We start from the raw sequence: 226,478 nt of genomic DNA on the forward strand, positions 1-226,478 counted from the left end.
GCCTGGTCGGAGGATCCGCCGTCGCGAACCCGTCACTTCATTACGAACGTTCGCGTCGGCGACGTCGACGGCGACGAACTCTCGGTGAAAAATAACCTGTTGTTGTTCCAGGCACAGGGTGAGGACGCCGAGGGAACCCTTCTCTCGGCCGAGCGCCAGGACGTGTTGCGCCACGTCGACGGCGAACTGAAACTGGCCGAGCGGGATATCAACCTCGACCACACCGTCTTGCCGACCAAGAACATCTCGGTGTTCTTCTGACCATGGCACGAATTCGCTCCACCGGCGATCCGCTTTCCGTGACGGCCGACGATGGCCGACGAGTCACGATTCAGAAGGTCCACACGCCCCGCGGCGAACGGCTCCGGTTCGAGTCGACGGCCACCGACGAGACGATTCGTCTCGACGCGGTGGCACTCGAGAGCGTCACGTGGCAGGAATCCGCTGTCATGGCCGACCGGGCCGCGAGCGTCGACCGGCGCGACGTGGCGGACGCGACGGCCACAACCGGCGAGACCGAGGCGACGGAGTTGATGATCTCCAACGAGTACGGCCAGGTGATCGTCGAGCGCGTCGACGACGACGCGGTTCACCTCACTGCGCCGAAACTCGGTCACGAGATCACGCTCTCGGTCGACGAACTCGAGTGGCTCACGATTCAGGATCACGAGACGTTCACGGCGTTCCTCGAGGAGCCGTTCGGTCCGGAAGACGATCACCACCACTGATGAGGCGAGCCAGCGATCGGTTCTCGTCACCCGTTCGTTTCACGTCGGCGTCCGTCGTCGACGCGCCGACGACCAGCACGCACCGCGCCCGATTCGGAACGATTCCGGTCGGTGAACCGAACATGCAGAGACACAGTCACAGCAAAACCTATGTCAGGAGTTAAAAAGATAGAACACGCGGTACTGGAAGTAACGGATCTCGACGAAGCGGTCGAATTCTACACCGACGTCGTCGGTCTCGCCGAACTGGACCGGCGAGACGGCGTCGTCTACCTCGGCTGCGGACTCGACGAGAACTACGACCTCGGACTGGTCGAGGGGAAGACCGGCGTCGAACACTTCGCGATCAGGGTGACCGACGACGAACTCGACGCCTACGAGAGCCGACTCGAGGAAGCGGGCGTCGACGTCGAGCGAAGGAACGACGAACCTGGACAGAAAGACGGGATCAGATTCACGCTGCCGAGCGAGGTAGATATGGAACTCGTAACGGTCGAAGACGCGTCCTACCACCACCCGGTCAAACCCGCGGCGGACCGCCACGCGGTGACGCCACGGGACCTCGACCATATCAACCTCATGTCCTACGACGTCGACGCGGACATGGAGTTCCTCACCGACCACCTCGATTTCATGGTTTCCGACAAGATTATTGGCGAGTCGGGCTTTTCGATTCAGGCGTGGCTTCGTCACGGACGATTCCACCACGACGTCGGCATCTCCACCGCGAACGACGTGGTTTACACGCTCCACCACCTCGCCTTCCAGCTCGAGTCCTTCGACCACATGAAGTCGTTTCTGGACCAGCTAGCGAGCAACGGCTACGAACTCGAGATCGGTCCGAGCCGACACAACGCGGGAGGGAACCTCTTTGCGTACTTCTGGGGACCGGGCGGAAACCGAATCGAACTGACTGCGGAGATGGCGACGGTCGATCCGGACGCGGAAACCGGCGTGCGCGAGATCGATCGGGAATCGAACACCGTCTCCACCTGGGGCGGCGTCGAGCCGACGAAGACGTTCCTCGAAGAGGGATCGTAGGATGGGCTGGCTCGAGGGTAAGACGGCGCTCGTCACGGGGGGTGGCTCCGGTATCGGTCGTGCAGTCGTCGAGCGCTACGTCGAGGAGGGCGCGACCGTCGGCGTCCTCGAACTCGCCGGCGATCGGGTCGCGGAACTGAACGAGGCGTTCGACGAGTCGGTCCACGCCGTCCAGGGGGACGTTTCGCAGTTCGAGGACAACGAACGAGCCGTCGAGGAGACGGTCGATCGCTTCGGGAAGCTCGACGTCTTCGTCGGCAACGCCGGCATCTTCGACGATGCGGTTCATCTCGTCGATCTCGAACCGGACGAACTCGAGACGGCCTTCGAGGAGCTGTTCCGGGTGAACGTTCTGGGCTACATGCTCGGGGCGAAAGCCGCGGTGCCCGAACTCCTCGAGACGGAGGGCTGTATGGTGTTCACGGCGTCGTACTCGAGTTTCTACCCCGCGACGGGCGGGATCGTGTACACGCCGTCGAAACACGCCATCGCGGGTATCATCCGACAACTGGCCTACGAACTCTCGCCAAAGATCCGGGTCAACGGCGTCGGACCGGGGTACAGTCCCACGAACCTCTCGGGCGTCGACGCGCTCGGTCAGGGCGAGAGTTCGGCGGACCCCGAGGAGATCGACAAACGGTACCCACTGCGGATCCCCGAGGCCGAGGAGTACGCCGGCTACTACGTGTTGCTCGCCTCCGAGGAAAACGCTCGGGCTTCGACCGGGACGATTATCGAAGCCGACAGCGGGCTGTCGATCCGAGGTGCGGACGAGCCAGCGGGCGGTACCGACCTCTAGACCGTCTCGATCGTTTTATTATTCGGTTATCGATCGGTTACCGTTCTCTCCCGACGGTTAGCTGCCGTCGGTCGCTTCCGCGACCGCATTTTCCGCCGCGATCCGGCCGAAGACGAGCGCGTTCGCGAGCCCGCCCATGTAGTGACGGTTATTCACGCCACCGATGTCGACTCCCGCCGCGTACAGTCCTGGAACCGTCGCGTCCTCGAGTGATTCGTCGTGCCCGTCGTACGCGAAAAGCGTCGACGGACTTTGCCGTTCGTGGATCACGCGCGCGTTCTCGTCGACTGCGATGCCGCCCATCGTGAACGTGATCCCCGGCTGGACAGGGACTGCGTAAAACGGTGCCGTTTCGACGGTTCGCTGGTGATCGGTCCGCGGCGGGGCGAGCCGATCGGCCCGACCCGCACGGACGGCCTCGTTGTACCGCTCGAGCGTCTCGATCGCCGTCGTTCCGTCGACGCCTGCCGCGTAGAAGGCGTCTTCGAGTTCGTCGAACGAGTCGGCACGGAGTACCTCCGCTCCGCGGTCGGCAGAGCGTTCGATGATCGTTCCGATGTGACCCATGCTGAACACGTCGTCGTCGTAGAGGTCGGCGTCGAGGACGTAGAAGGCCCGGCCACCGGCTTCGCGGGCGGTGTCCTGGGCGAGCGTGTGCTCGAGATCGGACTCGGATTCGTCGGTAAACCGCTTCCCGTCTTCGTCGAGGGCGACGGCGAACGGGCCGTAGTACTGGGTCAGATCGAGGAATCGGTCGGGCGTGACCCTGGCTGGCGGCGCGGCCAGGTTGTGACCGTAGAACGTGCCCATCCCGCCGGTCGTTTTCGCGCCGACGTCGCGAGCGGCTTCGAGACCGTCGCCGGTGCTCCAGGGGTTCGCGCGCAGCCAGAGGTTCTCGATCGCCGGCGTGACGTACTCCTGGAGGAGCCGCTCGCTCCCCTGAAACCCGCCAGTTGCGAGGATCACCGCGTCGGCGTCGACCGCGACCCGATCGCCGCCCGGACCGGTCGCGTCGACGCCGGAGATCGTCCCGTCATCGGTTCGAAGTCCGGTCATCGGCGTCTCGACGCGCACGTCGTTCCCGCTGTCCTCGATCTGTTCGCGCATGAGTTGCGTAACCTCCTCAGGCTCGATCTTGCCGCAGTTCGCGCCGGGAGTCGGCGCGACGACTGTATCTCCGGTCGGCAGTTCGACCGGTGGTTCGCGAACGGTTGCGCCTCTGGATTCGAGCCACTCGAAGGCCGGATCGAGTCCTTCGACGATCGTCCGCTGGAGGTCGGGATCGCCGTTCGGGACGTTTTCGCGTGCTTCCTCGATCGTTTCGTAGGACCAGACGAGTCCGGCGGAGAGATACATCGAGCCGCCGGGACGGGACCCTTTTTCGAGGACGATTACGTCCGCCCCAAGTTCCGTCGCTCGGACGCCTGCCACGAGCCCTGCCATGCCAGCGCCGACGATGGCGACGTCAGTCGTTTCGAGAGTAGTAGCTGTCATTCCAGTACCCGTTTGTTCGCAGACCGGAAATAAACGTGTTTTCGATACTGGCGATCCGATCGGTGTGCAAATAGTTCCAGCTTCACGGTGTGGCTCCTCGAGACCGAGGAACGCTCGTATCCGTCCCACTGTTTCCTGCGTCTGTCGATCCGCACATCCGACGGGATGTCTCGCCCAATCCATAACGAAAGAATGTTGTAAATAGATGGGGGTTTTCCCACCCTCAGCCAAGTCACATCTTTTTATTTCCAATGTCGTAAAAAGACAATAACGAACTAAGTACGTTACTTAATCGACTGATCTGGTTTCACCAGTTGCGAAATCACCGGTTGGTGGAGCGAGGCGACCTGAACCGAAAAGCGTTCGACAGTTACGAAGGCTATTTCGCCTGTTTCTCGGAGAACGACGATGTCATCGATCGCCACCTCGGGATCAACCCCCAACGCTGCCGCAACCGGCCGTTTTTTGCGGCTACCGAACGAACGTGTGGTATGGATGCCGTAGCCATCGATCACGTCAATATCCGCATTCCGAGCGACGGAGTCGACGACGCCATCGCGTTCTACCGCGACGGTCTCGGCTTCGAACCCGAAAACCTCGACGCGTACCGCGACGGTGAGCGAACGATTTTCTCGTTTCGCCTCAACGATCGCGCTATCGTTCACGTGCGACCGGTCGACTCGTTCTCGCCGCCGGACGGCGAGGGGTTCGATCATTTTGCGATCGTGGTCGACGAACCGATCGACGATATCGAAGACCGACTCGAACGAGCCGAGATCGAGATCGAACGCGCTGGGAACCCACTCGGCGCGACCGGTCGGGCACCCGCAGTCTACGTCCGCGACCCGTTCGGCTTTCTCATCGAATTGAAGACGACCTCGTCGTAGTCGTCCCGGTAACATACAGTTCGGATTCGATTCACGGGTCCATCGCTGTGTCGACGAAACCCAACTGAGCGATCGCTCAGTCCGAGGATGCGGCCCGTTCGGCCATCATCGTTTCGGCTTTGGTCGCCCAGTCGCCCCACAGGAAGCCTGCCGAGACGACGAGCGCCCACCAGACGTACGTCAGCGTCATGCCGGCGTAGATTCCGAGCAGGCCGTAGTCGAGGACGATCGCGGTCAGATAGGAAAATCCGAGCATAAATCCGAACGTCCCGGTGAGTCTGGCGTAAAACGGCGTCTTGGTGTCTCCGGCGCCGCGGAGTGCGCCCGCAATCGGGAAGAAAATCCCGACGAAAAACAACATGATGCCGTAGACCTGCGTAAACGCTGTCGCGTAGGCGATCGTGGTCGGATCGTTCGAGAACACCGACGCGATGGTCTCTGCGATCGAAAAAAGCGTGATGCCGGCGACTCCGAGGGTGAGTATGCCGAAGGCCGTAATTGCGAGTCCCGAGAACCGCGCCCGATCGGCGTCGCCTTCACCGAGGGTCTGTCCGACGATGATGCTCGCGGCGACACCGTAGGCGCGATACAGCGGCCCGGTCGTCTGGTGGTAGATGCGCCGTGCGATGTGGTAGGCGGCGTTCACCTCGGTTCCGAAGACGAGCAGCAGTGCGTTGAACGGGTAGCTCGCGACCGACGTGGTCATCCCCTCGGCGATGTTTGGAATCGAGACGGCCAGCAGTTGCCGGGTAATCGTCAGATCCGACGGTCTGGCGAAGCTCAGTTCCGTTCGTGGGCTCGCGATGGCCAGCAGTATCGCGACAGCTTCGCCAGTTCGACTGATCGCGGTCGCGAGCGCGACACCGGCGACGCCGAGTTCCGGGAACGCCCACACGCCGAGTCCCAGTCCGATCGAGAGGACGATGTTTGCTGCATTCGAGCTGGCGTTGACGTACATCGGTGTCACCGTGTCCCCTGTCCCCTGGAGCGCTCGCGATCCGGTTAGCGCGACGATCCGCATCGGTGCGGCGGCGAAGATGATCATCAGGTACTGGCCGCCGATGCGAACCACCTCACTCGAAGCTCCGAGTATCGAAATCGCCAGGTTGCCGAGCAGGTAGCCCAAGACGACGAGCGGGAGGCCGGCAAGGGCTCCGAGGAGGACCGCCTGCGTGATCGCGCGGTTTCGCGTCAACTCCGCTCCCCGGCCCGTGTCCTGGCTCGAGAGAGCGATCGCTCCGGCACCGAGGCCGGAACCGATCCGCATCGGGATCTGTCCGTACAGGTCCGCGATGCCGACCGCGGCGACCGCTGCGGGCGAGAAGAGGCCGGTGATAATGATGTCCACCGTTCGCATCAGCGTACTCAACGTCTCCTGGACCGCGATCGGCCACGAGAGCGAGATCGTCTCTCGCCAGACGGCGAACACGCGACGACGTAAACCGGCCATGTAGTCGGCGTAAGTCCAACTGGTAAATCAGCGTGTCGATAGCGGAGCCTCCACGCTCGACCGAAAGATCGGTCCGTCGCTCGCGACCCAGGTCTTCGAGAACGGAACACCTAATCCGTTCGCGTCCAGTCTCTCGAACGAATGATCGAAGTCGGCCCAGAATCGCTGCTCGACGAGACGCCCCGCGTCGTGACGATCGACGGCGGGCGGTACGTGTTGTACGAACGTGACGACGGTCAGGCGGTGCTGTACAGCGCGGTCTGTCCGCACCAGCGCGGCCGCGTCAAAGCGTACGAGGATAACACACTCATGTGTCCGAATCACCGCTGGGAGTTCGATCCGGAAACGGGTGCCTGTCTCACTGTCGAAGACACGTCACTCCCGTCGGTCGCCGTCGAACGCGACGACGGCGATCTGTTCGTTCGAGATCTTCCCTAACCCGCTCTCGGAACTGACGCAACCGGTGTCAAGGTGCCGTCACTCGGTCGTGAAACGGTAGCTCGATCATCTAGGTTCAACACGACCCTCATACTGTAACTCCCCGTCTTTCGAAACGACCCCCTCCTGGTCCGTCGATGGTGAGGAGCCGCCGGTTTTCGAGACATCCAAGTTGCCACCGTTACCGATCGTCGAACGCGCCTCAAGCGAAATCCAGCACTTCGCTCGGGTAGCCAGCGCTGTGTACCTCCTTCAAATAGCCAGCGATGCGTTCCTCCTTCGAGTGGACAGCGTCGTTGTTGAGCAGTTTGCAAGCTGTTCCTCACAGAACGCAATGTGTTCCCTCGATGCGAGACTACTCTTGGTAGATATAATAATGCCGATAATAGTTGCGGGGATATAGTATTGTGTCTATTATGGTAAACCAAATCCAACAGTGGTTCTCGACGTCATCGTTTTTGGACGACCGTGTGTCGGTCTCGTCGCTATACCTCCGTACAAACCGACTGAAAACCACGTTTTCTCCGGGACTCGTTCCTCGTCGACTGCAATGGCTATCTGTTCTCACTTTCAACTATTTCTGTGGAAAAACCCACTATATTGCCAATTTTGGTCTGAAACAACATCAATATTATTATAATACGCCTCGTTTTCAGTGAAAACTACTAACCGACACTAATCCGATCGTCCGAGGTTATTTTGAGTAAAATTCACATTACTATTGTTCGATGTCGAATCATATGACGGCTATATATTATTTTTGAAAGAGGTGCTAAACTGGTTCGTTCCCTGCGTTCAAATCGTTCGTGACCGCTTTGCCACTCGCGAATTTACTCGTGGCAAAAGCGGGCCGGGCGCGATTTGAACACGCGACCGTCTGGTTAAAAGCCAGACGCTCTGCCAGACTGAGCTACCGGCCCTGCGAATTGTACTATCGGGGAGTAGCGGTTAAACGTTTCTTTCTCGATTGCCCCGTGCACGCTGGTATCGTCTGGGGATGCGCCACAGACGGGTTGGCTGGCGATTCGTCCGGGTCTGCTGACCCATGGACCGGTGAAACCGTGGATAGATCGCGGCTACGTCGGAATTGGCGTACAGCAGTTCGTGTCAGTCGAAGTAATTTTCGAGGGCTTCTGCGATGAGCTCGCCAGGATCGACGTTTTCGATCGAGGCGCGCTGTCGAAGGTCGCGGTAGGTCTCTGGAGGAAGCGTTACCTCGAACTGGCCGAGAGCCACGTTCTGATTCCCGAGTGCCCGTTCGATCGGCGTCCCGTCGTTGATAGCGCTTGCGGCACTGCGGACGTCGCGGACGGTGAGATCGCCGTCGAGGGTTGCCCAGGCCAGCAGTAGTCGCTCTTCGCCGCCGACGCGAGCGATGTGCTTGGCGGTGGTCGGTGCGATCTGCCCCAGCGCGACCTGCTTGCGGACCGATCGCGGGAGGTCGTGGACGCGGGCCCACTTCCGGATGAACGACACAGTTGTGTCATCGCCCGCTCGCTCGGCGGCGGCCTTGTAGGAGCCTTCGCCGCGGACGAGCGCGGCACAGGCGGCAGCACCGCGGAGCATGTACAGGTGGTCGCCGGCGGTTTCGCCGCTGGCGAACTGCCGAACGGTTTCGGCAGCGTCCGCGAGGCTGTCGGGGTCGTCGGGATCGAACTGGACGGCCTCGCGAGCGTGTGGGCCAGTGACCGATTCGTCGCCCCGGATGACGGGTTCCCCAACCGGGGACTCCCGATCCGTTGGAATCGATCGGCCGTGTTCGTCGCGGCCCCTGCGATTACCGGGCCGATTGTCGGTCATGGCGTTCGGTAGGAGCCTCGGGGGCAAAAAAGTCGCTACTATGGCGAATATCTCGACTTACTCGTCGCGCTGTTCGGCAAGATGCTCCCAGATCTCCGTGCAACCGGCGCCTTCCTCGATGTCGTCGAGGTGGGCATCGTCGCGTTCGGCTGCTTCTTGTTCGGACGGCTCCGGTTTACATTCGACTACGTCGGTCATTATCTCTCTGTTGGGCGGAAACGGCTTAAGTAACGCTTCGCCCGCAAGCGATACCCCTGCTCTGTCTTACAGGTGAGTCATGCCGCTACCTCAGACACCGCGGGGACGTGACTGTGAGGGCGTGTCCATCGTCGCTCGGCCGCGTCGAGCACCCTGCTGATATCGAAGCCGCTGGCATGACGAGGTGTGTGACTCCGGCTGATCTCGTCCGAACCGGTGACGGGGACTGACCGAGTTTCTGGCTGCGATCGCCAACGGGGGACCACGAGGGGTCATCGCCGCGGGAGATTCAGCGGATCATCGCCGTCGCTCACCGTCTGGGTAGGTATTCGATCGCGAGATCGGCCCGCGTCGGGTGACTGACGGAGGTCGTCGTACGGCGAGCGCGATTCTACGGCAAAAAAGCCCGGTATGCGTGGTTAGTGTTGTTGTCGAATGCGGTCCGTCCGGCGTTCGATGGGCGTGTCAGACGATCCGATCTGATAGGGATTATCATAGCCAACCGGAGGTTTCGAAGCCCGTCCTTCGATGTGGTCTCTCGGTTCTTCGTGGGAAAGCTATGAACTCCTACGATAATCCCTATGATTACCCGGCGAGTCGACCAACCACACTGGCACCGATCTGAGGTCCTGACGCGTACTGTTTTTATCGCTCGGTGTGTACCCCCGAGTGTGACGTTCTCGGTGTCTGATTCGGACGGAACCGGCGGGCTGTCGATCCGGCCCGCAGAGCGCGCGGACCTGCTCGCGGTCATTCGCATCGAGAACGCGTCGTTCTCCCAACCCTGGCCCTACGAGGCGTTCGATCGCTTCCTCGGTGAACCTGCCTTCTTGGTCGCGATCCGCGACGGCGCGGTCGTCGGCTACGTCGTCGCGGACGCGACGCCGAACTTCGGGCGCGATCTGGGTCACGTCAAGGACATCGCGGTCCATCCCGACCATCGCGGATCGGGAGTCGGCTCCGCGCTGCTCGCCCAGGCGATGGCGGTCCTCGGCGCGAACGGGGCCGACACCGTCAAACTCGAGGTTCGGGAGTCCAACGACGGCGCGAAACGCCTCTATTGCGAGTTCGGCTTCGAGCCCCTTCGGCGGGTCCCGGAGTACTACGACGACGCGGAAGACGCGATCGTGATGCTCCGGAAACTCGAGTAAGCGCCAGCCGCCGGTGTTTCCGATACGGTCGATCGCGGACGGGGACGTTTTACCCTGCGCGTACGTACGTCAGGCTATGGGATACGCCTGCCCGGTCTGTGACGCCGAACAGGCCGACGCGGAACACCTCGCGAACCACCTCGCGGTCACCGCCTCGGTCGGTCGCGAGGACCACCGGGAGTGGCTCGACGAACACGCCCCCGACTGGACCGATCGCGGTCCTGAGGATCTCGGCAGGATCGTCAGCCAGCACGCCAGGGAGATCGAAACGCCCGAATTCGAATCGGGACACGACCACGGAGCGACCTTCGAGGACGAACTCGCCCGACAGACCCGTGGGCCCGGCCGCGGTGCGATGACCAGCGACGCCGAGAGCGTCCTTCGAGAGGCCCGGGAACTGACCCGACGGATGCACGAAGACGGCTCCGCCGCAGCGGAATCCGACCGCGACAACTCGCAGGGTGACGGGGACGAAACGGGTAACTCCGCGTCGCCAAACGAAAACGGGTAACTCCACGCCGCCTGAGTACTCGCGTATGCACACGGTTGGGACGTTTACGTTCGAGTCGGTCGACGAAGCACGCGACCAGTACGAGTCGATCGGTCCCGCGGCCCAGACGGTCGTCCGCGAGGTCGCGAAAGCCATGGAGTTCGATCGCGAGGAGTACGGCGATCGAGTGACCGGCGAGGTCGTCGAGACGGCCCGCGACGCGCTGTTCGCGAGTCTGCTCGAAGTTCACGTCGGTTCTCGAGCGGAGTACGACGACTGGCGCGAGACCTACGACGGCGAGGTGACGGCAGTCGGCCACGAGCGCGTCGACCGGGTCGTCTGGCACGCCGGGCCCGAGGGCGAGGCCGTCGCGGCGACGTTTCAAAACGAGGAGGGCGCGGCGATCGCGACGCTGCGCCGGCAGGCGTTCGGTCGGCTCTACCGGGAGTCCGTCGACGAGTAGGCCCGATCGGGTTCCGACCGAACCCACACTGCTTTCACGTCAGGACCCACAGCGTACGTTCGATGACCGATGCCAGCGAGTGGACCCTCCGCGAGGAAGTGACCGAGTACGAGACGCCGTGGTACACCGGCGGATACGACCTGCTCGAACAGCCCGACGGAACCGAGAAGCGCTACTACTGGGCCGACCTGCCGCCTGCGGTTGTCGTGGTTGCTCGCATCGACGCCGACGTGCTCGCTTCGCTTTCGAACGCGACGGTGGATACCGACGCCACCGCCGATGCGGACGCGACGGCTGATACCGGATCGATCGACGAGACAGACTCCGACGACGGCGGTGACAGTGCGAACGGAGATCGCCTCCTCTTCGTCGAACAGTATCGGCCGACGATCCGTGAAACGCACCTCGAATTGCCCGCGGGCATCGTCGAAGACGGAGAATCCTACACGACGGCCGCGGCCCGCGAACTCGAAGAGGAGACCGGTTTTCGCCCCTCGAGTACCGCCGTGCTTCAGGAGTACGCCGTCGCGACCGGCGTCCTCCGCCACGATCGAGCCGTCGTCTACGCGGAGGGACTCGAACCCGGCGCGCGCGAACTCGACAGCAACGAGTTCCTCTCGGTGACGACGGTGCCGATTGACGAGGCGCTCGATCGAGCTCGCGAACAGCCGGCCAACGACTCGACGATGACGGCGCTGTTACTGGCGAGAGCGGACGGTCTGCTCTGACCGGGGCGGTCGGGGCGGCTTCCGGGCGATCGAAAGCGACCCGTGTGCTTATTCGCTCGGCGCACGAATGACGACCAAATGGATGGCGAAATCTCCACCGAGGAGGTACAGCAACTTCTCGAGAACGGGGCGGACGTTCGAATCGTCGACATTCGCGACGAGCGCAGCTTTCAACACAGCCACATTCCCGGCAGCGAGAACCTTCCGTTCCACGAACTGTCGAGCCGTATCGAGGATCTGGAGGGTGCCGACCACATCGTCACCGTCTGTCCACACGGCGAGGCGAGCGTGCAGGCGGCCAGGCTGATCGGCTCGTATGAGGGTACCGCCGACGCGCGAGTCGAAAGTATGGCGGGCGGCCTCGAAACGTACGGCATGAAATACGGTCTCGTTGCCGAGGAGGCGGCCGACGAGGAGTCCGCTGCCGACGCCGAATCCCCGTTCTGATTTCGACTTCGATTTCGATTTTCGCTTCGACTCGCCGCAAGCCGACGGCTCAAGGAGTATCGATCGCGGAAAACCGCGACGTACTCAGCGTGCGATACGCGAGGAGTCGTGGTTCGGAAGTCGTCTCAGCGCATGGCGGGCATCAGGCGACGTTGAAGCCGCGGTCCCGAAGGAAATCTTCGATGCGACCGGTATGATTCCCCTGGAGTTCGATGTGGTCGTCTTCGACGGTCCCCCCACAGGCGAACTTCGATTTAAGATCCGACGAAAGACTGTCGAGATCGACATCCTTTGGATCGAATCCTTCGACGATCGTTACCTCTTTTCCGTATCTGCGCTCGTCAATGCGGATATTGAGCTGTTGTTGGCCCTTGGCTACGTCCTCACAGACGCAGAGTTCCTCGGGCAGCCCGCACGTCGAGCAGACTTCCGACATTACGTTCGACCGTACGAAATGGGCATATTAAACACTATCGGGACCCACACGCTGTCTCCCGGTTCTTTTTGAGGGTGATCGGCGTGAATCGTCTCACTCGCCCCCGCGGCCCACCCGAAGCCGGCTGCGAACCAGGTCGTCGACGATCGCGATCGCTTCGTCCGCGCGCTCCCGATCGACGCCTTCGCCGTAGGTCGCCTGCTCGTAGGCGCGGACGATTCGGGACGTGCGCGGATCGATCTCGTGGTCGGCTCGAAGCGCCGCCAGATACTGTCGACGCGATTCGGAGCGCCCGCGCGGACGGTACTGGCGGGCCAGCAGGTGTTCGAGTCGACCGTATGCGATTCGAGCGTCCTCGTCCGGGTCGCCGCGCCGGCTCTGCCAGTAGAGGCCGATCGTCCGTCGCAGTCGTGTCGGTGCGTTGGCCCGGTGGGCCCCGGCCACCGCGCCGACGAGGAGAAAGAGCCCGATCGCCATCAGCTCGCGGGTGACCTCGATCGGGACGAGGGACTCGTCGTCGCCGTCGTCGTCGGCACCCGATTCGGCGTCGATCCCGTCGGTCGATCGATCGCCGGGTTCGGGGTCGTCCGGTTCGTCGCGGTTCGGCTCGGACTCGTTGCGATCGAGAGGGTCGCCCTCGGCGTCCGTCTCGTTGTTCGGATCCTCGGGTTCGTCTTCTTCGCGGTCGTCTTCGTCGGTCACCGGCACCTCCTCGCTGGCCTCGGTATCGACGTCCTCGCGTCCCTCGTCGCGGGCGTCCTGAAGCCACTCGTCGTGGGTCTCTTCGCGGGCGCCGCCCGGCGTCGGCTCGAAGGCGACCCAGCCGTGATCGGGGAAGTATACTTCCACCCAGGCGTGGGCGTCCAGTCCGCGGACGACGTGGGTGTCGTCGTCGACCTGCTGGCCGCTCGTGTAGCCGGTGACGTACCGCGCCGGCACGCCCTCCGTGCGGAGCATCTGGACCATCGTCGTCGCAAAGTAGACGCAGTAGCCCTCCTCCATCTCGAACAGGAACGCCTCGGCGACGTTGCCCTCGGGCCGATCGACCTCGAGCGAGTAGCCTTTGCTTGACCGCAGGTGCGTCTCGATCGCGCGGGCTTTGTCGTAGGGGGTGTCGGCGTCGGCGGTCACCTCGGCGGTTCGTTCCTCGAAGGCAGCGGAGGCGCTCTCGGGAGTCTGGCGATACTCGCCGTCGGCGACGTGGTCGGGGTAGGCCGTGCCGGCGGCTCGTAACTCGTCGGGGTCGGGGTCGATTATCGCGCTCTCGACGACGTAGCTATCGCCCTCGATCAGCGGGCTCGCAGGCCGTGGCTGCCCGTGAACCGACATCTCCGCGTTCCGGGTGACTCCTCCCTCCAGTGCGATTGGTTCCGGTGCGGTCGGCATGACGTTCAGTTCGGTCTCGACGGTGACGTGCTGTCTGACCGTCTCGCGATCGCCGGGCGGCGGCGGGATACTGCCGTCGTACTGCTGCGTCTGGCCGGTCCGGACCCACTCGTCGCCGGTAAACCGGTCGTAAACCCCGGTTCGCCAGTACGATGGCTGGTTTGACTCGACCGTGAATCGGACTTCCGGCGAGAGATCCACATCGCCGCTGATTCCCGATCGATCGTCGGCGGAATCGATCGTGCCTTCGAGCGTTCCAGTCCCGCTTTCCCCGATAAACGCTGGACTCGCGGAACTCCCCGGGACGACGGAGACCGACAGCGAGAGGGCGACGATCACCGCGACGAGGACCGCAAACAGGTCCGTCTGGGCGATCGAGCCGCCCCGACGTTCGAGTTCGCCAAACCCGAGTGCGCCCATCGCTGCGACGGTCCCGAGCAGGGTGACGACCGTCTCGGCGTCGCCGGTCAACACCAGAAAGAGCAACGCGACACCGCCGGAGACGACGCTCAGATCGTACCGACCGCGGAGGGCGAGATACCACGAGAGGAAGACGGGCGCGGGGACGAACCCGAGCGTCCAGATGTCGGCTGCGACCATCCGAAGAAGCGACAGGCCGGTCACCAGCGAGACGGTGTCTGCGACGATCTCGTCGGCCGCCGACACCGCGACACCGACGCCGGCTCCCGTCATCGAGAGGTAGTAGGCAAAGCCGAGGCCAGTGGCCGCCAGCGCGCCGGTCGTTGCCGTTCGCGGCCGAATCGTTCGTGCCAGTACTGTCGCCGCGACCAGCATTGCGCCGACCAGCACCAACAGGGTCTCGGTGCCGCCGACGACGCGGGTCACGTCGCGCAGTACGCTCACGTACGATGCGGTGAGCACCAGCACGCAGCCGAGTGCCAGCAGGCGGAACGTCTCGGGACCGATCGTCCCCCCGGTGCTCAGCTCAACCGATCGTTCCCGCGAATCGGTGCTCATGCCGTCACCCCCGACGGGCTGCGATCGTCCCGCCACGTGCCACCATCCTCCCGTCCGCTTCCGCCGCGGCGACCGTCGCCGCGACGGGCCGATCCGCGAAGCTGATCGAACGGGATCGTCTGCTCGTCGACGACGATCCGCGTCCCGTTTACGTCCGCCTGGACGAGCACGTCGGCGTTTGCTCGTTCGTCGTCCGCGAGTTCGCCCGAGTCGACGACGGCGAGGTCCCCGAGCAGGGCGTACTGGTGGTCTCCACTCGATCCGGGTTGTCGTCGGTCCGACGGCAACTCGAGTCCGACGCGGACGTTCCGCTCGATCAGATAGGCCGCGACGCTGGCGGCCGCGGCGGCCATCTCGTCGGTCCTTTCGGGGATGCACTCGGCGGCGATAGTCACGGAGCCGGCGCTTCCACCGTCGGCGTACTCCGTGACCACCAGTTCGTCGTCGGGCCGTTTCGCTGCGGATTTCCAGTGGACGTCCCGCAGCGAATCCCCGCGCTGGTACTCGCGGAGGCGATCGAACTCCTCGCGATCGAACCGGGAACTCGCTTCGACCAGTCGGGCCAGGGCGCGATCGTTGCCGCCGCGGACGTCGTAGACCGGTGGGTAGACCAGAACGGGTGTCGTCACCTCGTAGGCAAACTGTTGCTCGACCAGCCCGAAGAGATCGACGACGCTGATCGTAAGGGGACCGACGCGGTTCTCGCCCCGCGTTTCGAGTGCGAGTTCGTAGCGAAACGCGGTTTCGTCCTCGAGGGTCAGTGCCCTGCCCGCGTCGGTTGCGGCGAGCCCGTTGCCAACGGCGTCGCGAACTGTCGCCGAAATCGCACCTGCTGTTTCGATCGTCAGCGCGACCGTTCGCGTCTCTCCGACGGTCCCGTTGGCGATCGGCTCGCGCCTGACCGTGGGGCGGTCGACTCGCCAGACGGTGACCGCGCCGGCGACCAACACGACCAGCAGGGGAGTGACGACGGCGTTCAGTGCGCGCGGGCCGTGGTACCAGCTCATCGTGACGAGACCCGCGATGACGAGGAGGATCGCCCAGCCGCGGCCCGTGAGTCTCATGGAACGGCGACGTGATCGAGTGCGTGTGCGACGACGGTTCCACCGTCGCGGTCCCGGCTATTCGTCCTGATTCGATGGGGCAGTACGAACGGTGCCTCCGTCACGAGGTCGTTGGGAACGACGTACGCCCGTCCCTCGGTGACGGCACGCGCCTGTGCGGCGCGCAATAGTGAGATCGTTCCCCGGGGGCTGACCCCGGTCTGGGCGTTCTCGCGGGTGTACCCTACCAGTTTCGTCGCGTACTCGCGGACGGGTTCAGAGACCGTGATGTTCGCCACCGTCTTGCGGGCGCGGACGAGCGTCTCGAGGTCAGCTACGGGTTCGAGCGACTCGATCGGATGGTCACCGATCGTCCGGCCGAGTAACTCGGCCTCTTGCTCGGGCTCGGGGTAGCCGAGCGTGAGTTTCTTCATGAACCGATCGACCTCGGCGAAGGGGAGGTCGTAGGTCTGGTTGGGTTCGACGGCGTTCTGGGTCGCGATGACGGTGAACGGCGACGGGAGCGATCGCGTCTCGCCGTCGATCGTCACCTGCTGTTCTTCCATCGCTTCGAGCAACGCGGCCTGGGTCTTCGGCGGTGCTCGGTTGATTTCGTCGCCGAGGACGATGTTGGCGAAGATCGGTCCCTCGTTGAACTCGAACTCGCGGGTCTGCTGGTTGAACACGTTGACGCCCGTCACGTCCGTCGGCAACAGGTCGGGGGTGAACTGGACCCGGCGAAACGTACAGTCGACCGACGTCGCGATCGACCGGGCGAGCATCGTCTTCCCGACGCCGGGAACGTCCTCGAGCAAGACGTGGCCGCGACCGAGAATCGCGGTGACGACGTGTTCGATCGCCGCCTCGTGGCCGACGATCACGCGAGAGACGTTCGATTCAATCTCGGTACAGAGCGCTGCAACGGCTGACACTGGGAGGGAATCGTCGGCGGACGCTGCCGGTTTCTGGACGTTCGGTGGTGAATTGCGATCGGTCATCGATGAGTGGGATGGTCGAAGAGGGGGACGCTGGTATAGTACGAACTCAGCGGCACCGAAACATATGCTTTGTGCTGACACGAGAGACTGTACGTATCACTGTTACGTCTCCCGTACCCGCTCGCGATCGGCCTGTAGGCGACACGCGGCGGCGTCGCTATCGACGTCGCGTTCGAAAAACGATACCTCTACTGGACACCGCCTCAGAGCCGTTCGACGTTCTGTGCGCGGGGGCCTTTTTCGGCCTCCACGATATCGAACTCCAGCTCTTGGCCCTCTTCTAAGTCGGGACCGCCGATGTCTTCCATGTGGAAGAAGACGTCCTCGTCTGCGTCCTCTGTGTCGATGAATCCGTAACCGCCGGTGTCGTTGAAGAATTCGACCGTACCTTTCGCCATTGCACGATTATAGAACCACGTTGAAAAGATAAATGTTTGGGAGCGATGCACACAGTCGTCCACAGATCGGACGCTCCGACGCAGTAGCCGTCGACTACCACGATTTACAGTCGGGACAGACGAGCGTTCCGTCCCCGCGCCAGACTCGATCGGTCGATCGATCACACTGCCCGCAGGTGTACTCGCCCCACGCGAACGTCGACAGGATTGTCGTCTCGGGGTCGGATTTCATTTCGAGGTCGGACTCGCGGGCAGTCTCGGTGGCCGAATCGGTCTCGCCATCGCGGGCCCCCTTGCTACCGCGGCTCGTCTCGGTACCGTCATTTTCGACACCGTCGCCGCTCACCGTCCTCCCATCGTCACGCTCGTCGTCTTCACTGGTAAAATCCGAGAGAGATGCGTCGTCGGTCACATCCCCTCGTACGGACGAAGGCGATTTAGAAGCTCCGACGGGCCGCTGGGAGACTACGGTGGCCACGTGTCGGATCGACGGTGGACCGGCACGGCCAAGTACCACCGATAACAATCCTCGCACATGGACACCGTCACACCGCTGAACGTCATCGTTGACAATCTCATCGAGATGAACGAACTCTTCACCGAGGTCGCGATGGGCGACGGCCTCGCCCCGCTGCTCGTCCTCGTCGGCACGTTGCTGGTTGTCTTCTCGCTCGGCGTCTTCGGTGTGCTGACCCTCGGTGCCGTCGGCAGCCTCTTTACCTCGAGCTAACGCCGACTCGACCGAATTTCGCCCTCTCTCATTCCGCTCTCCGCCGAATCTCTCGCTCTCCTCACCGTTTCGTCGCGTTTGCCAGCGCCTCGCTCGCTCGTTCGATCGCGTCCTCGAGATCCGGGCCGAGCGGGGAGCCGACGACGATTCCGTCGACGTGTTCGAGGGCGGCCTCGAACTGGTCTGCGACCTGTTCGGTGGTTCCCGCGATCGCGAAGGCGTCGATCATCGACGGGGTCACGCGGCCGAAGGCCTCGGTCAACTCGCCCGCCTCGAGCGCGTCGCTGACTGCACTCGCCGCCTCGCGATCGATCTCGTGTCGATCGAGGACAGGGTCGGCCGCGCCGCCGACGATGAACGCGACTGGGGGACGCGCGGCTTCGCGGGCCGCTGCTTCCTCGCCGGCGACGCTGACGCTTGCGAACGCGAGGGATTCGAATTCGCCATCTCGCGGGTCGTTTCTCTCCCCGCTCGATCGTTCCGAGGCGCGTCGCGCCTCGCTGGCTGGCCGCTCTTCGAGCCCTTGCTCGATCTGGCCTGCCGACCACTCGAGGTCGCGAGGATGGGAAGCGTTTATCAGGACGCCGTCGGCGTGTTTCGCGCTCATCCGGAGCATGTGTGGCCCCTGTGCGCCAACGTACACCGGGATTTCGGCGGAGTCGAGGTTGAGCGAAGCGTCTCGCGCGGTGAACGTCCCCTCGTGGGTGACGGTCTCACCGTCCCAGAGGTCGCGCGCGAGGTCGAACGTCTCGAGCACTCGCCGGAGCGGGCTGTCGCGATCGATGCCGAGATTCGCGAGCGAGGAGCGATCGCCAGCGCCAACGCCGAAGACCGCCCGTCCGTCGCTGACCTCGTCGATCGTCGCGGTCTGGGCGGCGAGTTTCACGGGGTGGGTTTCGTAGGGGTTGGCGACGCCCGGCCCGACGCGAATTTCGTCGGTCGCGTCGGCCATCCGCGACAGGACCACGAACGGGTCCCGGTTGAAGTAGTGGCTGCTCGCAAACGCCACGTCGAACCCCTCGGATTCGGCCAGCGCCGCGAGACTCGCCATCCGATCGGGCGCGTGCTCGGGGGTGAGTTCGATGCCCCACGTCGGCGCGTTCGCGTCGCTCATCGATCGTCACCTCCGTCCCACTCCCAGCCGCGAAGAGCCTGCCTGACGAGGTCGTCCTCGACGTCTCGGAAGAGTTCGTCGCTTCCCTCGAGATTGCCGAACTCCCAGCCGCGGATCGCGACCGCCGGCGTGCCGCCGGCCCCCTCGCCCGTGACGAGGTTGGCCGCCGCCGCGAGTTCGTCGACCACCGACTGGACGGTGACGCCGAGTTCGTGGCCGTCTCGATCGCGTTCGCCTCGCCAGTCCCTGCTCGCGGGCATTCCAGCCCAGCCGAGGGCGACGCCGCGTTGCCCGTGGCGGAAGGGGCGGCCGCAGGTATCGGTGACGATCACCGCGACGTCGTCGATCCCCAGCGCTTCGAGTCCGGCCCGAATGCGCTCGGCACTCTCGGCCGGTTTTTTTGGCAACAGCAGGATGTCGTGATCCGGCACGTTCGATCGATCGATCCCCGCGTTGACGCAGATGTGACCGAACCGGGTTTCGGTGAGGAAGAACGGACAGTCGATCAGCAGTTCCGTACTCTCCTCCAACACGGCCTGGGCGAATCGCGGGTCTTTCTCCTCGCCGGCGACCGCCTCGATTCGCGTGGCGAGTTCCTTCGCCCGCCCGCTGACGGGGTACTCCGCGAGGTCCGCCATCCGTCCCTCAGCCTTCGAGACGATCGTGCTCGCGACGGTGAGCACGTCGCCTGACTCGAGGGTGGCCCGGTCCGCGACGAGTGCCGCGATGTCGTCGCCGGGACGGATTTCGGGCAGATCCGTCACTGGCTCAAGTTCCATACCGAAGGGTTGGCGAGCGCCGCCAAAAGCCCACCGCCAGCGGAGAATCGAGCCACCGCGTCTGTCGCCTCCCGGCAGCGCGCTCCGTCGACGGGACGTGGTCCCCTGCCAGCGCGTCGTCCGGCGGCGACACGTTTTGCCCGCCGCTGGTGATACGTCGGTTCTCCGGTCCGCGATCGATACGCCCCGTCAGTCGTCGAGTGCTCGAACCCACGGCCCAGCCGTCGAACGCTCGATTTCACCGTCCAGATCGCCGGTCACTCAACGATTATTACGCGCCGACCTGTACGTGGCCTGTGAGCAACGATACTACCACACTCGAGAGCGACACCTTCGAGATTGGCGGCACGACCGTCAACCGACTCGGATTCGGCGCGATGCGACTCTGCGGCGCGGATATCATCGGTCCCCCGGACGACGAGGAGGCCGCCGGGGAGGTTCTCCGGACGGCGATCGATCTCGGCATCGACTTCATCGATACGGCGGATTCCTACGGTCCGGGCGTGAGCGAACGGCTCATCGGCGAGACGCTTGGCGACCGAGACGACGTACTGGTCGCGACGAAAGCCGGCCTCCTTCGGAACCGTTCGGGCGAGTGGCTCGCCCACGGCGATCCGGACTACATCCGGAATCAGGCGCTCGTCTCGCTCGATCGACTCCGAACCGAGACGATCGACCTCTACCAGTTCCACCGGCCAGACCCCGAGACGCCCTTCGAGGACTCCATCCAGACGTTCGCCGAACTTCAGGACGAGGGGTTCGTCCGGAACGTCGGCGTCAGCAACGTCTCCGTCGAGCAACTCGAGACGGCCCGCGAGCACGTCGATGTCGCGACCGTCCAGAACCGGTACAACCTGGCGGATCGATCGAGCGCCGACGTGCTCGAGGTCTGTGCGGACAACGACATCGGGTTCATCCCCTGGGCACCGATCGACGGTGACGACCTCGCGACCCACGGCGACCTCCTCGACGAGATCGGTGACGCTCACGACGCGACCCGCCGGCAGGTCGCCCTCGCCTGGCTCCTCGAGCGATCTGACGTGATACTCCCCATTCCGGGCACCTCGAACCCGAACCACCTCGAGTCGAACGTCGCCGCCGCACGGCTCTCGTTGGACGACGACGACGTTCAGCGACTCACGGACGCCGGGCGCTGATCGTCGCGGGATTGCCACTACGCCTTGTGCGATTGCCACTACGCCAAGACATACCCGCAACCGAGACGATTTCGCTCGTATGCACCACCGGCGACTCGGCTCGACTGGCCGTGCGGTCTCGGACGTTGGTCTCGGCACGTGGAACATCGGCGGCAGTTGGGGCGACGTCTCCAACGAAACCGGACGCGATGTCGTCCGCGCGGCCCTCGATTCGGGGATCGACTTCATCGATACCGCGGATGTCTACGGCGACGGGCGCAGCGAGCGTCACATCGGGTCCGTCCTCGACGAGCGCGACGCCGACAACGTGTTCGTCGCCACGAAGGCCGGCCGGCGGCTCGATCCCCACACGGCCGATCGGTACAATTACGAAAATCTCTCCGAGCACGCCGATCGAAGCCGCGAGAACCTCGGGGTGGAGACGCTGGATCTACTCCAGTTGCACTGTCCGCCGACCGACGCGTACTACCAGCCCTCGACGTTCGAGGCGCTCGAACGCCTCGCAACCGAGGAAACGATCGCCCACGCAGGCGTCAGCGTCGAACGGGTCGAGGAAGCCCTCAAGGCGATCGAGTACGACATCGTCGAGACCGTCCAGATAATCTTCAACCCGTTCCGCCAGCGCCCGGCGGACCTGTTCTTCGAGCAGGCCGCCAAACGGGACGTCGGCGTCATCGTCCGTGTGCCCTACGCCTCGGGCCTGCTTACTGGCGCGCTCGATCGCGACCAGTCGTTTCCCGAGAACGACCACCGCAACTTCAACCGGGAAGGCGAAGCCTTCGACGTCGGTGAGACGTTCGCGGGCGTCCCCTACGAGACGGGCCACGACGCCGTCGAGGCGCTCGAACCCCACGTTCCCGAGGGACTGTCGCTGGCCGACTTTACTCTCCGCTGGATCCTCGACCACGACGCGGTATCGACGGTCATTCCGGGCACGACGTCGCCCGAGCACGTTCGATCGAACGCCGCGGTCTCCGATCTCGACGCGCTGTCTAACCAGGCCCACGGCGCGACGCGAGACGTCTACGAGGCGTCCGTCAAAGAACACGTCCATCACCGCTGGTAGCTACGCATCTGCGCCGGGATTTCGGCGCTCGTACTCGCGGTGTGCGTCGCCACCCTATCGGCGTCCGTCTGGGCCGACACGCTCTTTAGGGACTGCTCGCATGCTCAGTCATGTCCGGTCACGAACCCGTCTCGACCGATCGGGAGATCGTCTCCCAGCTCGAGGCGTTGCCCGTCCACTCGACGGACCTTCTGACCCTGCTCGATGAAGACGGAATTATCCGGTACGACAGTCCGGCCATCGAGCGAATCTACGGCTACGAACAGGACGAACTCGTCGGTCACCACGTCGCGGAGTACTTCCACCCCGACGATCGAGCGCGCGTTCTCGGTGCGTTCGAGGCGCTCACCGACGCGACCGGACACCACGTCGAGATGGTCGAACACCGCTTTCTGGTCGCCGACGGCAGCTACAAATGGATCGAGAGTATCGGCTCGTCGATACAGACGCCCGACGGGTACTACGTCATCAATACCCGAGATATTTCCGCCCGAAAGCGGCGAGAGCGAGAACTCGACCAGGCCAGGAGACAAATCGAAACCGAACGCGACGGCAAGGAGGCGATCCGACAGCTCCTGTTGGAGACCGCGACCGACGGCACGCTCGCCGAGAACGTCTGCCGGCTGTTGGTCGAGACCCACGGCTACAGCGGGGCGTGGGTCGTTCGCGCCCACAGCGGACTGTCCACGAGCGAACCACTGTATCAGATCGATGCAAGCGACGGTGACGACGCCTTTCGCCGCAGTGGGTCGTTCGAGACCGACACAGGGGCCGCAGTCGACGACGTGACGCGCGAGGTGCTCGCGTCGGGCGAGGCCGTCACGGTGACCGCCGAATCGGCTCCCAATCGCGACCGTGGCGATCGGCTGGCCGACTGCGGACTCGAGACCGTTCGATCGGTCCCGCTCGAACACGGCGGCGTCTCCGATGGCGTCCTGACGGTCGTCCGCGAGGAGCCGGAGCCAGCGCCGTCTGAGACGCTCGTCGCGGAGTTTGCGTCGGCGCTCGGGTTCAAACGGAAGGTTCGCCGCCAGCGCGAAGCCCTGCGATCGGAGACGCTGACCGAGGTTTCGGTGAGACTCAGCGACGGCCACTTTCTGGCGGCGCTGTCGGCGGCTCCGGCTCTCCCCGCCGAGACCACCATCAGAGCCCACGAGTTACAGTCGACCGACGGTGTGGTGACGTACTTGCTCAAGACGGCCGACGTGAATGCGGCGTTGCTCGCTAGCGCTGCCGCGGATGTCGACGGGCTTCTGGAGGTTACACCCGTCAGCGACGGGGTGCCAGCGGTTGTCCGGGTGCGCGTCCCGGAGCCAGTCGCCGGGACGATCGTCACTGATTACGGTGGGTCGATCGCGTCGATATCTGCAACTGCGGGCCGTACCGAACTCGTTTCGAGGTTTCCCAAGCTTACAGATATCGGGACGGTCACCGAGGCGATTCGGACGGAGTGGCCCGACGCGGCGGTACGCGCCCGGAATCTGCGGACCGTCGAGGCCACCGCCCCGTCGACGTTCGAGGCGCTGACGGTCAAACAGGAGCAAGCGTTGCGTGCGGCGACCGTCGCGGGCTTTTTCGATCGACCGCAGCAGTCGTCGGCCGCCGACATCGCCGAGACGCTTGCTATCTCGCAGTCGACGTTTCTCCACCATCTGCGGGCCGCCGAACGGAAGGTATTTTCCGAGGCGTTCGACGACTCACCGTAGCCGGTTGCGTCGACAGCACTGTTCCTCGATGCGATGACGCTGTTTCACTCGAGCAGTGCGACAGTCCGACCATCTGATGGATGTGTGTTATGTATACTCCGATGACGATTTTCGTTATATATGCATATTTTGTTTAACTCCCTCTGGCGGGACACTCAGACGAAACCGACTATTCGGGCTGCACGACGCGTGATTGGCGGTCGGACAATCCGATGGACTGCAGGTCGACGGGCAGACACATGATCGGGAATACGAGATCGACAAGTTGGGGGATAGAATCGAAACCGGTGCCAGCACGCGATCGCTACCGCTCGCGTGTACAGCGGGGCGTCGCGGCATGAATCGCTGGCGAGGGCTACCCGTTGCGATCGTGGTCGTCTGTGCGCTGGCGATCGGGGTCGGGAGCGTGACGGCTCAGAACCCGGAGGAGATCGGGAACTGGACCGACCTCAACGAGACGCGTAACGATCTCTCTGCCGACTATGTGCTCGTGAACGACCTCAACGAGTCGACACCGGGATACAACGACCACGCCAGTGAGTCGGCGAACGACGGTGCTGGATTCGTCCCGATCGGGAACGATACCGATCCGTTCGAGGGTACGTTCGACGGCAACGGATACACGGTCGAGAATATGACGATCGACCGTGGTACCGAGAATTACGTTGGCCTGTTCGGCTACGCCAATGAGGGGACGACGATCGGGAACGTAACGCTGTGGAACGCCACGATCACCGGAAAAGCACACATCGGCGTGCTCGTCGGTGAGGCTAACGGTGATATCTCCGATGTAGAGGTGAACGGAACGGTGACGACTGATCTCGATGGCGGCGGCACTACGGCGAATGGGTATGATGCTACTCGATCCGGTGGTGTTGTCGGGATGCTTGAAAGTTCAGGAACCGTAACAAATGCAACTGCCAGTGTGAACGTAACCGGTACCGATCGGGTATACCGTCTCGGTGGTCTTGTTGGGTACTCGAATGGAGAGATACGTGACTCGAAAGCGACGGGTGATGTCACGGGATCAATCGGGATCGGTGGACTGGTTGGCCGAAATGTAGGCCATATCGAGAACGCAACGGCGACAGGGAACGTAACCGGCGTGCCCGACCCTGAGGACAACATGGGCGCGATTGGTGGGCTCGTAGGTTTTAATGGACCTATTACTACAGGCACGGGAACAGTAACGCTATCACACGCCACCGGTACTGTCCGTGCTGCCGACGGCGGCCAGATTGGTGGGCTAATCGGTAGCAATAAGGATATCGTGAACAAGTCCTACGCAACCGGCTCTGTCGACGGAAATGACCGTGTTGGTGGACTCATTGGCAGAAACGCGGACAACGGAGCCCGCGTGAGCGAATCGTACGCAACCGGAACTGTCGATGGTAGTTCTCGAGTTGGTGGATTCGTTGGTTACAATCAAGAAGGCGTAGTCAGCGACTCGTATGCGACCGGGAGTGTCGTCAGTGGTAATCACGTTGGCGGATTCGTCGGTGACAACGATGCTACCATCGAACAGAGCTACGCCGTCGTCGACGTTCCCGCCGGAGCAGGTGGTTTCGTCGGCACCAACGATAATACCGTCACCGCGGGCTATTGGGACACCGAAGCAACCGGTGTGACAGACTCCGCTGGTGGTGATGGACTGTCGACCTTCGAGATGACGGGCCTCGTCGCCAAGGACTACACGGACTTCGACTACGACGAGACGTGGACCGCCACCGATCGCTACCCGCGGCTCGCGTGGGAGGGCGTCGACGAACCCGACCCCTACCCGACCGCCGCGCCCGGCGAGGGTGAGGTCTGGCTGGTCAACGACACCGGCGAAGCGGTCCACTACCACAATTATTCGATCGACGGCGGCGACGTTCGGTGGCTGGGTGAAGTAGTCGCCTCGCCCGGTACCGACGACACTGCACAGGTCATCGAGATCGCCGCAGGTAACGCGACCGAAGACTACGATACGATCGTCGTCGGTCCGGGGACGTACACCCTCACGAACCACGAGGTCGACCTGACGGCCGATGGCGCGGGCAACGTCACCCGATTGTTCGCCTACGAGGGCAGCGACCAGACTAGCATCACTCGCAGCGGCGACTTCGCCGCCTACGATGAAGCGATCTTCCGCGTCGACAACCCGGACGCCACAGACCTCATCATCGGTGAGGCTGGACCGTTCGAAGCCAACGGTGACGACGGGTTCTACATCGAATCCGACGACAGTAACTCCGCAGAGTCGCCACTCATCGGCGTCTACGACGCTGCCACCGAATTCAACCTGACCGTCACAAACACCACATTCGGAATGGCGACGAACCACGGCGACACCATCTTGCTGCGAGACAGTGCTGCGGCGTTCACACTCGAACTCGATCTCGTTTCGCACTCTGGGGCCGTTCTCAACGCCTCCGACGCATCGGCGCTGAGCATCCGAAACAGCACGATCACCGAGGAGCACGACCCACGCGACAGCGGCCTCGACGGAGAGGGGATCAGTTTCCTCAAACTCGACGCTACCGGATTGGCCGATGTCACAATCGAGAACGTGACTATTGACGGGGCAACCGAAGCGGACGAGGTCACCGGCGTGGTCGACGTCACCGATCTCCACCAGGACGCGACGGTCACGATCGATGACCTGCTGATCGAAAACACGAGTGAGAACGCGATCACCGTCACCGCCGAGTTCGAGTCGCTGTCGCTGTCGAAGCTGAATCTCACTGATATCGGTAAGCGTGGCGTCACGATTAGCGAAAACGTCAGTTCGGTAGAGATCACTGACAGCGAGATCACCAACACCTCAACGGCGAGTATCTACGCAAATTCGACGATTACCCAGTTCGACGTCACGGGATCGACAATCACCAACAGCACCACCAGGAGTCTGTTGGTTGAGGGGGATGTCGGCAACACGACCATTTCCGAGAACACGATCGCTAACAGTGGCCTACTCGGGATCGAACTCAAAGGGAGTATTGGCAATGGGACGATCTCGCACAATACACTCAACGACACTACTGACACGCCGATCGATATCGAGGTCGATTCGACCCCATCGACGCCGTTCGAGATCAGCAACAACTACCTCAACGGGACGAGCGGCCAGGCTTCGCTCATCGTCATTAGAAAGTCCGGCTGGGCGAACGTCACAGACAACACGCTCCTCAATTCGGCCAACCGTGGTATCTACGTCGAGGCCCCGGACTCTCTCATCGGTGACAACTATATCGAAAACACCAGCGTTGGCGGAAATGACGCACAAGGGATTCAGCTGGCGGATTCTGCGGACAATGCCCGTCTCGTAAACAACACAGTCACCGAGATCGCCACTGCGGGAATTTACGTTAGTGGTGCGGACAACGTTGCAATTCGAAACGCGACGGTCGACACCACGGGAGGGTTTGGGATCGAGTTTACCGACGCCGCAGAGAACGGTGAACTCACCGAGTCGACGATCGCCAATACCACCGACGATGCGCTCAACAGTGGCACGAGCACGGTCTCGGTCACCGATCTCGACCTGCAAAGCGCGATCGTCTCGGCCGACGTGACCGACGCGGCGCTCGACGGTTCGGCGGCCGTCCCCGCTGGACCGGGCGACTACCAGGCCGGTGACGATGCCATCGACGTGAACTTCGGCACCAGTGGTGAACTCGACACCCTCGCTGTCAGCTACAACAGCAGCGCGTTCGCCATCGATCCGGGGGCACTCGCTGTCTGGCGACACGACGGAACCAGCTGGCACAACGAGGAGTCGACGGTCAACACGGGCGATCAGGCCGTCATGCCCACTGGAGCGATCACCAGCGGCGAGGTCGTGACCACCTTCGCATCGAACGTCACGATCAGCGCGGACGACGTGACCGTCGACGAGGACGACGCCGGAACGATCGACGTCACCGCGACAAACGCGAGCGGAACGCCCCTCGAAACCGTCGAACTCAACGTAACCGACGACGACGGGCTGAGCGGCCTCGACACGGGCGACGTCGCCCTGACAGACGGCGATGGAACCGCTAGTTTCGGATTTCAGGAGGATACCGACGGCAGCTACACCGTCGAGTTCTCCTGGACGAACGACACGGCGATCACCGACACCGCGACCGTCACGGTCGAATCGACCGGTGGCTCGTCCTCGAGTTCCTCCAGTAGTTCATCATCGACAGACCCGGACACCGAAGTACTCGTTGACCGATCGGACGAAGACGACGACCAGTCCGACGATGACGGCGATGCGGCCGAGTCCGACATTCGCGTCTCGGTCACGAACCCTGAGCCGGGTCAGACGCTCGTTATCGAGGGTGACGACGCGTTTATCGCCAGCGACGATACCGATTCGGAGACCGATTCCGCTGGCGACGAAACCGACGAATCCGACGATAAGTCGGCCGCAGACGACGACACGAGCAACGTGCGATCCGATCGGATCACCATCGAAATCGATACCGATCGCGACTTCGAGCTGTCGGTGACGACCTACGAGAGCGATCTCACGCGGAGTGTCGGCACGCGTCAAGACGTACAGCAATCGCTCAGTCCGCGGTTCGCCAGCGGGGTTGTACTTCCAATCCTCGCCGGTACGGAACAGCAGGCAGAGGCCCCTGAACCGGTCAGGACGGCCGCAGCCTCCTTCGAGAACGAAACGGACAGCGTCTCCGCAGGCTACATCGACATCGACCACACGCTCGAACCGGACGAGATTTCGGGAGCGACCATCGAGTTCAGTATCCGGCAATCCTACCTAGACACCCTGGGTGTCGACGCTGACGACGTCGTCTTGCACCACCGAATCGACGACGAGTGGACGACCCGCGAGACGAACCAGACCGATGCCGACGACACGCACTACCGCTTTGGGAGTACCGTGCCGGAGTTCTCCGTCTTCGCACTCGGGACGGCTGCCCCACCGTTCGAGGTAACGGACGTCTCGCTCGAAGCGGAAACGATCGCGGAAGGGGAACGGGCGACCGTGACCGCAACTGTCGAAAACCGGGGCCAGCAACGCGGTGCGTACGCGATCGAACTCCTGGCTGACGGCGAGATGGTAGACGGCGAAACGATCGAACTCGAGGGCGATTCGTCAACGGACGTACGCCTGTCGTTCGTGCCAGAACCCGGTTCCTCGGACCTCGAAGTCAATGGCATCGATGCTGGGACCGTTACCGTCGAGAGCGGTGCCGGTGACACGGACAGCGACGATGCTGGATCGGATGACGAGGGCCCTGGGTCGGACGACGAAGACGGTGGATCGGCCGACGAAGACGCTGGATCGGACACCGAGAGTGTTGACGACGATGAGGGCGGTGAAGCGGACGACGACGGTTGGGGGCTCGGTTGGCTGGTGGTGATCGGTGGCGTCATCGGACTCCTTCTCGTCGTGTGGCGATGGCGAACTAACGGCGATCGCTCGCTCTCTCCCTGAAGCCCCTGTCACCGACGGTCGCTCCGGCGACAGACGGCGGAGGATCGACATTTCGTCATCAAAAGGTCCGGGTGCGAGAATCGAACCACGCCAAGACGTGTTCACTCTGCTGTGCGCGACTCGTCTCATTCGAATCTCTGAGGACTTCCGCGGCTCACGAAATTGTTCGCCGCAGACGGTCCGGGTGCGAGAATCGAACCACGGTCGATCGCTTCCTCGCTCACTGCGTTCGCGAGACTGCGCTCTCTCTGGTTCGATCTCGCCTTCCGGCTTTTTCACTCCTCCCGTGGTCGTCGTGAAAAAGTCCGGGTGCGAGAATCGAACCCGCGTCTCAGCCTCCACAAGGCTGAAGGATAACCACTACCCCAACCCGGACACGCTGTACACCTCACTCTACACGCGGATGGCCTGAAATACGTTACGACTCGGGGATCGGGGTGTGCACGGCTGTCACGCGCGATCTCCCCCCTGAACGACCACGCATACGCCAGTATCCGGGCCGTCTCGATCGAGACGTTTTTCGGCTCCCGGCTCATATCACCGCCAACGCGTGGCCATTACCGACAAAATCTACGTCAAGAACCACCGTCAGCTCAGCTCCCAGCTCGAGACGAACATCCCCAAGGGGGCGTTCAAAGGGGCGACGCTGGACATACTCTTTCGCGGCGACGGTCTCGAAAAGCTCGACGACACGACCCGCGATCGAATCCTCGACTTCGCGGAGGACTTCCTTGACTGTGACTGCGATTCGAACCCCTACTGTGGCTGTCCCGAGCGGAAGTTCATCCGGTATCTGGTGGAACTGCGCGCCCAGGGCCTCGGTCCCGACGCGATCGTCGACGTGATGACCGACGATTACATGGTCTATGCCTATCCCGGCGACGTCCTCTCGTTTCTCGACGACGGCGTCCGAACGCTGGAAGCCGCCGAGTCACTCGCTCGTGTCGACGGAGCGAGGGAGAAAGCCGACGACATCCGCCGGGAAAAACAGAACCTCGCGCGGTAGCGACCCGGCCGATCGCTCGTCCTCGTTCCTCGATCGATCCTCCGGATCGGAGACGGACGTCACCGATTCGCGACCCTGTCTCGGCCTACCGGAGGTGTGAGTGGCCGTCGCTCTCGTCTAAATCGTCGAGCAGGAGCACTTCGTCTTCCTCGCCCTCGAGTCTGTCCTGCAGATCGGTCACGTAGGCTTTGTACTCGTCGAGTTGCTCCCGGAGGTGGTCGGCCTCGAGTTCGAGGCGTTCGTGTTCCCGGATGAAACTCTTGGGAACCTCCACGGTCGGCGGGAACGATCGCTCGCCGTCTTCGCTCGTCCCGCCCGCTTCGAGTTCGGCCTCGGGAACCACCGCGACCTGTCCGTCGTGGTCGACGAGCAAGTCGACGTAGTCACGGAACACCGCGGACAACGAGATGTCGCGTTCTTCGGCGATATCCTGTAACGCCTCGAACGCGTCCTCGTTTACGCGAAACGAGATCGTCTTGTTCTTGTTGCCCATTAGTAGGTCTAGTGGATCGTCATCTCACTTAACGGTTTGTCAGACGGCCACAGTCGACCGATTCTTGCTGTCTCGATCGTCCGTATTAGCCGCTCTGGGTCCGAAAAACAGGGAAACGGGGAAAGATGGCGGATACGGTGGTGTCTCGACCAGCGTCGGTTCAGGGCGTCGCGTCCGCTTCGATCTCTTCGAGACTTTCCAGCGCCTGGATCACGTCACGGCGGTAGTTCTCGACCGGGGAGTCGTACTGCTCGTGGGCCATCTGGGCGTACTCGTTGGTCGGCGCGGTCGACCCGCTTTCGGGCGCTTCCTGCTCGGCTTCCCACTCGCGGAAGGCCTCGATCCGATCGAGTGTGCGGCCGGCGGTTTCGACGACCCAGCGATCGCGGGTGTTGTCGTCGACGACCGAGATGGTTTCGGGGCGGACGGAGACGTTGACGGTCCCGTCGTCGGTCTCGTAGGTGCGAGGTTTGCCGACGATCGAGACGTATGCCGGCGGTTCCGTGTCCCGTAGGACGGATGCCGCTTCGGGCTGGTACTGACCGGCATAGACGAAGAAGGTCCCCGTCGGGTCGACGACGCGGCCGCGCCAGTACTCGCTGTCCTCACCGACGTCTTCGGTCTCGGTCAGCGTCCCGACGAGGAACACGCGGTTCGCCCGGTCTCCGGTGGGGAGCAGGGCGTAGTTGGGCGCGCGCTCGTCGTCGCTCTCTTTGAATGCGTACGTCGAATCGTTGAATTCGGAGGCGAAGACGCGGCGGGCGACTTCGCGAGTGAGTTCTGCCTGGCTCATGTTACATCGACCTCGCTTTGATCAGCAGCTGTTCGGGATCGGCCGGCCCATCGAGTTCGGAGACGTCGTCGGCCAGGACGTACCGGCCGAACGTCGGTCCCTCGATGCGGTAGTAGGTGCCGACGACCGTGTCGCGAATCTCGTCGGCGACGACGGTCGTATCCAGTGCGTCCATCGCCATGTCCTTGGCCTCCTCGAGACTGATCCCGGTCAGCTCCTCGGTGGCGTCCTTGTCGAAGATTACCTCGTGGGCGTCGATACCGTCGTCGACGACGGCCTTGATCCGAAGGTCGAACTCGCCTTCGACCTCGCCGTGTTCGCTGCAGCGTCCGTTCTGGAGGACGCGCGTACAATCCTCCTCGGGACAGCGCTTGATGAGGCCGCTGCCGCTTTGCATGTCCACGAGTGCGCCCTCGACTTCGCTGGTGTCGTCACCGACCTCGATCTCCTCGTCGAGTTCCTCGATGACGGTCGTCGAATTGAGTTTGACCGAGTACCGGCCCTGCCACTCGTCGGTGACGACGTTGCGGAGTTCGTAAACGCCACCTTCTTCGAGTGCCGGCAGGTCGGATTTCGCCCACTTGGTGAACTTAATCGTCCCCGTCGGATCGCCCAGCAGGCCGACCTGTGCGACGGAGTCGCTGCGGGGATCCCAGAGTTCGATTACTTTCGCCGTGAGATCGACCCACTGCTCGGGTTCGTCGACATCCTCGATCCGAACGGCCTCGCTCGAGCCACTCGAGAGGTCTTCGCGATCGAGTCCCGCCTCGTCTAAGTAGTGGTTGGTGACGCTCCGGCGCGCCTCGTCGATCGGCACTTTGTACTCCTCGACGAGCGTCCGAAGTCGCCCTTCGACGTCATCGACGCTGACGTCGAGATGGTCCGAAAACTGGTCGTGTATGTCGTCCGCGTGCTGTCGTACGTCGCTCATGGTGTCACGCCTCCTCTTTGGTTTCACTGGGAGGCATACGATCGTTCGCTCCCGATCGTATTTAAACTGCCGCCACCGGAGCGAAAGTGAATTCCTGGGTGGTTACTCGCTTTCGGCGTCGCCGGACGCGCCGACGGTCTGTTCGGGTGGGAGCCCGTCCCCGTCGGGCGTTTCCACCGTGATCCGAACGTGGTCTCCATCGCCGTTCATTGCGGCGTCGACGCTGCCGCCGCTGAGTTCGTGGTCGAGGTTGACCGGCTCGCCGTCGACGGTGATTTCGACGTTCGTATCCGGGTCCTCGTCGTCGTACGTCTCGCCGTCGATCGTGATCGAGTTCTCGGTGATCGGAACGCCGAGTTCGACCATCGCCGCTTCGACCGTGAGGCGATCGGGGTGCATGTGCCAGATGTTGCCGTCGCCGTAGTGGAAGTGGAACCGGTCGGGTTCGTTGTACTGTGACTGCTCGAAGTCCAGTTCGTCGCCGTCGACGGTGACGGTCATCGGCCCGTGTTCGTGGACGGGGCCCTCGTCGCCGCTTCCGCCCTGCGTCAGGACGAACGCGAGGATGCCGATCACGACGACGCCGAGAACGACTACGAAGCCGGCGAGAACGAGATTCGGCGCGTCCTCGTCGGTATCACCGCCGGTGTGGTCGTCAACGCGGCGTCGATCGATTCGGCCCAGGTCGCCGTCGTGGGCGGCCGCCAGATGGTCGAGATAGGCGTCTTCGCTGGCAAACGATTCCTCGCAGTAGTCACACTCCGGCATTGGTCGGTCTAGCGACTACTCCGTATTCAACTGTGGGGGTCCGATTCGATACGCGGTGTCACGCGACTTCGGTGCTTGATTTTGAATACCGTGGTGGTTCGGACGGCGAATCGATGGGTATTCTGTCATCGAACTCCGTTCGGTCAACGAACGTTCGTTAGCTTCGTGAATGGGCGGCGATCAACTTCCACACACCAAATTAGACAGTAATACGCTCCCGGAATCGTCTACCGAAGGAAAAAGTTATTCAATAGTCGCATGTGACGTACGACTACTCATAGGTGGCCCACATGGTACAACTAGAAACGACGGAGCTAGAAACCGATCTCAGTCTGTTCAAATACGACAACCTCGAGCAGTTACCGCCCCGCTATCGGGAGTTGACGGAGGCAGAACGGACCGAACGAATAGAGACGGCATTCGAGGAACTCGGCGACGACGTCGTCATCCTCGGACACAACTACCAGCGACGCGAGATCGTCGAGCACGCCGATTTCATCGGTGACTCCTACCAGCTCTCGAAAGAAGCTGCGGAGGCAGACGCCGAGTACGTGATCTTCGGCGGCGTGACGTTCATGGCCGAGAGCGCGGACATCATTACCGACGACGATCAGACGGTGATCCTGCCGAGCATGGAAGCCTCCTGTCCGATGGCCGGAATGGCAGAAGCCCTGCAGGTCGACAGCGCCTGGGCCGAAATCACGGCCGCAGCCCCCGACGCCGACATTATTCCGATCACCTACATGAACTCCTATGCGGACCTCAAAGCCTTCTGTGCGAGCCAGGGCGGGCTTGTCTGCACCTCCTCGAATGCGCACAAGGCGTTCGAGTACGCCTTCGATCGGGGCGACAAGGTTCTGTTCTTGCCCGACAAGCACCTCGGGGAGAACACCGCCTACCGACTCGGGATGGAAGACGCGATCGCCCAGTGGGACCCCTGGGACCCCGAGGGGAAAGACGCCGACGAGGTAGCCGAAAGCGACATCATCCTCTGGGACGGCTACTGCCAGGTCCACGAACGGTTCCGCGTCGATCACATCGAGCAGGTTCGAGCCGAACACGACGACGCGAAGGTGATCGTCCACCCCGAGTGCCGCCGTGAAGTCGTCGAGGCCGCCGACAAAGCTGGCTCGACGGCGGCGATCTGCGAGACGATCGAGAACGCCGACCCAGGCGACACCTGGGCGATCGGCACCGAAATCCACCTCACGAAGCACCTGCAGCGCTGGCACCCGGAGGTGAACGTCTTGCCCCTGTGTGGCGACGCCTGCATGGACTGCAACGCCATGCGCCAGATCGACCCCAACTACCTCACCTGGGTGCTCGAGGAACTCGTCGCGGGTCGGGAACGCAACGTGATCGAGGTCGCCCCCGAGGAGAAAGAACTCGCGGGAGTGGCCCTCGAACGGATGCTGGAGATCTAACCCATGCCCGAGACATCCAGTTCGACCGCGGATTCGGCTGAGGCGGCGTCATCCAGCACGACCGCGGATTCTGCCGAGGCGGAAACCACCGACACCCTCGTCGTCGGCAGCGGCATCGCTGGCTGTGCGGCAGCCCTCGCGGCCGCCCGAAACGGAGCCGACGTGCTCCTCGTGACCAAGGCCGAACGGCCGGACGGGGCGAGCACGGACTGGGCGCAAGGCGGCATTTCGACGACGGGGAGCGACCCCGCGAGCTTCAAACGGGATATTCTCGACGCCAGCGACGGGACGGCGGATCCAGACGCCGTCGACATCCTGATCGAACACGCCGACGACGCCGTCGAGGACGTGTTGCTCGACACTCTCGAAATCGAGTTCGACGAAGGGGCCGACGGCGAGTTCGACTACACACGCGAAGCCGCCCACTCCGAGTCGCGTATTCTCCACGTCGACGCCGCGACGGGAACCCACATCCTCCGGCCGTTTCTCAACTACGTCGACGATCACGAAGCGATCGAGGTCCGGCAAGACACCGCCGCCCTCGAACTACTCACCCACGAGGGACGGGTTCACGGCGTACTGACCGACCGCGAGGGTCGACGACCCTCGGAACGCTCGAGCGGCAAACGCCCGCGAGAGGCACCGACGGGTCACCCGATCGTCGCCGGCACCACGATCCTCGCGACCGGCGGAATCGGGGCGCTCTACACGCGATCGACCAATCCGGACGACGCGACCGGCGACGGAATCGCGATGGCCGCGCTCGCGGGCGCGGACGTCACGGATATGGAGTATATCCAGTTCCACCCGACCGCGTACGCGGGTGACGATCCGTTCTTGCTTTCCGAAGCGCTGCGAGGCGAGGGGGCAGTGCTTCGCAACGGCAACGGCGATCGGTTCATGGCCGACTACCACCCCGATGCCGAACTCGCGCCGCGAGACGTCGTCGCCCGCGCTGTCGACGCCGAGCGCGAGGCGACGGGCAAGGTGGTCCTCGACGTAAATCCGCTCGAGTTCGAGGTTGAGTATCCGGCGATCGCCCGGAAGTGCCGTGAGCGCGGCATCGAGGGCGACCAAATCTCCGTCGCCCCCTGCGAACACTTCTGCTGTGGCGGGATCGCCGTCGACGATCGCGGTCGGACGAGCCTCGATCGGCTCTACGCCGTCGGGGAATGCGCCCGGACGGGCGTTCACGGCGCGAACCGGCTGGCGAGTACGAGCCTATTGGAGGGGCTCGTCTGGGGACTGCGCGCGGGTGAAGACGCCGCAAACTCCGGGGCAGAGCCGGAACTCGTCGACGCGCCCGACCTTCGGGACAGCGATCCCGAACTCCCGGAGCGCTTCGCCGCCGAAAAGTCGATCCGACTGAAGCGGACGATGGACGAGTACCTCGGCCTCGAGCGCGACCCCGACGAGATCGCCCGCGCGAGCGGCGTCCTCCGGCGACTCAAGGGCGAGATCGACGCCTACATTCGCACGCGAACCGCTCGCGATCTCTACGAACTTCGGAACGCGAACGTGGTCGCACTGTTGATCGCGCGTGCGGCAAGCGAGAACCCGGAGTCGACGGGGTGTCACACCGTCGTGACGGACGACCCGCCTCTCGCACGGTAATCGGCAAGCGCCCCGAGTCTCGGTAACCGGCCGCCAGAGACTCGGAGACCGTTATCGCCGTCGTCGAAAGCGGAGGTCTCGTCTGACGCCCATTGTAATCGGTGAGACGAGGCCGGCAATGACGGAGAGGACGACCAACACCGCGACGACGTAGAGTGGTGGCAACAGCGCGATGACGCCGCCGACAGTGATGCCTGCATCGACGAGTTCGATCGTTCCCTGTGGGTCGTTCAGGGCAGTAACGAAGCCGACGATGAAGATGGGCGCGAGCAGCATCCGAAGCACCGCCCTGATCGGACGACGTGCCGTCCGACGGATGTGGTACGGCAGCGATCGGCGTAGGATCTCCGCATCCCGCAGTCGTCCACCCCCCAGTAGTGCAATTAGCGAGTGTGGTTTCTTCTCGTTTCCCATACAGTCACGATGCAGTACCCACGTATAACTGTACACGTCAATCCGGTGATAATCAAAATCGGCTGTTACGAGCGATTCGTCGTTCTTATTCGGTCCGTCCATCGACGAACGAGAGGTCCGGGTTCGATTCTGGACTCCGTTCTCGTTTCGGCTCACCGTCGATCGCAGCGGGCGTAGACAGGTTGATATCGCGCTGTGGGAACGGAATCTCGATCGACGCCGCGGTCAACTCTGTGTACATCGCCCGGTTGAGTTGGTGTCGCGTCTTGTTGGCCCGGACCGGCGAGGAGACCCAACAGAGGAGTTCGTACTCGAGGGCGGAGTCGCCGAAATTTCGAAAACGCATCCGCGGTTTCGGGGAGTCGAGGACGAGCGACTCCTCGTCTGCGATCTCGAGCACCAGTTCCTCGAACTCGTCGATATCCGTTCCGTAGGCGACGCCGATCGGCACCTTGAGTCGCTTACGGCGTTGGGGTGCCGACTGGTTGATCACCTTCGCCGCGTTCAGCGCCGCGTTCGGCACCGTAATGAGGACTTCGTCGCGCATCATGAGCGTCGTCGATCGAACGCCGACCTTGACGACGGTGCCCGCCTCGCCGGAGTCGAGGACGATGTAGTCGCCCAGTTTGTACGTGTCGTCGAAGTAAAGCGCGATCCCGCCGAAGAAGTTGGCGACCGTATCTCGGGCGGCGAACCCGACGGCGATACCGGCGACGCCGGCCGCACCGAGCAGCGGCGTGATGCTGTACTCCCAGACCGACAGCAGGATGCCGATCGTGCCGGCGAGGACGACCAGCGTCCAGACGTTCGAGAAGACGGGTGCGAAGTCGAAACGCGATCCCTTGTCTTTGACCTCTTCGACGAACCGGTTGACGATCCGATTCGATGCGAACGCCCAGGCGACGATGATGACCGAGAGCGACGGCTTCCCGAAGAACGTATCGAGCTGGTCGGCGGTGAGGAGGACGTTCTGGTTGACCGAGGGGACCTGCGTGAGCAGATAGACGCCGGTCAGCGCAGCAGTGAGGACCACCGGTGCCCGGAGTTCACCGACGAGAATGTAGTCGTACTCCGTCTCCGTCCGGCTGGTATACCGCAGGAGCGATCGCAACACGACGAGTTCGAGGACGACTGCGACGGCGAGTGAGATCCCGACGAGCAACACCGTCGCCTGCCAGGCGGGAACTGCCGCAAACAGCTGCAAGAAGCGTTCGATAAGTCCGTCGATCATGACTGACACAGGATCCAGACGGACCTAACAGTTTCTGTGTTGGGACTGGCAGGTCCGTCGCCCAACGACTACACCGGCCGGTCACGAATGCCGAATTGGCTGCCGATCGCGAACGATTGTGGGACCAATTCGACACTGATACGTCCGTCACCGATCCCCGTTGCAACCTCGCCGAAACCGATCGCTTATCCTCACCGGCGTCGAACCCGTCGGCAACGGCGACATGATTACCACCACGCAGATCGATCGCTGGCTTCGCGAGGACGTCGGCCACCACGATGTGACGAACGACGTGCCCGGGGAAACGACCGGTCGTCTCGTCGCTAAAGAACCGGGGACCGCGGCGGGGATCGAGGCCGCGAGTGCCGTGTTCGAGTATCTCGATGTCGACGTGGTCGAGACCCTTGCTGAGGGAACGGCGATCGAGCCCGGCGACGACTTGTTGTGCGTCGAGGGGGCGGCTCGAACCGTCCTTCGAGGCGAGCGAGTCGCGGTCAATCTCGCCGGCCACGCCTCGGGAATCGCGACACGAACCCGTCGCGTGGTCGACGAGGCACGCGAGGCGCAACGCGCCTCGGAAAGACGAGCGGTCAGCGACCGCGAGACGCGCACCGAGTCCGACAGCGTTCGGATCGCTGCCACCCGCAAGACCACGCCCGGCTTGCGAGGGCTCGAGAAACGCGCCGTGGTTGCGGGCGGCGGCGACACCCACCGACTCGATCTCTCCCACATGGTGATGGTCAAGGACAACCACATCGCCGAGATGGGACTCGAGGGAGCGATCTCTCATTTTAGCGACCGAGCGTCGTTCGCAACAAAACTCGACGTCGAAGTCGAAACCGTGGCGGACGCACCGCGGGCCGCTGCGGCGGGGGCGGATATCGTTCTTCTCGACAACATGACCCCCGCGGAAACTCGCGACGCAGTCGATCGACTCCGCGCCGCGGGCCACGACGAAGTCCTCGCGGAGGCAAGCGGCGGCATCACGATCGACTCCGTCGCCGACTACGCCGCGACGGGCGTCGACATCATTTCGATGGGGTCGCTCACCCACTCCGCGCCGAGTCTCGATCTGTCGTTCCGAACTGGAACATAACGAACTCTGTCAGCATCGATCACTGGGACGAGTCGGTTGGATGGTCTGTGGCGTCTCTACTGGCCCGGTCGCCGTCTGGCCGCCACTGCGAGAATCGACAGCACGACCAGCGCGAGCACCGTGCCGAAGCCGAGCGTTCTGGCGTCGCGTTCGTCTTCAGCGTCGGTGTCGGTCGTCGGTCCCGATACCGAATCGGGATCGGAGACGGTCGAACCCGGAACCGTGACGCTCGTTTCGTAGATCTCATCGTTCCCGGCGTCGTCGGCCACGACGACTTCCACGGTGTGAGAAACCCCGGCGGCCGCTTCGAGGGTGTATTCGGCTCCCGACGACGTAATCTGCCCGTCTCCCGTGACGTCTTCGTCGTCCAGGAGAAGCGAGATCGAACTCACGTCGACCCCCGACAGCGCGTCTTCGTACTCGAAGCGGACGGTGACGTCGTCGTCGGACTCGATCGTCGAAACGTCGACGAGCTCTGGCGGTTCCTCGTCAACGATCAACGCGCCGTACGTCGAGAAGTGAGTGACCGTCGAAACGAGGAAGGGGTCGTCGTCGACGATCGGACGACGACGATCTCGGTTCGGCTCGAGACGCCTGAGGGATCGCAGTAACGCCGTATTACGGGCCGAACGACTCTTTTCGATCGGTCACGCAGTGCGTACCGTGTCTGTACCGATCCGGAACTGCGATCGCCACGGCCCGTTCGACGGCGACGAGCGCCGCTGTCCCGTCTGTGAGGATCGCGGCAGCCACCTCGTGTCCGGCTCGCGGCGACGCCAACTCTCGAAATTCATCAGCGGCGCGTTGCGACACTTTCCGGACGACGTCGCTCTCTCGGTCGACGATCGCGGCTGGACGCCGCTTGCCGAACTCGTCGACGCGGTCGACGGAAAATACGACTGGGCGAGCGAGCGCCACGTCACGGCGGTCGTCGCGACCGACCCGAACGGGCGGTTCGAGCGAACGACCCACGAGGACGGTGCTGAACCCGATCGTGTCCGGGCCGCCTACGGCCACTCGATCGACGTCGATCTCGAACCGACCGACGCGCCGGTCCCCGAGACGCTCTTTCACGGGACGGCTCCCGGCACGGTCGCCTCGATTCGAGCGCAGGGGCTCAGGCCGATGGCCCGCCAGCAGGTCCACCTCTCCGGAAGCCGCGAGGCGGCACGTCGCGTCGGTCGTCGTCACGCGAGCGAGCCGATCGTCCTCAACATCGACGCCGCGGGACTGGTCGCGGACGGTTATCGGATCGCAAAGCGAGGTCAGGAGACGTACACGATCGATCGCGTTCCGCCCGACTACATCGGTGTGAAGTCGGTCCAACAGGATGGGCGCTCGACGACAGGTGGGGATAACTGAGACGGCGTCGGAGGAACTGGGCTGACTGAGACGGTACTGGAGGCGTTTGGATGACTGAGACAGCAGGAGGCGTTTGAATGACTGAGACAGCAGGAGGCGTTTGGATGACCGAGACAGCACGGAGGCGGTGGACTGACCGAGATGGAACCGGGTGACACGACCCAGCCGTATCAGGGAGAGGCGTCCCCGGCGAAACTCGTCGAAATCGCCCGTTACTTCCTGTTTATCGGTATCGTCGGGTTCGGCGGGCCGCTGGTACACATCGCGATGATGGAAGACGATCTGGTCGGCAAGGACGGCGAGGGCTGGACCGAGGAGTCGATCTTCATGGAAGGCCTCGCCATCTGCAACATGCTCCCCGGCCCGGCATCGACGCAGCTGGGAATCTTCATGGGCTGGATCTACGCTGGCAATCTCGGCGCACTCGTCGCGGGCTTCTTTTTCATGTTGCCCACGTTCGTTATCGTGGTCTTCTTCTCGTGGCTGTACTTCGCCTACCAGGAACTCCCCGCCGTCGAGACGATGTTCTACGGGATCAACCCGGTCGTCATCGGACTCATCGTCGGTGCGGCGTGGTCGATGGCCAACAGTGCACTCGCCGGCGGCCACACTCACACCGAATTCGGCGTCGGTGCAGAACTCTGGTCGATCGATTACCTGCTCGTCGGCCTCCTCGCCGCCGCGGTTGTCGCGACCGCGACGCTTGGCTCGAACCCCGTCGTGCAGTTCATCCTCGCCGGGCTCGTCACCGTGGCGGTCTATCGGTCGGACTGGATGCGCGAACATGCCCGCCGCGTCGCGCACTGGTCGGCCGTGGGCGCGATCCTCGCCGCGCTCGTCGCGTTTCGCGATCGATTCCTCGACCTGCTCGGGCCAGCCGCACGCCGAACGATCGAAGCGAGTCCCGCCTGGGGGCTGCTCGTCGCGCTCTGGGGGAATCCGTGGGTTCAGTTGTTCGCGTTCATGATCTACACCGGGTCGTTCATCTACGGCGGCGGCCTCGTCCTGATTCCGTTCATCGAACTCTACGTGGTCCAGGAGTTCGGCTGGATGACCGGCCGGGAGTTCGTCGACGGCATCGCGATCGGACAGCTTTCGCCGGGACCGGTCGTCATGACGACCGCCTTCGTCGGCTACAAACTCATGCTCGACCTCTCCGGCGGCCTGCTCTGGGTCGCCGTGCTCGGGGCGCTGGTCGCGACGATCGGCGCGTTCGGTCCCTCGTTCGCGTTCATCATGGGATTCTTCCCGTACTTCGCACGAGTCCGCGAAAACGAGATCGTTCAGACGGCTCTCACCGGCGTCAACGCCGCCGTCGTCGGCGCGATCCTCGGGGCGACGGTGATGCTCGCGATCGAGTCGTTCGTCGATCCGTTCACCGTCCTGTTGGGCGTCATCACGTTCGTGCTGTTCGTCCGCGGCATCCACGCCGTCTATCTCATCCTCGGCGGCGGCGCGATCGGAGCGGTGTGGTACGTCGTCGTCATCTGATAGCTGCGGAGAGCGTCGAGCGTTGCGGCGTGGTGAGGCTTAAGTCGATCCCTGCGATATCGTTCCCAATGACCTCCGCTTCCGAAGCGGATGCGGACTCGGCGGCACAACGACGCATTCGTCAACAGGAAATCATCGCCGAACTCGGACAGCACGCGCTTAAGACGGATGACCTCGATCAGCTGATGCACGACGCGACGCGGGCTATTGCCGAAGTACTCGACGTCGAGTACGCGAAGGTTCTCGAAGTACTCCCCGGCGGTGAGTCCCTGCTCCTCCGCCGGGGCGTCGGCTGGCAAGACGGACTGGTCGGAAACGAGACGGTGCCGACGGATCTCGACTCACAGGCTGGATACACGCTTCTCACCGAGGTGCCAGTGGTCGTCGATGACCTTCGAACTGAAACACGATTTTCCGGTCCCGACCTGCTCGTCGACCACGACGTCGTGAGCGGCATTAGCGTTATTATCGGGACTGTTGGGGAACCCTGGGGTGTTTTCGGGGTACACGCGGTCGAGAAGCGTTCCTTCTCGGAGCACGACGTTGCGTTCGTGCAGAGCGTCGCCAACGTGCTCGCATCCGCCATCGAAAACCATCGCGTGCAAAGCGAGATCGAGGAGGTTCACAATCGCATCACGGACGGATTCTTCGCTCTCGACACCGAGTGGCAGTTTACGTACGTCAACGATCGAGCAGCTGACATTCTCGGCCGCGGGGCGGATGAGCTACTCGGGGCGAACCTCTGGGAAACCTTTCCGGAACTCGACGGGACCGAGTTCGAACGGCAGTACCGTACCGCGATGGAGACGATGGAGCCCGTCACCTTCGAGGCGTGCTATCCACCGCACGACGCGTGGTACGAAGAACACGTTCACCCGTCGAAAACGGGACTCTCGGTGTACTTCCGAGACGTCACCGAGAAGAACGCGCGCGAACGAGACCTCAAAAAGTCGCGGCAACGATACCGAACGCTGGTGGACAACTTCCCGAACGGGATCGTCACGCTGTTCGACGACGACCTGCGGTATCTCGTCGCAGGCGGGCAGCTGTACGACGAATTCGACTTCTCCCCCGACGACGCGATCGGAAAAACGCTCTACGAGCGGGCCACCCCAGAAGAGGTCCGGCTTCTCGAACCCCACTACCGGGCAGCACTCGACGGGGAGTCGCGGTCTTTCGAAGTCGAATACGGCGATCGTACGATGCAGTTTCGGGTCGTGCCGCTAACCGACGAGGATGGCCAGGTGTTCGCCGGCATGGCGATGTCACAGGATATCTCGGACCGAAAGGCGTACGAGCGCGACCTCGAAACGTACGAAACGATCGTCGAAACCGCTAACAACGGCATCTACGTCGTCGACGACGACGGTCGGTTTACGATGGTCAACGAGGCGTACACGGACCTCGTCGGATACTCACGGGAGGAACTGCTCGGCTCGCACGTCTCGCTGGTCGTCGACGACGAGACGATCCAGGAAGCGAGAGAAATCGAAGCCCAGATGCAGGGACGCGATGTCGGTGACCCCGTTATCGAGGCGGACATAGAAACCGCGAGTGGCGACCTCGTTCCGGCCGAAGCGACGTTTACACTGTTGCCCGGCGACGAGAACGAACGGGTCGGCATCGCTCGAGACATTACGGAGCGAAAGGAGCGCGAACGCGCGCTCGTCGAGAGCGAACGCCGGTACCGGACGCTCGTCGATCACTTCCCGAACGGTGCGGTTGGACTGTTCGACGAGGACCTCTGTTATACGGCTGTAGGCGGCGAACTGATGGACACACTGAACGTCTCACCTGAGAACCGAATCGGGGAGCCGATCACCGACATCTATCCGGACGAAATCGTCGACGACGTCGAACCCTACTTCGAGGCCGCGCTCGCGGGTGAGACGAATTCGTTCGAAGTCGAGTATCTGGATCGGCTCTTCGTCGCCACCACGCTCCCGGTCAGCGATGCCGACGACGAGGTGTTTGCCGGAATGCTCGTCGTCCAGGACGTGACCGATCGACGCGAGTATCAGCGGAAACTTGAGGCGTCGAACGAGCGCCTCGAACAGTTCGCTTACGCTGCCAGCCACGACTTGCAGGAACCGCTCCGGATGATCTCGAGTTACCTCTCGCTTATCAAGCGTCGGTACGCGGACGAACTCGACGAAGACGGCGAGGAGTTCCTCGAGTACGCGATCGACGGGGCAGGCCGAATGCGGGAGATGATCGACGGGTTGCTCGCGTACGCTCGCGTCGATACCAGAGGCGATTCGTTCGAACCGGTCGACCTCGAGACGGTGGTCGATGACGTTCTCGAAGACGTACAGCTTCAGATCGACGAAAGTGAGGCCGAGCTTACGATCGAGTCCCTCCCTCGCGTTATGGGCGATGCCAGCCAGCTCCGACAGATATTCCAGAACATTCTCGATAACGCGATCACCTACAGCGGCGACGGCCCACCGAACATCCGGATCGACGCCGATCGGCAGGGTCCGAACTGGGTAGTCTCGGTTCACGACGACGGCATTGGCGTTGATCCCGACAACCAGGACCGAATCTTCGAGGTATTCCAGCGACTTCACAGCACTGAGGAGTACGCCGGGACCGGCATCGGTCTCGCGCTCTGTCAGCGGATCGTCGAACGCCACGGCGGCCAGATCTGGGTCGAGTCCGAACCCGAAGACGGCACGACCGTTTCGTTTACGCTCACCGCGACGGAGTCCTCGTAGCGCGATCGATCGTGAACGTGAGTGTCAGTGCTTGCACCGACTTTCGAGGACTGGGATTCGAACCACGCCCGAGAACCTGCTCGCGGCGCTCGCAGAACCTCGGTCTGATTCAAATCCATCCGTTCAATTGCTATAGTAACAACTGAAACGATTTACACACCGATCGCAGAGCCATCTTGCGATCAGGTGTGCATTGACTTTCAGTGGCTACTATATCGCTCGTGATATACTCGCGATAGCAATGCGAGGGATGGGATTCGAACCACGCCCAGACGGTCCGGGTCGTTCGCACTGCTCACTCCCCGGCTGCGACTGGTCTGCTTCGAACCCCGCGTCTCGCAGACACGCCTCTCACTGTCGTTCGAGTCGGTATGCGAGTGCTGGGATTTGAACCCAGAGACTCTGCAGGAGCGGGTCTTAAGCCCACCGCCGTTGGTCTGCTTGGCTTCCCTCGCCCCGGTCGCACTGCGACCGGTGTTTATATCCACATACCGATTTTCCCCGGCTTGAATCAACCTACTGCTGTGAACCGCCTCGGGGTCAAGCCCCGAGGCTTCTTCCCGTGGTTTAATCAGAGACTCCCACCTGACCATCGGCCTGATAGCCTCGGGCGGTCGGGTGGGTCACGGTCGGGGCGTCCACGGCCCCCGATGCCTGCCGTCGCACCTTCCGAACAACGGGAAGGCTGTTGAGAGCAGGCACATTCCAATCTTGATGCTTTTTAATGCTTTTCACGGCAATGTTGACGCTTGCACCACGGTCGCTGTGGTCTTGATGCGAACAGTCCTTGCACTTGAACCGCTTTTTGTTGCGGTTCGCTCGTTCCGTATGCCCGCACATCGGACACCGTTGGCTGGTGTACTCGGGGTTAATCCACGCGGTCGGAATGCCCTCGAATGACGCCTTGTACGACGTATAGAACTGAAGGGCGCGGAACGGGAGGTGGTGCAAGCGTCGGTTCATCCGAGTGCCGTAGTCGATACTGTCGCGCATCTCTTTGAGGTCTTCAAAGACGATGCACGGCTTCTCGAACCGCTGACTCCACTCCACGATGTGCCGAGACACCTTGTGGAGCCGGTCACGGACAAACCGTTCCTCACGCCCTTCCAGCGTGTCGTGGATACTGTCCTTCCCCGCGTTCTGCACGCGCTTCCGCATCGTGAAATAGCGGTGGCGCTCGAACTTAATTTCGGGGAAGTCAATGACCAACGTGTCCTCAATACCATCCGCTGAGAGTGCAGTGAGAGCCACGTTGTCCTCGTTCACGTCCACACCGATAACCGTCCGAGAGTCCTGCTTGTCTCGCACAGTCCGTTCGGTGTTGCGAATATTGACGTGGAGTTCAGGATCTCCCCCGCGCCACAGGGATTCGCTGGTCGTGACTTTCCACTCGTCGCTCGTCAGTGCGTTCTTGAGCAAATCAAGGTGGGCGTCACTGCCTTTGAGGATGCCTTTGACGTGGTTGTAGGGTTTCGCGCTGATGCGAAACGCCACTTCGCCATCATCGGTGAGCGAGAGGTTGTAGCCTTCTTCGTAGTTGGCTCGAAGTGGGTACGCGCCATCTTTGGTGTGGCAGGGAATGTTGTAGTCATCGTAGTCGTAGTAATTCTCCATCGTTTCCAAGGCTTTGGCGACGATGCGTTGAGTCGTGTTCTTGACGAGGTCGGCCTCGTCTTCGAGGCGAGGAGAAATATCGTTCCAGTCCACGCCTTCTTTGGCGAGCCGGATGGTTTCGTTGTACACCCAGCGGGCTTCGAAGGTGGCGTCTTTGAGCAGACTTTCGTTGCCACTCTGGATGTCGAGTTGGAAGTCCAGCGTTTTCACGAGAGTCGGCTCTTCGGTTGTCATTCTTCGTCTTGTTCGGTAGGCTCTGAGGTGCGAACGACTTTCACGTCAGCGCCACGCCAGCGTTTTGGTACGGTAACGTGGGCGCTGTTCCCGAACGGCTTGACCTCTCCGTCGAGAACTTCTTCGCCGTCTATTTCAAAGCGATTCGCCATACCTGCGTATATACTTAAATGTGTCGGTGTGGTGTATCCAATATGGGGGAGAAAAGGTTGAATCACACAGTGTACAACGTCAACTATCACTTCGTGTGGTGTCCAAAATACCGCCACGCGATACTGGAGCCAATCGAGGATTCGTTGGACGAGTGTTTCCAGAAGGTATGCGATGAGTACGGCTATGACCTACAATCGTTGCACATATCTCCTGACCACGTACACTTGTTCCAGTCCGCGCATCCGAAACACGCGCCGAGCAAGATTGTACGGACGATTAAGAGCATCACAGCGCGAGAGATGTGGGAACAACACGAACCGTTTCTGAAACGGTATTTGTGGGATGGTGGATTCTGGGAGCAGTCATACTATGTCGGGACGGCAGGCACGGTGTCGAGCGAGACGATTGAACAGTATATTGAGCGAACGGAACACGTTTAGCAGGGCTTACGGCCTTCACCCTCGGGGTCAAGTGGTTCGAGAGACGGAGTCTCTCGTCATCACGGAAGACGCAGTCTTCCGAACGACCCCGAGGCACTCGGCCTGTCTTTTCTGTAGATCCAGTCAACCCTCCACGATAGTCGGGCATACGACACCTCCCGTTCGATTGGTCGAGAACAATAAATTCCCTTGTTGTTCTGTATCGATGAGTCCCGCACTTGGAATCTCGTCATCAACTACTATATAAACAGCAACCTTTACTTGCCACCACTTTATACGATGTTTCGATGAACTCGAGCCCCGAGGGAGAAACACATCTATCACGGCGGCTTCACCAACAAAAAGTCGTTGCCGACCTCGGGCAACGAGCACTCGAAACCGACGATCCTGATGAGTTGATGCACGAGGCCACGGTCGCCATCGCCGAGACGATCGACGTCGAATATGCGAAGGTACTCGAGTTATTACCGAATGGCGACGAAATGTTTCTCAGACAGGGCGTCGGGTGGTGCGATGGTCTCGTCGGAGAGGTGACGGTCTCCACCGATTTGGATTCACAGGCTGGATACACGCTGCAGTCCGAGGAGTCGGTGATCGTCGACGATATCCGTACCGAAGAGCGCTTTTCCGGTCCAGAACTCCTAACCAGCCACAACGTCGTCAGCGGGATCAGCGTCATTATCGGTTCGGTCGACGACCCGTGGGGGGTACTGGGAACGCACACGACGGAACGGCGCGAGTTTACCGAACACGACGCGACCTTCGTCAAAAGCGTCTCGAACGTGCTTGGGTTGGCGATCAGAACCAACCAGGAACATCCTGAACTCGAGGAGTTGCACGACCGCATCTCGGACGCGTTCTACTCGCTCAACGAAAACTGGGAGTTCACGTACCTCAACGACCGTGCCGAAGATCTGATCAACTTCACCGACGAAGATCTCGTTGGCAAACATATCTGGGATACGTTCGAGTGGGCTGCCGACTCCAGACTACGTGAAGAGTACGAACGTGCGATGGAGACAGCTGAAGCAACAACGTTCGAGCTGTATTACCCGGAACCACTCGAGAGTTGGTACGAGATTACCGCCTATCCCTCGGAGACGGGACTATCTGTATATTTCCGAGATGTTAGTGATCGAAAAGAGGTCGAAGCCGATCACGCCCAGACCGTACGCAACTTACGGGAGAGCGAAGAGCGATTGCGGCTTGCACTCGATGCCGGAGAGATGGGCATGTGGGAACTCGATCTCCAGAGCGAGGAGTCTCCCATCCGTTCACAACAACACGACAGGATCTTCGGCTACGAGGAACCACTCGATGACTGGAGTTTCGAGGTTTTTCTCGATCACGTCCACCCGGACGACCGTGAGGAGGTGACCCGTCGATACGAGGAGGCAGTAAAAACAGGGACGTGGGACTTCGAATGTCGGATCATCCGAGCCGACGGGGAGCGACGGTGGATCGCAGCACAAGGGGAATTTCACTTCGACAGCGACGGTGACCCCGCCCGTGCGGTTGGGGTCGTTCAGGACATCACCGACCGCAAAGTGCGTGAACGCGAACTCGAGAAATCGGAACACCTCTATCAAACACTCGTCGAACATTTCCCCAATGGTGCTGTCGCTATCGTCGATACCGACCTCCGCTACGTCACTTTTGGCGGTACTCCCGAAGGAGATACACAGATAACGAGAGCAGATATCGAAAACAGTCCCGTCCGTAATCTCCCAGAAGAATTACGAGAGGTAGTCACGCCGGGCTATGAAGCCGCTCTCGACGGTGAGGCCTCGACGTTCGAAAGCACAGTCGACGAGCGGATCTATCAATTCCATTTCACCCCAATCCGTGACGACGCGGGTGACGTTTTCGCCGCAATGGGGTTGTCACAGGACATCACCGACCAGAAAGAACGAGAAGGGTACCTTGAGGATACGAAAGCCCAGCTCGAAGCTGCAACCGAAGCCGGGGCAGTTGGGACGTGGGAGTGGAACGTTCCCGAAGACGAAATGGTCGTTGGGCAGTCATTCGCTCGGGCGTTCGGCGTCGATCCCGACAAGGCTCAAGAGGGCGTGCCACTCGATCGTTTCGTCGAGGCCATCCACGAGGACGATCGGGATCGGATCGAAGCGGCCGTCGAAGAGGCGGTCGAAACCTGTGGTGGGTACGAAGAAGAGTACCGCGTTTGGGACGACAACGGTGAGCTTCGATGGGTGGTTGCTCGCGGAAACGTCGAATGCGACGATGATGGAAATCCCGTGAGGTTCCCCGGGGCACTCACTGATATCACTAATCGTAAAGAGGCTGAAGAGGCCCTGGCCGAACGGGAAGCGGAGTTCCGGATGGTCGCAGAAAATCTCGAAGAGATCATCTGGATTATGTCGGCCGACGGATCGGAGTACCAGTACATCAGTCCGGCCTTCGACGACATCTGGGGCATCAGCCGCAAAACCCTGTATGACGATCCGAGCGCCTACGTCCAGTGGGTGCATCCGGACGACCGCGAGCGCATTCGAACGAATTTCAACAAACTTTCAGAAGTCACACTCGACGAAAGATTCCGACTCGTGCGGCCCGATGGCGAACGCCGATGGCTGCACGTCCAAGGGGAACGTGTCGAAAATAACGAGGGAATTGCACGAGTGATCGGAATTGGCCAAGATATCACGGACCGCGTGAACCGGGAACGGGAACTCGAAGAATCGAATGAGCGGCTCGAACAGTTCGCCTACGCGGCAAGCCACGATTTGCAGGAACCGCTTCGGATGGTTTCGAGCTATCTGACCTTGCTCGATCGCCGCTACTCTGAGGACCTCAATGAAGACGCCCAGGAGTTCATCGAGTTCGCGGTCGATGGTGCTGATCGAATGCGTACGATGATCGACGGCCTGCTCGAGTATTCTCGCGTCGAGACGGCGGGTGACCCGTTCGACACTGTCGATCTCGACGACGTGTTCGAGGACGTGGAAACGGATCTTCAGTTCCGGATCACCGGCTCAGATGCGGATATCACGGCCGAATCGCTTCCCCGTGTTCACGGTGATGCGGGACAGTTACGCCAGGTGTTCCAAAACCTGTTGAGCAACGCGATCGAATACAGTGGTGACGAACCACCTCGCATCCACATTTCGGCAGCACGGGAGGGATCAAAGTGGCGTATTTCGGTCGAGGATGAAGGGGTTGGCATCGATCCTAGCGAAGCCGGTCGCGTGTTCGACGTGTTCCAGCGTCTTCACAGTCACGAAGAGCACGAAGGGACAGGCATTGGTCTTGCATTATGCAAACGAATCATTGAGCGTCACGGTGGAGAAATCTGGGTCGAATCTGAACCCGGTGAGGGAGCAACATTTTCATTCACGCTTTCGGCTGCAGATTCATAGCCGCGACTCATTTCCTGATTTTCTACAGCAGTCCCGCGTCTCGCAGACACGCCTCTCACTGCCGTTCGAGTCGGTATGCGAGGGCTGGGATTCGAACCCAGGGACCTCTACAGGAGCGGGTCTTAAGCCCACCGCCGTTGGCCTGCTTGGCTACCCTCGCGGAAAACCGCATCCGGATGTAGCGCCCCCCAGGGAATGTGCGTTTCGATGTCGCTGCCGCGATCGCCCGACGAAAGCGAGCGGGCCGAAGAACCCCCAACGGAGGTGACGACGGCTTCTGGCGGAGCTTTTGCCAGTGAAGCGAGCGCTCACGAGAATATGCGGCCGGCACCCGTTACCAGTCGACCGAAAGCGTCCCGTCGCCGTGTGGGTCCGGGGCGATCTCCTCGTCGGTTCGTCGATCGACGACGTGGATGCAGCCGTCGTCTTTTTTCGCGGGACAGACTTCGGCGGCGCGGACGTTGTGCTCGAGGTCTTCCTCGGCGATGAAGTACTCGGTCGGCTTGGCCATTCCGGACGCGATCGACATCTCCCAGTTGTCGCTGACTTCGGCGCACTTGCCCGCGCCGAAGCACTTGTTCGCCTCGAAGATGATCTTGTAGGGCTTTTCTTCGATCGGCGGCGCGTCGGTCGAGCCGATGTCGCTCGCACGCTGAATCCCCTCGTCGTCGCTCATTACGTACCCCTTGGCCTGTGTCACCTTTCGCGTTACGATCGATCGCCGTGAGTCGGGATCAGTGTTCTATCTCGAGGTCAGGTTCCGCCTCGGTCGCCGGCACCGGCAGGTCGTACTCCACCTCGGTCAGTTCGACCGATCGATCCCAGAGGCGGCGAGCCGTCGCTTCGTCGGAGGAGCGATCGGACGACGCCTGCCGTTCGGGTGAGCCGCGCATGTTCATGAGTCCGCCGGGACCGTAGTAGGCCCCGCCCTCGGCGTCGGGGGCCGTGGCGGCGTACAGCGTGGGGAGTGCGCCCTTCGCGGCCGACTGGGCGAGCAGGCCGTTCGCGAGCCGGCGAGCGGCGAGACGGAACCACGTTCCTCGACCCTCCACGCCGCGAAACTGCAACTGGGTGTCGGCGTAGCCGGGGTGGACGGCGAGACTCGAGATGGGCGCGTCGGCGGTCCGAAGCCGCCGTTCGAATTCGTACGCAAAGAGCAGGTTCGCGAGCTTTGACTGGCCGTAGGCGTCCCACTTGCCGTACTCGCGCTCGTGGTGCAGATCGTCGAAATCGATTTCCCCGCGTTCGTGCATCGCACTCGAAACCGTGACGATGCGCGACTCGCGATCGGCCGTGTCGGCCCCGTGACGCAAGTTCTCGAGCAACAGGCCGGTGAGCGCGAAGTGACCGAGGTGGTTGACGCCGAACTGCGTCTCGAATCCGTCCTCGGTCTCCCGTCGCGGGATAGCCATCGTCCCGGCGTTGTTGATCAGGACGTCGATCGGTTCGTCCCCGATTCGATTCGCGAACGATCGAACCGACGCGAGACTCGCCAGGTCGCAGGGTTCGACGCGAAGGTCGGCGTCGGTGACGTCGCTGCGGATCTCCGCTGCTGCCTTCTCGCCGCGATCGGTGCTTCGGCAGGCCATGACCACGGTCGCTCCCTTCCGAGCGAGTTCACGGCTGGCTTCGAGTCCGATACCACTGTTTGCGCCCGTAATCACGATCGTCCGGTCCGTCTGGTCCGGCACGTCGGCGGCTGTCCAGCCCATACTCCATCTACCGATGCGGCTCGTAAGCGTGTTTCCCCTACGACGTTCCGGGCGTTCTGCCCCGCCGGCACGAAATTTCGCCGTTTCAGCCCGTTTCCCCGTCCTCTCGGCGCACGTGAACCGTCTCCGAGGTCGCGGTGACGGTACAGTCGTTGAACGCGATCGTCACCGTTGCGTCGACCCCGTCTCGGCCGGCGAGCGTCCCGTCGATCGCCTCGGGGTCGACCACGTCGTAGAGCGGGTCGAGATCGAGAATCGTCATACCGGTGGCGCTCGCGACGGCTCGAACGATCGTCTCGCTCGGCGAACCGTCCTCGATCGCGACTGTCAACTCGGCGGTCTCCGAACCGTTGCGGTCGGTTCCGCCATCGGTTGGTGTTCGGTCGGTCATGTGTCGTAATTCGTGTTCGAGAGAAAGCGTTCGCTCTGGTAATCGAGGTGGTCGAGTCGCGAGCCGAGCAGTTCCCTGACGAGGACCATCAGCGGATTCGTCTCGCCGCGTCCGATCATGGCCGTCTCCGGCGCGTTCTCGTCCGCGCTCGGCTCTTCGAGCATCCCGAAGATGACCGTCTCGCGATCGGCGACGATGAGCCGATCGATCCGCGGATAGGTCGACGGGTCATTCAACCAGTCCAGTTGCGGTTCCCAGATGGTCGCCTCGGGCAGATGGTGGCGGAAGAACTCGCGCACGTCCGGGTTCTGCGTCCCGATCGAAAAATCGATGCCGCGCCCGATCGCGCGTTTCGCCTGGGGGAGACACCCTTCGTCGAGGAGGTCGTCGGAGGCGTACATGAGAAACAGTTCGCGTGTGGCTTCGTCCGCGAGGCGGCGGCCTGCCTCGTAGACGCTCTCTCGCCCTTCGATGATGCCGACGGCAGGACCGTCGGTCGCCTCGTCGCTGCGAAACTGTGAGAGCATCTCGTCGATCCGCTCGAATCCCACCCACTCGGGATCCACGCTCGCGTAGGTGGCAACGGTAACGACGTTTTCCCTCCGATCGTACGTTACCAGCCCGTGTTCGTCGAGTTTCGGTAACCGATCGTGATGCAACGCGATGAACTGGCGTTCGAGTTCGGTGTCGTAGGCAGCCGCGTCGACGATGGCGGTGTCTCGTTCCACGAGATACTCGGCGAGTTCGCGGACGGTGAGGGGGCGATCGACGTCGGTGAGGTGCGCCAGTATCGCTCGGTTTTGGGTCTCCGAGAGCAGACGAGCGATCCGTTCCTCGTGTGTCCCCATTGGAACATTACACGGGTCCTACAAAGGTATAGTTTTGGTGCGCTCGCACCGGTCAGCCGGCGGTTTTACCGCCGGTTTCGGGTCGGGCGTCGGTTTCGCTCGCTCGAGAAATCGTGAGCGGCGATCGCAGTCCCCGCGGTTCGGGAGTCGAGACTACTCGTAGTTGACGGAAACGGACTCGAGGACAACGTCCTCTCGCGGTTCGTCGTTTCGGTTGGTGGGGACGCTTCCCATCTCACGAACGACATCCATCCCGTCGGTCACCTTGCCGAAGACGGAGTGGCGATCGTCGAGGTGTGGCTGGGCGTCGAGGGTGATGAAAAACTGCGAGCCGTTCGTGTTGGGACCGGAGTTGGCCATGCTCAAGACGCCCTCGTCGTCGTGGCGAAGCTCCTCGTGGAACTCGTCGTCGAACTGGTAGCCGGGACCGCCGCGGCCGGTTTCGGTGGGGTCGCCGCCCTGAATCATGAAGCCGTCGATGACGCGGTGGAAGGCCACGTCGTCGTACAGCGGTTCGCCTTCGACCTCCTCACCCGTCTCGGGGTCCTCCCAGCTCTTGCCGCCCGTCGCGAGGCCGACGAAGTTGTCGACGGTTCGCGGCGCGCGTTCGTCGTAGAGTTCGACCTCGATGTCGCCTTCTGTCGTGTGCAGGGTCGCAGTTACGTTGCTCATACGTCAAGAAGGGCGGGCCGCCTCAAAACGGTAGTGGTCTCGCGCGAACGGCAGCGGTCTCGTCGATCTGGACTGTCACGTCCCGTCTTCGGGCGGCCTTCGCCGTGGCCAGTTCTTTCGAATGGGGGGTCGCTACCGGATATCGCCCCCCGCAGCTACATACCGACGGAAGTGGTACGCCGAGCCATGAGTGGTGGGACCCACGGCGTCGACTCGGTGACGCTCGCCAGACTTCCCTCCGGCGTCGAGATTACGACCGCAGTTCACACCTACCGCGGGCCGACGTCCGGCCCGACGCTGTACGTTCAGGCCGCCCAGCACGGACGCGAGATCAACGGCACGGAGACGCTCCGTCGGTTTCACGATCGCCTTCCGCTCGACTCGCTCGCCGGTACGGTAATCGCCGTCCCCGTCGCGAACCCGCTCACGTTCGATCGGGTAACGTACACGACGCCGGAGATACTCGACAGCATCAACCCGAATATGAACCGAGTCTGGCCGGGCGACACCGACGGGACCTTACACCAGCGCATGGCCGCCCGCCTCTGGGAGTACGCGAACCGCGCCAACGCGATCGTCGACCTCCACACCGGGAGTCCGGATATGTACCCACACGTCGTCTACCGCGATGGCGACGCCGCATCCCGCGAACTGGCAGCGGCGTTCGGAACGGACCTCCTGCTTTCGGAACAGTCCCACGACGATGCCTCCGAAGAGTGGCACCGCCGCGAGTTCGACGGCAAACTTCGGGTCACCGCCGCCAGCAACGGGGTTCCCTCGATCACGCCGGAACTGGCCCACAACAAACAGATCGTCGAGGACGCCGTCGAACTCGGCGTCGAGGGACTGCTCGACGTCTGTCGATCGCTCGAGATGCTCCCTGGAGACGTCCCCGATCGGGAACAGACGATCGCCCGGAACCACCTGGGACAGGTTGGGGCGACCGATTCCGGTCTTTTTCGACCGTCGCCATCGCTCGAGGTCGGGCAGGTCGTCTCCGACGGAACGACACTCGGAACGGTGTACGACCCGACGACGTACGACGCGTTGCAGACGGTCTCGGCAGACCGAAGCGGTCTCCTCTATGCGCTGACCAGGGAGGCGACGGTCGTCGCGGGCGACCAGCTCGCGAGCGTGGCGATCGTTCGAGAGCGGTAGCCGGAAGTTAGCAGGTCGAGAACCCACCGTCGACGACCAGCCCGTGCCCGCTGACGAACGAGGCGTCTTCGCTCGCGAGAAAACAGATCGCGGACGCGACCTCCTCGGCCTCGCCCAGTCGTTTCAGCGGGTACTCTTCGGCCATCGCCTCGCGGGCAGCCTCCGGATCGTCCTGCATCGCCAGGTATTGCTCGAGCATCCTCGTGTCCGTAAAGCCCGGACAGACCGTGTTGGCGCGCACACCGTAGGGACCCGCTTCGGCGGCGATCGCGCGGGTTAGATTCAACACTGCGGCCTTGCTCAACGAGTACGCGGCCTGTTTGGGCAATCCGAGGATGCTCGCCAGCGAGCCGACGTTGACGATCGATCCGTGGCCCTGCTCTTTCATGTGCGGAAGGGCGGCGTGACAGCCGTTCCAGACGCCCTTGACGTTGACGTCGATGACGAAATCCCGCATCGAGTCGTCGGTCTCTTCGAGCCGCGAGGAGGGGTGTCCGGTTCCGGCGTTGTTGACGATAACGTCGAGCCCGTACTCCTCGGCGACCGTATCGACGACGGCGTGAAACTGCTCGCTGTCGGTTACGTCGAGATCGTAGAACTCGGCCGTCCCGCCGTCTGCTTCGAGTTCAGTAGCGACCTCCTGCCCGCCGGCGCTGTCGATATCGGTCACGATCACTCGCGCGCCCTCTGTGGCGAAGCGCTCGGCCGTCGCGCGTCCGATTCCCGACGCCGCACCCGTGATCAGCGCCGTCCTGTCTTCCAGTCGCATACCACTGCCATCGGTGGGGTGTCACATAAAATCGTTCATCAACACCCTCGACTTTCTCTACTGTGTTCGGCTAATATGGTGTGTTGGTAAACGATGGTAGTCAATTCTCGATCGCGACCATCCACGGCCGGGACGTCCCAGTCGCACGAACCGTCCGTCAGCCGCTAGAATCCACGGGTGGGGCCGTCGTCGGGAGGCGAACGCTCACGACCGTTCCGCGAGGGTCGTTCCTCGAAAAGGAGATCTCGCCGCCGAGCGCCTCGATACACCACTTTATAACCCAGAGTCCGACGCCAGAGGCATGCGAGACGGTGGAGATCTCATCCTCGTTCCGGACCGCTTCCAGTTCGATCTCGGGAATGCCGGGGCCGTCGTCTTTGACGCGGATTTCGACCTGCGTCTCCGAATAGGTCGGATCTACCTCCACGGTGATTTCCGGGTGCTCACGATCGCTGTGCTCGATCGCGTTCTCGATCGTATTCGTTAGCGCGACGTCGATTCCCTCGTTAGCGTGTATCCACACGTCTCCCGGTGTCCGGACGGAGATCTCCGCGCGAGGATATCGCTCGCGCATCTCCTCGGCGACGTCTTCGACCCGCGCGACCACCTCGGTCGGTCGCCGTTCGTTCGCTTCCGGATCGATGATCTGTTCGAGACCGCTGACGGACTCGCTGATCGTGGCGACGTCCTCGGCAGTCTCGGAGATGATCCGTAACTGCGCTTCGTAGTCGCGGTTCTCGATCGCCAAGCGGAGTTCCTCGGCGTAGCCCTCGATGAGGTTCATCTGGTTTCGCAGATTGTGCCGAATAATGCGATAAAGAAGTCGAAGCCGACGGTCCTGATCTTTGTACGTCGTGATATCCCGCTGTTCGGCCAGCACGTACGGATCGTCGTCGACCGTGATCCGCCGCAGGCGGACCTGTATCCAGCGTAATTCTCCATTTGCCCGCTTGACGTGCCACTCGAACGTTTGCGGATCACCATCCGCGGCGGCACGGATGAGCTCGACCGCTCGCTGCTGTGAGAACTCGTCTGCACCCGCGCTAAAATCCTCGACGTCTAACTGCAGAAACTCCGCCGGATCGTAACCGTACAGCTTCGAAGCACTCGAATTTATATCGCAAATTGCTCCAGTTTTCGGATCGTGTACAATGACGCTAATATCTACTTCGTTAAGTATTGGCGGCACGATCCCTGCATGATTCCCCATAGTCGCAACTCGAACTGCAGTCATAGTAATCTGACTATCTCGGAAAAATAGACGTAATTTATGATATCATTCTAACCGTTGTCGGGAGTCGGTGGCGAAAGCGTATCGTCCACAACAATTTCTATCCCTTTTTGTTACTCTTCCAGTTCGGGGTTTCCGTGGGCGCGATCGGACGACCGTCGACGCAACTATCCGGTTGTCGCTCTGGGCGTCGAACCGTCCGCCGAACAAACCAGGTCGATCGACCGGCCGGTCAGTTCGACCGCGTGAAGACGACGACGTCGCTGTCAGCGACGGTGACGGGGTCGTCGACGCGGGCCTCGGTGACGCCCTCCGTCGCGAGTGCGAGTTCCCAGCCGTCGCCTGCGTCTGCACCCGCATCCGCGAGAAGTTCGGACGGAACGACGGTTTCGGAGCGTCCCTCCATGTTCGCGGCGAACAGCACGTCCTCGTCTCCGTCCGGCCCGTGGCGCAGTCCGTAGTAGAGCACCGTCCCCTCGGTGGGGTGGTGGTAGTCGAAGACGTCGTCCTCACGAAGGTCCTCACGAAGCCACGATCGATCGTGGCGGAACGCCCGGACGCGTCGATCGAAGGCGGTTCGTTCGGGGTCCTGGTCGCCCTCCCAGTGGCGCAGGTTGCAGTACTCTTCGAGATCGCGCATCCAGGCGAGGGCGAACGCGTCGAGGTCGTCGGCGGTCAGTTCGTCGTCGCCCAGCGGCGGCGAGAGCGTCGCGAGAACCGTCGCCATCGTCTCGAGGTCGTAGTTCGTGACGTCGACGGCCGAGGCGAGGGCGTGGACGAACTCACAGAGTTCGTCGCGATCGTCGAAGCCGAGATCCTTGAGTCGCGAGAAGTGGGCGGGATCGTCGTACCGCTCCTCGGAGACGTGCCAGTTGACGAAGTACGCCGCCTCGCCGACCACCTTGACGTTCCAGGCGTCGTCGGTGTCGCGAATGAAGTCCCAGGGGGCGCGCATGTTCGCGTTGAGGAAGTCCATCGGAACGCCCGGCAGGAAACAGTAAAAGAGCGCGTTCGAGGCGGGGTTGTTGTACGCGCGCTGGATCGTCTCGGGGAGCGTCTCAGCGAGATAGGGGTTTTCCTGCGTGGCGTTCCACGCCTCGCCGATTTCGACCTGTGCACCCCGGCGGAGCGTGTCGTGGTTGGCGACGCCGGAGATCCACTGACTTCCCATGTCGGCAACTTCGCGGACGCGCCACCACTTCGTCGCCCAGAACGTGAGGATCGCGGGCGTGTTGTGTGCGAAGGTTACCGGTCCCCACTGGAACGAATGGGGATGCTGATCGATGAGTTGGCGGTACGTCGAGGCCAGTTCCCAGTCTTCTTCGGGCCAGGGGCGGCCGTCCTCGAAGATCATCCAGGGCCGGTACTCGGTGCCGGCGACCTCCTGGGTGATGGCGTCCATCGACGCCAGGAACTCGTCGTCGTGCCACTCGGATTCGGTCTCTGGGTCCCAGTTCGTAAAGTCCTGTGCGCCGTCGACCCGGATCCCGTCTGCCCCCCAGTCCATCTTTCGGCGCTGGAGTTCGAGCAAGATCGCCCGCACCGTCGGCTGGGTGTAGTCGAGTTCCTGCCCGTACATACCCGGCCCCTCGAAGTACTGTTCTGCGAGCAACGGAAGCGCCCCGTTGTCCGCATGGCCGAGTGCGATATCGAAGACGACCCGCATCGGCTCCGGCAGGGTGTGTAGCGTCGCGATGAAGTCTACGAGTTCGTCAGGTCGTCCGGTCTCGAGCACCGCGGGATTGATCGCGCCGAACCCGGAGATCACGATGTCGTACCCCCAGTTGCTCATGTCGGGGCTCCGGAACGTGACCTCGATATCGGTCGATTCGGCTTCCGCTGAACCGGTTTCGACCTCGAAGCGATCGCCCTCGACTTCGAAGTGATCGGGCTGATAGTCGCCCTCCGCGATCGGGGCGATCGGCATCAACTGGACGCCGTCGTAGCCCGCGAAGTTCCGCTCGGCCGGCGTCAGTTCCTCGCCGGCGCGCTGCTTGCGGCCGATTTCCTCGAACCGGCGGGCCAGGCCCGCGAGCGAGCCGTCGTCGGTCGCACTGCGAGGATGGAGTTCGAGCATGTTGGTCGCCGGCTCGACGCGGGGCAGGCCGTCGTCCTCGCTCGTCTCGATTCGCTCCGCGCGGGTGCCGAGAGCCTCGAAATAGTCTCGATCGTCGCGCACCGCATCGAGGTGGTCGACATCGTACAGTTCGGCGGGTGCGTACGCGCCGAACGGCACCGAGTACGCGAGCGGATCGGTGAGCGTCTCCCACCCGTCGTCGTCGCGGTAGGTGAGGCGGTACAGCGAACCGAGTCGATTCCGGCCGCCGGCCTGTATTCCCGAAACCGCAACCCAGGTGTACTCGCCGGATCGCCGGGTCGGGACGCGATCGTATCGGACCGAGAGCGTCTGTTCGTCGGCACCCGGATCGGCGTCGGCCGGCGGCGTGAATACTTCGAGGTAGACGTCTTCTTCCGGAACGCCGTTTGCGCCGATTTCGGGCGTCCAGAACCCGAACTCGGCGTGATCCTCACACCAGTGTCCCCCCAGTTTCGGGACGATCTCCCGTGCGCCTTCGAACGGGTCGTCGCGTGCCTCGAGCGTCTCTGCACACCACGTACAGAGTTCGTCGGTCCGATCGTCGAGGACGACACACCCCTTGCCGGAGGTTCTGCTCATCGGGACTCACCCGACGGCGACGCTTCGAGGACGACGCAGCTCTCGACGGACAGCGTGCCGTCGTCGCGACCGACGTCCGTGCCGGTTCGCAGATCGGTCGTCGACACGGACTCGCCGTGAATGTCGACGGTCGCCGCGACCGGGCCGAAGTTCAGGACGACGACGCTTCGCTGACCGTCGGCTTCGCGAGCGTAGGCGACCACGCCCTCGTGTTCGGCGTCGATCTCGACCGGCTCGAAGGCCCCGTTGCGGCTCAGTTCCGGTCGCTCGTCGCGGAGTCGGATCAGCGATCGGTAGTGGTCGTACAGCTCCTCGTCGGCGTCGTCCCAGTCGATCGGACTGCGGCGTTCGGTCTCCCCGATCTCCTGGCCGGCATACAGCAGCGGCGTGCCGGGCAGGGTGAAGATCGCGCCCGCAGCGGCTTCGGTCTGTGGACGGCCACACTCCTCGACGTAGCGCGTTTCGTCGTGATTTTCGATGTACTGGAGGAACGCGGCGTGGTCGGGGAAGCCGATTTCGGTGCGCTGGGTGATGGCGTTCGAGACGGCGTCGGCCGTCATATTCGCCTGGCCGATCTCTCGCAGCGCGAAGTACAGCGTCGTATCGAAGTGGATATCGAAACAGCCCTCGTGGAAGTCCGGAATGTATGGGATCGTCTCGTCGAGCAACAGGAACTCCGAGTCGTGTGCGCGAACGCGATCGCGGATCTCCTGCCAGAAGTTCGTCGGCACGGCCCAGGCCATGTCACAGCGGAAGCCGTCAACGACGGGTGCCCACTCGTCGACGACCTCGAGAAGGTGTCGTCGCACAGTGAGGTTTCTGAAATTAAAGTTCGCGATGTACGGCCAGTCGAAGTACGTCGCCGGTTCGTTCGCCTCTTCGTCTTCCCACTCGTACCAGTCTCGGTACTCGGGGTCGTCCTCGAGTGCCCGCTGGTAAAATTCGTGGTCGCGTGCGGAATGATTCAATACGAGGTCGAACAGGACTCTGATTCCGTGGTCGTGACAGGCGTCGACGAACGCCTCGAACTCGGCTCGCGTGCCGAGGTCGTCGGCGATCGAGAAGAAGTCGACGATGTTGTAGCCGTGTGGGAAGCCGTCGTGCTGGAGGACCGGTGACAGCCAGAGGCAGTCGATGCCGAGTTCGACGAGTTCCGGAAGTCGGGCCTCGAGCGCCTCGAACGTCGGTTCGTCTTCCGGCGCGAACGACCGGAGGAACACCTCGTACAGCGTGATGTCGTTGCTCCAGGCCGGCGGGTCGTAGAGCCTGTCGACGACGATGTCGTCGTCCGTTCGCTCGATCGCGACGGCGTCTGCGACGCTGTGAGCGGTTCCGACGGCGACCGCGTGAACGCGGCTTCGGTCCCCGATCGCGTCGGGAGCGATTCGCGCTGTCTGCCCCTCGACGGCGATGTCGGCGGTGTCGAGCGGGTCACGGTCGTCGGCGACGAACTCCACGTCGAGTTCCTCGCCGGGCACGTCGCTTTCGGGTGCAGAGCGTGCCGTGGCGTCGAGGACGACTTCGCCGTCTTCGAGCCGCCCGTGAAGCTGGATTCGCGGTCGATCCCCCCCTTCGTCACTGCCTGGTTCTGCGTATCCACCGGCGAATCCGTACTCACCGGAGCCTCCCTCGGGGGTCGTCTTGTTCCGGGATTCCGGGAACGCCCGAATCGTCAGTCGGTGTTCTCCGCTGGGCCCGTCGAGTGCGAGCGTATACGTCCCCGGTGCGTCGGGTACGAACTCGAGAACGGGATCTGTTCCGAGCGTCAGCGTGCTCTCGGCCGGTGCGTCGACGATTCGCCAGTCGTACGTTGCCGCCGGATCGGGATTCCGAGGTGCGAGGTCGACCGCGTCCCCGACAGCGGCGAACTGTGGTGGTCCAGGATGCTCCATCAATGATTAACAACACGTGTAGTACTACTTTGTCCTTTCCATCCAGTACTACTCTTTCTGAATAGTAGACCTGCTGTCACAAGGACAAAAATATTTACAATAGGTGTTGTAATTCAGTATATCGTCACGAGGCAGTTGCGCCCACTGGGGGGACGGTAAACGCACACGATCAACACATGAATATGCGAACGACACTCAACGAGTACAAACACGACTGTAGAGCGCAGGACCGACATCCCGGCGAACGCCGGTCGACTAACGGACACTTTACCGGCGACGACGGCCGTCTCGTCTACGTCGATCGATCCGGGATGATCCGAGATTATTCGAAGGGAACGCTCGGACTGACCGGTATCGAACACTCTCGTCTCGGCATTCAGATCGGGGACGACCTCACCTGGTTCGACGAGATGGAGACGATCAAACAGGAGTACGACGACGAGACGACGATCGTCATCACCGAGTACGACGCCGGTTCCATAACGCTCCGTCAGTACGATTACACGCTCGAACGCGCCCACTTTACCCATCTCGAACTGCGTGGGGCGGTCCCGGAGCGTGCGAAACTGGTCGCGGCACTGACGTTCGCGCCGGACGGCCAGGACCGCAGCGTCGGCCAGCTCTGTCACGAGGACGTCGTCGAGGTGTTCCACCACGACGAGCACGATTACGTGACCGCATCGACCGGTCTCGAGGACGTCGCCGGCCGGAAAGTCGGCGGCTTCGACGAACTGCTCGAGGACGAGCCGGTGCCCTATCCCGGCGACGTGAAAGCGACCGACGACCTCTCGGACACGATCGTCGTCGCTGCTCCTCTCGACGACGAGGGCGACCTCGCACAGACGACGCTCGTCTCGCTCATCGCGGATCATTCGGAAACAACGCGTGCGGACGCGCTCGCACACGTCCGGGCGTTTGCCGACCACTACCAGACCGACAGTCGGATTCGCAATCGAGCCAACGCCCACAGCACCTTCGAGGTACCGGACCATCCGCACAAGGCGCCCGTCCACGACGACTTGCGGACGCTGTCGCTGCTCACCGCACCGACCGGTGCCCGAATCAAGGGCCCGGAGTACGACCCGTATCACGTCTACACCGGCGGTTACGGCTACGCCTGGTTCCGCGACGACGCCGAAATCGCGAGCCATCTGCTCCAGGTCGACGAAACGTTCGACATCGGTCTCACCAAGACCCACGCCGATAGCGTCGCGTTCTACTGTGAGACCCAGCTTTCCGATGGCACCTGGCCACAGCGCGTCTGGGCCCACGACGGTTCGATCGCCCCGGGCTGGGCACACGATCGGGTCACCGGCGACGGGCCGGAGTTCCAGCTCGACGCGAGCGCGAGCGTCCTCGCGTTCCTGGCGACGTACCTTCGGACGCAGTCGCTCGATCCGGACAAGATCACGATGATCGAGGACACGATCGAGAGCGGTGTCGACGGCATCGTCGACTGCCTCGATCCGGACGGGCTACCCGGCACCTGTCAGTGTCTCTGGGAGGACGAACTCGGTCGGTTTACCCACACGGCCGCGACCGTTCTCGAGGCGTTTGCAGCCGTCGCCCGTGCACCCGTCGACGAGGAGATACAGGACCGAGTCGAAGAGCACGCCGCGGCGATCTACGCGGATCTCGACGATCGCTGGACCGATCGGGGCGTCTTCGCCCGGAAACCGGGAGACGACGGACTCGACGTGGGCACGCTGGCGCTCGTCAGCGCCCACCGCGAGTACGCCGCCCTCGTCGGTGGTATCGCCGCCGACCGACTCGATCGACTCGAGAGCCACGTCGAAACGACGATCGACGGACTCGAGCGCACCCCGGAGGACGCGGTCTCCGGACTCGCTCGTTACGAGGGTGACGAGTGGCGACGTGACGACCAGGCGGACTCGAAGGTCTGGCCGCTGTCGGTCGGCTGGGCTGCCCACGCGAGCGTCGAACTCGCGGAACTGCTCGAGGCGGCAGACCGGAGCGAGGAAACGATCGACGCCTGGTTCGATCGAAGCCGCGGGTTGCTCGAGTTGATCCTTCCGGGCGGCGAACTCGCCCATGAGTCGGGATACATTTCCGAACAGGTGTTCGACGACGGCACCGGAGACAGCGCGACGCCCTACGCCTGGGCCCACGCGCTCCGATCGGCCACTATCGCCGCGTTGCAGGAGGCGGGCGTCACTACCGACGCGAGCATGATCTCCGGGCCGGCCGCCCATTCGACGTGGACGACCGGCGAGACGTACGGAATCGGGACGGCTTGCGATCACGGCTCCGAGGACCCCTCGCGCGTCTGGTTTACGCTCACTGAAGGCGCGATGACCGAACCGCGGTTCCCGCGCATCGACCTGATGAACTTCCGTACCGTCGACTTCCTCGTCGTCGACGCGGACGACGACTCGACGTACACCGCGCGGACCCACAACGAACTGCGAACCGACGACGCACTCGAGAGTCTCGATCGGTCCACGGAGATGGTCGGCACCGACGCGCCGGTGTACCGACAGACGATCACCGAGACCGGCCGCGACGGCCACGAGTGGCAGCTCATGGTGGAGTACGTCACCGACCCGGATCAGGATTCGATCCTCCTGAGCGTGAACTTCACCGCCACGGACGGCAACCAGTACGACATCTACGTCGTCGGGGACGCCGCGCTCTCGGGCTACCTCCGGGGAACCGGTGCAAACCGCGTCGAAGACGGCGACGGCTACGCGCTGACCGCCCACGAAACGGGCGAGGCCGACGATCCGTCCGTCGTCGACACCGAGGGGGAACCGTACAGCGTCGCCGCCGCGCTTACCTCCCGTCGCGGCTTCGACTGGGCCACCGCCGATCGCTCGTGGTCGAACGAACTCGCACAACTGTTCGTCGATGGCGAATCGATCGATCCGAGCGAGGAGACCGGTCCCGGACACAGCATCCTCGTCGGCCGGCTCGGGAACACCGTTAGCTCGATCGCGGACACTGTCGCGCTCGGGTTCGCTGAAGACGGCGACACCGAGGCGGCGCTCGACGATGCCAACGCCACGCTCGATCGGGGCTACGTCGATGTCCGCGACGAGTACGTCGACGGCTGGCAGTCGTACCTCTCCCAGTTTACGCTTCCCGACTCGGTCGCGGAGACGCCCAAACTCGCAGACCAGTACCGGGCCGCGATGATGGTGCTCAAAGCCGTCGAAGACAAGACGTTCATCGGTGCCGGCATCGCCAGTCCGTGCGTTCCCTGGGGCGACGCAGAGAACGCCGAACACCCCCGAGACTTCGGCTACAACTTCTCGTGGGCGCGTGACCTCTATCAGGTGTTTACCGCGCTCCGGGCCGCCGGCGACGTCGACAGCGCCCGCGAAGCCCTCGAGTACATCTACGACTACCAGCAACGGGACAACGGCTTCCTGCCACAGAACACCTTCCTCGACGGGCGCACCCGCTGGGGCGGCGAACAGCTCGACAACATCTCGTTCCCGTCCGTGATGGCCTACCAGCTCACAGACCACCACGGCATCGACTTCGCGGACGTCGACTACGACTACGACAACGTCCGTCGCTCCGTCGAGTACCTGCTCCGATCGGGCCCACACAGCGGTCAGGAGCGCTGGGAGGAAGAGGCCGGATACTCACCGAGTACGATCGCCGCCGAGATCGCCGGCATCGCATGTGCGGCTCCGCTGGCTGACGCGGAAGGCGAACGCGCCGACGCGCTCACCTACCTCGCCCACGCCGACGACTGGCGAGTCCGCGTCGACGACTGGTGTGCAACCGAGACCGGAATCGATCGGTACGATCAGACACCGTACTACGTTCGCGTGACGCGAAACGGCAATCCCGAGGACGGGATGCGCCGCGAACTCGCCAACAACGGTCCCACGCTCGACGAGCGAGCGATCATCGACGCTGGCTTCCTCGAACTCGTCCGACTCGGCATCCGCGATCCCGACGAGGCGGTCATCGAGAACTCGGTCTCGGTCGTCGACGAAACGATCCGCGTCGAGACGCCACACGGTCCCGGCTGGTATCGCTACAACGGCGACGGCTACGGCGAAGTCGGGGAAGGCGAACCCGACGAGGGCGCGCCGTGGACGCTCGAGGCACAGGGCAGCGGCCGGCTCTGGCCGATCTTCACCGGCGAACGCGCCGAGTACGAACTGATCGCCGGGACCGAGGAGGGACCGCTCGCGCCCGAAAACATGCTCGAGACGATGTGTGATTTCTCGAACTCCGGGCGGATGATCCCCGAACAGGTCTGGGACCGGGAGTACCCGACCGAGTACGGCTGGGAGTTCGGTGAAGGAACCGGCGCGGCGACGCCGCTGGCCTGGAGTATGGCCCAGTTCGTCCGCCTGGCACACGCGATCGATGCGGGAACCCCCGTGGAGACGCCGCGGTTCATCGAGGAGCGCTACGACGGTGGCGCGCCAGAATCCCCGTCGCTCTCGATCGACGAGGTTGCGGTCTCCGAGGACACCGCGACCATCACCGGGACGAGCGACGGAGACGAACTCATCTGCTGGCTGCCCGACGGCCACGAAACCGCCGCTATCGAAGACGGCGAGTTCGAAGCCACCCTCGACATCGAGGACGCGGACTACGTGCAAGTGGTCGCGGCGACCGACGCCGAAGACCTCATCGACGTCGGCACCGCCCTCGAAACGGTGTGGGTGAGCTGACGTGACGGATTTCGATCGACGAAGCGGGGTGTTTTGCCACCCGACGGCGCTCCCCGGCCCGCACGGCATCGGCTCGATCGGCGCGCCGGCCCGATCGTTCGTCGAGACGATCGCCGAGGCCGGTCAGTCGCTCTGGCAACTCTGCCCGCTCGGGCCGACCGTCGGCATCCACGGCGACTCGCCGTACCAGTCGTCCTCGTCGTTCGCCATCTCGCCGCTCCTGATCGATCTGGACGGGCTTCGTGACCGCGGGCTTCTCGACGCCGCGGACCTCGAACCCGATCCCGTCCTCGATCACGATCTCGCGGACGATCGGGTCGCCTACGACGCGGTTCGATCGTTCAAGGAACCGCGGCTGCGGGAGGCCTTCGAGACGGTCGAACGCGAACGGCCCGCCGAACTGGTCGACGGGCTCGAACAGTTTCGCGAGGAGTCGGCCTGGGTCGACGCCTACGCACACTTTGCGGCCCTGAAAGACGACTTCGACGGGCAGGCCTGGCTCGACTGGCCGGAGCCGATTCGGCTGCGCGACCCGGATGCGCTCGCAGACTCCCGCGAGAAACGATCGCAAGAGATCCGGTATCACGCGTTCGTCCAGTATCTAGCGGCCGAGCAGTGGGGCGCACTTCGCGACCACGCTGCAGCGCACGGCGTCGAAATCGTCGGCGATCTCCCGATCTACGTCGCACTCGACAGCGCCGACGTCTGGGCCAATCCCGACCTCTTCGAACTCGACGACGACGGCAGTCCTGCGGTCGTTTCGGGCGTTCCGCCGGGCGCCGACGAGGGGCAGAAGTGGGGGAACCCGGTCTACGACTGGGATCGCCTCGCTGAAACCGGCTACCAGTGGTGGATCGATCGGTTCGAGCGCCTGTTCGACCTGGTCGATATCGCCCGGCTCGATCACTTCCTCGCGTTCGATCGCTACTGGGCGATTCCGGCCGACGCGCCGGCCCACGAAGGCGAGTGGCGCGAAGGTCCCGGCCGCGACCTGTTCGATGCCGTTGAGGCTGGACGCGACGACCTGCCGCTCATCGCGGAGGATCTGGGCCACCTCACCGACAGTCTGGAGCGACTTCGCCAGTCGATCGACGCGCCCGGTATGCGCGTCCTCCAGTACGCCGACTGGTGTACCGAAGACCACCTCTACCAGCCCCACGTCTTTCCCGAAGACAGCGTCGCCTACCCGGCGACTCACGACACGGACACGGTCGTCGGCTGGTACGAGTCGATCGACGACGAACAGCGAGATTGTCTTCACTACTACCTCGGGGACGGTCACGAAATCCACTGGGCGTTTCTCGAGGCTGCCTGGGGGAGCGACTCGGTGTTCGCCATTACGCCGCTGCCCGATTGCTACGGACTCGGCAGCGAGGCCCGGTTCAACACGCCCGGCACCGCCGAGGGCAACTGGGACTGGCGCATCTCGAGCGATCGACTCGCCGCGTTCCCGAGCGACCGACTGCGCGAGGTAACGGCGCGAACCGATCGACTCGCGGGCTCCGAATCGCCCTCGCGCTAAGCGGGCGCTGACGTCTCTGTTGGTGTCACCGTGCGCTCGTCACGAGCGCTGCGGGGACAAAAACAGCGACACAGTGAGTCGGTGGGGCGACCCGCACATCGAATTTTCGAACGTTCGTATTCCCTTCGTGTGTTGGAGCCGACGGCCCGTGATCAGTACTCGCGCAGATTCGCGAGTACCGCCTCGGCACTGCCGTCTGCGATCGCGCCGCGGGCCGCCTCGAGACCGTCTTCGAGACTGTCGACATCTTCCCGGGCGTACAGTCGGAACGCGCCGTTGAGCGCGATCGCGTCTGCGAACTGGTCGTCGCGCTCGCCGGCGAGCACGTCTTCTGTGATGGTCGCGGAGTCGGCCGTGACGTCGTCGACTTCGAGGTCTTCGCTCTCCATCTCCATCCCGTACTCGGCCGTCTCGATCTCGTAGTCCGTGAGCTCCTCTCCGTCGTTCCACTCGGCGACTTTCGTGTAGCCGGGCCGGATGTCGTCGTACCCCTCCATTCCCTGGAAGAAGATTGCGCGGGAGAACGAGAGCCGCTCGCTCTCTTCTAGCAGGTCCGAGAGTTTCTTCGCGAACGCCAGGTGGTAGAACGAGCCGAGGTGCACGTCGGCGTTCGCGGGATTGGCGACCGTCTCGATCGTGTTGACGAACGTCCGTACGCCCATCTGATCGCGTCGCTCGTAGAGGTCGTCGATTGCGGGGTTGAACTCGGGCTGGTAGTAGAAACCGAAGCCAGTCTCGTCGACCATGTCGGCGCTCTCCGCGGGGGAGAGTTCCGTGCGGACGCCGAGTTCGTCGAGGACGTGTTTGTACGCCGTCGCCTTCTGGGTCGGGACGCGATCGCCGGAGTGGACGACGACGGGAGTGCCCGCGGCGGCGGCGACGAGGCCGGCTCCGACGCCGAGCAACGCGGAGGTGTGTTTCCCGTCGTAGTTCGCCCCGCAGTCGATCGGATCGCAGTCCGGTTCGGCGGTCAGGACCGACTCCTCGCGCATCACGTCGGTGTAGGCCGCCAGTTCTTCGGGGTTGTTGCGCTTCCAGCGATTTGCCAGCCAGAAGGCACCGAGCGTCGTGTGGTCGGGTTCGCCTGCGAAGATGCGGTACATCGCCTCGCGAGCCTGTTCGCGAGTCATGTCGCCGGCGGATTTCGGGCCGGAGCCGACGATCTCGGTCATCAGCCGCTTCAGCGGCCACTCGCCGAATTCCTGGGACGTCTGAGCCATGTGCTGGAGTTTGAAGGGCGCGTGCAAAAGCGTCCCGCTTCCGGGCGTTCGAGACTGGAAAACCGACCCAACACTGCGTTCGACAACGCGAAGCGGGCCGCAACTCCATTCAGGAACGCAAAACGAACCGAGACTGCACTCGATAACGCGATCCGACGCCGACGGGGTAATGGGATCGAGCTAGAGCGTCGTCGCCATCATCACCTCGTCGATGTACTCCTCGCCCAGTTTGTAGTGGTTCTCGCGGACCGCTTCGATCTCCCAGCCGCGGCTCTCGAAGAACGCGATCGCCTCCTCGTTCGTCGAGGGGACGCTCTGGTAGACTTTCTCCTTGGTCGTCGATGCGGCCCATTCGAGTGCGCGATCGAGCAGTTCGCTGCCGATCCCCATCCCGCGATACTCTTCTAGGACGCCGACGGTGAGTTCTGCCGTGTGCGAGAGCTTTTCGAGGTTCGGGAGGTGCAGGTGCGCCCAGCCGACGACGTCGCCGTCGACCGTCGCGACGAAGAACATCCGAGACTCGAACTCGTTGTGTCTGAGCAGGACGTTCTCGTGGTCGAGTTCGTCCGCGACGCTTTCGGCCTCGATGTAGGTCATCTCTTCGACGACCTGGCGCATCGCGCCGACGATGCCCGAGAGATCCTCCTGTCTGGCCGGTCGGATCGTCACGTCGACGTCGTCGGCCGTAAACTCCTCATCGTCCTCCTCGACGCTGATCGTTATCCGCAGAGTGCCGTCGTCGTCCTCGTCGAGATAGCCGTCGCGTTTGAGGATCGCGACGTTGTGCTGGTACGCACGCGAATACTGTGGGTCGCCCGGCGGGTCCGTCGGGAACAGTTCCGCTCGTGCCTCATCCCGGTCTACCGCGCCGTGTGCCTCGACGTACGCGTAAATCCGTTCGCGGTCGTCGCCGTCGATCGAGATCGGTTCGGTTAGCTCCATGATCGATGATAACGTCTCCCATAGTTATAATGATTATAGTTCGTTCAGCCGGGGTGCCGATCGGTTTCGCTGGAGCGTTTCCTGAGCTTCGATTCCGAGTCCCACCCCTACGTTGTGACCCGAAAACGATACACGTCCCGTTTCCGTAGTCGACGTAATGAGCACCCTTTCGGGGGACTGGCGGGAGGCTATCGACGACACCGATGCGGCGATCATCGACGGCTACCAGAGCGGGTTCCCGATCGAGTACCGCCCGTTCCGTCGCGTCGCGACCGACCTCGGAACCGACGAATCGGACGTCTTCGATCGAGTCTGCCGACTGTCCGATCTGGGTATCGTCCGCCGGTTCGGGGCCGTTCTCAACCCGCCGGTGATCGGTTCCTCGACGCTCGCCGCGGTCCAGGCACCCGACGATCGATTCGAGGAGACCGCCGCGATCATCAACGAGTACCGACAGGTCAATCACAACTACGCGCGCGATCACGAGTGGAATATGTGGTTCGTCGTGACCGCCGGGTCACGAAAGACGCGCGACGCCATCCTTGCCGAAATCGAGGAGCGAACCGGCTGTCCCGTGCTCACCTTGCCGATGCTGACGGATTACTACATCGATCTCGAGTTTCCCGTGGTCAATACCGACCGGTTCGCGCGCGAGTCGCTCACCGAAACAACGGACTCCTCTGCGACCCGGATCAGCGAGGATGCGGCCGGCAACCTCTCGGCGTTCGAGGCCGACCTGTTGCTCGCAATCCAGGACGGGTTTCCTCTCTCGAAAACGCCCTACAGAGATGTGGCCGATCGACTCGACGCCGACGGTGCCGACGTACTGGCGGGCGTCCGACAGCTGCTTGCCGATGGTTGTCTCAAACGGGTTGGCTGTATCATCAACCACGTCGTTACTGGCTTCGACGCGAACTGTATGGTCGTCTGGGATGTGCCCGACGATCGACTCGACGAGTGGGGTGAACGTGCCGGGGGCTTACCCTACGTCACGCTCTGTTACCACCGCCCCCGCCGCCCCGAACAGGGGTGGCCGTACAATCTGTTTACGATGATCCACGGTCGCGATCTCGACGCCGTCGACGAACGGATCGACGAACTGGCTGCGGAGTTCCTGCCGGTCGATCACGAACGCCTCTACTCGACGGAAACGCTGAAACAGACCGGTGCCCGATACGACGAGATCCTCGGTACCTGAGGCGTTACTCGATCGCCAACGCAGGGCAATCCGTACGCTTCGTGACCCCAACTGGTGCGACTGGCGAAGTGTCAGCCGCTGGTACAGATCGCATTTCGACGCAGGTTCCCCAACTCGACATCACTTCTCAAATGTATCATTTTACATATATGGATCTTTTTCTTATGGCTGTAAATTGTCACTTGATCCGATCTACTGTGGGAATTTCCAATGAAATCCTACCAGAGTAGTAATTGAGGGGCTGTGAGGTTTTATTCTTGATATTGATGGCGTTCTAATCCATTCTCCAAAGATAGCTGTATTGGACCCGAATCTCGGCTCTAGTGTCCCAGAACCGCCGGATTCAGTGTACCTTCACAACGCACCTCGATCGTCGAATATATATCTGCATTCTTTCTATTAGCCTTATTTAAAAGTACTTTGGGGTATTTGTCTCTTCCTGTCCGTTGCCACCATCGTTCGCGATCTCCGACGGTCCGCATCACTCAGTGTCACACTACTTTCGCGTTTTGCACCTATATAATTACACACGTACAGTTGTAATAGCTCTGGTGGTCTCGATCAGATCTGATTTTTACGAATATACTGTTGTAAACCCAGTCTCACGACATCGAGATCTCGAGTTCGAATTCGTTCGCCACGCCGAGGAGCGTGTTCGGAATGTCCTCTTCGAACTGATTTTCGGTAAGTCGGTTCGCCGGGCTGGCGACGCTGAACGCACCGACGACCTGCCCGTCGGGTCCGCTCACTGGTACACCGACCGCTTTGACGCCCTCCAGTTGCTCCTCGTAGTTGAAGGCGATTCCGCTCTCGCGAATCGTTTCGAGCTGGTCGAAGAGCGTTTCATCGTCCGTTATCGTGTTCTCCGTCGCTGCCGGCAGTCCCCACCGATCGATGAACGTCCTGATAGTCTCCCGTGGATATCTCGAAAGAATCGCTTTTCCGGAGGCGGTCTGGTGGAGGGAAAACTGCTTGCCGACGGTCGAGTACGTCCAGACGGCGTGTCGCCCCGAGGACGTGTGAATGTAGACGCCTCGTCCGTTTTCTTCGACGGTAAACACCGCTCTACAGTCGGTTTCCTCCGCGAGTTGCTCGGTGTAGGACTCCGCAACCCTGTAGGCTTCTTTCCTGTTGCGAACGTAGTCACCGTGGTCGAGAAACTGGAGACTGAGATAGTACTCGTCGCCGGCCTTGACCACGTACCCCTTCGACAGCAGCGTCGTCAGGTGCGCGTGAACCGTACTCGGTGCTAGCTCGAGTGCGTCGGCGAGTTCCGTGACCCGTCCACCGTCCAGTTCTCGAAGCATTTCGACGACTTCGAGCGAGATGGACGTGGTTTGGAGTCGCCGTCCGGGTGTGTCATCCATACGTTCTCCACGTGCACCATGTATATATAAAGTTCGCCCCTCCCGAATAGCACGCGCGTCGCTTTCCGGCGGTGATCACCGGCCCTCACACCGGTCGGTACCGAACGCCCGGGCAGCCATGGGTTCGTTTCAGACAGTTCACGTCCGAACATGAATCGTGTTAGCAGGCCCCATATAATATTCGCCCCTCGAAAACCGAGAGTGTTCGTCTAGCAAGAACGACACATCGGTCTGTCCCGTCTCGAGACGAGATCGCCAAAAAATCGATCGGATCTACCGGGCGGGTCTGATGACGAACCTCACAGGCCGAGTATCTCACGGGTCTCGGCGGTCGATGCGATCGGCCGGTCAAGCTCCTCTGCGATCCGTGCCGTCCGGCGAACGAACTGGGCGTTGCTCTCGGCCAGTTCGCCCTTTCGGTAGTAGACGTTGTCCTCCATGCCGACGCGGACGTGGCCGCCGAGTGCGATCGCCATCGTCGTCAGCGGGAGCTGATGGCGACCGACGGCAAGCGCCTGCCACTCGACGGGGTCGGGGAGGTTGTCCACGAGATTGATCAGGTTTCTCGGGTGGGCTGGCGTCCCGGTTTGCATCCCGAAAATGAGCGTACACCAGTAGGGGTCGTCGAGTAGTCCCTCCTCGATCAGGTGTTCTACTTCGGGTAGATGACCGGGGTTGAACACCTCGAGCTCCGGTTTGACGCCAGCCTCGCGCATCCGCTCTGCGTACTCCTCGTTCTGCTCGCGGGGGTTGATCGCCGTTCGGGTCTGGCCGAAGTTCATCGGTCCGACGTCGACGGTCGCCATCTCGGGACGGGGGTCGGTTTCGAGCACCGGCGCGATTCGCTCTTCCCGCGAGTAAATGCCGCCGCCGCCGGTGGTGAAGTTGACGATGATGTCCTCGCAGCGGTCGTCGATCGCGTCGGCCATTGCCTGGTAGCGATCGAGGTCTTTGGTCGTCTCGCCGTCGTCAGTTCGGGCGTGTAGGTGAACGATCGACGCGCCCGCTTTTTCGCACTCGCGGACGTCGCGAGCGATCTCTTCCGGCGCGAGCGGGAGGTTCGGGTTCGCCTCTTTCCCCTGATGTCCTCCCGTGGTCGCGACGCTGATAATCAGTTTGCTGTCGAAGTAGTCCTCGTAGCCGCGGTATGGCATAGGTGCCTGATTTTCGCTCGGACAGTTATACGTTTCGGCTGGCGAGAGGATCGGCCGGGACCGGCGATTTGTGCGAATACCAACAGTAGTTTTTTATATTGGAGTCCGCGTTCTCCATATATGCGGCCGAATAGCACTGCAGTAGTTACTGGTGGCGGGCGTGGAATCGGTCAGGCAATCGCCGTCGAATTGGCACGACAGGGTTCCGATGTCGTCCTCGCAGGTATCGATGAAGGCGGGATGGAAGAGACGAAATCCCTCATCGAAGCGGAGGACCAACGAGCACTCGATTGTTATACAGATCTCAAGCGATCCGAGGACGTTCGCACAACTATCGAGGCCGCACTCACCGAATTCGAGACGATCGACGTGCTGGTGAACAATGCGGGGATCGCGGGACCGACATCTCCCTGTGAGGAGATTTCTACGGAGGCGTGGGACGAGACTGTCGATGTCAATCTCCGCGGACCGTTCGTCACGTGTCGAGAGGTGCTCCCGGCGATGAAAGCACAGAACTACGGGCGAATCGTCAACGTCGCCTCCGTGACGGGCAAACGTCCACTCGAGCAGCGAACGCCGTACGCGGCGACGAAAATGGGACTGATCGGGTTTACCCGCACACTGGCCGCGGAAGTCGGCTCGTTCGATATCAACGTCAACGCGATCTGTCCGGGGTCGGTCGACGGCCCCCGGATCACGCGGGTTTTCAAAGAAAAGGCCGCCTCGACCGATCGCAGCTACGAGGAGGTCCGCAGGGATGCGGAATCGCAGAGCCCGCGCGGTGAACTGGTCGAACGCGAGGATATCGCCAAACTGACCGCGTTTCTCTGCTCGTCCGATTCCGATCGGATTACCGGGCAGGATCTCAACGTCTCGGCCGGCAAGGTCATGTACTGACCCGGTTTCCTGAGAGATCGTCCTACAAAAGATTCTGTCAGTCAGGACGGTTGCTGTATATCCGTTCGTGACTGTGTGAATAGATTTCAATGAGGTTATCGTACGGGTCTTTGCAGTACGTCAGCGTGTACTGGTCATCGTTTTCGAATATTTGCCACACTTCGGAGTGATGATCACCTCCAGTCTCCTCGATGCGCGTCGCAAGCCCTTCTACATCCGGATCGATGACACAGAGGTGAAACAGTCCCGGCTGCGTCGGGTCTGGATTCGACATCCCTTCCGTCGACTCGAACTCGAACAGCTCGATTCCGATCTGGTTTCCGGTGACCAGATGTGCAAACCGCATCGACTCAAAATCACCCAGCACGTTTGCTGCCTGGCGACCTCCATGGCCCTCATCAGCGACGATCGTCTCTGGACCCCGGACGTGTGTGAATCCGAGAGTACTCGTATACCATTCGACTGCTTCATCGAGGTCTGGCACGGTGATTCCCACGTGGGCGAGGCCACGCGGATACTGTTGGCTCGACATTGTGTGTGTAGAATCAACGAACTATTATATATATTTTCTGTAACACTCACTGGTGACGAGGTGAGTGGCGAAAACTTCCCGAGTGAGTCGAGCAAAGCCCCGTTTTCGCTGTCGAGATTCGATATGGGTGCTGCTGGCTGCAGAATTTTCTTCTGTTCGGTAACTTCGGGTCGCGAAGCGTACCTTCGTTCGCTCCAACGCGTCTGGACCTCGGTAAAACAGTCCTATTGGTCGCCCGGATTGATCCTGGTTTCTGATGAGCCACACCCTTTCGCTACAGTTGATGCATACCTCTGTCGCAGTCCCCCAGCCTCTGAAGACACACGTCAGCGACGAGTTCCGACGGAACGACAATCCCTTATCAAAAATCATAAGGTATATATGTGTGCCCACTCGTTCGAGATATGTAGATGGTTCACACACCACCGGGAAAAGACATTGGTGAAGATTCGAGAAGGTCCGTTCTTAAGAAAACAGGGCTTGTCGGCGGGACCGCCCTCATGGGTGGGCTAGCGGGCTGCACTGGCACCAGCGAAGACGGCGAAAACGGCGGAAACGGCGGCGGAGACGACGACAATTCCGGACTCCTGACAATCACTCGGCTATCGAACAGCTACTGGGAATCTGTCAGAACAGGGTGGGAGGAATCGACAGAAGCGTTCGGTTACTCGGGCACTATCGAATTGAACGAGGGGGACCTCAGTCAACAGTTCCAGCAGGTAGACACTGCGATCGCGGGCGGGACGAACGCGATCGTCGGGCAGGCGTTTCAAGATAATGGCGTGAAAGAACTGGGCAGGGCTGCTGTCGACGCCGGTGTTCCGTGTGTGCAGTTCTGGACAATCAGTCCATGGCTGACACCAGCCGACGTTGGCGATGAGTGGGTTCAGTTCCACATGCCGAATCTGTACGAGAACGCGTACGCCAACGCGGTCGTACTCTTCGAGGCAATGGGTGGGAGCGGCAATTTCGTCCACATCGAAGGGCAACGCGGTCAGGTATCGAACGCGGGACGAAACAGGGGTCTCGAGGCGGCGCTAGAGGAGTATCCCGACATCGAACGACTCAACGACCCGATTCCCGGCAACTGGGTTCGGAGCGATTCTCGAGAGGCGATGGCAGATCTCATCTCACGATTCGGCGACGACATCGAGGGGTTCTTTGCTCAGAACGACGGAGTCGCTCTCGGTGGACTCACATCCCTAGAGGAGAACGATCTAAACGTCCCTACCGTCGGGATTGATGGTTCTAAACCTGCACTCGATGCCGTACAGGAAGGTCGTATGACCGCAACTATCTCTGCACTCGGTCCGTGGCAGGCAGGTTGGTCACTCGCGAAGTGCTATGACTACAACAACGGCTGGGAACCTGACGACGCCGAGCGGATGATGGTCCATCCCGGCATCCAGATCGTCTCCGATCCATCCGAGTGGGAGGATATCGACGAACGAGGCGATCTCGCGCTCTCGACACCAGAGGTCTTCATAGAGGAAATGTACACCGGCGAGACACCCTACGACTGGAGAAAGATGTCGGTGGTCGAGAACCCAGACAGTTGGGATCCACAGAACAAGCTCGAACCGATCACTGAAACGCAAATGCGGGACATCCTCAGTTGGACAGACGACAACAGGCCATCCGACTATGAGCTGCCCGAAGCCTTCAAAGACGGTCCGCAAAAAGAGGAAGTGCGACAGCGGTATGCGGACCAGTTCCAGAATAACCCGTTTGAATGATTCTTCGGGTGTGACTGCTAGTATGACTGAAATCAAAAATTCTGACCTCAACCAAACTGCCCGGGAGGGTACCGATGTTCAAAAGGGTGATTCCGCGCTCCATATCGCCAACGTTTCCAAGAGCTTCCGGCATGTGGTTGCCCTCGACGACGTCTCTCTCGACGTTAATGAAGGAGAAGTCGTCGGGCTCGTCGGAGAGAATGGGGCGGGGAAAAGCACGTTGTTAAAAATCCTCACGGGCGTCCAAGAACCCGATCAGGGTGAGCTATTCACCCACGGGAAAAAGCAAAAATTCACAGGCACACTTGAGGCTGCTGAAGAAGGTATCTCGCTCGTACACCAGGAACAGGACATCGTCTCTAATCTTTCTGGAGCGGAAAACCTGTTTCTGGGACGTGAAGGTGACCTTACACCGTACGGATACTTCAACAAAGAACGGATGGTCGATGAAGCACAGCAGCATCTCGAAAGTTTGGGCATCGATATAGACATCTCTAAGCGCGCGGACGCTCTCTCGTTCAACGAGCGACAACTACTGGAGATTGCGAGAGCGTTCATGATCGCGGAAGGGGGTGCTACAGAAACACCGATCATCATGCTCGATGAGCCGACGGCTGGGTTAGAAGAAGAATCTCGTGACCTGCTGTTTTCTCTCATCAACGATCTCCGCGATCAGGCGAGCTTCATATTCGTCTCCCACGAACTCGACGAGGTGATCGACATTTCGGACCGTATTTACGTTCTGAAAGACGGACAGCTCGTCGACGAAGTGTCTGCCAGTGAGGCAACCCAAGAAGCCCTTCGGGCGAGTATGGTCGGCCGATCGTTGACCGATGATTATTATTTCACGTCGAAACAGCTCACCAACACGGAACTCGGGGAAGAAGTGCTCGTTGTCGATGATCTGGCATACGAGGACGAAGTAGGACCCGTTTCGCTTTCCGTGCGAGAGGGAGAGATTTTAGGTATCGTCGGTGTCGACGGTTCTGGAAAAGAGCGACTCGGTCGCATGCTGTACGGAGATATTACGCCCACGTCCGGATCGACCACCGTCTTGGGGGACGAAGTTGTCCCTAATTCCCCGATGACTATGAAAACGGCCGGTATGGGATACGTCCCGAAAGATCGGAAGAGCAAAGGGTTGCTCCTATATCAACCCGTCCGGAACAACACCTCGATTGCTATCGTCGATAAAATGTTCGGCAAACTTCCGCTGTTAGATCTCGGCCTAGAGAAACGAGTGACGGAAGAAGCTATCGAAAAACTGGACATCAAAACGCCCGGCATCGAGACTCCCGTCCGTCAGCTTAGTGGCGGGAACCAACAGAAGGTTGTACTCGGTCGGTGGTTCGCCAACGAAAGTCCCATCTTGATCATGGACAACGTTACACGCGGCATCGATGTTGGTGCTAAAGAAGACGTGTACGAACTCTGTCGAGAATTCACACAGCAGGGGATTTCGATGGTCTTCATCGGCGACGAATTGCAGGAAGTAATCGGAATGGCAAACCGGATTGCGGTCATGTACAAGGGAGAAATAGTCAATATCGTTGATGCGCCGTCGGAAGACAAACCCACGGAAAAAGAACTAATCGAGATGATGGTCTAACAATGGTTACACGAGTCACAAACACGATCACGGGCTGGATAGAAGAGCAACAGGAGAAACGGACGCTTCAGGACTGGGTCATTGACATCGGCCCGTTCGTAACACTACTGGCGTTGATACTCCTCTTTAGCTTTCAGTCAGATCGGTTCTTTACCTTCAACAATCTAATTGGAAACGTTGCAGTGAATGTGTCTGTTCTTTTACTAGTTGCGTTGGCTGGGACGTTTCCAATCATGCAACAGAGCATCGACCTATCGGTCGCTGCGTTGGTGACATTCGTCGGCATGACCGTCGCGGTTCTGATCGCCGACTTCGGGATTGGTGGGCCGCAAGCGATCCTTATCGGAATCATGCTTGGAACACTTGTTGGTGTCATCAACGGAGTTCTCTTCACGAAAGGAAAGATACCGTCCTTTCTCGTGACACTTGGAACGCTCTCCATACTGGAGGGCGGAGCAGGATTCGTTACCGGCGGCTCGTCTGTGGTGTTCCGAGAGCCGGGGCTAAGAGAGTTCGTTATGGGCCAGTTCATTCCAGGAGTTCCAAATATCGTGATACTCACGCTCCTCATTTACGGACTCACAGTCTTCCTCGCGCTTCGGACCAAGTTCGGCCGATACACGTACGCGCTCGGCGAGAACGAATCCGTCGTCGATCTTTCCGGAGTGAACGTTGATCGATATAAGATCGGTGCGTTCGCCATTTCGGGACTCCTCTGTGCGATCGCAGGCGCAATGCTTGTTGCCCGGATCGGGAGTGGGTCTCCTGGTATGGGACAGGGACTATTGCTCCCGAGTATCGCCGCTATCGTCATGGGTGGGACGGCCCTTACCGGCGGTGTTGGCGGCCCCCACCGGACCATTCTGGGGGTACTCGTTATCGGCGTCCTCCGAAATGGGATGAACCTTACTGGGATCGACCCGTTTATCCAGGACATGGTCCTGGGTGCGGTCGTTATCATCGCAGTCGCGTTGTCGATCGATAGGCGAAAGATCGATATCGTGAAATAATATTCCTCTTTTATCATTGACTATCCGGAGCAGAGGGGCACGCCGATCATATTCGATCAGATTAGGTGTGTCCCGACACAGTGATTCCCGTCGGTAGAACTCAACCAGCCGAAACTGGTACGAAAGGGCGACTAAACACGCAAACAGCTCCTCAATCGCTTTGCAGTGTGCGTTGGGACAGTTCCAGTACAACCTCCCCAATTGCCCGTCAGAACTGGGGGTCTCACGCCCCTGTGGTGAACTCGATTGTCGGACACGACGTAGTTACCGCGACCGTTACCTGATCAGCCGGGAGAAATAATGTACCCCGTCAAGTAACCATCTGCCCGTTCACGTACTTGTGTCGGCAGCGTATCCGTGAGTAGTTATTCTGCCCACGGGGTACGGTCGACGCGGTCCTCGTCGGCGGGGTCGACTGTTCGGAGCTCACGGTCGATCTCGTTGATTCGGGAGAGATCCTCTGCTGTGAGATCGACATCGAGGGCACCGTAGTTGTCTTGGATGTGATGCCCAGACGCCTTTGGAATAGCACACACGTTCTCCGTTTCGAACAGCCAGGCAAGTACCACTTGTGCGATACTAGCGTCACACCGCTCCGCAATATCCTGCAGTACCGGATCCTCGAACACCGCTCCCTGTGCGAGCGGCGAATACGCCACGAGGGCGTGGTCGTACCGTTGGGCGTATGATACGAGTTCGTGCTGAGGCAAGAACGGATGCATTTCGACCTGATGGGCGATGAGCGGCGCGTCGAGATGGTAACGAGCCTCGTCGAGGAGTTCCGGCGTGAAATTGCTCAACCCGACCCCTCGAATCTTCCCCTCGTCGTACAGCGTATTGAACGCTCCGAGGGTCGTTTCGGGGTCGTAGGCGTTGGTCGGCCAGTGAACGTAGAGCAGGTCGATGGTGTCGACACCGAGACGTATTCGTGAGCGATCGGCCGTCGCGAGGATGTCCTCAGCAGCGAGGTTTGCTGGCAGTACTTTCGTTGCGACGATAACGTCTTCGCGCGGCACATCACTTCGGGAGAGTCCCTCACCAACGACGTCCTCGTTCTCGTACCACTGTGCGGTGTCTAGATGTCTGTACCCTGTTTCGAGTGCGGTTTCAACGGTGGCCGGGTTAGTTACGTCGTAGGTTCCGAAGCCGATCCGTGGTAGTTCATCTGGTTTCATGTATCTTGAGGCTCAACGAGTATCTTCACGTGGTCACTCTCGGGGTCGAGCAGCGCTTCGAAGCCGTCCTCGACGATGTCATCGAGGGCGACTCGAGCGGTGATCATCGCTTCAGCGTCGAACGTCCCTCTCTCGAGGTACCGAACTGTCGCTTCGAACTCCTCTGCAGCGCGGGGCCCACTCAGGTAGCCGTTCGTTCCAGTAATCGTCCGCTCGACCACGACGAGGTCGTTCGGTACCAGTTTGACCCCGTCCGTTGAAATCCCGACAGCCGTTATCTGGCCGCCACGCTTCGTGCTCTTGATGGCTGCTTCGTACGTCGGTTGAATGCCGACTGCCTCGAAGGCGACGTCGACACCGCCGTTCGTCGCGGACCGGATCGCTTCGATCGCGTCGGTCTCCGTCGGATCGAGTGTGGTCGTCGCTCCGACCTCGATGGCAATCTCCCGTCTTGGTGCCCGTGGTTCGGAGACGAACACATCGGTTGCCCCCGCAGCACGCGCAGCCTGTACGATAGCGAGGCCGATCGGACCACTCCCGAACACGGCAGCGGTGTCGCCTGCTTGCAGTCCCGATCGTCTTACTGCGTGGAGGCCAACGGCGAACGGCTCGACGAGCGCTCCGTACTCGGCAGGAATACTGTCGGGGAGTGCGACGACGTTCTCGACGTCGACGATAGCGTGCTCGGCGAACCCACCGCTTCGAGCGGAGAGACCGTAGTTCGCTACGGACTTACAGAGATTGTGTCGGCCTTCGGCACAGTACCGGCAGTCGTTACAGACGATGGCGGGGTTGACCGTGACGGCGTCTCCGACGGCAAACTCCGTGACTTCGTCGCCGACGGCGGAGACGACCCCGCTAAACTCGTGTCCCAGTGGGATCGGTAACGAGGCGCCGGTTCGCGGGTGGGACTCGCCTTCGTTCGGGGTGAGATCGGGACCGGACTCGTATTCGTGGAGATCCGTTCCACAGATACCACAGGCTGTTACGTCGATTCGGACGTCGGTTTCACCGAGATCTGGCTCGGCTACTGACTCGACCCGGAGGTCTTCGGGGCCGTAGTAGTGTGCGACTTGCATCGGCTATCTCAACACAATACACCCTTATAAGAATTCTCCCGGGTTTGACCGCGCCCTTCGGTCGGACACCCGTCGTCGAGACGCCGGTCGTTGGAGAGGTCGAACGGCTGGTCGCCAACCACTACACGCAATCGGCACAGATGCTTCCCAGTCAGGGGTGCTGAGAAAGGGAGACTGCAGCGGCTATTACGCTCAGTCTGCAGCGACCGAGTCGTCAGCGACGCGGTCGTCCGGGACCGTCCCATCGTCGTTCCAGCCGCGGAGTCCGTAGTACTCTTCGAGCGCAGCCTCGAAATCGGGGAGGTCGTAGGGGAGGCGGTCGTCGGCACGATCGATACCGCGCTGGTTGTTGAAGTGGCGTTCTAGTTCAACGATACGTTCGCCAACTGAGAGGAGGTCGTCGTAGTCATTGCCGAACAGTGCCTCGAAGCGTTCGGGCGTCATGAACGAGCGGGCGAACCGGCAGACGATCCCGCAGTCCTCCATCGCGCGGGCGTTCTCCTGTTCGATGACGAACTCCGCTTTCCCGTCGAGACCGCTCCTGGAGAGTGCCTCCTCGTGGGAAACCAGTGGGTACTCCCAGGTGTACATGGTGGTGAACATGTGATCGGCACCCCGGGTGGCGACGGCGTAGGACAGCCCCTGCCCGTTGAGGGTACGGCCGTCGTGGGCCGCGAAACTCAGGCCTTTGACCGTCCAGTTTTCGACGCCCAGCTCTTCGTGGAATCGGTCGATCCCGTCGGCGAGCAGGTCGCCCTCGTCCTCGCGGTGGGCGATTTTCTCTACCGTCTCGTGGATCAGTTCGGTGTTTCCGAACTCGTCGTTCGCAGCGAGGTAGGCCGCGACGACGTTCCCACAGGAGATGGTGTCCATCCCGAAGCGGTCACAGAGTTCGTTCGACTGCATCACGTCTACCACGTCGTCGACGTCGCAGTTCGAGCCGAAGGCCATCACCGTCTCGTACTCGGGCCCTTCAGTCTCGACGCCGCGGTCCTCGTCTTTCGTCGGAAGTTTGCAGGCGAATGCACACGACGAGCAGGTGCCTTTCTTGTACTTCTTGTCGCCGACGGCGTCACCATTGATACCCTCGACACCCTCGAAGGACAGTTCGGAAAAGTACCGTGTCGGAAGCGCCTCAACCTCGTTAGCGAGGTCGGTGACGTTGGTCGTTCCCTGTTCTTTCATGAGACTGTCACTAGTGGCGGCCTCGCGGTGGACATCCATCTGTACTGGATCGATCTCTACCTCCTGGCGGGAGTCCCCCTGGAAGGTGATGGCCTTGACGTTCTTCGCCCCGAGCACCGCGCCAAGACCGCCACGCCCGAACGCGCGGCTTTCGGTAGTCATGATGGAGGCAAACCGCACCAGGTTCTCTCCCGCCGGGCCGATACAGGCCGTGTGTTCCTCGCTCAAATCATGTTCTGCTGCCATGTATTCCGTGACCTCCGGGACTGTAGCACCCTCGAGGTCGGGCACTGCCTCGAACTCGACGCCCTCGTCTGTGACGTGGAGGGCGAGAAGATCGTCGCTCTCGCCGGTGATCTCGATAGCACCGTATCCCGTATCTGCGACGTTCCGGGACATGAATCCGCCGGCGTTCGAGGAGAGCAGACCGCCGGTAAGCGGCGACACTCCCGTACAGTTCGTCCGTCCGGTGAAGCTCATGTTCGAGAGCTGCATCGGCCCGGTGGTAAAAAACAGGCTGTTGTCTGGGCCGAGCGGATCGGCGTCGAACGGGACTCGCTCGTGGGCGAGTCGCGTTGCGACGCCGCGGCCGCCGATGAACGATTCCAGTACGCCGTCTACGTCTGTGGTGCGAGTGTCGCGTACACCCACATCTACTGTTAGCAGTGGGCCCGCTACGTGAAGCATACAACAGAGTGTCGCTCTCACTCACATTAAACGTTCTCACTGGTCGAACGCGCCTGTCGAAAAATGCCGGATACCTGTTTACGCGGTGAATCCGCCGTCCATCACGAGGTTGTGACCGGTGACGTACGACGACTCGTCGCTGGCGAGAAACAGCGCCGCATCGGCGACTTCCTCGGGTTGGCCGGCCCTCCCGAGCGGCGTCTGATCGAGAAGGTTGTCGGCCGTCTCGCCGTCCTCCATGGTCATCGCCGTCTCGATGAAACCAGGGTTGAGTGCGTTCACTCGGATGTCGTTTTCTCCGTGTTCGACGGCCAGTTCTCTGGTCAGGTTCGTCACACCACCTTTCGAGGTGCAGTACAGCGAGGAGTTTTCCAGGCCGCGAATTCCCGCCATCGAAGACATATTCACGATGACGCCCCCGTCTTCCTGTTCGAGCATCTGCTGGATAGCCGCCTGGCTGCCAAAGTACACGCCTTTGAGATTGATGTCCATCAGCCAGTCGTAATCCTCTTCGTCGGCCTCCTCAATCGGGAGCTGGCGTTCGACGCCCGCGTTGTTGACCATGATGTCGAGCGATCCGTAGGCTTTGGCGGTCGCCTCGACGGCAGCCTGCAGATCCGCGACGGAACTGACATCGCACTCGACGAATTGCGCGTCACCGCCGGTGTCGCTGATGCGTTCGTGCGTCGGCTCGCCGCCCATCCGGGGGTCGGCGCGGATGTCCGCGACGGTGATACTGGCTCCTTCCTCTGCGAAGCGCCGTGCGATCGCACGGCCGTTGCCCGAAGACGCTCCCGTCACTAGCACAGCTTTGCCGCTCAACCTAGCTACCATGTCTATCCATGTTAACCTTCTGCACATAAGTGTTACCGATTCCCACCCACAGGACCACGACCCGACCCCCGTCGACTAGCGTCGCCCGATGTTGGCACAGACGTTTTTGAGCTGCGTGTGGTTGTCGATGGCCTGGACGCCGTTTTCCCGACCGATGCCGCTGTTCTTGTAGCCACCGAACGGCGTCTCGTTGCCGCCCGCGAAGAACTCGTTGATGTAAATCTGGCCGGCGTCGACCTCGCGGGCGAACCGGTGAGCGCGCCCGATGTTCTCGGTGTAGACACCCGCGACCAGCCCGTAGTCGGTCGCGTTCGCCAACTCGATGGCCTCGTCCTCAGCAGCGAACGGCGTGACCGTCAGCACCGGCCCGAATATCTCCTCCTGAGCGATGCGGGTGTCCATGGGGACGTCATCGAACACCGTCGGCTCGACGAAGTAGCCGTCGCGGTCCAACACACTGCCGCCGGTCACTGGCTTGCCGACCTCCTCGCGGCCGATCGCGATGTATTCGAGGACCTTCTTCATGTGGTCGTGCGAGACGAGCGGCCCCATATCTGGGTCCTCGATGCCGGGACCGATCGTCAGAGTTTTCGCCCGTTCGACCAGATCGGCGACAAACGCGTCGTGAATGTCCTCGTGGACGAGCAGTCGCGATCCGGCCGAGCAAACCTGGCCGGCGTTGGTGAAAATGGCGGTCATCGTTCCCGCCAGAGCGGCCTCCCAGTCGGCGTCCGGAAAGATGACGTTCGGGCTCTTCCCGCCGAGTTCGAGGTGCGTCTCGGTGACGTTCTCAAGGGCGCTCTTTGCGACTGCGGTCCCCGTCGGGCCGGAACCGGTGAAAGTGATGCCGTCCACGTCGGGATGGCCCGTGATCGCCGCCCCGGCCTCGTGACCGTAGCCGGGGACGACGTTGAGGAGGCCGTCTGGCAGCCCCGCCTCGGACGCGAGGCTGGCGAGTTCGAGTGCGCCCAGCGGGGTCTCTTCGGCGGGCTTGACGACGGCGGCGTTGCCGGCGGCGAGTGCAGGGGCGACGCTCCGCGCGAAGAGGTAGAGAGGGACGTTCCACGGGACGATGTGGGCGGTAACTCCGAGCGGTTCGCGGACGGTGTAGTCGACGTAGTCCTCGCCGAGCGGGATGGACTCGCCCTGGATTTTGTCGGCGATACCGGCGTAATACTCGAAGTGGCGGGCACACCGTTCGACCTGCTCGTTGGCTTCGACGAGCGGTTTGCCGTTCTCCAGCGTTTCGATCCGTGCCAGTCGATCGCTCTCCTCGCGGATGGCCGCCGCGATGGCCGTGAGAATCCGCGTTCGTTCCTCAGATGGACGACGATGCCAGGAGTCGAACGCGTCGCGAGCGATCCCGACCGCTTGATCGATGTCGTCGGCCGATCCCATTGCGACCTCGGCGAGTTCGTCTTCGGTTGCGGGGTCGAGAACTGCCAGTCGATCGTCGCTACCAGTTGATTGTTCGTTCCCGTCGATCCACGGACCGTACTGGTCACTGACCGCAGCGAGCGCTTCCTTCGTCATTGACACGCGAACGGAGGATTTGCTGGTGCAAATATCTTCTGCGTCAATGTGTCCGTGGTACGACACGGACTGGCCGGAAACAGCCAGCAACTTATCCTAACTTTTATTAGGGATTCAGCGAAAGTACTCTATGTCATGTTAGAGAATGGCGCTCTAGTCGTTGATTCAGTTTCACACTGCTTCAACCACACACCGGAGAACCACAAACACCCCCACGCACAGCGCTGGGACGACGAAACGTACGAACTCGGTGCGAAACTCCTTCCCGACGACTACGTCCCGTCGGAAGAAGTGTTCTATCGCAACCACCAGCCCGAGGAACTCGCACGACTGCTCTTCCTCGAAAGTCAGATCGATTACAGCGTCTATCACTCGCTTCCGCTTGACGACTACTTCGAGGACGGGTACGTCTCCCGCGAGAAGGGATTCGAATTCTGCGAACAGAACCCGGACCGAACCTCGATGTACGTCGACATCAATCCGTTAGAGGACGACGCTGTCGATCAGGTCGAGGAGTACGCAAGCCGCGACATCGTCGAAGGGATCAAACTGTATCCCTCGCGCTACCAGAACGGTCAGGACCTCTCCCTGCAGCTGACCGAGGACGCCGTCTGGCCGATCCTCGAAGCCGCGGCCGACTCCGATGTAGACACCGTCGCGATGCACAAGTTCATTCCCTTCGCCACCGCGCCGGTCCGGTACTTCAAAACGGACGACGTCGAGGACGCCGCGCTCTCGTTTCCCGACCTCAACTTCGAGATCATCCACGCCGGATTCTCGTTCCTCGAGGAGACGGCGTTCGCGATGGCGAGTCACGACAACATCTACGGAAACCTCGAGAACACGGCCTGCCTGGTGAACACCCGACCGCGGAAGTTCGCGAAGATCCTCGGGGAGTTCCTCTACTGGGTCGGCTCCGATCGCCTGCTCTTTTCCAGCGGCGCGACCGCGCTCCACCCGCAGCCGCCGATCGAAGGCATCTGGAACTTCGAGATGCCCGCGGACCTGCAGGCGGAGTACGACTACCCCGAGGTTACCGAAGAGGACAAACTGAACATCCTGGGCGGGAACGCACTCCGCATGCTCGATAAAGACCCCGACGAGATCCGATCGAACATCGAGGGCGACAAGTGGGAGCAACTGCGCGAGGAACAGGGACTGTCGGAGTCGTTCCCCGAACCGTGGTCGACCTACGAAACGTCCGCGTGATCATGTCCGCACACGTCACACCCGACCAGGAGTTCGAGGACGACCGGAAGACCGCCGTCCGCGCGGAACTCGCGAACGTCCTCGATCCCTGTAGCTGTGCGAGCGATCACCCCATCAACCTCGTCGATTTCGGCCTCATCGAAACGATCGAGATCGACGCCGTGGGCCACGTCGAGATCACGCTCCTGTTGACCTCCCAGCGCTGTACGTACTTCATGGAGATGAGCGACGAGATCGTCGAGCGAGTGAGCGAGCTTCCGAGCGTCGAGAGCGTCGAGGTCCACCAGTCGACGGAGGGGAAGATCTGGACGCCCGACCGAATGTCCGAACAGGAACGGACGGCTCGCCGCGAGCGCTTCCACCAGCGAATGGAAGAAGCCGGGATCACCCCCGCCGCCGAACGGAGTTAGTAGATCCACTCACCCATAGCACATCGTCCGCCGTCACCTCTATAGACGCCGTTTTTTCCGTACCACGTCGATCGAAACCGCGGGCGAGTACCGAACTCGAAACTGAACGCGTCGCTACAATAGCCGAACAGCGACGCTATCGCGCCGCGTCGATCGAGTCCAGCGCGTCCGGATTTTCGAGGCTGCTCAGGTCGCCTGGTTCCTCACCCTGGTAGATGCTCGAGATCACTCTGCGAATGATCTTGCCGGATTGGGTCTTCGGAAGGGCGTCCACGAACAGGACCTCTCGCGGACGGAACGGTTTCCCGTGCTCGACGCCGACCAGTTCGCGGAGCGTCTCGCGGAGGTCGTCGTTGGCCGTCTCGCCGGGTTCGAGGACGACGTAGGTGACGACGGCCGTCCCGGTGGTGTCGTCGGGGACGCCGACCGCTGCGGCCTGAGTTACCGCCGAATGGTCGATGAGCGCGTCTTCGATCTCCGCCGGTCCGACCTTTCGGCCGGCGATGTTGAGCGCGTCGTCGGCCCGGCCGTGGAGGAACCAGCAGCCGTCTTCGTCCTGCTGGGCCCAGTCGCCGTGGTCCCACAGCGGCGGCTCCTCGAACGTCGACCAGTACTCCTCGAGATAGCGATCGTCGCCCGACCAGAGCGATTTCGTCATCGACGGACAGGAATCGTGTGCGACGAGATAGCCGCGTTCGTGATTGTCGGCGATCGACTCGCCGGTTTCGGTGACGATGTCGATGTCCATGCCGAGGCCGGGTCCGCCGAGCGTACACGGTTTCAGTGGCTGCGTCGGCAACGGCATCAAAAAGCAGCCCATGATCTCCGTACCTCCAGAGATGTTGATAATCGGCGTCTCGCCGCCGCCGACGTGCTCGTAGAACCAGTGCCAGGACGCTTCGTCCCATGGCTCGCCGGTCGAACCGAGCAGTCGGAGTGAAGAGAGGTCGTGACCGGAGAGCCACTCGTTCCCGTGCTTTCGCAAGGCGCGAATCGCCGTCGGTGAGATGCCGAACTGCGTGAGCGAGTGACGATCGATCATGGACCAGAACCGATCGGGTTCCGGGTAATCCGGCGCGCCCTCGTACATGAACAGCGTGCCGCCGAACGTGTGGACGCCGATCATCGACCACGGTCCCATCATCCAGCCGATGTCGCTCACCCAGAAGAACCGATCGGCGGGTTTCAGATCGAAACCGAAGTGAAGTTCTTTCGCGGCTTGCGTAATCGCGCCCGCGTGCGTGTGGACGATTCCTTTCGGCGTCCCCGTCGTCCCCGAGGAGTACAGCAGCATCGACTCCTGGTTCGAGTCGAGCGATTTCGTCTCGTAGGCGTCGTCCTGCGTTTCGACCGCGTCGTGCCACCACTCGTCGCGATCGTCGACCCAGGGAACCTCGGTGTCGCGCTCCGACGTGCGTTGCTCGCGGGTCGCTTCGCTCGAGCCGAGTCGATCGTAGACGATCGTGTGCTCGACGTGACCCGCCTGCTCGATCGCCTCGTCGGCGGAGCCCTTGAGATGAACCGGCTCGCCCCGCCGGAGGAAGCCGTCGCCGGTAAAGAGGATCCTGCATTCGGAATCCGCGATCCTCGTCGCGGTCGCTTCGACTCCGAACCCCGAAAAGATGGGGACGGCGATCGCGCCGATCTTGAAACAGCCATAGAGGATCGAGACGACCTCCGGGACCATCGGCATGTAGAGTCCGACGGTGTCGCCGGTTTCGATCCCGCGCGCTTCGAGCGCGTTCGCGACCATGTTCGCCTGCCGGTGCAGTTCGTGGTAGGTCACCTCCCGAACCTCCTCGTCCTCTCCTTCCCAGATCGTCGCGATGCTGTTGCGACGCTCGGCGTCGATCGCTGCGTGGCGATCGCAGACGTTGTGTGCGATGTTGAGTTCGCCACCGGGGAACCACTCGCTGAACTGCGGCCCATCGTCGTCGTCTCTGATCTCGTCGTAAGGTTCGTAAAACTCGATGTCGAGGTAGTCGATCAATTCGTCCCAGAACCACTCGACGCCGCTTTCGTCGACCCCTGGAATCTCGGTCGTGGTCCGCTCGATCAGCTCTTCGTCGTCCGCGATTTCGTACTCGTTCACGAACGCGGCGACGTTCGTGGACGCGACGAACTCGCTGGACGGTTCGTGCACTATTTCTGTCGTTCCTGCGGATGGTTCTGCCATGACCTCAGTGGTATCATGTGATGGTGTGCACCATAAAGTATCGGATACGATCGCTCGGGTCTACGCTGTTTCAGCGGCGGCCCCTCCTACCGGACTCAACCAGCCCTCTCCAATATTTCCGCACCACCTTAGGGTGGATCAATCCGAATTATTTATGCGGTGGTCTACGAATATCCACTCGTGTATCACATACTTGTCCCCGTCGACGAGCAGGTCGATCGGGCACGGATGGAAGTCGAGTATCTCCAGTCACTCCCCTTCGATCGCGAGAGGACTCAGATTACGATCGCGCACGCGTACGAAAACGAACCGAGAGACGATCGACCGGTCGAGAGACCCGAATCGGTCCGTCTCGCACTGGACGAACTCGACGCGGAGGGCTTTTCGGTTGAACACCGGGAGATCAGCGGGACACCATCGGAGGGGATCATTAACATGGCCGATGACCTCAACGTCGACGGAATCGTTATGGCCGGCCGCAACCGCACTCCGACCGCGAAAGCCGTCTTCGGGAGCGTCACCCAGTCGGTCATCCTCAGCAGTCGTCGGCCGGTGACGGTCGTCGGCACGAGCGCGTAATTCGGACACGGATCGACGAGACGCAGGTGGGGCGGACGCAGGTACCGAGGAGCCGGCCCGACGAGCATGCCGTCGCTAACCCGTCCTGCTGAGCGGTGTAGAAATCGATCGGAGCAACGTTCGTCACAATCACCGATACCCACCATCAGGCGTGCCCTCCAGTACGGAGCCTATCGTCCGCCAGTGCACCCGGCGATCGACCGTTGCGCTGGATCCGGCTGCCACTCCTCGGCCATCCAGCTCTGCGTGACATCTCAGCGCACAGTATACTATACCTACCGCACACGAGTGAGTTCCTCGAACATCTGTCCGATACGAACCGTTGCTCTCGAGGGCGCTGAAAGTACGTAATCGGACACACGCCCCTGATGAGATCTACTGTGGAAAAACGGTTTTAAACCGGCGTTCTGGGTCGTATTTGCAAACGCGCGTGCGGTCGTGTTATTGGATTTTGCCACTCGTAATCTGTTTTCCGGGGTGATTTTTGAGCGCGCATTATGAGTCGATACATAGTCGCTGTGGCGACTATATTGATCATTTCACGTATTTATGATAACTATCTGTGCGACTGCTTTGCTCTCGGTCGGGACCGATCGGGGCTTCGAAAGCACACCGGTGGAGTGACCACAATCTCTATATCGCGTCTTCCGTACTAGACTGATATGCTGGACTTCGTCCACCTCGAAGCGGATCTCGGGCAGGAAGAGCGGATGGTCCGGGATACGGCCCGGGAGTTCGTCGAGGACCGCGTCAAACCGGACATCGGTGAACACTTCGAGCGCGGCACGTTCCCGACGGACGTGATTTCGGAAATGGGCGAACTCGGATTCTACGCGCCAAACCTCGGGGGCTACGGCTTGCCCAACGTCTCGGAAACGGCCTACGGCCTCCTGATGCAGGAACTCGAGGCCTGTGACTCGGGCCTTCGATCGATGGCATCCGTCCAGGGTGCACTCGTCATGTACCCGATCGACGCCTACGGCAGTGACACACAGAAAGAGGAGTGGCTCCCAAAACTCGGACGGGGTGAGGCGGTCGGCTGTTTCGGACTTACGGAACCCGAACACGGCTCGGACCCTGCCGCGATGGAGACTTACGCCGACCGCGACGGCAGTCGCGACAGCGGGCGCGAAGGCTACGTCCTCAACGGCTCCAAAACGTGGATCACGAACGCACCGATCGCCGACGTGGCGCTCGTCTGGGCACGTGATCGATCCGCAGCAGACTCCCCGGTTCGCGGGTTCCTCGTCGAGACCGATCGCGACGGCGTCTCGACGAACAAGATCACCGAAAAGCTCTCGCTACGGGCTTCGATCACGGGCGAGATCGGGCTGAACGACGTGTTCGTGCCTGCCGAAAACGTCCTTCCCGGCGTTTCGGGCATGAAGGGGCCGCTTTCGTGTCTCACACAGGCCCGGTACGGCATCGCCTGGGGTGCCGTCGGCGCTGCCCGCGACGCCTTCGAGACGGCTCGTCAGTACGCAACTGACCGCGAACAGTTCGGCGGTCCGATCGCGCGATTCCAGCTTCAACAGGAGAAGCTCGCGGAGATGGCGACCCAGATCACGCTCGCACAGTTGCTCGCCTACCGGCTGGCGGAGGTAAAAGAACGCGGCGATCTACGGCCCCAGCACGTCTCGATGGCAAAGCGCAACAACGTCCGGATGGCCCGCGAGCAGACGAAAGTCGCCCGCGAGATGCTCGGCGGCAACGGGATTACGACGGACTACTCGCCAATGCGCCACATGGCGAACATGGAGACGGTGTATACCTACGAGGGAACTCACGACATCCATACGCTAATTCTCGGCGAGGACCTGACCGGGTTTCAGGCGTATCAGTGACGGCGCCCGATTCGTGACCAGCACGATTCGGCTCTCGCGAATAGGCCTGCGCGACGGACCGATCGCCAATCGAGTACAAACACGGGTACAGTGCGTTCTGCGTAGTCGTGGCCGTTCCGAGACGCTACAGCCCCATTCCGAGGCGTTAGGAATTGTCGATGTGCGCTCCCTTCGGTCGAATCTGCACACGATCGGTCGCTACTCTGGTATCGTTTGGAACCAGATTCGACGCAGGACGCGGGCTGAGAGCCCGATTCGATCCGGTCTCAGATCTCCGCGACCACGTCGTGAGCGCCCTCGACCGCCTGTGCGTCCTCTTCGAGCAAGGCGACGGTCAGGTAGGGGGCGTACTCCTCGAAGTACTCGACGAGCGTGGCGATCCGCTCGGAGTCGATCGCTTCGAGGGAGTCGAGCAGCATGAACGGGACCGTCTCGTAGACGTCGTGGACGAGGTAGCCGGCGAGTGCGAACACCAGCCCCGTCACCTCCCGTTCGCTTTCACTCAGGTGGTCGACCGAGTCCTCGTAGGCCGCGCCGTCGGCCGTGCTACGGACGATTTTCAGGTCGAACGTCGACCGCGAGACCTTTCGCCGCCCCTCTCGAACGTCGCGCGTCGCCCGATCGATCCAGATCCGATCGAGGTTGTCGTATGCGAGCGTCTCGAGGAGGTTCTCCATGTGCTCGTTGAACGCCTCGACCGCGTCGGCCTCGATTCGGTCGATTCGGGTCCGAAGCTCCGTCAGTGCCTCGCTGACGTCCTCGTGTTCCTGCTGAAGCCGTTCGCGCTCGTCGAGGCGATCCTCGGTGTCGACGATCTCGTCGTCGATCGTATCACGCTCGCGTTCCTTGCGCTCGAGTTTGAATTCGAGTTCGTTGACCTCCTTGTGCTGGTCGAGAACGTCGCCGTAATCTTCCGTCTCCAGGTCGTCGATCGTCGCTTCGAGGTCGTCGATCTCCCCGGTCAGTTCCTCGCGCTCGTCGGTCAACTCCTCGATTCGGTCGCGTCGACGCTCGATCTCGTCGTCGATCGAGTCCAGCCGGCGGTCCGCCTGCCGGTACTCCGTGCGGTTCTCGTCGATTTCGTTCAGCGTCGCCCGTTTCTGGTTGAGTTCGGCGCTCACCGCGGATTGCTCCTCGAGACGGTCCTGTCGGGCCGTCTGGAGCTGTTCGATCGTGGTCTCGATCTGGTCGCGTGCGACCGACGAGCCACAGGTCCAGCAGGTGACTGACTCCGCTTCGTCGTCCGGGAGCAATTCGTCGGTGAGGGGACCGTCGTCGCTCTCGCCGTCGAGCAGTTCCGTCGACTCGTCGAGCAACCGTTCGTTGAACTGGATGGTGCTCTGGAGTTGACTGATCTCGTCGTCGAGCTCGTTCTTTTCGGTCTGCAGAACCCTGATTTCGGTCTCGAGCCGATCGCGATCCGCTGCGTCTCCCGACGGGAGTGACTCGAGGCGCTCCTCGACGTCCTCGCGTTCGGTTTCGAGCGCCTCGATACTCTCGCGTTCGGTCTCGATGCGGTTTCGGGTTCGATCGAGGTCGGATCGCGTTGCCCGGAGTTCGTCGAGTTTGTCCTCGAGTTCGGACTGCTCTTCGCGTCGTTCCTCGACGTCGACGTTCGTCTCTTCGAGGTCCGCCCGCGCCTCCTCGAGTTCGTCGGTCAGCGCTTCGATCTCGTCGCTCACTCGCTTTCGCTTTGCCTCGAGGTCGGGCAGTTTCGTTTCGAGGTCGTCCAGCTTCGAGAGTTGATCGTCGATCTGCCGTTTTCGCTGCTCGTACTGCTCGATTTCGCTCGTGATCGCCGTCGTATCGACGGGACGCATGATTAGCTCCCGGAGGTCTTCGCCGCGGGCGACCGCCTGCCGAGCCTCGTTCGATTCGAGCAAGAACGCAAACAAGTCCGCAAGTTCCGGGTCTTCGAGATACGGTTCGCCGCCACTCACGACTGTGCCATTCCGTCGGGAGAGCGTTCGACGGTAGACATCGTCTCCGAATTCGAGCGTCGCTGCTCCCTCGTCGGCATCTGCTTTGAGACTGACCTGATCGCTGCCGAGTGCCGCCATAATTCCCTGCAGGAGCGAGGTTCTGTTCGTCGCGTTTCGCCCGGAGAGAACGGTTACGCCCTGTTGAAATGTCACCGTCGTTTCGTCGATGCCGCCGATATTATCGACGGAGAGCGTCGCCGGCTCCGGCATGGTCTCGTGTTTCGCATCCAGTGTACTTTCCATGTAAACCTGTTGCAGTTCATCCTAAATATGTATTGCCCCTTCTATGTGCTACCCTTCGACGAAACGTCACTTCAGGTAGACGGAACGCGTATATGATATCTACAATTACTGGTGGGAAACCATCGTTACGCGTCTTCGCAATCACAGGTCCGTTCTTCGAGCAGTTTCCTGATGGTGTACTGCTGTTGACATTCCTTGCAGGTCACCGTGACGGAAACGAGAACGTCGAATTCCCCGATATCGACGACCTCGTTTCGCTCGAGTTGTGCGATCGTATCTTCCGTCACCGCGGCGGTCCGGTTCTGCAGCGCGCCGAGTTTTTCCCTGCCCCGCTCGAGTCGCTCCTCGTCGTCCGGTTCCGCAAGCGATGCCTCGAGACAGTTCGTCAGGTGGTTGTAGACGGTCTGGTGCGAGACGAAATCCGACTCGACGTCATCGATGGCTACACCCGACCGCTCGAGTTCGTTTCGGGTCTGGACCTGTGTCCCGCTGGTGACGTCGTCGTCGGTGAGCAGTCGGTACGTGTTCTCGACCTCCCCGTCCTTGACGGCGACGCTGGCGTCTTCGAGCGCCCGTTCGAGGACGCGCTGATTCACTTCCGTCGCGAGTTCGCGCGTGCTGCGCTTTTCGTCGCCCGTCGCCGTCCAGGCGCTGACGAGGTCCTCGTCGAGTCTCGAAAGTCCGTACTTGGTCCCGACCCGGCCGAGTTTACAGCCACACGAGTCACCCGCTTTCTCGGATCGATAGTCGCTCATTACGCTATCGTTTGCCACCAATCAAGAAAAACGTTCTGTATCGCTCGAGTATTTACACAAGTACGTATGTAAGTTATTTTCTCCGATCGGTTTTCGTGGAGACGTAGAATTCAAGCGGTAGGACCCCGTATGCCGGAAGCTAAAGATGACGGCTTGATCGTCCCGTCGGTCCACACGGCGTAACTCTTGCCGGCACTACCAGTCGGGACGGACCGATCACGCGGCAACCCCGCGATCACCTCACGAGTTCTGTACAAGCGCAATCGACGATCCATCGTACAACCGACGATCCACCGTGCGTATACTATCGCGTTCGTCACACCGGACCCGCCATCGGCACCCTCGATAACCATCTTCGTGACGCTTCAGAATAATATCTGAAATATTATAATTTTGGGGAACAGAAAGTGTAAAGACATATTGAACACAGTGCTTGAATATCATCAGAATGTCTCACCAGTTCCACTCTTGAATTCGAAATCCGGTTGCGGAGACGGATATCTATTCCGCACTTTGGGTGGATGTGTCTGTATTTACTCTCTAATTCTAGTTTATTATGTGTTTTGCTGGTCTTTGTGTTTATCATCCGTCTATCTCCGAACTCGGCCACGAAAGCGACTGCGACGCCGCACGTCGCGACCTTCTTATGAACGTACTCGTCTCGCCGGGAAGGTATCGACTCCGTTATGCTTAGACGGTCACGTAGTTCTTTGAGACCTATTGTAAACCAGTCACTGACGGAACGAATATGATCCTCGCGCTCGAAATCGTCGGGTCGATCGTTGCTTCTCGCTCGCGATGGGCGGTCCCACCGGATCAGCGTTCAAGTTTATATCCGATGCCGCGGCCAGGCGCGATATGATCCTGACCACTCTGCAGTCGCGACGGTGTCTCGTCTGGACTCTCGGCGCGCTCACGGCAGCCACCACCGCTGCTGTGGCCGGCCCGAGCGCAGGCACGGGCACCCCTTCCAACTCGACCAGAACGGAGCGGTCCGGTGTGACCGTGACGAATCGGTACGTCGCCGTTGTCGATCGAGTCGTCGACGACAGATACGTCGTGCTCCTTCTAGAAGACGGCGGCGAACTCGTCGACCAGCACGTCGAACCGACCTCGGCCATGGACGATGTCGGGGAGACCGACCTGTTGTCCGTCGTGATCGCAGACGGCGATGTCCGTACCTACCAGCATCTCGAACGGCGGCCGGGTAAGCCCGCGTCGCCGGACGCCTGTCAGCAGACCTGTGAGTTTCGAGAATCTAGAATATCGTGTAAGGAACGGCTACTTGAGCCGGCACCGACCGATCGAACGGTTCGAGACGACCCGGATCCGCCCGGTCGATCGGACTAATCGGATCGGGTCTCAGACGGTCCGATGATGATCGCTACCGGCAATCGTTCGAACGGGGGAGCGATCGTCGGTACTTGATTACAGTGATCCCCGTCAGTCGATCGGAATCCGCGTTACCGTTCGCGACGGCGACCTGAGCGGCACCGTAACGCCCCGCTCGGCTGGCTCCGCCTCGCGTTCAGCGAGGCCGCGACGGATGCCGTTGTGGTGGCCAGCCCCGATAATTGCGACGACGTCGTACCCGTCTCGCCGGAGTCGATCCAGCCGCGCCGCCATCGATCGATCCCGTCGGTCTATCAGCACCTCCGCAACCTCCGGTAGCAGGTATCGCACGTGGTCGACCATCGGCTGGACGTCGTCGCCGTCCTCGATCGCCGACAGCGGCGTGGTCACCGCGTCGAGTTGCCTGGCGTACTCCTCCGGGCCCATCGCCTGCGAACGAACCAGCAGGTTCGGGAGCGTTTCGATTCCCAGGCGCCGTCCGAGTTCCGCGAGCGTGTCCACAATGTCGTCGTCGATGAGGGCGACGTCGGCGTCCAGTTCGGCGGCGGTTTCGATCGCCGTCTCCATGTCGGTTTTCGTGGAATCGAGCCCGAACACGCGGGCGACAGTTCGCTGGACGAATCGCAGCGTCGCGATCGCCACCGCAGTCGGCGGCGGCAGTTCCCGGCCCAGTTCGACCGCGTCCGATCGCCCGCGGTTCCAGAGTCGTTCGTATCGACGGTCACAGAGCTCGACGGCGACGATATCGGGAGCAACGTCTCGAATCGTTTCGCGGATTCGACGCCGGTGTCGAGGCGAGAAATGGACGCTCGGGATCAGGGTGATGGTTCCTGTCTCTGACATTCGATCGGCCTCTACACCGGCGATGACTATGAAGCTACCAGCACGACTCACTCAGCCAGCGGCCACTCAGCCAACCGTGTTCCGATCAGCCAGCAGCCACTCAGCCAGCCGCGTTCCGACCCTCACTTGAACCAACTGCCCGCTCGGCCCGCTCCGCCGAGACGGTCCCAGTTTCGCCTCCGAACCGGACCGAATCTGGCCACCGACGACGATCGCACGGCGGCGCAATCGAACGACTAATGATCCCGACCTTCGTTCGGCCGAATAATGGACCCGGGGCTCGGCGTCGCGATCACCGCAGCCGTCGTCTGGGGTCTCTACATTTACGTGTTGAAACGCTCGTTTTCGGGCTACTCCCCGGCGGTGTTGACCGTGCTGATCAACGCGTTTGCGATCGCGTGGTACCTTCCCGTAACGATCACGCAGACGGAGTTTTCGACCGTCGACGTGGCTGATTTCGGCTCGTCCGAACTGGCCGTGACCGGACTGACGGTCGTCACGACCGCCGCTGCGTTCGTCCTCTTCTTGCGGGCGATCGCGCAAGGAGACGTCTCGTACGTCACGCCGATCAACAAGACGGTCCCGGTGTTCGTTCTGCCGATCGAAGTGCTCGTCCTCGGGCAGTTTCTCACGCCGGTGCAGGTGTTCGGAGTTCTCGTCGCAACCTTCGCGGTGTACGTCGCGAACTACGATCCCGGCGGGTTGCTTCGACCGATTCGAAGAGCGGTCCGATCACGACCCGCACAGCTCGCGGTGTTGAGTGCGATGTGTTACGCGGTCAGCGACGTCGGAAAGCGCGTCGCGTTGCAGGAACTCGCCATCCCCGGAACGCTCTGGGTGCCGATGCTTCTGCTGGGAATCGCACTCGTTTTGCTCCCGAGTGCGGTGCGAAACCCGCCGACGGCCATCCGTGGCGACCTCCCAAAATTCGCCGCGGGCGGAGCGATCGTCGCGCTCGGAGAACACCTGACGACGCTCGCGTTCGCGGTGTTGCCGGCGAGCATCGCCTCGCCGATCATCAACACGCAGGCGATCGTCGCTGTCGTTCTCGGCGGTATTCTGCTCGGGGAGCGGTACTTCCGAGTTCGTCTCATCGCCGCGGTGCTTGCGGTCGTCGGCGTGACGCTGATTGCGCTGTAACCGTACTCGGCGGTTCGAATCAGTCGCGGTCGCGATTCGAAATCGCGGTAGCAGACCGCCAGCACTCGTACCACGCGCTCACCGGATGGTAGTCGGGTTCGACGCCGGGTGGGTCGGGAGCGATCGGTTCGTCACCGGCCGGGACGGCCGTCCGTTTTTCGTACCAGAGGCCCGCGGGGCCGCGGTAGCGATCGGTCCACGACACGAGGCGGTCTAGCCACGAGCGGAACCGATCGAGTGCGGCCGCGTCGTCGCGCGCGTCGGCTCGTTCGGCAAGCGCCGCGGCCGCGCCGATCGCTTCAGCGAGGGCCCATCCGTACCGATCGGGGACGATCGGCTCGCCGTCGGCGTCGACGGTGTAGGCGAATCCCGCATCCGTCACGCCGAGATCGATCGCCGCGTCGAATAGCTCGACTGCGCGGTCGTACCACGATCGCTCGCCTTCGTTGCGGTCGTCGTAGCGGTCCAGCAGGGCCAGGAACTTGGCCCATTCGGCGTGGTGACCCGGCTGGTATCCCGGTGGGCGGAACTGGTGGCGGGGCTGGTCGGCGTTGTACGCGAAGTCGTGGTCCCATTCCGCGGTGTAGTGTTCCCAGAGCAACCCGTTCGTTTCGGCCGCGAGGTCGATCGTCAGGCGGGTCGCGATCGTCCGTGCGCGGTCGAGAAACCGGGTTTCGTCGGTGGCCTCGTAGGCCGCGATGAACGCCTCGCAGGCGTGCATGTTCGCGTTCTGTCCCCGGTACGACTCAAGTTCCTCCCAGTCGGGAGTACAGTCACTGCGGAGCAGACCCGTGCCGTCGTGAAACCGCGTCTCGAGGAGGTTTCCCGCGTCGTATAGTGCCGATTCGGCACCCTCGAGACCGGTTGCCGTTGCCCGCGCGTACGCCAGGAGGACGAAGGCGTGTCCGTACGCCGATCGAGTTCGATCGATCGGGTCGCCGCTCGCGTCGACAACGAGGTGGTAGCCGTCCTCCTCCCGGTGTGCGTCCTGGAGAAACGCTACCCCGTGGTCGACGGCGTCGAGACACCAGTCCGGGCCGTCGAGGGTCGCGCCGAGGGCGACGTTCGCGATCGATCGACAGGTTGCGACGAGATGCCGTCGGTGGTCCGTGTACGGTCGCCCCGTCGCGGGGTGGAGCAGGCGAAAGCCGCGGTCCGCCAGGGCGTCGGGGTACTGTAGTCGCAGCGTCGACAGCGCGCGGGCACGGTAGGCGTCGGGTGAGTGGTCGGTCATGTACGACTCTCTCACGCATCTCTCGCGGGGGCGGTAAAATACATCGGGTCAGGCGAACGCCGCATCTGCGACCGTCATCGGTTCGCGTCCCTGATAACGTCACGGGAACGACATAAACGGTAAGTGAGATCCGTTCGCTGTTGCTCGAAGTATTCCTCGTCGTTGCCCGTTCCGAGGAACGCGTCCTGGTTGCGCCAGACACAATTCCAGCAGTCGCGCACCCAGCTACCGGAGAGTCAGACTGCGGAAGACTGGCGAAAACTGCTCGAGGTGGTTGACGACGGCGGCTGGGGAGACGCTTACGAGGCCCAGACTGCTGTGGCCCACAGCCCAGCCCCGACGTTCAGTGGCTACGAATACTGTCGGCTGTGAGTCGCTGGAGTCCCGGACACCCGTGGCACGTTCTACGATCGGTTATGGGCGGTGGTCGTATTCGACGGGGCGGCGAACAGACGATCGATACCAGCGATCGCTGACGTGATGGCGCCCGTCGCCGGGGTCTCCGTGTAGGGACTCCATCGCTTCCGTATCCGATACCTCCCCGAAAGTCTGGCACCACCGGCCGACGGTCCCGAATCAGGCTGTCATCTCGATGCGGCCGACGGCATCGGTCTCATCCCACAGGCTTTCGATCGCCTCTGGCGATCCAATCGGTGCAAGAATATGTAACCAAACTGGTTGTCTTGATTATTTACCAAAAACCAGATAATTACTATCGTTGGTGTTTCTGCGTATATCGACTCGAAACCAAGGGCCACGGAGATAGCGAACCGCCTCGATCGACAGAGCGTGATCATGGAGCAAGAGCACAGCTGTACCATTATGATTCGTAATATACTGGTGTAATCACCATCGATCCGTGCTTCGAATTGGCGGATTAGTAAACTAATCTTCATCCTTTAGACGAAACTTCCGCGTGACGCCGGAGCTGAACCTCAGTGAGCCGAACCGCCACTTCTTCGTGGATCACTCGATTCAGTACCTTCGTCTTCGGCTGACGGATCTCGATTTAACCGTAGACATTTTGGGTATCTTTGCGCTAATATATTTTTCATATATTATACTGGCCAGTGACATCTATGGTATGGGAACGAACACTAAATTCCGTCATCCAAACTGGTCGCTTTCGAGAAAAACGTTCACCTGATAAAAAACGAAAACGGTAGCCGGACGAAGGTATCTAGCGTGGTAACGAATCTCCTCGAACGTCGTGAACGGAACTGTTGAGCGCTAAAACTGGCGTTACCGGACGTCTAAGAACTGTTCAGAAACTGAGTGGGCCAACTCGGATTTGAACCGAAGGAAGACGTTCCGGGTCACTCACGTCGTTTGCTTCCCGGGCTGCGACTTCCAGGGTTCAAATCTGAGTTCGATTCCATACTCGTAACTCACGAAGTTGTTCGTCACGAGAATATGGGCCAACTCGGATTTGAACCGAGAACCTCCACCTTATCAGAGTGGCGCTCGACCTAATTGAGCTATTGGCCCGCGTCGGCATCAGATAGTTATCCGCTGGTATGTTTAAGGGTTTCTTTCTCCGCGGAGTGTGAGATGCGCTACCGATCGAAGCGATCGCGATCGTCCTCGCCGGTTCCGGCGTCGCCGTCTCGATTGTCGTTGCCGAAATCGATCGTATACGAGTCCTCGTTGTCCTCGACGGTGTAGGCGTCTTCGCCGAGGTCGTAGGTGCCGGCAGCACCGTCGCTGGGCCTACCCGTCCCGGCCCCGGAACCGCCTCCGTCGGCAGGGAATCCGAACGTCCAGACGCCGCCGCTTGCGAACCCACCGGTCTTTTTGTCCGCGTAGGGGATGATCACGTAGCGTTTGAGCGCCGCACGAATCGGGATTCGGGTGAACGGAATCACGAGCAGGAAGCCGATCAGGTCGGTCACCAGGCCGGGCGTGAGCAAGAACGCGCCGGCGGCGATCAACAGCCCGCCGTCTACCAGCTGGTCCGTCGGGGGCTTGCCCTCGACCAGCGATCGTTGCAACTTCCGGATCGTCCGCCGGCCTTCAGCACGGACCAGGAGCATGCCGACGAGTCCGGTCAGGACGACGAGCAGTACCATGCCGACCCAGCCGATGTAGGTGGTCTGGCTGACGACGACGGCGAGGATCACTGCATCGAGAAAGGGGATGAGCAGGAGCGCGAAGATCCACCGGAGCATGTTCGGATATTGCCGACGAAGGGTGAAAACCCTTTACTCTCGTCGCGTCGCCTGTCAGCGATCGCGTTCTGACCGAACGCAGAGAGTACTACCACGAACGCACCGAGTCGCTGGACTTGCCCCGTTCAGTCCACCCGCGGTGGTCTGTGTGGCCAGTCAAGGGGTCTGGTGAGAGGGTCGGAGTCGTCTCGATCGACTGCCGGCAACGCGGTTCGCTCGCGATCGATCGACAGCGAAGGGCTTAGGCGGGGGACCCACCACCGTTCGGTATGGACGATCCGACACGCGTCGAGTGGCGCGACTGGGGGCAGGCGGCGTTCGACGAGGCCGAGGCGAGCGATCGGCCCGTGTTGCTCTCGCTGACCGCAACGTGGTGTGATCACTGCCACGAGATGGACGCCGAGACCTACGCGGAGCCGCGCATCGCCGCGAACGTCAACGACAGTTTCGTCCCCATCCGGGTCGACATCGATCGACACCCGCGCGTGCGCGATCGGTACAATATGGGCGGGTTTCCGTCGACGGTCTTTCTCGTGCCAAGCGGCGAAGTGCTAACGGGTGCGGGCTATCTCGGTCCCGACGGGATGCGACAGGTGCTCGACAGCGTGCGGACGATGTGGCAGACCAACGGTTCCGGAGCGGGACGAATCCCGCGGCCGCTTCGGGAGGATACCCCGCCCGCGGGCGAGCTAACTCCCGACATCGAATCCGCGATGCTCGGCCAGCTGGGCGAGGCGTACGACGAGGTTGCCGGCGGCTGGGGAACCGGCCCGAAATTCCCGCTTCCCGACGCCCTCGAGTTCGCACTCAAGCGCGATCGGGAGATGGCGCTGCGATCGTTCGACGCCGTCAGTGCGAACCTGTTAGACGAGTACGACGGCGGGTTCTACCGCTTTGGGACCGATCGAAACTGGTCTGGGCTGCAACACGAGAAGCTACTCGATTCCAACGGGGCGCTCGTGCGCGCGTTTGCCAACGCCTACCTCCACACCGGTGCGGACGAGTACCGCGAGCCGGCCGAACGAACGATCGAGTTTCTGACGACCACGCTGTGGAACGACGCGGCGGACGCCTTCGCAAACAGTCAGGCACCGGGCGAACCCGAGGCCCACGGTCTCGACGCGACCGATCGGTCGCTGGCCGACGAGCCACCCGTCGACGACGGCGTTTTCGCCGGTTCGAACGGGCTGGCGATCGAGGGGCTGCTCACGTATTACGCCTACACCGACGACGAGCGAGCCCGTCGCTACGCCGAACGGGCACTCGAGACGCTACGGACGGATCTGCTTCGAGACGGCGTCGCGGCTCACGAACGCGACGCGGCGCTGGGAGACGACGCCGAACCGACCTGCCTGCTCGCCAACCAAGCGCGGGTGCTGGCAGCGCTCACGACGGCCGCCAGTACGCTTGGCACCGACGTGCTCGCAGACGGGCGGGCGGTCGCTGACGCGACGATCGATCGCCTCCGCGACGGGGAGTCGTTCCTCGACGGTCCGGCCGAAGGGGTCGGCCTCTGCGATCGACCGTTGCGCCCGCTCGATGCGAACGTGGCGTTTGCTGACGGGCTACTCGAACTGGCCGTGCTCACCGGCGACGATCGGTATCGGGAGCACGCACGCGAGACGCTCGCGGCCTTCGCCGGTGCGAGCGATCGGTTCGGCGTCCAGATCGCCCGCTACGGCACGGCCGTCGCTCGGCTGCTCGAAGGACCGCTCGTGATCCGCGTCGGCTCCGACCCCGGCTCCGACCTCCACCGGGCCGCGCTCCGACTCGCGGATCACGAGAAAATAGTCGTCCCGGAGGCGACCGGGACCCTCGATTCCGGAACCGCACAGGTCGAGCGAGGAGAGCGCCGCTCCGCACCGGCCGAAACTCCCGAGCAGTTGAGCGATCGTATCAAAGACGTTCACGAGTGATCTTCAGCCCTGAGCCGGCCGGGATCGATTTTCGTGCAAACCACCACAGCGTTTATATCGCTCCGGTCAGAGTTTTTCCAGTATGGCTACCCTCAGGGATCTCGGGCTTTCGGAGTACGAAGCCCGGGCGTATCGAGCACTGCTGAACACCGGTCCGACGACGGCGAAAGAACTGTCCCGCGCGAGCGACGTCCCGATGGGCCGCATCTACGACGTTCTCAACAGCATCGAACAGTACAATCTCGTCCGCACGCAAACTGCGAGTCGACCCAAAAAGTACGTCGCCGTCGAGCCTTCGACCGCGCTCGATCGCCTGCTCGACGACAAGAAACGCGAACTCGAAGAAAAGGCCGACCAGTACGAATCGATCGTCGACGACCTCGCCGACGAACTCGACGCGGCAGAGCCGGTCGAAGAGCAGTTCTGGACCGCCGCCGTCGGTCCGGAGGAGACCCTCGACCTCCTACTCGAGCGACTCGCGGCCGCCGACCGACACATCGTGATGGTCGCTGCAGACCCGGTTCCACAGATGGACATTCGGACGGTGGGTGACGACGTTCTCGTCCAACTCGAGGACGCCCTCGATCGAGGGGTCTCGGTCGACATTTTGATGACGAGGGAGCTGGTCGGCTCGCTCTCGGAGAACGTCGGTGATCGGTACCGACAGACGTTACAGTCCCGGGAAGACTTCGACGTCCGGACCAGCGACGAAGTGACGGGGACGTTCAATATCATCGACGACGTAGAGGTCTGCATTCAGGTTCCGAACCCGCTCTCCTCGAGCGAGGCGTTCGGGATGATCGATCTGAAAGACCCCGAGTTCGCCGCCGACGTCCACGACGAGTTCGCGCCACACTGGCAAAACGCCGAACCGCTCGAGTTCTGAGGTCGCGACCCGTTCGATCCCTCAATCCCCGGCGACCGGCGGCGGAAATGCGACGGCTCGCTCGAGACCGATCGGTCAGGCGTCGCCGTTGACTTCGTCCCGCAGGGTCGCCACCTCGACGACGCGTTCGGCGTGAGCGTTGTGCTGGTGGATCGATTCGTCGTTGGACTGTTTCATCGTCACGACCGCGTCGTCGGGCAGGTGGTCGAAGTCGCTGACGACGCCCTCGGCCATCGAACGCACGCAATCCTCGACGAACTTTGCGTCCGAGTGGGATGCGAAGGTCATGTGGTCCTCGTCGGGACGTTTTGCGAGATTGTATATCCGCGCGCTCATCGAGTCGCGGGCGATGTCGATGACGTCGTTCAGATCGACTTCGGGATCGCCGTTGGATTCGACGGTCAGCGTCGCGTGGCCCCGCTGGGAGTGACCCGGCTGTGGGACCTGATCGAGAAAGTCGGTGATCGTCTCCTGGTCGACGCCGAGGTCTTCGAGCGTCTGCTTTGCGCGGGCGGCGGACATTCCTTGCGAGCACGGACAGACGGTCATTCCCGTAACCGTCGCGCCGATCTCCTCGCGGGTTCCGTCCTCGGTCGCGGTCGCGGCGGCCACGATGTCGACGGTGTGCTGGGTCTCGCGTTCGCTTTCGGGCGTCTGCTCGCGGCGCATGAACTCGGCTTCCATGGAGACCTCCGCGCGCGTCGTGTAGTCGTGTTTCTCGAGGAGTCGCTCGGCGGCCTCGCCACAGACTTCTTCGACGCGGTAGGCTTCGTCGCGGGTTGCGTCTTCCAGAATCTCGTCGATGACCTCCATGTTGCGGCTCATGTCGGCACCCTTGCGCCAGCTCGGCAGGTCGACGAAGACCTCGAACTCGGCCATCAACACGATCGGGCGTCTGTCGCCGCGGGCGATCTTCACGAGTTTGTCGACGCCGGTGACGCCGACCTGACTCAGACCGACGGTAACGTCCGGTGACGTTGCCTGCACGTCCGGCAGCTGTTGGCTCATTGCCCGCATTCAGGGTAGCAGCCGATTAGGGCTTTCGGAACCCGATATTTCAGCCGAAAATGACCGAATCGATCGACTGGGTGGCCTTGCCGACTGCCGAACTACCCTCGCGCTTTTAAGTACTTCTGGTCACAAGGTAAAGATACGACGGGAGAGCGCCACTTCTCAGAACCCTTCGAGTTGTGTAGCAATAGCGGTATCCTGCGACGAGTGTCCGGGTGTCGCGCTGTCTCCGACTCCGATCGGATCGATCCCCGAACTCTCTTTAAGTACCTCTGGTCACAAGGTAGAGATATGAAGGGGTTTTCGGCGGACCAGTTCTCCAGAGTCGTCGATTTATCTATAGTGGTCACGTCAATATCACGGGTACGAGCCACCGGCACGGCCGTCAGCACGACGATAGCACATGAGATCCGTCCCACAGCACGTCCACGACACCGTCGAAGACCACCTCGACGAGATCGAAGCCAGCCGCGACGTGGCGATCGCGCTGGCGGTCGCCCGCGGGAGCCACGCCTGGGGTGCGGCAAGTCCCGACAGCGACTACGATATCGGGTTCGTCTTCGTCCCGCGCGACCTTCGGGTCTACGCACACCTCGACGGACCTGCGGAGGTTCTGACCACAGACAACGGGAGGTTCGAGTATCAGGGCTGGAACGTCCGCACGTTCACACGACTGCTTGCGGACTCGAACGACGGCGCGATAGACCTGTTGCGCAGTCCGATCCGGTACCGAACCGCACTCGATCTCACTGCACTGACTACGTACGTCGAACGGACGTACAACCCGATCGATCTGTATCACGCCTGGCGCGGCATCGCGACGAGCAACTACCGGAAGTACATCTCCGACCACCTCGTTCGGACCGACGACGAACTGTTTCCGATCGTTGAGCGAACCGCCGAGCAGTACGTCGTCGAAACCGACGCAGGGACGGAGCGCATCGATCGGGACGACGACCGATTTACCGAAACACGGACCCGGCCGACGGTGAAGCGGAACCTCACCATCTGCCGGGCGGCCATGTCTGCTCGCTACCTGAAAACGACCGGCGAACGTGGCGATCACGACCTGCCGGCGATCGACTTCGAGACGTTCCTGCAAACGCAGGCCGAGGCGGTGTTCGACGCGGGCTGGATCGATCTCGCGCGAGAACTGCTCGATCGCAAACGTCGCGGCGAAGGCGACGTGAAAATTGGCGACGCCGTCGGCCGCGAGTTCGCTCAGCCACCGGTCGACATCGACACCACCACTCACGCCCGGGCCGGCCCGGATCCCGACCGACTGGACGCGTTCGTCGACGAACTGATCGCGGCGGTCGTGTGAGGAGGCTTCCGGAATCGATCCTCTCTTTAAGTGCTTCTGGTTACAAGGTAAAGCTATGACGGGGAAGACGGCCGTTCTCACGGATTCACCTATCGAATAGCGACGACTGCGCCCCAAGCGTACTCGAAGCCAAGCGTACTCGAAGCGTTCCATGGAGAAAATGTACTCGAGACGTATCACAGGGACTGTCAGTCCGATTGAGAACTCCCGCGAAACGAGCGAGCCTTTTTCTGTCTCCCTGTCCGAGCGACACACGAAATGCAATCCGACGGTCGCACACCCGGACGGGGTGACGAGCAGACGGTGGCCATTGACGGCGAGTCCGATCGCCGTCTCGAGACGCGTCCGGGCTCCGGTTCGCTCTCGCGGGCGGACGTCCAGCGAGACTCGACCGTCCGCCGCTGGGGCGTCGTCACGCCGAGTGCGACCGTGATCGGCCGTGCGGAGTCGCCCGGGGCGGATCTCTCGGAGAGTATCCGACGACTCCACGACGAACAACACGGCGCGACGCCGGGGTACAGCGAGCGCGCCCACCACCTCGATCGGCTGCGGACGACCCAGGCGCTGTGTAACGCCCTCGATCTGACGCCCTGGCAGCGCGACCTCGCACTCGGCGTGATGGACGAGATCGATCTCACCGAATTCGGGAGCCAGCGGGCCATCCCGAAGGTCGCGCTGGTAGTGATTCGCCACGTCGTCGACGTCGATCGACAGCAGTACTTTGGTCTCGACGATATCGACGCGCAGGCGCTCTCCGCGGAGCGGATGGACGATCTGTTCGGCCAGTACCGCGCCCACGACATTACGGAGGAGTCCCGATTCAAGCGCCTCGCAGCCGAGTACGGACTCGACACGACCAGCCTGAACCGCCTCCGTCGCGTTCTCAAAGCCCAACTCGAGGACGACCTGCCGGCCTACGGCCGGAACCCGTACCGCGATCCGAACCTGCCCGCGCCGACGGGCGGCGAGACGGTCGAGACCGAAGAGTCGTAACTCACTTTTGCGGACTGTCGTGTATGGTCGACCCCGCGGCCCTTCCCATGCAGGTGATCACTTGACGCTCTCTGCACGCCTCCACTGACGTATGACCGACGCCGTTATCGTCCTCGATATGCTGAACGACTTCGTAACCGGTGCGATCGCTGCCGAGCGGGCCGAACGAATCATTCCGACGCTGCGCGACGACCTGCTCCCGAGCGCTCGCGAACACGGGGTCCGAGTCATCTACGCGAACGACGCCCACCGCCCCGAGGACACCGAACTCGACGTCTGGGGCGAGCACGCGATGGTTGGCACCGAGGGCGCTGCGGTCATTCCGGAACTCGAACCGACCGACGTGGACGACGTCTTCGGGAAGCGGTTTTACGACGCCTTCTACGGCACGGGTCTCGACGAGCACCTCCGGAGTCTGGGCGTCGATCGAGTCATCGTGACGGGGCTGCACACGAACATGTGCGCCCGCCATACGTCTGCGAGCGCGTTCTTCCGGGGGTACGACATCGCTGCACCGGCGGACTGCCTCGAAGCGTTCAGCGAGGAGGCCCATCAGGACGGACTCGACTACCTCGATGACGTGTACGACGCCGAACTGACCACGAGCGAAGACCTGATTGCCGAGTGGGAGCGCGAGCGGTAACACCAGCCGTTCGCGAGTCGGTTGCCCGAGGGCGGACGCTTTTGTTTCCAGCGCCGCTATCGGTGCTATGACTTCGACTCCAACGAACGGCGATCGGCTCATCCTCTATGCCGACTACGTCTGTCCGTTCTGTTATCTCGGCAAACGATCGCTCGAGCAGTACCGCGAGCGACGCGAAGAACCGCTCGCGATCGACTGGCAGCCGTTCGACCTTCGCAGCGGCAAGCGCAACCCCGACGGCTCGATCGATCACGACGTCGATGACGGAAAAGACGACGCGTACTTCGAGCAGGCCAGACAGAACGTCCGACGGCTTCAGGAAGAGTACGGTGTCGACATGAGTCTGGAACTGGCGACCGAGGTGGATTCACTGCCCGCACAGCAGGCGTCGTGGTATGTCAGCCAAACCGATCCCGACCGGTGGGCCGCCTTCGACGAAGCCATCTACGACGCGCTCTGGCAGGACGGCCGCGACATCGGCGACGCCGAAGTGCTGGCCGAACTGGCGGCCGACGTTGGGATCCCGGCGGACGAAATCCGCGACGCGATCGACGACGACGGCCTCCGAGAAGAACTCGAAGCGCAGTTCGCTCGGGCACGACAGCAGCGAATTACGGGCGTTCCGACGTTCGTCTACGACGGCCACGCCGCCCGCGGTGCGGTGCCGCCGGCCCACCTCGAACGATTGATCGAGGGTCCCTGACCGTCGACCAGCCCGTGGCTACTCGGGAAACCGGCACACACCGAGGCGTCGTGAGCGCGACGGTACCGATACACCCTAGTCCAGCTTCTCGAGTCCGTCGAAGAAGTTTACCTGCGGCCCGACGAGCCTGACCGGATCGTCCGCGATCGCGATCGAGACGGTCGCCGGCGGCGTCAGTCGCTGGCGGTTTCGGCCGTCGCTGATCGCCAGGGCGGTGTCGGCGTCGGTGACCGACAGCGAGAGATCCGCGTCACGATCGACGACGAAGGAGGGCATCGAGTCGGCGGCCGCCATCTGCGTGACGACCAGCGTTTCGGCGGCGGGGTGAACGAGTGGTCCGCCCTCGCTTAAGTTGTACGCCGTCGACCCCGTCGGTGTCGCGACGAGGACCCCGTCCGCGTGGCTCTCTGCGTACTGGTTTCCGTCGACCTGAATCTCGATCGTCGCGCCGCCGCCGTGGCCGCGGTGTGGCCCGTGGAGGACGACTTCGTTGAGCGCCGGTTCGAGCGTCCACCCGTCGCCCGTCGCCTGCAGGCGATCGAGTTCGCGACAGCCGAGGTCCTCGCCGTCGCGAAGGGCCGAGACGAGGTCGGTCGTCACGTCGGTCGCGTCGGCCGGCGCAACGGCGTTAAGAAAGCCGACCTCGCCGAGGTTGATCCCGAGGATCGGGGTAGTACCGACTTCGCGGGCGACGAACAGGAGGGTGCCGTCCCCGCCGATGCTCACGACGAGGTCCCGTTCGGCCATCGCGGCGACCGGGGTCCCCGGTCTGTCGATCGCCCCGGCGGTCGCTTCGTCGACGACGGCCGCCGCTCCCGCTCGCTCGAGTGCAGACGCGAGTTTCGCGGCAAGTTGCTGTGCACGCTCGTTGTTGCGCTGGGCAACCAGTCCGACGTCGACGTCCATCGGTGGCGGATAGCCCTCCCGGATGCAAAAAGTTCCCCTTCGAGCGCCGACGGCAACAACATTCATTTGGATGGGATGCTTCGGCGTACGTGAACTGTTGGACGATCACACCTTCGTCACTCGTATGGAACGCGCTTCGCTGAGACCGGTACCGCCGATCGCGGTCAACAGCCTCGCCGGTGTCTCGGCTCGTGATTGCCGAGTAGTGCGAAACATTTCGGGAGGTGACCTCCCGTGAGTGAAGAGGTGGACGACCCCGACGACTGGTTCGAGCAGGCCTTCGCAGAAACGGACGACGAGTCCGGAAAAAACGACGTGTCGGACGATGACACGGACGCGGAGACGGATCACGCCGCCGAGACTGCTGCCGACGCCGACGGGGAAACTGGGGGGCGCGGTTCGGAACCGTTCGCCTTCGACGAAATGCCAGCGTCGGCTTCCGGAGAGTCGATTTCGGGCGACGAACGAGACTCGACGGACGAACGACTCTCGGCGGATCGCCGCGACTCGACGGATGATCGCCCCTCGACGGAGTTACCCGAGGGCGAACCGGAGGAGGAACGACCGTTCGAGGCGAATGCGAACCACCCTTTCGAGACGGATTGGATCGATCCGGGAGCGAGCGCCGAGCCGTCGATCGAGGCGGAAGACGACGACTCGACGGCCGGAAGCGGCGGTGAGAGCGGGTCGGACGACGAGAGCGACACGCTGTTCGACGAGGGGTTCGGGACCGCGTTACAGGACGCACCCACCGTCGGGGACCCGAGCGGACCTGACGGATTTTCGGACGTGGAGTTCGGTCTCGAAGGCAGCGAGACTCCTGATTTCGACGAGGAGATCGAGTCGGAACTCCCACGAGTCGACCTCGGTATCGAGGGTCTCGATCGGATGATTCAGGGCGGCGTCCCGGAGCGATCACTGATCGCCGCAGTGGGGAGTGCGGGTACGGGGAAGACGACGTTCGGACTCCAGTTTCTCAACCACGGACTCGAAAACGGCGAGAACGCGGTGTTCATCACCCTCGAGGAGAGTCGCGAACGGGTCATCAACAGCGCCACGGAAAAGGGGTACGCGTTCGACGAGCACGCTGCCGAAGGGCGACTCGCCGTCGTCGACGTCGATCCGATCGAGATGGCAAACAGTCTCGCGTCGATTCGGACCGAACTGCCGACGCTCATCGAGGAGTTTGGAGCCTCGCGACTCGTTCTGGACTCGGTGTCGCTGCTGGAAATGATGTACGAGAGTCGGGCGAATCGGCGCAACGAGATCTACGACTTCACCCAGAGCCTGAAAGCAGCCGGCGTCACCGCCTTACTGACCAGCGAGGCGGCCGAGAAGACGCCCTATGGGTCCCGGTACGGAATCGTGGAGTATCTCACTGATGCCGTATTCGTCCTTCAGTACATCCGCCCGGACGATTTTCGGGAAACGCGATTGGCGATCGAGATCCAGAAGATCCGCGATGCCAATCACTCTCGTGAAAAGAAACCCTACGAGATCACGGGCGAGGGAATCTCGGTCTATCAGCAGGCGAATCTGTTCTGACCGTTCCTCGTAGTCGCGGCCTTCGACACGTTCGTGCTCGGTAATCTCGTGTTGAGTGGCCGTTCACGCGACATACTTTTGCAGCCAGCGTCGTGACTCCCGGCATGGCCGACCGGACGACAGCCGACCAAACGATGACCCGTTCTGAGCTCGCAACGTACCTCTCGTCTCTCGGCAACGAGTTCGAGGAGGGCGGCGAGGAAATCAACGTGACTGTCGGAAACAAGACCGTCGACCTCACGCCGCCCGAGAACGTCGAGGTCTCGGTCGACGTCGTCGAGCGTTCCACGATGCTCCGTGGGGATCGTGAAACGATCTCGATCGAACTCAACTGGAAACGCTGAGAGGGATTCGCGTAGTCAGATGCCGCCGGTCGCCTGTAACGGGTCGGTGATCGGCGTACTTGATACGGACTGTTGGAAGTCATTTCCGGTGCGACCGCGACCCGTCTGCGGTTGCACCGGCAAAGCGTCACAGCAGACCGTATGAGTACACGAATCCCTCCCAGCGACCGTACAACAGTAGCCGCCTCGTGTCCGCTCACACGGGTCGCTCCGTCTTCGCGGGAACTGTGAGAAGAGCTTTTTTATCGGCCACGAGTCCTACGCGTATACCAGTAATGTACGAGACGATCCTCTGTCCGACGGACGGGAGCGAACACGCGACGACCGTACTCGACCACGCGATCGATATTGCACGGACCCGCGGGGCGACCCTGCACGTCCTTTCGGTCGTCGACGACCGGGCCTTCCTCGTCCTCGACGACGATCGGGTCGAAGCGGTTCGCTCCGACCTCCAGGTGTCGGCCCGCGAGGCAACCGATGCGGCCGCGACGCGGGCCGCCGACCACGACGTCGAGACGATCACAGCCGTCGACACCGGCCATCCGGCCGAACGTATCGTCGACTACGCCAAGCGCGTCGACGCCGACCTGATCGTGATGGGGACCAGCGGCGACGAGTACGAACGCAACGTCGTCGGCAGCGTCTCCCAGCGAGTCGTTCGTCGGGCTCCAGTCCCCGTTCTCACGGTCGGTCCCGACGTCTGACTGCCCCCGCGGTTTGCAGACGTTCTCTCGCGGATTGCGGACTTCGCCGTTCGAGCGTGTACAGTCACATTGATATGTGTTCTCTCGGTAGATGTTCCAATGCGTCGATCGATCGTTGTCGCGGTCGTATTGCTCGCAATCGCGTTCCTGTTCGTTGGTGGTCCGTCGCTGTTGTTCTCGCCCTCGACTGACGAGATCGCTCCGGCGGAAGCCGACACCGACGACCGAATCACGCCTGCGGTCGTTGCCCTGGAGGGTTCCGAAAGCGGCTTTTGGCGGTTTCTCAGTCCGGCACAAGCGTTCCAGCAACGGAGTCCGATCAACCTCGTCGTCCGAGGAGATACCGACGACATCGTTCGGATGATGACCGCTCGCGGCGACTGGAGCGAGGTCGACGAGGACCACGAGGAGGCCGAGTCGGAAACCTACGCCATCGGCGGCGAGCAACTGGTTGCGACCGACACCGAATGGGGCGAAGCCACGGGCGCAACTCGCTACTTCTGGATCGATCCGGGTGCCGACGAGGACGGCTACTGGATCGACGAGACCGGCCAGCTTCAGGACGGGGACTACTACGGCCAGCGGTACCACATCCGGTTCTACGAGGCTCCGCGCGCGGAGGACCAGTGGGTCGCCATGCAGGCTCACACCGAACACTTCGACTGGTTTACGCTCCGCCACCGGGTCGACGGCGCGGAAGCCGCCCAGTCGAAGGTCGAAGCCGACTTCATGAATCACCCGCGAATCGACACCCAGGAGGACGTTCGACGAATCTACCTCGACAACGCTGGCCCATCGGACGCCGACGGCTGGGCAACCGTCGTCGATCTCACGGGAATGATCGTCCTCCCCGCCGGCCTCGGACTGGTCGCTCGAGGGCGTATTCGCCGGACCACACCGACGGGCGACACTGTCAGCGAGCAGGTCGCCGATCGAACCCCCGACGCGATCGACGACCACCTGACGGACGTCGACCGGCAGCGACTCGCAGCCGCGTACGATCGTCTCGAAGCCGGGCACATCCTGCTCGTGTTCACAATCCTGGCACTCTATCTCGGCGTGCGAATCGGCGGCATCGCCCTCGAACGACACGCCGGGTTCCTCACGCCCCACATGATCGCTGCGCTGTTGTATCCCCTCATCGCGATCGCCATTCCTGTGTCGACTTACCTGATTGCGCGCGGCCTCACCCGGCGGCTGGATGCAGCCGTCGTCGCGTCGACCTCCCTCGCGCTCGCGATCTGGCTCGACTACGGCCTGCTCGGCGTCGACGTTATCGCCCTCGACGTGATTCTCCAGCGGATGCTCGTCGTCGTCTCGCTCGGGTTGATCGCCGGCGGTGCAGCCAGGCGAGCGGCTCGCAAGTCGACCGTCAACGACATGCTCGTTGCCGGCGTCGCGACGTGGGTGCTGGTACTCGTCGGGACGCTGCTTGGCTACCTGTGAACGATCGAGTCCGCGCCGAGCGAGCGAACGGCTGCATCCGATTCCGATCGTCCGTCGTCCGATCCGTTTAATACGACTCCGGACCTGATTTCGATCGTACCCGAGAGTGGGCAGTTCGGAACTGCGAACGACAGGGCACGAACGAAATGGGTGCGCTGGTGGTGAGCAGTTCGGATGAACTGCGAACGACAGGGCACGAACGAAATGGGTGCGCTGGTGGTGAGCAGTTCGGATGAACTGCGAACGACAGGGCACGAACGAAGTGAGTGCGCTGGTGGTCTAGTGGGAGGACATGAGCTTCCCAAGCTCATAGCCCGGGTTCAATTCCCGGCCAGCGCATATCGAAACGAATAGCCGCGAGTCACGACCGCGTCCGAGACGGTAATCGACCCGAGCGAACCGGTCCGAGGTTCGGCGTCTCTCCGTCGATTTCGATAACTAAACCAGAGGGGGTTTTGACCCACCGGCGACCACCATTCAGACACGGATCGAGTTCCACCCTCAGAACACTCATGTCCAACGTACTCGACGAATCCGCCGTTCAGCCGGTTCGGTATCTCGCTGCGATACTCGCTCTCGTCGTCGCAGGAATCCACCTCTTTCATCCGCAACTGGGCTACCCCCGGCTCGTTCGGTATCTCCAGCTCGGAACGCTGTACGATCCTCGTCCGCTCGTCTTTACCCTCTCGGGACTGGCGATCGTCGTCGGCGTCCTCCTGGTTTTCAACGGCGTGGCCAAACGTCGACTCTACGCGCTCGGGATCGTCCTGATGCTCGCGTACCTTCTGGGATACGGGTTGTGGCACACCGTCCTGGACCACGGTGGATTCTGGCCGCATATCGAAGCGCACGGCCACAGCGATCGCGGCGTCGTCGAAACAGTTCTCAGCCACCTGCTGTCGGATTCCGTCGAACTGGCGAGTAAGGCCGCCGAATTCGCCTTGCTGGTGGTGCTTGCCGTCCTCTACGCTGTGGATCGGTGACATCCTCTGTGGCCTGCGGGCCGTGGTACTGCCCCGTTCCGCGGTTACGAACCGTCCGTGACGCCTCGTCTCCGCCTGCGAATCCGGAATCGAACGCGGGTTCCCTGCGTCCACACCGCCGGTTCGACCGATCGAGTCCATTCGTTCGAAAACTGACCGTTCGGACACTTTTCTCTCGTAGGGAGTGGCTATTAGAGCGCCCGATCCGTACGGACGCGTAATGCTCGACGTTCGATTCTCGGATGCAGAACTGGAACAGCGCCGCGACCACATTACCGCGTTTATTCGCGATCGAGCGGACGCTGCGGGGGCAGACGGTGCCGTTCTCGGTCTCTCCGGAGGGATCGACAGCACCCTCACGGCGTACCTCGCGGTCGAGGCCCTGGGCGTCGACCAGGTCCACGGACTCGTCCTCCCCGCACGGGTCAGCGGCGACGAGAACATGAGCGACGCCGAACGCATCGCCCGGGACCTCGAGATCAGCTACGACGTGATCGAGATCGAGCCGATCGTCGACTCGCTGATCGAGGCCTATCCCGATGCCGAGGGCGACCACGTCGCGGTCGGGAACGCTCGCGCACGCGTCCGCGCCGTCCTGAACTATCTCGTCGCCAACCACGAGGGCCGACTCGTGCTCGGAACCGGCAACCGAAGCGAGGCCGCCGTCGGCTACTTCACGAAATACGGCGACGGCGCGGTCGACTGCCACCCGATCGGGAACCTCTACAAGGGCCAGGTTCGCCAGCTCGCCCGCCACGTCGGCGTTCCGGAGGACCTCGCGGCCAAGACCGCCACCGCGGAGCTGTGGGCCGACCAGACGGACGAAGACGAACTGGGAATCAGCTACGAGATGCTGGATTCGATTCTGGTGACCTACGTCGACGGGCCGCTGTCGGTCGCCGCGACGTGCCGACTGCTCGATATCGACGAGGAGACGGTGACGAAGGTCCGCGGGATGTACGACCGAAGCGAACACAAACGGCAGGTGCCACCCGCGCCCGAGCCGCTGCCCTGACACCGGGACTCACCCACGAACTCCCGCTCTGCTCACCCACCGCGTGACGGTTTCCGAGCGTACGATTACTATCCGAGTGTCCAGTTGCTACTCGAGCAGCGAGTCGATATCCTCGGCGTGAGCCGATACGAGGTCGCCAAACGCTTCGGCTTCGCGTCGTTCCTGCGTCGCCCGCGCTCGACCGTCCCGGAGCCGCCGCTTGAGCACTGCCAGGGCGTCGTGGGCGTTGCCGGCGATCTCCTCGGCGACCGATCGCGGATCGTCTTCGATTCGGGAAATCAGCCCCATTCGCAGTGCTTCTTCGGCGTCGACAACCCGCCCCGAGAGCGCGAACTCGAGGGCGTCGCCCTCGCCCACCACTCGCGGCAGGCGGACGGTGCCACCCCAGGCACCGAACAGGCCGAACGTAACGCCGGGTTCGCCGTAGGTCGACGCCGGCGTCCCGACGCGCACGTCGCAAGCCAGCGCGAGTTCCAGCCCGCCACCGCGTGCCGAGCCGTCGATTCCCGCGACGACGATCGCCGCCGAGTCCTCGATCCTCCGGGCGACGCGCTGGCCGAGTCGGGCGAACTCGACGGCCCGGTCGCGATCGCCGCCGAGATCGCTCACTGCCGCGAGGTCGGCCCCTGCACAGAACGCGGGGCCGTTTCCCGTCAGGTAGATGACCGCCTCATCGGCGTCTGCGACCGCCGTCTCGAGCGCTTCGAGTCCCTCGATGGTCAGTGCGTTGCGTGTCGCCGGCCGATCGAACGCAATCGTCCGCATCGATCGCTGACCGTCACTCTCGATCGTTAGCATAGCGGACTCTCTCCCGGCCTTTCCAAAGGTCTTTGCGTGCTCCGTCGTAACTCCCCAATAATGGACCAGGCCGACAGCTGTCGGCGTGCCGCCGTCGAGGCTATTGCGGACGTCGAACCACCGCGATTGTACGATCGGATCGCCACGGTTCTCGACGGTGCGTCGATGCTCCCCGGTGTCCTCACCGTCGAGAGCGCCGCCTCGATCGCCCCGGAAACGGCCGGCGGACCCGACCCGGATCGTGACGGGCGCGTCGAACGCGACGGATCCACCGCTGGCGACGGACCGATCGACGACATCGGACCGACCGACGCGATCCTCGAACACGCCGCCGGCGTCCAACTCATCTACGAAGGGCTCCGGCTGACCCGATCGCTCTCCCACGACGAACCCTGGATGGACGACGATAGCGCGGCCGCGGAGGCCGACCTCTCGATCCTCGCCGCCGATATCCTCGTCGCTCGCGGGTTCTACCTGCTTGCGAAGACGGATGCCGCCGGCAAGGCCGTTCGCACCGTCCAGGCGTTCGGCCGCGATCAGACCCGCCGGACTACCGTCGCTCGCGACAGGCAGGAACGCGACACCGAACTCGATCGCAACCGCGATCGCGACTCGGAGGCGATCACAGACGTCGAGAATCCCAGTTCGATCGACGCCAATCTCGAACGTGACGTTCTCGAACTCGCCGTCCTCGCTGGGGCCGCCGCCGTCGACGGCACCCCGCCCGTACGATTGCTCGGCATCGCCGACGACCTCGCTGGAGCCGTCGGAACCGCCTTTCCGCCAGCAGCCGACGGACTGGCCCGCTTCGAGACCCGGCCCGACCGATCGATCGACGATTCGACGACCGATCGGGCCACGTCCGCGACGGACCCGTAGGTGGATGGAATCGCCTGACACGGCTGCCGTAGATGGAAAGGGATATAACCCGTGGCACCACTCAATCAAAGTGTAGCGCCTGGGTAGCTTAGCGGTAAAGCGCGTCCTTGGTAAGGACGAGAGCCCGGGTTCAAATCCCGGCCTAGGCTTTTCTTACTGGCACTTTGTCACCTGTCGGCAACCGCTCGTCTCTCACACGACTCGCCGCATCCAAGCGTCTGTGGTAGCAGCCACCGGGAGTACTCGATCACGCCACTTTGGCCGTGTACTCACGATCGATTGCGGTTCGATCGCCCACCCATTCGGTCATTGAACCAGAATCCATTAGAAACGGCGTCGACTAGCCGGACGTGTGGACCGATATCGATTCCGGCGGGCGATCGGGACCGTGACAGCCACGGCCTCGCTGGCCGGGTGTTCCGGCTCTGAGGTGCGATCGATCGCATCGAACCCGTGGGATCGAATTGCGGACGTGCGGTTTTGCTTCCAACGATGACGCTCAACGACCCCGATATCGATCGTCGAACCGTTCTCCGAGGCGCTGGCGTGACGACGCTCGGCGGGGTACTCGCCGGTTGTACCGGTGCGCTCCCGTTCGGCTCAACCGGCGCGAACGACAACGTCGTGCTCGACGTGCCCGAAGAGTACGATCGGATTGCCGACGCCGATCTGCCGTACCCGATCCACGGGGAGGAACTCCCGGCGGCGACCGTCCCGGCCGTTCGCCACGACCGCGAGGTGTCGACGCGGGAGTTCGTCGGTGACCGCCACGTGATGCTCACCGCGATATTCACGCGCTGTTCGGGGGCGTGTCCGATGCTGGTGTCGCCGCTCGTCCAGGTGCAGGCGGCGTCGATCGACGGCGAGTTTACCGACGAGTTCGCGTTCCTGCCGATCACGTTCGACCCCGAGTACGACACGCCGGAGCGACTCACCGAGTACGGCGAGGAACGCGGGGCGAACTACGAGGTCGGGAACTGGTGGTTCCTCCGGCCCGAGACCGAAGCGCGAACCGAGGAAGTCGTCACCGACACGCTCGGCGTCCAGTTCCAGTACGTGCCGGCGGACGATCGAGAAATGGAGAACATGGCCTGGGCTCACAGCAACCTGCTCGTGCTCGCGAACGCCGACGGCTACGTCGAGCGGGCCTACACCGGCGAGCCGCCGAACCCGGCGACGGTCGTAGACGACGTGGAGACGCTCCGCGAGCGGTGGTGATCGTGCGACGACGCGACCTCCTCGCCGGTGCCGGGAGCCTGGCCGTGCTCGGCGGCGGTGCTGCCCTGGCGTTCGGGGCTATCGGCGGCCCGGACGAGGCTGTCGGCGTCGAGTCGATCGAACTGGAGACCGTTGACGCGCCGGGCAGTTCGGGCGGATCCGTCACCGTTCCGGCGACGGGCGAACCGACGTTCGTGGAATTCTTTGCCACCTGGTGTACCGTTTGCAAGGGACTGATGCCCGCGCTCGCGACCGTCTACGCGGACGTCGGTGACGAGATACAGTTCCTGTCGGTGACCAACGAACCGGTCGGCACCACGGTCTCCCGAGGCGACGTTGCCGAGTGGTGGACGGAACACGACGGAACCTGGCCGGTCGCGCTGGACACCGATCTCGAACTCACCCGGCGACTGGAACCGTCCGGCGTGCCCTACGCCTACGCGCTGGACGCGGACAACCGCGTCGTCTGGGACCACCGCGGCGACGCCACCGCCGGGGAACTGCGTGAGGGCATCCGGGCGGCGACGAACGGGGACTGAGCACGCGACACGGACAGAGAGAGAAATACACGACCCGGACCGAGAAGCGAATGAGCACACGACAGGGCTTGCGACGGGATCGAGGACGGGAGGAACCGGGAGACGACCGACGATCGAATTCACGCTGGAGGAGTCACGGATGAGTACCGAACTGTACGCGACGCTGACCGTCGCCCTCGGCGCGGGCGCGGCGACGTTCTTTGCACCCTGCTCGTACGCCCTGCTTCCCGGCTACGTCGGCTACTACGTCGCCGCAACCGACGACGATCGGGCACCCCTCGCCGGTGCCCTTCTTCGAGGCGGAGCGGCCGCCGTCGGCGTACTGGCGACGTTCGCCCTCCTTGCAGCCCTCGCGGTGGCCGCAAGCGACCTCGTCGAGCGCGCCCTTCACACGATCGAACTCGGCGTGGGGGTCGCGCTGATCGCGCTCGGACTGGCGGTCCTTCGGGGCTGGACGGGCCGGATTCACGTTCCGCTTCCCAGGCGTCGGGCGAGCGTCGCCGGCTTCGTGCTGTTCGGGGTACTCTACGCGCTGGCGGCGACCGCCTGCGTGTTGCCGGTGTTTCTCGGCGTGGCGATTCAGGCGACGACACTCTCGCCGACGGGAACCGCCGCGGTTCTGGGTGCATACGGCGGGAGCGTCGCCGCGTTGCTGCTCGCCGCCACCGTCGCGATCGCCGTTGGCCGCTCGCTGGGAATCGAGCGCGTCGTCGGTCCCGATCGGTTGCTCTCGGCTGCCGGCGCACTCTTGGTGCTTGCCGGCGCTGGCCAGCTGTTCGTCGCACTGACAATCTCGTGAGTCGATGATGCGTCGGTCGCACGAGAGGCCGATCGGCTTCCTATTCGGCCCGGAGCCGATCGAGTCCGAGACGCGCCGTCACCGGCTGGAATCCCGGATAGCCGTCCCGCCGCCACAGCACGATCGCGATTCCGAGCAGGAGGAACTCCGCGAGGAAGAACGGGTCGGAAAGCGAATCCAGCAACAATCCCATCACCGTCGGCGCGCCGTCCTCGTAGGCCTCGACGGGAACGATCGGCCAGAGGAGCGAGGCGGTCGAGGTCTCGGAACTCCAGAGGGCCGGCACGACGTCGACGAGCGCGTGTGAGATGGCACCGATCGCGAAGGCGAGTCCGTACTCGACCCGCCCGTACCGATCGGTGAGATAGTAGACCGCGATCGAAAGCGGAACCAGCAGTACGAGCGAGTGAGCGAGGGTTCGCCCGGTCGGCAACACGCCGGCGTACCAGGCCAGCGGCTTATCGACGAGATCCGGAAACAGGCCGCCGAACACCAGAACGATCGCGGGCCAGTGGTCCGGCGGCGCGGCCGTGCGGCGGTGAGTGTCGGCCCGGTAGCAGAGATAGGCGACTGCAACGTGTCCTAGTGGCCACATTCTCTGGTCCAGCAGACCGTTCGGCCGGATAAAGCAACTGCGGTTTTTCTCGACACACGGGTGTCCCTTCCCGACGTGCTCGGTTCCAGCGGTGTCGTACCACTATTACAGGAGACGTGGTACCGCTGGTCGTGATGGATGACCACTACCGCCGTCACGATCGGAATCGGCGTCCCACTCGCAGCGGTCCCACCGGAATCGATCGCGATCGACCTGACGGGTGGCGGAGGTGACCTCGATGGCCGCACACTCGACCGACGAGGGCGGCGATCCGGCAGCGCGGCGTCCGATGTCGATCGAGGAGATTCGCGCGTCCTACGCCGACTGCGCCCACTGGATCGATCGGCTCGACTGGATCGACCGGCGGCTCACCGGTCGGTACCGCCGCGAACTGTTCGCGGACGCGGAGGGTCGGGTCCTCGACGTCGCCTGCGGGACGGGGCCGAACTTCCCGTACCTGCCGGCGTCCGTCGATCTCGTCGGCATCGATATCAGTCCCGAAATGCTGGTGAACGCACGGGACCGCCTCGATCGACTCGCCGTCGACGGCACGCTCCGGGAGATGGACGCACAGGATATGGCGTTCGACGACGACAGCTTCGACACCGTCATTTCGTCGCTGTCGACCTGTACGTTTCCCGACCCCGTCGCGGCGATCGAGGAGATGGATCGGGTCTGTCGGCCCGGCGGGGAGATACGCCTGCTCGAACACGGCCGGAGCGACGTCGGCCCGATCGCGCGGTTTCAGGACTGGCGGGCCGACGCCCACTACGAGCAGGCGGGCTGTCGGTGGAACCAAGAGCCCCTCGAACTACTCGTCGAAGCCGAATTGCCGGTTCGTGAGGTCAGGACTCGCGCGTTCGGGATCATCACGCTCGTCGAAGCCCGACCCTCACGCGAGTCGCTGCTCGAGACGGTCCGCGCACACGTCGTCGATCGGCGCTGATCGATTTCGGTAACGCTGGTCTATCGAGACGGGACAGTTTCACGTCAGTTCACGTACAGCGAGTACGCGATCACGAGAAAGCCGGCGAGCATCAGGAGGCTCTCGAGCAAGATACCGAGATTCAGCGAGATCGACAGCAGTTCGTACAACACGCCGGCGAGGACGAAACCGAGGGTGACCAGTCCGAAGCCGATCGCGAGCAACTTCAGCGCTTGCTGGTTCGTCCGGCGATAGGCCTTGTAGGCGAAGAACGTGATGGTGCCGCCGACGAGCAACACGAGGGTCTTGACGACCGCGAGCGCGATCGCCGTCGTCGTTCCGGCGGTGTGCGGGGTCATCCCTACTCTACTGTCGACATAACAGACCGAGGTCAAGTAGTTTGCCGTTCGTTGCTCGGGCCCGCCGCGGGCGCTTCTCTACCAGTTCAGACGCCGTGACCGACTCCGGAGCGAAGCTTTTCGGTGCCGCGACACCCACTCGAACCCATGTCGAGACTGGTCGAACTCGAGGGGATCGAACCAAAGAAGCTGATGCCGTCTGACATCGACGACGAAAAAGGCGACGTGGCGATCTGTCAGTGCGGCCTCTCGGCGTCGTTTCCGTTCTGTGACGGCAGCCACCGACGGACTCGCGACGAAGCGGCGGACGAGACGTACGTCTACGAAGACGGCGATCGGAAACGCGTCGATCGGGTGGTCACGGACGAGGAGTGATCGAGACGCCGGACGAAGAGGGACCGAGACGCGGATTTTAGACCGATCGCGCGGAGTTCGCGACGACGAGTACGCTGCTGCCGGCCATCGCGACGGCGGCGAACAGCGGGTTCAACAGACCGGTGATCGCCAGCGGGATCGCCACCGCGTTGTAGGCGAACGCCCACGCGAGGTTCTGGCGGATTCGCCGGTGCGTCCGAGCCCCGATCCGGAACGTTTCGGAGACCGCCCCGAGGTCGTCGCCGACGATCACCGCGTCCGCGGCCTCCGTCGCGAGTTTGGTCCCGCTGCCCATCGCGATGCCCACGTCGGCGGCCGCGAGCGCCGGCGCGTCGTTGCTCCCGTCGCCGACCATCGCGACGGTGCCCCGCGACCGCAGCCGCCGGACCGTCTCCGCCTTCGCTTCGGGTGGAACCCCGGCGAAGACCTCGTCAACGGCGTCGACGTCCCGAAATCGATCGGCTGCCGCGCCCTCGTCGCCCGTGAGGACGACGATCTCCCGTCCGTCGGCCAGCGTTTCGACGGCATCGCGCCACGACTCCCGCGGCGCGTCCCCGACGACGATCACGCCCCGGGCGCGACCCGCCCAGCCGACGAGGACCGGCACGTCGCCGGTCGACCGGGCGCGATCGACGTGTGCGTCGAGTTCCTCGCTCGCGACGTGGCCCCGCTCCCGCACGTAGTCGGGATGGCCGACGACGACCCGATCGCCGGCAGCGGTGACGTCGGGGTCTGCTGTCGCGGTATCGCTCTCGACGACCGCGCTGACACCGCGACTGTCGCGTTCGAAGCTGTCGACGGCGGCATTTGCGGCGTTCTCGACCCCCTCAAGCTCGTTCGCGGCGTCTGCGATCGCAGCCCCGACCGGATGGTCGGAGAGTGATTCCACCGCGCCCGCGCGGGCGAGGAGTTCGCCTGCGTCTGCGCCGGTATCCGTTTCAGTTCCCTCACTGGCGTCCGGCCTGACGCCATTCTCTGTCCCATCGCCGCCGTCGACCCGGACGCCAGCCGCGGATTCGGTGTCTCCGCCGTCTCCCTCGGTGTGGACGGCCGTGACGGTCATCGTCCCCGTCGTGAGCGTACCCGTCTTGTCGAGAACGACGATGTCGACGTCGGGGGCATCCTCGAAGATCGTTTCCGTGGCGACGACGATCCGGCGCTTCGCGGCCGACTGGACCCCCGAGGCGATCGCGAGTGGGGTTGCAAGGCCCAGAGCGCAGGGACAGGAGACGATGACGACGGTGAGGCCGACCAGCAGTGCCGCCGGGAGCGACGATCCGGTCGCGAGCAAGACCGCCGCGACCGTCCCCGCGAGGAGGAGCACCAGCGGGACGAATATCGTCGCGAGTTTGTCCGCGAGTCGCTGGACGCCGGGCCGGGCGCTCTGGATCGACCACAGCAGCGAGACGAGGTGATCGAGGGTGCTGTCGGCGTCCGCACCGACCCGGATCACGATCGGCGCGTCGGTGACGACCGTCCCGCCCCGAACCGTGTCTCCCGGCCCCTTCCCGACGGGTATCGACTCGCCGGTGACCAGCGACTCGTCGATCGCCGCCTCGCCCTCGACGAGTTCGCCGTCGAGTGGCACTCGGTCGCCGGGGCGAACGAGCAGTCGATCGCCGGGGTCGACCGCGTCGATCGAAACCGTCTCGCCGTTCTCGAGGCGGGCCTCGTCGACTTGCTGTTCGGTGAGTTCCGAGAGGAGGCCGGTAGCCTTCCGCTTGATCCGGTCCTCGTAGTAGGTGCCCGCCGTGACCGCGAGGACGATCGCAACGGTGACGTCGAAGTAGAGATCCGTCCGCCCGAGTCCCATGGCGAGCGTGCTGTAGGCGTAGGAGCCGACGGCGGCGACGGCGATCAGGAGATCCATGTTCGCCATACCGGACCGGAGGCTGACGTAGGCACCCCGGAGGATCGGGTAGCCGGTATAACAGAGGACGAACGAGGTCATCAGCCAGATGTTCGCGGCCACGTAGTAGCCGTCGTAGCTGCCGAAGTCGGCCACGGGTTCGTAGCCGAAGTACGTCGGGTACAGAAAGAGGGCGTACCAGACCATCACCATCATCCCGAACATCCCGCCGCCGACGAGGAACTTGATAAGCGCTGCATCCCGTGGTTCCTCGTCCCGGCTTTCGGCCCGATCGCGAGCCTCGTAGCCGTAGCCCGAGACGGCCTCGGGGAGGGCGGCTGCGTCGATGCGATCGGGATCGTAGGTCACCCGGAGCGTATCGGTCGCGTAACTCGCCGCCGCGTCGACTACCCCGTCGGTTTCGGTCGCGCGCGTCTCGAGAAACGCCTCGCAGGTCGCACAGTGCATCCCGTCGACGGCCAGGAAGGCCTGCTCGCCGTCGCGGTCGTCGCCCGTTTCCGGATCGGCTTCGAGTCGATGGCGGACGGCGTCTGCGGAGACGTCCTCGACCTCTCCGAGCGTGCGGTGAATTTCGAGACAGCCTCGACAGCAAAACGCGCCCTCGACATCGGGGGCGGTGTGAGGCGCTGTCGGCGTCGGAAACGAACAGAGCGTGCAGGTACCGTCGTCTGCCGACGGTTCGCCCTCCTCGCCGTTCTCCGCGCTTTTGGTGTTCCCGGCGCTTTCGGCGGCACGCCGGGTCGGGAGTGGGCCGTCGTCGAACCGATCGTCGGTGTGAAGGTCGCTCATCGGTAGATCACAGCGGTTGATAGAACGGAATCGGCGGATGGGGGAGGTGAACGCCGTACAACATCAGTCCGTGCTGGAGCGGAATGTAGCCAAGCAGGAGAAAGGCGGCTCCGAGTACCCGGTGGAGACGCACTCTCGTCGCCGTATCGATCGAGGCGAGGACGGTGCCGTAGAGAAACAGCGTCGGGATCGTTCCCACCCCGAGGGCGGCCAACGAGAGCGCGCCGCGTACCGGATCGCCCAGCGCGAACGCATAGAGGTACGCCGGATAAATGATCGGACAGGGCAGAAGGCCGTGGACCGCGCCGAGGCTGACGATACCGGGCGAGCCGGCGAGTCGATCGACTCGGCTCGCGAGCAGCCCCGAGAGCCAGCGAAAGAGGGGACCGACGAGCGGCAGTCCGTGGGGGACGCCGGCCCGTCCCCGGAGGTAGTAGACCCCGCTGGCGATGATCGCGACGCCGGCGAGGATACCGACTGTCCCTCGCACCGTATCGCCGGCCGCTGTGACGGTATCGACGGAGGTGATCGCCAGCCCCCCGACCAATCCGAACACACCCCCCAGCAGGGCGTAGCTCGCGGCTCGGCCGAGGTTGAACAGCCCGTGCTGGCGGACCTCGAAGAGCGTCAGTGTATCCGCACGACGGTGACCGCTTCCGTCGGCGCGACCGTCGCTACCGGAGGATCCCATCCGATCGGCGTAGGTCGTCACGAGCGGCCCGCACATCCCCAGGCAGTGTGCGCCCGCGAGCAGGCCGACGAGCAGGAATACCAGCAGATCTGCGTGTTCAGTGGCTGTCGTTCCGTGATCGTGTGTTGCGATCAGCGTCTCGAACATCACCGTCTCGAGTCCGGCCATGCGCGATTACGACGCGTCTTTCGATCCGTGTCCGTGGGAGTCCGGGACGGGTTCGAACGCGACGTAGAGGAGACTGGTGATAAGAAGGACGTTGATTGCGGAGACGACGCCGGCCGAGAGCGAACTGGTCAGTCCGTACCACGAAACTGGAAAGAGTGCCAGCAATCCGACAACGAGTGCCGTTCGTGGTGAAAGATCCTCGAGTACCATATGGTGTGGGTAGGATAGCGATCGTATAATACCCCCCGGCGTTCCTATGGACTGAGAATTACTCTAGGGGTTAAGAGGTGACTTTACTTAGACGGCCGTATGAGTCAGGCAACGGACGAGACGGACGGAGTTCACGCTCCGGAGCAAACACGAGAGATCGGTCACGACGAGTACGATCCGATCGGAACGCTCGCCCTGATCGGTCTGTACTTTCTGATCCTGGTCGCGCTGTGGTTCTTCATGTACTTCGTGGAGTTCCTCGGCAACGACCCGACTGTCGTTGGATCGATTAGCACTGCGGCGGTGGTGGGGCTTCTATGAACATCCACACCTACGAAAAGGTGTGGCTGATCGCCGCATTGTTGTTGATCGTCGCGTTCATCGGGACGATCACCTACGGCTCGGTCGGTCTCGGCATCGCGATGATCGACGACAGCGAAGAGACCGTCGACCCGAACGCACTCGACGAAGACGATCGGTTCTCCGACCCGCGCGTCGAGCAGGTCGGTGAAAACGAGTACGAAGCCTACGTCCTCGCCCAGACGTGGCTCTTCCGACCCGATCCGGTCGAGGTGCCGGCCGGCAGCGAGGTGACGTTCTACGTGACGAGCCGGGACGTCATTCACAGCTTCAGTATCGTCGGGACCAACGTCAACACGATGGTCGTCCCCGGCGAGGTGTCGACGATGACCGTCGAGTTCGACGAGCCCGCCGAGTACGGCGTCGTCTGCAACGAATACTGTGGCTCCGGACATCACAACATGGAAGGCCAGGTTCACGTCGTCCCCGAAGACGAGTTCGATCTGACCGAACTCTCGGTCGAGGCCCCCGACGAGGTCGAACTCGGCGAGGAAGCGACCTTCGAGGTCACGGTCGAGAACGGCCAACTCGACGATCTCGAGACGACCGTGATCCTCGAGATCGGCGGCGAAACGATCGAGGAGGAGGTGACCGTCTCCGGTGACGGGAGCGAGACGACGACGATTACCGTCGCCGCCGACGACCTCGGCGAGGGCGACCACGATTGGACGGTCACCGTCGACGATAACGAGGAAAGCGGGACGCTGACCGTGGCTGAAGACCTCGATGCGGACGATGACGGAGGTGATAACGATGAATAACGCGTACATCGACGACTTCCCTGCAGAGGCGAAAGTGATCCGAGCAGCGTTTTACAGCTCTTTCCTCGCGCTCGCGCTGGGAGGGGTCTTCGGGATCATCCAGACGCTCCACCGGACTAACTACTACCGATTTATCGATTCGGCGGACTACTACACCGTCCTCACCGCCCACGGCGTCTTTCTCGTCATTTCGTTTACGATCTTCTTCCTCGTCGGCGTGTTCACGTGGGCGGTAACGACCAGCCTCGATCGGGGCCTCGAAGACCTCCGATTCACCTGGGGATGGTACGCACTGATGGCGATCGGGATAACGATGAGCGGCGTCGCGATTCTGGCCGGCTTCACCGACGCGACCGATATCAGCGCGACGGTGCTGTTTACCTTCTACGCGCCGCTGCAGGCTCACCCGATGTTCTATCTCGGTCTCGTCCTGTTCGTCGTCGGAACGTGGCTCGCGGGCGTCGACTGGTTCCGCTCGTGGCTGGCCTGGAAAGCCGAAAATCCGGGCGAGCGGATTCCGCTACCGACGTTTATGGTGTTGACGACGATGCTGATGTGGTATCTCGCCACGCTCGGGGTTGCCTCAGCCATCCTGCTGTTCTTGCTGCCGTGGTCGCTCGGACTGATCGAGAGCGTCAATCCGACGCTCACGCGAACCCTGTTCTGGTTCTTCGGCCACCCGGTCGTCTACTTCTGGTTGATGCCGGCGTACATGATGTGGTATATCATGCTGCCGAAGCTCTCGGGCGGAAAGCTGTTTAGCGATCCGCTGGCTCGCGTCGTGTTCGTTCTCTTCCTGGTGCTCTCGGTGCCGACCGGCATCCACCACCAGTATCTCGACCCCGGCATCGCGGAAGGGTTCAAGTTCATTGCGATGACGAACACGATGTTCCTCCTGTTGCCGAGCCTGTTGACCGCGTTTACCGTCGTCGCCAGCATGGAACACGGCGCTCGCCAGCGCGGCGGCGAGGGCTACTTCGGCTGGCTCACGGCGCTACCGTGGCGCAATCCCGCCTTCACCGGGATGGCACTCGCCGGGCTGATGTTCGCCGCTGCCGGCTTCTCTGGAATGATCAACGCCGGCATGAACATCAACTACCTCGTCCACAACACGTTCTGGGTCGTCGGCCACTTCCACCTCACCGTCGGCACCGCCGTCGCGCTGACGTTCATGGCCGTCACCTACTGGTTCCTCCCGCAGGTGACCGGGAAGGCGCTGTGGAACCGATCGATCGCACTCGCCCAGGTCGTGATCTGGTTCGTCGGGATGACGTTCATGTCCAACGCGATGCACCGCGCCGGCCTGCTCGGCGTGCCGCGACGGACCGCCGAACCGCAGTACGACGGCGTCACCTTCGAGGCAGCCGTCGGCAGCATCGGCGAACTCAACGCGCAGATCGCTCTCGGCGGCGTCCTGCTTACCCTCTCGCTCGTTCTGTTCTTCGTGAACGTGATCGGAACGGCGTTCAACGGCCGCAGTGACAGCCTGCCGGCAAACGAATACGCCGGCACGCTCTCCGGCCCGGAGGACGCGCCGCTCGTCCTCGACAACCTCAAGCTCTGGACCGCGATCGCCGTGGTGCTCGTGATCTTCGCGTACTCGTTCCCACTGTTGAGCATCGTCGAGCGCGGCGGCCTGTTCGGTCCCGACATCAATCCGTTCCCCGCCAGCGTGAACTCGATCGCGCTGGCCGCTGACGCGATCGAACTCGCGGCGACGAACGCGATCGCCGGCTCGATCGGCACCTTCACCGCGGCGCTCCAGGGGGTGAGCCGATAGTGCGTATCTCGAAAGCGGGACTGCTCGTCGTCCTCGCGTTCACCGCCCCGGTGATCGTCGAACTCCGGACGGTTCTCTCCTGGGCCGGCGTCGAACTGACCGTCGTTCAGTCGGCCCTGGTGGGACTCGCGATCGTCGCCGCGATCGTCGTCTGGGCGCTCCTGCCCGAATCCGACGCCGCCAACGGCGATGACAGCGGTGTCGAGGCGGAGGGAAACGGGACTAGCGCCGGTCGCGACCTGCCCAACGGCGACTGATCGGCGCGCCAGTACCCCCGTATTCTGTTCGGTTCGTCGTCGCCGCCCCGTCGCCCGATCTCCTCACCAGGTTTCGATTCGTCCCTCCCGGATATCCTCCGCACAGCCCTCACAATCGGGGTGGTCGTCCTCGTAACAGGCCGGCCGGTACTCGTCGTCTAGCATCGCCGCTCGCCGCTCGGCGTACCGTCGACAGACGATCTTGGCCCGTCCGTCCTCGTCCTCTGGCAACTGGCGGGCGTTTCTCGCCACCCGGTACGCCTCACGGGCTTCGTCGAGCTGCGAGTCGGTCGACGTGCGTAGCTCCTCGTACTGCTCGCCGGCCTCCTGCAGCTTCGATCGCAGGAACCGCTCGAGTCGACGACGATCCGCCATTGTCTCCCAGTTTGGTCGCACTCCCCATAGTCCCGTCGCCGCGATCGGAGTTCCTTGCTTCGTCAAACCGGCTCTGCTCCCGAAAAAACGCGCACAAGACACAGAGCAGTAGTACAACACGGCAGCCGGGCTTCGGTCACGGAAATATCTCCGCTACTGATAAGTGTCCCAACTGAGTTTTTCCGGTATGAGTATGAACACGGTCGCCCGATCGAGCGGATTTGGGTTTTTCGACCGCTTAAAAACCGGCTGGACGCTGACGAAAGACAGCAGTGGCGTGATTCGGGACCATCCGAAGCTACTGGTATTTCCGCTGCTGGCGGGGATCTCGAGCATCGTTTTCCTCGTGCTCTTTTTCCTCCCGCTGGTGGTTGCGGACGTCATCGGCGGCGGCCTCGAGTACGTCGTGCTCTTCGGACTGTACTTCGTGACGACGTTCTTCAGCACCTACTTCTCGGCTGCACTTGTGTATGCGGCCAACGAGGCGTTCCACGGCCGCGAGCCACGAATTCGCGCCAGCATGCGTGCGATTAACGATCGCCTCGGCCCGATCGTCGTCTGGTCGCTCATTTCCGCGACGGTAAGCATCGTGTTCAGGGTCCTCGAGAACTCCGACAGCCCGGCCGCCTCGATCGTTCGATCGCTGTTTGCCATCGGCTGGTCGATCATGACCTTCTTCATCGTCCCGGTGCTCGTCTTCGAGGACGTCACCGCGACCTCGATGTTCGAGAAGAGCGGGAGGACGTTCAAGGATACCTGGGGCGAGACGCTGGGGGCCGGGTTCGGAATCACCGCGATCGGGGTGGGTGTCGGAATCGTCTTCGTCGTCGGGGCGATCGCAGTCTCCGTCCCGGTTGCCGTGGTGTTCCCGGGGCCGGGAGTGCTGCTCGCGGTCGTCCTCGTCGCCCTCGCGCTCGTGTTCACCTATCTGCTCAGCCAGACGATCTGGGGGATCGCGAAGACTGCGCTGTACGTCTACGCCGAGGAAGGCGTCACGCCCGAGCAGTTCGACAATTTCGATTTCGAGACGCTCGGTGGCCGGACCGAGCGGACGGCGACGCCGGGGACGCGCTCGGACCGGAGGTCGGGCACGTCGCTCGACGACTGATTCGGCCGGCCGGTTCCGACTGAGACGGATTGCTGTAACCGACGCGCTCGACGGTCGACCGTGCTCGGCACGCTGCTCTCGACAGACCGGAACCACGCTACCCCTTCTGTTACCGGCCGTCGTAAACGACCGCACCGTCGACCAGCGTCAGCGCCACGTCGATCGCGTCGATCCGGTCGGCTTCCCATGGCGACTCCTCGAGAACCACCATGTCGGCCCGTTTTGCGGTCTCGATCGTCCCCAGTCGGTCCTCGTCGAAGCCGGCGTAGGCCGCCCCCTGGGTGTACGCCCTGAGGGCGTCCGTCACCGAGAGTCGCTGGGCGGGTTCGGGAGCGGTCACCGCGTAGTGAATCCCCAGGAGTGGATCGAGGGGCATGCAGTCCGAGCCGAAGGCGAGCGGAACGTCGTACTCGAGTACACGCTGGAACCGGTTCGTCCGCTTCCGGCGATCGATCCCGAGTCGCTGATCGTAGAGGCCGCCCTGGCCGGCCCAGCGGTGGAAGTTCGGCTGCATCGAGGCGACGATCCCAGCCGCAGCCATCCGTTCGAGGTGGTCGTCGGTCGCCAGTTCCGCATGTTCGATCCGGTGGCGCGCCCCGCCGGGATCGCCCGTCGTCTCGAGCGCCGACAGCGTCTCCTCGATCGCGTCGTCCCCGATCGCGTGCACCGAGAGCTGATAGCCCGCTTCGTCGGCCCGGTCGACGAGCGTCGAGAGTGCGTCGGGGTCGACGACCCACTGGCCGCGATTCTCGATTGTGCTCTCGTCGCTCTCGTTTGGAGCCACAACATCACTCTCGCCGCCCGTCGGGTCGGCGTATGGGTCCCGAAGTTTCGCCGTCTCGCTCCCGATGCTCCCGTCGGAGAAGGATTTGATCGCGCCCGTCTGGACGAACGCGTCGGTGGTCCCGCCCTCGCTATCAGTTGCCAGTCCGACATCGCGCAAGCTCTCGAAATGGTCGCTCCAGTAGTCGATGCGGACCCGCAGCGGCAACTTGTCGGCGGCGGCCAGGTCGCGGTACACGCGCGGTGCCAGCGATCTACGAACCTTGTCGTGAACGCCCGTAACGCCGAGGGAAGCAGCATGGTCCATCGCGGCCGTGAGAACCTCCCGCATCTCCGATTGACCGGCCGTAATCCGTCGACGAACGGCCTCGGCGGCGTCCTCGACGGCGACGCCCGTCGGCTCGCCGTCCGCCTGTCGCAGGTCGCGATCGGGAAGGTCGGCTTCCAGGCGCGCTAGTGCGGCCGAATTCAGCGACGCGGTGTGGAGATCGACGCGCATGGCGACGACGGGGCGGTCCTCGCTGATGACATCGAGTTGGTCGCGGGTGAGATACCCAGAATCGTCCCACTCGCTCTCGTCGTAGCCGAAGCCGAGCACCCACTCGCGGTCCGGGCTTCGCTCGGCCTGCTCGGCCAGCAGCTCGAGACAGTCGTCGGCGCTCGTGGCCGCCGAGAGGTCTGCGTGGACGAGGTGCTGACCCAGTTGTTCGAGGTGGGTGTGAGCGTCGACGAACCCCGGCAGAACGACCCGCCCCTCGCAGTCGATTCGGTCCGTTTCGACGCCGTCAAGAAATTCGATTTCGTCGGTCCTGCCGACGCGAACGATCTCGCCGTCCCGGACGGCGACGGCCTCGTGAGTCCGATCGGGGTCGGTGAGCGCGTGTACCTCGGCGTTGGTCAACAGGAGATTCGCGGCCCCGGTCATGAGCGAGTACGCGCGAGCGAGATGCAAAACAGTTGGGTCCAGGACGTGTTCCCGACCGATTTTCTCCGGTGCGTGCTCGCTCACATTCGACCGTCGCCAGCGTTTGATACGCCTAGCTAGTGTATTGTGAACACGTAACTATGACATGGCGAAACGACGTCTCGCGAGTCGTCGTCCGCTGCGATGCGTGTTCGGCCGTTTACGCCGCCTGGCACCGGGCAGACGGATCAATCACGGTGATCGGACGAGCGGAGTGTCGCTGTGGTTCGGCCGATTTTACCGTTCTCAGCGATCGGAACGGTACCGATCCGGAGTCGAGTTCGGATGTCGGCTGAGTGGCTTCCCAAGCCTGCACTGACGGGTGAAACCGATGTCGTGTCTCCGGTTTCACTCATCAGTCGACGCTTGGAAGGGCACTGAGAGGAACACGCTCCCGATCGGTTCGTCGGCCCACGGACCTCGAATCGCGGGCCGGGTGATGATGGGACCGCCGGAGCGGGGGGTGGCAGGCGACGGTCGACCGCTCGGTACGACTCTCGAACTCACACAAGGATTATCTATCAGCGGTAGAATACGTTTGCAATGCTCTCTCGTGAAAACCGCGTTATCCTCGGCTCGTTTCTGCTCGCTGGAGTCGTGTTCGCCGGTGTGATCGTCGCAGAACAGTCACTCGATGTCCGGTTTGGCGATTCTCCGCTGCTTGCGTTTCTCGTCTTCGCTTTCTTGACCGTGGGCGCACCCCAGGCGTACCTCGCAATGACCGACGCGACCGTCTCGCCACGCAGCCGGATTCGATTTGCCGTGATCGTCACCATGATCTTCGCGGCGGTTTTCGCGGAATCGTGGGACACCCTCCAGAGTCAGCTGATCGTGGCGATCGCCGGCGCAGCGTTCCTCGGTCTCGTCTGTTACGAGTTCTACGCAGGGTATCGGGAGTCGGCGACGGACCACCCGACCGCCGAGTTCGATCGCTGACGGTTCCCGCCCCGTTTACGACTGTTTCGGCACCGATCGACCACCTTGCACCGCGACGATCAGCAACTGTTAGGGACCGTGGCTGTCTTGACCAACCTATGACAGACCCACAGGACCTCGCCGATCGCGTCCGCGAAGGCGACCTTCGAATTCACGAACTCGAGGCACACGCGGACGCAGATGTCGCAACGGACGCTCGTCGGCTGTTCGTCGAAGAAGAAACGGAGACCGATCTCGACGCGATCGGTGCGTACACGTTCCCGGCCGAGCGGGCCGAACCGAACATCGAGAACATGATCGGCGCAGCGCAGGTGCCGATGGGCGTCGTTGGCCCCGTCGCTGTCAACGGTGAGGGAACCGCACAGCCTGTTTCGAACGATGGTGGTGCGGCCAGCGGCGAGCACTATCTACCGCTTGCGACCACCGAAGGCGCATTGCTCGCGTCGGTGAACCGCGGACTGTCAGTCATCCGCTCGGCGGGGGGAGCCGACGCTCGCGTCACGAAAAACGGAATGACTCGCGCCCCAGTGTTTCGAGTCGACGGCGTCGTCGAGGCGGCGGAGACGGTCGAATGGGTCGACGAAAACGTCAACCAACTGCGAGAGGCAGCCGAGACCACCACGAGTCACGGCGAGTTGGTCGGAATCGAACCCTACGTCGTCGGCGACTCCGTCTACCTCCGGTTCGCCTACGACACCAAGGACGCGATGGGGATGAACATGGCAACGATCGCGACCGAGGCCGCCTGCGAGGTCGTCGAAGCCGAAACCCCGGCCTCGCTCGTCGCGCTCTCGGGGAACCTCTGTTCGGACAAGAAACCCGCCGCGATCAACGCCGTCGAGGGCCGGGGTCGCTCCGTCACGGCGGACGTCGTGATCCCCGGCGACATCGTCGCGGATCGACTCCACACGACGCCGGGGGCGATCGTCGAGGCCAACACCCGCAAGAACCTCGTCGGGAGTGCAAAGGCGGGGAGTCTAGGGTTCAACGCTCACGCGGCGAACGTCGTAGGTGCGGCCTTCCTCGCGACGGGCCAGGACGAGGCCCAGGTGGTCGAGGGGGCGAACGCCATCACGACGATGGACACGCGCGAGCGCGACGATGGAACCACCGACCTCTACGCCAGCGTCTCGCTGGCTTCGCTCGAGGTCGGCACCGTCGGTGGCGGCACGAAACTCCCGACCCAGTCCGAAGCGCTCGACGTACTGGGCTTGCGCGGCGGCGGGGACCCGGCTGGCTCGAACGCAGCCGCACTCGCTGAGATCATTGCGGTAGCCGCGCTCGCGGGCGAACTCTCATTGCTCGCCGCGTTGGCTTCGAACCACCTCGCGAGCGCCCACGAGGACCTCGGCCGGTAGCTGACCGCTCTCGTCTCGCGCAGGTCGCTCTCGACAGCTCTAGCCTGGCGACTCGCGCGCTTCGCGACGCGCACGAACCGTCGTGAGCGCGATGTACGATCCGCCGAGGACGAGAAAGAAGAGACCGCCCGCAACCTGCAGGCCGGTGGTTGCGAGCGTGACGAGGAGGAGCCCGACGCCGGCGAGTGCGTGTGCGATGGCGAGGTCTCCCCGGCCGTAGGCTCCGTGCAGGGCGGCGACTGCGAGAAACGTCAGGGCGAAGACACCCGTCGCCAGCGCCGTCGTTTCGATCCCGAAAATCGTCTCGGTGACGGCCGTGTGGACGGCCAATAGGGCGACCGCGACGACCGTCCCGACGCCGATCGTCACCGCCTGCACGTCGACCTGTTCATCCATTGCAGCCACCTTTCGCTGGCTGACCGAAAACCCTGCCGTTCGATGCGGACCACCTCGGACGGCAGTCTCGCGACGCTACAGCCGCCGGTATGTTCCCCGACTCTCGCTTACCTCACCGCGCCTCGTGAGCGTTTCGAGAGAGTTTCGGACGTACTCCGGGGAGACGCCGCGTTCACCGGCGTAGTCGATAATTTCGTCTTCGGTCGGCCGATCGAGTTCTCGAAGGGCCGCCTCGACGATCGCTTTCTTGCTCCCGCTCCGGGTCGACCCGCGCGGGTCTCGATCGCCGGCGGCCGCGACTTCGTCGACGTCGAGTCCCGACTGCTCGAGGTACTCCTCGTCGTCGACGACGCCCCCCGCAACGTCCTCTTCGAGTGCCCCGAAGGAGTCCAGTTCAGCGAACGCCTCGCCCTCGCCTTGCCGATTGGCGAGCATCGAGGCCCGTACCTCGCGGGCGTGGTCGGCATCGTCGGTCTCGACGAACTTCTTGCGCTTCTCGTAGGCTTTCCGCGAGCCACAGCGGGGACACTGCGTCGTCTCCGATCGGCCCTCGATGAGCCAGAGGTTCGAGCACTCGCTACAGCCGACGACGGCGTACATGATTCGAGGTGTGGCGTCGGCGTAGTTCAAACTTCGGTACGGGGATGAAACCGAGTCCTCGTGTCGAGCAACACGACATTTTTGCTTCGTGACCGGTATACTGGGCGTATGGACGACCCGATCCGGGTGTTGCACGTGGACGACGATCCCCAGTTCGCGGAGCTAACGGCGACGGTTCTCGAACGCGAAGACGATCGATTCGCCGTCGAGTCCGCGACCACCGTCGGAGCGGGCCTGGATCGCCTCGACGACGACGTCGATTGCATCGTCAGCGATTACGACATGCCTGCTCGAAACGGGATCGAGTTTCTCGAGGCGGTTCGCGAGGAGTACCCCGCGCTCCCGTTTATTTTGTTCACCGGGAAAGGGAGCGAGGAGGTCGCCGGGAAGGCGATCTCGAGTGGCGTCACCGACTACCTGCAAAAGGAACGCGGCACCAACCAGTATGCGGTGCTGGCAAACCGGATCGCGAACGCCGTCGACCGGGTGCGCGCGAAAACCGAGGCTCGTCGCAACCGCGCCCGGTTCGAACGCCTCGCCGGAGCGCTCCCCGATCTCGTTTGCTACGTCGACGCGGAGGGTCGCTACCTGGACGTCTTCCCCGGATCGGCGTGTGCGTTCCCGACCGACCGAGCGGTATCGCTCGTCGGCCAACGATTCCACGACTTCCTTCCGACCGGAACCGCCGATCGACTGCTCGAGACCGTCCGCGAGGTCCTCGAGACGGGTGAACTGCGGACGATCGAGTACGCGGTCGACGACTGCGGCGACGAGGCGGGCCGGCGATGGTTCGAGGCGCGTGTGACACCGCTGGAATCCGCGTCGGGACAAGAGACCGTCCTCTGGGTCGCACGCGACGTCACCGATCGACTGGAACGGGAGCGGGAACTCTCGCGAAAAAGCGGGTTGCTCGACTCGATCTTCGAGAGCGTCCCGGTCCACCTCTTCGTAAAGGACGACCAGGCCCGCCATCTGCGGGTGAGCGAAGGGTTCGTCGACGACCCGGAGAGCTTTATCGGCAAGACGGATCTGGAGATCGACCTCGTCTCCGAAGAGCACGCGCGCTCGGCCTACGAGAGCGACCGGTGGGTCATCGAAACCGGCGAGCCGATACTCAACGAGGTCGAACACCTACCGAAGTACGGCCAGTGGAACCTCACATCGAAGGTGCCGTGGCGCAACGCCGACGGGGTGGTGGTCGGGTTGATCGGCATCTCCTGGGACATCTCCGAGCGAAAAGAGCGCGAGCAGTTGCTCGAACGACAAAACGAGCGGTTAGCGGAGTTCGCACGCATCGTCTCTCACGACCTCCGGAACCCGTTGACCGTCGCCGCGGGCCGACTGGAACTGGCGATGGCAGAGTGCGACAGCGACCACCTGGAAGAAGTCGAGTGGGCGATCGATCGGAGCCAGACGCTGATCGAGGACCTGCTAACCCTCGCCCGCGACGGCGAGCGCGTCGGTGACCTCGAACCGGTGACCCTCAGCGACCTCTGCGAACGGTGCTGGCGAAACGTCGCGACGGGCGAAGCGACGCTCGTCACCGAAACCGATCGGACGATTCGGGCCGATCCCAGCCGCCTCCAGCAACTGCTCGAGAACCTCGTTCGGAACTGCGTCGAACACGGTTCGACGAGCAGTCAGCGCGACCACCGGGCTGACAACTCCGTTGAGCACGGCGGCGAGGACGTGACGATGACGATCGGCGACCTCGAGGGCGGGTTCTACGTCGAGGACGACGGTCCGGGTATCCCCCCAGACGAGCGCGAGGAAATCTTCGATCTCGGTTACTCGACCACGACCGACGGGACGGGATTCGGACTGAACATCGTCGAACAGGTCGTCGACGCCCACGACTGGGACGTTCGCGTCACCGAAGGCGACGACGGCGGCGCGCGGTTCGAGATTACCGGCATCGAGGTTATCGAGACCGACCCCGATCGGTGAGCGAAAGCGTGTGCGGCCGTTCGGTGAACGACGGCGACTGCGGCGGAAGGAGGGGGAAACTATGAGACGGTTGGGTCCGTCTCGACCCGTATGGAGCGCGTTTCTCTCGACGATATCGATCCGTCGGAAGCCGCCGACGGCGTCCACCTGGCGCTACTGGCCGGTTCGGAGTCGATGACCGTCCAGCACTTCGAGATCGAACCCGGTGCGGTGGTCGACGAACACAGCCACCCCAACGAACAGACCGGCTTCATCTACGAGGGTGAACTAGTCTTCCTGACCGCGGGCGAAGAGATCGTCTGCGAATCCGGCGACTCCTACGCGATTCCGGGCGACCAGCCCCACGCGGCGGAGAATCGAGGCGAGCAGACGGTCCGCGGCGTCGACATCTTCAGTCCGCCTCGCGAAAATCCGAGCTGGAAGGATTAGCTGGCCGGCAGCCCCGGAACGCGATCGATTTTCGACTCACACGATCGGACACGGGGGCTATCGCCACGGGCCACGGGTCCTTCCCCAGAAAGACGGACACCGCCCCGAACGAGTTCCGTCGACGGAACCGCTTTGGTTCCGAGCGACGTACGAGTCGCATGACAGCCCCGGATTCACCGGGAGATATCTACGCCGAGACGCTCGCCGCGTTCGACCGAACCGATCGTCCCGGAGAACCGCTCACGACGACCGAGGTTGCGGCCGACCTCGACCGATCGAGACGTGCCATCTACAAGCGCCTGCAGACCCTCGTCGATCGCGGCGCGCTCCGAACGAAGAAGGTCGGCTCTCGCGGGCGCGTCTGGTGGCGTCCGATCGCCCTCCCAACCGACACCGGTACCGGTTCGGAATCGGGGAATCCGACGCACGAAACGCCGGGTACGGCGGTCCCGAGCGAGCAAAAGTTCCGCGCCGTGTTCGAGGAATCGTTCGATGCGATGCTGATCGCGGACGACGACGCGACGTACGTCGATGTCAACCCCGCCGCTTGCGACCTGTTTGGACGGTCCCGTTCGGAGCTACTGGGCCGGACGATTCGGGAGTTCGCCGCGGAGGACTACGATTTCGATCGGGCGTGGCGGGAGTTTCAGGAGTCCGACCAGGATCGCGGAATCTTCCCGCTGGTTCGTGCCGATGGTGACCGACGACTCGTCGAGTTCGCAGCGACGCCGAACATCCTCCCCGGGCGGCACCTCTCGATCCTTCGGGACGTAACCGATCGCGAGAACCGCCGGCAGCGACTGCGCGAGCAACGCGACGAACTGCACCGACTCGCTCGTCTCAATATGGTCATCCGTAAGGTCGATCGAGAGATCGTTCAGGCCGAGACGCGCCGAGACGCCAAAACGGCCCTCTGTGAAACGCTCGTCGAATTCGACGCCTACCAGTGTGCGGGCGTCGGCGACGTCGCGCCGACGGCCACTCGCTTCGATCCGGACGTGGTCGCTGGCGACGACCGCGGCCTCTTCGACGCGATGGCCGACGACGGAACCGACGTTGACGCGGGTCGGTCACCGATCGTTTCCGCCGTCGAGACGCACGCTATTCAGGTGGTCCGCCAGACGCCAGACGCCGCGTGCCCGCCGTGGAACGCACTGGTGGCCAGCCACGGGTTTCGGGCGCTCGGGGTGGTTCCGATCGTCTATCACGACGCCGTTTACGGGTTGTTCGTGGTCGTTTCGGAGCATCAAGACGCCTTCGACGAGAACGAACGCGCCGTCCTCGAAGAGTTCGGGGAGACGGTCGGCCACGCGCTCACCGCACTGGAGCGCGAGCGATCGCTTATCGATGCGGAGTTACTCGAGGTGACGCTGCGCTCACGGGACCTCGCAAGACCGTTCGCCGGTCTCGACGAGGATGTCGGATCGATCGCTCTCGAGCAGACGCTCTCGCTCGATGGCGAGATAATCGAGTACCTGACAGTCGAAGCTCCGTCCGTCGAAACGTTAACGGATTTTTGTGATCGTCTGGCCGAGGAAACCGACGTCCGGGTTCTGGATCACTCGGGCACTCGCGGATGGATCGAGGTCCGGACCACACAGCCGACGGTCGCGACCCAGGCCGCGAGGTTCGGCGGCCGAGTCAGGACGGTCGAAATCGATCGGGAGGCGGCCACCATCGTTATCGACGTTCCGCGAGGATCCGACATCAGACGGCTCGTTTCGGCGCTGGCCGACATCTCGTCGGACATCGAATTCGTCGGACAGGAGCACATCCACCGGCACGGTCGCACGCGGCGAGAACTACTGACCTCGTTCGAGACGGGGCTCACGGATCGACAGCGGACGACACTCGAGTTAGCGTTTTACTCGGGGTATTTCGACTGGCCGCGGACGACGACCGGCGAGCAACTCGCGGAGCGACTCGATGTCCACCCCTCGACGCTCCACCGCCACCTTCGACGCGCCGAGCAGAAACTGCTCACGGCGCTCTTTGCGGAAGACGATATCGTTCGCGTGGACACCACGTAATTGGGTAGCCAACTTACGCGGGTCGGGTACCAGTGAACGGAACATGAGCAAAACGACGAAGCGGTTCAGCCTCCAGCGCGCCTCGCGGAGCAACCAACACCTCTCGGACTCGGAGCACCTCGTTCGCGCGCTCACAGCCCACCGCCGCCGTGTCGTTCTCGACGTACTTGGCACGCGCCACGAACCCACGCCCGAGTCGACGCTCGCCGTGCTCGTCGCCGGCCGCGAAGCTGACGACCGAGCGGGCAACGATTCCGATCGCCAGCGAGAGACCATCCGGCTGTCTCTCCACCACCGGCATCTCCCGGCGTTGGCCGACGCCGACCTGATCGAGTGGGACGTCGAGGACCGCACGGTCGAACTGTCCACCCACCCCGCCTACGACAGTGAGACGGTCCGGTGGCTTCTCGCCGGACCGGCCCGGTTCACGCCGGCCGAACTCGACGCGAATCTGGCGCTGCTCGCCAGTCGCCGTCGTCGAGACGCCATCGGTTTCATCAGGGACCGTCGTCGGCTGTCCGTGACCGAACTCGCTGCGCTAGTCGCGGGCAGCGAACTCGGCTCCACGGCGACAGCGGAAACGATCGCCCACATCCACGCTGATCTGGCGCACAATCACGTCCCCGCGCTCATCGAGGCTGCCGTCGTCGAACGAGGGTCCGACGCGGAACTCAGCTATACGGGGGATCGGTTTCTGGACGAGACGTTCCACGCGATCCAACGCCTGTCGCGGTGACCTACCGCGCTCCGATCGGTTCTTTTCGCATTTTCACGTGGGGGATTCCGGCCTCCTCGAACTCCTCCCCGCGGCGTTCGTACCCCAGTCCCCGATAGAACTCGGCTGCGCGGGTCTGTGAGTGAAGCGAAAGCGCCGTCAGGCCCATCTCGCAGGCCCGTCGTTCGGCCGCGCCCATCAGTTCTCTCCCGATTCCCTCCTCGCGTCGCGACGCGACCACGGCGACGCGTTCGACCTTCCCCAGGTCGGGTTCGGGTTTTCGCAACCGGGCGGCCCCGATCGGTTCGCCGGCCTCGCCGTAGGCGACGAAGTGGACGGCCTCGTCCTCGTGGTCGTCGTACTCGATCGCCTCGTCGACGCCCTGCTCCTCGACGAATACCGCCCGTCGAACGGCGAAGGCGTCTGCCCGTTCTGTGTCCGACTCGACGACACGTACGTCTGCCATCGAACCGGTGTACGAAACGGCGTACCGAGAGCGTTTCGCACCGTCGACGGCTGGCCGACGATCGTGCCGGACCGTTCAACTGGCGTGCCGGATCAGTCGTCGCCCGCCGATCGATCGTCGAGCGCGCGAACGTCGGCTGCAAGTCGTTTTGTGGCCGATTCGGGACTCCCGTCGAGCCAGAGGAGAGTATCGAGGCCGTCCCCATCGAGCGTCGGCCGGTCCACGCGATCACCGTCCGGCGTCGGCCCATCCACACTCGTGCTGTCGAGCGCGGGATCGTCCGCGATCGGACGGCCGGCGACCGCCACCCTGACGAGCACGTCGTCTCTCGTCACGACGCGATCCGAGTCGGCTTCCCGGAACTCGACTCGACGAAGGCGTACCGCTTCGTCGAGGGTTGCGTCGACGCCCGTGAGCGTTTCGGCCACTCGGCGCGCGGCCTCGCTTCGGTCCGCGCCGGCCGTGACGGGCACGGCGGGCAGCGTCCATCCTCGGGGGTCGCCCACGACCAGTACGTCGCCCGCGTCGTTCGTGACCCCGACGGTCACGCGACTCTCGAGGGTCCGAGCCGTCTCGAACTCCGATCGAGTGACGGTCCTGGGTTCGGTCTGGACGGGAACGTCGGTGCGATCGAGCAGGGTTTGCGGATCGAGATCGAGGTGGGTCTTCACGTCCGAGACGTACAGACGCCGGCCGAAAAACTGCTGGTTTCGACTTCGGGCGAAAAAAGACAGAGAGTGCAGCGTCGCCGCGGTCGCTTTAGGCCAGTTTCTCGATATTCGCGACGACTTCGTCGGCGAACTCGCTGGTGGCGAGTTTCTCGGCGTCCTCGAGCTGGCGTTCGAGGTCGTAGGTGACCTTCCCCGAGGAGATGGTCTCCTCGACGGCGTCACGGACGAGGTCGGCGGCGTCCTTCCAGCCCAGGTACTCGAGCATCATGCGACCCGAGAGGATCATGGCAGTCGGGTTGACCTTGTCCTGGCCCTCGTATTTCGGCGCGGAGCCGTGGACGGGTTCGGCGAGCATCCGTCCCTCACCGAAGTTACCGCCGGGGGCGATGCCGAGGCCGCCGATCTGTGCGCCGGCGGCGTCTGACATGTAGTCCCCGTTTAAGTTCATCGTGGCGATGACGTCGTACTGGTCGGTGCGGGTCAACAGCTGCTGGAGCATGTTGTCCGCGATCCGATCGTTGACGACGAGCGTGTCGTCGTCGACTTCGCCGTCCTGTTCCTCCCAGAGGGTGTCCTCGGTGATGACCTGGTCACCGTACTCCTCTTCAGCGACCTCGTAGCCCCAGTCGCGGAACTGGCCTTCGGTGAACTTCATAATGTTACCTTTGTGGACCAGCGTGACCGAGTCGCGGTCGTTCTCGAGGGCGTAGTCGATCGCTTCGCGGACGAGGCGTTTCGTTCCGAACTCCGTGATCGGCTTGATGCCGATACCGACGGGACCGTCGTGAATGACGCCCGTTGCGCCCATCTCGTCTTCGACGAACTCCTTGACCTGCTCGACTTCGTCGGTGCCGGCTTCCCACTCGATGCCGGCGTAGACGTCTTCCGTGTTCTCACGGAAGGTGACCATGTCCATCTGCTCGGGCTCGGAAACGGGCGACGGGACGCCGTCGAGGTGGTAGGTCGGTCGGACGTTCGCGTAGAGATCCAGCAGTTTGCGGAGTCCGACGTTCAGCGATCGGAACCCGGCACCGACGGGCGTCGTCAGCGGACCCTTGATCGCGACGCGGTGTTCTTTGATCGCCTCGACGGTCTCGTTCGGAAGGTTCTCGTCGTACTTTTCGCGGGCGGACTCGCCGGCGTAGACGCGCATCCAGTTGATATCGCGGCCGGTCGCTTCCGCGGCGGCGTCCAGAACCTGCTGTGCAGCAGGGCCGACGTCGCTTCCGACGCCGTCACCGTAAATAATCGGGATGATCGGGTTATCGGGCACCTCGAGTTCGTTCTCGGTCCCGTCCTTCAGCGTGATCTTCTCCCCGTCCTCGGGGACTTCGATCTTGTCGTAGCTCATTTCGTCTGTACGGTGCCCCGATGGGGGTAAAAGGTCTACCATTTCCGTCGACGGCGGCAAATAGTGTCCGAATACGAAGTCGACGCTACAGCGGGATATAGCCCACAATCGCCCCTCTCGTACGCTCTGTTCCCCGATCTCCGGTGCTCGGTATCACATAAACGTTCGTTATATCACGGGGCGCTACTGACAACAATATACAGTTTCGGTTCGCTGCGCAGTCGATTCCACCCGCGCTCTGCGGACGTCTCGAGCGTCCTTACGTACTCTGGTGCCATCGGTTCATGTTCCGTGCGAGCAGGACGGTCCCGCCGGCGACGAGTCCCCCTCCGCCGAGGCCGAGCACCAGTACCCCGGCGGTCGTTATCCACGACTCCGTGGCGCTCACCCACAGGGCAGAAAGCAGTGTGCTGCCCGTCACGACCAACGCGACACTGACGTCGACGGGGTCTCGATCGGCGGTGTTCGCCAGTCGCCCGATAGCGATCGCTGCCATCGCCGCACAGAACCCGACGACCAGGGCAGCGGGGGTCATCGTCGTCGCGGTTCTCAGGCCGGGGTAGTAAGTCCCGGTGATTCGGTGTCGCACGCTCGGCGGTTCGATCGTCGGCTCGTTCCCTCGTCGTCGGAAACAGGGTAGTCGTCAGAGCCCGAACTGGGTGCGTATGCAGGTGCTCGTCCACGGTGGTGCGGGAAGCGCTCCCGACGATCCGACCACTCGGCAAGCGATCCTCGACGCGGCAGCCAGCGACGCCGCCGCGACCACGTCACCCGTCGACGCCGTCGAAACGGCGCTCAATCGCCTCGAAGCCTCGTCGCAGTTCAACGCCGGGACCGGAAGCGCGGTCCAGAGCGACGGCCGCATTCGAACCGACGCGGGGATCATGACTGACGATCGATCCGTCGGTGCCGCGTGTTCGATGCGCGGCGTCGAACGCGCGGTCAGCGTCGCCCGAATCGTCATGGAGGAAACGCCACACGGCTTCGTCTCGAGTCGCCACGCGGTCGCGCTGGCCGACGCGTTCGGCGTCGAGACCGGCGTCGATCTCTGGAGCGATCGCACGCGGGAACGGTGGGCCGAACTCGAAACGCCGGAATTCGAAACGTCGAGTGGCGGGACCCGCGACCAGCTCGCCTGGGTTCGCGATCGGTTCGGGGAGTCCGATCCGGACGGCTGGAGCGAACCGGACGAGGATGTGATCGACGAACACGACCACGATACGGTTGGCGCGGTCGCACTCGACGGCGAACGCCTCGCCGCGGCGACCTCGACGGGCGGGCGCTGGCTCGCCCTCGCGGGTCGAGTCGGTGACGTGCCCCAGGTTGGGGCTGGTTTCTACTGTTCGCCCGACGTGGCGGTGAGCGCGACGGGTGCCGGCGAGGACATCGCTCGCGTCACGCTCTCCCGGCGGGTCGCCCAGTACGTCGAGGACGGCTGGAGCGCCTCCAACGCAGCCACAGCGGCGATCGAGGAGTTCGCGACGCTCACCGGCTCGACGGCCGGCGTGATCGTTCTCGACAGTCGTGGAACGTTCGGGTCGGCGTACAACAGTGGCGCGATGCAAACGGCGCGTGCAGCGTCGACACCCCGGTAATCCCTTCGAGACCGATCGGTCCACCCGCCGGGGACAATTACGGTTGGTCTCGAGGGGCGGCCCGCCCGTCGCCGCCGGATCGCTCGATGGCCGTGGCGTCTCTCACGCCATCCGAGTCGAGTCCGCCGACGCGGATAACCCGGACGACTGTTTCACGACTCTCGTCAGCGATACGAGTCGTTTCCACCGAAAACGGTCGACGACCAAATCTGTTAGACGGGTCGATCGACATCGTGTTTCGACGATCGTCGTGACATACATTTATTATTGTCGTGACCGTTCTGATGATCGATGCTCGAATCCGAATACTATGCGGCACAGCAGTGCCCGGAGTGCTCGACGACGCTCTCGAACGTCCAGGGCGTCGATACCTGTTCGAACTGTAACTGGGTCGCGGATCGATCGCAGTGAGGCGATCGCGGGTCCAGCACCGTTCGGCCGGAGGCGGAACCTCTTTTTGTCGACCAGTATAACCCCGTCGCATGGCTGAATCCGACGTCGATCTGGAGTCCGAGCAGTACGAGAAACACCGGGAAGCCGGCGAGATCCTCGCTCAGGTGCGCGAGGAGACGGCCGATCGCGTCGAGGTCGGCGCGAGCCACCTCGAGATTGCCGAGTACGCCGAAGACAGAATCCGAGAACTCGGCGGAAAGCCGGCGTTTCCGGTGAACATCTCGATCGACGAGGAGGCGGCCCACGCGACCCCCGCGATCGACGACGAGTCGACGTTTGGCGAGGAGATGATCAACCTGGACATCGGCGTCCACATCGACGGCTGGCTCGCCGACACCGCGATCACGGTCGACCTCTCGGGCAATCCGGAACTGGCCGAGGCCTCCGAACAGGCGCTGGAGGCGGCGATCGAGGTCGTCGAACCGGGCGTCGACACCGGCGAGATCGGGGCCGAAATCGAGGACGTCATCGACGGCTACGGCTTCAACCCCGTCGTCAACCTCACCGGACACGGACTGGGCCACTGGGACCAACACACCAGCCCGAACATCCCCAACCGCGCCGTCTCCCAGGGAACGACCCTCGAGGCCGGCGACGTCGTCGCGATCGAGCCGTTCGCGACCGACGGCGGCGGCAAAGTGGCGGAGGGGGCCAGCGAGGAGATTTTCGCCCTCGAGCGCGAGGGCAGCGTCCGAAACAGGCAGGCTCGCGACGCCCTCGCCCAGATCACCGAGGAGTTTCGCACGCTTCCGTTCGCGACGCGCTGGCTCGAGACCGATCGGGCCGAGATGGCGCTGCGTCGACTCAAGCGAAACAACATCGTTCACGGCTACCCCGTTCTCAAAGAGGACGACGGCTTCCTCGTCAGTCAGAAAGAACACACGCTCATCGTCACCGAAGACGGCTGTGAAGTGACGACGAGGTAGTCACTCGACGCTCGATCGGTGATCGAGAACGGGGACGGGTCAGCACTGAAACGAGCCGAGAACGGAGACAGACGGGCCGGGAATCGAGACGGCGATCGAAGAAGGGGCAGAGAAACGGGACCGAATCCTGTGGGGTCTATTCCCGGAAACGGACCGCTCGTGGCGGACCGACCTGGGGGTCTACTACCGACGCAGGCACGATCAGGCGTTGTTCATCCGCTGGCTGGTACGGGTGCCACAGCGCTGGCATTCGGCCACGCGGTAGGGTTCTCGAGAGAACTGCGCGTTCTCGTTTTTCAGGCTTTCGGTTCGGATCTGGACGGACACCTCGTGAAGCGTGTCGAGTTCGCAGTCCTCACAGTGTTCGGTCATCCCGTTGAATGAGTTGTCTGTCGTTGCCATTACTATCAATCAAGACGTAGTATCACCTTAAAACCCTGTTTCATTTCGAACGGTGAGCCACCACAATCGCAAGAGGGGATTACGATCTCGATGAGGCGGGCTGAGATCGTTCGAGAACGTTCAACGGCGTCTCTCGGGGCGTTTCTGTCGGTTTTCTCCGTTCTCGACCGGTCGCGTCACGCTCGCGTTACCGTCCGCTCGCGCTGTCGCGTCCGGATTGGTATCCACGGATTACCGCCCTGAGACTCCTCCTCCCGCGGGTTTCTTCGGTGGTCGGCACGACCATTCCGACCCGTCGCCGCGTTGACGAAGCGGACTTATCCACGGGCGCGTATCCGACACACAGACCGAACATGGAGCAGGTATTCGCACCGTGGCGGATCGAGTGGATCAAACGCGACGATCAGAACCCGGACGTCGAGGAGTGTGTCTTCTGTGAACTGCCCGAACGACACGCAGATCGGGAGCACCTGATCGTCGCGAAAAACGACGTGGCGTTCGTCATGCTGAACAACTATCCGTACAACCCGGGTCACGCGATGGTCATTCCACGCGTCCACACCGGCGCGTACGGCGACCTCGACGACGAGCAACTGCTCGGTCACGCCCGCCTGAAACAGCGAACGTTCGACGCGCTCGAAACCGCGATGGAACCGGACGGCTTCAACGCCGGCCTCAACCTGGGGGAGGGCGCCGGTGGCTCGATCGGTGACCACCTCCACACCCACGTCGTTCCGCGCTGGCAGGGCGATACGAACTTCATGCCGGTGCTAAGCGACACCTCCGTCATCGTCGAAGCGCTCGACGAGACGTACGATCGGGTCCACGCGGCGTTTGCCGCCCAGGAAGGGACGACGGCTCCGGACGGCGGGGGCGCGGTCGTCGTCGACTGATTCCGGCCGCTTTGGCGGCGAAACTCGACCGATTCAGCGACCGGTTCGCGTCCATTCTTCGTCCGGATCGCTCCGTTCGAACCGTGCACCCTGTCCGCACTCGGGACAGCCGAACTGCTGGTACTCCACTTCGGTTCCGACGATCGGAACGGCGCTCCCGCGTGTTTTGAACTCCGTATCGGTGCCACAGAGCGAACACGCGGGCGAGTCCGGTGTCGGGTCGTTCTCGACGGATATGGACAGTCCCACCCTTATCAGGTACTGTGCGGAGCACCCGCCACGAGCCAGCAAGCCACCGGGACTGTCCGTACGCTTTTGGCCGGATGGGTCGTGGTCACAGGTGCCATGGAGTACGAAGTAGTCCACACGGACGACGTGCCGGTGACGGACTTATCCGAGATCGACGCCGTTCCCCCGGACCTCCGAATTCGGGCGCTCGACGAGGTGTTGCCGACCGAGAACGTCCAGCTCAAGCTCTGGTACTTCGATCCCGGCGAGGAGATCACCTACCACGCTCACGCCGAACAGGAGGAACTCTACGTCGTGCTCGAGGGCGATTTCTCGCTCAAACTCGGCCGATCGGGCGAGGAGGAGTACGTCGACGCCGGACCGGGGACGTTCTGGATGGCCCGCCCGGAGATCGGTCACGGCCACCGCAACGTCGGCGACGAGGAGGGCGTCGTCCTCGCGATCGGTGCGCCGGCCGTCGAGGATCCGGGACTCGATCCGCACGGTCTCGACGACGGCGAGGAGTAGCGTTCGTAGCGGGTCGACGCCGATCGCTGCCGCTGGTCGAGCGATCGCCGGGGCACAGCGGTCGCCGGGAGCACGGCACGACGATCCGTCTCAGGTGTAGTTCGATTCGAGATAGTCCAGAATCCGTTCCGACTCGGCCATCGTGACCCCGTAGGCGTCGTCGACGACGACGGGGACCTGCCGCTGGCCGGAGACGCGCTTGACCTCGTCGCGTTTCGAGTGGAGTCCTTCCACCCAGACGCTCTCGTAGTCGACGTCGAGTTCGTCGAGTCGATCGACGACGATCTCACAGTACGGACAGCCTTCGAGGCGGTACAGCGTGACCATGGGGCCAGTTCGTACCGGGCCGGCAAAAGCGTAGGTGAGGCCCACGGTTCGTTCCGGTTGTTCTGTCTGGCCCGTCCCAGACCCCTCGTCGCGGGCGGGCCGCTGTGGCCGATCGATCGCCGTCGGTCGGTTACGTTGGCAGCCGTCCCGTTCGATCGAGAACCGTGAGCACGACGATCGTCGCGGCGAGGACGACGGCGGCCGTCTGGAACACCGTATCGTAGGCGTAGCCGGCCTCGACGAACACGCCCAGTACGTACGACCCGAGGGCCTGCGTGAGCATCCACACGGAACTGAAAACAGCGTACGCACTGCCCCGCGTCGAGTCCGGAAGCGTATCGAGGAGGAACGTATCCGTCGCCGGAAACAGCGCGTGGATTACGACCCCGACGATCCCGGAGACGACGGCCAATCCGATCAGTCCCTCTACCAGCGTCAAGAGGAGAAGCGCCACGGAGAACGTGCCAACGACGCCGAGGAGGTACGGAACGTGGGGTAGTCGATCCGCCAGATTCCCGCCGAAGAAAAACGCGGGAATGCCGGCGGCGAACACGATGGTAAGCATCAACCCCGCCATTCCGGACGAGAGGCCTTTCGACTGCATGTACAGGTCGTAAAAGTTGAACACGCCCTGCCAGATGAACGACGCGAGACCGACGATCACCAGTGCGGTCACGATAAGCCGCCACTCGGACAGGGCACCGGCGACGAATTTTCGATCGCCCCGTCCCGCGTTCGGTAACTCGGTCCGTTTCGCGACGACCCCCGTATACACCGTCACCACCGCCGCACCGAGAGCGATCGCCCACAGTGAGAGTCGCCAGTCGATGGCGAGCGTGAGCACGACGAACGGGGCTGCGACGACGGCCGCGATCTGACTGGCGGCACCGTGGATCCCCATCACACGCCCGACGCGCTGGGGGAACAGTTCGCTCAAAAACGGGTTCGCCGAGACGAAGTACACGCCCGACGCGATGCCCATCAGGAACGCCCCCAGCATAAGATAGCGGACCGTCGTCGTCGACGCGGCGAAGCCGGCGGCGACGGTGAGAATCGTTCCGGCTCCGAGGACGACGTAGTGGCGGGGCAGTTTCGTCAGGAGCCAACCGGTGACCGGTCGAGGGGCCGCACTTCCGACCCACGTGAGCGTGACGAGGAGTCCGGCGGTCGCCTCACCGATCGCGAACTCCCCGATGATCACGTCCAGCAGCGGCGCGAAGATGATTCTGGCCAGATTGAGCAGGAAGACGAGACCACAGAGGGAGGCGAAGAGGCGAGTACGGCTCACGATCGGTATTTCGAACCGGGTCTCTCAAACGTTCCGAAACCGGAACGTGAGACCGCCACGGCGACCGTTACCACCCCGCTCGCGCCACGCCGTAGTGGCTCCGTCCCGACGGACTCGAATTCGAGGTGCCGGCCGACGACGCCGCGGTCTTCGGTCCCGAGGTCGAGCCGTCGAGGAACCCGTGGGTGCTCATATCTGCCGTCGAGAAGCGGCGCGTGTCCGCCGTCCGGAACTTTTTACACCTCGCCCGAGTGGTCCCGGTATGCCACCGATCGAGGGTGAGACGGTTCCCGATTTCGAGGCCCCGCTGTGTGACGGCGAGACGTTTCGATCGACCGCGCTCTCTGGGGCGCTTGGCTGTCGCGGCGGCGTCCTCGTCTGTACCGGCTTCGCGTTCGGCGCGATCGCCCAGAACTGGTGGACGCGGTTCGTCCGAGCCGGCTGGGAGGAGTTCGAGGGCGTCCCCGTGTTCGGCGTGAGTCGCGACGGTCCCTACGCCCAGAACGAGTTTCTCCGCTGGCTCGGCCGCCCCGACTTCGGGTTCTTCGCGGACGTCAACGGGACCGTCGGTGAGTCGCTGGACGTGCTCGTCGATCGATCGCACATGGCGAACGTCTCGACGCCGCGGCGATCCGCGTTCGTGATCGACGCCGACCGCGAGGTGCGGTACGCCTTCGTCGCCGACGACTGGATTTCGCCGCTGCCACGAGGTGAAATCGAAACCGCGGTCGACACGCTCTGATACGGATTAGTGTCATCAATTACCGCCGATCGGCCAAGACGGGTCGCCGTTCGGCGGTACCGACGGACACTAATCCGTATGAGTCGATCTACGGCTGACGGTCGATCGCACGCGCTGTCGTCTTCCTCCCGGTTCTGGTCGATCCGTGATCAGGGCTCACACCACAGCGTCCTCCCGCTTCGGGTGCACTCGATGCGTATTGGGTCGTCGTAGGTGATCGACACGCAGTCGATCGCGCGGACGTAGTACGCCGCCTCTCCACTGCGGGACTGTCCGGCGAGCCGCCTGATCAGCCCGGCCTCACGGAGGGCGTCCACCTTTCTGTACGCCGTCGACTGGGAGAGGTCGAGTTTCGCAGCGAGTTCTTGGACCGTCGCCGGCGTCTGGACGTTTCGATACACGCTGCGGGCGTCGACGTCGCTGAGGAGGTCGACGATTCGCTGTGGGTCACACCCGATCGTCCCGTCGTGATCGACGCGCGCACACGAGGTCGGTCGATCGACTGTCGGAGGCATACGTCTCCTTTCGGCTGCCGCTCCCTGTACATTCGCCACAATTCCCACGTCCTGGGTCTCGACCGGGAGTTATTTTGGGGTTCCGAAGGCGTACATCGTCTCGTGGGCCGTAATCTCGAGATCGACGAAATCGCCGGGTTCGAGACCGTACTCGCTGGCGTTCTGGACGATGATCTGGCGGTAGGCCGAGTCGCGACACTTCACGGAGTCGGCGGTGCCCTCCTCGACGACGAGTACGTCTTCGCGCGTCTGGCCGACCATGTCCGCGTACGCATCGCGCACGATCTCGCGTTTCACCGCGCTCATCTCGGTCGATCGCTCCTTCTTGATCGTGCCGCCCAGTCCCTTCATATCGGCGGCGTCGGTTCCCGGGCGCTTCGAGAAGCGGGTGACGTTGATCTTTTCGGGGCGGGTCTCTCGGAGCAGGGCCATCGACTGCTCGTGGTCGGCGTCGGTTTCGGTGGGGAACCCGACGATGAAGTCGGTCGAGAGCGTCCAGTACTCGAGGTGTGCGTCGAACGTCTCGACGACCTCGAGATACTCCGCGACCTGGTGCTGGCGGCGCATGTCCCCGAGTACGTCGTCGCTGCCCGACTGGACGGGTGCGTGTAAGAAGTCGTAGAGTTCCTCGTTTTCAGCGAAGACCGCGGCGAGTTCGTCGCGGATGCCGTGGACGCCCTTCGGATTGGCCATCCCCACGCGAACGCGGAAGTCGCCGTCGATGTCGCAGATTCGATCGAGCAACCGGTGGAGCTTGCGCTCGCCCTCGTCCCAGCCGTAGACGCCGGTGTCCTGGCCCGTGATCCGGATCTCCTTCGCCCCGGCGTGGATCAGCGCGCGGGCTTTGTCGACGTTCTCCTCGATCGGCGGCGAGTCGATCTTGCCCGTCGCCTGCTTGGTGATACAGTACGAGCAGTCGGACATACACCCTCGCGCGATCGGAAGAATGCCGACGACGCCGTCGAGGATGGGTTCTGCGTCCGGCGTGGTCGTGGGACACTCGCCGTTCGTGACCGCCTCCGGCACCTCGTCCCAGTGGAGCACCTGTCCGTCGACGTCGGCCTTCGCGAACTCCTCGCCCTGAGCGAGTGCCATACAGCCCGTGATGAACAGGTCCGCGGTCTCCTCGGCTAACTCCTCGGCCCGGCGGAGCATGTTCCGCTCGGTTTTCTCGACGACGGTACAGGTGTTCAAAATCGCGACGTCGGCCTCTGCCGTGCCGTCGACGCGGTGGTGGCCCGCATCGCGGAGCCGTCGCTCGATCTCGCGACTCTCCCCGCGATTGGACGTACAGCCGTACGTCTCGATGTGATACCGGGCCATTCTCGTCGGTATTCCTTCGTCCGGTCCGGTCGTGCAAAAGCCCGACGGATCGCGATCGGTCGCGACCGACTGCGGTCAGGACGCCCCGTCGCTTCTGTCGGCGCGTTCGAGCCGATCGTAGTTGTCGTCGACGACGTTGACCGTCGCGATGAACGCGCCGGCGATCACGGGGCCGAAAAACAGCCCCATAATCCCGAAGGCGTAGATCCCGCCCAGAACGCCGACGATGATGACGGCGGGGCTGATCCTGGCGAACCGATCGACGACGATCGGGCGCAGATAGTCGTCGGAGACGCCGACGATGATGGTGCTGTAGACGGCGAGTGCGATCGCCGCTACCGGCTGGCCGATCACGAAGAGGTAGATGCAGGCGGGGATCCACACCAGCGGTGCGCCGATCAGCGGAATCAACGCGAGGATCACCATGATGAACGTCCAGAACGCCGCGTTCGGAATCCCGGTCGCGAACAGCCCGAGGCCGGCGATTACCCCCTGGACGATCGCGATCAGGACGTGGCCGGCTAGCACCGCCCACATCACCTCGCTCAGTTCGCGGTAGAGGTCGTCCTGGACGTCCGCCGGGAGCGGCGTCACCTCCCTGAGCCACGTCATGAGATTGTCCCCGTCTTTCAGCAGATAGTACAGCACGAAGAGCATGACGCCGAGCCCGATCAGGGCGTGGGTGAGCGCACTGAACCACGCGGTCGTCTGCTCGAGCACGATCGTTCCGATCTGCTCTGCAGAGCCGGCCAGTTGCTCCGTCAGGTCGACGCTCAGTCCCGTTTCGTCCTCGATGGTCCCCTCGATCTCCGCCAGTTGCAGCGCTTCGGGATCGAGTTCCCGAAGCATCGTGGCAACGTCTTCGGCGATCGCGACCGCGACGATGACGAACGGAACGATGAAGCCGACGAGAGCGAGGATGACGAGCGCGAACGCTGCGATAGTCGACGAGACGTGGCGCTCGAGTCGCCACTGGAGCGGGAACAGCACGAACGCGATGAGGATAGCCCCGAGGACGTACTGGGCGAACGGAAGGACCAGTTGGAGCGAGAGGTACGCGAAGATTCCGACGAGCGCGAGGAGATACCCCCTGCTGAGATTCACGTGGGAGTAATCGACGGTCTGTCGGATAAAACCAGCCCCGACGTGTTCTGACCCAAGACAGTCCACGGAAGCCTCCACACTGCTTCAAGGGTCTGCCGGGCGAACTGGCGATCGAATGTCGACCCAGCTCGACCCCCTCTTGCTGTCGGCTGATCTCCTCTATACGGTCAAAACTGAGGGGGACTCCGAGTGGTTACAAACACAACTCGCTTCGCTCGAGGCGACACGACTCGAGCGGGCGCTGTCGACGCGAGAGCGGCGACTCTCCTTCTGGCTCAACTGTTACAACGCCTACACCCAGTTACTGCTCGAGGCGGAGAGCGACCGGAATCCGATCGAGGGCGGCTTTCGCGATCGGTTCCGGTTTTTCGGCCGCGATCGGATTCCCATCGCGGGCATCTGGCTCAGTCTGAACGACATCGAACACGGCCTGCTCCGCCGGTCGAAACACCCCTGGGGGTTTGGCTACGTCCCCCGCCCGTTTCCCTCCGCGTTCGAGCGTCGATTTCGACTCGAGGAGTGCGATCCGCGGATTCACTTCGCCCTGCCCCGTAGCACCGAACAGTTTCCGCCAGTCACCGTCTACTCGCCCGAAGACATCGACGGGGATCTGGACATCGCGATCACGTGGTTTCTCGAGGAAAACGTCCAGTACGACTCCGAACGAGACGTAGCGACGGTCCCCACGCTCTTCCGGCGTTACCGCGGCGATTTCGGGGGGAAGCGCGGCGTGATTCGATTCCTGCGGCGGTACAACGCCGTCCCCGACGATTCGACGCCGTCGCTCAGGTACGAACGGGGGAGATGGGTCTCGACGATCGACGCCGAGGCTCTCGAGGTCTGACCGTCGGCTCACGTCGATCGCTCGAGGCGCGCACCGGGATCGACGGCTACGACTCGCGATCCACGATCATCGCGGCCGGTGCCGCCCGCATCACACCCCTCGCGGCGCGTTTCGCGTTCGACCGCGTGGAGTACCCCTCGCCGCTGTCGGCGATGATGTTCCCGTTCCAGTGGACGAGTCGCCACCGCCACTCCTCGGCCCGGTCCTGGTACACCTCGAAGCGGCTGGTGCGCTCGCTCGTCACGGTTCGCTCGCTCGTCGTCAGTGCGCGTTCCACGGGATGGTCCGCACTGTCCCCGTCCGTCCTGCCGGGCACGGCCTCCGGCCCCATCACCGCTGTGGCCGGATGTTCCGACTGCCCCCCGTCCCCTGGTGCGGACTCGTTGGATGATTCGATGTCTTCGGCGGTCTCGACGCGGATGCTCGACCCGTCGGGGTCGTCCCACTCGAGTTCGAGTTCGAATTCGGCCACCGCGGGTTCCGTTTCGTCCTTCCAGTCGGACTCGATTTCGGCGACGAGTCGCGACGGGAAGTCCGCGCTGAGGCGACTGTCCGCCGTGTGCAGTTCCAGCGTGTGCCCACTCTCGAGTGCGGCCGCGAGTTCGCCGAGTACTGCGGCCAGTTCCGATCGATCGTACGCCTGTTCCAGTTCGAACGACGAGCCGGTCATAGCGTCGTCTACGAGGTGGCTCGTGGTAGCGTTTGGGGCGCTTCTCTCGAGTCACAGTCCGTGAGTACCGCCTGACCCGCTCGGTCGTCGGAGCGTTTTTGTCGCCCGCCCGTGATCGAAGGGCCGTGACTTCCCGCGAGTGGCGCGCCGATCGCCGTGCCGTGTTCGAACGAGACGAGTACACGTGCCGGAACTGCGGGGCAGTCGGCGGCGTGTCCGACCCGACGACCGTCCAAACCTATCCGGTCGGCAAGCTTCCGTCCGAGGGGACGGTGCACGAATCCTCGCTCGTGACGGTCTGCTCGCGCTGTTTTGAGACGCTGCAGGGTTCGGAGACGGAGTCGGGACGGGCCGTCGATCGAGACGCCCTGTTCGGACTCGTCCGTGAAACGAGTCGGGCGCAGAGTGCGACGATTTCTGACGTTGCTGCCTTCTCGTCGCTTGCGACGTCGCTGCCCACGGCTCTCGGGGAGGGAAGCGACCCGGCCGACGAGACTCGCGGACCAGCCGCCGAGTACGTCTCGGATCGCCGGGATGTCTTGCTCTCGATCGACGCGATCGACGCTCGCTTCGATCGACTCGCAACTGTCGAGCGTGCCGAGTTGGGACCAGCCGTTGCGCCCCATCTCGAGGCAGTCACGGAAACAGCGACGCTCCTCCAGTCGGAGCTTCGAGAGGCCGTTCACCTGAGCGAAGCGGTCGTCGCCGGACTCGATCGGTGCCACGGCTGTTTCGCGTCCGTCGGGGCAGCGTCGAACGCCGACGAAACCGGGATCTGCCCCACCTGTGGACTCGAGACGCGCGAGACCGGTCCCTGGCGTTTCTCGGCTGGTGACGACCCCGACGCCGTCGCGTTCGACCAGCTCTTTTCGTCGATCAACGAGACACTTCGTGGCACCACCGAGACGACCGAAGAACTGACCGATCAGACGATGGCACTCGCCGAGGCCCTCCTCGAGGACTGAACGCGACAGCGGAGCCGATCGATCTCGGTCTCGAACGGCGTCCTGGGCTCCTCACTGTGGGGATCCCACGTCATCACCGACAGGTTCCCGTCCCGACCGAGGGCATCCTCGTCGACCGGAATCTCGACGGTCGCCTCGTCGATCGCGGTGTCGGTGGTGATCCGAACCACCGGACCCGCACGGTACGGATCGTCCGTCTCCGGCGTCTCGTCGGTCACCGAGATCTCGGTCTCGTGGAGGCCGTCGCCGCCGACTTCGACGCTGACACCCGCAGACTCGTTCGTAACCTCGACTTCCTGGTACTCGTCGGGGTCGGGCAGATCCGGGATGACATCGTCCGTGTCGACGCTGATCTCCTGAATCGCCTCGATCGTCACGTCGGCCTCGTCGTAGGCGTACGGACGGACGTCGCTGAGGGTCGTCCTGGCCGGGTGAGCCAACCGAGACGGCCCGACGATCGGCGCAATTGCTCCCGGGTATCGATCCCGAATTCGCTCGCTTCGGCTCGGTTTCGTCCGACCACCGATGAAAGCCGGCAGTTCAAGGCGAAAACAATGCGTTCGATCGCTACCGCTACAGCTCAGTTGCGGCCGTGAGCGCGATGTCGATCGCTCGGCCGACGTTGTTCTTCGCCTTCTCGGGGAGTTCGTCGTCTTCGGTGTCGGTTCCCTTCTGGGTACCCTCGACGAGGTTGCCGTCGACGGTGCAGATCGCCCCGGCGCGTAGCCCGCGTCGGCGTGCCAGCGAGAAGACTGCGGCGGCCTCCATCTCGACGGAGAGCAAGCCGGCGGCCTCCCAGTCCTCGACGGCGTCGTCGGTTTCGGCGTAGTAGGCGTCGTCCGAGGCGATCGGGCCGACGTGAACGTCCTCGCCGTTGGCCTCCGCCGAATCGACCAGCGCCGACAGCACGTCGTACTCCGGCACGGCAGGATACTCGACCGCCTCGTAGCGCTTCGACGTCCCCTCGTTTTTCGCGGCTCCCGTCGCGACGATCATGTCGCCGATTTCGATCTCCGACTGGAGCGCACCGGTCGTCCCGACGCGAATCACCGTCTCGACGCCGACGTTTGCCATCTCTTCGATCGCGATCGCGGCCGACGGACAGCCGATGCCCGTCGAACAGATCGTCAGCGCTCTGCCCTCGTAGGTGGCGTTGACGATCTTGTACTCTCGGTTCTGGGCGACGGTTTCGGCCTCGTCGCAGTGGCCGGCGATTCGATCGACGCGGCCCGGATCGCCCGGAATGAGTGCGATGTCTGCGAGGTCTCCCTCGTCGACTAACAGGTGCGGTTGCGTTGCCATACTCCGCGGTTTCGGCGGCGACGAGAAAAAAGGTTCGAGGACGCGGTCTGATGATCCGACCGCTCGATCGGTTCCCGATCGGGTCCCGACCGGCCGCCCGCCAACCGGATCGTCCGGGCGATTCGCGGATCGATCGCCCACTGGCGGTACATCCACGCGTTGGTTCGATGGAACGCGATACGATGGGGGTTCCGTTAGACGGCGATCAATCCGACGCCGTCACCTCGATACAGGTGGGATCGATCACCATTCGCAGGCCGTCGGCTTCGAACTCGACGGTGCCGGTCGCCCGCGTGGTTCCGTCGTGGGTGTCCGCAAAGAGTGCGTCGAGTGCCTCTGGGTCGACGTACTCGTAGAGATTCGTACTGGCCGCGGTCACGTCCTCTCCGTGGAACTGCGCCAGCGCCGTCGCAGCGGCGATACTCAACGGTTCGTCCGAACTCGGCTCGTAACGGATGCGCCGACTGTACCCGCACTCGTGGGGTGTGCCCCCCCTTCCGTCCATCATAGTCATGTCTCTTTGTTACGTCAGTGACGTATATTTGTGTCCCCCAACGTGGTGACGTATATACGTATCGTCAGACGACACTCCTTGAGAACGAACTGTTCGATCAGCGCCACGTTTGCCGTACCTCCTGATGAAACAGCCCTGCCTCGCTTCGAGTGACGACTACGGGAGGTGGCGTCAGGTCCGAGCGGCGAGCAACGCCTCGACGGCGGCCCGATCGGGCGCGCTCCGTGCGCCGTCGCGGGCCGCGGTGAGCGCGCCGCAGGCGTTTGCGTACTCGAGTGCGCGCTCGATCGTGCCGGCTGCGTGTCGTCCCGGCTCGCTGCCGTCGATGATCGTCGCGATGAAGCCCGCGGCGAACGCGTCGCCAGCCCCGGTCGTGTCGACGGACTCCACGTCGAATCCGGGGTGGGAGTACCGCCTCTCGGGGGTGTAGACCACCGCGCCGTCGCCGCCGCACTTTGCGACGACGATCCGATCGCTAAACGAGGAGGCCGCGTAGCCGTCTTCGAGTACCGTCTCGATCTCGCGATCGTTCGCGAAGACGATATCCGCCATCGACAGGGCTTCGTCGTAGTCGCGGTCGTCGAGTCGCCGCCCGGGATCGAAGCTGATAGTTACGCCAGCCTCGCGTGCGGTTCGGGCGATTGCGCCAGCCGTATCGGGTCGCTGCCCGGTGAGATGGACGTGGTCAGCCGCCCGGATGCGATCGCGGTCGAGGTCCGCGGGGGTGATTGCCTCGTTGACGCCGTCGTTTCCGAGCACCGCAACCTCACCGTCGTCGTCGACAAGGAGGTACTTGACGGCGGTGGGGGCGTCCTCGACGACCCGAACGTCGGTCAGCGAGACGCCGGCATTCTCGAGTTCGCGACGCGCCAGAAGTCCGTTGTCGTCGTCGCCAACGCTGCCGATCAGTCCGGTGTCGACCTCGAGCCCGGCGAGTGCGGCGGCGACGTTCGCGGCGCTGCCGCCGCCGGATTGCGTCTGTGAACGAATCGCTGATTCACCGTCGGCCTCGGGGAGTCTGTCGACGCGAAGCGTCACGTCCCAGTTGATATGACCTGCAGTGAGCACGGAGACCATTCGCAGTGAGCGGACCAACGATTGCCGCCCGGAAAAGTCTATAGTAAAGCGGGGGCGAGGTCAGCTAACTCACGCTTATCATAAAGAGCAACACGTTGTGAATGCCCGGACCGAGTCCGACCGCCGCAACCAGACCAAGGATCGTTCGCGCCTGTCGCGGTTCCTCTCGTACGTACTCGGTGAAGAGTCCGAGAACCACGAGCGCGAGCGCTACCTTTACCAGGACGAACAACCAGCCACCCCCGATGTACGCGGCGGTCGGCAGCGCCGACCCTGCTTCGAGGATCAGTTTCGAGGCCGGGACCTCCTCAGCGGCACCGAGGACGTCGTAGCCGATCGCCGTCGAAACGCCGTCTAACGTGTGTCCGAAAACGACCAGCACTCCAGTAAGGCTCGTGATGGCGGCAACGTCGGTAAACCACAGACTGAGCGCAAGCCACGCGATTGCGGTGACGACTCCCGAAACGACGACCGCGATGACCGGCCAGAACGGGTTGAACGATCCCATCTCCCACTGGCTGATGATCGCAAACATCGCGAATACGGTGAAAAACGCCGTTCCAGCCACGCCGACGAACCGGGCGATCGTCGGCTGAAGACCCGCCGCATAGAGGAAGGTCGCGAGAAGCCAGACCAGCCCCCCAACGATCGCGGTCACCAGATAGACGCTCGGCGAGCTAAACAGGACAGCGATGGTGTCCGGATAGGCCTCGATTCGATGCAGCACGTGTAACACCGAACCGAACATCATCCACGGTGCAAACGCGAGCACCGTTCGATCGGTCACGGGCGGGTCGACCGTCCAGAGCAGCGCAACGACACCGGTCAGGATGACCAGAAGCGGCGCGAGAAGATACCACGGCGGGAGGACGAACCCCTCGGGTAACACCATATCCCGTATAGGCTCAGACCAGTAACTAACACGTTTCGATTATCACCGAATCAGTGATACGAACGACCCGCCCCTCCGATACAGGTGGCCGTTTTAGAGTTCCCAGGGTTCACCGGTCGTCTCACCGAACAGCTCTCGCATCAGGGTCACGATACTTTCGGGCGGGTACTGGCCGCGCTCGGTGACGATCGCATCGACGTACCGTGGCGGCGTCACGTCGAAGCCGGGGTTCTCGACGACGAGTCCGTCGTCGTCCGCCCGGTCGCCGGCGATGGCCTCACGGTCCTCCGCCGGGAGCACCTCGGTCTCGTCGCGCATCTCGATCGCGACGGTGTGGCCCGTCATCGTGTCGGGGTGGAGTTTGATCGTCTGGGCGGCGACCATCACGGGAACGCCGCGCTCGCGGGCGTTCACTGCCAGTCCGCTGGTTCCGATCTTGTTGATGACGCTGCCGTCGGCAGCGATGCTGTCGGCCCCGACGAGGACGTGGTCGGCGTCGTCCAGATACCGACGCGCCGCGTTGTCGACGATCAGCGTCACCGGAACGCCCCACTCCCGGAGCTGTCGGGCCGTGATGTGACCCTGCTTTCGCGGCCGGGTCTCCTTGACGATCGCCTCGACGTGCTTGCCGGCGTCGAGGGCGGCCTCGATGCAGGCCAGGGCGTCCGTCGAGTGACAGTGGGTCATCACCACGTCACCGTCGCGGAGCCGGTTCGCGCCGACTATTCCGAGCTGATCCTGGGCCTGTTCGAGTTCGGTCCGGAACTCCTCGGCGCGAGCGATCGTCGACGCTTGCAGCTCCGTGACGGTGTCCCCGACCATCCCGCGGAGAACGTACCGGAGCGCGTTCGGGAGGCTGACGGCTGTCGGTCGGGTCTCGTACAGCTCCTTCGCAGCGGCGCGGAGTTCGTCGCGAAACGCGGCCGGCGTCGTCGCCTCGGACCGATCGGCCTGGGTGGCGAGGGCGTCGGCCGCTGCGTCAGCGATCGTCGCCGCCCCGCGAATCTCCATCGTTGCGATCTGCTCGGCTGTCGCGGCGACGACCGGGTCGACGGCTGGCTGTGCGTCGTCCATGCGGACGTATAGCAGATCGTGAGGGATAAGCGACCCGGCAGTATCGAGGCGGCGATTATCGACGGGCGACGCAACGTGCATAGGCCTGTCTACGTAGTTGGTCCCGGAAAACGAACCTTCGGTACGGGCGTCAGCCAGATCGCCGCGACTTCGAGAGATATGAAAACTGTTGTGGAGTTTAGATTGCTAATTTCCTCTCTTGTTCGATGGATATGTATTTTTATAGATTTATATACTCTTCTATATATTCTGTGTGGATCGAGACCGCGACCGACGAACCGCCACCTACTGGGAGCTACTACTGATTCACCGGCTCTGGATCTTGAAACCGAAAAAAATCACAAAATTTGCGTCTATAGCGCACGCTCGAAGTAGTTGGTCGACCATCTCCGATTAGAACGGGTGGTACCACCAGTAGACGTTTTGTATGGTGAATTCACCGTACAGTCTCCAGATATCCGTTGTGATCGGCAATCCATTTCCGGAGACGGAACTGCGGATCCGAGCCGGTCTCAAATATCTATCATTAGTACTACAAGTCATGGTAATAACTGTTTCTTATAGAGTTATATATAAACTACTATGGTGTTTATTATGCACTTCCCGCGTAAATCAGCGCCACTGAATGCAGCGTTTCGATGGGGTCACCGAGTTACCTGAAACCACAACTGGCGGTGGTTCCCGATCGCTGACGGGGATCGTTCCTAACCGATGGGGTGTGTCTCGATCGCGACTACGGTGGACTTCGGACGTGCATCCATCTACTCGACTACTCGACTATTCGACGACGAAGAGCGGAGAGTCGCCGCTGAGACAGTCCGCTCGCGGTGTGACCGATTGAGAAATCCGATCGTCGATGTGGCACCGAGTTCGGAACTCGGTTTGTCCGTTGGAGTCGAGGTCACTTGCTGGGACCGTAGTCGGGACTAATCTCGGGATCGAATCGCGCTTCTGCTGACAGTTGGTGGGCGTGGGTTCCCTCCAGTTCACAGATCGCCGCCGCCCAGGGTGCGATCCGGGCAGCGCCGGCGGCCGTCGCCTCCTGTTGGGTGAGCGTCTTCAGGTACGTTCCGACCCAGATCCCACCGCTGTATCGAGCAACCTCGAGGGTCGGAAGACTGTGATTCGTTCCGACGGCTTTGTCGCCGAAGACGACGGGAGAGTGCTCGCCAAGGAACAGCGAGCCGTAATTGATGAGCTCATCGACGATCGAGCGGGGGTCGTCGATCATCACCTGGAGGTGTTCGATTGCATACTCGTTGCTGATATCGATAGCCGCATCGAGGCTCTCGGCAAGAACGATTTCGCCGTTTTGTTCCCAGGATTCTCGGGCGACGTCTTCAGTTCGGAGGCGTGGCAGTTGCTCGTGGAGCGCCTCTTCGGCGGCTTCAGCGACGTCCCGATCCGTCGAGACGAGAATTGCGCGGGCGTTCGGATCGTGTTCGGCCTGTGCAAGCAGGTCGGTCGCGATGAGGTCCGGATCAGTGGTTTCGTCGGCGAGAATGAGGACTTCCGAGGGACCGGCGAGGAAGTCGATTCCAACGTGGCCGAAGACCTGCCGTTTGGCTTCCGTTGTGAACACGTTGCCGGGGCCAGTAACTTTCGCAACCGGATCGATCGATTCGGTCCCGTACGCCATCGCTGCGATGGCCTGTGCGCCCCCGATACTGTAAATCTCGTCGGCACCGGCCTGATCCATCGCGTACAACTGGGCCGGCTGAATGCTTCCATCTTCTTGAGGTGGGGCACACGTCACGATCCGGTCAACGCCGGCGACCTCGGCAGGAACGATCGACATTGCCGGCGCAGCCACGAGCGGGTGGCGTCCGCCGGGAACGTAGGCTCCCGCAGACTCGACGGGGACGATTCGCTGGCCGAGTCGAACACCCTCCTCGAACTCTTTTTCGAACCCCGAGAGATGCGTCCGCTGTTCCTCGTGGAACGACCGAACGTTCTCGATCGTGTTCTCGATCGTTTCGCGCTCGGCTGCCGTCAGTGACGACGCAGCGTCCTCGATCTCCTGTGCTTGTATCTGGAACTCGTCGACCGAGACGCCATCGAATCGTTCCGTTAGTTCGTACAGCGCGTCGTCGCCACGGGTTTCGACTGCACCGACGATTTCCTGAACAGACTCGGTCACACCGTGATCGATTTCGATTGATGTCTCTCCTGCTCGCTTGAGATACTCAGGACTTTCAGTCATTGTACACCAAATAGGTCGAACCGAATAGTCTTAAATCCGCAGGGTGGGAAAGTGACGTTCAATTACCAGTACCGGCCGGAATTGGGCGTGACATATATGTCGTCAGCGAGCAAATCGGGACACCATGCACGATGGGTTCACCTTCGTCGTTACCGGTGCGAGCGGCGGAATCGGTCGCGAAATTGCTCTCACATTGCTCTCGGAAGGCGCGAACGTCGCACTCGCCGCTCGGAGCGACGGCATCGAGGAGACCGCAGAAATGTCCGACGCGGGCGAGCGGGCTCTTCCGGTTCAGACTGACGTGACGGACGAAGACGATGTCGTCGCACTGATCGAGGAAACCGTCGAAACCTTCGGTGGGATCGATGGCATCGTCAACAACGCCGGCATTGCCGGTCCGACGGCTCCTGTCGAGGATGTCTCCCTCGATGAGTGGGAACGAACGATGGCGGTAAACACCAGCGGGCCGTTCCTGGTAACCAAACACGCCGTCACACATCTCAGAGAAAGCAACCGCGGGACTATCGTCACGGTCTCGTCAATCAGTGGGAAGCGACCGTTGCCCGACCGGACACCGTATGCAGCCTCGAAGATGGCCGTCATTGGGCTGACCCGAACGCTCGCCTTCGAACTGGGCGACGACGACATCACCGTCAACGCGGTGTGTCCCGGTGCAACCGCTGGTCCCAGAATTGACAGCGTCATCGAGGCACAGGCCGAGCAACGAGGGATCTCATTCGAGGAGGCAAAACGAGAGGTCTTCACCGATGACGCCGCGCTTGGCGAACTCGTCGAGGCCACCGATGTCGCCCAGACGATTTCGTTCCTTCTCGGTCCCAGGGCTCGACGAATAACCGGACAGGACGTCAACGTCGACGGGGGAACAGTCTGGTACTGAGTCCGATCGATAGGTGGTCGCGGGCGATTACTGGCTCGCCAGGCTCAGTTCGATAGCGTTTGCCGTTCCCGTTACCAGTTCGGGCAGCGTCGTCCGGAACCGCTCGTCACGGAGGCGGTTTTCCGGTCCCGATACGACGATCGAGGCAAGCGATGTCCCCTCGTGGATGATGGGACTCGCAACTGCTCGGAACCCGCTCAGGGTCTCACCGTCGTTTCGCGCAAACCCCTGTTCTCTGATCGTCTCGAGTTCTTCGAGCAGGTCATCGACGTTGTCGATGGTCCGATCTGTTTTGCGTTCGAGACCTTCTTTCGCTGCGATCTCTCTGACTCGCTCTTCCGGCAGGTGTGCGAGAATCGCTTTCCCAGCGGCGATATTGTGAAGAGGGACCCGTTTCCCGATCTCTCCGTAGGGCTGGACGGCACGCTTGCCTTCCGCTTTTTCGAGGTAGACTCCTTTCCCGTACTCTTCGATCATGAGCCAACTGATCTCGTCTGTCTCGTCTGCGAGCTGTTCCAGTCCGGGTCTGGCGATCTCAGCGAGCGCAGTTCGACGTTTTGCCTGTATCCCGTACCAGAGACACTTCAGACTGGTCCGATAGATGCCCTCGTCTGATTTGAGGAGAAATTCGTGTTTGACGAGCGTATTGAGGTGGTCGTGTGTCGTACTCTTTGGAAGCCCGAGTCGGTCGGCAACGTCTGTGACTCGCGCTTCCTCCATTTCGTGAACAGTGTCGAGTATGCTGAACAATGTCGCTGCTGACTTCACGTATCGATCTCGATTCTGGTCCATAGCGGTACTCGGCCAGACGGAAAATAAATCTTTAGGCTCTGCCGTGTCGCCGTTCGACGACACCGAACTGGGGACTATCTTCTACCGCGCCAACACGTGATATCGGACGCAATTACTGAACATCGTTCCGGCAATGCCGAACAGTCTAACCCCTAAAATCGGTCTCAACGAGCCGTAAAAACGGACGCCATACAAAAGTAAATACAGTAGTACGATTGTAAATTTTCCTCGTTTCGCCTATGCCGAATCTCGCCACCAACCTCGTCGGCTAATTTACAATCCGATCGGTCTAGAACTCATGATTGTCACTCTCGAATCGCCCGGCGATAGCTCCGAAGATTCGCTCGCAGGCGTCGGTGTTCGGTCAGCACAAACCCGAACGTGATCACGAGAAAGCCGATTACAGTCTGGAACGAAATCACCTCTCCGAAAAGCACCCAGACGATGATAGCGGTAACCGCTGGGACGACGTACGAGACGAGCGTGGTTCGAATGGCACCGGCTATTTCGAGGAGGCGATAGTACGCGAGAAAGGCAATGGCGGTCCCGGGGATACCGAGATACAGTGCAGCGAGTAAAAATGGTGTTTCCAGGGTGGTAGGCCGCGCCTCTCCGAGTGCGAGACTACCGAGGTGTAATCCGATAGCGCCTACGAGAAGGCCCCAACCAAGCGTAGGGGTGATCGAAAGTTCGGAACGGATTCGCCGTAAAATAACGCTTCCAACCGCAAGTCCGCCTGCGCCACACAGTACGAGCCAGTTCCCGACTGTCGTCGGCGCGAGCAGCTCGTTGGCATCCGGGTTCGCGATAATCATGACGCCCGCGAGGCCGAATCCCACACCGGCGAGTTCGAACGGGCCAAGCCGTTCTTCGGCCACCAGAACCCAGGCGACCGCCGTTGCCAGGATCGGATTCATCGCAAAGATCACGGCGGCAACGGCGCTGGTCGTAAACTGCTGACCGTAAATCAGGAATCCGCTCGACGCACCCGTAACGAATACGCCAGTAATCAGCACCCGTATCCACTCTTCGGAACTGACGGGCCAGTAGCGTTCTCGTCCGAAGATGGTAATCGGGAGAACGACGGCAGCAGCGATGTAGAGGCGAATCGCGGCGAAAAACGTCGGAGGCGCGTAGTCGAGACCGACCGTAATTGCGACGTAAGAGCCTCCCCAGAAAACGGCAACGATCGCGAACAGTAGCGCCGTCACCGTCGTTGTTCGAGGAGGGATCAGCATATCGGATACACCACCAGTAGCCAAAAAACACTGTCGGTCAGTGAACGAACAGCTGCCAGCTCGGAACGTCCCGTCGTCCCCGCTCTGTCAGGACGGACCCGCATTCCGAGTACGAAGAACTATTACTGGTCCGCTCGTTCGATAGATACATGACGCGTGTCAACTTGAACCACGTGAGCGTACTCGCAACCGATCTCGAGTACTCCACAGCGTTTTACAGTGACCTCTTCGGGATGGAACGGCTCCCAACGCCAAATTTCGAGGTCCCCGTCCAGTGGCTACAGGCCGGTTCCTGTCAGTTACACCTCTTTGAACGAGAGATCGATCCCGCTCCCTACTACCATTTCGGACTCACCGTCGACGACTTCGAGGGAATCTATCAACGCGCCCGCAAAGAGGGGTTGTTCGCGAACTGGGATGACCGAGCGGACGACAGCATCTACCGTCTCCCCTGTGGTGCCGTGCAGATGTACCTGACCGATCCCGCCGGAAACCTGCTCGAAGTCGACTACCCCGACGTCGACGATCTCGATCGGTCCATCGTCGAGGAGATCGTCGATCGCCGCGAACTCCACCCCCAGTCGGGAGCGGCCGCTACTGCGAGTCTAGATATTACGCCGATCGATTCGGCCGAAGAGACGGAACGAGTGTAATCGCTCGACGCGGCGATCAAAACTGACCGGTGTACCGATCACCGCGACGACGTGCCTCCTCGACGAGTCGGTATCCTGCCTCTACCCGATCACGTTCCCAGGCATCGAGTGCGGATTCACGGTCGGTACCGGTGTGAACCGCCTCGGCTAATTGGAGTCCGTCTGCCGCGGCATGGACGGTTCCAGCAGCCATGTGGGGTCTGATGAAGAACGCAGCATCGCCGATAATGCAGACTCGGTCGAACGCCATTTGTGGTACTGCGAGATCGTAGATGCACTGGACAAATGGTTTGGAGGTTGCCTTAACGAGCCATTCGAGTTGGGGTGCGAGTAGCTCCGTGGCGATTTCGATCTGTTGCTCGCGGACCGACTCACGCATCAGGCCCGGCGGCAACGAGTGTGACCGCTGGGTTCCCTCGGCGTCGTACAGCAGTTCGTCGAGTTCCTGGCCCTGGCTGAACGGGTAATACCAGACCCAGTTGATTCGACGCTCACCGGGTGTTGTTTCACCGGCGGGTCCCGGAACGGGGTATGCAAGGAACTGTGATTGGGATGTGTGATAGAGTGTGTAAATATTGCCAAACCGCGTCGCGTAGCGGGCCGGGATTTCTCGTTCGGGGACGGTCCCTCGGTAGGCGACGTAGCCGGCGTACTCCGGGGTGTAGCCGGGAAGAAACTGCTCGCGAGCCGTCGATCGATACCCTTCGGCGGCGACGGCCAAGTCTCCGGTCGCCGTCGTTCCGTCGGCAAACGTCATCCTGACGCCCGACGTATCCTGCTCGACGTCGACGGTTTCTGTACCCATTCGGTAGGCATCTTCGGGTAATGCTTCCGTGAGACGCCGGTAGACTGTGTCCCATGAGGTCGTGTAGATCGCTTCTCCCTCGACATCGATCGAGTCCCCCGACCGATCGAGGTGTTCGATTCGAGTGGTTTCGGTCGCGATTTCGTCCCAGTCGGCGATCCCCTGTCGCTCGAGATAGGTAAGCATCTCCGGATGCGCGATGATTCCGGCACCGCGTTCGCGCATCTGCCCTCGCTCGGTTCGTTCGAAGACGGTCACCTCGTGGCCTGCCTGTCGGAAGGCCAATGCAGTGAACAATCCACCCATCGACCCACCCGAAACGAGAACCTCGAGCTGGTCGTCGACCGATTCGACCGTCTCCGCACGCTGGTCCAGATGCGGGAGGTCGTACTGTTCGCAAAATACCGTCCGATCGTAATAGACGTGACCTTCGTGACAGACCCGAGCCGGCCCGTCGTAGTTGTACATACGGCGTGTCATTAGGAGTGGTTTCAACTAGTTGGATTGTGGAACCAAATAACCGTTCCGAGTAATTCCGTCCGAGGCGACGCTCCTGCTAGTTCGTCCGTTGACGATCACAACAGTGGTCGATTCAAATTGACACCGGATTGTAATTCAACCAGTCGTCCCAGTCTTCGCCAACGACACCGAGTTCGCCCATCCGTTCGAGCGCCGCTCGGTCGTTCTCGACGAACTGATCGTCGATTTCGACGCTCTCCGGCAGCACCATTGGGTCGATGTTCGTCGACCAGTGAATCATCGCCTGTGCTTCCGCCTCGTCTTCGGCGTTGAGTTGGTCGACGTAATCCGTGGAGAACTCGACGGGGTCTCCCTCGTAGAAGATGTCGAGTGCTTCCTGCCACGCTCTAACGAACCCTTCGATTGCTTCGAAGTTCTCGTCGCTGAACGAGGTCCGTGTCAGGAAGTTTCCGATGGAGGTACTCATCGGATCGTATCCGAGCTCTTCCATCTTCTCGGTGTACCAATAGAGTGCCTCGAATCCGTCCATCTCTCCCGTCTCCATATTGTAGTTTAGGGCGTTCGCATCGAGCAAGGGTGCCGTCTGTGCGACGTCTAACTCACCGTCGGCAAGAAGCGTCGGTAGTGCGCTGTAGTCGGCCGTGACGATGTTGTAATCGCCTCCCTCTTGGAAGTCGTAACCGTACTCTTCGTCGTGAATTAGTCTCGAAAGCGGAGTCATGCTCAGTCCCCACCCGCCGATACCAACGTTCGCCTGATCGTCGTGGATTCGGTCCCAGGACTCTTGAACGCCGCCGCTTTGGGCCGTCGCGTACTCCGAGTCTTCGCGGACGATCATCCCTGGATACTGAGAGAGCATGACACCGTGGACCGAGACCTCGATTTCTCGCTGTGGCCCGATCTGTGACCCCTCCGCAGTCCCCACGCTTACGGCCATATCGACCTGATCGCCAGCAAACAGAGAGACCATGTCCCACGTTTGCTGCAGGTTGTACTGGACCCCAACCTCCTCCTCGTACGACTGGAGGATACCCTCTTCTTCCATGATATCCGCGATCATGATCATGATCCCGAGCGGGGCCATTGCGATGTCCATCGTGTCGCCGTCGCCGTTGCCACCGTTGTCGTCACCGGTACACCCTGCAAGTAATCCTGCTGCACCGACAGCACCCGCTTTCGATAGGTATGACCTTCTTGATACCATTACACACACTAGTGTGCTGGTACAGCTGATAAATGTTTCGCTATGCAGGTCCCCTCGCGATCGCGTTTCCGGTTATTAGTGACCCGGTAGTTCTCTCGACCAGTTGCCGATTACTCGTCGGGATCGAAAGACTGGTAGTCGTCAGTCAGAGGGGCGTTCAGAATTATCGCCTCGACCCCGTTCTCAGCCGTCTCCGGAACGTACGGCTTCAACGGATTGCCGGGCTGGACGACGAAGACGTTGCCCGCCTCGACAACGTACTCGCGATCGGGCGTCCTGACGTGGAGTTCCCCCGAAAGCACGTAAAACACTTCCTCCTGTTCGTCGTGATAGTGGTACGGGACGAAAGACTCGCCGGGCGAGGCCCGGACGAACTGTATTGATAGGTGCTCCAGTTCGATATCATCCTGAACGTACCGGTGATCTCCTGGAATGTCCGGTCGGGGCTTGATAGCATCCGGGTCGATTATCTCATACGTCATTACGAGTGGAATCTCGGACCAAACCGGTATAATAGTATCTCACCACCGACAGCACCCCTGGCGTTCAGGACTCACGAATCGATAGTAGCTCTTGAAAGTCAGTGCACACTCGATCGCAGGAGGGCGTTTCGATCGGTGTGTACCCTCGTTTCAAGAGCGACTATCCGTTGGCGAGTGTACTGGTGTCCAAAACCCGCGAGCCACCTTTGACGGTTCCACTGCTCGTTGAGAGCTCGTGAGTCGTCGACGACAGTCCTCACTGGCGTTCGGAACCCACAGCGTTCGGAACCCGTCTCCCCACTGGTGTTCCGAACCCGTAAGAACAATTAAGTGGGTGCCCGCGAAGAGCAAACTATGCAGGTTGATCAGTATGCAGGTTGATCACACAGCAGTATGGACGACAGATCTCGAGCAAGCGAAAACGGTCTATGAGGATGGGCTGGGCCTGGAACACGTCGTCGAGTTCGTCGAGGAACTGTAACGCGAATGAGTTCCGATCTGTTCACGTCACTTTCCCTTCGGGACGTGACGCTACCGAACCGAATCGTCGTCTCGCCCATGTGCCAACACTCGACCGACGGCGACGGTCTCGCGACCGACTGGCACCTCGTCCATCTCGGGAGTCGCGCAGTCGGCGGGGCCGGGCTCGTCATGACGGAAGGAACCGCCGTCGAGCCGCAGGGACGAATCTCCCCGGGAGACCTCGGTATCTGGAGTGGGGCTCACGCCGACGCGTTACGGCCGATCACCGCGTTCATCAAGGCCCAGGGTGCGATCCCCGGCATGCAACTTGCCCACGCCGGTCGGAAAGGCTCGACGACGAGACCATGGGAAGGAGGGACGCCGCTTCCGCCCGAGGACGGAGGGTGGGAGACGCTCGCCCCGAGTCCGATCCCGTATCCGTTCGACACCGAGACGCCACCCGAACCGGAGGTAGCCACCGAGGAAGACATCGATCGAGTTATCGAGGCGTTCGGCAAAGCGGCGGCACGTGCCGATGCGGCCGGCTTCGAGATGCTCGAGATCCACGCGGCCCACGGCTATTTGCTCCACGAGTTCCTCTCCCCAGTCACTAACGAGCGGACCGATCGCTACGGTGGCTCGTTCGAGAATCGAATCCGCTTGCTGTGTGAGGTCGCGACTCGCACTCGCGAACGGTGGCCGTCAAGCAAACCGCTCTCAGTTCGCATCTCCGCGACGGACTGGCTCCCCGATCGAGACGCCTGGACGATCGAGCAGTCGATCCACCTGACCGCGACCCTTGCCGACTGTGGGGTCGACGTAATCGACGTAAGCAGCGGTGGAATCCACCCTGATCAACAACTTCCGGCAACGGGACCACGATATCAACTTCCCCTCGCTGAACGAATCCGGTCTGAGACCGACGCCGAGGTTCATATTGCCACTGTTGGCAACGTCACGACGCCTGAGGGCGCAACCGAAATCATCGCGAACGACCGGGCAGACCTCGTGGCTGTCGGCCGCGAACACCTTCGAGATCCATACTTCGCGCTCGGAGCGGCTCGAGACCTGGCTCAGACCGACCGGGTCGATCCGCCGACACAGTACCGTAGAGCGTTCTGGTGAGCCGTGAATCCGCCCCGCGGCGATCGGTTCCTGTACGCTCTCGACCAAAACAGTATTCTACTTGCATGTCGGTGAGTAACTTGGAGCATGATTGAAAATAGACGCGTCGTTGAGAACCGTCGGTCGAGTTACTACGAGCAGTTTTCCGCCGAGGAGTACCAGTCCCGGTACGAGAACGTCAGAGATTTGCTGGACGAAGCCGGCCTGGAAGCGGCGATCGTCTACGGAAACGGCGGTCTCCTGACCGGCAACCAGACCAATATCGATTACCTGACCAACTACCGCGGCGAGTATATCACCTATCTTGTGGTCTTCGCTGATCCCGACGAGGAGCCAACCCTCTACTGCGGGCTGAGCAACCACCTCCAGTATCTACGCGAATCTTCGGTGATCGATGATATCCGACTGATGATCCCCGATCCGCCGGCCAAACTGGCTGCGAGACTGTCTGAGGGCGGTGTGACGTCGGGCGATGTCGGTCTGGTCGGACTCGACCGCCGCTACCAGTATTCGATTCCGCACGAACACTACCGACACCTCGAACGTGCGCTCGATGGGGAGCTGGTCGAATTCACGGCCGAGTTTACCACCTTGCACGCGGTCAAATCGGACGAAGAACTCGAGTGGGTCAGGAAGGGGGCAGCGTTGACCGACCTCGGAATGGAGGCGCTGGCCGAGGCCGCCGAACCGGGGATGCGCGAGTACGAACTCGAGGCGGAACTCGTCTATGCATACCACAAGGAAGGAGGCGACGTAAACTGGACGTTCATCAATTCGGCACCGATGGAGGGAGCTGAACCGGGAGAGGGAGTCACCTGGAAATCGCCCTCGAGCCGGAAGATCCAGGAAGGTGACATCATTTCGACGGAGTTCAGCGCCTCCTACGGCGGCTACTCCGGACAGATTCACCGTCCCATTGCGGTCGGTCAACCGCCGACGGATACGTACCAGGATATGTGGAACGTCCTCAGAGAGACCTACGACGGGATGGTCGACGCGATCCGGGCAGGAAACACGGCCGAAGACGTCGCCGAAGCCGTCGCTCCGATCGAGGAATCGCCGTACAAGATCTACGACGTCTTGCTCCACGGGTTCGGGAACGGGTACCTTCATCCGTTTATCGGCACCCACGACTCGAACTACTGGCCGGGCGGAGACGATCCGATCACGGCCGACTGGGAGTTCAAAGAGAACATGATCATGGTGGTACAGCCGAACGTCCTCACGGAAGACGAGACGAAAGGGTTCCAGCTCGGAACGACGCTCATCGTCAGGGACGGTGCCCCCGAAGTAATTCAGGAGTATCCCGTCGAGTTCGTTCAAGTCTAACCGAAAGGAACGCGAGTTCCGAACCATCTTCCGTTCGTCGGTAGCAACCGTTCGCCGTGACATCCGTTCGTCAGTCGTCCTCTTCCGCCGGCAACCGTTCGCGGAACCGTGGCCGTTTCGTGTTTCGATTATTCACACGCGGATACATTTATGAGACTGCTTGACAAACGGTGTATTCACCAATGACAGAGACGATCGACGGGTACCCGAGAGCGGAGTATCGAGAAAGAATGTACATCGAATGGGATGTCCCCATCGAGATGGATGACGGAACGACCCTCCGGTGTGATATTTATCGGCCGGCGGAAGATGGAACGTATCCAGTTATCATGTCCTATGGCCCGTACGGGAAGTGGCTCAACTTCCAGCAACTGTACGACGACCAGTGGGAACAGATGTGCAAAGACCATCCGGAGGTACCGGCCGACTCCACGAACGCCTTTCAGGCCTGGGAAGTTGCTGACCCCGAAAAGTGGGTTCCAGACGGGTACGCGATCGTCAGGGTCGACTCCCGCGGAGCGGGGCGATCCGAAGGGACGATCGACGTTTGGTCTCTCCGAGAGGCCACCGACTACGCCCAGTGTATCGAGTGGGCCGCGGCACAACCCTGGTCGACCGGCAAGGTCGGTCTGAACGGAATCTCGTACTACGCGATGAACCAGTGGCAGGTCGCGGCACTCCAACCCGACGGCCTTACGGCGATGTGTGCCTGGGAAGGCGCGGCAGACTGGTACCGCGATCTGGCTCACCACGGCGGGATATACTGTACGTTCGCAGCGGGCTGGTACGAGCGCCAGGTCAACGCCGTCCAGCACGGACTCGGCGACGAGGGGTACCGGAGCCGGATCACCGGCGACCTCGTCTCCGGGCCCGAGACGCTGACGGCCGAGGAACGCGGGGCGAATCGGGCCGATCTGGACGACGATCTCCGCTCGAACAAACTCGCCACGGCGGAGTACTGGCGCGAACGCAACCCCGACTGGTCGAAGGTCAACGTCCCGTTTCTCTCGGCTGCCAACTGGGGCGGACAGGGACTCCACCCCCGCGGAAATTTCGAGGCGTTCAGACGAGCCGCTTCCGAGGAGAAGTGGCTGGAAGTACACGGAATCGAACACTGGACGGAGTTTTACACCGACTACGGCGTTTCGCTTCAAAAGCAGTTCTTCGGTCACTTCCTCAAAGACGACGACACCGGCTGGGACGACCAGCCCCGGGTCCAGCTACAGGTTCGCCATCCCGGCGAGCGCTTCGACGAACGTCACGAGGACGACTGGCCGATTCCGCGCACTGACTGGACGCGATACTACGTGGACGCCGCGGACAGTTCGCTCTCGAGGTCGCCACCGGAGGACACAGCGTCGATTACCTACGACGCTTTCGGCGACGGCGTCACGTTTTTGACCCCGCCTGTAGACGGTCGGACCGAGATCACGGGACCGATCGGCTCGAAACTGTACGTTTCCGCTGACACCACCGATGCTGATCTCTTCGTGATCGTCCGAGTCTTCCATCCCGACATGGAAGAAGTCGTCTTCAAGGGGGCACTCGATCCGCACACGCCGATCGCACAGGGCTGGCTGCGCGCCTCTCATCGAAAGCTCGACCCCGACCTGAGTGAACCCTGGCGTCCGTACCACACCCACGACGAGAAACAGCCGCTCGAACCGGGCGAGATCTACGAACTCGACGTCGAGATCTGGCCGACGTGCATTACCGTTCCCGACGGTTGCCGGATCGCGCTCTCGATCCGAGGAACCGATTACGAGTATCCGGGCGACGTCGACACCGAACTCGGCAGCATGGAGGGACAGTTCACCGGCGTCGGACCGTTCCGTCACGACGACCCCCGCGATCGCCCGGCTGACATCTACGGCGGGAACGTAACGATTCACTCCGGTCCGGATCGGCAGTCTCACGTCCTCTTGCCTGTGATTCCTGACACGTAGACGAAACACCTCGGTGAGCGAGCGCAGCAATGAATGCGTCCGTGATACCGTTTTCTCGAAAAACGACCAGCGCGTTCGGTGAGTAACTCGCGGATCAGCGAACACTCGTCGATCGACGAGTTACTGTTCGTCGGTGTGGTCTGATTCGCGGATCGCCGACCGGATTCGGTCCGGCGTCACCGGGACGGTGTCGACCGTCACGTCGAGCGGTTCGAGTGCCGTATTGATCGACGCCGGGATAACTGCCGACGCGGAGATCACGCCGCCTTCGCCGGCACCCTTGACACCCCGTGGGGTGAACGGTGACGGCGTTTCTCGGTGTTCTAGCTCCATCTCCGGGATGTTCTTGATCGAGGGCAACAGGTAGTCGAACAAGGAGATCGCAAGCGGCTGTCCCTCCTCGTCGTAGGCGAACTCCTCGAGTAGCGCCCCGCCGATTCCGTGGGCGATCGCTCCCTCTACCTGCCCGTTGACGATGTCGGGATTCAACACGGTTCCACAGTCGTGCAGCGAGTAGTACTTGAGAATCTCTACTTCTCCGGTGTGGGCGTCGACTTCGATGATCGGGGCGTCTGCCGAGTAGGCCGTCGCGGGATAGGTCGGTAACTTGTCGCTCAGTGCCTCGTCGAAGTCCTCTCTGACGAGTGCCGGATTGGTGAAATCGTACGACACCGATCGAAACTTCGTCACTTCGTCTTCGGTCACGTCCTCGTGCTCCTCGGCGGCCAGGGCGAGTTCCGAAAGCGACAGGCGATCGCCAGTGCCCGCTTGCTCGACACCGCCGTCGGTGTACGTCACCGCGTCGGTGTCGCAATCCCAGATGGTCGCTGCCAGCCTCTTGAGGGAGACCCGGAGTTCCTCTCCGAGCCCCGTCGTCGCACCGGAGAGCATCACGCCCATTCGCGAGGCGGCTGCACCGAAGTCCTTCGGTGCGTCGACGCTGTCGAGGTATGTCGCTTCGATCGCGTTCGGCTCGATCTCGAGTTCGTCGGCCATCATTTGCCCGATCACCGTCTGGTGTCCCTGTCCGGCCGAACTCGTCGCGATCGAAACCGTGACGGTTCCGTCGTCTTCGAGACGTGCTCGGAGGTGTTCCGGGAACCCGACGACATCGTCTCGGGAGAACGATTCGAGTTCGTCGTCGCTCATCTCGAACCGGCCGGCGTAGTCGATCACGCCCGCGGAGGGTTCGAGCGTAACTGCTGGCTGGGTCCCTCGGTATTTTCCTTCGGCTCGCTTCGCTTCGACGATTTCCGGATCGAGGAGTCCGCCCTCAGTTCGTTCGTTTTCGTCGACTATTTCGGTGATTCGGTTGAGTGCGCTCGGATAGTCTCCGGAGTCGTAGACGTTCTTCGATGGGAGCTTGTGGGGCATCTGATCCGCCGTGATCAGGTTCTGCCAGCGGAACTGGGTGGGATCGAGACCGAGTTTTCGGGCGGCTTTCTGCATCACCATTTCCAGTGCGAAGGTGTGTTGCTGGACGCCGAATCCTCGGTAGGCCGTCTGTGGGACCTTGTTCGTCAGGAACAGCTCGTATGCGTATCTGACGTTCTCGATGTCATAGGAGGTCGTGAGGACCGACATCGGCTTCATCGCCTGTGGCAACGGGTACCGCGGGGTGGCTCCGAGATCGTCACGGAAGGAGATGTCGAGACCGCGGATACTACCGTCGTCGTCGACGGCCAGTTTCACTGCGTATTCCCGTTCACAGGAGTGGGCATCACCGCCCTGTAGGTACTCGATTCGGTCCTCGACGAACTTCACCGGCCGTTCGAGCTGGTGACTCGCCATTCCCGCGAGCGCACAGTATCGGGCTCCGGCGGCGATTTTGGTCCCGAAGCTTCCACCGACGTGTTCCGGCACGCGGACCTTGACTTTCTCCTCCGGATAGCCAAGCGGCTCGTAGACGAGTTCGTTGTTGAACGTGTACAACTGCAGGTTGCAATCGATCGTGAAGCTATCGTCCTCGGGATCGTAATCGGCGACGACGCCCGCAGTTTCCAGGGGCACGCCCGAAATTCGTCCCCACGAGTACTCGGCCTCGACGACGTGGTCGGCGTCTTCGAACGCCCCGTCAACCTCTCCGAATGCGAACTCGTCGCTATCGGCACGGTTCGTCCCCAGATCCTCATAGAGGAGTACGTCGTCTTTGCCAGCGGTGTCGACATCCGCGACGGCTTCGAGTTTCTCGTAGTCGACGGAGATGAGGTCACCAACGTCTTCGGCGACGTATCGATCGCTCGCGACGACGAGTGCGACCGGCTCACCGGTGAACCGAATCCGATCTTTGGCGAGTGCCCACTCGGTGAATCCGAGTCGACCGGGGGTCTTCGAGAAGTGTTCCTCGATGTCGTCACCGGTCAACACCAGTTCACAGTCCGGATGCGCTTTGGCTTCACTCGTGTCGATTTCTCCGATTTTGGCGTGGGCATGCGGACTCCGAACCAGAGCCATGTGGAGACAGTCCGGTGGTGAGATGTCGTGGACGTACTCGGCGTTCCCAGAGAGGATATCGTAGTTTTCGACGCGCTTAGTCGCCTGCCCAGTGTATTCATCCGCCGTTTTCTCGTCTTCCGTCTCTACCTGTTGGCTCGTGCTAGTTCCGGACATTATTCTGACTCCGCCAGCCGTTTTGCACTCTCGTGGACGGCATCGTAGATTGGCTGGTAGCCGGTGCATCGACAGATGTTCCCGCCCAACTCTCGTTCGATCGTCTCGTCGTCAGGATTGGGGTGTTCCTCGAGGAGCGCCTTCGTGGCCATCACGAACCCGTTCGTACAGAATCCACACTGGAGGGCATTCGCGTCGTCGAACGCCTCCTGAATCGGATGAAGCGCCTCGTCGTCGAGTAATCCCTCTGCGGTTTCGATCTCGGCGCCGTCGACCTGGCTGGCGTAGGTGAGACAGGTCTTCGTCAGCTCTCCGTCGACGAGTGCCGCGCAGGCGCCACACACCCCGTGCTCGCAACCGACCCGCACGCTCCGCGTCCCACACTCCTCGCGCAGAAAGTCAGCGAGCTTCAGTCGCGGTTCGATCGTTGCCTCGACTGGGTCGCCGTTGACGGTTGCTTCGACCGTCATCTCCGGTCGCTCGGCTGGCGTCGTCGCGTTATTGGACATCAGTACTCCTATTATCGTGGCCGATTAAAAATGTTTGCTCGGAGACGTTGCCGCACGAGCGGACAGTCGAACGGAGCGAACCGTCGGATGACACCAACATTTATCTTTGTGTGTGCGACACTAGGGACACGATAATGTCGACAACTACTGGCAACCGATCGGCCACTGCTGGGCTAGCGAGATCGTTCGACCGACAGTGGGGTGAGCGAAGTCCATGAGCGAAGTGACGGACAAACTCAGCTCGACGACCTCCTCGAAGAGAGCAGCATCGATCATTCTCGATGGTGTTGGCAAAGAGTTCGACACCAAACAGGGGCACGAACTGGTATTCAAAGATATCAACGTCGAGATCGAACCGGGATCGTTCGTTACTCTGCTCGGCAAATCCGGTGGGGGCAAATCCACGCTGTTGAACATCATCAGTGGAATCCTCGATCCGACCTGGGGTGAGGTCAGGTTCGAGACGACGACCGGAAACGAAGTGACGGTCGGACACGTGTTCCAGTCCCCGCGACTCCTGCCGTGGAAAACCTGCGTCGAAAACATTGGGTACGTCCACGAGAACAATCCCGATTACACTGACGAGGTCGCAAAGCAGTACCTCGATATGGTCGGACTCTCCGAACACTACGACAAGTATCCGTCGCGCCTTTCCGGTGGACAACAACAGCGAGTTGGAATCGCCCGAGCGCTCAGTATCGATCCGGAGGTGATCCTTATGGACGAACCACTCGGAAGTCTCGACGAAATCACGGCAGATAGCCTCCGTGGGGAGCTTATCGACATCTGGACCGAACTGAACAAGACGGTGTTTTTCGTAACACACGATATCACCGAAGCGATCCAACTGTCGACTCGAATCCTTATGATCGGAGACGGAAACATTTACGCGGATATCGAAAACGACCTCGAACGCCCGCGAGAGGTAGACTCCGACGAGTTTCTAAAGTTCAGACAGAAGGCGATCAACGCCTTCCACAGTATCGACGAGTGATCCAACCAGCTACAGAACCGGAAGACGATACCGACCGACCCCGTTCGTGGTGTCGACGCCACCCCAGCACCGTCGTGGTGTCCACATCACTCCAGCACCGTGGGTTCGGGTCGTCTTTCAGTAACATATATTAGCACTGCCGCGTGAACATGATAGCAGCGTAAGACTCGTATGATAACTACCACCACAGATGCTACCCGGAGTCGACGGGGCACCGTCCAGCATCACTCGGGGGTTCGATCGCTCCCGACGCCCTCTCTCCGGATGCCACCCAACACATGAAGCCAGCACCGTTTGCATACCAACGACCCGAAACGATCGAGGACGTCCTCGAGGCACTTGACAGCGACGAGGAGTCGGAGTTGTTAGCTGGCAACCAATCGCTCGGAATCGTGATGGCGAACCGCCTCGCGACGCCGGATCAACTAATCGATCTCAACGGCGTCGACGACCTCGCGTACATCGATGTCGATACCGATGACGGCCGCGTCAAACTCGGGGCGATGACGACCCACCGGAGTATCGAACGATCGACCCAACTTACACGAGTTCTGCCGATGCTTCCGGAGGCCGCCGAACAGATCGCCGGTCCGGCCGTCCGAAACCGAGGAACCATCGGTGGCAGTATCGGTGAGGCAGATCCTGCAGGAAACTATCCCGCGGCGCTCGTCGCACTCGAAGGGACCCTTCATTTGCGGTCACAGGATGGGCGTCGTGAGGTCGCTGCCGAGGATTATTTCATCGCGTACATGTTTACCGACCTTCGGGAGAACGAACTCATCGAGGGAGTGTCGGTCGACACGGAGCCGTTCCCTCCCGAACGGACCGGGATGTCGTTTCTGGAGCTCAAGCGAGCTGCCCAGACCTGGCCGACCGTAAGCGCAGCAGCGTCGATTCGGGTAGACGAACCCGCAAGTGACGAGCCAGTCATCGAAGATGCCCGGTTGGCACTTGCGAACGCAGCAGACATTCCGTTGCGGGTCGAGGAGGCCGAAGAACGTCTCGAAGGAGCGCCGCCGTCCGACGCCGTACTCGCAGACGTTGCCGAGACGGTAACGGGCGCAGTCACCCCGGAGGGAGAGATGCACGCCGACCGGGAGTACAAAGAGGAGGTTGCAGGCGAATACGCCCGGCGATCGATAGAACAGGCGTACGAACGCGCGAAAACGGACGAGACCTAGCGGATACTACGATACACAATGTTAGAATTCAATGGCGTAAACGAGATGGAACAGTCGAGAGAAGAGCTCTGGCCGTACTTTACCGATCCGGACGTACTGGCCGCGTGTGCGCCCGGCTGTCAGTCGATGACGCTCAACGAACCCCACGAAATTACGGCGATTCTCGCGGTCGGGGTCGGAAGCGTAAAACCCGAGTTCGAGGTCGATGCGATCGTGACCCAACTGGAGTATCCCGAACTACTCGAGGTGACAGCGACGGGGCAGGCGCCCCGAAACGAGTTCGAGATGACAGCGACGATGAAGATGATCGAGCGCGAGGGCGGCGGAACGCGAGTCGAGTGGGAGGCAAACGCGGACGTCTCGGGAACGATCGTGAGCCTCGGAAGTCGAGCGCTCAAGAGCGTGACGAACCGACTGGTCAAGCAGTACTTCAACGATATGCAGGCGATGGTGGAGGCGGGAGAGGGGGCGGAGTCGAAGCTCAAGGAGGCGCCGCCGTCTGCCGATGCAGACGTCGATATCGAGACGGACTAACTGTAACTCCTCCCCGATTTTCGCAGTAACTGCTTCTCGGTCTTCGTTCTCGCAGTAACTGCTTTTCTCCCAACTCTCGTCCCAACCGGAACCGCTTTTACAGCGATCGCACCACGGCTGTGCAATTGGGTATTTGACGGGGAGTGGCTCAGTCGCGACGCGACTGATATCGTCGCGTCGATAAAAACACGCTTCGGTTCCGTTTCGTCCGTCAGTCGACGTTTACGAGGAGGTCTATCGCGTTTTCGCCGAGGATCGCTTCGGCGTCCGTCTGACTGGTCAGGTCCGTAACGACGTCGACGAATCGATCGAGTTCGTCGCTCGTGCGCGGTTCGTACGGGGAGTCGGTCCCGAACAGGACGTTCGAGACCGGAAACTCTTCGAGAGTCGTCCGGATTGGGGCGTGGTATCCGAAGAAGCCAGCAGTGTCGACGTACACCCGTTCTTCGAGCTGGTGTTTGAATTCAGCGAAGGATTTCATGTTGTCCATCTCGGGCCACCGACCGATATCGTTGTGCAGGTGTACTCGTCCCATCATACTCGCGATGTTGCCCCCGAGGTGATGGAAAACGGGGGTCAGGTTCGGGTAGGAGTCCAGTACTTCGCCGTGGATCAAGTCACAGACGGTCTTCGAGAGCGCCGCTTCGCGCCCGAAGATCGCGTTCAACCGGTACGTGTCGTCGAGCGTGTCCGGACCGAGCGAGTCGTGGAGTTTCGGGTGGATAAACAGCGGCGCACCAGTTCGATCCGCGACCTCGAGGATCGGTTCGGCTTCCCGGTCGTCCGGTGCGATGCCCCCCGAGCTGGTTTCGATCGCCCCACCGTTGTAGCCACGGTCGAGACAGCGATCGAACTCGTCTGCGGCTGTCTCCCCGCCGGCCGCCACTGGAAGTGCAGCCAGACCGTACGCCCGCTCGTTCTCTGTGACGATATCGAGCAGTGCATCGTTTGCCGCAGCGGTTCGCTCGGCGTCGTCGAAGCCGATAAACGGTGGCTGTGAGAGGACCAGATCGTCGATCCCCGCCCGGTCGTACTGATCGAACACGAGGTCGGGATTACGGTGTATCGGGCCGATGATTCCGTCGAGGGCGGCCATCGACTCGGGAACGTCCACGACGAGATGTGCGCTAAAATCGACGACTCGCGTCTTCTGATCGGCTCTGGGAGGCGGACTCATACCCCGACCAACGGAAATCAAGGATTTATGCCTTCTGGTCGGAAGGTCGGAGACGACGCCGTCCCGCTCATACCACAGTTGATAGTTCCTTCGAGTCGTTGCCGGCGTTCCGCGCTCTGACTGTCTCGAACGTTCGACACGATCGTCGCCCCGGAGTGGCGACCCGATCGTGGCTGTGGCCCCCAGTAGCACAATATTTATGTGAGTGGTGCTGAATTGTCCCACATGGCCGTGAGAAACGAACAGAGTACACGTACACGTGTCACCAATGCGCTTACGCGTGATTCGCGGCTCGTCTTCATCCAGTCGCTGATCGCGCTCACGATCTTTTGGTGGATACTATCGGCGGCATTCGACCTCAGTCAGGCGATCTCGTCGCCGGAACTCGTCGCCGTCGAATCGTACGAAATCCTCGTCGAGGGAGAGTGGGTCGAACATCTGGTGGCGTCCCTGATTCGGGTAATCTACTCGCTCTCGCTGACGATCGTCGTCGGGAGCGTTCTCGGGGTCGCACTCGGGATGAGCCGGTTCTGGGAAGCGGCCCTGCAGGATTACGTGACGATCGGGCTGGCCCTCCCGTCGATCTTCGCCGCGGTGTTTGCCGCGATGTTTTTCGGCGTGAGCAACGTCACTCCGATGGTCGCAGGTGCAGCGATTGCGTTTCCGTTTCTGGCTCAGAACGTCTACGAAGGCGTCAAAAACGTCGATTCGAAATTAATCGAGATGTCGAGTGCGTTCGACCTCTCGCGTCGACGGATCATCAGGCAGGTCCTGATCAATTCCATCCTGCCACAGTTCTTTAGCGGGAGCCGGTATGCGTTCGCGCTCTGTTGGAAAATCGTCGTTCTCTCGGAGTTTATCTCGACGGAAAACGGACTCGGCTTCATGATTCGGATGCAGTTGAACTCAGTCTCGTTGACCGGTGTTATCGCGTGGACGTTGATTTTCACCGTGGTTGTCCTGATCGTAGAGTACGGTATTTTTCAGCAGATCGAAAAGCGAGTGTTCGCCTGGCGAGAGTCTTCTCTCGGGGGGTTCTAACAATGTTCATGACAAACGACCCGTCAGAATCGGTTTCGATGTACCGACCGCTCGTCCTTGATAATGCCCGACTCGCCGGGCAAGCGACGTGTCGAGCTACCCCGTCGGTCTTCGTTCGATCGGCAGTCGTCGATCAGGCGATTCCTGTTCCGTTCGCGGGGGTGAACTGACCGATGGCAACACAATCAGAAACGGTCGGAGTTCCCACACTGACCCGATTGCGTCGCAACACGACCGTTGCCCGTCTATTCGGAATTACCCTCGGTCTGATCGCCTGGACAGCCCTCGCGTCGATCTTTCCTGCCGGACAGATGCCGTACCCATACGAGACGTTCGGTGAAGTCTGGGGACTTATCGCGTCCGGCGCGGCTTTCTCCGACGTTGGCATCACTATTTGGCGAACGCTCTGGGGCTTCCTCGGTGCGATCGTTTTCGGTTCCCTCCTCGGAATCGCGATGGGGACGAGTCGCTACGGCCAGAAGTTCTTGACGCCGTACACGATCATTGGTCTCTCAATCCCCGCGGTCGCGTGGGCGGCGGCCTGTATGCTCATCTTCGGCTTTGGGAACCTCACGCCGATCGTCGCGACGATCCTGACGACGTTCCCGTACATCACGATCAACGTCTGGAAGGGCGTCGAGAATATCGACGTCGATCTGGTGAAAATGAGCAACGCCTTCGATCTCTCGTACACTCGGATCGTTACCCAGGTACTCATTCCCAACATCGCTCCACAGCTGTTTACCGCCGCTCGGCTGGGGCTTGCGATTTCCTGGAAGGTCGTCACCGTCGCGGAAATGTTCTCGGGGAACTCGGGTGTCGGCTACCGGCTGATTACCACGTACGACCTGTTCCTGTTCGAGGAAGCCTGGGCGTGGGCAGTGCTCTTCATGATTATCATCCTCGCGGTCGAATACGGGATCATGAAACCACTCGAGCGCCGCGTCTTCGAGTACCGCAACGACGTGGACTACGACCTGCTCTACTAGGTCGTCCCCTCGCTGTCACAGCCGCGCCCGTAAACCGGGACGTCGAAAATGCGTCCGTAAACCGACCCTTCGAAACCGCTTGACGGGCGACACACCTAGCAACGCGATATCCTCGTTCTGTCGGATCGTTTCGCGATACGACCACTCTGCGAGCGTTCCTCGTTCCTCGAGAGTTTGTCAGGGACTCGTATTGCAGTCGATACCGGTAGGTATCATACAGTGAGGCTCGGTTCGATACTGGATCTGGTCGTCAAACGGGTCCGGTACGGTCTACGGGTTTCGGCAAATACGAAACGCGAACCGCGATCGAATATTACACTAATACGGCCGTAATAGATTATAGGTAAATCGTCCTCGATCCGGCACAAAATCGTGTATGACGATCTTTATTGAGTCTATTCGGTCTCGATCGATGGCCTCGTTGTGCTCGTTTTGCCCGGTATGCAGGCCGCTATTCAAACACCCGTTCTACGTCGACCGTCGACGAACGTCCGCATCACCCGGTTTCGGCATAGACAAAATCCGATCGTGCCACTCAGCGGTGATACGAATTACCGTAACTCGTCTCCGGTACAACCACGACCCGTCCGCGGTTGCACCGGTAAACCGGTACAACGGACCGTCTGAAGGGTTCGAGATGTACCATCGCGAGGTCGCACGACGACCAATCGCTTCCGCACGTTCTGAGGTTACACATACCCGAACGTTCCGAGGTCGAACATATCAGCCGTGTCCGATCCCGTCTCCATTTCTCACCAGCCGCGGGTTCGTTTCGAGAGAGCAGCGATCGCTGCGGGGAGTGCCGGGGACGGTGAATCGATTCGCTCCCACAGGATTCCTCATGAAATAGACACGATGGTGGGCACATCCGAATCTAACACCGGTAGTCAGCCTCGTATCGAAGGCTAATATTTATATCAGTAGCCGCATAGAGGTAGGTACGATGGCACAGCAGAAAGATGTAGCCGATAGTATTGACGTTGCCAATTACGTCAACGGAAACTGGAGCGTTCCCTCCACCGAGGAGGGCCAACCGGTTATCAATCCCGCGACGGGCGACGAACTCGGTTACGTCGCTTTCAGTACCGAGAGCGACGTGGACGAGGCGGTTCGGGCCGGACAGGAGGCGTTCGAATCCTGGCGAAGTCGCCCGGTCGAAGAACGCATTCAGCCGATGTTCCAGTTCAAACAACTGCTCGAGGAACATCAGGACGAACTCGCAGAGACTCTCGTCCAGGAACACGGCAAAACGCGAGCCGAAGCAACCGGCGAACTCCGCCGAGGGATCGAAAACGTGGAGGTGGCCTGTGGGATTCCGACGATGATGCAGTCGGGGACGCTTCTGAACGCAGCGCCGTCGATCGACGAGAGCGGCGTGAGAAAACCACTCGGCGTGTTCACTGCTATTACGCCGTTTAATTTCCCCGGAATGATTCCGCTCTGGTTTCTTCCGTACGCCGTCGCGACCGGAAACAGCTTCATTCTCAAGCCGAGCGAGCGCGTCCCGCTGGTCGCCCAGCAGATATTCGAACTCCTCGATCAGACCGACCTTCCGTCGGGAGTGGCCCAGCTCGTCAACGGTGGCCCGGACACAGTCAATGCGTTGCTCGAACACGAAGACGTCGTCGGCGCGTCGTTCGTCGGCAGCACACCCATCGCAAAGCACGTCTACTCGACCGCTGCTGACCACGGAAAGCGCGTTCAGGCACAGGGCGGCGCAAAAAACCACGTCATCGTTACCGAAACTGCCGACCTCGAGTTCGCCGCCCAGAAGACGGTTTCGTCCGCGTACGCCTGTGGCGGTGAGCGGTGTTTGGCCAACGATGTCGCCCTCGTTGAGGAGTCTGTTTACGACGAATTCACGGACCTCGTTGTCGCCGCCGCCGAGGCACAGACTGTCGGGTACGGGCTCGACGAGGGCACGGATGTCGGGGCGCTCATCACGCCCGAACACGAACAGAGCGTCCGTGAGTACATCGAAGCGGGAATCGAAGCGAACGCGGATCTGCTCGTCGATGGGCGTGACGTAACCGTCGAGGGGTACGAAGACGGGAACTTCCTCGGACCAACCGTCTTTGGGGACGTTACGGCCGATATGTCGATCTCCCGTGAAGAGATCTTCGGTCCCGTCCTCGGTCTCGCTCCCGTAGCAAACATCGACGAGGCGATCGATCGGCTCAACGAGAGCGACTTCGGTAACGCAGCCAGCCTCTTCACCGGCAGTGGTGGCGACGCCCGACGGTTCCGCCACGAGGCTGACATCGGTAACCTCGGCGTCAACGTCGGGACCTCCGCACCGATGGCGTTCTTCCACTTCGGTGGGCGGAAAGACTCGTTCTTCGGCGATCTTCACGCTCAGGCCGACGATATGATTTCGTTCTACACCGACGAGTACGTCTACATCGAACGATGGCCCGATGCCTAACCCAATGGACAGTCGACGGTGAGCTGGGTCCGAACTGATCGATACTCTACCGAGACCCGCTGATAGAGGCGGCGGAGCGCGGCAGATGGCAGACCAAGTAATGAACCGAGATCACGACGGCACAGGAACCTGGTCAGGATCGTGTCTCGAGAACGGACCCGTTTCGTCGGGAAGCTACCGATACCAGCGCGCCTCCCGTCCTGTTGCAACACGTTTTTGATCCGACGAACTGTCTTCCAGTAGCAGAGCCGAACCACCGCAACCGATCTATCGCGGGACTCCGTCGCCGTCGACAATTCATGGATAACAGACGGTGTCGTGTTCGCTCCCGTCCGATCTAATCGTCGGTCATCACGGTTACCACTGGTCTCGTCGTATTCAGCAAGATGGACTGCGACGTACTTCCGAATAGTACCTTCCCGAGTTTCGTCCGTTTGCGACCACCAATTACGATGTACGAAGCGTCGATCGCGTCGGCCTTCGAAAGAATCCGGTCGGTCGGATCGCCCACGTCTCCCGTTGCCTCGTATGTCGCATTCTGCGGGAGCGCCTCCGACGCGACCGAGGCGGCGATTGATCGTGCGTCTTCGGTCGCATCCGAGACGGTGTAGTCGTCGGCGTCGTTCACCTCGCTTCCGTACGGTACGTCCCAGTCGGTTTCGAGCAACGTAGCTCCCGCTGCGACCTCCTCGAACCGGCTTTCGGTCATCACGTGCAGGACGTAGAGGTCTTCTTCGAGGGCCTCTGCGAGTTCGTTTGCCGTCGTAACGATGCCCGTAGAACTCCGTTTCCCATCGACAGCTGTCAGGATCGGCATACGCGTTCTACGCATATCGGATATAAAAATGTGACCTCGGCGCAAAACGGAACGTGATCTCGTCTATCGTCGCTACTGACTATTTGGTTCGCCACTGACCGATCAGCAGGCACCCACACGTCGGCTGTGAGATCGACCTTGTCGAGAGAGTCGGGATCGCGATCGATCGACGCCCCTCGCGAGAATCGATGAACGAGACCGCAGTCCGACGTCGCTCAGGAATCGAGCATCGCAACCGGTCGGATTGGCGATCCCGTTCCGTCGCGAATAGGCAGCGGAAACCCGATGAACGTAAATGATTTACCGACGACAGCATCGATGTTTCGAAGGTTCTCGACGTGTGGAAGGTCGTGGTGCTTACACAGGGTGTGGCATGGATACGTCAGGTCGTCGGGTGTATCCGGACTCGGCTGATCAACGCCGAAGTTCGCCACCTCGTGGTCGATCAACCACTGGGTCGCCGCTTCGTTCAGTCCAGGATAGTTCTCGGCGTACGCTCGCGAGGGATAGGTGCGGTCGTAGTGACCGGTTCTGATCAACACCGTGTCGCCGCTTTCGATACTGACATCAGCCTCGTCGCACGCCGTTGTGAGATCGTCGACGGTGATATACTCGCCGGGTCCGCGGTGTGAAACGTCGATCGCTTTCCCTGGTGTGTAAAATCGCTCCAGAGGCATGTCAACGATCGAGGTGCCGTCTGGTTTGTAATGAAGGGGTGCATCCACGTGGGTCGGTCCGTGGTCACACAGCAGGAGCGCGTTCGTCTCGAACGTAAACGGCGGCTCCTCGCCGAGTTCCTTCTCGAACATGTACGCGGTATCTTCGTGCGTGGTGTCTTTCCACAGCACTGTCTGCTGGTGGGTGTGATACACCGGGTGGCCGTCGTATATCTCCTGACTGAGGTCTACAAACTCGGGCATACTACGTTCGAGACAGTCGATCAACTTAGCTGTTGGCCTCGTCCGGCGTTCACGACGATCTCGAGATCAGTCGCCGTCGGATACCAACTCTAGTTCGATCGCGTTCGCTGCTCCCGAGACGATGTCGGGGATCTCTTCGGTGAACCGTTCGCCTCGGAGCCGATTTTTCGGGCCGGAAACGACGATCGACCCGAGCAACTCGCCCATCGGGACCACGGGGCTGGCCACCGCCCGGAACCCTTCCATCGACTCGCCGTCGTTGAACGCGACGTTGCGTTCTCTGATCTCCTCGAGTTCGTCGAACAGTACGTCAGGATCGGTGATCGTGTTCGCGGTTCGACGCGGAAGTCCGTGGCGATCGATAATCTCCTGAACCCGTTCGTCGGGCATCTGCGCGAGGATCGCTTTTCCAGCAGCAATGTTATGCAGGGAGAGCCGTGTCCCGAGTTTTTTGTACGGTTGAATCGCCATCTCCCCTTTCGCCTTTCGCAAGCAGACGGCTCGTTCGTGCTCTTCGGCTATCAGCCAGGCGATTTCCCGCGTTTCTTCTGCGACCTGCTCGAGAATCGGTCCGCCGACCTGATACAACTTGTTGTTACGCTGAATAGTCGAGCCGATGTCGAGAAATTTCATTCCCAGTCGATAGGTGTTCTCCTCTTTGATCAGGTACTCTAGATCCACCAGTGTCGAGAGGTGTGGATGAAGTGTACTTCGGCGCATGTTGAGAGCGGTTCCGAGTTCTGTGAGCGTCGCTGATTCGACCTCGTGTAGATGTTCAATGATAGCGAACGCCTTTCCAGTCGTCTTGACCGCCGGATCGCTCACCTGCGCTTTGTTCATGACCGTATATAATGGTTCTCCACGGAATATAGTTTACTGAATATCGAACCCTCCGGCCTGATAATTTTTTGTGACCTCTTCTGGCGATATTTATCTCACATAGGGGTGTGATTTTGTTGGTACGGTCCCCATCAAGACCGTTTGAAACGGACGGTGGTCGCCCCCACGGGCCACGGTCGATGGTACAGGACGACTCACCAGCCACGCATCGCGTATCCGCTGTGGTTGTTCGTCTTCGAAGTGAATGCTGCCCTCCTTCCGTATGCGTCGGTGTTCATGGATGCTACCGTGGTGCGATGGTCTGCTCTGTACAATCTACTGTCGACCATCTCTGGGAACTGGCTCTCGAGACCAGTTCGAAAGTAGCGTCCGGCCTCATCGATTATGCCGGGCAAAACTCGTACGGTCTGTTGTAATTCCTAACCGGTGCTTGCCCGATCGAACCGGCGATCACCGGTAAATCGTTACAACGGTCCGTGTTACGGATGCTGTTGCATAACGGAGAGACACATCTCGGTTGGTGACGCTAATCCCGAATGCCAGGCGTGTCGATGCAGAGTGACCCATAAACAAACTTTTTGATAGTTTTCTAAATTGAGTTCACATCTCTCAAATTTATACTCTATTTGAAATACTATTCACACATTACAGATAGGCAAGGCGAGTGCCTCGGGGCTTGACCCCGAGGCGGTTCACTACTGATCCACGGAGGGGCTGATCGGCCCCCTGCGACCTGATCTATAATCCGAAGCGATACACCCTAGTGACAGTCTGCATTGGCCCAATTTAGGTCACACTACGGCCGACGAAACCGTGCTTCGACCCGACGACAATCAGTTCCGCTAGTGTCACTGACCCCCGATCGTACGGCCGTCGTACAACTGAGAGTTCGCTGTCGAATCGGGGCTACGATGGCTGTCGATGCAGCACAATCGTCACGGCCTGTCGAAGGCGCGACGAAACCCAAACGGCAGTGGTTGTCGTGCGCGCTTCGAAAACCTGCGCGAAGAACGAACTCGACGACACCGGTCTCTTTGTGCTGGGAAGAACCCGTCGACTGACGCTGCCACGACCAGGACTTCGGTTCCAGAGGTGACTGGCACGGGTTCGACACAGCGTCTAACTATTTATAACATGACATCTCATTAGACACCTCTCCTATAATATACTACGATATCTGTTATAAACAGTATCAAAGTTTCTATTGCCTGTCGTCTGAGTATGGACTCGGCGTTTCCGAACGTGAGGAACTCGATCGGGCGTCTTTTTTATGCCCCGGCGACTCCACCCGGTATGGATCGCCACGCTCTCGCACCCCTGATCGATCACACCGTTCTCGGTCCAGAGACGACGCCCGGAGACGTCAGGCAGTGTCTCGACGCCGCCGCCGAGTACGGAATGAACGCCTGTATTCCACCCTACGCCGTCGAGGAGGCGGCCGAGTACGCACCCGACGTGACGATCGCGACTGTCGTCGGGTTTCCACAGGGCCAGCACAGTCACGACGTGAAACGCCGCGAAGGGGTCCTCGCCTGGAAGGCCGGGGCCGATGAACTCGATGCCGTACTCAACGTCGGACGGGTCAAGGCGGGCGAAGACGACGTCGTCCGCGCCCAGATCGCTGAACTCGTCGCCGCGGTCCCTATTCCAGTCAAAGTCATCATCGAGACCGCGTTGTTAACCGATGCGGAGAAACATCGAGCCTGCGAGGCAGCGGTGGCAGCCGACGCGGCGATGGTCAAGACCTCGACCGGCTTCGAAGCGGGCGGTGCAACCGTCGCAGACGTCGAACTCATGGCCGAGTACCTCCCGGTCAAAGCCAGCGGCGGCGTCGGAAGCTACGACGAGGCGATCGCCATGCTCGAGGCCGGTGCCGATCGAATCGGTGCCTCGAGCGGCGTCGAGATACTCGAGGGCGCGCCGGAGTAGCGTCCGGTCGATCTCCGAGCAGCGTCTGGTCGACGACTCCGTTCTCGTCGGCCGTCACCGGAATCACGGCCGTCAGCTCACCGTTCGGTGTCCTCGATCGCTGCCTGGAGATCGCTGGCCGCTGCTGCGGGGGACTTCTCGCCGACGACGGCCGCGTTGACTTCCGCCGCGATCGCTTCGGACTGATCGGGCCAGATCCGCGTTTCCGGGCGCGGCAGGGCGTTCTCGCCGGCGACGCGGAGCGTGTCGAGGTAGTTGCCGATCGGTTCGACGGCGCGTGCCTCCGATGTCTGGTACAGTTGCGGTTTCGACGGCAGCCACCCGACGAGATCGAGCATCGTGAGCTGAAACTGGTCGCTCATGGCGGCGCGGAGCACCTGAAGGGCCTTTCGTTTCCGGTTCGAGTTCGGGTTGAGCACGAGGTCCCAACTGCCGAGTGCGCCGGTCGATCCGCCGGTTCCGGGATACCTCGCATCCGACGGTGAGACGGCGTAGGGCATCGGCATCGCGCCGTAGTTGTCGACGCCGAGTGACTGTGAGTCGTCATCGGCGTTCAACCGGATCGCGTACGGCCAGTTGCGTTGCATGACCACGTCGCCGTTGAGGATGGCCATTCGGGCATCCTCTTCCATCCAGCTGGTGATCGCCGGCGATGCGAGTCCGGTCGGATACGCGTCGAGGGTGTTCGCATCGTGTTCGTCCGCGACGAGCGTTCGCATCATCCGCAAGGCCTCGACGAACACCGAATCGTCGATCGTCACGGGCCGATCGCCGACGGGGCCGAACAGGTAGTCGATCCCGCCGAAGTACGCGCCGCCGAAGGAGGTCAAGAGTTCGTGCCAGGTACAGCAGGCGGTTCCCTCGTAAACGTCCCACTGCGTGGCGAAGCCGTACGTCGCGTCCGAGGCGGCGGCGATCTCGTCGGTAACCTCCGCCCACTCGTTCCACGTCATCGGGTCGGTCGCCCACGCGTCGAAATCGGACTCGCCGTAGCCGGCCTGCCTGGCGTAGTCCTTGCGATACTGCATCGTCGGCACGTCGACGAACAGCGGGACGCTGTAGCGATCGCCGCCGGGACCTTGTCCCATCCGTGCTGCAGCGTCGAAGTAATCGTCGTCGACCGCCGTTAGCGTCCCCGAATCGAGTTCCTCGGTGAGATTCGCGAGCAGCCCCTGCTGGCGAAAGTCGTTCACCCACGGGCTGTCGACGAGCAACAGATCGGGCTCCGAGTTCTCAGCCCGGAGCAAATTCCTGTAGCTGTCTCGTCGTTCGTTGACGTCGAAGTCGCTCGACAGGAGTTCGATCTCGATGCCGTCGGCCCCGGCCGCTTGCAGCCTCGCGACGATTTCGGATTCGTACTCCACTGCCGTGGGGTCGAATCCGATGACGACGGGGCCGTCCGCCGCTTCCGCATCGTCGTCCGGTTCCGCTGAGCCATCTGGTTCGTCTGCGTCGTCGGTTCCAGTACCGTCCGTTTCGTCGCCGTTGTCGCTGGGTTCGGTATCGTCCGTCTCGTCTCTGTCGTCGGTGTCGCCGTCGGTGGTCAGTCGATCTTCTCCGTCGTCTGAGCAGCCGGCGATCGCGGCGACAGCGGTGGTCGTCCCCGCCACCTTGAGGAACGTCCGGCGGCGAACCCTCTCTCGTGGTGTCATTATCGACGCTTCTCATATCAAATTTATAAGTCCACCGACCAGTTACCGGGGGAGAACAGATCGAACGGTTCCGCCCACCTCTCGGACGGATACTCGACGACGGCTGGGTGCTCGGGTTACTTTTCGGCCATAATCCGATCGACCAGTTCCGTCTCATCGCTGCCGAGCGCCGACCGAACCAGCAGGTGACCGCCGAGGACCGAGGGGCTGATGACCGCGTCCGCGCCCGCCCGCTCGAGTTTCGCCGAGTTTTCGCGATCGGTCGCCGCGGCGACGATTCGGGCGTCGGGCGCGAGCTGGTGGGCGGTGAGGATTGCGAGTGCATCTTCGGCGTCGTGGTTCGTCGCGACGACGATCGCCTTCGTTCGATCGATTTTCGCCCGCTGAAGCGGCTCTTCGTCGCTCGGATCGCCCGTGACAACGGGGATGTCCCGATCGGTGAGGTCCGCCGCTGCATCGCGGTCTTTCGTTACGACGACGAACTGCTGGTCGCTGCGCGCGAGTTCGTCGACGATCGGTTCCGTCAGTTCGCCGTAGCCGAGGACGATGATGTGGTCCTCGAGGAGTTCGAGCTGTGAGTCTGTCATCTTTCCGAGCGTTTTCGAGATTCTGGTCTGGATCGCGGGACCGACGAGCGCGCCGATAGCGATACCGAAGCTGGCGACGCCGAGGACGACGACCGACATGGTAAACAGGATCGTCTCGGGGGTTTCCGGCCCGATATCGCCGTAGCCGACGGTGCTCGAGGTGATCAGCGTAAAGTAGAACGCGTCGAGGATGTTTTCGATGCCGTCGAACTCTTCTCGGAGGGCGTACGCCCCGAAGGTGCCGTAGGCCTGGACGCCGACGAGCGCGCCGCCGGCCGCCAGTTGCGTCGTGGTAAGCGACAGGGTCTGATCGAAGCGCTTTCGCGTAAACAGGAGAAACGGAATCGAGACGAGCGAGAGGGCGACGAGCGGCAGCGAGTACCGGCTCACCTGTAACAGTCCCTGGATCGCAGTCACCGGCAGGAGCAACAGCGTCGCGTACCAGCCGGCACGCAGTCCGCGGCGCAACGCGAGGGCGCTCCCAACCATTAAAAACCCGGTCAGCGCTCCGGTGAAGCCGACCGTCCGCTGGACCACTTCTGGGACGGACCCAGCCAGCAACCCGTATTCGACCGTCTCCTGGCCGATGTTGAAGACACCGGTCGCGACCGAAAGTAACGCGACGGCCAGCGCGAGCCAGATGGTCGCTCGGACCGTCACGATCCGTTTCCAGTTGTCCGGCAACCGTTCAAACACCGCTTCACCGACCATACAGACGGTCCGAGATGGTATCAGATAAACGTCTCCGTCTCGGCCGACGCCGGATGGACTGCAAATGAGAGCGGACCGTCGCCGACGATCGCCACCCGGCTTTAAGTATCGACGTATCGTCCGGAATCGGCTCTTGGAACGGCTAGAAGCTGCTTTCCGATCGCGGACGACAGAGCGGATCGCAGATGACAGAGCGGATCACGGACGATTGTAGCCGTAACCGTGTTATCGGCACCCGTGGCTGTCAGGGTCACTGGTTGCTGTCGCCGCCGGTCGGTACTGGTTTAACGATGCCGGTACAGGCACCGACAATGACGCTTCCGGTCGAGATACTGCTCGGACTCTACCTCGGATTGTTGACCGGCATCGTTCCGGCGTTCGTCGCCGGCTCGCTCGGGTTCCTCGTCCGGTATTTTACCGGCGTCACGCTACCCGGCTTCGGTGTCGTCGTCCTCGCACTGTCGATCGCCAGCGTTCAGGGCGGACTGCTCGGTCTCGTCGAACCCACGATCGCCCAATCGCCGCGATTGCTCGTCGCAGTGTTGGTCGTTCTCATGCTGGCACTCTATGCCCACAATCAGGGCGACAAACTGGGTGCCGACATACCTCGGCATCTCTCGCTGACCAGTCTTCGCCAGCGAACGCTTTCCGCCGATGTCGTCGAACTCGTCGGGACGGTCGGGCAGGTCACGGTCCGACCCACCGGGGAGATCCGGGATATGGAAGGCTATCCGCCGCTGCCGAACCCCCTCCGCGAGACGCTCAAAACGGGGTCGTGGCGGCTCCCCGCCGACCTTCCGCTGTCGGAACTCGCGGTCCGGCTCGAGGAGCGACTCCGGACCGATCACGACCTCGCGGACGTCGACGTCACGATCGACGAACAGGGGCGAGCGACGATCCTGGCTGCACCGCCTTCCGGGTCGCTCTCGCGGCGCGTGCCGATCGGGAAACGGGCGGTCTCGCTTTCGACGCTGGTCCCGACGGGACTGGACCGCGGCGACGAGGTAGCCGTTCGGACGCCCGATCGATCGATCCGGGCGACGGTCCTGAGTGTCAGTACCGACGTCGACGACACGGCCGCAGCCGAGGATGTCGACGCAGTGGGATCGGAGCGGGGACCACTTACCGACGGCGGCGAAGACGAGCCGACTGTAGCCCCGCAGATCGGGACGTCCAGAGCCAGCGCGGGTGGCGTCGGCCGCGTCACTATCGCCGTGATGCGAAGAGACGTCGAACCGCTGCTCGAGACTGCCGAACCGCGGCTCATCGTTCGATCTCGCGGCACGAACCGGGAGTTCGAGGCCTTCGCGTTGGTTAAACAGGCGGGGTACGCGATCCGTCGCGTCACGGTCGGGACCGCTGGCGGGAACGACGCCCCCTCCTCGGAAGACGTGACGATCCTCGCGGTGCGACGACAGGGCAGCGAGACTGCCGGTCGACGACACGGCTGGGTGTTCGCACCGGGAATCGAGCGCTCGCTGGCGGCGGGCGACGAGGTGTTCGTCGCAGGACCGGAACGCGTTACCGAGGCGTTCGTGGAGGCGATCGCTCGATGATCGGGATCGCGTTCCAGTCGATCGCCCCGGAGGTGGTTCTCGACGTACTCGTCCGTCTCCTCGGGTTTGCCGTCCTCGCGGCCGGGACCGCAGGGGGCGCGGCGGCCCTCTTTCGCTGGTACAGCGCCGAAGAACTTCCCGAAGGTGTCGCCGTGCTGGTCGGCGTCTCCGCGGTTGCGATCTGGCTGAACACGAAGACGGCGCTGCAGGATGCGATCATCGGGACGACGCCGCTTCTCGATCCCGAGACGGCGGTCTACACCGTCTTCACGTTCATCGTCAGCGCCATCGCCGCCGATGGCGGTCGACGCCTCGGCGATCATTTCGCCGCAAACGTGTTCGCCATTTCGACGCCTCGCTCGATCGACGACGTGACCGAGTACGTCCGCTCGGCGGGTCGCGTCGTGACCGTCGAACTCCCCGACGAGATCGAGGACGTCAAGGACTACGACCCGATCGATCCCGACGTCAAGGCGGAACTCGCCGGGAAAGCGTTTCACTTCCCGCGGCGACTCGAGGCCGAGGACCTGCGGCGGCGACTCGTCGATCGACTCCAACGCGACCACGGAATCGGGTACGTCGACGTGGCGTTCGACGACGACGGGACGATCGAACGCCTCGCACTCGGCAGCCGGCCAGCCGGAATCGGGCCGACGCTCGCACCGGGAACCGTCGCCATTGCGCTCCGTGGCGATCCGGCGGTCGATGCCAGCCCCGGTGACGCCGTCCGCCTCTGGCGTCGCGACGGCGACTCGTTCCGACGGATCACGCGCGGCGAACTTCGGGGGACGGCCGGGGACGTCGTGACGGTCGCTGTCGACGCCTCAGGCGCGGCTGCGATCGATGCCGACGACGAGTTCCGCCTCGTCACGCTTCCCGACAATCCAGGTGCGGAGCGCGAACTCGTGTCCCTGCTCCGGGCCGCCGACGAGACGGTGACGACGCTCTCGGTCGAGTCCGGCGGCGAACTCGCGGGAGCGACCGTCGGCTCGCTGCCGGCGCTCGTCCTCGCGATCGGTCGCGGGGATGAGCCGATCGCGCTGCCGGCGGCTGAGACGCCGCTCGAAGCCGGCGACGTCGCCTACGTGCTGGCTCGGCCGGAGGCCCTGCGACGATTCGAGGCTAATTCGATCGAGGCGGGACGGACCAATTCGAGGGGCGAAAGCGGCGATGACGGCGAAAACGGCGTCGTCGATCCCGGCCGCGGCCGGGTAGAGCGGTAGCTACTTGGCCTCGGCACCGATAGCGCCATCTATGCCTACGGAGTGGAAACTGTTCGCCGACCTCGCTGAACGCGCGGGTACCAAGCACGTCACCGTCGAGACCGACGCCGGCGATACCGTCGGTGACGCGTTCGAGGAACTGCTCGCGACCACGCCCGAACTACAGGGGCGGGTCCTCGACGACGACGGCGACCTTCGGTCGCAGATCAACGTGCTTCGCAACGGGACGAACGTCCTCGTCGAGGAGGAGGGGCTCGAAACCGAACTCGAAGCGGGAGACGAACTGGCGCTGTTCCCGCCCGTCAGCGGCGGGTAACGAACCGACCAACGGAGCCGGAACGGCGTCTCGAGCGATTAGGGCGGCTGGCAACCGAGTAAGCCGGGCCGCGATCGCGTGCCAGACCACACTCGACCGGTCCAGAACTCGCTCGTGAAGGCGACGGCATCTAATCGTCGTGGGTTGCCCGGCGAATCCCGACCTGGCCGCGGTCTATTCGACCGCGAGAGCGGGACGTTTCGGACGAGAGAGCAAGTCGTGTCGTAGACCGGCAAATATCCCAACCTGCGGTACGGGAAGCCCGTCGTTTACGACGGGGAGGATGTCACTCCCAGGGGACGGACCGTTCCTGCAGTTCGCCGGCGAGCGACGTGCCCATCGCTTCCTCGACGTCGTCGGCGTGTTCGAGCGCCCACATCAGCTTCACTTTCGCGGTGCCGGGGAGGGTGTCACCGGCTTCGAGGACGCCCGCATCGAGCAGGTCGCGGCCGGTGTCGTAGACGCGATCGCACACTCGGCCCTCCAGACACTGACTCGTCATGACGACAGTGGTCCCGCTCTCGATTAGGTCTTCGATCCGCGGAATGAGGTCCGTGTGAACGTGACCGAGTCCCGTTCCCTCGATGATCAGGCCCTCGCTGCCCTCGACGACGTCGAGAAATGCCGGGTCCATTCCCGGCGTGAACTTGATAAGTTCGACGTCGCGTTCGAGTTCGGGTTCGATCGCGAGGTCCGCCACACCGCGTTCCTGGTACTCTCGTCGGAAGTCGATCTCCTCGTTCTCGTAGTCGATTTCGCCCAGCGGCTTTGCGCCGATCGTCTCGAAGGCGTCACGCCGGGAGGTGTGATTCTTCCGAACGCGCGTCCCACGGTGGAGCGCACAGACGGTGTCGCTCTCGGAAGCGTGCATACAGACCAGTACCTCCGCACAGTCGCTTTTCGCGGCTTCGACGGCCGAGACGGCGTTCATCACGTTGTCCGAGGACGGGCGATCGGCCGATCGCTGTGAGCCTGTAAAGACGATCGGGACGGGCGTCTCGAGCATAAACGAGAGCACGGATGCGGAGTACTGCATCGTGTCGGTGCCGTGCATGACGACGACGCCGTCCGCGCCGGCCTCGATCTCCTCGTAGACGGCCGTCGCGAGGGCCTGCCAGATCGGGGGTTCCATGTTCTCAGAGAGGATGTTTGCGACGACCCGGCCGCGGTAGTTCGCCCGGCCAGCGAGGTCCGGAACCGCACGCAGGACGTCCTCGGCGTCGAACTGCGCCGTCACCGCGCCGGTTCGGTAGTCGACGGTCGAGGCGATCGTCCCGCCGGTCGAGATGAGCGAAATAGTCGGTAGGTCCTCGTCGAACTCGACGGTCGACCCGCTCCCGTCGTCGCCGTTCGCATCGATCTCGTAAACGTCTTGATCGAGCACCGATACGTCGGCCTCGGCGCGATCGATGCCGACGTTGTACCCACCGTCGAGTTTCACGACGAGGTGATCGTCCGTACTCGAGGGGAGCAACACGCCGTCGTACGTGCGGTCCGCGCGATCGACGCGGACGCGGTCGCCTGGGTTCATGGCTGGGCGTTGCACAGCGGTGGACTTGAAGGCACGCTTTCAACGCCGCTGGGGCGAGTCCGCCGACTGTCGCGGTTGCGGCGAATCATCCGAACAGTCCGATGAGTACCAGCCCCAGCCCGGTCAACAGGAGTACGCCGGCGATCACGGCCGTCAACAGTCGCACGGACGACAGCGCGTCGTCGGCCAAATCGAGACGAGGATAGAGCCGACGTGCGGCGGACAGTAACCCCACTCCGAGCAGGATCGCGAACACGCCGAAGACGATCAACTCGGTGCTCACTGGTACGGGTACCATGCCGACTGTCAAAAAAGGCGATCCCGGTGTTCGCGCAGTGGAACTCGCCGGTTATCCGGCGTACGCGACGCCTGCAGCGACGCAAAAGGCCGCCCCGATCAGGACGGCACAGAGCGCGATCGCGCCCCCGATCAGCCGCAACAGGTCGGTCATCAACCGCGGGTACTCCGGCTGAGGCTCGATATTCATCACGAGCACGAGCACGAACGCTCCGGCACCGCCGATCGCCACGCCCATCGTCGCCGTCGCGAACCAGCCCATGTCGGCAGTGAGCGACGCGGCCACCTATACGCTGTGGCCGCCCTCGACTCGGGGAAAGGTCCTTGACGACGGCCCACCTCACGTCCAGACATGAGCGATCGCTCGGAGGACGTGACCGAGACCCGCGAGGGTACTGCCCGCTCAACCGAGGAGCTACTCGCGGAGACGGAGGACCTCCTGTCGGGATCCGGGGTCGAGACGGATCGATCGTCCTCGGAGCGATCGAGCGCCCGCGACCGTCCGTCCCCGGAAGACGGGGGAGCAACCGATTCGTGGTGGCGATCGTCGGACGCGGATGCAATGCCCGCATCCAGTATCGAAACCGAGGGCGACGACACCGGTGACTCGCGTCGCTCTCGGCTCTCGCGACTGACGCCCGGCCGGTCTCTCGGGGAGTACGTTTCCCCGAAAGCGTTTTTCGCGCTCGTGCTCGCGATCGGTGCCGGACTGTTCGCCGGCGATCTACTCGTTCCGATCGCCGGTCGGATCGTCGGTATGTTCACGGTCGCGTTCGCGATCGGACTGCTCGCGTCGAGACGCCGGTATCTCGAACTCACCGCCGCGGGCGTCTCCGTCGGCGCGGTCGCCGCGCTGGCAAACCGCGCGTTCCTCGCACTCGCCGGCTCGGGGCGGACGATCATCGCAGTCGGGGCGACGATCGGGTTCCTTTCGTGCGTGATCGGCTACTATTTCGGACGCGATCTGCGAAACGGGCTGCTGGCCGATATCGAGTGATACCCTCGGCGCGCCAAACTGGCACAGCCTACCGGCTCGTCGAAAACGGCACTAGATCCCTCGACAGTCGCTCCGAATTCCGTCTGTACCGTTCAGTCCTCGTCGGCTTCGAGGGGCAGGCCGGTCGACAGCTCCCACCCGCTTTCGGTTCGTCGGACGACCCCGTTGTCGGCCATCACTTCGAGGAGTTCCGTCACGACTTCGCGAGGAACGTCGATATCCGCGCTGAGTTCGTCGACCGATTTGGGTTCCGATCGAATACTCCCGAGCAAGTCGGCGTAGATGCGGCTTTCGGGACCGGTGCCGACGCGTTCGGAGATTCGATCGAGCACGTCACAGAGTCGTCCCTGAACCCACCGCTGTGCCAGCGAGAGCTCGTTTTCGAGCTGTTCTAAGTCCTCGAGTGCAACGAGCAGGTCGTCGAGACCGTCCGTCTCGTCCCACGAGACGTCCAGCGAGAGGTGTCTGCAAGTCGTGATATCGAAACTGCTGTTCGAGGGGTAGGCGCTCTTGCTCGCGTAGCCGTACGGCGAGACGTTTACCTCGAGTCTGACGTTTCTCGCGATGTGGAAATACTTCCGCCGCTGGTCGTCGACGCGACTCTCGATCAGCCCCGCCTCCTCGAGTTTCCGGAGGTGTTCGATGACCGCCTTGGGACTCACGCCGAGATAGTCAGAAATCTCAGTCACATAACAGGGTTTCCGGGAGAGCAATCGCAGAATTCGTCTCCGATTTTCGTTCCCGAGCAAATCGAGCAACGCGGCGGAGTCCATCGCCCGACCGTAAGGGGTCAGCGGTGAAAAGCGTGTCTTCTCGCTGTACCGTCGGCCTTGCGTACTGCACCCTGTGTCGCCGTTTCTGAAGCGGCATCGCACGGGAACCGGGTGCGTTCGCTACGCCTTTCGGTACTCGAAGTGGCTCCTTGGCGCGATCGATCTTCGCTCAGTTCTCGTCGTCGGTATCGTCCTGTGGCTCGTCGCCGTCTTCTCCGCCGGAACCCGGCCGTTCGGCGGCGGAACCGCCGTTGGCTTTCGAGGCCACGTCATCCGGGTGGCCCTTTTGACCGGCAGTGCTGGACTCGTTTCCGGGAGCGTCGTTCGTCGGCTGGGTGGGCGAGGGGTGGGTCGCACCCTCGCTCGCTGCCGATTGATTCGCCGCGCCGGTTGCTGATCCCGGACCGCGTTCGTCGGGTGGTCCCTGTCCCGGAACCCGCTCGTGGCCGGCGAGTCCCCGTGCGATCGCCGCGACCTCCGGGCCGGCGAGGTCTGAGGCGTTCTGCTGAAGCGTCTCGAGTCGCCTCTCGTCGACTCCGGTCTCCGTGGCTCGCTCTCTGGTCTGGTTGACCGATCGATCGAGTGCGGCGATCTCGACGGTTAGTTTGGCCATTCGGGAGCGGTACTCGCCGGTCGATAGCTCGTCTTTCCGGTCCCGAAGCTCGGCGTGCTCGTCCTCGAGGGTGGCGAGCGTGGTCTCGAGGTCGTCGGTTCGATCCCCGACGATTTCGGCCCGGCTCTCGTTGTCGGCGTTCTCGTAGGCGGCCTCGAACATCCCCGACTCGACCGCGTGTTCTGCATCCGCCGAACTCGTCTGCATGAACGTCGATACCGTCGTGTTCGCCGCCTCGTCCGCAGCCGATTCGCCCTCGGCTGACTCGTCGTTGCTGACGACGCCAGCGACCGCCCCGCTCGCCACGGGGGCGATCGCGAGGCCGACGATGGCAACCAACACGAGACCGACGACCGCCCGTCTCGAACTCATTAGCCATCCGTACCGTTCAACATCCTAAAAAGGCGGACCTTCGTTCGAACCGTTCAATTCCGTCGATCGACGCCCGAGAGACGGTTTGAGCGTTTACAAAACGTTCAGCCTCCGTCATTTGCTGATATGGATTGTCGTCTCTTAGGGTGTCATAGAACTGTTGTCACACTGGGTCTGGGACGATACGTACAGGGAGTCTACCGGTCACGATTCATCGAACGACCACTTTCCGTCAACGCTGTGTATTGAGAACCCAGCGCTGGTTTTAGAGCTGGTCACGCGGTCGTGGACTTGGACGCGGTTGAAGTTCTCTCTACCGACACTCGCATTGTAACAGCCTGTCGCTTGCGTATTCTCACCCCATGATGGGCTACAAATTCCGACTACATAGCGCACCTCTTCGTAGGCGTGTTGGAGTTCATTATGCAACGATTCAGAAACGACTGGAGCGGTAGGGGACTCAAACCGTTCCTGCCAATCATCGTGTAGCCGGTTTATTTGAGGGGAGTCAGAACCGGGTGGATTGCTGAGAGTAACGGTAATAACAGATTCGCTGTACAATTGGTTCTCCGTTCGGTATCTTGCCTCGATTGATTTCTCTTGGACGTATCCCGTTGCGGGAGAGCCACAGCCAAGCACCGAGTCCGCTCAGTGCGGCAGCTCCAAGTGACCCAATGACGATCCGGCGGGAGGGCATGTTTTGACGCATTATTTACAAATGTTTGAAGTTTCTGATGGACGCCTCTGTTAAATACGCATATCTACTTACCAGCGCGTTTATCCAGTGTCACGGTGAAAAATAACCGCCTTGTGAACAGTTCTATAACACCCTCGTCTCTGTGCAGATCCCATCCGCATTTCTCCGCTCACGGTAGCGGACCCGAAGCCGGGGCGACGATCGCTCTGGATAGTTCGCTGATAGCACGACGATGTAACTCTGTCTGCCAACAACTATACCAACTCGGACCGTGCTACTAGCTACCATGTTCGAGGTGTTTTCGCGCAGCTACTATCTCGGGCGCCTCTACGTGACCCCGATCGAGGGCGACCACGCACTCATGGACTACGAACAGCACGAACGGATCAACCGGGAGGTGTACGCCACCGGAGAGGGGGTCGAACGGCTCGACGCGCCCCTCGTGATGAAACTCGAGTCACACCACTTCCCGGTCCACGGCGACGATGCCGTCCCGACGAACACGCTGGCCCTTCCCGAGTCGATGCTCGATGAAACGAAGATTCGGAACCCGCCGTCGCTTCAGGAGGTGTTGCTCGCCCGCCGCGAGCGCGCCCGTCAGTTACTCGAGTTCGTCGGTGGGTCGCCACGGCCCGATTTCGACGACGAGTATCCCGACGCCGGAACCTAAAAGTAGTCGCGCTCCGCTGGTTTCGCCAGATGCTCGACGAGTTGCTCGGCCGCGCCTCGCTGAAAGCGCGCATCGACGAGTTGGAAGACGAAAACGATCGATTGCGAAAGCGATACGAGGCCGAACGGGAGCGTCGAGCCGACGCCACGACGGCCAGACAGGACGCCGAGGAGGAGATAAATCGGCTTGAAGATCGCATCGCCCAACTCGAAGGCGAACTCGATCGGGTCGACGCCGATAGCGCCGGCCCGACGGTCCGCCGTCGCGAGCAACTGCGCGGCGATCGACTCGCGGCCGTTCTGGACAGGCTCTCGTCGTTCCGGACCGGCCCGGAGGCGGCGTTCACTGCGGTTTTCGAAGACGGCGTTCCCGACCCCGTTCGAGACGACCTCGAACCCGTCCTGGGCGATCGAATCGCGCTCCTCGACGACGCCGCGCCCTGCCTGTGTTGTGTCGACGACGCAGGCCTCGTCTCGGTGACGCTCGACCCACCCGTCCGGCCCGACTGCGACCCGACCTGGGACGATCGGTTCGTCCTCGATCGGGAGTGGTTCCTGCCGACGGGCCGGTACGCGCTCGCGCTCGTCCGGGCCGACCTGTTCGCACTCGGCGTCTACGAGGACGGCGAGCGCGTCGACTACCGCGGCTTCGAGAGCGACGTCAAGGGGAGCCACTCGAAAGGCGGCTTCTCGCAGGCCCGGTTCGAGCGAATCCGGGACGGGCAGATCGACGACCACCTCGATCGCTGTCGGGAGGCGCTGGCGGAATTCGACGCCGATCGCGTCTTTCTCGTCGGTCAACGCGGCGTCGTCGCGACGCTCGCAGCGGAGGCGAGCCTCGACCCGGACGCGACGGCGGCGGTCGACGCGACTGGCAAGCCGGAACCGGCACTTGCGGACGCGCATCGATCGTTCTGGACGACGGAGTTGCGCGTGTTGTAATCTCGGCTTTCAGCGCTCCGTCTCCGTCTCGCTTCGGCCGATACCGATCGTCACTCGCGATCGTCGTAATTCGTCTACTCGCTCACCGAACTCGCGATCGACGTCACTCGTCCTCTCGCTCACCGAACTCGAGATCGAGGACCGTCCCGCCCTGCAACCGGGCGTAGCCGTAGGAGGCGGCGAGCAACACGGCCCCGAGGACGAGAAACGAAAGCGTGCGCGCGACGGTATCGAGGTCGCTCGTGTCGAACAGGAACACCTTCGCTGTCGTCACGCCGAGCACGCCGACGCCGAGCAGTCGACTCCCTCGGGTTCCCGTGGCGAACCCGATGCCGAGCAACGCGAGTCCGAACAGCGCCCACGCGACCGAAATTCCGACCCCCGACAGTTCGAGTGCGAACGCGACCATCGCGAGGACCGTCCCCGCGCCGGCGTAGAGGCCGGCTACCGGCAGCCGGCGATCGCGCTCGATCGCCCTCAGCGACGAGTCGGCGGTCGACAACCGCCACGCGAGGGCGAAGAAGACGCCGATCGCGAGCGAGAACGAGACGGGGCGACCGGTGAGCGTCGCCGCCGGATCGCCGGCGTCGAACGCCGACAGCGCGGTCGCGTCGACGACGAGCAGTTTCACGACGAGCGCGCCGGCGAGGACGTGGACGCCGGCTCGGAGGGCCGGGACGTCGGCTCGTCTGGCGAGAACGACGCCACCACAGATGACTGCGAGCATGGCGACGGTCGACGCGAACGGATCGGTCGCCATCGCGAGTCCAGCGGCGAGTAAGATCACCGAACCGGCGGCGGCGGCGTGTTCGCGCCAGACCGGCCGGCGATCGACGATCGCGAACGCCGCCGCGAGGACGACGGCGACGGCGATCGTCCCGAAACCCGCACCGTCCACCCCGGAGAGGGCGTTCCGTGTCGCCAGTTCGAGCAGGACCGCCGCCCCGACGGCGGCGACGGCGGTGAGGACGACGAGGTGGACGCGAACCGATCGCTCGTCGGCGCGATCGCTCCGTCGGATCACGTACCCGCCGACGAGGTAGATCACGAGCGCACAGCCCCCCGCGAGTCCGATCGCCGCCGTCGGGGGGTCGAGATCGACGATCCACAGCGCCAGCACCCCGTAGGTGGCGAACGTACTCGAGACGAGGAGTCTGCTCCAGGGGCGAACCGTCGCGATCGCGACGAGTCCGCCGGCGAGCAACAGGACGTACACCGGCGTCACGATGAGCGTCGCGGCGTCCGTGCTCAACGAGGCCGTAACGTAGCCCAGGAGAAACGCCTCACCGACGACGAGGGGAGCGCCATCGCGGACGGAGACGACAGCGGTGGCGGCCACGAGCAGCGTCAGCCCGACGAGAACCGCCCACAGCGGCGTCCCGATCGCCGTCCGGTAGCTCTCGAAGCCGTAGGCCGCATAGAGGCTGAAGTAGGTGATCGCGAGCCCCGCGCCCGCGGCGGTGCGCCCCCAGCGGACGTACCCCTGTCGGGTGGCGGCGTACCGGCCGCCCGCGAACAGCACCAATCCACCGATCGTACCGGCGGCCACCCGTCCGAGTGGGCCGAGCAGCCCCTGCTCGATCGCGAGTCGGACGAAGAACACGACCCCGACGACGAGCGCGAGCGCGCCGACGAGGCCGAGCCAGCGGATGCCGACGGTTCGTTCCCAGTCGCGACCGGCGTCCGGCTCCGCACTGCCGGCGCTCACGTCGGTCGAATCGTCGATGTTGACGGGGGCTGTGCCCGGCTGTTCATCACCGTCCGTCTCGGTCCCGTTGGGTAGCTCGGCCCCGTCGGGCGGTTCGGTTTCGTCGGGTGTTTCGGCTCCGGCGGGCGTCTCGGGCCCGTCGAGTGTTTCGGCTCCGTCAGCCTCGCCGTCGATCGATCGCTCGATCGACCGGAGCCGGCGCTCGAGCGTCTCGATGTCCTCGCGGAGGGCGGCGACCTCGCGGCGGAGGTCGTCATCGTTCATCGCTATCGACATTTTCGCGCCGGTATCAAATACGTACCGACCGGCGAACGAACGCCGTCGATCGGGTCGATCGTGACGTGCCATCACGAATCTCGAGACGGACTCTCACGACGCGGCTGTCTCGATATTATATAAGTTACCGCCCGTTTAGATCCCGGTATGCGCGTTGCAATTCTCGCACACGAAAAATTCCCCGACCGGGCCAAGACGGCCCTCGGGGTGCTTCGCTACGCTGACTACGAGGCCGTCGCCGTGCTCGATCGCGACACCGCCGGCCGTCGCGTCTCGGAGTTCGTCCCCGACGTACAGGACGCTCCGATCGTCGCCGGCATGGACGATCTCGACACGGCGGCGATCGACGCTCTGCTGATCGGCATCGCCCCGATCGGCGGCGGCTTCGACGAAAGCTGGCGCGACGATGTTCGGACGGCGATCGAATCCGGCTGTGACGTCATCTCGGGGCTGCACTACTTCCTGGCCGAGGACGAGGAGTTCGCGAGCCTCGCGGCCGCCCACGACTGCGAACTTCGGGACGTCCGCAAGCCGCGCGACGACCTGACGGTCGCGGAGGGAATCGCCGGCGAGGTCGACGCGGAGGTCATCCTCACCGTCGGCACCGACTGCTCGGTCGGCAAGATGACCGTCTCGATGAAACTCGCCCGCGACGCCCGCGAGGCGGGCTACGACGCTGCCGTGATCCCGACCGGCCAGACCGGCATCATGATCGAGGGGTGGGGGAACCCGATCGATCGGGTCGTCTCGGACTTCACCGCGGGCGCGGTCGAAGAGATGATCCTCGAGAAGGGCGACGAGCACGACTACCTCTTCGTCGAGGGTCAGGGCAGTATCGTCCACCCCGCCTACTCGGCGGTCACCTGCGGGATTCTCCACGGTTCGATGCCCGACAAACTGGTGCTCTGTCACGTCGCCGGCCGGGAGGCGATCCACGGCTACGAATCGTTCCCGCTGCCGTCGCTTCCGACCTACGTCGACCTCTACGAGAACCTCTCGGAACCCGTCGCTGACGCGCCGGTCGTCGCCGGCGCGCTCAACACTGCCGACGTCGAGGGCGACGAAGCGGCTCGCGAGGCCGTCGACGAGTACGCAACCGCGATCGATGCGCCGGCGACGGACCCCATCCGGTTCGAGACCGACGACCTGCTCGAGACGCTGCTCGAATGACCATGGCGCTCGAGACCGTCTTCGAACGGTGCACGCTCCCGCTCGAATTCCCGTTCACGATCGCCCGCGGGACGGCGACCGAGACCGAAGTGGTCACCGTCCGGATCGAAGACAGCGACGGGACGGTTGGCGTCGGCGGCGCTGCACCCTCGTCCCACTACGGCGAAACCGTCGACACGGTCGCGGCCGTGCTCCCGGACCTGTTCGCCGTCGTCGAGGACGTGGGCGACCCCCACCAGCTCGATCGGATCGAGCGACGAATGCGCGAAACCGTCCGCGGAAATCCGGCGGCCCGCTGTGCCGTTAGCATCGCCCTGCACGATCTCGTGACGAAACGTCTCGACGTGCCGCTGTACCGGTACTGGGGGCTCGACCCGGCGGACTCGCTCGAAACGTCATACACGATCGGTCTGGACGACACCGAGACGATGCGCGAGAAGACCGAGACGGCCCTCGATCGCGGCTTCAGTACGGTAAAAGTCAAACTCGGTACCGATCGGGACGTCGAAATCGTCGACACGATCCGCTCGGCCGCGCCCGACGTGCGCCTGTTCGTCGACGCGAACGAGGCCTGGACGCCCCGCGAAGCGGTCGAAAAAATCGATCGGCTCGCGGAGTTCGATCTCGCCTTCGTCGAACAGCCCGTCCCGGCCGAGAATTCGGAGGGGCTTCGGTACGTCTACGAACGGTCGGCGCTGCCGATCGCCGCCGACGAATCCTGCATCACGCTGCCCGACATTCCGCAGATCGCGGATCGCTGTGATATCGCGAACCTGAAACTCATGAAGTGTGGCGGCCTGCGGGAGGCCACGCGGATGATCCACACCGCACGCGCTCACGGCCTCGAGGTGATGTGTGGCTGCATGACCGAGTCCAACGCCTCGATCGCGGCGGCCTGCCATCTCGCGCCGCTGCTCGATTACGCCGACCTCGACGGGTCGCTCTTGCTGGACGCGGACCCCTACGACGGCGTCCCGATGGCCGGCGGTGAGATCGATCTGGCGGGACTCGATCGATCGGGGACCGGTGCGGTCCGGGAGTCCGAACGCCAGTCCTCGTGAAGGGGCGCGGGGTGTGACTCCCAGCGGGCGACGCGAGGTACGACTTGCAGAGGACGACGCGAGGATCGACTCGCGAAAACGACGCGGGCTGCTATTCGAAGGTGGCTACCAGTTCGCCGTCCTCGAGCGGGTTCGGTGCCTCGTCTTCGAGTTCGTCCCGTTCGGCCGTCCGCGCGTCGTCGTATTTCACCCGGGCGACGCCGGTTTCGTCGACGGCGTACACGACGCCGCTGAATCCGATGTCAGCCTCCCAGACCGCCCCGTCGCTGCTGACGCCCGAGGTGGCCCCCGCCGCCCGGAGCAAGAAGACGATCGTGATCTCGTCGTACCAGTCGATCGTCTCCCTGTCCCGAACGTGATTGGCAACCCTGAGGATGTGATCCGACCCGGACCTGTCACAGAGCACGTCGTGGGTCACGTACGATCGCTCGAAGGCGTCGACGTACTCGACTATCTCGTCCGTAGCGAACGCCGCGGGCGGTTCGGGATACGGCGTCGTCTCCGCCGTCTCGTAGGTTCGAGACTCCCCGTCGTACTCGATTTCGATCGTCTCCTCTTCTTTCTCACACTCCGGCCGAGCGGGTTCGCCGTCGAACTGTGAGACGACGGACTCCACGGCCGCCCGCTCTGAATCCCCGTTGGTTGTCGTTTCGTTTTCCATTTCTTCGTCATCCTCGTCGCTATCGTCATCCTCGTCGTCGCGAGTCTGCTCCGTTCCGGGTGCTTCGGGCTCGTCTGCGAGACACCCGCTGAACGCGATCGCTGCCGTCGGGAGTGCGGCGAGTAGCGGTCTCCGGTTCATCTGCGCGATTTTCTGTCGGGAAGGTATAAAATCTGCGGCAACGTAAAATCAGCGTTGTAGTTTCCGCTCTCGGCGGAACGACGAAGCCGACCCGGACCGTGTCTGGGTGATCATCCACTCCCGGCCACCGCCGCCCGTTCTTATCGAACTCGAGACTCTCATAAAGAGTAGGGAGAGATCATCTAGAGGAAATCCGGACTGCTGTTTACGAGCGTGGCGGCCCTGGTGGGGAACGTCATGAAAGACGGGGACGATTCGTCGCGACTCTCCCGACGGACGGTGTTGAAGGCAGCGAGCGGGGCAGCCGCGATTCCAGCCACTGGAACGGCACAGGCCGGCGGCAACGAGGACGAAACTGCACACTCCCGCCTCGAGTTCGACTGTCCGGACGCGACGCTGGAACCGAGTCACGGCTACTGCGCCGGGGCGAGCCTGGAGGGCTGTGCGGACGACCACCCGGTGACGATCGAACTCCGGGGGGCCGTCGACGAGACGCTCACCGATCGCTACCCCGACGCCGGGGCGCTGATCGACGCCGGCTTCAAACCGTACTTCGACACCCTGAACGGCGGCGACGGCTGGTCACACTGGCTCAACCCCGAGTACATCGGTGACGACACGATCGTCGACCCGGACCGACCGGAGTCGGTGCTGGTCGATAACGATTCCTGGCGATCGATCGGCGTCATGTTCATCGCGACCCGCGTTAGTAACCCGGTCTCGCCGCCCGTGATCTACGACGATGAACTCGGCGTTACGTACGAGGACGAACTCGCGCCGACGAATCCGGAACCGGCGACGGAACCGACGGAACACGGCGACGGGAGCGACCACGACGACACCCATCCCGACGGCGAGGGGCACACCGCACATTCGCTTCCCGGCGATTCGGCCGATCGGTGTTCTCCCTGGCACTACCACGCCGGCGCGCCGGGTCGGTTCGCCTGGTGGTACTACCGGACCGTGTACGGAAACGAGGTCGGTGCCGAAACGCTCTCGATTCCCTGTCAGACGCCCTGTATGATGCACGTCTGGACGATCGACCACCCCGAGGGCGTCCACGCTCACGACGGGCCGCCGTCGGAACACCGCGAGCAAGAGCCCGCGGCGAACGCGGGCTTCGAGACCGACGCCGAACCCGGCGACGAAACCCTCGACTGGGACGTACTCCCCGAGGCGCTCACCCCCGATCGGTTGCCCGAGGAGTTCCCTTCGCTGGGTCCCTGATACGACCCGTCAGATTTCTGTAGCGTTACGCGTCGTCGGCGGAGCGCAGCGTAAACGAAACCGTCGTCCCCTCGCCGGGTTCGGAGTCGATCCAGATGTCGCCGCCGTGGCGCTCGACGATCCGTCGACAGAGCGCGAGACCGATGCCGGTGCCGGCGTGTTCCTCGTGGCTGTGGAGGCGCTGGAACACCTCGAAGACGCGGTCGTCCGCGGCGGGATCGATCCCGATCCCCTCGTCGTGAACCGAAATCCGGCACCATCCGTCGTTCTGCTCCGCCTCGATGTGGACTCGAGGGGGTTCGTCGCCGGCGTATTCGATCGCGTTCGAGAGCAGATTCTGAAACACCTGTTGAAGCTGACTCTCGTCACCCACCGCCCGGGGGAGGGACTCCGCGGTGATCTCGGCGCGTTCCTCCTCGATTTTCACCTGCAGGTTTTCGAGTGCGCACTCGAGCGCGTCGTCCAGTTCGATCGGTTCGAGCGGATCGCCCTGGGTGTCGACCCGCGAGTACGCGAGCAATCCGTCGATCATCTCGCGCATCCGATCGGCACCGTCGACGGCGAACGCGAGGAATTCTTCGGCGTCGTCGTCGAGGTCGTCGGCGTGGCGACACTCGATGAGTCGGAGATAACTGGAGATCATCCGAAGCGGCTCTTGCAGGTCGTGGCTGGCGGCGTAGGCGAACTGTTCGAGGCGCTCGTTCGACTCCTCGAGTTCGCGCTGTATCCGCTTTCGCTCGGTGATATCCTGTGACATCGTCAGCCCCGCGTAGACGGTCCCGGTCTCGTCCGTGATGGGGACCGCGTGCACGAGCCACTCCCGTCCCTCGTCTTCGAGTTCGATCGACGCCTCGGTGCCCCCGGTGCCGTCGAGGACGGATCGAAACAGCGGCTCCAGCGCGTCGGCGTTCTCCTCGCTCCAGGCGTCCCGGACGACGTTCCCTTCCAGATCCTCCGGATCGACGGTGAGATCGTCGAACGCCTGGCCGGCCGCCAGGGTGTACCGGAGGTCCTCGTCGAAGAGCGTCACGGCCCCGTTCGGGAAATTGTTCGCGAGCGTTCGGTAGCGCCGCTCCGAGGCCGCGAGTTCGCGCCGCGTTCGATCGTTTTCGATCGCCGCGGCGAGCACGTTTGCCACGCTCTGGACGAAGTTCGCGTCGTGCTGGGTGAACGACCGTCGTCTTTTCGTGTGCACGCCCAGAACGCCCCACGGCTCCTCGATCGAGCCGATAATGACGCTGATCCCGCTGATGACGCCGTGGCTGGTGAGTAACTCGGGGCCCGAAAACCGGTTTTCCGCCGGCAGATCGTCGACGATGATCGGCGTCTCCGAGATGAGGGTGTACCCGGCCTGGGAATGCGTGTCGGTCGGGACCGTCGTCTCCCCGACGATGCCGTCGCGCCATCCGACTCCCCATCTGAGAAACAGCTCGTCGTCGTCGGGGAGCAACTCTAGAACTTTCGTGAACTCGGCATCGAGCGTCTCCGCGAGGGCGACCGTGGTCTCGTCCATCAACCGATCGAGGTCGTCGGTCTCGAGCGCCTGCTGCCCGAGTTCCGCGACGACTTCCTGTTGGCGGACCCGTTCGTGGAGCTCCACCCGTTTCTCGGAACTCGGCACCATGTCTCACTCGAGTAATCGGGAGACACGTGTAAACCCTTTCATTTGGTGTTCATTTACAAACACTTCCTGGCTCGATTACGCACGTTGGGTACGCCGTGCGCCAACGACCGTTCGAGCCTGTCCTCGCCCTGATCGCTACTCGACCCACACCTCGATCGCTTCCGAGCAGACCGCGGGTGCTACCCGAGATCCTCGTCCCGCTCTGACTCCCGGAGGATAAACGGCCCCATCGCCAGCGTCCGTTTGGCGACCGTGGCGATCCGGAGGATGTAGACGATGAAGACGACGAACGGAGAGATTCCGACGACGAAGCCCGCGCTCGTCACCCAGACGAGGTTGTCGACGCCCAGCGTCGTCCCCGGGAGTGCGCTCCCGTCGACGTACATCAGGAACAGCGCGATCACCGTCAGCGCGGGCACCGAGATGTAGAGCAGGGCCCGCGAGAGGTGGATCAGCTCCCACTGGAAGTACAGCGTCTTGAAGTGTTCGCGTGCCGGCCCGAAGAACTTGAGGACGGTGATCATCTCGTCGAGTTCCGCGTGAGCGTCGTCCGACAGTTCGTCGCCGTGATCGGCGCGGATTTTGCGGGCGTCGTAGATCTTTCGGGAGTAGTTGAAGTTGAGCGCGTTCCAGATCACGTCGAACGTCCCGAACTGTGCGTTCTCGAGGTCGTCCTTGACGACGCGGGCGTTCTCGAAGACGTCGTCGGCGTAGTCGTCGATTTTCCCCTGCAGTTCGTCGCCGCAGTCGTTCGCTACGGCGCGTTCTAGGTCCGTCGCTTCCTCCTCGACGCCGTCGACGAGTTCGTAGAGAAAGGCCGAGGGTTCGGGCGGCGTCACGCCCATATCGAGTTCCTCCTCGATGTCCCGGCGGAACCCCATCGCCTCCTGCATCCGCTCGCGCTGATCGCCGACCGCGCCGAGTTCCTGAGAGAGCACCAGCTGGTTGATCGTGACGACGATCGACGTCCCAGTGATGATCGCCCCGATGAACGCCGAGAATATCCAGAAGGTCCCGTTGTGCCGCTGGACGATCACGCGGAGGGGCGTAAAGCCGAGGAAACTGGTCCCTACTAGAACGGCGAACACCGTCGCCAGCACCGCCGCCGTGAAGAGCCACCGGTTCAGCCGAAGCAACACCCATAGTCGTGCGCCACCGACGCCGGCCCGCTGACTCAGCACGCCGTTCGAGTCCGAATCGCTCATTGACCGTACCGAACGAACGACGACGACGGATAAAATACTCCCGCGGGAATGAGCAACCCCGCGGTCGTCCGATCGGCCTCGACTCCGGGCTCGGCCAGTACGGTCCCGGCTCGATCGTGAGGATACCGACGAGCGCGATCGACTACCGGTCGTCGCCGTAGGTCACGTCGAACGGCCCTTCGTCGGGGTCCTTCTGTGGGATCATCGGGCCGATCGACGCGGTCCGGCGCGTGACGGTCGCGGTTCGAAGGATGTAGGACGCGAGGAGGGTGAGCGGCGAGAGGCCGACGACGATCAGCCCGGTGACGACGTAGGGCAGGACGACGGTGCTGATGGTCGGACCGGCGAAACCGGCGTACAGGAGGCCGATGAGGATCGCGGACAGGATCGCCGGAACGCCGAAATAGATCGTCAGCTGCGAGAACCGGGTGAGTTCCCGCTGGAGATAGGTCGTCTTGAACTGCTCGCGGGCCACGTTGTACAGCTTCAGTGAGTCGATCAGGTCGTCGAGGTGGTCCGTCGCGACTGGTGACAGCGAATCCCCGTATTCGCCGTGCAGGTGGCTGGCGACGTGCAGATGCCAGGCTTCGTCGTAGTTGATCGCCGCCGAGACGGCGGTAAACGAGCCGAACGCTTCCTTCTCGAGTACCTCGTCGACGCGCCCGGTCCGCTCTCGAACGCTGTTCGTGTACCGCGTGACCGTTTCGCGGACGTTCTCGTCGTCGTGAGTCGCCACGGCGTCGGCGAGGGCGGCAGCGTCGTGTCGGATCGATTCGACGATCAGTTCGAGAACCCTGGTCGGCGTCGCCGGGCTCGCCGGAACGCCCGTGTCGGCTGCGACGTCCCGTCGGAACTCGATGACGCCTTCGAGTCGATCGCGCGCTTTGCCGGCGGCACTGAACTCCTGTGAGAGGATGAGCTGGTTGACCGAGACGACCAGCGTGACCAGCGAGAACGTCCCCGCGATCATCCCGCTTGCGACCCGCGTGACGGTGCTCGGGTCGACGAACGAGACGATACCGAGTTCGCGCAGGACGAGCAAGAGGGCGACGACGACGATCGACAGGAGCCCCGCGACGACGACGCGATTGCCCTCGAGTATGAACCACTCACGAAATCCAGCCAGCGGTCCCGATTTCACACCGACGTCCGCCCCGTAGCTCTCGAGCGTCTCGTCGGTTTCCGAAGGCCCCATGGCGACACGTTCCACCGTCCCGACAATAAGGCCCTGCGTTGCATACACCGCTCGTGTCCGCGTCGGCCACGGATACGTGGCGACTCCGCGTCGTCGGAATGGACAGACGATCGGCGTCTCGGGACGCGAGCACGACCGCTGACGGTTCAGGGTCCACACTGAAATACGTCCGCGGTGTCGAATCATCGTATGCCCGGTAACGGAACTCCCTCACGGACGCAGGTACGGCGATGACCCGATCGGAGTCGACCAGCCGACGGCGACTGCTCGCATCGATCGGTGCGGGTATCACGGCCGCAGCAGCCGGCTGTACGGGTAGTGGCGGACTCGACGGCGAACCGGCCTACGAGGACGGGTCGGTCGACGCGAGAAACGCCAGTAACGGTTCCAATCGATCGGCGTCCCAGATGTCCGCGGCCGAGGCGGTCGCCGGACGGGAACCGAACACCTCGGTGACGCCGCTCGATCCGCTCTCGCTGATCGAACACGAGTTCGTCGTCGAGCCCGGCTACCTCGGCTCGACCGTCCAGGGAATCGTCGCGAACACGGGGTCCGATCGAATCCAGCTCGTCGAAGTCCGGACGCGGGTCTACGACGACGCGGGCAACATGCTCGGCCAGTACGTCGCCAGTACCGGCGACCTCGACGGCAACTCGTCCTGGTCGTTCCAGGTAGTGGTCCTCGAGTCCCCGGCGGACGTCGCGGACTACGACATTACGGTCCTCGGAACGCCGACGTGAGTTCTCGCTCCGATCGTGACGTCGACGACGTTCTCGCTACCGAGGAGGACGATATCACCTCCTCGAACCCTACGAGGAGGACGATGTCACCGCTTCGAACCCTACGAAGAGGACCCCATCCCCGCGGTGAGGTCGTCGTCGACCGCGTCGACGAGCGCCTCCGGACCCTCGTTCAGCGCGTAGGCGGGTCGCCCTTTTCCCGTCGGCGACGTTTCAGTCCCCGAAATCTCCTCGACGACGCCCTCACTCTCGAGGCGGTAGAGCGATCGCATCACGTCCGCCTCGGTGAGCGATCCGACCGTCTCGACCGCTTCCAGCCGCGTCTTGCACGCCTGCCGGAGTTCGGGCGTCTGCACCGGTGTCTCGCCTTCCCGTTCGAGCGCGACGACCCCGAGCAGGACGGCCTGATCGGTCAGTGACAGCGAGTCGAGGGAGACCTCTGAAGCCATACTGGTCCGTTCTACCTGGAAGACGGTATTCGTTTCTCCCGCGACAGATACGACGGGTGAGAAGATTCGCTGGAGGGAGTCCCCGATGGTTTCCGGGGTACGGCCGAGGAAACCGGCGTCGATCGCGTCGATTACTGGTTCTCTTCGTCTTTCAGTTCCGCCAGTTCGCTTTCGATTTCCTCGTCCTCGACGTCCTGTTGGACGTCCTCGAGTTCCGACTCGTCGACCGCCTCGGGTGCGGCCTCTTCGACCCCGACGTCGGATTTGAGCGTCTCGAGTTCGGCCTCGACCCCGCTGTCCGTCGAGAGTTCCTCGAGTTCGCGATCGATGCTGTCCTGGTCCGAGAGCACGTCCTCGAACGCGCCGCTCTGGTGGAGTTCGTCCATCGCGGCCGCCCGGGCCTCCATATCTTCGGTCTGTTCTTCGGCGCGTTCGATGGCGCGGCCGACGTCCTCGAACTCCTCGCCGGTGGCCGTCATGGCTTCCGTCACGGACGAACTCGCCTTGGCGGCCTCGTGGCGGGCTTTCATCGTCTCTTTTTTCGTCCGGAACTCCTCGATGCGCGTCTGGAGTTCGTTTTTCTGATCGATCAACCGGTCTTGCTGGTTCTGGAGCTCCGAGATCTGGTGCTCGAGATCCTCGATCTGGTTCATCTTCGTTTTCTTCTTTTCGAGGGCGCGTCGCGCCAGATCATCTCGACCCTGTTCGACAGCCGTCCGGGCTTGCTGGTTGTGTTTGTCGACGTTCTCCTCGAGGCGCTTTTTTTGCATCTCGAGTCGCTTTTTTTGCGTCGTCAGGTCGGCAATCCCGCGTTTGACGTCCTGTAGCTGGTCGCGCATTCGCTCGTAGGAGTAATCGAGCGTCTGCGTCGGGTCCTCGGCCCGGTTGAGCACCGAGTTGAGTTTCGACCGGATAACGTACGAGGTCCGAGAGAGGATGCCCATGGTCGTACGTATCGCTCGCCACCCTTAAAAACATCACATTAACGACAGTCGTGGAAGACACGAACTCTCCCGTCGTCGGTGGCGGACTCGAGCGTTCATGTGCCCAGCACTCCAACGATCGGGCATGACCGACGTTCTCGTTCCGGGCGGCCGCGACGTTCGCGCCACCCTCGACGAACCCGACGACGCCGACCCGACGGCGATCGTCGTCGCCTGCCCGCCACACCCACGACACGGCGGTTCTCGATCGGATCGACGGCTCCGGGCCGTCAGCGAGGCGGTGACGGCGGCCGGCATCGCCTGCTTGCGGTTCGACTACGGGCCGTGGGACGACGGCTACGGCGAGCGTGAAGATACCCGCAACGCGATCCGCTGGGCCGACGATCGGTCCGATCGCATCGGCGTTTTCGGCTACAGCTTCGGTGCCGCACAGGCGCTGCTCGCGGCGGCCAGCGTCGATCGAGCCGTCGACGCCGTCTCGGTGCTCGCGCCGCCTGCTGGTCTGGGGGCCGACGGCAGCGACGCTGACGGCGATCACGCTACCGGCGAGGACCCCCTCGACGCTTCCGCGGCCCTCTCGACCCTCGAGTGTCCCGTTCAGGTCTGGTACGGCGAGCGCGACACGACCGTCGACTGGGAACCGATCGTCGATCTGGCTCGCGAGCGCGGCGACGACGTTCGATCGATCCCGGCGGATCACTTTTTCGTCGGACGGGACGGCGCGATCGGAGATGGCGTCGGCGAGTTGTTTATAGGAGCGCTGCTCAAGGGGAGTGGCGATCGGTGATGGAGCGGGACACGTCGCTGATGACTTGTCGTCCGCCGTCGCGGCTCAGGGAGAGGGAGTAGATGTTCGTACGTTTGTAGACCCGACATAAATGGATTATAGAATTAAGCTGGAGACCAATGCGGTCACGGGACGTTCGATCAGTTGTATGGCACAGAGAACCCATGCCGACGATCGAGAGAGATCCACTGACGTAAAGTTCTACCTCCCCGCCGGGGTCACCCCACCGTCCGATGCCAGTCGGTTCGAGCGTATCTGGGCACGGCTGTGCGATTATCGCATCTGAAACGCCGATACGGCTGCGGACGAAGGTGTTGAAATAGTCGACGAAAATAAAGATTTTGTCACTCTCGATTGGAAAATTCTGATCCGATCGACACAGATGAGACGTGAAAAATCGAGCAGCAACCTCGTATTCAGAGTTCACTATAATAGCCACTGGACGTCAGTGCACACCTGATCGCATGACGGCTGTGCGATCAGTGTGTAAACAGTTTCAGTTGTTACTACAGGCGTCTCGAGAACCTTCATTGGAAGATTCAACACGGTAAAACGACTATCCTATAGAACATGACCGACATCAAAGCGGTCGTCCGAGCCAGGCATCCTGACATAGTGCTCACACAGACAGTCGCTCACGACCGAAGTTCGAAAGTCAAGTCGGTGTCAGAGGCAGGAACTGACCCAACGTCGGGGAAATTTTTCTATCACATCGAGTCATCCGATTTCTCCCAGTTCGAAGCCGGATTACGGAACGATAGTACCGTTGGCAACTTCGAGCGAATCATTGAAACGAGAGACAGGAAGGCGATCTATAGCTTCGAGTATACAGACGAAGCGAAGGTTCTCTCACCGGTAATTTCGGCCGCGAACGGCGTCATCCTCGACATGGAGAACGACGGAAGTGATTGGATCCTCACAGTATGGATTCCTGAACGTACGGATCTGTCCCATCTCTGGGACTATGCACAACGGAACGACATTGATATCGAGTTACTGCGTGTGAACGAATACGCTAGTTTAGGGAATACGGACGCTGGACTGACCGATAACCAACGAAACGCGCTCCTCGTCGCACTCGAAAAAGGGTATTTCGAAGAACCACGGAACGCAACTCTCAGCGAGGTCGCCGCCGAGCTGGATATCTCTCAACCTGCTGCCAGCGGTCTCCTTCGACGCGGATTCAAACGACTCATCGTCTCATCTCTGTTGGATGACAGTGAAACACCAGCGGATTCTTGACAGGGGGTATTTAAACAGCATAACTACTGAACGTGAAGGTGTTTGCCAGTGGCGATGTAATCCACACTGATGGGTTTCCCCGAAATAGATTCGGCCGTGTTCTTTGGTTCGATTACGATGGTAACGTGGGGTATCTGGGTCGTCTTGGGCAACGCTGCGTCGGAGTCTATCGACCCGAGGACGGCCGCTGCGATCTCCTATCTTGTCGCGGGACCCCTCGCACTCGGATACATCCTCGTGTCAGACGCATCGCTTGCCATTACTGCGAGAGGAGGACTGCTCGCTGGCGTCGCCGGAATTTTCACCGGAATCGGCCTGATTTCGATGTACATCGGCCTTTCCGGAGGATCGACAACCGTCGTCTCCACTCTCGGTGCGATGTACTTCGTCGTCGCGGCTCTCATCGGGATGGTCATCCTTGGAGACGACGTTACGATAACGAGATTCACCGGGATAGCGTTCGCAGTTATTGGGATCGCCTTGGTTACGCGATAAAGTAGTCCTGCGCAATTGCTGGGTATGGGACAGTACTCTCGAAAAAGTGGCCGAGGCGCGTCCTCCACTCGGAAAACTAAACGAGTAGCCCCTCAAAACGTTGTTCTCAATCCCGCCCGTGTCGAGTCAGGCATTTCGGCAGTCCGATCAGTTCGACGGGTTCTGAGTTGTCCGGCGAGTAGACGACCATCTGGCCTTTCTCCATGTAGGGCACCTTCGACTCGAGGTTCGATGGGATGTTGACGCTCTTGATCGCGTCCTCGTCGCCCAGGTTCAGGACGATCGTCGTGTTGATCTGTTTGAAGACGGCGTCGTCGATGTCCTGTGGGTCCTGGGTAATGAGAAAGAGGCCGAGTCGTTCCTTCCGGCCCTGCTTGGCGGCTTCGGTGAACTTCCGGATGACCTTGCCCGCCTGCACCGAATCGGCGTCGGTCAGGAAATTGTGGGCTTCGTCCATTCCGAGGAGCAGCGGCGTCTCCTTGATCCGATCGTAGCGGGGGTCGTTCGAGAGCTTCTGGTCGATCAGCAGCGAGGAGAGCGCCAGGACGACGGCTTCCGTGGCTCGCGTATCGTTGACGTGGTAGGTCGGGACGACGCTCAGGCCGCCGGGGCGGACGAACTCGTGGATCAGGTCGGTAATCGGGCGGGCGTCCTGGTCGAAGACGTGACCGAAGCCGAGCACGCGCCGGCGGACGGCGTCGAACGTCGCCTCGTGAACGCGGCCGGACTCGTCGAGTTCCTCGCGCAGGGCCGGATCGTCGAGGAACGTGGTGAACTCGTCATAGGTGCCGCCCTGGCCGTACTGGTCGCGAAAGCGCGGCAGGAGCACGCTGACGAGCGCGCCGTACTGGTTGTCGTTGAGCCCGCTGCCCGCGACCAGCCAGGGGTTCTCGTGGACCATCGCAAACGGAATCGTGAACTCGACCTGCTCCGCGCGGTGGTGGCTCGCGGCGTACGACGCCGACCCGACTTTCGGGACGAACACCGTCGTCTCGTCGTGGCCGCCGTAGGCGATGCCCTCGCGATCGAGTTTGCGGGTAAACTCGTCGTCCATCGCGGGATTGTCGTCGTGCATCTGGGCGTATTCGTCCTGTGGGTCGAACTGGACGACTGCTGGCTGGACGGTCCGGCCGTCTTCCATCGGATACTGTCGCTCCTCGGCGAGATACTGCCGAAGGATGTTCTTCGCGCCGTGGGTCTTCCCCGACCCCGTCCCGCCAGCGATCAGCGTGTGCCGGAAGATGAGCGGGTCGCCCGCCTCGTAGTCGTCTTTCAGTCGGTAATCGATCGTCGGCGGCGTCGCCGCCGTCCGCACCTTCTCGCCGCCGACGGAGAGATGTCCGAGGAAGACGCCGTCGTCGGGCATCTTGAGTCCCGTTTTGATCTCCTCAGTGTCGGTCGCTCGCTTGACGATCGTCTGCGGTTTGGGGACGCGATCGGTCATCCGGCGTTTCAATTCGCCGTCGTCGCCGGACTGCGTCCGGCTACCCGCGGAGCGTGGCTCCGCGCGATCCTCGTACAGTATTGCAACGGGTTCGAGACTGGCGACGAACTTGTAGTCGGCCTCGTCGACCCCGTCGGTTCGCATCGCGCGGCGCGCGTGGATCTCCGTCGCGTCGTCGGCGTGGTACTGCTGGGCGTACTCCAGTCCCGTAATGCGACAGAACAGCGACTCGCCGCTCGCGTGTCCGCTGGCGCGATCGTCGCCGCCGGCCGTCGCTCCCCCGTCGGGATACGGCGCGATCAGGTAGCTTCCGATGCGCACCTCCGATCGGTTCCCCTGGGTGACGTACGCCCGCAGCGAGGTGTCGTCGTCGTCCTCTGCGATTCGAAGCCCCTGGGAAACGCAGATGGTCCCGATTCCGACGTCTTCGCCGCGGGGTTCGACGGACCGGCGGTCGAAGTCGTCTTCGACGTCCCTTCGGTCGTCCGACTCGACCGTCAATCCCGTCGATCGATCGCCGTCGCTCGACGCGCCGTCATCGTCGCTCGCAGTAAAGTCGCCGAAATCGCCCAGATCGCTCATGTCACAGTCATCTGGCCGGTCCCCCAAACCCGTTTCCCTCCGGTTGCCCTGACGATCCCTGACGACGGACCGTCCGGATAAGGGTCAATTACGATCGTTTTACAGCTGGTTACGGCCGCCAGTCGCCTCGAAGTCGCTCTCGGAGGTGGTGGTTGGTCCGTCTCGAAAATGTGGCGGGAAAACGAGACCCCTGTTATGCGATCTTATCAGACGAGCGTGGGAAGCGAAACTCCGGTATTGCGTACCAGCCGAGCGTCGGTATCGTACACGAGGAGTCCGACGTCCTCGAGCGCGGGGAGATGCGAGTGGTGAAGTTCGATCGCGGCCCGGTCGGCGTCGTCGACGATGCCGAGTGTAGTGAGTTCGGCCGTAAGTTCCTCGAGCGAGTACCCTCGGCCGGTCTCGTCGAGAAGCGAGCAGACGGGAAGTCGAACCGGGTGGACGAACGTCCGGAGGGCGCGCCGTCTATCGTCCAGCGCACAGGAGTCGAGCAGCGCCGCCAGTTTGGCCGGTTCGATCGGAAACGATTCGATGAGTTTCGCCCCGGCCTCGCTGTCCCAGTCGACGACATCGTATTCGGCCAACCGGGGCAGGTGATTGTGGACGAGGCTCGCTCGAACGTCGCGGCGGTTCGGGTCGTCCAGTGGTCCTCGAGTGAGGAGTGCCGACGTGAGCTCGTCGAGGTCGAGCCGACGGTCGCGGTCCCCGAGGATTTCGAGCACTCGAAGCCGTCGTGGATGGCGAAGAGCGTCGTAACACTCCGGCGGAACATCGGTCAGCCCATCCCGCGTACTACCGCCGCCGACGTGGGGGTCCGGACTCATTACCTATTGCAGACTATTGCGAGGGATATAAGCTCGTTTCCAAAAGGATTTGGCTCGTGGACAGGACCTTGCCGGTTTTCGGACCGAAAAATCCAGTACCACTGCTGATTTTCTCCACGATCGCCGCCCTGACGAGCACCGAAACAACCGATTGTGGTCGACTTGATCGCGTCGCTGGTTCGGCTCCGTTCGTATCGACGACAGCGTCACGATGGCTTTCGATCGCCGCTGCGCCACGGTCTTTTTGCCACCGGACGACCTACGGAAGCGTATGCTCATGGTACGCGGTCGTGCGGGCGGGACCGAACTCACCGGCACGCTGTACGAACGCGGTGAACGAGCACCGTCGTTTCGCGGTGCGCCGGACGAAGACGCCGCGTACGTCTGGGTCTGTGACGAGTTCTACGAGGTCGACAGCGGTGGGTCGACCCAGCTCGTCGACGGTCGCGAAGTCAACCTCGCGTTCGAGTCGCCGATGCCACGCGGTTTCGACACCCGCGAGCAGGCGATCGAGCAGGCCAAAGAACACGTCCGGACGCAGTTCGCTCGGATCGGCGTCGATCCGACCACCGTCGAGTTCGCGGTCGAAAAAGAAGAGCATTAGTACGTTTCGTCCCAGCGGTGGTCGTCGTACGTCCGGTCCTGACTCGTGTCGAACTGCGTTTCGAGCCGCTCGCGAAGCGATCGCTTCTCCGTGTTGGCGATCCGGGCAAGTTCGTCCGCTTTTTCGACGATCGTCGGCGGCCCGTGGGCGATCGCCACGTCCTGAAGCAGTTGCATCGTGAGTCGCTCGCGCAGTTCGGGATCGCGGGTGAACGCGTAGGGAGCCTCGACCCGGTAACAGAGATCGTCTCGCGGGTCGTAGACGACGAAAAACGTCACCTCGTACTGTTTTCGATCCAGTTTCCGGTCGACGCCGAGTGCGTCGCCGTCGATCGAGAGGGGGCGATCGACGCCGCCGCGCGAGCGGAACCAGTTCGTGTACGTGAGGGCCGACTTGTCTCGCTCCCAGCGTTCACCCTCCACGTCGGGGACGTACTCGCCGCGTTCGAGCAGCCGGGTGAACAGGGCCGAGTCGTCAGCCCACGGTGCGTCCCCGCCCTTGCGTTTCACCGCCCGCGTGATCACCCGCGTCGCCGGATTCTTGACGAAGCCGACCAGCGGACGGTCGCGATCGACGAACGTCTCGACCAGCCGGACGTAGTTCTCCAGCACCGTCTTCGGCTGTGGACTCTCGAGCAGGAAGTCCGCGAGGTCGGGGTGTTGGTCGGCCCAGCGCAGCAGGCCACGCGGGTACAGCGGCCCGTCGAGGACGAGCAGGTCGTCGACTTCGGCAGCGTGATCGCGAGCGTGGGTGCTCTCGGCGAGATACAGCGCCAGCGCGTGGACGACGCCCTCGGCAAACCGCGGCAGCGGCGGGATCTTGACGGCCCGGTTCTTGCTGTAGCCCTCGTCGAACTTCCCCCAGGACTCCTCGACGGTCATCGTCTCGTCGTTCGAGTGAACCGTCATCACCGTGGTCCGCGATCGGTGCAGGTCGAGATCGCTCGGCGTTGCACTCATCGCGGCCTGGGCGATGTCGATCACGAGCCCGTTTTTGAACGTCGTCGGGTTGATCGTCCCCGCGTCGAGGCCGTGTTCCGTCGGGAACGACCGTTCCCGGAGCGCCACGTCTTCGCAGTCGACCAACCGTCGGGCCTGCTCGTCGATCGGTTCGACGATCGTCCGGCCGTCGACGACGAGCGGGTCGAGAAACTCGTCCCAGACCGTCCTGGCGAAGGCACGGCGATCGCGCTCGTCAGCGCCGTGGTCGATCCGCCTCGCGAGTTGCGCGATACCGTCGAAGTGGACCGGATCGAGCGTCATGCGTGGTGGCTCCCACCCCACCCGCAAAAATCCAGTGATCAGTGATTCTCCGTAGAATTGGTGTTTCCTTGTGCGATCGCTGATTCGGGACACGCGCCGAAACCACCACGAAAGCCCCTCTCGCCTCCGGTCGATGGACTCGCTGTGCGCTTCCTTCACTTCGTTCAGTCAGTGCTTGCGTCGTCTTCCCGGAGACGGGAGCCCCTTTCATTCCCGCTCGTATTGGCTGGCTGATTAAGCTACGTGAGTGGGAATGAAAGGGGCTGGCACGCTCGGGGACGGCGCGCGCCGAAAGCACCGCAGGACGACGTCCGAGGAGCGCAGCAAGCGCACCGACTCGAGCGTGCCAGGGGCTTTCGTGGTGTTCTCGTCCGTGCGACGATCGCCGTACCGATACGAGTAGACGCGCACCGATACGAACAGCCGAATGACGGTACCAGCACCGTCGATTTATCACAGACAATTGTACAAAATATCAGGATCGACAGCGATAGCTAATTAGGCCCGGCAGGTCACGGGTCGCACATGGACGCTGCGCTGATCATCCTCGACGGGTGGGGGCTGAGTAGCGGTGAGGGACGGGACGCTATCAAGGCCGCAGAGACGCCGAATTTCGATCGACTCGCCGGTGCCGGCGCGTACGGCACGCTGGAAGTCGCGGGCCGACGGGTCGGCCTACCCGATGGCCAGATGGGCAACAGCGAGGTCGGCCACCTGAACATCGGGGCCGGCCGCGTGGTCTACCAGGAGTACACGCGCATCGCGGACTCGATCGCGGACGGGTCGTTCCGCGAAAACGACGCGATCAACACGGCGCTCGACGAGGCCCGCGAGAACGACGGTCGAGTCCACTTCGTCGGCCTCGTCAGCGACGGCGGGGTCCACGCCGACCACGAACACCTCCACTCGCTGATCGAACTCGCCGCCGATCGGGACGTCGAGGCGGTCACCCACGCGATCACGGACGGCCGGGACACCTCACCGACGGGGGGCCGGGGCTACCTCTCGACGCTCGAGGGCGTCGTCGACGAGCACGCTACCGGCGACGTGGCGACGGTGACGGGCCGGTACTACGCGATGGACCGCGACCAGAACTGGGACCGGACGAAGCGGGCCTACGACGCGATCGTTTCCCGCGAGGCCGACCACGAGGCCGCCTCGGCGGTCGAGGCGGTGGAAGCCGCCTACGATCGAGACCAGACCGACGAGTTCGTCGACCCGACCATCATCTCGGGCCAGCCGGCGCTCGAGGACGGCGATTCGGTCGTCTGGTTCAACTTCCGCTCCGATCGCGCCCGACAGCTCACCCGCATGCTGGCAGACATCCGTCCGGAGGACTGGGCCGACGAGTTCGAGACGGATCCGCCGGACGCCGAGGTCGTCATGCTGACCCAGTACGACAAAACGTTCGACCTGCCGATCGCCTACCCGCCGAACCAGCCCGAGCAGGTCCTCGGAGAGGTGCTCGCCGACGCGGGCAAGACCCAGCTTCGGATCGCCGAATCCGAGAAGTACGCCCACGTCACCTACTTCCTGAACGGCGGGCGCGAAGTCGAGTTCGACGGCGAGATTCGGAAGATCGTCGAGAGCCCGGACGTGCCGACGTACGACCTCCAGCCCGAAATGAGCGCCCCCGAAGTGACGGAGACGGCGATCGATACGATCGACTCCGACGACCCCGACGTCCTGGTGCTCAACTACGCCAACCCGGACATGGTCGGCCACACGGGCGATTTCGAGGCCGCGCTCGAGGCCGTCGAAGCGGTCGACGCCCAGCTCGGCCGACTCGCAGAGGCCCTCGAAGCCGCCGGTGCGGCCGTCCTGATCACCGCGGATCACGGCAACGCCGACGACATGGGGACCGAAGACGACCCCCACACGGCCCACACGTACAACGACGTGCCGCTCATCGCGCTCGCGGCCGACGGCACCGCGGGCGATCGAACCGTTCGCGAGGGCGGCACGCTCGCAGATCTCGCGCCGACGCTGCTCGAGCTAATCGGTGTCGATCAGCCCCCCGAGATGACCGGCGAGCCGTTACTCGAGTAGCGATCGACTTCCCGCCGGGCGCACGACCGGGATCCGATCGCCGGAGCCACAACATCAAAGTAACTTTCCTCACACTGTCGTTCCATGCTTTCGGTACCGTGGCCGGCGCTTCTCTCCATCCTCTCCGGTGTCGGAACGGTGTTTCTGATCGCCTACCTCTGGCGTCACCGCGGGTCGCCGGGTGCGAACTGGTTTGTACTCGCTCTCGCGGCCCAGACCGTCTGGTGTTTTTCGTACGGCGTGTCGCTGTTCGTCTTCGATCCGACGCTGCGGCTCGGCTTCGAGATGCTGACGTGGGTCGGGATCATGTGGACCGGCCTTCCCTTCCTCGCGTTCGGTCTGGAGTACACCGGGCGCGGCAACCTGATTCGGACACCCGAGTTCGGGGTGCTCGTTCTGTTGCCGGCGATCACGACGGTGCTCGTCGTCACGAACCCGCTGCACGAACTGGTCTGGCAGGAGTTTCGACTGGACCCCGTCTTCGGCGCGGCGACGGTCTCCTACGAGTTCAACGCCTGGGCGTACGTCGCGATCATGGTCGGGACGATCCTCGCGGCCTCGGGGACGC

212 protein-coding genes, 7 tRNA genes and 1 pseudogene (1 of these 220 running past the window's edge) are annotated in these 226,478 nt (G+C 62.5%); 109 read left to right on the top strand and 111 right to left on the bottom strand.

Annotation, left to right across the window (positions count from 1 at the left end; genetic code table 11):
- The 4 genes from AC6I6L_RS00005 to hcaB form a co-directional block, all read left to right on the top strand.
- A partial coding sequence (locus AC6I6L_RS00005) for an aromatic-ring-hydroxylating dioxygenase subunit beta (RefSeq protein WP_497915666.1) occupies positions 1 to 261 on the top strand: 261 nt, incomplete at its 5' end.
- A 2-nt stretch (positions 262 to 263) separates the two neighbouring features.
- The gene (locus AC6I6L_RS00010; RefSeq protein ID WP_497915667.1) at positions 264 to 728 is read left to right on the top strand and encodes a hypothetical protein; all 465 of its coding nucleotides are present in this window, start codon (positions 264 to 266) and stop codon (positions 726 to 728) included.
- Between the two features lie 150 nt (positions 729 to 878).
- A complete protein-coding gene (locus AC6I6L_RS00015) occupies positions 879 to 1,769 on the top strand; it encodes a VOC family protein (protein WP_497915668.1) in 891 nt (296 codons plus the stop codon).
- Position 1,770: 1 nt separating this feature from the next.
- The gene (gene hcaB / locus AC6I6L_RS00020; RefSeq protein ID WP_497915669.1) at positions 1,771 to 2,568 is read left to right on the top strand and encodes a 3-(cis-5,6-dihydroxycyclohexa-1,3-dien-1-yl)propanoate dehydrogenase; all 798 of its coding nucleotides are present in this window, start codon (positions 1,771 to 1,773) and stop codon (positions 2,566 to 2,568) included.
- A gap of 57 nt (positions 2,569 to 2,625) precedes the next feature.
- Here the strand turns inward: hcaB and AC6I6L_RS00025 are convergent, their stop codons facing one another.
- A complete protein-coding gene (locus AC6I6L_RS00025) occupies positions 2,626 to 4,062 on the bottom strand; it encodes an FAD-dependent oxidoreductase (protein ID WP_497915670.1) in 1,437 nt (478 codons plus the stop codon).
- A gap of 491 nt (positions 4,063 to 4,553) precedes the next feature.
- Here AC6I6L_RS00025 and AC6I6L_RS00030 point away from each other — a divergent pair, with 491 nt between their 5' ends.
- Positions 4,554 to 4,949, top strand: a complete 396-nt coding sequence (locus AC6I6L_RS00030; protein WP_497915671.1) for a VOC family protein — start codon at positions 4,554 to 4,556, stop codon at positions 4,947 to 4,949.
- A gap of 76 nt (positions 4,950 to 5,025) precedes the next feature.
- Here AC6I6L_RS00030 and AC6I6L_RS00035 read toward each other — a convergent pair whose 3' ends face one another.
- Complete coding sequence (locus AC6I6L_RS00035; protein ID WP_497915672.1) at positions 5,026 to 6,399, bottom strand: MATE family efflux transporter; 1,374 nt, start codon at positions 6,397 to 6,399, stop codon at positions 5,026 to 5,028.
- Positions 6,400 to 6,540: 141 nt separating this feature from the next.
- Here AC6I6L_RS00035 and AC6I6L_RS00040 point away from each other — a divergent pair, with 141 nt between their 5' ends.
- Positions 6,541 to 6,837, top strand: coding sequence for a Rieske (2Fe-2S) protein (locus tag AC6I6L_RS00040; protein WP_497915673.1), 297 nt, complete (start codon positions 6,541 to 6,543; stop codon positions 6,835 to 6,837).
- 846 nt (positions 6,838 to 7,683) lie between these two features.
- Here AC6I6L_RS00040 and AC6I6L_RS00045 read toward each other — a convergent pair.
- From AC6I6L_RS00045 to AC6I6L_RS00055, 3 genes are all read right to left on the bottom strand, one after another.
- Positions 7,684 to 7,757 (bottom strand) — tRNA-Lys (locus AC6I6L_RS00045).
- 187 nt (positions 7,758 to 7,944) lie between these two features.
- Positions 7,945 to 8,637 carry a DUF7119 family protein gene (locus AC6I6L_RS00050; protein ID WP_497915674.1) on the bottom strand — a complete coding sequence of 231 codons (693 nt, stop codon included), beginning with the start codon at positions 8,635 to 8,637 and terminating at the stop codon, positions 7,945 to 7,947.
- A 57-nt stretch (positions 8,638 to 8,694) separates the two neighbouring features.
- Positions 8,695 to 8,835 (bottom strand): DUF8595 family protein, encoded by a 141-nt coding sequence (locus AC6I6L_RS00055; protein ID WP_497915675.1) that lies wholly within the window; start codon positions 8,833 to 8,835, stop codon positions 8,695 to 8,697.
- Between the two features lie 671 nt (positions 8,836 to 9,506).
- On the opposite strand from AC6I6L_RS00055, the gene rimI reads away from it, so the two are divergent.
- The 5 genes from rimI (at position 9,507) to AC6I6L_RS00080 (ending at position 12,114) form a co-directional block, all read left to right on the top strand.
- On the top strand, positions 9,507 to 9,986 hold the full coding sequence (gene rimI / locus AC6I6L_RS00060) for a ribosomal protein S18-alanine N-acetyltransferase (protein WP_497915676.1): 480 nt from the start codon (positions 9,507 to 9,509) through the stop codon (positions 9,984 to 9,986).
- Positions 9,987 to 10,062: 76 nt separating this feature from the next.
- The gene (locus AC6I6L_RS00065; protein WP_497915677.1) at positions 10,063 to 10,497 is read left to right on the top strand and encodes a DUF5810 domain-containing protein; all 435 of its coding nucleotides are present in this window, start codon (positions 10,063 to 10,065) and stop codon (positions 10,495 to 10,497) included.
- A gap of 25 nt (positions 10,498 to 10,522) precedes the next feature.
- The gene (locus AC6I6L_RS00070) at positions 10,523 to 10,939 is read left to right on the top strand and encodes a DUF5809 family protein (protein WP_497915678.1); all 417 of its coding nucleotides are present in this window, start codon (positions 10,523 to 10,525) and stop codon (positions 10,937 to 10,939) included.
- 62 nt (positions 10,940 to 11,001) lie between these two features.
- The gene (locus AC6I6L_RS00075) at positions 11,002 to 11,667 is read left to right on the top strand and encodes an NUDIX hydrolase (protein ID WP_497915679.1); all 666 of its coding nucleotides are present in this window, start codon (positions 11,002 to 11,004) and stop codon (positions 11,665 to 11,667) included.
- A gap of 78 nt (positions 11,668 to 11,745) precedes the next feature.
- Entirely contained in the window at positions 11,746 to 12,114 is a 369-nt protein-coding gene (locus AC6I6L_RS00080; RefSeq protein ID WP_497915680.1) for a rhodanese-like domain-containing protein, read from the top strand.
- Positions 12,115 to 12,256: 142 nt separating this feature from the next.
- Here AC6I6L_RS00080 and yciH read toward each other — a convergent pair whose 3' ends face one another.
- From yciH to AC6I6L_RS00110, 6 genes are all read right to left on the bottom strand, one after another.
- Positions 12,257 to 12,550 (bottom strand): stress response translation initiation inhibitor YciH, encoded by a 294-nt coding sequence (gene yciH / locus AC6I6L_RS00085; protein WP_006065982.1) that lies wholly within the window; start codon positions 12,548 to 12,550, stop codon positions 12,257 to 12,259.
- Between the two features lie 93 nt (positions 12,551 to 12,643).
- Positions 12,644 to 14,914, bottom strand: coding sequence for a transglutaminase TgpA family protein (locus tag AC6I6L_RS00090; protein ID WP_497915681.1), 2,271 nt, complete (start codon positions 14,912 to 14,914; stop codon positions 12,644 to 12,646).
- Complete coding sequence (locus AC6I6L_RS00095; RefSeq protein ID WP_497915682.1) at positions 14,911 to 15,978, bottom strand: DUF58 domain-containing protein; 1,068 nt, start codon at positions 15,976 to 15,978, stop codon at positions 14,911 to 14,913. Before AC6I6L_RS00095 ends, AC6I6L_RS00090 begins: the two co-directional genes overlap by 4 nt.
- The gene (locus AC6I6L_RS00100) at positions 15,975 to 16,955 is read right to left on the bottom strand and encodes an AAA family ATPase (protein ID WP_497915683.1); all 981 of its coding nucleotides are present in this window, start codon (positions 16,953 to 16,955) and stop codon (positions 15,975 to 15,977) included. The genes AC6I6L_RS00095 and AC6I6L_RS00100 overlap by 4 nt, the downstream gene beginning before the upstream one ends.
- A gap of 203 nt (positions 16,956 to 17,158) precedes the next feature.
- Positions 17,159 to 17,353 (bottom strand): cold-shock protein, encoded by a 195-nt coding sequence (locus AC6I6L_RS00105; protein ID WP_497915684.1) that lies wholly within the window; start codon positions 17,351 to 17,353, stop codon positions 17,159 to 17,161.
- A gap of 94 nt (positions 17,354 to 17,447) precedes the next feature.
- Positions 17,448 to 17,765 (bottom strand): DUF7573 domain-containing protein, encoded by a 318-nt coding sequence (locus AC6I6L_RS00110; RefSeq protein WP_497915685.1) that lies wholly within the window; start codon positions 17,763 to 17,765, stop codon positions 17,448 to 17,450.
- 123 nt (positions 17,766 to 17,888) lie between these two features.
- On the opposite strand from AC6I6L_RS00110, the gene AC6I6L_RS00115 reads away from it, so the two are divergent.
- Positions 17,889 to 18,083, top strand: coding sequence for a DUF8024 family protein (locus AC6I6L_RS00115; protein WP_497915686.1), 195 nt, complete (start codon positions 17,889 to 17,891; stop codon positions 18,081 to 18,083).
- A gap of 61 nt (positions 18,084 to 18,144) precedes the next feature.
- Here the strand turns inward: AC6I6L_RS00115 and AC6I6L_RS00120 are convergent, their stop codons facing one another.
- Both AC6I6L_RS00120 and AC6I6L_RS00125 read right to left on the bottom strand, forming a co-directional pair.
- The gene (locus AC6I6L_RS00120; protein ID WP_497915687.1) at positions 18,145 to 19,197 is read right to left on the bottom strand and encodes a 5,10-methylenetetrahydromethanopterin reductase; all 1,053 of its coding nucleotides are present in this window, start codon (positions 19,195 to 19,197) and stop codon (positions 18,145 to 18,147) included.
- Positions 19,194 to 19,976, bottom strand: a complete 783-nt coding sequence (locus AC6I6L_RS00125) for a coenzyme F420-0:L-glutamate ligase (RefSeq protein ID WP_497915688.1) — start codon at positions 19,974 to 19,976, stop codon at positions 19,194 to 19,196. Before AC6I6L_RS00125 ends, AC6I6L_RS00120 begins: the two co-directional genes overlap by 4 nt.
- Positions 19,977 to 20,272: 296 nt before the next feature.
- Between AC6I6L_RS00125 and AC6I6L_RS00130 the strand changes: the two genes are divergently transcribed.
- The 4 genes from AC6I6L_RS00130 (at position 20,273) to AC6I6L_RS00145 (ending at position 29,333) form a co-directional block, all read left to right on the top strand.
- Entirely contained in the window at positions 20,273 to 21,133 is an 861-nt protein-coding gene (locus tag AC6I6L_RS00130; RefSeq protein WP_497915689.1) for an aldo/keto reductase, read from the top strand.
- A 79-nt stretch (positions 21,134 to 21,212) separates the two neighbouring features.
- Positions 21,213 to 22,199, top strand: a complete 987-nt coding sequence (locus tag AC6I6L_RS00135; protein WP_497915690.1) for an aldo/keto reductase — start codon at positions 21,213 to 21,215, stop codon at positions 22,197 to 22,199.
- A gap of 110 nt (positions 22,200 to 22,309) precedes the next feature.
- On the top strand, positions 22,310 to 23,905 hold the full coding sequence (locus tag AC6I6L_RS00140) for a PAS domain S-box protein (RefSeq protein ID WP_497915691.1): 1,596 nt from the start codon (positions 22,310 to 22,312) through the stop codon (positions 23,903 to 23,905).
- A gap of 265 nt (positions 23,906 to 24,170) precedes the next feature.
- Positions 24,171 to 29,333: a GLUG motif-containing protein gene (locus AC6I6L_RS00145; RefSeq protein ID WP_497915692.1), complete on the top strand. Its 5,163-nt coding sequence runs from the start codon at positions 24,171 to 24,173 to the stop codon at positions 29,331 to 29,333.
- Between the two features lie 303 nt (positions 29,334 to 29,636).
- Here AC6I6L_RS00145 and AC6I6L_RS00150 read toward each other — a convergent pair.
- Positions 29,637 to 29,708, bottom strand: a tRNA-His gene (locus AC6I6L_RS00150).
- A 175-nt stretch (positions 29,709 to 29,883) separates the two neighbouring features.
- Between AC6I6L_RS00150 and AC6I6L_RS00155 the strand changes: the two genes are divergently transcribed.
- Entirely contained in the window at positions 29,884 to 30,339 is a 456-nt protein-coding gene (locus tag AC6I6L_RS00155) for a DUF5814 domain-containing protein (protein WP_497915693.1), read from the top strand.
- A gap of 85 nt (positions 30,340 to 30,424) precedes the next feature.
- Here AC6I6L_RS00155 and AC6I6L_RS00160 read toward each other — a convergent pair whose 3' ends face one another.
- The 4 genes from AC6I6L_RS00160 to AC6I6L_RS00175 all read right to left on the bottom strand — a co-directional run bounded on the left by AC6I6L_RS00160 (position 30,425) and on the right by AC6I6L_RS00175 (position 33,324).
- Entirely contained in the window at positions 30,425 to 30,832 is a 408-nt protein-coding gene (locus AC6I6L_RS00160; protein ID WP_497915694.1) for a DUF8146 domain-containing protein, read from the bottom strand.
- 160 nt (positions 30,833 to 30,992) lie between these two features.
- Positions 30,993 to 31,625, bottom strand: coding sequence for an RPA family protein (locus AC6I6L_RS00165; RefSeq protein WP_497915695.1), 633 nt, complete (start codon positions 31,623 to 31,625; stop codon positions 30,993 to 30,995).
- Between the two features lies 1 nt (position 31,626).
- Positions 31,627 to 32,556 carry a replication factor A gene (locus tag AC6I6L_RS00170; RefSeq protein ID WP_497915696.1) on the bottom strand — a complete coding sequence of 310 codons (930 nt, stop codon included), beginning with the start codon at positions 32,554 to 32,556 and terminating at the stop codon, positions 31,627 to 31,629.
- A 102-nt stretch (positions 32,557 to 32,658) separates the two neighbouring features.
- Positions 32,659 to 33,324 carry a hypothetical protein gene (locus tag AC6I6L_RS00175; RefSeq protein WP_497915697.1) on the bottom strand — a complete coding sequence of 222 codons (666 nt, stop codon included), beginning with the start codon at positions 33,322 to 33,324 and terminating at the stop codon, positions 32,659 to 32,661.
- Between the two features lie 290 nt (positions 33,325 to 33,614).
- Here AC6I6L_RS00175 and nadA point away from each other — a divergent pair, with 290 nt between their 5' ends.
- Both nadA and AC6I6L_RS00185 read left to right on the top strand, forming a co-directional pair.
- Positions 33,615 to 34,748 carry a quinolinate synthase NadA gene (gene nadA / locus AC6I6L_RS00180; RefSeq protein WP_497915698.1) on the top strand — a complete coding sequence of 378 codons (1,134 nt, stop codon included), beginning with the start codon at positions 33,615 to 33,617 and terminating at the stop codon, positions 34,746 to 34,748.
- Positions 34,749 to 34,751: 3 nt separating this feature from the next.
- Positions 34,752 to 36,362, top strand: a complete 1,611-nt coding sequence (locus AC6I6L_RS00185; protein WP_497915699.1) for an L-aspartate oxidase — start codon at positions 34,752 to 34,754, stop codon at positions 36,360 to 36,362.
- Positions 36,363 to 36,413: 51 nt separating this feature from the next.
- Here the strand turns inward: AC6I6L_RS00185 and AC6I6L_RS00190 are convergent, their stop codons facing one another.
- A complete protein-coding gene (locus AC6I6L_RS00190) occupies positions 36,414 to 36,776 on the bottom strand; it encodes a hypothetical protein (RefSeq protein WP_497915700.1) in 363 nt (120 codons plus the stop codon).
- 85 nt (positions 36,777 to 36,861) lie between these two features.
- Entirely contained in the window at positions 36,862 to 38,007 is a 1,146-nt protein-coding gene (locus AC6I6L_RS00195; protein ID WP_497915701.1) for a mechanosensitive ion channel family protein, read from the bottom strand.
- A gap of 223 nt (positions 38,008 to 38,230) precedes the next feature.
- Here AC6I6L_RS00195 and nadC point away from each other — a divergent pair, with 223 nt between their 5' ends.
- A complete protein-coding gene (gene nadC, locus AC6I6L_RS00200; RefSeq protein ID WP_497916818.1) occupies positions 38,231 to 39,103 on the top strand; it encodes a carboxylating nicotinate-nucleotide diphosphorylase in 873 nt (290 codons plus the stop codon).
- Between the two features lie 56 nt (positions 39,104 to 39,159).
- Here the strand turns inward: nadC and AC6I6L_RS00205 are convergent, their stop codons facing one another.
- A complete protein-coding gene (locus tag AC6I6L_RS00205; protein ID WP_497915702.1) occupies positions 39,160 to 39,603 on the bottom strand; it encodes a hypothetical protein in 444 nt (147 codons plus the stop codon).
- 163 nt (positions 39,604 to 39,766) lie between these two features.
- Here AC6I6L_RS00205 and AC6I6L_RS00210 point away from each other — a divergent pair, with 163 nt between their 5' ends.
- From AC6I6L_RS00210 to AC6I6L_RS00225, 4 genes and pseudogenes are all read left to right on the top strand, one after another.
- Positions 39,767 to 40,465, top strand: coding sequence for an RNA 2'-phosphotransferase (locus AC6I6L_RS00210; protein WP_497915703.1), 699 nt, complete (start codon positions 39,767 to 39,769; stop codon positions 40,463 to 40,465).
- Between the two features lie 141 nt (positions 40,466 to 40,606).
- Complete coding sequence (chrA, locus tag AC6I6L_RS00215) at positions 40,607 to 41,956, top strand: chromate efflux transporter (protein ID WP_497915704.1); 1,350 nt, start codon at positions 40,607 to 40,609, stop codon at positions 41,954 to 41,956.
- Positions 41,957 to 42,024: 68 nt separating this feature from the next.
- Positions 42,025 to 42,885: pseudogene (locus tag AC6I6L_RS00220) on the top strand (PAS domain-containing protein); the annotation flags it as partial.
- A 45-nt stretch (positions 42,886 to 42,930) separates the two neighbouring features.
- Complete coding sequence (locus AC6I6L_RS00225; protein ID WP_497916819.1) at positions 42,931 to 44,673, top strand: PAS domain-containing protein; 1,743 nt, start codon at positions 42,931 to 42,933, stop codon at positions 44,671 to 44,673.
- Between the two features lie 372 nt (positions 44,674 to 45,045).
- On the opposite strand, the gene AC6I6L_RS00230 is transcribed toward AC6I6L_RS00225, so the two are convergent.
- The 3 genes from AC6I6L_RS00230 to AC6I6L_RS00240 form a co-directional block, all read right to left on the bottom strand.
- Positions 45,046 to 45,128: transfer RNA gene (locus AC6I6L_RS00230), tRNA-Leu, on the bottom strand.
- Positions 45,129 to 45,240: 112 nt separating this feature from the next.
- A complete protein-coding gene (locus AC6I6L_RS00235) occupies positions 45,241 to 46,521 on the bottom strand; it encodes an RNA-guided endonuclease TnpB family protein (protein ID WP_497915705.1) in 1,281 nt (426 codons plus the stop codon).
- Positions 46,518 to 46,673 (bottom strand): DUF2080 family transposase-associated protein, encoded by a 156-nt coding sequence (locus AC6I6L_RS00240; RefSeq protein WP_007540613.1) that lies wholly within the window; start codon positions 46,671 to 46,673, stop codon positions 46,518 to 46,520. Before AC6I6L_RS00240 ends, AC6I6L_RS00235 begins: the two co-directional genes overlap by 4 nt.
- Positions 46,674 to 46,715: 42 nt before the next feature.
- Here AC6I6L_RS00240 and tnpA point away from each other — a divergent pair, with 42 nt between their 5' ends.
- Both tnpA and AC6I6L_RS00250 read left to right on the top strand, forming a co-directional pair.
- Positions 46,716 to 47,114 carry an IS200/IS605 family transposase gene (gene tnpA, locus AC6I6L_RS00245; RefSeq protein ID WP_497915706.1) on the top strand — a complete coding sequence of 133 codons (399 nt, stop codon included), beginning with the start codon at positions 46,716 to 46,718 and terminating at the stop codon, positions 47,112 to 47,114.
- Between the two features lie 287 nt (positions 47,115 to 47,401).
- Positions 47,402 to 50,491 carry a PAS domain-containing protein gene (locus AC6I6L_RS00250; protein WP_497915707.1) on the top strand — a complete coding sequence of 1,030 codons (3,090 nt, stop codon included), beginning with the start codon at positions 47,402 to 47,404 and terminating at the stop codon, positions 50,489 to 50,491.
- Positions 50,492 to 50,567: 76 nt separating this feature from the next.
- On the opposite strand, the gene AC6I6L_RS00255 is transcribed toward AC6I6L_RS00250, so the two are convergent.
- From AC6I6L_RS00255 to AC6I6L_RS00280, 6 genes are all read right to left on the bottom strand, one after another.
- Positions 50,568 to 50,651: transfer RNA gene (locus tag AC6I6L_RS00255), tRNA-Leu, on the bottom strand.
- Positions 50,652 to 50,825: 174 nt separating this feature from the next.
- Entirely contained in the window at positions 50,826 to 51,167 is a 342-nt protein-coding gene (locus AC6I6L_RS00260; protein WP_497915708.1) for a ferredoxin, read from the bottom strand.
- Between the two features lie 58 nt (positions 51,168 to 51,225).
- Positions 51,226 to 52,203 (bottom strand): oxidoreductase, encoded by a 978-nt coding sequence (locus AC6I6L_RS00265; protein ID WP_497915709.1) that lies wholly within the window; start codon positions 52,201 to 52,203, stop codon positions 51,226 to 51,228.
- 85 nt (positions 52,204 to 52,288) lie between these two features.
- Positions 52,289 to 52,594 carry a HalOD1 output domain-containing protein gene (locus AC6I6L_RS00270; protein WP_497915710.1) on the bottom strand — a complete coding sequence of 102 codons (306 nt, stop codon included), beginning with the start codon at positions 52,592 to 52,594 and terminating at the stop codon, positions 52,289 to 52,291.
- Complete coding sequence (locus tag AC6I6L_RS00275) at positions 52,591 to 53,442, bottom strand: DUF7344 domain-containing protein (RefSeq protein WP_497915711.1); 852 nt, start codon at positions 53,440 to 53,442, stop codon at positions 52,591 to 52,593. Before AC6I6L_RS00275 ends, AC6I6L_RS00270 begins: the two co-directional genes overlap by 4 nt.
- Before the next feature lie 153 nt (positions 53,443 to 53,595).
- Positions 53,596 to 54,114 carry a peptidylprolyl isomerase gene (locus AC6I6L_RS00280; RefSeq protein WP_497915712.1) on the bottom strand — a complete coding sequence of 173 codons (519 nt, stop codon included), beginning with the start codon at positions 54,112 to 54,114 and terminating at the stop codon, positions 53,596 to 53,598.
- Positions 54,115 to 54,300: 186 nt separating this feature from the next.
- Here AC6I6L_RS00280 and AC6I6L_RS00285 point away from each other — a divergent pair, with 186 nt between their 5' ends.
- Positions 54,301 to 55,272, top strand: a complete 972-nt coding sequence (locus AC6I6L_RS00285) for a succinylglutamate desuccinylase/aspartoacylase family protein (RefSeq protein ID WP_497915713.1) — start codon at positions 54,301 to 54,303, stop codon at positions 55,270 to 55,272.
- A gap of 7 nt (positions 55,273 to 55,279) precedes the next feature.
- Here the strand turns inward: AC6I6L_RS00285 and AC6I6L_RS00290 are convergent, their stop codons facing one another.
- The 4 genes from AC6I6L_RS00290 to malA all read right to left on the bottom strand — a co-directional run bounded on the left by AC6I6L_RS00290 (position 55,280) and on the right by malA (position 61,841).
- Positions 55,280 to 56,041, bottom strand: coding sequence for an SDR family NAD(P)-dependent oxidoreductase (locus AC6I6L_RS00290; RefSeq protein ID WP_497915714.1), 762 nt, complete (start codon positions 56,039 to 56,041; stop codon positions 55,280 to 55,282).
- A 157-nt stretch (positions 56,042 to 56,198) separates the two neighbouring features.
- Complete coding sequence (locus AC6I6L_RS00295) at positions 56,199 to 57,275, bottom strand: PAS domain-containing sensor histidine kinase (RefSeq protein ID WP_497915715.1); 1,077 nt, start codon at positions 57,273 to 57,275, stop codon at positions 56,199 to 56,201.
- A gap of 229 nt (positions 57,276 to 57,504) precedes the next feature.
- Positions 57,505 to 59,949: a glucosylglycerol hydrolase gene (gene gghA, locus AC6I6L_RS00300; RefSeq protein ID WP_497915716.1), complete on the bottom strand. Its 2,445-nt coding sequence runs from the start codon at positions 59,947 to 59,949 to the stop codon at positions 57,505 to 57,507.
- On the bottom strand, positions 59,946 to 61,841 hold the full coding sequence (gene malA, locus AC6I6L_RS00305; RefSeq protein ID WP_497915717.1) for an alpha-amylase MalA: 1,896 nt from the start codon (positions 61,839 to 61,841) through the stop codon (positions 59,946 to 59,948). Before malA ends, gghA begins: the two co-directional genes overlap by 4 nt.
- A 176-nt stretch (positions 61,842 to 62,017) precedes the next feature.
- Between malA and AC6I6L_RS00310 the strand changes: the two genes are divergently transcribed.
- Positions 62,018 to 66,502 carry a DUF7997 domain-containing protein gene (locus AC6I6L_RS00310; protein ID WP_497915718.1) on the top strand — a complete coding sequence of 1,495 codons (4,485 nt, stop codon included), beginning with the start codon at positions 62,018 to 62,020 and terminating at the stop codon, positions 66,500 to 66,502.
- A 1-nt stretch (position 66,503) separates the two neighbouring features.
- Entirely contained in the window at positions 66,504 to 68,024 is a 1,521-nt protein-coding gene (gene malQ, locus AC6I6L_RS00315; RefSeq protein ID WP_497915719.1) for a 4-alpha-glucanotransferase, read from the top strand.
- Positions 68,025 to 68,176: 152 nt separating this feature from the next.
- On the opposite strand, the gene AC6I6L_RS00320 is transcribed toward malQ, so the two are convergent.
- Complete coding sequence (locus AC6I6L_RS00320; RefSeq protein WP_497915720.1) at positions 68,177 to 69,244, bottom strand: anthranilate phosphoribosyltransferase; 1,068 nt, start codon at positions 69,242 to 69,244, stop codon at positions 68,177 to 68,179.
- A gap of 180 nt (positions 69,245 to 69,424) precedes the next feature.
- Entirely contained in the window at positions 69,425 to 70,186 is a 762-nt protein-coding gene (locus AC6I6L_RS00325; protein WP_497915721.1) for a GNAT family N-acetyltransferase, read from the bottom strand.
- Positions 70,187 to 70,343: 157 nt separating this feature from the next.
- On the opposite strand from AC6I6L_RS00325, the gene ahbB reads away from it, so the two are divergent.
- Positions 70,344 to 71,384: a siroheme decarboxylase subunit beta gene (gene ahbB, locus AC6I6L_RS00330; RefSeq protein ID WP_497915722.1), complete on the top strand. Its 1,041-nt coding sequence runs from the start codon at positions 70,344 to 70,346 to the stop codon at positions 71,382 to 71,384.
- 602 nt (positions 71,385 to 71,986) lie between these two features.
- On the opposite strand, the gene AC6I6L_RS00335 is transcribed toward ahbB, so the two are convergent.
- Complete coding sequence (locus AC6I6L_RS00335) at positions 71,987 to 72,751, bottom strand: IclR family transcriptional regulator (protein WP_497915723.1); 765 nt, start codon at positions 72,749 to 72,751, stop codon at positions 71,987 to 71,989.
- Between the two features lie 299 nt (positions 72,752 to 73,050).
- Positions 73,051 to 73,905 (bottom strand): beta-keto acid cleavage family enzyme, encoded by an 855-nt coding sequence (locus AC6I6L_RS00340; RefSeq protein WP_497915724.1) that lies wholly within the window; start codon positions 73,903 to 73,905, stop codon positions 73,051 to 73,053.
- A 120-nt stretch (positions 73,906 to 74,025) separates the two neighbouring features.
- Here AC6I6L_RS00340 and AC6I6L_RS00345 point away from each other — a divergent pair, with 120 nt between their 5' ends.
- A complete protein-coding gene (locus tag AC6I6L_RS00345) occupies positions 74,026 to 74,802 on the top strand; it encodes an SDR family NAD(P)-dependent oxidoreductase (protein WP_497915725.1) in 777 nt (258 codons plus the stop codon).
- 37 nt (positions 74,803 to 74,839) lie between these two features.
- Here AC6I6L_RS00345 and AC6I6L_RS00350 read toward each other — a convergent pair whose 3' ends face one another.
- The gene (locus AC6I6L_RS00350) at positions 74,840 to 75,334 is read right to left on the bottom strand and encodes a VOC family protein (protein ID WP_497915726.1); all 495 of its coding nucleotides are present in this window, start codon (positions 75,332 to 75,334) and stop codon (positions 74,840 to 74,842) included.
- A 410-nt stretch (positions 75,335 to 75,744) separates the two neighbouring features.
- On the opposite strand from AC6I6L_RS00350, the gene AC6I6L_RS00355 reads away from it, so the two are divergent.
- The 3 genes from AC6I6L_RS00355 to AC6I6L_RS00365 are packed head-to-tail and all read left to right on the top strand — an operon-like array spanning position 75,745 to position 79,689.
- Positions 75,745 to 77,070, top strand: coding sequence for a sugar ABC transporter substrate-binding protein (locus tag AC6I6L_RS00355; RefSeq protein WP_497915727.1), 1,326 nt, complete (start codon positions 75,745 to 75,747; stop codon positions 77,068 to 77,070).
- Positions 77,071 to 77,092: 22 nt separating this feature from the next.
- On the top strand, positions 77,093 to 78,679 hold the full coding sequence (locus tag AC6I6L_RS00360; protein WP_497915728.1) for a sugar ABC transporter ATP-binding protein: 1,587 nt from the start codon (positions 77,093 to 77,095) through the stop codon (positions 78,677 to 78,679).
- A 2-nt stretch (positions 78,680 to 78,681) separates the two neighbouring features.
- A complete protein-coding gene (locus AC6I6L_RS00365) occupies positions 78,682 to 79,689 on the top strand; it encodes an ABC transporter permease (protein ID WP_497915729.1) in 1,008 nt (335 codons plus the stop codon).
- A 365-nt stretch (positions 79,690 to 80,054) separates the two neighbouring features.
- Here AC6I6L_RS00365 and AC6I6L_RS00370 read toward each other — a convergent pair whose 3' ends face one another.
- The 5 genes from AC6I6L_RS00370 to AC6I6L_RS00390 form a co-directional block, all read right to left on the bottom strand.
- On the bottom strand, positions 80,055 to 80,864 hold the full coding sequence (locus tag AC6I6L_RS00370; RefSeq protein WP_497915730.1) for an aldo/keto reductase: 810 nt from the start codon (positions 80,862 to 80,864) through the stop codon (positions 80,055 to 80,057).
- A complete protein-coding gene (locus AC6I6L_RS00375) occupies positions 80,861 to 81,943 on the bottom strand; it encodes a 2,3-butanediol dehydrogenase (RefSeq protein ID WP_497915731.1) in 1,083 nt (360 codons plus the stop codon). Before AC6I6L_RS00375 ends, AC6I6L_RS00370 begins: the two co-directional genes overlap by 4 nt.
- Before the next feature lie 192 nt (positions 81,944 to 82,135).
- Positions 82,136 to 83,815, bottom strand: coding sequence for an aldehyde ferredoxin oxidoreductase family protein (locus tag AC6I6L_RS00380; RefSeq protein WP_497915732.1), 1,680 nt, complete (start codon positions 83,813 to 83,815; stop codon positions 82,136 to 82,138).
- A 78-nt stretch (positions 83,816 to 83,893) separates the two neighbouring features.
- Positions 83,894 to 84,649 (bottom strand): SDR family NAD(P)-dependent oxidoreductase, encoded by a 756-nt coding sequence (locus tag AC6I6L_RS00385; RefSeq protein WP_497915733.1) that lies wholly within the window; start codon positions 84,647 to 84,649, stop codon positions 83,894 to 83,896.
- A 75-nt stretch (positions 84,650 to 84,724) separates the two neighbouring features.
- Positions 84,725 to 86,182 (bottom strand): aldehyde dehydrogenase family protein, encoded by a 1,458-nt coding sequence (locus tag AC6I6L_RS00390; protein ID WP_497915734.1) that lies wholly within the window; start codon positions 86,180 to 86,182, stop codon positions 84,725 to 84,727.
- A 135-nt stretch (positions 86,183 to 86,317) separates the two neighbouring features.
- On the opposite strand from AC6I6L_RS00390, the gene AC6I6L_RS00395 reads away from it, so the two are divergent.
- Both AC6I6L_RS00395 and AC6I6L_RS00400 read left to right on the top strand, forming a co-directional pair.
- Entirely contained in the window at positions 86,318 to 87,391 is a 1,074-nt protein-coding gene (locus AC6I6L_RS00395) for an amidohydrolase family protein (RefSeq protein ID WP_497915735.1), read from the top strand.
- Positions 87,392 to 87,393: 2 nt separating this feature from the next.
- Positions 87,394 to 87,801 carry a metal-sulfur cluster assembly factor gene (locus AC6I6L_RS00400; protein WP_497915736.1) on the top strand — a complete coding sequence of 136 codons (408 nt, stop codon included), beginning with the start codon at positions 87,394 to 87,396 and terminating at the stop codon, positions 87,799 to 87,801.
- Between the two features lie 136 nt (positions 87,802 to 87,937).
- On the opposite strand, the gene AC6I6L_RS00405 is transcribed toward AC6I6L_RS00400, so the two are convergent.
- Positions 87,938 to 89,977 (bottom strand): AMP-binding protein, encoded by a 2,040-nt coding sequence (locus AC6I6L_RS00405; protein WP_497915737.1) that lies wholly within the window; start codon positions 89,975 to 89,977, stop codon positions 87,938 to 87,940.
- A 180-nt stretch (positions 89,978 to 90,157) separates the two neighbouring features.
- Here AC6I6L_RS00405 and AC6I6L_RS00410 point away from each other — a divergent pair, with 180 nt between their 5' ends.
- Both AC6I6L_RS00410 and AC6I6L_RS00415 read left to right on the top strand, forming a co-directional pair.
- Positions 90,158 to 90,556, top strand: a complete 399-nt coding sequence (locus tag AC6I6L_RS00410; protein ID WP_497915738.1) for a universal stress protein — start codon at positions 90,158 to 90,160, stop codon at positions 90,554 to 90,556.
- Between the two features lie 662 nt (positions 90,557 to 91,218).
- On the top strand, positions 91,219 to 92,400 hold the full coding sequence (locus tag AC6I6L_RS00415) for an acyl-CoA dehydrogenase family protein (RefSeq protein WP_497915739.1): 1,182 nt from the start codon (positions 91,219 to 91,221) through the stop codon (positions 92,398 to 92,400).
- 266 nt (positions 92,401 to 92,666) lie between these two features.
- On the opposite strand, the gene AC6I6L_RS00420 is transcribed toward AC6I6L_RS00415, so the two are convergent.
- Together AC6I6L_RS00420 and rdfA are read right to left on the bottom strand one after the other, a co-directional pair.
- Positions 92,667 to 94,625 carry an archaea-specific SMC-related protein gene (locus AC6I6L_RS00420; protein ID WP_497915740.1) on the bottom strand — a complete coding sequence of 653 codons (1,959 nt, stop codon included), beginning with the start codon at positions 94,623 to 94,625 and terminating at the stop codon, positions 92,667 to 92,669.
- A gap of 125 nt (positions 94,626 to 94,750) precedes the next feature.
- On the bottom strand, positions 94,751 to 95,380 hold the full coding sequence (gene rdfA / locus AC6I6L_RS00425) for a rod-determining factor RdfA (RefSeq protein ID WP_497915741.1): 630 nt from the start codon (positions 95,378 to 95,380) through the stop codon (positions 94,751 to 94,753).
- An 858-nt stretch (positions 95,381 to 96,238) separates the two neighbouring features.
- Here rdfA and AC6I6L_RS00430 point away from each other — a divergent pair.
- The gene (locus AC6I6L_RS00430) at positions 96,239 to 96,730 is read left to right on the top strand and encodes a DUF3006 domain-containing protein (RefSeq protein ID WP_497915742.1); all 492 of its coding nucleotides are present in this window, start codon (positions 96,239 to 96,241) and stop codon (positions 96,728 to 96,730) included.
- A gap of 93 nt (positions 96,731 to 96,823) precedes the next feature.
- On the opposite strand, the gene AC6I6L_RS00435 is transcribed toward AC6I6L_RS00430, so the two are convergent.
- Positions 96,824 to 97,576: a TraB domain-containing protein gene (locus tag AC6I6L_RS00435; RefSeq protein ID WP_497915743.1), complete on the bottom strand. Its 753-nt coding sequence runs from the start codon at positions 97,574 to 97,576 to the stop codon at positions 96,824 to 96,826.
- A gap of 267 nt (positions 97,577 to 97,843) precedes the next feature.
- On the opposite strand from AC6I6L_RS00435, the gene AC6I6L_RS00440 reads away from it, so the two are divergent.
- Positions 97,844 to 98,716 carry an EamA family transporter gene (locus AC6I6L_RS00440; protein ID WP_497915744.1) on the top strand — a complete coding sequence of 291 codons (873 nt, stop codon included), beginning with the start codon at positions 97,844 to 97,846 and terminating at the stop codon, positions 98,714 to 98,716.
- Between the two features lie 19 nt (positions 98,717 to 98,735).
- On the opposite strand, the gene AC6I6L_RS00445 is transcribed toward AC6I6L_RS00440, so the two are convergent.
- Positions 98,736 to 99,950, bottom strand: coding sequence for an AGE family epimerase/isomerase (locus AC6I6L_RS00445; protein WP_497915745.1), 1,215 nt, complete (start codon positions 99,948 to 99,950; stop codon positions 98,736 to 98,738).
- Between the two features lie 189 nt (positions 99,951 to 100,139).
- Between AC6I6L_RS00445 and AC6I6L_RS00450 the strand changes: the two genes are divergently transcribed.
- Positions 100,140 to 100,322: a hypothetical protein gene (locus tag AC6I6L_RS00450; RefSeq protein ID WP_497915746.1), complete on the top strand. Its 183-nt coding sequence runs from the start codon at positions 100,140 to 100,142 to the stop codon at positions 100,320 to 100,322.
- Positions 100,323 to 101,364: 1,042 nt separating this feature from the next.
- Here AC6I6L_RS00450 and AC6I6L_RS00455 read toward each other — a convergent pair.
- Positions 101,365 to 101,438, bottom strand: a tRNA-Ile gene (locus AC6I6L_RS00455).
- Positions 101,439 to 101,506: 68 nt separating this feature from the next.
- Positions 101,507 to 102,118 carry an FxsA family protein gene (locus tag AC6I6L_RS00460; protein ID WP_497915747.1) on the bottom strand — a complete coding sequence of 204 codons (612 nt, stop codon included), beginning with the start codon at positions 102,116 to 102,118 and terminating at the stop codon, positions 101,507 to 101,509.
- Between the two features lie 269 nt (positions 102,119 to 102,387).
- Between AC6I6L_RS00460 and AC6I6L_RS00465 the strand changes: the two genes are divergently transcribed.
- Entirely contained in the window at positions 102,388 to 104,034 is a 1,647-nt protein-coding gene (locus tag AC6I6L_RS00465; protein ID WP_497915748.1) for a DUF255 domain-containing protein, read from the top strand.
- Between the two features lie 82 nt (positions 104,035 to 104,116).
- Entirely contained in the window at positions 104,117 to 104,920 is an 804-nt protein-coding gene (locus tag AC6I6L_RS00470) for a TrmB family transcriptional regulator (RefSeq protein ID WP_497915749.1), read from the top strand.
- Positions 104,921 to 104,995: 75 nt separating this feature from the next.
- Here AC6I6L_RS00470 and mptA read toward each other — a convergent pair whose 3' ends face one another.
- Positions 104,996 to 105,928: a GTP cyclohydrolase MptA gene (gene mptA / locus AC6I6L_RS00475; protein ID WP_497915750.1), complete on the bottom strand. Its 933-nt coding sequence runs from the start codon at positions 105,926 to 105,928 to the stop codon at positions 104,996 to 104,998.
- 406 nt (positions 105,929 to 106,334) lie between these two features.
- Between mptA and AC6I6L_RS00480 the strand changes: the two genes are divergently transcribed.
- From AC6I6L_RS00480 to AC6I6L_RS00495, 4 genes are all read left to right on the top strand, one after another.
- Entirely contained in the window at positions 106,335 to 107,255 is a 921-nt protein-coding gene (locus AC6I6L_RS00480) for a nucleotidyltransferase domain-containing protein (RefSeq protein ID WP_497915751.1), read from the top strand.
- 258 nt (positions 107,256 to 107,513) lie between these two features.
- Positions 107,514 to 108,248 (top strand): DNA-directed RNA polymerase subunit epsilon, encoded by a 735-nt coding sequence (locus AC6I6L_RS00485; protein WP_497915752.1) that lies wholly within the window; start codon positions 107,514 to 107,516, stop codon positions 108,246 to 108,248.
- A 91-nt stretch (positions 108,249 to 108,339) separates the two neighbouring features.
- Positions 108,340 to 108,891, top strand: a complete 552-nt coding sequence (locus AC6I6L_RS00490; protein ID WP_497915753.1) for a cysteine hydrolase family protein — start codon at positions 108,340 to 108,342, stop codon at positions 108,889 to 108,891.
- Positions 108,892 to 108,958: 67 nt separating this feature from the next.
- Entirely contained in the window at positions 108,959 to 109,594 is a 636-nt protein-coding gene (locus AC6I6L_RS00495) for a DsbA family oxidoreductase (protein ID WP_497915754.1), read from the top strand.
- Between the two features lie 75 nt (positions 109,595 to 109,669).
- Here the strand turns inward: AC6I6L_RS00495 and AC6I6L_RS00500 are convergent, their stop codons facing one another.
- The gene (locus tag AC6I6L_RS00500) at positions 109,670 to 110,500 is read right to left on the bottom strand and encodes an NAD(+)/NADH kinase (RefSeq protein WP_497915755.1); all 831 of its coding nucleotides are present in this window, start codon (positions 110,498 to 110,500) and stop codon (positions 109,670 to 109,672) included.
- Positions 110,501 to 110,923: 423 nt separating this feature from the next.
- Between AC6I6L_RS00500 and AC6I6L_RS00505 the strand changes: the two genes are divergently transcribed.
- The 7 genes from AC6I6L_RS00505 (at position 110,924) to AC6I6L_RS00535 (ending at position 116,537) form a co-directional block, all read left to right on the top strand.
- Positions 110,924 to 112,045, top strand: coding sequence for a KaiC domain-containing protein (locus tag AC6I6L_RS00505; protein WP_497916820.1), 1,122 nt, complete (start codon positions 110,924 to 110,926; stop codon positions 112,043 to 112,045).
- 104 nt (positions 112,046 to 112,149) lie between these two features.
- Positions 112,150 to 112,389 (top strand): amphi-Trp domain-containing protein, encoded by a 240-nt coding sequence (locus AC6I6L_RS00510; RefSeq protein WP_497915756.1) that lies wholly within the window; start codon positions 112,150 to 112,152, stop codon positions 112,387 to 112,389.
- 275 nt (positions 112,390 to 112,664) lie between these two features.
- Positions 112,665 to 113,093 carry a universal stress protein gene (locus tag AC6I6L_RS00515; RefSeq protein ID WP_497915757.1) on the top strand — a complete coding sequence of 143 codons (429 nt, stop codon included), beginning with the start codon at positions 112,665 to 112,667 and terminating at the stop codon, positions 113,091 to 113,093.
- A gap of 99 nt (positions 113,094 to 113,192) precedes the next feature.
- Complete coding sequence (locus AC6I6L_RS00520; protein ID WP_497915758.1) at positions 113,193 to 114,539, top strand: hypothetical protein; 1,347 nt, start codon at positions 113,193 to 113,195, stop codon at positions 114,537 to 114,539.
- Between the two features lie 268 nt (positions 114,540 to 114,807).
- Positions 114,808 to 114,878 (top strand) — tRNA-Gly (locus tag AC6I6L_RS00525).
- A 173-nt stretch (positions 114,879 to 115,051) separates the two neighbouring features.
- Entirely contained in the window at positions 115,052 to 115,522 is a 471-nt protein-coding gene (locus AC6I6L_RS00530; protein WP_497915759.1) for a hypothetical protein, read from the top strand.
- A gap of 220 nt (positions 115,523 to 115,742) precedes the next feature.
- Positions 115,743 to 116,537, top strand: coding sequence for an NAD+ synthase (locus tag AC6I6L_RS00535; protein ID WP_497915760.1), 795 nt, complete (start codon positions 115,743 to 115,745; stop codon positions 116,535 to 116,537).
- An 87-nt stretch (positions 116,538 to 116,624) separates the two neighbouring features.
- Here the strand turns inward: AC6I6L_RS00535 and AC6I6L_RS00540 are convergent, their stop codons facing one another.
- Positions 116,625 to 117,335: an enoyl-CoA hydratase/isomerase family protein gene (locus tag AC6I6L_RS00540; protein ID WP_497915761.1), complete on the bottom strand. Its 711-nt coding sequence runs from the start codon at positions 117,333 to 117,335 to the stop codon at positions 116,625 to 116,627.
- 60 nt (positions 117,336 to 117,395) lie between these two features.
- Here AC6I6L_RS00540 and AC6I6L_RS00545 point away from each other — a divergent pair, with 60 nt between their 5' ends.
- The 5 genes from AC6I6L_RS00545 to AC6I6L_RS00565 all read left to right on the top strand — a co-directional run bounded on the left by AC6I6L_RS00545 (position 117,396) and on the right by AC6I6L_RS00565 (position 120,770).
- The gene (locus AC6I6L_RS00545; RefSeq protein WP_497915762.1) at positions 117,396 to 118,214 is read left to right on the top strand and encodes a DUF7114 family protein; all 819 of its coding nucleotides are present in this window, start codon (positions 117,396 to 117,398) and stop codon (positions 118,212 to 118,214) included.
- Between the two features lie 77 nt (positions 118,215 to 118,291).
- Positions 118,292 to 118,363: transfer RNA gene (locus AC6I6L_RS00550), tRNA-Thr, on the top strand.
- A 343-nt stretch (positions 118,364 to 118,706) separates the two neighbouring features.
- A complete protein-coding gene (locus tag AC6I6L_RS00555; RefSeq protein WP_497915763.1) occupies positions 118,707 to 119,432 on the top strand; it encodes an SCO family protein in 726 nt (241 codons plus the stop codon).
- Positions 119,433 to 119,434: 2 nt separating this feature from the next.
- Entirely contained in the window at positions 119,435 to 119,971 is a 537-nt protein-coding gene (locus tag AC6I6L_RS00560) for a TlpA family protein disulfide reductase (RefSeq protein WP_497915764.1), read from the top strand.
- A 139-nt stretch (positions 119,972 to 120,110) separates the two neighbouring features.
- Positions 120,111 to 120,770 (top strand): cytochrome c biogenesis CcdA family protein, encoded by a 660-nt coding sequence (locus AC6I6L_RS00565; RefSeq protein ID WP_497915765.1) that lies wholly within the window; start codon positions 120,111 to 120,113, stop codon positions 120,768 to 120,770.
- A gap of 40 nt (positions 120,771 to 120,810) precedes the next feature.
- Here AC6I6L_RS00565 and AC6I6L_RS00570 read toward each other — a convergent pair whose 3' ends face one another.
- Positions 120,811 to 121,365: a metal-dependent hydrolase gene (locus AC6I6L_RS00570; protein ID WP_497915766.1), complete on the bottom strand. Its 555-nt coding sequence runs from the start codon at positions 121,363 to 121,365 to the stop codon at positions 120,811 to 120,813.
- 238 nt (positions 121,366 to 121,603) lie between these two features.
- On the opposite strand from AC6I6L_RS00570, the gene AC6I6L_RS00575 reads away from it, so the two are divergent.
- The gene (locus AC6I6L_RS00575; protein ID WP_497915767.1) at positions 121,604 to 122,311 is read left to right on the top strand and encodes a class I SAM-dependent methyltransferase; all 708 of its coding nucleotides are present in this window, start codon (positions 121,604 to 121,606) and stop codon (positions 122,309 to 122,311) included.
- 44 nt (positions 122,312 to 122,355) lie between these two features.
- Here the strand turns inward: AC6I6L_RS00575 and AC6I6L_RS00580 are convergent, their stop codons facing one another.
- A complete protein-coding gene (locus tag AC6I6L_RS00580) occupies positions 122,356 to 122,649 on the bottom strand; it encodes a DUF7521 family protein (RefSeq protein ID WP_497915768.1) in 294 nt (97 codons plus the stop codon).
- Between the two features lie 147 nt (positions 122,650 to 122,796).
- On the opposite strand from AC6I6L_RS00580, the gene AC6I6L_RS00585 reads away from it, so the two are divergent.
- A complete protein-coding gene (locus AC6I6L_RS00585; protein WP_497915769.1) occupies positions 122,797 to 123,024 on the top strand; it encodes a CDGSH iron-sulfur domain-containing protein in 228 nt (75 codons plus the stop codon).
- 37 nt (positions 123,025 to 123,061) lie between these two features.
- On the opposite strand, the gene AC6I6L_RS00590 is transcribed toward AC6I6L_RS00585, so the two are convergent.
- The 3 genes from AC6I6L_RS00590 to AC6I6L_RS00600 are packed head-to-tail and all read right to left on the bottom strand — an operon-like array spanning position 123,062 to position 126,752.
- Positions 123,062 to 125,683, bottom strand: coding sequence for a heavy metal translocating P-type ATPase (locus tag AC6I6L_RS00590; protein ID WP_497915770.1), 2,622 nt, complete (start codon positions 125,681 to 125,683; stop codon positions 123,062 to 123,064).
- Between the two features lie 7 nt (positions 125,684 to 125,690).
- Positions 125,691 to 126,521, bottom strand: a complete 831-nt coding sequence (locus tag AC6I6L_RS00595) for a sulfite exporter TauE/SafE family protein (protein ID WP_497916821.1) — start codon at positions 126,519 to 126,521, stop codon at positions 125,691 to 125,693.
- A 27-nt stretch (positions 126,522 to 126,548) separates the two neighbouring features.
- Positions 126,549 to 126,752: a DUF8131 family protein gene (locus tag AC6I6L_RS00600; RefSeq protein ID WP_497915771.1), complete on the bottom strand. Its 204-nt coding sequence runs from the start codon at positions 126,750 to 126,752 to the stop codon at positions 126,549 to 126,551.
- 99 nt (positions 126,753 to 126,851) lie between these two features.
- Between AC6I6L_RS00600 and AC6I6L_RS00605 the strand changes: the two genes are divergently transcribed.
- Genes AC6I6L_RS00605 through AC6I6L_RS00620 form a run of 4 tightly spaced genes read left to right on the top strand, consistent with a single transcriptional unit; the run spans position 126,852 to position 129,910 of the window.
- The gene (locus AC6I6L_RS00605) at positions 126,852 to 127,073 is read left to right on the top strand and encodes a hypothetical protein (protein ID WP_497915772.1); all 222 of its coding nucleotides are present in this window, start codon (positions 126,852 to 126,854) and stop codon (positions 127,071 to 127,073) included.
- On the top strand, positions 127,070 to 127,873 hold the full coding sequence (locus AC6I6L_RS00610) for a cytochrome c oxidase subunit II (RefSeq protein WP_497915773.1): 804 nt from the start codon (positions 127,070 to 127,072) through the stop codon (positions 127,871 to 127,873). Before AC6I6L_RS00605 ends, AC6I6L_RS00610 begins: the two co-directional genes overlap by 4 nt.
- Positions 127,866 to 129,653 (top strand): b(o/a)3-type cytochrome-c oxidase subunit 1, encoded by a 1,788-nt coding sequence (locus AC6I6L_RS00615; RefSeq protein WP_497915774.1) that lies wholly within the window; start codon positions 127,866 to 127,868, stop codon positions 129,651 to 129,653. The genes AC6I6L_RS00610 and AC6I6L_RS00615 overlap by 8 nt, the downstream gene beginning before the upstream one ends.
- Complete coding sequence (locus AC6I6L_RS00620; RefSeq protein WP_497915775.1) at positions 129,653 to 129,910, top strand: CbaC protein; 258 nt, start codon at positions 129,653 to 129,655, stop codon at positions 129,908 to 129,910. The genes AC6I6L_RS00615 and AC6I6L_RS00620 overlap by 1 nt, the downstream gene beginning before the upstream one ends.
- 63 nt (positions 129,911 to 129,973) lie before the next feature.
- Here AC6I6L_RS00620 and AC6I6L_RS00625 read toward each other — a convergent pair whose 3' ends face one another.
- Positions 129,974 to 130,285, bottom strand: coding sequence for a DUF7091 family protein (locus AC6I6L_RS00625; RefSeq protein ID WP_497915776.1), 312 nt, complete (start codon positions 130,283 to 130,285; stop codon positions 129,974 to 129,976).
- 187 nt (positions 130,286 to 130,472) lie between these two features.
- Between AC6I6L_RS00625 and AC6I6L_RS00630 the strand changes: the two genes are divergently transcribed.
- The gene (locus tag AC6I6L_RS00630) at positions 130,473 to 131,393 is read left to right on the top strand and encodes a DUF6159 family protein (protein ID WP_497915777.1); all 921 of its coding nucleotides are present in this window, start codon (positions 130,473 to 130,475) and stop codon (positions 131,391 to 131,393) included.
- Positions 131,394 to 131,502: 109 nt separating this feature from the next.
- Here the strand turns inward: AC6I6L_RS00630 and AC6I6L_RS00635 are convergent, their stop codons facing one another.
- Entirely contained in the window at positions 131,503 to 133,101 is a 1,599-nt protein-coding gene (locus AC6I6L_RS00635) for an amidohydrolase (RefSeq protein WP_497916822.1), read from the bottom strand.
- A gap of 582 nt (positions 133,102 to 133,683) precedes the next feature.
- Between AC6I6L_RS00635 and AC6I6L_RS00640 the strand changes: the two genes are divergently transcribed.
- Positions 133,684 to 134,076: a hypothetical protein gene (locus AC6I6L_RS00640; RefSeq protein ID WP_497915778.1), complete on the top strand. Its 393-nt coding sequence runs from the start codon at positions 133,684 to 133,686 to the stop codon at positions 134,074 to 134,076.
- A 98-nt stretch (positions 134,077 to 134,174) separates the two neighbouring features.
- Complete coding sequence (gene hmgA / locus AC6I6L_RS00645) at positions 134,175 to 135,434, top strand: hydroxymethylglutaryl-CoA reductase (NADPH) (protein ID WP_497915779.1); 1,260 nt, start codon at positions 134,175 to 134,177, stop codon at positions 135,432 to 135,434.
- A 39-nt stretch (positions 135,435 to 135,473) separates the two neighbouring features.
- On the opposite strand, the gene AC6I6L_RS00650 is transcribed toward hmgA, so the two are convergent.
- Positions 135,474 to 135,830 carry a hypothetical protein gene (locus AC6I6L_RS00650; protein ID WP_497915780.1) on the bottom strand — a complete coding sequence of 119 codons (357 nt, stop codon included), beginning with the start codon at positions 135,828 to 135,830 and terminating at the stop codon, positions 135,474 to 135,476.
- A 75-nt stretch (positions 135,831 to 135,905) separates the two neighbouring features.
- The gene (locus tag AC6I6L_RS00655; protein ID WP_497915781.1) at positions 135,906 to 136,430 is read right to left on the bottom strand and encodes a DUF5817 domain-containing protein; all 525 of its coding nucleotides are present in this window, start codon (positions 136,428 to 136,430) and stop codon (positions 135,906 to 135,908) included.
- A 108-nt stretch (positions 136,431 to 136,538) separates the two neighbouring features.
- Here AC6I6L_RS00655 and AC6I6L_RS00660 point away from each other — a divergent pair, with 108 nt between their 5' ends.
- The 4 genes from AC6I6L_RS00660 to AC6I6L_RS00675 all read left to right on the top strand — a co-directional run bounded on the left by AC6I6L_RS00660 (position 136,539) and on the right by AC6I6L_RS00675 (position 141,572).
- Complete coding sequence (locus AC6I6L_RS00660) at positions 136,539 to 138,377, top strand: PAS domain-containing sensor histidine kinase (protein ID WP_497915782.1); 1,839 nt, start codon at positions 136,539 to 136,541, stop codon at positions 138,375 to 138,377.
- 90 nt (positions 138,378 to 138,467) lie between these two features.
- Positions 138,468 to 138,806 (top strand): cupin domain-containing protein, encoded by a 339-nt coding sequence (locus AC6I6L_RS00665; RefSeq protein WP_497915783.1) that lies wholly within the window; start codon positions 138,468 to 138,470, stop codon positions 138,804 to 138,806.
- A gap of 158 nt (positions 138,807 to 138,964) precedes the next feature.
- Positions 138,965 to 140,836 (top strand): bacterio-opsin activator domain-containing protein, encoded by a 1,872-nt coding sequence (locus AC6I6L_RS00670; protein ID WP_497915784.1) that lies wholly within the window; start codon positions 138,965 to 138,967, stop codon positions 140,834 to 140,836.
- Positions 140,837 to 140,879: 43 nt separating this feature from the next.
- Complete coding sequence (locus tag AC6I6L_RS00675) at positions 140,880 to 141,572, top strand: DUF7344 domain-containing protein (protein ID WP_497915785.1); 693 nt, start codon at positions 140,880 to 140,882, stop codon at positions 141,570 to 141,572.
- A 1-nt stretch (position 141,573) separates the two neighbouring features.
- On the opposite strand, the gene AC6I6L_RS00680 is transcribed toward AC6I6L_RS00675, so the two are convergent.
- The 4 genes from AC6I6L_RS00680 to AC6I6L_RS00695 form a co-directional block, all read right to left on the bottom strand.
- A complete protein-coding gene (locus tag AC6I6L_RS00680; protein ID WP_497915786.1) occupies positions 141,574 to 142,017 on the bottom strand; it encodes a GNAT family N-acetyltransferase in 444 nt (147 codons plus the stop codon).
- Between the two features lie 92 nt (positions 142,018 to 142,109).
- Complete coding sequence (locus AC6I6L_RS00685; protein ID WP_497915787.1) at positions 142,110 to 142,688, bottom strand: NUDIX hydrolase; 579 nt, start codon at positions 142,686 to 142,688, stop codon at positions 142,110 to 142,112.
- An 88-nt stretch (positions 142,689 to 142,776) separates the two neighbouring features.
- Positions 142,777 to 144,039 carry an isocitrate dehydrogenase (NADP(+)) gene (icd, locus tag AC6I6L_RS00690; RefSeq protein ID WP_497915788.1) on the bottom strand — a complete coding sequence of 421 codons (1,263 nt, stop codon included), beginning with the start codon at positions 144,037 to 144,039 and terminating at the stop codon, positions 142,777 to 142,779.
- 259 nt (positions 144,040 to 144,298) lie between these two features.
- Positions 144,299 to 144,574 carry a hypothetical protein gene (locus tag AC6I6L_RS00695; RefSeq protein ID WP_497915789.1) on the bottom strand — a complete coding sequence of 92 codons (276 nt, stop codon included), beginning with the start codon at positions 144,572 to 144,574 and terminating at the stop codon, positions 144,299 to 144,301.
- A gap of 130 nt (positions 144,575 to 144,704) precedes the next feature.
- Between AC6I6L_RS00695 and AC6I6L_RS00700 the strand changes: the two genes are divergently transcribed.
- The 3 genes from AC6I6L_RS00700 to map all read left to right on the top strand — a co-directional run bounded on the left by AC6I6L_RS00700 (position 144,705) and on the right by map (position 147,013).
- Positions 144,705 to 145,634 carry an isoaspartyl peptidase/L-asparaginase gene (locus tag AC6I6L_RS00700; protein WP_497915790.1) on the top strand — a complete coding sequence of 310 codons (930 nt, stop codon included), beginning with the start codon at positions 144,705 to 144,707 and terminating at the stop codon, positions 145,632 to 145,634.
- Positions 145,635 to 145,925: 291 nt separating this feature from the next.
- Positions 145,926 to 146,045 (top strand): transposase family protein, encoded by a 120-nt coding sequence (locus tag AC6I6L_RS00705; protein WP_497915791.1) that lies wholly within the window; start codon positions 145,926 to 145,928, stop codon positions 146,043 to 146,045.
- Between the two features lie 71 nt (positions 146,046 to 146,116).
- A complete protein-coding gene (map, locus tag AC6I6L_RS00710) occupies positions 146,117 to 147,013 on the top strand; it encodes a type II methionyl aminopeptidase (protein WP_497915792.1) in 897 nt (298 codons plus the stop codon).
- A gap of 201 nt (positions 147,014 to 147,214) precedes the next feature.
- Here the strand turns inward: map and AC6I6L_RS00715 are convergent, their stop codons facing one another.
- Positions 147,215 to 147,415: a DUF7835 family putative zinc beta-ribbon protein gene (locus AC6I6L_RS00715; RefSeq protein ID WP_497915793.1), complete on the bottom strand. Its 201-nt coding sequence runs from the start codon at positions 147,413 to 147,415 to the stop codon at positions 147,215 to 147,217.
- 353 nt (positions 147,416 to 147,768) lie between these two features.
- Between AC6I6L_RS00715 and AC6I6L_RS00720 the strand changes: the two genes are divergently transcribed.
- Positions 147,769 to 148,308 carry an HIT family protein gene (locus AC6I6L_RS00720; RefSeq protein ID WP_497915794.1) on the top strand — a complete coding sequence of 180 codons (540 nt, stop codon included), beginning with the start codon at positions 147,769 to 147,771 and terminating at the stop codon, positions 148,306 to 148,308.
- 33 nt (positions 148,309 to 148,341) lie between these two features.
- On the opposite strand, the gene AC6I6L_RS00725 is transcribed toward AC6I6L_RS00720, so the two are convergent.
- A complete protein-coding gene (locus AC6I6L_RS00725; RefSeq protein WP_497915795.1) occupies positions 148,342 to 148,557 on the bottom strand; it encodes a hypothetical protein in 216 nt (71 codons plus the stop codon).
- 96 nt (positions 148,558 to 148,653) lie between these two features.
- On the opposite strand from AC6I6L_RS00725, the gene AC6I6L_RS00730 reads away from it, so the two are divergent.
- On the top strand, positions 148,654 to 149,064 hold the full coding sequence (locus AC6I6L_RS00730; protein WP_497915796.1) for a cupin domain-containing protein: 411 nt from the start codon (positions 148,654 to 148,656) through the stop codon (positions 149,062 to 149,064).
- Positions 149,065 to 149,154: 90 nt separating this feature from the next.
- Here AC6I6L_RS00730 and AC6I6L_RS00735 read toward each other — a convergent pair whose 3' ends face one another.
- From AC6I6L_RS00735 to AC6I6L_RS00745, 3 genes are all read right to left on the bottom strand, one after another.
- Positions 149,155 to 149,391, bottom strand: a complete 237-nt coding sequence (locus tag AC6I6L_RS00735) for a glutathione S-transferase N-terminal domain-containing protein (protein ID WP_497915797.1) — start codon at positions 149,389 to 149,391, stop codon at positions 149,155 to 149,157.
- Between the two features lie 130 nt (positions 149,392 to 149,521).
- Positions 149,522 to 150,679, bottom strand: coding sequence for an MFS transporter (locus AC6I6L_RS00740; protein ID WP_497915798.1), 1,158 nt, complete (start codon positions 150,677 to 150,679; stop codon positions 149,522 to 149,524).
- Between the two features lie 67 nt (positions 150,680 to 150,746).
- Positions 150,747 to 150,872, bottom strand: a complete 126-nt coding sequence (locus tag AC6I6L_RS00745; protein ID WP_497915799.1) for a hypothetical protein — start codon at positions 150,870 to 150,872, stop codon at positions 150,747 to 150,749.
- 69 nt (positions 150,873 to 150,941) lie between these two features.
- Between AC6I6L_RS00745 and AC6I6L_RS00750 the strand changes: the two genes are divergently transcribed.
- Entirely contained in the window at positions 150,942 to 151,421 is a 480-nt protein-coding gene (locus tag AC6I6L_RS00750) for a redoxin domain-containing protein (protein WP_497915800.1), read from the top strand.
- Between the two features lie 149 nt (positions 151,422 to 151,570).
- Here AC6I6L_RS00750 and AC6I6L_RS00755 read toward each other — a convergent pair whose 3' ends face one another.
- From AC6I6L_RS00755 to AC6I6L_RS00765, 3 genes are all read right to left on the bottom strand, one after another.
- Positions 151,571 to 151,936: a helix-turn-helix domain-containing protein gene (locus AC6I6L_RS00755; RefSeq protein WP_497915801.1), complete on the bottom strand. Its 366-nt coding sequence runs from the start codon at positions 151,934 to 151,936 to the stop codon at positions 151,571 to 151,573.
- A gap of 69 nt (positions 151,937 to 152,005) precedes the next feature.
- On the bottom strand, positions 152,006 to 153,259 hold the full coding sequence (locus AC6I6L_RS00760) for a tRNA (N(6)-L-threonylcarbamoyladenosine(37)-C(2))-methylthiotransferase (protein ID WP_497915802.1): 1,254 nt from the start codon (positions 153,257 to 153,259) through the stop codon (positions 152,006 to 152,008).
- 75 nt (positions 153,260 to 153,334) lie between these two features.
- The gene (locus tag AC6I6L_RS00765) at positions 153,335 to 154,363 is read right to left on the bottom strand and encodes an AI-2E family transporter (protein WP_497915803.1); all 1,029 of its coding nucleotides are present in this window, start codon (positions 154,361 to 154,363) and stop codon (positions 153,335 to 153,337) included.
- 115 nt (positions 154,364 to 154,478) lie between these two features.
- Between AC6I6L_RS00765 and AC6I6L_RS00770 the strand changes: the two genes are divergently transcribed.
- The gene (locus AC6I6L_RS00770; RefSeq protein ID WP_497915804.1) at positions 154,479 to 155,207 is read left to right on the top strand and encodes a DUF547 domain-containing protein; all 729 of its coding nucleotides are present in this window, start codon (positions 154,479 to 154,481) and stop codon (positions 155,205 to 155,207) included.
- Positions 155,208 to 155,253: 46 nt separating this feature from the next.
- On the opposite strand, the gene AC6I6L_RS00775 is transcribed toward AC6I6L_RS00770, so the two are convergent.
- Positions 155,254 to 155,877 (bottom strand): amphi-Trp domain-containing protein, encoded by a 624-nt coding sequence (locus tag AC6I6L_RS00775; protein WP_497915805.1) that lies wholly within the window; start codon positions 155,875 to 155,877, stop codon positions 155,254 to 155,256.
- A gap of 125 nt (positions 155,878 to 156,002) precedes the next feature.
- On the opposite strand from AC6I6L_RS00775, the gene AC6I6L_RS00780 reads away from it, so the two are divergent.
- Complete coding sequence (locus tag AC6I6L_RS00780) at positions 156,003 to 156,842, top strand: HNH endonuclease (RefSeq protein ID WP_497915806.1); 840 nt, start codon at positions 156,003 to 156,005, stop codon at positions 156,840 to 156,842.
- On the opposite strand, the gene AC6I6L_RS00785 is transcribed toward AC6I6L_RS00780, so the two are convergent.
- From AC6I6L_RS00785 to hisD, 7 genes are all read right to left on the bottom strand, one after another.
- Positions 156,803 to 157,282, bottom strand: a complete 480-nt coding sequence (locus AC6I6L_RS00785; protein WP_497915807.1) for a hypothetical protein — start codon at positions 157,280 to 157,282, stop codon at positions 156,803 to 156,805. The two genes, AC6I6L_RS00780 and AC6I6L_RS00785, sit on opposite strands and share 40 nt — an antisense overlap.
- A 133-nt stretch (positions 157,283 to 157,415) precedes the next feature.
- Positions 157,416 to 158,144, bottom strand: a complete 729-nt coding sequence (locus AC6I6L_RS00790) for a guanosine phosphorylase (RefSeq protein ID WP_497915808.1) — start codon at positions 158,142 to 158,144, stop codon at positions 157,416 to 157,418.
- A 205-nt stretch (positions 158,145 to 158,349) separates the two neighbouring features.
- Complete coding sequence (locus tag AC6I6L_RS00795; protein ID WP_497915809.1) at positions 158,350 to 158,652, bottom strand: HalOD1 output domain-containing protein; 303 nt, start codon at positions 158,650 to 158,652, stop codon at positions 158,350 to 158,352.
- 177 nt (positions 158,653 to 158,829) lie between these two features.
- On the bottom strand, positions 158,830 to 159,735 hold the full coding sequence (locus tag AC6I6L_RS00800; RefSeq protein WP_497915810.1) for an ATP-dependent ribose-1-phosphate kinase: 906 nt from the start codon (positions 159,733 to 159,735) through the stop codon (positions 158,830 to 158,832).
- 64 nt (positions 159,736 to 159,799) lie between these two features.
- Positions 159,800 to 160,627 (bottom strand): DUF63 family protein, encoded by an 828-nt coding sequence (locus AC6I6L_RS00805; RefSeq protein ID WP_497915811.1) that lies wholly within the window; start codon positions 160,625 to 160,627, stop codon positions 159,800 to 159,802.
- Between the two features lie 93 nt (positions 160,628 to 160,720).
- Positions 160,721 to 161,701 (bottom strand): ribose 1,5-bisphosphate isomerase, encoded by a 981-nt coding sequence (locus AC6I6L_RS00810; RefSeq protein ID WP_497915812.1) that lies wholly within the window; start codon positions 161,699 to 161,701, stop codon positions 160,721 to 160,723.
- A 901-nt stretch (positions 161,702 to 162,602) separates the two neighbouring features.
- Complete coding sequence (gene hisD, locus AC6I6L_RS00815) at positions 162,603 to 163,904, bottom strand: histidinol dehydrogenase (protein ID WP_497915813.1); 1,302 nt, start codon at positions 163,902 to 163,904, stop codon at positions 162,603 to 162,605.
- A gap of 124 nt (positions 163,905 to 164,028) precedes the next feature.
- Here hisD and AC6I6L_RS00820 point away from each other — a divergent pair, with 124 nt between their 5' ends.
- Positions 164,029 to 164,802 (top strand): SDR family NAD(P)-dependent oxidoreductase, encoded by a 774-nt coding sequence (locus AC6I6L_RS00820; protein ID WP_497915814.1) that lies wholly within the window; start codon positions 164,029 to 164,031, stop codon positions 164,800 to 164,802.
- A 27-nt stretch (positions 164,803 to 164,829) separates the two neighbouring features.
- Here the strand turns inward: AC6I6L_RS00820 and AC6I6L_RS00825 are convergent, their stop codons facing one another.
- Together AC6I6L_RS00825 and AC6I6L_RS00830 are read right to left on the bottom strand one after the other, a co-directional pair.
- Positions 164,830 to 165,594, bottom strand: coding sequence for an IclR family transcriptional regulator (locus AC6I6L_RS00825; RefSeq protein WP_497915815.1), 765 nt, complete (start codon positions 165,592 to 165,594; stop codon positions 164,830 to 164,832).
- Positions 165,595 to 165,899: 305 nt separating this feature from the next.
- Positions 165,900 to 166,832, bottom strand: coding sequence for a DMT family transporter (locus AC6I6L_RS00830; protein WP_497915816.1), 933 nt, complete (start codon positions 166,830 to 166,832; stop codon positions 165,900 to 165,902).
- 149 nt (positions 166,833 to 166,981) lie between these two features.
- Between AC6I6L_RS00830 and AC6I6L_RS00835 the strand changes: the two genes are divergently transcribed.
- The gene (locus tag AC6I6L_RS00835; RefSeq protein ID WP_497915817.1) at positions 166,982 to 167,485 is read left to right on the top strand and encodes a VOC family protein; all 504 of its coding nucleotides are present in this window, start codon (positions 166,982 to 166,984) and stop codon (positions 167,483 to 167,485) included.
- Positions 167,486 to 167,501: 16 nt separating this feature from the next.
- Here AC6I6L_RS00835 and AC6I6L_RS00840 read toward each other — a convergent pair whose 3' ends face one another.
- From AC6I6L_RS00840 to AC6I6L_RS00850, 3 genes are all read right to left on the bottom strand, one after another.
- A complete protein-coding gene (locus tag AC6I6L_RS00840; protein ID WP_497915818.1) occupies positions 167,502 to 168,758 on the bottom strand; it encodes an FAD binding domain-containing protein in 1,257 nt (418 codons plus the stop codon).
- 124 nt (positions 168,759 to 168,882) lie between these two features.
- Positions 168,883 to 169,974: a substrate-binding domain-containing protein gene (locus AC6I6L_RS00845; RefSeq protein ID WP_497915819.1), complete on the bottom strand. Its 1,092-nt coding sequence runs from the start codon at positions 169,972 to 169,974 to the stop codon at positions 168,883 to 168,885.
- A gap of 110 nt (positions 169,975 to 170,084) precedes the next feature.
- Positions 170,085 to 170,456 carry a cupin domain-containing protein gene (locus AC6I6L_RS00850; protein ID WP_497915820.1) on the bottom strand — a complete coding sequence of 124 codons (372 nt, stop codon included), beginning with the start codon at positions 170,454 to 170,456 and terminating at the stop codon, positions 170,085 to 170,087.
- A 370-nt stretch (positions 170,457 to 170,826) separates the two neighbouring features.
- Here AC6I6L_RS00850 and AC6I6L_RS00855 point away from each other — a divergent pair, with 370 nt between their 5' ends.
- The 4 genes from AC6I6L_RS00855 to AC6I6L_RS00870 all read left to right on the top strand — a co-directional run bounded on the left by AC6I6L_RS00855 (position 170,827) and on the right by AC6I6L_RS00870 (position 175,318).
- Entirely contained in the window at positions 170,827 to 170,937 is a 111-nt protein-coding gene (locus AC6I6L_RS00855; RefSeq protein ID WP_497915821.1) for a VOC family protein, read from the top strand.
- 5 nt (positions 170,938 to 170,942) lie between these two features.
- On the top strand, positions 170,943 to 172,043 hold the full coding sequence (locus tag AC6I6L_RS00860; protein WP_497915822.1) for an NADH:flavin oxidoreductase/NADH oxidase: 1,101 nt from the start codon (positions 170,943 to 170,945) through the stop codon (positions 172,041 to 172,043).
- Between the two features lie 87 nt (positions 172,044 to 172,130).
- Positions 172,131 to 173,372 (top strand): M24 family metallopeptidase, encoded by a 1,242-nt coding sequence (locus tag AC6I6L_RS00865; RefSeq protein ID WP_497915823.1) that lies wholly within the window; start codon positions 172,131 to 172,133, stop codon positions 173,370 to 173,372.
- Positions 173,373 to 173,554: 182 nt separating this feature from the next.
- On the top strand, positions 173,555 to 175,318 hold the full coding sequence (locus tag AC6I6L_RS00870) for a CocE/NonD family hydrolase (protein ID WP_497915824.1): 1,764 nt from the start codon (positions 173,555 to 173,557) through the stop codon (positions 175,316 to 175,318).
- A gap of 120 nt (positions 175,319 to 175,438) precedes the next feature.
- On the opposite strand, the gene AC6I6L_RS00875 is transcribed toward AC6I6L_RS00870, so the two are convergent.
- Together AC6I6L_RS00875 and AC6I6L_RS00880 are read right to left on the bottom strand one after the other, a co-directional pair.
- A complete protein-coding gene (locus tag AC6I6L_RS00875; protein WP_497915825.1) occupies positions 175,439 to 177,928 on the bottom strand; it encodes a xanthine dehydrogenase family protein molybdopterin-binding subunit in 2,490 nt (829 codons plus the stop codon).
- Positions 177,928 to 178,437 (bottom strand): (2Fe-2S)-binding protein, encoded by a 510-nt coding sequence (locus AC6I6L_RS00880; RefSeq protein WP_497915826.1) that lies wholly within the window; start codon positions 178,435 to 178,437, stop codon positions 177,928 to 177,930. The genes AC6I6L_RS00875 and AC6I6L_RS00880 overlap by 1 nt, the downstream gene beginning before the upstream one ends.
- A gap of 214 nt (positions 178,438 to 178,651) precedes the next feature.
- Between AC6I6L_RS00880 and AC6I6L_RS00885 the strand changes: the two genes are divergently transcribed.
- The 3 genes from AC6I6L_RS00885 to AC6I6L_RS00895 all read left to right on the top strand — a co-directional run bounded on the left by AC6I6L_RS00885 (position 178,652) and on the right by AC6I6L_RS00895 (position 181,146).
- On the top strand, positions 178,652 to 179,431 hold the full coding sequence (locus tag AC6I6L_RS00885) for an ABC transporter ATP-binding protein (protein ID WP_497915827.1): 780 nt from the start codon (positions 178,652 to 178,654) through the stop codon (positions 179,429 to 179,431).
- Positions 179,432 to 179,709: 278 nt separating this feature from the next.
- On the top strand, positions 179,710 to 180,612 hold the full coding sequence (locus tag AC6I6L_RS00890) for an FAD binding domain-containing protein (protein WP_497915828.1): 903 nt from the start codon (positions 179,710 to 179,712) through the stop codon (positions 180,610 to 180,612).
- A gap of 18 nt (positions 180,613 to 180,630) precedes the next feature.
- Positions 180,631 to 181,146, top strand: coding sequence for an SRPBCC family protein (locus tag AC6I6L_RS00895; protein WP_497915829.1), 516 nt, complete (start codon positions 180,631 to 180,633; stop codon positions 181,144 to 181,146).
- A gap of 211 nt (positions 181,147 to 181,357) precedes the next feature.
- On the opposite strand, the gene AC6I6L_RS00900 is transcribed toward AC6I6L_RS00895, so the two are convergent.
- A complete protein-coding gene (locus AC6I6L_RS00900; protein ID WP_497915830.1) occupies positions 181,358 to 182,323 on the bottom strand; it encodes an amidohydrolase family protein in 966 nt (321 codons plus the stop codon).
- 225 nt (positions 182,324 to 182,548) lie between these two features.
- Between AC6I6L_RS00900 and AC6I6L_RS00905 the strand changes: the two genes are divergently transcribed.
- The 3 genes from AC6I6L_RS00905 (at position 182,549) to AC6I6L_RS00915 (ending at position 186,778) form a co-directional block, all read left to right on the top strand.
- Positions 182,549 to 183,364: an ABC transporter permease gene (locus AC6I6L_RS00905; RefSeq protein WP_497915831.1), complete on the top strand. Its 816-nt coding sequence runs from the start codon at positions 182,549 to 182,551 to the stop codon at positions 183,362 to 183,364.
- Between the two features lie 173 nt (positions 183,365 to 183,537).
- Complete coding sequence (locus AC6I6L_RS00910; protein ID WP_497915832.1) at positions 183,538 to 184,353, top strand: ABC transporter permease; 816 nt, start codon at positions 183,538 to 183,540, stop codon at positions 184,351 to 184,353.
- Positions 184,354 to 185,296: 943 nt separating this feature from the next.
- Positions 185,297 to 186,778, top strand: coding sequence for a CoA-acylating methylmalonate-semialdehyde dehydrogenase (locus tag AC6I6L_RS00915; RefSeq protein ID WP_497915833.1), 1,482 nt, complete (start codon positions 185,297 to 185,299; stop codon positions 186,776 to 186,778).
- Positions 186,779 to 187,115: 337 nt separating this feature from the next.
- On the opposite strand, the gene AC6I6L_RS00920 is transcribed toward AC6I6L_RS00915, so the two are convergent.
- From AC6I6L_RS00920 to AC6I6L_RS00930, 3 genes are all read right to left on the bottom strand, one after another.
- Complete coding sequence (locus AC6I6L_RS00920; protein WP_497915834.1) at positions 187,116 to 187,595, bottom strand: universal stress protein; 480 nt, start codon at positions 187,593 to 187,595, stop codon at positions 187,116 to 187,118.
- A gap of 215 nt (positions 187,596 to 187,810) precedes the next feature.
- Entirely contained in the window at positions 187,811 to 188,515 is a 705-nt protein-coding gene (locus AC6I6L_RS00925; protein WP_497915835.1) for a cyclase family protein, read from the bottom strand.
- A 66-nt stretch (positions 188,516 to 188,581) separates the two neighbouring features.
- The gene (locus AC6I6L_RS00930; protein ID WP_497915836.1) at positions 188,582 to 189,355 is read right to left on the bottom strand and encodes an IclR family transcriptional regulator; all 774 of its coding nucleotides are present in this window, start codon (positions 189,353 to 189,355) and stop codon (positions 188,582 to 188,584) included.
- A 1,293-nt stretch (positions 189,356 to 190,648) separates the two neighbouring features.
- Here AC6I6L_RS00930 and deoC point away from each other — a divergent pair.
- Entirely contained in the window at positions 190,649 to 191,284 is a 636-nt protein-coding gene (gene deoC / locus AC6I6L_RS00935; protein WP_497915837.1) for a deoxyribose-phosphate aldolase, read from the top strand.
- Between the two features lie 77 nt (positions 191,285 to 191,361).
- Here the strand turns inward: deoC and AC6I6L_RS00940 are convergent, their stop codons facing one another.
- Both AC6I6L_RS00940 and AC6I6L_RS00945 read right to left on the bottom strand, forming a co-directional pair.
- A complete protein-coding gene (locus tag AC6I6L_RS00940; protein ID WP_497915838.1) occupies positions 191,362 to 192,936 on the bottom strand; it encodes an extracellular solute-binding protein in 1,575 nt (524 codons plus the stop codon).
- Between the two features lie 116 nt (positions 192,937 to 193,052).
- Complete coding sequence (locus AC6I6L_RS00945) at positions 193,053 to 194,234, bottom strand: NAD-binding protein (RefSeq protein WP_497915839.1); 1,182 nt, start codon at positions 194,232 to 194,234, stop codon at positions 193,053 to 193,055.
- 311 nt (positions 194,235 to 194,545) lie between these two features.
- Here AC6I6L_RS00945 and AC6I6L_RS00950 point away from each other — a divergent pair, with 311 nt between their 5' ends.
- From AC6I6L_RS00950 to AC6I6L_RS00960, 3 genes are read left to right on the top strand one after another with little or no spacing between them, the layout of a single operon-like run.
- Positions 194,546 to 195,790 carry a DUF8167 domain-containing protein gene (locus AC6I6L_RS00950; RefSeq protein ID WP_497915840.1) on the top strand — a complete coding sequence of 415 codons (1,245 nt, stop codon included), beginning with the start codon at positions 194,546 to 194,548 and terminating at the stop codon, positions 195,788 to 195,790.
- Entirely contained in the window at positions 195,787 to 197,013 is a 1,227-nt protein-coding gene (locus tag AC6I6L_RS00955; protein ID WP_497915841.1) for a cation:proton antiporter regulatory subunit, read from the top strand. Before AC6I6L_RS00950 ends, AC6I6L_RS00955 begins: the two co-directional genes overlap by 4 nt.
- Before the next feature lie 31 nt (positions 197,014 to 197,044).
- Positions 197,045 to 197,329 carry a ubiquitin-like small modifier protein 1 gene (locus AC6I6L_RS00960; protein ID WP_497915842.1) on the top strand — a complete coding sequence of 95 codons (285 nt, stop codon included), beginning with the start codon at positions 197,045 to 197,047 and terminating at the stop codon, positions 197,327 to 197,329.
- Between the two features lie 286 nt (positions 197,330 to 197,615).
- Here AC6I6L_RS00960 and gatD read toward each other — a convergent pair whose 3' ends face one another.
- The 3 genes from gatD to AC6I6L_RS00975 form a co-directional block, all read right to left on the bottom strand.
- A complete protein-coding gene (gene gatD, locus AC6I6L_RS00965; protein WP_497915843.1) occupies positions 197,616 to 198,860 on the bottom strand; it encodes a Glu-tRNA(Gln) amidotransferase subunit GatD in 1,245 nt (414 codons plus the stop codon).
- An 85-nt stretch (positions 198,861 to 198,945) separates the two neighbouring features.
- Positions 198,946 to 199,158 (bottom strand): hypothetical protein, encoded by a 213-nt coding sequence (locus AC6I6L_RS00970; protein WP_497915844.1) that lies wholly within the window; start codon positions 199,156 to 199,158, stop codon positions 198,946 to 198,948.
- A 51-nt stretch (positions 199,159 to 199,209) separates the two neighbouring features.
- The gene (locus tag AC6I6L_RS00975; RefSeq protein WP_497915845.1) at positions 199,210 to 199,443 is read right to left on the bottom strand and encodes a hypothetical protein; all 234 of its coding nucleotides are present in this window, start codon (positions 199,441 to 199,443) and stop codon (positions 199,210 to 199,212) included.
- Positions 199,444 to 199,509: 66 nt separating this feature from the next.
- On the opposite strand from AC6I6L_RS00975, the gene AC6I6L_RS00980 reads away from it, so the two are divergent.
- Entirely contained in the window at positions 199,510 to 200,154 is a 645-nt protein-coding gene (locus AC6I6L_RS00980) for a DUF8526 domain-containing protein (RefSeq protein WP_497915846.1), read from the top strand.
- Positions 200,155 to 200,246: 92 nt separating this feature from the next.
- Here the strand turns inward: AC6I6L_RS00980 and AC6I6L_RS00985 are convergent, their stop codons facing one another.
- Together AC6I6L_RS00985 and AC6I6L_RS00990 are read right to left on the bottom strand one after the other, a co-directional pair.
- On the bottom strand, positions 200,247 to 200,927 hold the full coding sequence (locus tag AC6I6L_RS00985; protein WP_497915847.1) for an ArsR family transcriptional regulator: 681 nt from the start codon (positions 200,925 to 200,927) through the stop codon (positions 200,247 to 200,249).
- 169 nt (positions 200,928 to 201,096) lie between these two features.
- Complete coding sequence (locus tag AC6I6L_RS00990) at positions 201,097 to 201,912, bottom strand: hypothetical protein (protein ID WP_497915848.1); 816 nt, start codon at positions 201,910 to 201,912, stop codon at positions 201,097 to 201,099.
- A gap of 983 nt (positions 201,913 to 202,895) precedes the next feature.
- On the opposite strand from AC6I6L_RS00990, the gene AC6I6L_RS00995 reads away from it, so the two are divergent.
- Positions 202,896 to 203,279 carry a DUF5802 family protein gene (locus AC6I6L_RS00995; protein WP_497915849.1) on the top strand — a complete coding sequence of 128 codons (384 nt, stop codon included), beginning with the start codon at positions 202,896 to 202,898 and terminating at the stop codon, positions 203,277 to 203,279.
- 29 nt (positions 203,280 to 203,308) lie between these two features.
- A complete protein-coding gene (locus AC6I6L_RS01000) occupies positions 203,309 to 204,220 on the top strand; it encodes a Vms1/Ankzf1 family peptidyl-tRNA hydrolase (protein WP_497915850.1) in 912 nt (303 codons plus the stop codon).
- 103 nt (positions 204,221 to 204,323) lie between these two features.
- Here AC6I6L_RS01000 and AC6I6L_RS01005 read toward each other — a convergent pair whose 3' ends face one another.
- A complete protein-coding gene (locus AC6I6L_RS01005; protein ID WP_497915851.1) occupies positions 204,324 to 206,192 on the bottom strand; it encodes a DUF2339 domain-containing protein in 1,869 nt (622 codons plus the stop codon).
- 159 nt (positions 206,193 to 206,351) lie between these two features.
- Here AC6I6L_RS01005 and AC6I6L_RS01010 point away from each other — a divergent pair, with 159 nt between their 5' ends.
- Both AC6I6L_RS01010 and AC6I6L_RS01015 read left to right on the top strand, forming a co-directional pair.
- On the top strand, positions 206,352 to 207,374 hold the full coding sequence (locus tag AC6I6L_RS01010; RefSeq protein ID WP_497915852.1) for an N-acetyltransferase DgcN family protein: 1,023 nt from the start codon (positions 206,352 to 206,354) through the stop codon (positions 207,372 to 207,374).
- 2 nt (positions 207,375 to 207,376) lie between these two features.
- The gene (locus AC6I6L_RS01015; protein WP_497916823.1) at positions 207,377 to 208,435 is read left to right on the top strand and encodes a dipeptide epimerase; all 1,059 of its coding nucleotides are present in this window, start codon (positions 207,377 to 207,379) and stop codon (positions 208,433 to 208,435) included.
- Between the two features lie 91 nt (positions 208,436 to 208,526).
- On the opposite strand, the gene AC6I6L_RS01020 is transcribed toward AC6I6L_RS01015, so the two are convergent.
- Positions 208,527 to 209,237, bottom strand: a complete 711-nt coding sequence (locus AC6I6L_RS01020; protein WP_497915853.1) for a hypothetical protein — start codon at positions 209,235 to 209,237, stop codon at positions 208,527 to 208,529.
- Between the two features lie 237 nt (positions 209,238 to 209,474).
- On the opposite strand from AC6I6L_RS01020, the gene AC6I6L_RS01025 reads away from it, so the two are divergent.
- Positions 209,475 to 210,464 carry a hypothetical protein gene (locus AC6I6L_RS01025; RefSeq protein ID WP_497915854.1) on the top strand — a complete coding sequence of 330 codons (990 nt, stop codon included), beginning with the start codon at positions 209,475 to 209,477 and terminating at the stop codon, positions 210,462 to 210,464.
- Between the two features lie 25 nt (positions 210,465 to 210,489).
- Here AC6I6L_RS01025 and AC6I6L_RS01030 read toward each other — a convergent pair whose 3' ends face one another.
- From AC6I6L_RS01030 to AC6I6L_RS01040, 3 genes are all read right to left on the bottom strand, one after another.
- Positions 210,490 to 212,088 carry a sensor histidine kinase gene (locus tag AC6I6L_RS01030; RefSeq protein WP_497915855.1) on the bottom strand — a complete coding sequence of 533 codons (1,599 nt, stop codon included), beginning with the start codon at positions 212,086 to 212,088 and terminating at the stop codon, positions 210,490 to 210,492.
- Between the two features lie 179 nt (positions 212,089 to 212,267).
- On the bottom strand, positions 212,268 to 213,293 hold the full coding sequence (locus tag AC6I6L_RS01035; RefSeq protein WP_497915856.1) for a DUF7972 family membrane protein: 1,026 nt from the start codon (positions 213,291 to 213,293) through the stop codon (positions 212,268 to 212,270).
- 142 nt (positions 213,294 to 213,435) lie between these two features.
- Complete coding sequence (locus AC6I6L_RS01040; RefSeq protein WP_497915857.1) at positions 213,436 to 214,488, bottom strand: DUF7972 family membrane protein; 1,053 nt, start codon at positions 214,486 to 214,488, stop codon at positions 213,436 to 213,438.
- 230 nt (positions 214,489 to 214,718) lie between these two features.
- On the opposite strand from AC6I6L_RS01040, the gene AC6I6L_RS01045 reads away from it, so the two are divergent.
- Positions 214,719 to 215,228, top strand: coding sequence for an FxLYD domain-containing protein (locus tag AC6I6L_RS01045; protein ID WP_497915858.1), 510 nt, complete (start codon positions 214,719 to 214,721; stop codon positions 215,226 to 215,228).
- 101 nt (positions 215,229 to 215,329) lie between these two features.
- Here AC6I6L_RS01045 and AC6I6L_RS01050 read toward each other — a convergent pair whose 3' ends face one another.
- Together AC6I6L_RS01050 and AC6I6L_RS01055 are read right to left on the bottom strand one after the other, a co-directional pair.
- Complete coding sequence (locus AC6I6L_RS01050; RefSeq protein ID WP_497915859.1) at positions 215,330 to 215,677, bottom strand: hypothetical protein; 348 nt, start codon at positions 215,675 to 215,677, stop codon at positions 215,330 to 215,332.
- A 131-nt stretch (positions 215,678 to 215,808) separates the two neighbouring features.
- Positions 215,809 to 216,621: a PspA/IM30 family protein gene (locus AC6I6L_RS01055; protein WP_497915860.1), complete on the bottom strand. Its 813-nt coding sequence runs from the start codon at positions 216,619 to 216,621 to the stop codon at positions 215,809 to 215,811.
- 124 nt (positions 216,622 to 216,745) lie between these two features.
- Between AC6I6L_RS01055 and AC6I6L_RS01060 the strand changes: the two genes are divergently transcribed.
- From AC6I6L_RS01060 to AC6I6L_RS01070, 3 genes are all read left to right on the top strand, one after another.
- Positions 216,746 to 217,408 carry a dienelactone hydrolase family protein gene (locus AC6I6L_RS01060; RefSeq protein ID WP_497915861.1) on the top strand — a complete coding sequence of 221 codons (663 nt, stop codon included), beginning with the start codon at positions 216,746 to 216,748 and terminating at the stop codon, positions 217,406 to 217,408.
- Between the two features lie 570 nt (positions 217,409 to 217,978).
- A complete protein-coding gene (locus tag AC6I6L_RS01065) occupies positions 217,979 to 218,650 on the top strand; it encodes a helix-turn-helix domain-containing protein (RefSeq protein WP_497915862.1) in 672 nt (223 codons plus the stop codon).
- Between the two features lie 69 nt (positions 218,651 to 218,719).
- Positions 218,720 to 219,145, top strand: coding sequence for an EamA family transporter (locus AC6I6L_RS01070; RefSeq protein WP_497915863.1), 426 nt, complete (start codon positions 218,720 to 218,722; stop codon positions 219,143 to 219,145).
- Between the two features lie 106 nt (positions 219,146 to 219,251).
- Here AC6I6L_RS01070 and AC6I6L_RS01075 read toward each other — a convergent pair whose 3' ends face one another.
- Together AC6I6L_RS01075 and AC6I6L_RS01080 are read right to left on the bottom strand one after the other, a co-directional pair.
- Positions 219,252 to 221,171 carry an ATP-binding protein gene (locus AC6I6L_RS01075; RefSeq protein WP_497915864.1) on the bottom strand — a complete coding sequence of 640 codons (1,920 nt, stop codon included), beginning with the start codon at positions 221,169 to 221,171 and terminating at the stop codon, positions 219,252 to 219,254.
- Positions 221,172 to 221,377: 206 nt separating this feature from the next.
- Complete coding sequence (locus AC6I6L_RS01080; RefSeq protein ID WP_497915865.1) at positions 221,378 to 221,995, bottom strand: DUF7344 domain-containing protein; 618 nt, start codon at positions 221,993 to 221,995, stop codon at positions 221,378 to 221,380.
- Between the two features lie 271 nt (positions 221,996 to 222,266).
- Here AC6I6L_RS01080 and AC6I6L_RS01085 point away from each other — a divergent pair, with 271 nt between their 5' ends.
- Positions 222,267 to 222,599, top strand: coding sequence for a DUF7113 family protein (locus AC6I6L_RS01085; protein ID WP_497915866.1), 333 nt, complete (start codon positions 222,267 to 222,269; stop codon positions 222,597 to 222,599).
- On the opposite strand, the gene AC6I6L_RS01090 is transcribed toward AC6I6L_RS01085, so the two are convergent.
- On the bottom strand, positions 222,596 to 223,861 hold the full coding sequence (locus AC6I6L_RS01090) for a DNA double-strand break repair nuclease NurA (protein ID WP_497915867.1): 1,266 nt from the start codon (positions 223,859 to 223,861) through the stop codon (positions 222,596 to 222,598). The genes AC6I6L_RS01085 and AC6I6L_RS01090 overlap by 4 nt on opposite strands.
- Before the next feature lie 525 nt (positions 223,862 to 224,386).
- On the opposite strand from AC6I6L_RS01090, the gene gpmI reads away from it, so the two are divergent.
- Positions 224,387 to 225,910, top strand: a complete 1,524-nt coding sequence (gpmI, locus tag AC6I6L_RS01095) for a 2,3-bisphosphoglycerate-independent phosphoglycerate mutase (protein WP_497915868.1) — start codon at positions 224,387 to 224,389, stop codon at positions 225,908 to 225,910.
- Between the two features lie 84 nt (positions 225,911 to 225,994).
- Positions 225,995 to 226,478: the beginning of a sensor histidine kinase gene (locus AC6I6L_RS01100; RefSeq protein WP_497915869.1), read on the top strand. 1,232 nt of this gene lie beyond the right edge of the window; only the first 484 of its 1,716 coding nucleotides appear in the window; its start codon is at positions 225,995 to 225,997; the stop codon falls past the right edge of the window.

This window comes from Halosolutus sp. DAT137 (assembly GCF_059736405.1).

Bases quoted from the DNA above. Each gene is read 5' to 3' on its own strand.
- map (WP_497915792.1), top strand. From the start codon at position 146,117: ATGGCTGAATCCGACGTCGATCTGGAGTCCGAGCAGTACGAGAAACAC.
- hisD (WP_497915813.1), bottom strand. From the start codon at position 163,904: ATGACTGAAAGTCCTGAGTATCTCAAGCGAGCAGGAGAGACATCAATC.
- AC6I6L_RS00900 (WP_497915830.1), bottom strand. From the start codon at position 182,323: ATGAGTCCGCCTCCCAGAGCCGATCAGAAGACGCGAGTCGTCGATTTT.
- mptA (WP_497915750.1), bottom strand. From the start codon at position 105,928: ATGAGCCAACAGCTGCCGGACGTGCAGGCAACGTCACCGGACGTTACC.
- AC6I6L_RS00840 (WP_497915818.1), bottom strand. From the start codon at position 168,758: ATGTACAACTACGACGGGCCGGCTCGGGTCTGTCACGAAGGTCACGTC.
- AC6I6L_RS00920 (WP_497915834.1), bottom strand. From the start codon at position 187,595: ATGCCGATCCTGACAGCTGTCGATGGGAAACGGAGTTCTACGGGCATC.
- AC6I6L_RS00055 (WP_497915675.1), bottom strand. From the start codon at position 8,835: ATGACCGACGTAGTCGAATGTAAACCGGAGCCGTCCGAACAAGAAGCA.
- AC6I6L_RS00170 (WP_497915696.1), bottom strand. From the start codon at position 32,556: ATGAGCGACGTACGACAGCACGCGGACGACATACACGACCAGTTTTCG.
- AC6I6L_RS00905 (WP_497915831.1), top strand. From the start codon at position 182,549: ATGGCCGTGAGAAACGAACAGAGTACACGTACACGTGTCACCAATGCG.
- AC6I6L_RS00345 (WP_497915725.1), top strand. From the start codon at position 74,026: ATGCGGCCGAATAGCACTGCAGTAGTTACTGGTGGCGGGCGTGGAATC.
- gpmI (WP_497915868.1), top strand. From the start codon at position 224,387: ATGGACGCTGCGCTGATCATCCTCGACGGGTGGGGGCTGAGTAGCGGT.
- AC6I6L_RS00325 (WP_497915721.1), bottom strand. From the start codon at position 70,186: ATGGAGCTAACCGAACCGATCTCGATCGACGGCGACGACCGCGAACGG.
- AC6I6L_RS00470 (WP_497915749.1), top strand. From the start codon at position 104,117: ATGGCTACCCTCAGGGATCTCGGGCTTTCGGAGTACGAAGCCCGGGCG.
- AC6I6L_RS00095 (WP_497915682.1), bottom strand. From the start codon at position 15,978: ATGAGACTCACGGGCCGCGGCTGGGCGATCCTCCTCGTCATCGCGGGT.
- AC6I6L_RS00995 (WP_497915849.1), top strand. From the start codon at position 202,896: ATGTTCGAGGTGTTTTCGCGCAGCTACTATCTCGGGCGCCTCTACGTG.
- AC6I6L_RS01005 (WP_497915851.1), bottom strand. From the start codon at position 206,192: ATGAACGATGACGACCTCCGCCGCGAGGTCGCCGCCCTCCGCGAGGAC.
- nadC (WP_497916818.1), top strand. From the start codon at position 38,231: ATGATTACCACCACGCAGATCGATCGCTGGCTTCGCGAGGACGTCGGC.
- AC6I6L_RS00460 (WP_497915747.1), bottom strand. From the start codon at position 102,118: ATGCTCCGGTGGATCTTCGCGCTCCTGCTCATCCCCTTTCTCGATGCA.
- AC6I6L_RS01000 (WP_497915850.1), top strand. From the start codon at position 203,309: ATGCTCGACGAGTTGCTCGGCCGCGCCTCGCTGAAAGCGCGCATCGAC.
- AC6I6L_RS00650 (WP_497915780.1), bottom strand. From the start codon at position 135,830: ATGGATGAACAGGTCGACGTGCAGGCGGTGACGATCGGCGTCGGGACG.
- AC6I6L_RS00855 (WP_497915821.1), top strand. From the start codon at position 170,827: ATGCAGGTTGATCACACAGCAGTATGGACGACAGATCTCGAGCAAGCG.
- AC6I6L_RS00960 (WP_497915842.1), top strand. From the start codon at position 197,045: ATGCCTACGGAGTGGAAACTGTTCGCCGACCTCGCTGAACGCGCGGGT.
- AC6I6L_RS00715 (WP_497915793.1), bottom strand. From the start codon at position 147,415: ATGGCAACGACAGACAACTCATTCAACGGGATGACCGAACACTGTGAG.
- AC6I6L_RS01070 (WP_497915863.1), top strand. From the start codon at position 218,720: ATGGGTTTCCCCGAAATAGATTCGGCCGTGTTCTTTGGTTCGATTACG.
- AC6I6L_RS00770 (WP_497915804.1), top strand. From the start codon at position 154,479: ATGTCGACCCAGCTCGACCCCCTCTTGCTGTCGGCTGATCTCCTCTAT.
- AC6I6L_RS00805 (WP_497915811.1), bottom strand. From the start codon at position 160,627: ATGGTGTTACCCGAGGGGTTCGTCCTCCCGCCGTGGTATCTTCTCGCG.
- AC6I6L_RS00790 (WP_497915808.1), bottom strand. From the start codon at position 158,144: ATGGCAACGCAACCGCACCTGTTAGTCGACGAGGGAGACCTCGCAGAC.
- AC6I6L_RS00265 (WP_497915709.1), bottom strand. From the start codon at position 52,203: ATGGGCTGGACAGCCGCCGACGTGCCGGACCAGACGGACCGGACGATC.
- AC6I6L_RS00615 (WP_497915774.1), top strand. From the start codon at position 127,866: ATGAATAACGCGTACATCGACGACTTCCCTGCAGAGGCGAAAGTGATC.
- AC6I6L_RS01050 (WP_497915859.1), bottom strand. From the start codon at position 215,677: ATGGCTTCAGAGGTCTCCCTCGACTCGCTGTCACTGACCGATCAGGCC.
- AC6I6L_RS00505 (WP_497916820.1), top strand. From the start codon at position 110,924: ATGCCAGCGTCGGCTTCCGGAGAGTCGATTTCGGGCGACGAACGAGAC.
- AC6I6L_RS00165 (WP_497915695.1), bottom strand. From the start codon at position 31,625: ATGAGCCAGGCAGAACTCACTCGCGAAGTCGCCCGCCGCGTCTTCGCC.
- AC6I6L_RS00530 (WP_497915759.1), top strand. From the start codon at position 115,052: ATGTCCAACGTACTCGACGAATCCGCCGTTCAGCCGGTTCGGTATCTC.
- AC6I6L_RS00705 (WP_497915791.1), top strand. From the start codon at position 145,926: ATGCTCGAATCCGAATACTATGCGGCACAGCAGTGCCCGGAGTGCTCG.
- AC6I6L_RS00175 (WP_497915697.1), bottom strand. From the start codon at position 33,324: ATGCCGGAGTGTGACTACTGCGAGGAATCGTTTGCCAGCGAAGACGCC.
- AC6I6L_RS00570 (WP_497915766.1), bottom strand. From the start codon at position 121,365: ATGTGGCCACTAGGACACGTTGCAGTCGCCTATCTCTGCTACCGGGCC.
- AC6I6L_RS00575 (WP_497915767.1), top strand. From the start codon at position 121,604: ATGGCCGCACACTCGACCGACGAGGGCGGCGATCCGGCAGCGCGGCGT.
- AC6I6L_RS00970 (WP_497915844.1), bottom strand. From the start codon at position 199,158: ATGGTACCCGTACCAGTGAGCACCGAGTTGATCGTCTTCGGCGTGTTC.
- AC6I6L_RS00925 (WP_497915835.1), bottom strand. From the start codon at position 188,515: ATGCCCGAGTTTGTAGACCTCAGTCAGGAGATATACGACGGCCACCCG.
- AC6I6L_RS00860 (WP_497915822.1), top strand. From the start codon at position 170,943: ATGAGTTCCGATCTGTTCACGTCACTTTCCCTTCGGGACGTGACGCTA.
- AC6I6L_RS00850 (WP_497915820.1), bottom strand. From the start codon at position 170,456: ATGACGTATGAGATAATCGACCCGGATGCTATCAAGCCCCGACCGGAC.
- AC6I6L_RS00755 (WP_497915801.1), bottom strand. From the start codon at position 151,936: ATGCCTCCGACAGTCGATCGACCGACCTCGTGTGCGCGCGTCGATCAC.
- AC6I6L_RS00795 (WP_497915809.1), bottom strand. From the start codon at position 158,652: ATGATGGACGGAAGGGGGGGCACACCCCACGAGTGCGGGTACAGTCGG.
- AC6I6L_RS00630 (WP_497915777.1), top strand. From the start codon at position 130,473: ATGAGTATGAACACGGTCGCCCGATCGAGCGGATTTGGGTTTTTCGAC.
- AC6I6L_RS00125 (WP_497915688.1), bottom strand. From the start codon at position 19,976: ATGGAACTTGAGCCAGTGACGGATCTGCCCGAAATCCGTCCCGGCGAC.
- AC6I6L_RS01080 (WP_497915865.1), bottom strand. From the start codon at position 221,995: ATGAGTCCGGACCCCCACGTCGGCGGCGGTAGTACGCGGGATGGGCTG.
- AC6I6L_RS00885 (WP_497915827.1), top strand. From the start codon at position 178,652: ATGAGCGAAGTGACGGACAAACTCAGCTCGACGACCTCCTCGAAGAGA.
- AC6I6L_RS00065 (WP_497915677.1), top strand. From the start codon at position 10,063: ATGGGATACGCCTGCCCGGTCTGTGACGCCGAACAGGCCGACGCGGAA.
- AC6I6L_RS00070 (WP_497915678.1), top strand. From the start codon at position 10,523: ATGCACACGGTTGGGACGTTTACGTTCGAGTCGGTCGACGAAGCACGC.
- gatD (WP_497915843.1), bottom strand. From the start codon at position 198,860: ATGAACCCAGGCGACCGCGTCCGCGTCGATCGCGCGGACCGCACGTAC.
- AC6I6L_RS00420 (WP_497915740.1), bottom strand. From the start codon at position 94,625: ATGGAAAGTACACTGGATGCGAAACACGAGACCATGCCGGAGCCGGCG.
- AC6I6L_RS00695 (WP_497915789.1), bottom strand. From the start codon at position 144,574: ATGACCCCCGCTGCCCTGGTCGTCGGGTTCTGTGCGGCGATGGCAGCG.
- AC6I6L_RS01085 (WP_497915866.1), top strand. From the start codon at position 222,267: ATGCTCATGGTACGCGGTCGTGCGGGCGGGACCGAACTCACCGGCACG.
- gghA (WP_497915716.1), bottom strand. From the start codon at position 59,949: ATGAGCAGAACCTCCGGCAAGGGGTGTGTCGTCCTCGACGATCGGACC.
- icd (WP_497915788.1), bottom strand. From the start codon at position 144,039: ATGAGCTACGACAAGATCGAAGTCCCCGAGGACGGGGAGAAGATCACG.
- AC6I6L_RS00820 (WP_497915814.1), top strand. From the start codon at position 164,029: ATGCACGATGGGTTCACCTTCGTCGTTACCGGTGCGAGCGGCGGAATC.
- AC6I6L_RS00090 (WP_497915681.1), bottom strand. From the start codon at position 14,914: ATGAGCACCGATTCGCGGGAACGATCGGTTGAGCTGAGCACCGGGGGG.
- hcaB (WP_497915669.1), top strand. From the start codon at position 1,771: ATGGGCTGGCTCGAGGGTAAGACGGCGCTCGTCACGGGGGGTGGCTCC.
- AC6I6L_RS00240 (WP_007540613.1), bottom strand. From the start codon at position 46,673: ATGGCGAATCGCTTTGAAATAGACGGCGAAGAAGTTCTCGACGGAGAG.
- AC6I6L_RS00745 (WP_497915799.1), bottom strand. From the start codon at position 150,872: ATGAGCACCCACGGGTTCCTCGACGGCTCGACCTCGGGACCGAAGACC.
- AC6I6L_RS00080 (WP_497915680.1), top strand. From the start codon at position 11,746: ATGGATGGCGAAATCTCCACCGAGGAGGTACAGCAACTTCTCGAGAAC.
- AC6I6L_RS00185 (WP_497915699.1), top strand. From the start codon at position 34,752: ATGCCCGAGACATCCAGTTCGACCGCGGATTCGGCTGAGGCGGCGTCA.
- AC6I6L_RS00955 (WP_497915841.1), top strand. From the start codon at position 195,787: ATGATCGGGATCGCGTTCCAGTCGATCGCCCCGGAGGTGGTTCTCGAC.
- AC6I6L_RS00435 (WP_497915743.1), bottom strand. From the start codon at position 97,576: ATGTCAGAGACAGGAACCATCACCCTGATCCCGAGCGTCCATTTCTCG.
- AC6I6L_RS00535 (WP_497915760.1), top strand. From the start codon at position 115,743: ATGCTCGACGTTCGATTCTCGGATGCAGAACTGGAACAGCGCCGCGAC.
- AC6I6L_RS00675 (WP_497915785.1), top strand. From the start codon at position 140,880: ATGAGCAAAACGACGAAGCGGTTCAGCCTCCAGCGCGCCTCGCGGAGC.
- AC6I6L_RS00290 (WP_497915714.1), bottom strand. From the start codon at position 56,041: ATGCGACTGGAAGACAGGACGGCGCTGATCACGGGTGCGGCGTCGGGA.
- AC6I6L_RS01075 (WP_497915864.1), bottom strand. From the start codon at position 221,171: ATGAGCGATCTGGGCGATTTCGGCGACTTTACTGCGAGCGACGATGAC.
- AC6I6L_RS00605 (WP_497915772.1), top strand. From the start codon at position 126,852: ATGAGTCAGGCAACGGACGAGACGGACGGAGTTCACGCTCCGGAGCAA.
- AC6I6L_RS00135 (WP_497915690.1), top strand. From the start codon at position 21,213: ATGCACCACCGGCGACTCGGCTCGACTGGCCGTGCGGTCTCGGACGTT.
- malA (WP_497915717.1), bottom strand. From the start codon at position 61,841: ATGGAGCATCCTGGACCACCACAGTTCGCCGCTGTCGGGGACGCGGTC.
- AC6I6L_RS01060 (WP_497915861.1), top strand. From the start codon at position 216,746: ATGACCGACGTTCTCGTTCCGGGCGGCCGCGACGTTCGCGCCACCCTC.
- AC6I6L_RS00835 (WP_497915817.1), top strand. From the start codon at position 166,982: ATGACGCGTGTCAACTTGAACCACGTGAGCGTACTCGCAACCGATCTC.
- ahbB (WP_497915722.1), top strand. From the start codon at position 70,344: ATGAGCACCCTTTCGGGGGACTGGCGGGAGGCTATCGACGACACCGAT.
- AC6I6L_RS00010 (WP_497915667.1), top strand. From the start codon at position 264: ATGGCACGAATTCGCTCCACCGGCGATCCGCTTTCCGTGACGGCCGAC.
- AC6I6L_RS00480 (WP_497915751.1), top strand. From the start codon at position 106,335: ATGAGATCCGTCCCACAGCACGTCCACGACACCGTCGAAGACCACCTC.
- AC6I6L_RS00895 (WP_497915829.1), top strand. From the start codon at position 180,631: ATGTTAGAATTCAATGGCGTAAACGAGATGGAACAGTCGAGAGAAGAG.
- nadA (WP_497915698.1), top strand. From the start codon at position 33,615: ATGGTACAACTAGAAACGACGGAGCTAGAAACCGATCTCAGTCTGTTC.
- AC6I6L_RS00640 (WP_497915778.1), top strand. From the start codon at position 133,684: ATGCTCTCTCGTGAAAACCGCGTTATCCTCGGCTCGTTTCTGCTCGCT.
- AC6I6L_RS00680 (WP_497915786.1), bottom strand. From the start codon at position 142,017: ATGGCAGACGTACGTGTCGTCGAGTCGGACACAGAACGGGCAGACGCC.
- AC6I6L_RS00635 (WP_497916822.1), bottom strand. From the start codon at position 133,101: ATGACCGGGGCCGCGAATCTCCTGTTGACCAACGCCGAGGTACACGCG.
- AC6I6L_RS00610 (WP_497915773.1), top strand. From the start codon at position 127,070: ATGAACATCCACACCTACGAAAAGGTGTGGCTGATCGCCGCATTGTTG.
- AC6I6L_RS00115 (WP_497915686.1), top strand. From the start codon at position 17,889: ATGGACACCGTCACACCGCTGAACGTCATCGTTGACAATCTCATCGAG.
- AC6I6L_RS00385 (WP_497915733.1), bottom strand. From the start codon at position 84,649: ATGGTAGCTAGGTTGAGCGGCAAAGCTGTGCTAGTGACGGGAGCGTCT.
- AC6I6L_RS00295 (WP_497915715.1), bottom strand. From the start codon at position 57,275: ATGACTGCAGTTCGAGTTGCGACTATGGGGAATCATGCAGGGATCGTG.
- AC6I6L_RS00160 (WP_497915694.1), bottom strand. From the start codon at position 30,832: ATGGGCAACAAGAACAAGACGATCTCGTTTCGCGTAAACGAGGACGCG.
- AC6I6L_RS00335 (WP_497915723.1), bottom strand. From the start codon at position 72,751: ATGGATGACACACCCGGACGGCGACTCCAAACCACGTCCATCTCGCTC.
- rdfA (WP_497915741.1), bottom strand. From the start codon at position 95,380: ATGAGCGACTATCGATCCGAGAAAGCGGGTGACTCGTGTGGCTGTAAA.
- chrA (WP_497915704.1), top strand. From the start codon at position 40,607: ATGGAACCGGGTGACACGACCCAGCCGTATCAGGGAGAGGCGTCCCCG.
- AC6I6L_RS00730 (WP_497915796.1), top strand. From the start codon at position 148,654: ATGGAGTACGAAGTAGTCCACACGGACGACGTGCCGGTGACGGACTTA.
- AC6I6L_RS00545 (WP_497915762.1), top strand. From the start codon at position 117,396: ATGGACCAGGCCGACAGCTGTCGGCGTGCCGCCGTCGAGGCTATTGCG.
- AC6I6L_RS00950 (WP_497915840.1), top strand. From the start codon at position 194,546: ATGACGCTTCCGGTCGAGATACTGCTCGGACTCTACCTCGGATTGTTG.
- AC6I6L_RS00235 (WP_497915705.1), bottom strand. From the start codon at position 46,521: ATGACAACCGAAGAGCCGACTCTCGTGAAAACGCTGGACTTCCAACTC.
- AC6I6L_RS00655 (WP_497915781.1), bottom strand. From the start codon at position 136,430: ATGTACGCCGTCGTCGGCTGTAGCGAGTGCTCGAACCTCTGGCTCATC.
- AC6I6L_RS00250 (WP_497915707.1), top strand. From the start codon at position 47,402: ATGAACTCGAGCCCCGAGGGAGAAACACATCTATCACGGCGGCTTCAC.
- AC6I6L_RS00555 (WP_497915763.1), top strand. From the start codon at position 118,707: ATGACGCTCAACGACCCCGATATCGATCGTCGAACCGTTCTCCGAGGC.
- AC6I6L_RS00625 (WP_497915776.1), bottom strand. From the start codon at position 130,285: ATGGCGGATCGTCGTCGACTCGAGCGGTTCCTGCGATCGAAGCTGCAG.
- AC6I6L_RS00120 (WP_497915687.1), bottom strand. From the start codon at position 19,197: ATGAGCGACGCGAACGCGCCGACGTGGGGCATCGAACTCACCCCCGAG.
- AC6I6L_RS00440 (WP_497915744.1), top strand. From the start codon at position 97,844: ATGGACCCGGGGCTCGGCGTCGCGATCACCGCAGCCGTCGTCTGGGGT.
- AC6I6L_RS00985 (WP_497915847.1), bottom strand. From the start codon at position 200,927: ATGGACTCCGCCGCGTTGCTCGATTTGCTCGGGAACGAAAATCGGAGA.
- AC6I6L_RS01065 (WP_497915862.1), top strand. From the start codon at position 217,979: ATGACCGACATCAAAGCGGTCGTCCGAGCCAGGCATCCTGACATAGTG.
- AC6I6L_RS00845 (WP_497915819.1), bottom strand. From the start codon at position 169,974: ATGGTATCAAGAAGGTCATACCTATCGAAAGCGGGTGCTGTCGGTGCA.
- AC6I6L_RS00580 (WP_497915768.1), bottom strand. From the start codon at position 122,649: ATGACCCCGCACACCGCCGGAACGACGACGGCGATCGCGCTCGCGGTC.
- AC6I6L_RS00035 (WP_497915672.1), bottom strand. From the start codon at position 6,399: ATGGCCGGTTTACGTCGTCGCGTGTTCGCCGTCTGGCGAGAGACGATC.
- AC6I6L_RS00260 (WP_497915708.1), bottom strand. From the start codon at position 51,167: ATGAGCGACGACGAGGGGATTCAGCGTGCGAGCGACATCGGCTCGACC.
- AC6I6L_RS00365 (WP_497915729.1), top strand. From the start codon at position 78,682: ATGGTTACACGAGTCACAAACACGATCACGGGCTGGATAGAAGAGCAA.
- AC6I6L_RS00390 (WP_497915734.1), bottom strand. From the start codon at position 86,182: ATGACGAAGGAAGCGCTCGCTGCGGTCAGTGACCAGTACGGTCCGTGG.
- AC6I6L_RS00025 (WP_497915670.1), bottom strand. From the start codon at position 4,062: ATGACAGCTACTACTCTCGAAACGACTGACGTCGCCATCGTCGGCGCT.
- AC6I6L_RS00415 (WP_497915739.1), top strand. From the start codon at position 91,219: ATGCTGGACTTCGTCCACCTCGAAGCGGATCTCGGGCAGGAAGAGCGG.
- AC6I6L_RS01025 (WP_497915854.1), top strand. From the start codon at position 209,475: ATGAAAGACGGGGACGATTCGTCGCGACTCTCCCGACGGACGGTGTTG.
- AC6I6L_RS00105 (WP_497915684.1), bottom strand. From the start codon at position 17,353: ATGGCGAAAGGTACGGTCGAATTCTTCAACGACACCGGCGGTTACGGA.
- AC6I6L_RS00980 (WP_497915846.1), top strand. From the start codon at position 199,510: ATGAGCGATCGCTCGGAGGACGTGACCGAGACCCGCGAGGGTACTGCC.
- AC6I6L_RS00465 (WP_497915748.1), top strand. From the start codon at position 102,388: ATGGACGATCCGACACGCGTCGAGTGGCGCGACTGGGGGCAGGCGGCG.
- AC6I6L_RS00700 (WP_497915790.1), top strand. From the start codon at position 144,705: ATGCAGGTGCTCGTCCACGGTGGTGCGGGAAGCGCTCCCGACGATCCG.
- AC6I6L_RS01035 (WP_497915856.1), bottom strand. From the start codon at position 213,293: ATGAGCGATTCGGACTCGAACGGCGTGCTGAGTCAGCGGGCCGGCGTC.
- AC6I6L_RS00340 (WP_497915724.1), bottom strand. From the start codon at position 73,905: ATGCCATACCGCGGCTACGAGGACTACTTCGACAGCAAACTGATTATC.
- AC6I6L_RS00360 (WP_497915728.1), top strand. From the start codon at position 77,093: ATGACTGAAATCAAAAATTCTGACCTCAACCAAACTGCCCGGGAGGGT.
- AC6I6L_RS00400 (WP_497915736.1), top strand. From the start codon at position 87,394: ATGTCCGCACACGTCACACCCGACCAGGAGTTCGAGGACGACCGGAAG.
- AC6I6L_RS00485 (WP_497915752.1), top strand. From the start codon at position 107,514: ATGCAATCCGACGGTCGCACACCCGGACGGGGTGACGAGCAGACGGTG.
- AC6I6L_RS00910 (WP_497915832.1), top strand. From the start codon at position 183,538: ATGGCAACACAATCAGAAACGGTCGGAGTTCCCACACTGACCCGATTG.
- AC6I6L_RS00375 (WP_497915731.1), bottom strand. From the start codon at position 81,943: ATGCAAGTCGCACACTACTACGGCCCCGAAGACCTCCGGGTCGAGTCA.
- AC6I6L_RS00810 (WP_497915812.1), bottom strand. From the start codon at position 161,701: ATGGACGACGCACAGCCAGCCGTCGACCCGGTCGTCGCCGCGACAGCC.
- AC6I6L_RS00285 (WP_497915713.1), top strand. From the start codon at position 54,301: ATGAGTGGTGGGACCCACGGCGTCGACTCGGTGACGCTCGCCAGACTT.
- AC6I6L_RS00585 (WP_497915769.1), top strand. From the start codon at position 122,797: ATGTCGAGACTGGTCGAACTCGAGGGGATCGAACCAAAGAAGCTGATG.
- deoC (WP_497915837.1), top strand. From the start codon at position 190,649: ATGGATCGCCACGCTCTCGCACCCCTGATCGATCACACCGTTCTCGGT.
- AC6I6L_RS00445 (WP_497915745.1), bottom strand. From the start codon at position 99,950: ATGACCGACCACTCACCCGACGCCTACCGTGCCCGCGCGCTGTCGACG.
- hmgA (WP_497915779.1), top strand. From the start codon at position 134,175: ATGACAGACCCACAGGACCTCGCCGATCGCGTCCGCGAAGGCGACCTT.
- AC6I6L_RS01055 (WP_497915860.1), bottom strand. From the start codon at position 216,621: ATGGGCATCCTCTCTCGGACCTCGTACGTTATCCGGTCGAAACTCAAC.
- AC6I6L_RS00520 (WP_497915758.1), top strand. From the start codon at position 113,193: ATGCGTCGATCGATCGTTGTCGCGGTCGTATTGCTCGCAATCGCGTTC.
- AC6I6L_RS00500 (WP_497915755.1), bottom strand. From the start codon at position 110,500: ATGGACGTCGACGTCGGACTGGTTGCCCAGCGCAACAACGAGCGTGCA.
- AC6I6L_RS00100 (WP_497915683.1), bottom strand. From the start codon at position 16,955: ATGACCGATCGCAATTCACCACCGAACGTCCAGAAACCGGCAGCGTCC.
- AC6I6L_RS00595 (WP_497916821.1), bottom strand. From the start codon at position 126,521: ATGTTCGAGACGCTGATCGCAACACACGATCACGGAACGACAGCCACT.
- AC6I6L_RS00495 (WP_497915754.1), top strand. From the start codon at position 108,959: ATGACTTCGACTCCAACGAACGGCGATCGGCTCATCCTCTATGCCGAC.
- AC6I6L_RS00015 (WP_497915668.1), top strand. From the start codon at position 879: ATGTCAGGAGTTAAAAAGATAGAACACGCGGTACTGGAAGTAACGGAT.
- AC6I6L_RS00830 (WP_497915816.1), bottom strand. From the start codon at position 166,832: ATGCTGATCCCTCCTCGAACAACGACGGTGACGGCGCTACTGTTCGCG.
- AC6I6L_RS00670 (WP_497915784.1), top strand. From the start codon at position 138,965: ATGACAGCCCCGGATTCACCGGGAGATATCTACGCCGAGACGCTCGCC.
- AC6I6L_RS00140 (WP_497915691.1), top strand. From the start codon at position 22,310: ATGTCCGGTCACGAACCCGTCTCGACCGATCGGGAGATCGTCTCCCAG.
- AC6I6L_RS00270 (WP_497915710.1), bottom strand. From the start codon at position 52,594: ATGACCGACCGAACACCAACCGATGGCGGAACCGACCGCAACGGTTCG.
- AC6I6L_RS00750 (WP_497915800.1), top strand. From the start codon at position 150,942: ATGCCACCGATCGAGGGTGAGACGGTTCCCGATTTCGAGGCCCCGCTG.
- AC6I6L_RS00940 (WP_497915838.1), bottom strand. From the start codon at position 192,936: ATGACACCACGAGAGAGGGTTCGCCGCCGGACGTTCCTCAAGGTGGCG.
- AC6I6L_RS01020 (WP_497915853.1), bottom strand. From the start codon at position 209,237: ATGAACCGGAGACCGCTACTCGCCGCACTCCCGACGGCAGCGATCGCG.
- AC6I6L_RS00510 (WP_497915756.1), top strand. From the start codon at position 112,150: ATGGCCGACCGGACGACAGCCGACCAAACGATGACCCGTTCTGAGCTC.
- AC6I6L_RS00660 (WP_497915782.1), top strand. From the start codon at position 136,539: ATGGACGACCCGATCCGGGTGTTGCACGTGGACGACGATCCCCAGTTC.
- AC6I6L_RS01010 (WP_497915852.1), top strand. From the start codon at position 206,352: ATGCGCGTTGCAATTCTCGCACACGAAAAATTCCCCGACCGGGCCAAG.
- AC6I6L_RS00915 (WP_497915833.1), top strand. From the start codon at position 185,297: ATGGCACAGCAGAAAGATGTAGCCGATAGTATTGACGTTGCCAATTAC.
- AC6I6L_RS00405 (WP_497915737.1), bottom strand. From the start codon at position 89,977: ATGGCAGAACCATCCGCAGGAACGACAGAAATAGTGCACGAACCGTCC.
- AC6I6L_RS00590 (WP_497915770.1), bottom strand. From the start codon at position 125,683: ATGAGCGACCTTCACACCGACGATCGGTTCGACGACGGCCCACTCCCG.
- AC6I6L_RS01015 (WP_497916823.1), top strand. From the start codon at position 207,377: ATGGCGCTCGAGACCGTCTTCGAACGGTGCACGCTCCCGCTCGAATTC.
- AC6I6L_RS00800 (WP_497915810.1), bottom strand. From the start codon at position 159,735: ATGGTCTCCGTGCTCACTGCAGGTCATATCAACTGGGACGTGACGCTT.
- AC6I6L_RS00735 (WP_497915797.1), bottom strand. From the start codon at position 149,391: ATGGTCACGCTGTACCGCCTCGAAGGCTGTCCGTACTGTGAGATCGTC.
- AC6I6L_RS01030 (WP_497915855.1), bottom strand. From the start codon at position 212,088: ATGGTGCCGAGTTCCGAGAAACGGGTGGAGCTCCACGAACGGGTCCGC.
- AC6I6L_RS00275 (WP_497915711.1), bottom strand. From the start codon at position 53,442: ATGGGGACACACGAGGAACGGATCGCTCGTCTGCTCTCGGAGACCCAA.
- AC6I6L_RS00350 (WP_497915726.1), bottom strand. From the start codon at position 75,334: ATGTCGAGCCAACAGTATCCGCGTGGCCTCGCCCACGTGGGAATCACC.
- AC6I6L_RS00515 (WP_497915757.1), top strand. From the start codon at position 112,665: ATGTACGAGACGATCCTCTGTCCGACGGACGGGAGCGAACACGCGACG.
- AC6I6L_RS00195 (WP_497915701.1), bottom strand. From the start codon at position 38,007: ATGATCGACGGACTTATCGAACGCTTCTTGCAGCTGTTTGCGGCAGTT.
- tnpA (WP_497915706.1), top strand. From the start codon at position 46,716: ATGGGGGAGAAAAGGTTGAATCACACAGTGTACAACGTCAACTATCAC.
- AC6I6L_RS00030 (WP_497915671.1), top strand. From the start codon at position 4,554: ATGGATGCCGTAGCCATCGATCACGTCAATATCCGCATTCCGAGCGAC.
- AC6I6L_RS00310 (WP_497915718.1), top strand. From the start codon at position 62,018: ATGAATATGCGAACGACACTCAACGAGTACAAACACGACTGTAGAGCG.
- AC6I6L_RS00865 (WP_497915823.1), top strand. From the start codon at position 172,131: ATGATTGAAAATAGACGCGTCGTTGAGAACCGTCGGTCGAGTTACTAC.
- AC6I6L_RS00040 (WP_497915673.1), top strand. From the start codon at position 6,541: ATGATCGAAGTCGGCCCAGAATCGCTGCTCGACGAGACGCCCCGCGTC.
- AC6I6L_RS00490 (WP_497915753.1), top strand. From the start codon at position 108,340: ATGACCGACGCCGTTATCGTCCTCGATATGCTGAACGACTTCGTAACC.
- AC6I6L_RS00565 (WP_497915765.1), top strand. From the start codon at position 120,111: ATGAGTACCGAACTGTACGCGACGCTGACCGTCGCCCTCGGCGCGGGC.
- AC6I6L_RS00890 (WP_497915828.1), top strand. From the start codon at position 179,710: ATGAAGCCAGCACCGTTTGCATACCAACGACCCGAAACGATCGAGGAC.
- AC6I6L_RS00875 (WP_497915825.1), bottom strand. From the start codon at position 177,928: ATGTCCGGAACTAGCACGAGCCAACAGGTAGAGACGGAAGACGAGAAA.
- AC6I6L_RS00760 (WP_497915802.1), bottom strand. From the start codon at position 153,259: ATGGCCCGGTATCACATCGAGACGTACGGCTGTACGTCCAATCGCGGG.
- AC6I6L_RS00190 (WP_497915700.1), bottom strand. From the start codon at position 36,776: ATGGGAAACGAGAAGAAACCACACTCGCTAATTGCACTACTGGGGGGT.
- AC6I6L_RS00380 (WP_497915732.1), bottom strand. From the start codon at position 83,815: ATGCTTCACGTAGCGGGCCCACTGCTAACAGTAGATGTGGGTGTACGC.
- AC6I6L_RS00990 (WP_497915848.1), bottom strand. From the start codon at position 201,912: ATGAGTTCGAGACGGGCGGTCGTCGGTCTCGTGTTGGTTGCCATCGTC.
- AC6I6L_RS00880 (WP_497915826.1), bottom strand. From the start codon at position 178,437: ATGTCCAATAACGCGACGACGCCAGCCGAGCGACCGGAGATGACGGTC.
- AC6I6L_RS00825 (WP_497915815.1), bottom strand. From the start codon at position 165,594: ATGGACCAGAATCGAGATCGATACGTGAAGTCAGCAGCGACATTGTTC.
- AC6I6L_RS01090 (WP_497915867.1), bottom strand. From the start codon at position 223,861: ATGACGCTCGATCCGGTCCACTTCGACGGTATCGCGCAACTCGCGAGG.
- AC6I6L_RS00930 (WP_497915836.1), bottom strand. From the start codon at position 189,355: ATGAACAAAGCGCAGGTGAGCGATCCGGCGGTCAAGACGACTGGAAAG.
- AC6I6L_RS01045 (WP_497915858.1), top strand. From the start codon at position 214,719: ATGACCCGATCGGAGTCGACCAGCCGACGGCGACTGCTCGCATCGATC.
- AC6I6L_RS00775 (WP_497915805.1), bottom strand. From the start codon at position 155,877: ATGACCGGCTCGTCGTTCGAACTGGAACAGGCGTACGATCGATCGGAA.
- AC6I6L_RS00280 (WP_497915712.1), bottom strand. From the start codon at position 54,114: ATGAGCAACGTAACTGCGACCCTGCACACGACAGAAGGCGACATCGAG.
- AC6I6L_RS00720 (WP_497915794.1), top strand. From the start codon at position 147,769: ATGGAGCAGGTATTCGCACCGTGGCGGATCGAGTGGATCAAACGCGAC.
- AC6I6L_RS00370 (WP_497915730.1), bottom strand. From the start codon at position 80,864: ATGAAACCAGATGAACTACCACGGATCGGCTTCGGAACCTACGACGTA.
- AC6I6L_RS00600 (WP_497915771.1), bottom strand. From the start codon at position 126,752: ATGGTACTCGAGGATCTTTCACCACGAACGGCACTCGTTGTCGGATTG.
- AC6I6L_RS00050 (WP_497915674.1), bottom strand. From the start codon at position 8,637: ATGACCGACAATCGGCCCGGTAATCGCAGGGGCCGCGACGAACACGGC.
- AC6I6L_RS00540 (WP_497915761.1), bottom strand. From the start codon at position 117,335: ATGCTAACGATCGAGAGTGACGGTCAGCGATCGATGCGGACGATTGCG.
- AC6I6L_RS01040 (WP_497915857.1), bottom strand. From the start codon at position 214,488: ATGGGGCCTTCGGAAACCGACGAGACGCTCGAGAGCTACGGGGCGGAC.
- AC6I6L_RS00355 (WP_497915727.1), top strand. From the start codon at position 75,745: ATGGTTCACACACCACCGGGAAAAGACATTGGTGAAGATTCGAGAAGG.
- AC6I6L_RS00320 (WP_497915720.1), bottom strand. From the start codon at position 69,244: ATGGCTCAGACGTCCCAGGAATTCGGCGAGTGGCCGCTGAAGCGGCTG.
- AC6I6L_RS00075 (WP_497915679.1), top strand. From the start codon at position 11,002: ATGACCGATGCCAGCGAGTGGACCCTCCGCGAGGAAGTGACCGAGTAC.
- AC6I6L_RS00395 (WP_497915735.1), top strand. From the start codon at position 86,318: ATGTTAGAGAATGGCGCTCTAGTCGTTGATTCAGTTTCACACTGCTTC.
- yciH (WP_006065982.1), bottom strand. From the start codon at position 12,550: ATGTCGGAAGTCTGCTCGACGTGCGGGCTGCCCGAGGAACTCTGCGTC.
- AC6I6L_RS00945 (WP_497915839.1), bottom strand. From the start codon at position 194,234: ATGGTCGGTGAAGCGGTGTTTGAACGGTTGCCGGACAACTGGAAACGG.
- AC6I6L_RS00665 (WP_497915783.1), top strand. From the start codon at position 138,468: ATGGAGCGCGTTTCTCTCGACGATATCGATCCGTCGGAAGCCGCCGAC.
- AC6I6L_RS00430 (WP_497915742.1), top strand. From the start codon at position 96,239: ATGATCCTGACCACTCTGCAGTCGCGACGGTGTCTCGTCTGGACTCTC.
- AC6I6L_RS00870 (WP_497915824.1), top strand. From the start codon at position 173,555: ATGACAGAGACGATCGACGGGTACCCGAGAGCGGAGTATCGAGAAAGA.